This is a genomic window from Clostridium pasteurianum (assembly GCF_001705235.1).
In the GTDB taxonomy this organism is placed as follows: domain Bacteria; phylum Bacillota; class Clostridia; order Clostridiales; family Clostridiaceae; genus Clostridium_S; species Clostridium_S pasteurianum_A.
In genome coordinates this window covers 2,076,175-2,306,860 of the sequence record NZ_MCGV01000001.1, presented here as the reverse complement: position 1 = coordinate 2,306,860, position 230,686 = coordinate 2,076,175, and the positions used below count along the sequence as shown (strand labels likewise).

Here is a 230,686-nt window from a genome sequence, read left to right as displayed (position 1 = left end):
ATCGTCTTTTAAGGAACACATAACTGCGTAATCTATAAGTTTTTGTTTATCTGCTCCTCCAACGGGTATAAAATCAGCTGCTAACCTATTTCCATAAGTTATAGTTCCTGTTTTATCTAAAATCATAGTATCAACATCGCCGCAAGCCTCTACAGCCTTTCCTGACATTGCTATTACATTAAATCTTGTGACTCTATCCATTCCAGCTATACCTATTGCTGATAAAAGTCCACCTATAGTTGTAGGAATAAGACATACTAGAAGAGCTATTAAAGTTGACATAGGAATTTTTACACCTGTGTATACTGCCATAGGATAAAGGGCAACAAGTACAATTAAAAATATTAAGGTTAAACTTACAAGTACTGTATTAAGTGCAATTTCATTAGGAGTTTTCTGCCTTGAAGCACCTTCTACAAGATTAATCATCTTATCAAGAAAGGATTCCCCTGGAGTTGCTGTTATTTTAACCTTTATCCAGTCACTTACAACCTTTGTTCCACCTGTAACAGATGCAAAATCTCCTCCTGGTTCCTTCATAACCGGTGCTGATTCTCCAGTAATTGCAGATTCATCTACGGATGCAATGCCCTCAATAACCTCTCCATCATTTGGTATTACATCACCATTTTGTACAAGTACTATATCTCCTTTTTTTAATTCGTCGGCATTTATAGTTTTAATATTTTCATTTTCATCTATATATTTTGCTATAGTATTTTTTTTGGTTTTTTTAAGTGTATCTGCTTGAGCTTTTCCACGTCCTTCTGCTACAGATTCTGCAAAATTAGCGAATAATACTGTTATAAATAAAATTACTGCTACAATAGCATTATAAATTCTTAAATTATTTCCCTTGTCCCCAAATATATTAGGAACAATAGTAAGAAGAACTGTAACAAGAAATCCAATTTCAACCACAAACATAACTGGGTTCTTCATCATATACTTGGGATTTAATTTTTTAAAAGATTCAATAACTGCTTCATTAAATATATCCTTAGTAATAAATTTTGATTTATTATCTTTCATAATTAATTTCCCCCCTACCTACAGCGTAAGATATTCTGAAATTGGTCCTAGAGCAACTGCTGGAAGAAAAGTAAGTGCTCCAATTATGATAACTATAACTATTAGTGTTACTGTAAAAACTGCATTATCCGTTTTAAATGTTCCACTACTTACAGGTACTGATTTTTTAGCGGCAAGAGAACCTGCTACTGCAAGAAGTATTATTATTGATAGATATCTTCCTAAAAACATAACTATTCCAGCTGAAGTATTCCAGAACATAGTATTATCACCGAGTCCTTCAAACCCAGAACCATTATTAGCCGCCGAACTTGTAAATTGATATAAAATCTGCGTAAGTCCATGGAAGCCTGGATTTGATATTCCAGCCAACCCCTGCTTTGTACTAAGTGCAATAGCTGTTGACATTAATATTAAGAAAGGATGTATTATTATAGCAAATGCAACTAATTTAATCTCCTTACCCTCAATCTTTTTAGTTAGAAACTCCGGTGTTCTTCCAACCATAAGTCCGCAGAGGAAAACAGTTAAGATGGCATACATTATCATGTTCATAAAGCCAACCCCAACACCTCCAAAAATAACATTTAACATCATATTTATAAGTGGAACGGTTCCTCCTATTGGCGTTAATGAATCATGCATGGTATCTACTGCACCACAAGAAGTATCAGTGGTAACTGTTGTGAAAAGTGATGTTGAACCTATTCCAAATCTCATTTCCTTGCCTTCCATATTTCCCATGGCTTGACTAAGTCCCACACGTGCTAACACTGGATTCCCTGATTTTTCTGCGGAATAACATACTGCAACTCCCGCTAAAAGAAGTACCATCATAGCAGCAAATATTGCAATAGCTTGTTTTTTCTTTTTTATCATGTGTCCAAAACAAATTACCATTGAACCAGCTAAAACAATTAATGTTATTATCTGAACTGTATTTGTAAGTGGTGTTGGATTTTCAAAAGGATGAGCTGAGTTAGCACTAAAAAATCCTCCTCCATTAGTTCCTATAAGTTTTATTGACTCAAGGCTTGCAACCGGTCCAAGTGGAATATCTTGAAGTTTACCTTCTATAGTTGTAACTGTTTTATTAGCTGAAAGTGTTTGTGGGACACCCTGACTTATATAAAACACAGCAACTATAATTGAAAAAGGCAGTAATATTCTTGTTATAACTCTTACAAGATCAACATAGAAGTTTCCAATTTTCTTCTTCCCTGCAAGAGCTCTTATAAATGCAAGTGCTACTGATATTCCTGTTGCAGCAGCGAAAAACATAAAGAATGTCATTACTGTCATTTGAGATAAATAAGATACTCCAGATTCCCCTCCATAATCTTGAAGATTTGTATTAGTTAAAAAGCTTATTATTGTATTAAAAGTAAGTCCTTGCTCCATTCCCTTTATATGATTAGGATTAAAAATGCTTATAGCCTGAATTCTTAAAATTATATATCCAATAAATGCCGGGATGGCATTACACATTAAGAGTGCAAGGACGTACTGTTTCCAGCCCATTTCCTCATCTTTGTGTATTCCTGAAATTTTGTAAATAAAGTTATCTACCTTATCAAGTACGGGATCTAAAAAAGTTTTCTTATGCTCTGCAACCTTGTACATATATTTTCCTATAGGTACACACAGAAGCACAAATACAATGAGTATAATTGCTATTTGTAATATTTCCATGGTTTAACCTCCATTACCTAAAATTTTTCGGGATTGAATAATGCATAACATAAATAAATAAAAAGACAAATCACTATAATAGCTAAAAGTATCATATTAAATCCTCCCCTATAATTTACTTTTTACTTATGACCTTTTCACACCAGTTTGTAAAATATCTTAGACCCAAAAATCCTAATGCTATTAAAGCTAAAAAAACAACATCAAGCATATATTTTCCCCCTCTCGTTTAATTTCTGTCCTCATATTATCACCATTAATGTAAAATTGGGATTAAGATTTTAAGCCACTGTATAAAGATTGTATAAAGATTTTTACGATAAGGTTTTCAATAAATAGCTCTTAAAGATTGCAAAATTAACTATGCTTTTATATATAAAAAAACAGAGCCTAATTTCAATATTAAGCTCTGTTAATCCTTATAAATTGCAGCCTATACATTTAAGTATATCCTTTGCAAATCAACTATTAATTTATTATTTCTTTATAAAGCTCAGGTCTTCTATCCTTAAAAAATGTATAATATTCTTTTCTTAATTTTTTAGGTGTTTCTAGATCAAGCTCTGCTGAAATTATTCCCTCTACTTCTTCATTTAGTTCTTTAATTGGCTTCCCAAGAGGATCCACAATTTTACTATGTCCAAAGAATCCTAGATTTTTATCATCTCCAATTCTATTAGCTGCTGCTAAATACACGCAGTTATCAAAAGCCCTCGCTCTAGTTACCAAATCCCAATCATCAGAATATGGTTTTTCCCAATTTGTACTCACAACGATAAGTTCCGCTCCCTTTAAACTATATATCCTAGCTACTTCAGGAAAAGCTGTATCCCAGCAAATCATTATCCCAATCTTTCCAAAAGAAGTATCAAACACAGGAAATTCTGAACCTGGTGTAAAGTATTTTTTCTCTGTATCAAATAAATGAACTTTTCTATATGTATCAATTGCTTTACCGCTATTATCAATGAAAACAGATGAGTTATAAATTATATTACTTTTATTGCTGTCTCTTTCAGGAAATCCATATATTATATTTGTATTGTACTTTTTAGCAAGTTCGCCTATTACTTTTATACTAAGACCATCCTGCATTGTTTCTGCAAAATTATAAAACTCATCTTCACATTCATATCCAGAGGTTATTAACTCAGGAAATACTATTAAATCGGTATTGCTTTGTTTTTTCATTACTTGCTCAATAAATTCAGTCATTTTTTCTAAATTAGTTTTTACATCTTTTAATATTGGCCTCATTTGAACGCAAGAAACTTTAATTTTCATTTTTTAAATCTCCTTATGGTTTTTTATTGTTACTAATAGTATTTTTAGATTTTATTTTCAATTAATTTGATATCATATTATCATATAGTTAATTTCAATTCTATGTTCTTTCTGCATAATTTTAATTGCATTTTATGTCTACTTATTACAAAAAACAAAGAAACTTTTTACGTTTACTGAGGCATATTTTTATTTTGCATTTAAAAAGTAAAAATTTAATACTATAATTATTATATATAATTATATATTTAGGAATTTTGGGCATTTCAATAGCTGTAATTGAATTTTATTCCAAAACCTTAATATTTTATAAAATTATAAAAATGTTTAGTTAAGGAGATAACTATGAAAAAAAAGTATTTATTATTTTCTTTGTTTCTTTTACTTCTTTTTCTTTCCTCTGGATGTAGTTTTTCTGACAATCCTAAATCTTCATTTGAAAAATACAATGCTGCCTGGACAAAAAAAGATTATAAAACTATGTACAGTATTTTAAGCAAAAGCAGTAAAAAATCTATTTCTGAGAAAGACTTTATAGCTAGATACCAAAATATATATAGTGGAATTGATCTTACTAAAATTGCAATAACTCCATACTACCCAAAATCTTATAAAAAGGATTCCAGCGGTAACGTATCCATTCCCTTTAAAGTTACAATGGACACAGCTGCAGGTAAAATAACCTTTGATGATACTGCATATTTCAAAAAGGACGATTCAAAAAACTGGTGCTTAAATTGGACTAGCCAAATGATTCATCCTGATTTAAAGAATGGATACAAAATAAGAGTTGACAAAACCTCCGCAAAACGTGGAGAAATAAAAGGTTCAAATGGACAGTACCTTGCACAAAATGGATACATAGAAACAGTTGGTATCGTACCTAAAAAATTAGGCTCAGATGCTGAAAACTCTAAGAAACAAATTGCAAGTATTTTAAACATAGATGTAAATGACATTAATAAGAAACTTTCTGCTTCATACGTTCAGCCTGATATGTTTATATCTGTTGGAAAACTATCCATGGATGATACCGATAAAATATCAAATCTTTTAAAGATACCCGGCGTTATGATTGATAAGACCCCTGCTAGAGTTTATCCCCTAAAAGAAAAAGCAGGTCTATTAACAGGCTATGTGCAAAATATAAGTGCCGAAGAGCTTAAGAAATTAAGTGATAAAGGCTACAGTAAAGACAGTGTTATTGGAAAAGCCGGACTTGAAAAAATATATGAAAATCAATTAAAAGCCACAGATGGAGCTGAAATTTATATAGATAATAAATATGGTGAAAAAGTAAAAACACTAGGTAAAAGAGCTCCTAAAAATGGAAAGGATGTTGATTTGACTATAGATACAAATCTTCAAAGTACGATGTATGATCAATATAAATCCGACTCTGGAGCTTCCGTAGCTATGCAGCCAAAAACTGGTGCTGTATTAGCTCTTGTAAGTGCTCCATCGTATGATCCAAATGATTTTATCTTAGGCATGTCCAGTGATAAGTGGAATTCTCTTCAAAACGATGGGAATAAGCCTCTTCTGAACAGATTTAAAACCACTTTTGCGCCTGGTTCAACATTTAAACCAATAACTGCTTCTATTGCTCTTGATGCTAATAAATTAAATGTGGATGAAGATAAAAAAATCTCAGGTCTTAAATGGCAGGAAAATAGCAGCTGGGGGAGCTATTACGTTACAAGAGATGAATCATACAGTGAACCTGCTAATTTAGTAAATGCTCTTGTGCATTCTGATAACATATATTTTGCAAAAACAGCTCTTGCCATTGGAAAGGATAACTTCTTATCTCAAACAAAAAAACTAGGAATAGGCAGCACAATACCTTTTGAATATGGACTTCAAACTTCTCAGATAACTTCAGATGGTAAAATTAAAGACGATATACAACTTGCAGATTCAGGCTATGGTCAAGGTCAAGTTCTTATGAATCCTGTACAACTTGCCTCAATCTATACTTGTTTTGTAAATGACGGAAATATAATTGCTCCATATTTAAATTCAAGCAAGGGTACTCCTGGAAAAGTGCTAATATCAAAAGCATTTTCACAAAATACTGTAAATACTGTATTAAATGATCTTAGTCAAGTAGTTGCAAGTCCTGAAGGCACTGGACACGGAGCATACATGCCTGACTTGCCTATTGCAGGTAAAACTGGCACTGCAGAAATTAAAAAATCGCAAACTGATACTAATGGAACAGAAAATGGATGGTTTATAGCTGTAAACACAAATAATCCAAAACTTCTAGTTCTTGAGATGTATGAAAATGTAAAGAATAAGGGTGGCAGTTCTTATGTGACCCCAAATGTAAAAGCCATATTTCAGCAATTTGGTAAATAAATGTATCTAATAAACAATTAATGCATACATTTTAAATATCTGATGGTTTTGATATTTTAGTTAACTATAATACGATATTATATTATAATGTAATATCGTATTATAGTTGCTCTAAATATCAATGGATAGGATAGCCTATGTATGAAATTATTTTACATTTTTTTGTAAAGCATCAAGTATGTGGTATTTAATTCTATTTAACGAAAATCATATAACATTTAATACAAAATATCTAAAAGATTATATCGGAGGATAAATAAATATCTATGATAAAACTAGACAAAAAGCTAATTCTAGTTGTTACAACCATTACTGTTTTAATGACTATACTCCTGGTTGGATATGATTTAGATCAAAAAAAGCAATTGCAAGTTACCCAATTACATAAAAGTATATCTTTTAAAAACAATAAAAAAAACATACAATATAGTATTGATTCTATTAATATTAATACAGCAGGCAATGTAGGAAACATAGAGGGATGGGCTTTTATCAAAGGTACTAATTCTTTTAATATCATGCCAACTATAATATTAAAAAGTGAAGATGGAAATCTGTATAAACTTACAACAATAATAGTGCAAAGAAGAGATGTTACAGATTTTTTTAATGGTATTCCTCATAGTGACAGTGTTATAAATAGTTCCTCGCATTTAACATGTGATACTAAAAATGATATTGGACAACCACATAGAATTGTTTATGACAACTGTGGGATAATATCTAATTTTAAAATCAGTAATCTGCCAAAAAATAAAAGTTATAAAATAGGCATAGAATTAACTAAAGGTAAAAGTAAGTACTTTATTTGGACAAATCGTACATTTAAATTGTGATACTTATAGACATTCAGGGGGGATTCATAGTGAACTACTTTAAGGATAAAACACTTGATAAAAAGACAGCATCAAAACTATTGAACATCATACCTTTTTTAATTCTTTTTGTCATTATGATATGTATACATTTAAATTGTAAAATGCAGGTTGGTGATGATTTTTGGTTTAAAAAAGTATCAAGCCAATACTCACTTATAAATTATTTATATATGAGATACATATCATGGACAGGTAGACTAAGTTCAGAGATTATATTTTATTATATATTTAATGATAATGGTTGCCTATGGAAAATAATTAATCCAATATGTATAGTAACTATAGCATATTCCATTAGCAGAATTATCACTGATAAAGAAGACAATAAAAAAAGATTTATTACCAATTCATACATATGCTTATCTTTAATATTTATAGGTAAAGGTGTAATATTGGAATCAGTAATATGGATAACTGGTTCTATTGTATACCTATGGTGTATGTCTGCTGGACTATTTGCCATTTTACCATTCATCGATGCATTAAAATGTCACTATAAAGGAACCTTCAATATATTCTATCTGTTTTGCGCAATTTTAGCATCTCTGGGTGAAGAACAAGTGTGTCTTGTATTTTTAACTTTTGCTTTAATAATAAACATACATATATATATTAGAGATAAAAAAATCTATAAGTTTCTAATATTGGAAAACTTGCTTATGCTATTCAGTGCAATCGTACTTTTTGTTGCACCTGGAAGTTATGTAAGAGCTTCCAAGGAGGCAATAAACTTTGCCCCTAATTTTCATCTATTGAGTAAGTGGGAATTTGCATTTAATGGAATTCAGTGGCTTCTAAATTCACTACTTGTTACTAACAGGATGCTTGTTCTTTTAGCACTGCTATCATTAAGCATAGCATTATTCACAAAAGATAAAGGTATAAAAAATAAATTATCTATATTGATACCATTATCCGGATGTATACTTATTCTTTTATCCGTATTATTTTCTGCCAGTGAATTTGTACCAAGGACATTTATGAAGGAAACTGATTTTCCAAATTGGTACATATTTATATATAATCATTTATACTGGTATTTCTTTAATTTTAATTTTCCTAATCCATTTGCTCTAAGAAAATTAACAATAATAAAATTTTTTATATGGCCTATAATAATTTTTTCAGTTCCATATTTTATACTGTATTTATATGACTTTTCTAAAAAAGGTGTATACATAACTTTAATATATATTGCTGGAATATGTTCTTCCTGTATGATGTTCGTTTCACCAACAATGTATGCATCTGGTTCAAGAACATCCTTTGTTTTATCTATAATGTTTCTGATTGTCTCTGCTTTTTTATTGAAGAAAAGTGACTTTTTATTAAAGAGAAGATACCTTCTTATCTTTGCCTTATTCGCTGCATTAAAATTTGTACATGTCTTTTATCTTTAATATAAAATATATGGATTCTACGCTAAAATGTAGAATCCACTATAAGTATTTTTGAATAATATAGATATCACTATATTTCTAAGGCTGAGGTGTACAACCTACATATTTAACATTACTTGTAGTTCCATTTCCAATCTTCCAAGGTGCTGCTCCACTATTTGTAAAAGTAACTCCATTAAATGTACTATCCTTAAGATAATTTATTGATGCACCCTTTTTACATGAATCCAAAGTAACATTTGTTAAGTTTATTCCACTGTTGTATTGAGTTGGAAGAGCATTTGCCCATATTCCATATCCTCCAGCCTTCTGGCAACTAATATTTGATAAAGAAATATCTTCAAAATGTCCTGGTACTGGTGCTGGATTTTGTACTTTAGTAAGCCCATAATTACTGTCAAAAAATATTGCATCTTTTAAAATATTACTCATAGAAATATCTCTTATCGTAACTCTTCTAGCTCCTCCACCTATATCTTTGCTTGTTTTAAATCTAAGGCCTATGTTTGTTCCATTAAAAATACAATCCTCAACTGAAACATCCTCAATCCATGCTCCTGTGTAGCTTCCAAAAACTACCCCTCCGTGACCGCGCCCAGTGGTACAATTAAATATTCTAATATTGCTATCAGGTATATTTTCTTTTACTGCATCCATACCATAGCCTGCATTAAGATTTATACAGTCATCTCCATTATCGAAATAACTATTAAATACATTTGCACTATCAGTAGTAGCTAAATCTATACCATCTGCATTGTGTATACCGTAAGTTTTAACTGAAACTCCATCTACTGTTACATTCTTGCTATAGCCTACAAATATAGAATGTTCTGATGGATTTATAATATTAAGTCCTCCGAGATAAAGACCTGTTACTCCCTTAGCTGTAATTAAATCTCCCCTTGCTTTATCTCCTTTTAGTTTGGTTTGAGCTTGTCCAAGGGTTGTAAGATTTCCTTTTGAATAAGTTCCACCGCTTACAGTTCCATTTCCATATATCTTAACATTAGAAATACTTCCATAGCTAGTTGTATACGCATTTATAAGACCCATATAATTGCTTGTATCATAATATGGAAATCTCTTACTTGTAAAAGCATAATCATCAGTATTATCACTACCAAGAAGTGTTCCATCTATCCTTAATGACATATTACTTTTTAAATATAATGCTCCAGATAAAAACGTACCACTTGGAATTACAACAGTACCTCCATCTGTGCAAGCGTTTATTGCCGCTTGAATTTTACTAGTGCTTAAGGTTTTTCCATCACCTACTGCACCGTATTTAGTTACATCAAAGATTTGAGTTCTTACAGCTGTTTTTTGTGTTACCACATTACTATCAGGTGACTCAGTATTATCCGCATATTTTGCACGAACCTTAAATGTGTAAACTGAATCTGGCTTTAAATTAAAAACTGTATAATTCAATTTTGTTGTATTAGCTAATAAAGAATTATTTTCATAAATATTATAGCTTTTAACCTTTGAATAATCTAATGGTTTATCCCAAATTATAGTAACACTGCTGTCCGAATATCCAAGACTTGGAACTGTGACATTCTGAGGCACATTTACAGTATCTGCCTTAGCTTCTGTTTTGTTAACGTTAACAAAGCAGGCTACAAATAAACAAGTTGCTATAAAAAGCATAGACTTTAGATTGAATTTCTTCTCCATTTTAACTCACCCTCCAATTTTTAGTATATTTATATTCTACCAATTTTTAAGTCCTTATTCAATTTATGGTATGAACATATTATACTATTATAAATGTATTGGCTAAAGCATCTCAATTTTTCATGTTATTTTTCTTGCAATCACCATTTTAATTCTTTTATCAATATAATAGTATAAAAAAAGCAGCAACAATAATTGAAGCTGCAAGATTTACAAGATATTGCATGCCGGGGAACACTTCCTGTAAATCCTTTAAAGAGAACAAAAAACAACTTTACATTTACAAATTAACAAAACTAACTAAGCTCATTTCATTTACTATTATATATTTTAAATATTATATAAATTTTAAGAACTAAAAATGTAGATTAAGTATTTGTTAAAATTTGTTCATTTTCTATTTGGATTATCTGGAAACCAACCTCTTTTAACTCTTTCTTCCTGTTCAAATATTTCTTTAATACTCCATAAACAAGTAGCTCCAATAATGCCCATAACTACAGATAAAATAATTTGCTTTTGAAAAATAGATATTCCTATAAAAAGTACTCCTAATATTAAAAATACAGGCCACACTTTTTTGCCAAAATAGTATTCTGTTTTAATTACAATTGGATGAAAGATTCCAATAATAAAAAAAGAAATTACCGCTATTATAATTCCCTTAAAATTCAATATACCTCTTCCTCCTACTTATTATTAATACATAAAAAAACATCGTATAAGTATATTATACAATGTTTTATCTCCTGAATATGAACTACTTACTGTGCTTTTCAAATAATTCTTTTAATATCTTCACGTGATTTTCCTCATCAAAATAAGATTTAGCGATCATCTCTTTTGCATCTTTTAATCCTAGCTCTCCAGCTTTTTCTGCCAATGCAGTTACATTCTTAAGTTCATTTGCCTCAACCTTAAAGAATTTATTTATTTGAGCTATAACATCATCTGATATCATTCCATTTAACACTGCATACATTCCAGCATGTCTTGCCTCATCCGATGCTATTTTTTCAAGCCCTTCTGCAATATCATCTAAACCTTTTTCCCTGCAAACAAGTGCCAAGCCATAGTATATACCTACTGCTCCCGATTCACCCTTAAAGCCTCTTCCTATAAGCTCCTCTATTTCACTGTTCTTTGTTTGACCTATAAAATTTACTTTTTCCATATTATTATCCCCTTTATATTAATTTTTCTAAATTTAATTGTGCTCAATTGATTATATTCTTATAATACTACCACTAAAAGTTATTGTCAATATATTTTTAAAAGTATTTTGAATAAAAAAAAAGCAGCAACAATAATTGAAGCTGCAATATTTACAGGACATCACCTTTCTGTGAACGCTCCCTATAAATCATCAAGAAAAAATAAATACCTTTATATTAATTTAATTGATTAATATTGTATATCGCAATTAGGTAATGCTTGCTTTAACCCATTTTTATCAGTATCACTTATTTGATCTCCCCATAAAATAAGCGTTTTTAAATTTGTAAATTCCTTTAATATATCTACATTACTTATCCTATCATCATACAACTTAAGATATACTAAACTAGTTAATCCTTTAATTTGATTCAAATCAATTGGACCCTCACTACTTAAATCAAGAAAAGTTAAATTAGGCAAATTATTAAATGAAAATTTTACTACAAATTTACAAAACGTTATATAAGCTGATTGTAATTTAGGCAATCCATTTAAAGATACATTAGTTAGTTCTCTTGTATTACCTAAATTTAACAATTCCAAATTTGGCAAATTACTTAATGATACACTTTGTACTTTAGTATTATACAAATTAAGAACTTGTAAGTTTGGCATTCCATCTAAAGAACTTACATCTTTTACTGGATTCCAACTTAAATATAACTCCTTCAAATTCTTCAAGTTTTTTAGCGGAGTAACATCCGTTATTTCATTATCATCTAAATAAAGTTCTTGCAACTTATATAAACCTTTTAAAGTAGTTATATCCTTTATGTGAGTACCTCTTAAATCAAGATTCTGTAGTTCAGTTAATTTTTCTAATGGCTCAATACTACTTATTTCGTTTCCGCTTAAAATAATTAAGTTAAGATTAGTTAATCCTTCTAAAGGACTTATATCTGTAATCACATTATGATCCAAACGTAATGTTGTTAACTTGGTTAATGTACTTAAATCATTTATACTTCCTACTTCGTTGTCATCAAGATCAAGATTAGTTAATCTAGATAACCCTTTTAATGAACTTACATCTTTTATTTTGTTTTCTTCTAGATCAAGAGATTTTAAATTAGTTAAACCCTTTAACGGTGTTACATCCATTATTTCATTATTATCTAAGCAAAGTGATTGCAGTTTTGTTAAATTTTTTAATGGACTTATATCTGATATCCTATTATTTATTATTTTAAGAAATTTTAAATTAGTTAAACCTTTTAATGGTGTTATATCATTAAAAAGACCTACTGAACTATCCTCCAAACTAAGATATTGTAGGTTTGTTAGATTCTCAATACCGCTAATATCGGTTATTTCTTTATTAGTACTCAGTTTAGTAATACCCACAACATCACTTTTGTACAGCTTACCTGTAGGCTTGTCTATAGTTTCTCTTACAAGTTGTTCTAAGTTTTTATCCTTAAAAGTTACTACAGTATCATTTTTAGCAGTTGCCGCATATACATTGTTATTAGTCGGTATCATTGCTCCATTAAAACTCATAGTAGTAAAAATTAAACTAGCTATTAAAGAAATACTTAAAATTAAGTTAACCTTGCATTTAATATTTTTCATACCATGCCTCCTTGAATATTGTTACATATATGTATTATATTATAGCGTCTGAATACATTCAAGTATATACTTATTTTGAAATTAATGTTAAATTGAGTTTTTCAAAAAACAAAAAAGGCCCTGTAAACACTAAATTTACAAGGCCCAGCATGATACTTTAGGCGAAATTTCAACCTGTGACAAGCTAATTTGTAGTTACACCATGCTTTTTTATTAAATGTTACTTAATTATTTAAGCAACTGCTATATCTAAACCTCCAATATTCAAAATCCATTTAATTATATTACTTATTATATTTATAATGTATAAACGTAATAGGTAAAGCTTTCTGTAATTCTTGAATATCAGAATCACTTATGTTATCACCATATAGATAAAGATCTTTTAGATTAGTTAATCCTTTTAATGCGCTTATATCACTTATTTGATTGTTACTCAAATCAAGGGACTGCAGATTAGTTAATCCTTTCAATGCACTTATATCACTTATCTTATTACTATCTAAGTTGAGGTATGCTAAATTTGTTAACCCTCTCAGTGCATTTATGTCACTTATCTGATTATCATATATATAAAGAGATTGTAAATTTGTTAATCCTTTTAATGCACTTATGTCACTTATTTTATCCTTATTCATCTCAATATGCTGCAAATTCAACAAGTTTTCAATTCCACTTAAGTCAGTTATATTTACTTCATCTGAAACTATACAATTAATATTTATAACATGACTTTTATAAATATCCCCAGTTGGCTGATTAATACTTCGTCTTACAGCTCGCTCTAAATTACTATCTTTGAAAGTTACTACTGGATCATTTACAGTTACATCACAACTTGAAGTCTTATTTCCATCATCTGTAGCAGCTGTAATAGTTGCTGTTCCCTTACTTACTGCTGTTACCTTTCCGGTATTATCTACTGTTGCTATATCATTATTTGAGGATGTCCATTTAACTGCCTGATTTGTAGCGTTGCTTGGTGCTACTGTAGCAGTTAAAGTATCAGTATTTCCTACAGTTATGGTATCTGTAGTTTTATTTAAGTTTACTGACGATACTGCTACTACTGGATCATTTACAGTTACATCACAGCTTGAAGTTTTATTTCCATCATCTGTAGTAGCTGTAATAGTTGCTGTTCCCTTACTTACTGCTGTTACTTTTCCGGTATTATCTACTGTTGCTACATTATTATTTGAGGATGTCCATTTAACTGCCTGATTTGTAGCGTTGCTTGGTGCTACTGTAGCAATTAAAGTATCAGTAGTTCCTGTAGTTATGGTATCTGTAGTTTTATTTAATTTTATTGCCAATACATTTATATCACCTATAAATGGCACTGGTGTTGTATTTACATCAGTAGTTTTAACTATTCTTATTTCTATTGCTTCAATTCTTAGTGATTTACCATCTGTTCCTGCTTCTTGTCCATTTGACACCCATTGTTGCCAGCCTATGTTTTGAACATGTGCCCTATATTGTACTGAATACCCTGGGAGATTTTCTAAGGCAATTTTTACAGCTTCTACTCTTAGCGATTTGCCATCTGTTCCACCTTCTGCATTGTCCTCTACAGGGATTTGCCAACCTATGTTCTGTACATGTGTTTGATATCTTATATGTGCACCAGCAGGAGCATTTAATAATCCAATTTTAAATGCTTCTACTCTTAAATCTTGTCCTTCTGTTCCACTTATTTGACCATTTTCAGCTGAATCCTGCCAACCTATATTTTGAACATGTCCCTTATAGGATACGCCAACTTCACTATTATTACTTGCTTTAACTAACTTAATTTCAATTGTCTCAAGCCTTAAACCACTTCCTGTTGTACCAGCTTCTTGTCCATCACTAACCCAACTTGTCCATCCTCTATTTTGAACTTGAACCCTGTATTGAACTGAATACCCTGGTAGGTTACTAAGTTTAATTCTTATTGCTTCAACCCTTAAAGATCTTCCATCTGTACCAGCTTCTTGTCCATCTGATACCCACTTTTGCCAGCCTATGTTTTGAACATGAGCTTGATATTGTATTGATGTACCACTTGGAGCATTAGTTAAATTGAGTTTAACAGCTTCCATTCTCAATCCCTGACCTACAGTTCCTGCATCTGCACCATCTAATACATCCTTTTGCCAACCTATATTTTGTACTTGTGCTTTATATTGGACTCCAATCTGATCAGTAGCATCAGCTGCTACATTCTTAGTAGGTATAACTCCTATTAAACTAATAACCAAACTTGCTGCTATTAGTAGATTTACAATCTTATTTTTAAATAATATATTCATTAATTTACCCCTCCATAAAAAATTTACTGTCACTTTTTAATTCTTTGCCGCAGTTAATGCAAAACATTTTACACCTCCACCATTTATATATCCTTGTACATTTTTTAATTTTAACTATACAAACCAATAAAATACGATTACTTACATTAATAGTATATATTATTGCAAATTCCATATCAATATAGCAATATGATTTTAATACCAAATTTAAAATTTATTCCCATATACAATAGGCACCTCATAATATCAAAGGTATTTTAAATTTCCGCATATAAAAATAGCGAACTGTATTCTTATACAGTCCGCTATTTTACTGGTATTTCATGCAACATTTAAACCTGTGATTACCTGATCAGGCTTACCTTATTTAGAATAATAACAAATAAAATTTTGCAAATTAATCACAAGTACCCTCAACCAACACAGATAAAAGCACTAACTTAACACTACCCTTATGATTTTAAAGAACGCTATACCCTCGACCTTTCATGTATAATTTAATGAATTTCTGAATTTCTTTCAAAGCTTCATGGTCTTCTTGCTCCAAGTAATATTCTAAAAGCTTGTTTATTAATTGTACATCAACTTTTTGCTCGTCACTTAAATTCAATAAAAACATGTCTTTAACTTTGTTAATTCCTTTATAATCGTTATCTTGAAAATATATGTCAAATAAATCATTTAATGTACTTCCTATTGTGTTGTATTGCTTGTACAATTTAGCATATTGCAAAGATTTTAAATAATATGCTTTTGCCATTTTATTGTCATTTAATTTTTTGTGCAGATTTCCAGCTTCACAGTATAGATAAGGGAGACGCTTTGCCGTCTGTGGTACTTTGTCTATGATTTGAGCTATCTCTTCCAAGTATTGTTTTGCCATTTCCTTCTTGCCCAGATCAATGTAAGCATCCACCATATTAAACATAACTAGAGCACATAACTCGAAATTATCTTTTCTCGTAATCTTAAGTACTTTATTACATATGTCTAGTGTTTCATTGTACTTTTCCATCATCCCTAAGCAAAATGCCTCTTGCACTAGCACTTCACAATACTTATCTGTGCTTGTATCCTTCATCATAGTTTCTAGCTTTGCTAGTCGTTTAAGTGCTATATCATATTTCTTTAATCCCGAATAACCTAATGCACTATTGAAAAGAAATATAGAACGATATTGTTGACTTATTTTATGTGCAAACTGATTTAAAGCGAAATCACAACATTTTATATCCTCTTCATATTTATCCATGTAAGAATAAACCATTGATAATTTTCTTAGAACGGAGAAGATATTTTGGGTATAACCGCTAACGTCCATTAACGCCCTAGCTTTTTCATAATACATTGAACTATTATATAAGTCGTTTGTATTAGCAAAATAATCTCCTGCTAGCTCAAAAACGGCTATTTTTTTATCGGCTAAGTTCCAGTCAATAAAAAATTCTTCCACCTCAGATAATTTATGAACAAAACTTCCGTCTTTATAAATGCTTAAATCTTTAAGCTCTTTTATATAATCATCAAGTATTTTATTAGCCTGAGATTTTTCATCTTCCATTAAATACTCTATACTTTCATCAACTTTTATGTGCTTTTCAGCACAGATTTTTTTTAGATTCTTTAATATAATTTTAGCAGCACTCTTAGTAAGATTTGCCTTTCCATGCTCTATCTGACTTATAAGGTTTCTAGTAATATCTCCGCCAGCTATGTCGTCTTGCCTCACATTATATTTTTCTCTTAAATCTTTAAGTTTATCTCCAATAGTTAGTATCTTACAACTTCCCATACTTAAAACCCCTTCATTAACGCAATTTATAAAATATTTTGGTTGCGTTAATTGTACCATATCCTTCATTATTTGTTAACATGGTATAATTTATTTTAATCTTATTTAGAACAATACTAGATAAAATTTTCTAAATTAAACACACGCAGAAATTAGTAACTATAGAATAACAATAACAAAAGGGGGCTGCGCCACTAATCGATTTAGCGGTACAGCCCCCTTTTGTTTTGCTATGTGAAACGTTATCAATTACCAACCCAACATAGGCGAATATGACAACAAAGAGCTAATATGTGGTAGCGCTACACACGCCCCCACAACCAATACTGATAAAAGTAACAATTTCATGCCCCATTTATGATTTTTAAATAACATTATAGCCACGACCTTTCATATATAATTTAATAAACTTTTGAATTTCTTTCAAGGTTTCATAGTCTTTTTGATTCAAATAGTACTCAAAAAGCTTATTCATTAACTGTACATCAACCTTTTGCTCGTTACCTACGTTTAATAAAAACATGTCTTTAACTTCGTTAATTGATTTATCATCGTTGTCAATAATGTATATGTCAAATAAATCATTTAATACACTTCTTACTATGTTGTATTGCTTGTATGTCTTAGCATAGTCCAAGGATTTTAAATAATACGATTTTGCGGTCACTATTTCATTTAATTTTTTGTGTATCTTTCCGACTTCACGGTATAGATAAGGGATACTCTTTGCTGTATGTGGTACTTTATCTATGGTTTGAGCTATCTTTTCTAAGTATTGTTTTGCCATGTCTATATTGCCAAGATTAATATAAGCGTCTACCAAATTAAACATTACTAACACCCGTAATTCAAGATTATCTTCGCTCACTAACTTAAGTATTCTACTAAACACGTCTAGTGCCTCATTGTGTTTTTCAAGCATTCCTAAACAGAATCCCTCTTGCCCCAGCACCTCACAATACTTATCCGTATTTGTGCCTTTGATTATAGGCTCTAACTTTTTTAATCTGTCGAGAGCTATGTTATATTTCTTTAATCCTGAATAACATAATGAACTATTGAAAAGAAATATAGAGCGGTATTGCTCGCTTAGTTTGTCCCCGAACTGATTTAGAGCGAAATCACAGCATTTTATGTTTTCCTCATATTTATCCATGTAAGAATAAATCATTGAAAGCTTTCTTAAGATGGATACTAAGTCCTCGGTATAAACGTTAACGTCCATTAGCGCCTTTGCCTTTTCATAATACAATGAACTGTTATAAAAATCATTAGCGTTGGAAAAATAGTCTCCAGCCAACTCAAAAATGACTATCTTTTTATCAACTAAATTCCAATTAGTCAAGAACCCTTCTACCTCTGTTAATTTCTCGGTAAAACTCCCGTCCTTATAAACACTCAAATCTTTAAGCTCTTTTATATAATCATCAAGTATTTTATTAGCTTGAGATTTTTCATCTTCCATTAAATATTCTATACTTTCATCAACTTTGATATGCTTTTGAACACAAATTTTCTTTAGGTTCTTTAATATAATTTCGGCAGCATTCCTAGTAAGATTTGCCTTACCATGTTCTATCTGACTTATAAGGTTTCTAGTAATATCTCCGCCAGCTATGTCGTCTTGCCTCACATTATATTTTTCTCTTAAGTTTTTAAGTTTATCGCCAATAGACAGTATCTCATAACTTGCCATACTTAAAACCCCTTTATTAACATGACTTGTAAAACATTTTCGTTACGTTAATTGTACCATATATTTCACTATATGTTAATACATTACGACATAAATAAATTAGTAAATTTCGAACTTCAAATTATTTCTTTTAGCATACTGTTCAGCTGCTACTCACGTTAAATTTATATATAAATTAGTTGGACTGTTTTCATTATTAAACAAAAAGACGTCTCAAATCATTGAGACGTCTTTTTCTGGTGCTCCAGGCAGGATTCGAACCTGTGACCAACTGATTACGAATCAGCTACGCTACCAACTGCGCTACAGGAGCATACTACGAAATATATTTTACTACATTAATTGGTTTCATACAACTTTTTGCTAAAAAATTTTTATACAATTTATTATAATTACCTATTTCAAATAAAATTGAGCAAATATATTTATATTTTTTTAAAATTTAAAATTATATGCATAATTCTCATTATATCTAAATATTTCTCACTATTAAAAATTATTTTTGATTTTGACTTTCTTTGACTTTTAGACTATTATATATTTGTAAAAAGGAAAGAGAGAAAAATAAAAACATTCAATATTTTCAAAAAATATTAGGAGGTTGATAACATGTTTGGAATGGTTCCTTTTAAAAAAAATAACAACAATAATTTAATGAGAAGAGATGACTTTTTCGATAAAATGTTTGATAACTTCTTCTCAAATGACTTTTTCGCACCAACGTCATTTACTAATACGGGAAACTTTAATGTGGATGTACAAGAAAATGAAGATAATTATATAGTTGCAGCTGATTTACCTGGAACTAAAAAAGAAAATATTAATCTTGAATATGATAATAACTATCTAACAATAAGTGCTAAAAGAGAAGATATTGCCGAAAATAAAGATGATAAAAATAATTTCGTAAGACGTGAACGAAGCTATGGAGAGCTTAAAAGAAGTTTTTATGTAGATAATATAGATGAAACAAATATTGACGCTTCCTTTAACAATGGTGTTCTCAAAATAATTTTGCCTAAAAAGGTTAAAGGAAAAGAATCTTCAAAGCAAATAGACATTCATTAATAAAAGCTAATTCAAATAAAAAATTCACATATAATAATAAATACTAATATAAAAAATTTAGGAGGTTAGATAATATGTTTGGAATGGTTCCTTTTAGAAAAAATAATAATAATGGTTTAATGAGAAGAGGCGACTTTTTTGATAAAATGTTTGACAACTTCTTCTCGGATGATTTTTTCGCACCAGCACAATTTAATAATATGAATATGGGAAATTTCACTGTAGATGTACAGGAAGATGAAAATAAATATACCGTAGCAGCAGATTTACCTGGAGTTAAGAAAGAAAACATTGCTCTTGAGTATGATAACAACTATTTAACTATTGGCGCTAAGAGAGAAGATATAGTTGAAAGCAAAGATGACCAAAACAATTTCGTAAGACGTGAACGAAGCTATGGCGAATCAAGAAGAAGTTTCTATGTGGATAATATAGATGAAGCAAATATTGATGCTTCCTTTAACAATGGTGTTCTTAAAATAGTATTACCTAAAAAGGTTAAAGGAAAAGAATCCACAAAAAGAATAGACATTCACTAATAAAAATTTATTCACAATTTAACTTTTCCTCCTTTATCTTATCCACAAGACTATAATTATTTTGTCCTGACTGTGGATAGTTTATATAAAAAAATACAAGACTGTGCACAATATTTATTGTGGCAGTCTTGTATTTTTTTATTCTTGATGTATTATATCCAGTCTTCCAAACTTACTATACTGACCAAGCCAAGCCAAATTAACAGTTCCAGTAGGACCATTTCTTTGTTTTGCTATTATGCACTCAGCCACATTTTTCTGTTCTGTTTCCTTGTTGTAATATTCATCTCTATAAAGAAACATAACAAGATCGGCATCCTGCTCGATAGAACCAGATTCTCTTAAGTCAGAAAGCATAGGTCTATGATCATTTCTCTGTTCCGGCGCACGTGACAGCTGGGAAAGAGCAATAACCGGACATTGCATTTCCTTAGCAAGAGCTTTTATGGATCTTGATATCTCAGATACTTCCTGCTGTCTGCTTTCTCCACTTCCGCTCATAAGCTGCAAATAGTCAATAACTATAAGGTCTATACCATGCTCTATCTTAAGTCTTCTGCATTTAGATCTCATTTCCATTACACCTATTCCAGCAGTATCATCAATAAAAATCTTAGCATCTGCAAGTGGGCCAGAAGCTTTAGCTATGTTATCCCAGTCCTCATCCTCAAGATTTCCAGTTCTGAGTTTCAACATATCCACATTTGCTTCTGAGCATAAAAGTTTATACGCAAGTTGTTCCTTTGACATTTCGAGAGAAAATATTACTACACTTTTTCCAGCTCTTAGTGCTGCATATTCCGCTATATTTAGTGCAAAAGTAGTTTTTCCCATTGAAGGTCTTGCTGCTATAAGCACCATATCTCCACTCTGGAATCCTGAAGTTTTAGCATCTAATTCTGGAAATCCTGACGGAACCCCTGTTAATTCTCCCTTATTATTATAAAGTTTTTCTATCTGTTCAAAGCCACGTTCAAGTACGACATTCATAGGCTCAAAATCACTTGTAACCTTATTTTGTGCTATATCAAATATCCTTTTTTCAGCACCATCTAAGACTTTTTCAACATCATCCTGCTTAGAGTAACTTTCTTCTATTATGTCATTTGAAGATTTTATGAGTCTTCTTAAAATTGACTTATCTTTTACAATTTTTATATAAGATTGAATATTAACTGTAGATGCAATAGAATCTCTAATTTGTGTTACATATGTTATTCCACCTGCAGCTTCAAGCTTATCTGTCGATCTCAAATATTCTAAAAGAGTTATTAAATCTACAGGTATATCCTTTTGAAAAAGCCCTATCATAGCATTAAAGATAATTTGGTGGTTTTCGCGATAAAAATCTTCTCCCCTTAACGTCTCAGCTGCTTGAGCTATACAATTCTTGTCACTTATCATGGAACCCAACACACTCTGCTCCGCCTCTAAATTCTGGGGCATAACTCTAAGGGGTGCATCCATTTTTCATTCCTCCTACTTTTTAAAAACTATATTAACAAGTTCTTCTATTGTTGAAACGCTTTTTACTTCTATGTCTTTAAGCCCTTCTGGAACATCTTTAATATTATCAACTGGAACCGTTACAAGCTTTATTCCTTTTCTTCTTGCTCCATAAATCTTCTCAAAAACTCCTCCAACAGGTTTAACATTTCCTCTTAAAGAAATTTCACCAGTCATAGCAACATCCTGTCTGACCTCTTTATTTAATAACGCACTTAATATACATACTGTTATTGCACTTCCAGCTGAAGGGCCATCTATTTTTCCCCCTCCAATTACATTAACATGTATATCATAATCCTTAATATCTTTATCTGTTAATTTCCTTATAACTGAAGCCGCATTGAAAACTGAATCCTTTGCCATACTTCCAGCTGTTTCATTAAATCTTATAGTTCCTTTTCCTTTTTCTTTAGCAGGAAAAGCCGCAGCTTCTATTTCAATGGTTGAACCCATAAATCCCATAACTCCAAGTCCAAATACATGGCCAACCTCGTATTTTTTGCCTAAATCTATTTTCTCATATGGTGTTAATCTGCTTATTCCTATTATTGTTTCTACATCTTTAATTTTAATTTCTATACCATCTTCAGGCGTAAGTCCTTTACTGTATAATACATAACCATATACATCTGCTAATATGTTTATAGCTCTTCTACCCTGAATAGTATACTGGCTTATTAACTCAAAAGCACCATCTTCTACAGTTACATTGAGTTTTGCTGCTGCATTCTCTAATATTTTAATTATGTCTTTAGATGACAATGGCTCAAAGTATACTTCTGTACATCTAGATCTCAATGCAGGATTAATCTCAGATGGTTCTTTTGTAGTTGCTCCTATTAATACAAAATCAGCTGGAGCCCCTTTTTCAAAAAGATATTTTATATACTTAGGCATATTTTCATCATCAGGATCATAATAAGATGATGAAAATTCAACTTTCTTATCTTCAAGAACTTTCAAAAGCTTATTTTGAAGCATTATATCAAGTTCTCCTATTTCATCAATAAATAATATTCCACCATGAGCATCTGTTACAAGACCTGTTTTAGGTTCCGGTATTCCTGTTTCTGCTAGATCCCTCTTACTTCCCTGATATATAGGATCATGAACTGAACCCAAAAGAGGATTTGTTATTTCCCTAGGATCCCATCTAAGTGTCGCACCATCAACTTCTACAAAGTTTGCATTTTTCTTAAACGGTGTATACTTAAGTTTTTTTACTTCTTCAAGTGCTATTCTAGCAGCTGTAGTTTTTCCAACACCCGGAGGACCATATAATATTATATGTTGTGGATATGGTGACGCTAACTTTGACAAAAGTGCCTTTACTGCTCTCTCTTGTCCAACTATCTCTGAAAATGACTGTGGTCTAAGCAGTCCTTGCATACTCTTTGATAATCTAATTTTTTCGAGTTTTTTTAGTTTATCATATTTATTTAAAGTATTTTTATTTTCAGAGCCCTTTTTCTTTCTTATTATATTTAATCTTACTTCATCTAAATATTTATTTTGCTTTTTAACTAAAGCATCTTCAACCTGACTTTCGATTTGGTTTTCAATATATTTTTTTGCCACAGCCTCTACAATACATTTAGTTGTACTTTCTATAGCATCATAAATTTCTTTTTCATTTGAAGGAATAGTATCTATTCCCTTCTCTTCACTTATAATTTTATTTATTGCATATATCTTATGTGCATAATTTTTGCTTGATATATGTTTATTAAGTTTATACTTAACAATTCTAGCCCTAATAGTCTTTTCACTTAAAATGTTCTTTACAGTATCATATAAAGCATCAACTTGAACTTCTAAAGGGATAGCTTTATTATCTTGTGTTTTAATCTCTTCTGAATCATTATGCAATTTCACCCGTTAACTCCTCTCATTAACCTTCTGAAATCAATACTTTTATTTTTGTTGAAATTTCAGGATATAATTTAAGTTCAACTTCATAATTTCCAAGCTGTCTTATAGTTTCAGTACTAACCTTTTTCTTATCTATACTCACTTTAAATTGCTTTTTTATTTCATTTGCTATATCCTTACTTGTTACTGCACCAAATAATCTTCCGTTTTCTCCTGCCTTTGCTGACAATTTTAATACCTTACCTTTAAGCTCATTAGCAAGCTTCTGCGCTGCCTCTGTTTCTTCAAGCTTTTGCTTTCTTTCAGCATCTTTCTTTAAATTTAAAACCCTCATATTATTATTATTTGCTTCCTCAGCTAATTTCCTAGGAAATAAAAAGTTCCTTGCATATCCATCTGATACGTTTATAACCTCTCCTTTTTTTCCTTCACTCTTTATATCTTTTAACAATATTACCTTCATATTATTCACCTTCCTCTAAATATTTATCTATTGCTTTATTTAAATTTATAAGAATATCATTAACTGATGATGATTTTATTTTAGCTCCAGCCATTGTAATATGTCCACCACCACCTAAAGCTTCAAGTATTATCTGGACATTTATATCTCCATAAGACCTTCCGCTTATAAGTATATTATTCTTTATTTTAATAAGAACAAAAGATGCCTTAATACCAGTTATATTAAGAAGCTCATCTGCTGCTTGAGCTGCCATGACATTATTATCTATTTCACTTGGGCACACTGCAATTGCAATATTATTGTGGACTATTTTGGCTGACCTAATTATTTCAGACTTTTTAACATAATTTTCAAAATCACTTGAAAAAAGTTTTTTTATTTCAATAGTATCAGCGCCATTCTTTCTTAAAAATGCTGCTGCCTCAAATGTCCTTACTCCTGTCTTAAAAGAAAAGTTTTTAGTATCCACAACTATTCCTGCAAGTAACGCTTCTGCCTCAATTGGTTTAAGTTTGTGATTTTCATCCATGTATTGTATCATTTCTGTAACTAATTCAGATGTCGATGATGCATAAGATTCAATATAGCTTAAAATAGTATCCTTAATATAATTTGCAGCACGTCTATGATGATCAATTACAACTATTTTGCTTACACTCTGCATAACCTTTTCACTAAGTACATAATTTCGGCTATTAACATCATCTAAAATTAAAATTGAGCTCATATCTACAATTTTTAAACAGTCTTCACTCTTAATAAATACATTTTTGTACTCATCATATTGTGTTACTAACTTATCTATAATCTCATTAACACTGGAATTAGTACTATCAAGTACTATATGTATTTCTCCCTTTACCTTAGTGCTTAATACACTATATAATCCTATAGCAGCACCAATACAATCTATATCAGGATTTACATGACCCATTATAAAAACACTGGTACTCTCTTTAACTAAATCAACCAAAGATTGACCTATAACCCTTGCTCTAACTTTAGTTCTCTTTTCAACTTCCTTAGTTTTTCCACCATAAAATAGTAACTTTTCACCATCCTTTATTACAACTTGATCTCCACCACGTCCTAGTGCAAGTTCCTTAGCCAAAACAGCGTAATTATAATTTTCAATAGGTGTTTTCCCTGATTTACCGATGCCAATACTTAAAGTTACAGCTACACTATTATCCATGTTAATTTCTCTTATCTGATCCAATATTTCAAATTTCTTTTTAGCTTCACTTTTAAGTCTTTTATTTTGAACAACAAGAACATATTTCCCTGTAGAATACTTTTTAAACATAGCATCTATATTCTTTGCATAGCTATTTATAGTTCTTTCAATCTGAGCTTTAAGTAAAGGTTTTTTATCTTCTGGAGTACTTTTTACAACTTCATCAAGATTATCAACTTCAATTAATAGTACTGAAGTTTTACAATTTGAGATTTCGTTTTCAAATTTATACCTATCTGTAACATCATAAAAATATATTAAAAGTATTTCTTTATCCTGCTTAAAAATCTTTATCCTGCTACTATATATATCATAATATTTATCTTTTATTTTTAAATTTTTATGAGTTTTACAGTTTTCTCCTAATAATTCACTTAGATCTTCCTCATCAATAATAGCTGATAGATTAACTCCCAATATATCCTCTTTAAATACATTAGAAATATTTTGATTATACCATAAAACATTACCTTTCTCACTGCTTATTATTACAGGAAAGGGCGAATTAATAAGTATATTTCTTGCTGCAATATCTGAACTGGATGAAAAATCCTTTATAAAATCTTTCCATTCATCCTTTTTTGATCTTAATCTTTGAAAACTATATCCAATAACAAAAATTGTAATAATTAAAGCAATTATACTCGTTTTATAGTGACCATATACAAACATAAATATTATAAGTGCAAAATTAATAATCATATATGATGAATTTTCATTATAAAACCCACTATATCTTTTCTTCATTATTTTTCACCTTGTTCTTTGCCACCTTTTTTTCTTCCAATTTTCCTGATATCTACAAACGAATCAACAAATCCTACAATCATATACATATAGCCTACACTTTGAAAGAGTATAAAAGTAAATATTACGATTAAAGCTATAATTCCATTTTTAAGCTTAGTTTTACTTTTTAAGTAGTAAATTATTAAAGATAAGCCACTAGCTAAAAGCCAAAGTCCTACTGTTAAAGCTACAGTATAATAAATGTAACTTCCAATAAGTATATTCCTACTTCTCAGTAATAATCCTATACATACAGCAATTATGGAAAAAGCTAAAACTAAATTATAAGTATATATATTATATATTTTAATATTATAATTAGATTCTACACCTAATTTATTAAAAATTTTTCCTCCTATAAAGCATAATAAATATGCTGAAATAATAGACACTACTCCTAATAAACCTGGAACTATCATAAGTATATTACTTTTAGTAAAAGTTTGCCTTAGAATATCTAAAATTTCATCTACCTGCTGTTTGTTCATCCCAGCATCTATATATACCTTTTCAACTGAATTCATACTTGCCTGAGCTGAACTTACGATATAATTAACAATTTGAATAAAGGTAGTATTACTCTCTATTTTTATTATCCCTGTATATTCAAATATAATTGCAATAACATATGCTACCGTTATAATAATAAATGCTTTAGAAAACTTAAATTGTTTTTTATAACTATAACAAAATGCAGCCGTTGGAATTAAAAACATAAGCCAAGTTAAAGCTGCTGAAATTGGAGTCGCAAAAACACTTCCAAGTAATAAAGCTATCGCCATACAGATTAATGCATACTTAAAATTATATCTTACATATATTATTGAAACAGGTAATGGAATAAGAAAAATAATTAGTTGAACCATACCTAAGGAATATACATTTAATAATATTAACATAGCTAAAATTACAGACATTAATATTGTTTCACCTATGGCCTTCATATTATAATTTTGCACAGATTTTTCCTCCAAATACTCTTAGATTCTCTCTTTCAAGTGTCTATATAACTTTGTAAGATCTTTTCCCTCTTTCTCTATATCATCCTGTTCAATTATTCCTAACTTTAATTTCTTTTTCATTGTTTCATCGATTTCTATGTGCGAGTACCCTAGTCTTCCACCAAGTATATATAATAATATTATTGCTCCTGAGATACAATTTAAAATCGCATCTTGTGCAGCATTTGTTCCCTTAGTTAAAATTTTAAAAAACTCACTGATAACGCATAGTAAATCTGCTTTTAGTCCCTCTATTGTTTTCATATCAGACATTATTTTAAAATCTTCCTTTTTCATATTACATTACCTCCCATGCCATAACTATATTTTAGTTATCTTTTTATATTTATGCAATATGCTTTATAAACTATATGACTAGCTTTCATATAAAGGCACAAAAAAATTTAATAATGATATCCCCCTTGCAAAATTTTGCAAGAGGGATATAATCTAGTTCTTTTTACTACTACTCTTAATAGTATTTCCGTTTTTATCAATTGATTCTGTTTTCTTAATATCTGTCTTAAATATTTTCCAATCACCATTTATAAGTCTTAAATGATAAACTCCTGAGAATCTATTATCCTTGTAATCAGAATTCTTTTTGTCAATTGCAGTTTCAACAAAATCAACTGTTGTATCCTTATCTGATTTGCTCTTTATATCTGCCTGTTCAAGCGTATATACTATATCATATTTATTAAACAAATCAAGCATTGTATCTTTAGTCTTGTTGTAATTATCGTTATCCGTTGGATCTATTGTACTCATGTAATCATCAAGCTTTTTATCGTTTGCTTTCTTAATGCTTTTGTACAAGGTATCATAAACAGGTTCCTTGTATTCAATTCTCATTACACTTTCAGTTGTTATTTTCCAATCACCATCTATGTTTTTTAAATTATCCACATATAAAGTTTTGTTATCTAAAAAACCAGGACCCTTAATCTTCGACATATTTTCAATAACCTGAACCTGAGCTGTTTTAGAATCTTTATTTAAAACTTTTATATCATCAGCTTTTACATTTACTTTATACTTTCCAAAATAATTTTGTTTATCGGCCTTTATAGTTTTATATACTGATGATTTTTCATCATAATTCTTCATGTAATCATCAAACTTACCATCATTAATAGCTTTAATCTTGTTATCTATGACACTTGTTATACTCTTGTCTGTATAATTTACTTTTTTAGAATTTCCGGACTTACTTGAACTACTACTACCACAACCGACTAATGATGCACTTACAAATACTGCTACCATAAATGAAAAAAACTTTTTCATTTGCTATACCACCTACATTCAGATAATTTATTTAAATCACTGTTTTCTATTTTAACACATTACATTAACATAAATCAATAACTAGCTAACTGTGTTAACTTTTAGTTCAAAAAATTATTAAAAAACTGCCCCAAAATATCTTGGGGCAGTCATAAAAATCAATCTTTACTACTCAGTTGTAAAAGGCAATAAAGCAATATTTCTTGCTCTCTTTATTGCAATTGTTAACTCTCTTTGATGTTTTGCACAGTTTCCAGAAATACGTCTTGGAAGAATCTTTCCTCTTTCAGTAACGTACTTTCTTAATTTGTTTATATCCTTGTAATCTATGCTTTCGCTCTTATCCATACAGAAAGCACAAACTTTTCTCTTCATTCTTCTGTTTCTTCCGCCTGATCTTCTGTTTCCGTTATCTCTTTCTCTGTTTCCGTTATCTCTTGCCATTTTCTTTTCCCTCCTTACATTAAGAAATTAAAATGGGATATCTCCATCATCTATCGGTGTTATATCATTATTCTCTGGTATTTGCATCGAACCATTTTGATTTCCATTATTATATTGATCATTATTATTTGCTGCAGCATTATTACTAGAATTTCCCCATTCAAGAAATTGAACTTCCTCAGCAACAACTTCTGTAACGTATCTTCTAGTTCCATCCTTAGCATCATAAGATCTAGTTTGTATTCTTCCGCTAACTCCCATAAGTTTTCCTTTACTCATGTAATTAGCTGTAGATTCAGCTTGTTTTCCCCATACAACTATAGGGACAAAATCAGCTTCTGGCTGACCTTCTCGTTTGAATCTTCTATCTACAGCCAAAGTAAATGATGCAACGGCTGTTCCTGTCCCGGGAGTAAATTTCAACTCAGGATCTTTAGTTAATCTTCCTATTAAAACAACCTTATTCATATAAACATCACCTTTAGGCTTTTATTTTTCTAAATTAACAATTAAATGTCTTACAATATCATCTGAAATTCTAAATACTCTGTCTAATTCTTTTGGTAATTGTGAATCAGAATTAAAATTAATTAAAACATAGATTCCTTCATTTAATTTATTTATTTCATAAGCAAGCTTTCTCTTGCCCCATAAATCTACATTACCAACTTCTCCAGCACCATTTGTGATTACAGCCTTAAACTTTTCAATATTATTATTTACGGCTTCTTCATCCAATGATGGGTTAAGTATAAATAAAGTTTCATACTTATTCATTACCGTTCACCTCCTCCCTATGGTCTTAACGGCTGTGAAAAACTTACGCCACAGCAGGGACTCACAATTTCTTATTATACCTCATAACTTTGAAAAAATCAATTTTCTTCTTTCTTTTCTAAAACTTTTTTTAATCTTTTTTCAAAACTACTTCTTGGAAGCATTATTATCCTACCACAGTTAATACACTTTATTTTTATATCTGCACCAACTCTTATGATTTCCCATCTATTTGTTCCACATGGATGCTGCTTTTTCATTTCAACAATATCACCCAAATCAAATTCCTTGTTCATTTTTATCTCCTCCTACAAACTGTACTTTATTATAAGGTATTTCTACATTAGCCTCATCTAAAGCTTCCTTTATACATTTTCTCAGTTGATTTTCATTTGACCATTGTTTCATTGGTTTTACTTTTCCAGACACTTTAATAGTTACACCACTAGCTCCAAACTCTGTAATTCCAACTACCTTAGGTTTTTCAACTACGTCCTCATTACCATTTGAAAATTTATCACACGCATTATTTATAACGTTCATTGCTTTATCAATACTTTCCTCATAAGCTATACTAACAATTACATTTATTGTAATTGGTCCTCTAGAATGATTTATAACCTCTGCTATTTTGCCATTTGGTATGATATGTAGATCACCATTAAAATTTCTTATTTTAGTAACCCTAAGCTCTATACTTTCCACAATCCCTGAATTAGTATCTATAGTTATATAATCGCCTACAGAATACTGATCCTCAAAGAGTATAAAAAATCCATTTACAACATCTTTGATAAGACTCTGAGCACCAAGACCTACTGCAATTCCACCCATACTTGCAAAAGTTATGCTTATTGTAGAAAATAACTTATTGCCTAATATCTGAGTTAATATTCCCATTATACCAAAGAAATAAATACAATACTTAACAATACTTTTTAATATAGCCCCTATTGTTTTACTTCTTTTTTTATCAATAGAGAATCTGAATTCTTGCTGCTTTTTTAATGTTCTATCAATAACCTTATTGATGATTTTAATCGAAACATACATTAATACTATTATAATTAAAACTTTTACTATTCCTGAAAAAATATTATACAAATTAAATTTAAAACTACCAATCTTAGCTGTTCCACTTTCAATATTAAAATTAAATTTATTTAAAAAGTTCATCAATATAGCCTCCAATAAAGTAATGGTACTTATAATATATATATTTTCTCATAATATTTCAATAAAATTAAAAAAAAATCTATTAAACGCATAAAATGCCACAAATCTGTCCATAATCAAAGTAGGAGGATTTATATATGAAGAAAAAAGTTGTATTTAACATTGATGATAAAAATTTGATAACTAATTTTAGCAACTATTTAAGTTGTGAACTTGCTACTTCCCTAAGAAATAATAAAGATATTATATTTTTATGTATAGGTACTGATCGATCTACTGGCGACAGTTTAGGTCCTCTTGTTGGACACAAATTATGGGATCTATTAAAAGATAAGTTTTTAGTACTTGGAAATCTTGAAAATCCAGTACATGCAAAAAATCTACGTGAAACAATGGATTTTATTAAAAATAACTACAAAAATCCATTTATAATTGCCATAGATGCATGCCTTGGAAATGTTAAAAATATAGGTAATATTGTAATTGAAAACGGACCTTTACTTCCTGGCGCAGCCATGAATAAAAACCTTCCAGGCGTTGGTGATTTAAGTATAAGTGCAATTGTAAATGTATGTGGCCCCTTTGATTTTATTGTTCTCCAAAGTACAAGACTATATACTGTTATGCACCTTGCAGATGTTATATCAAAATGTATATATTTTTCAACCTTAAAACTATTAAAAGAAAATGATTCTGCTTACAATGATACGTCATGCTATACTAACTTAGAAAACAGTTAAATATAAAAAACTTCCGAATTTTCATCAGAAGTTTTTATAATACTATCTTCTATTGATTTTTTTGGCATACTTCTTTTAAAATATTTTTTTCTTCATCTGAAAGATCATATCTTGATAATCCTTTGTTAATGGGCTTTGCGTATACAACACTTTCTCCTCTTCCATATATGCTTGTCAATATTACTCCGTCATAATTATCATCTAACATTACAAGAGAAAAGCTTAAATCACTTCCTACATTATCAAATGCTTTATATCTAACCATAGCTACATTTTTTATGCTCATTTTTACTTCATCGTGCAATCCTTTATACATTGATTTAATATTTTCTGATTCTTTCCCTATCTGTTCAACCTTTTGGAAATATTCTTTTATAATTTCCTCTAAATTTTCTCCTTTAGCACCGCGCATTAATTCTCTGTGTTTTTTCTTTAATTTACTTAACGAATGCGCATTAGATATATTAAATATTAGTAATATAATACTCAAAATAATTAACGCTATTATTATATATTCATTTAATCCACTAAGTAATGTAAAAACATCTTGCATTTTCTTCGTCCTCTCCTTATAAATAACTTGATACTACTATTTAGAAATGTTTCACGTGAAACAATCATATTTTAAGTATATCTATTATTCTCTGTAGATCCTCATTTGAATAGTACTCAATTTCTATTTTACCTTTATTTTTATTAGTTTTCAATAAAACTTTTGTTCCAAAATATCCTTCAAGCCTATTTCGTATATCAATAATATACTGATTTTCTTCTTTTTTTATATCATCCTTGTCATTCTTTGACTCTCTACATGATTTTACTAACTTTTCAGTTGCTCTAACGCTCAAATCTTCATCGATTATCTTCTGGGATATAGCATATTGCAGCTCACCATCTGAAATAGAAAGTAGAACTCTTCCATGCCCCTCTGATATAACTCCATCAATTAAATATTCTTGTACCCTTTTATCTAAATTTAATAACCTCATGCAATTTGTTATTGCAACACGTGATTTTCCTATTCTTTGACTCAACTTTTCCTGAGTAAGCTCAAAATCCTCTATTAGTCTTCTATATGCTAAAGCTTCTTCAATAGGATTTAAATCTTCTCTCTGTATGTTTTCTATCAATGATATTTCTAGTATTTGCTTTTCAGTAGCATCAATTATAACAGCAGGAACTTCTTTTAATCCAAGACTTTTAGCGGCTCTGAATCTTCTTTCACCAGCAATAATAATATAATTCTTATCATTTTTCTTTAAAATTAATGGCTGAATTATACCATGTTCTTTTATTGATTCTGCCAGTTGTACAATTTTATCACCATCAAAATTTTTACGTGGTTGATTTTCATTGGGTCTTATCAAATTTATGGGTATTCTTTGTGAAGCATCATTTTCATCTTTACTTGTACTACTTTCTTGTATTAATGCATTTAAGCCTCTGCCTAATCCACCCTTTTTATTCATTAATACCATCCTTCCTTATTGATTATTAAGAAATTCTTCAGTTAAATTATAATAGCATTCCGCTCCTTTACATTTATCATCATAAAGAACTATTGGTAATCCATAGCTTGGTGCTTCAGCTAACCTTATATTTCTTGGTATAGTTGTCTTATAAAGCTTTCCACTAAAATATTTTTTTACTTCCTCTGATACTTCATTTGATAATTTTGTTCTACTATCACACATCGTTAATACAACGCCTTCAACTTCAATATGTTTATTCATTGACTTTTTAACAAGTTGTATGGTATTTACAAGTTGACCTACTCCCTCTAAAGCATAGAATTCGGTTTGAATAGGTATAAGAACTGTATCTGATGCAGCTAAAGAATTAATAGTTATAAGTCCTAATGATGGAGGACAGTCTATAAATACAAAATCATATTTTTCTTTCATTTCACTTATTTTATTCTTAAGTATTTTTTCCCTATTTTCAATATTTATTAATTCAACTTCAGCACCTGCAAGTTCAACATTCGATGGCGCAATATATAAATTTTTAATAAGTTGAGACTCCTGTACAATATCATCTATGGCAACATCATTTGTCAAAGAATCATACGTTGATAGCTCAAGCTTACTTTTATCTATTCCTAGTCCACTAGTAGTATTACCTTGTGGATCAATATCTATAGTTAATATCTTTAACCCTTTCATCGCCAAATATGTACATAAATTTATGTTAGTCGTTGTTTTGCCTACTCCACCTTTTTGATTAAAAACACTTATTACCTTCATATTGTTCACCACCTTATGTTATATATTATCCTTCTTATATTTATATTATAACTTATAATAATTTTTTATAAATAGATTTTTTGAAATTTTGGGCAAAAAAAAATGTTTCACGTGAAACATTTTTCATTTCTTAGGAATTACAACCGTAACTTCAATAGTATCCTCTAATTCCTTTGATTTGTATTTTGCTTTTATCCCATACTTATCAAATACTTGCTTTATAGTATTTATATATATTTTAGAACTGAATATTCCTTTAATACGCTTCTTACCATCTACTGCAATGTCGTTTTCCTTATTATAAATTTTATGAAGTTTATTTTCTATAAATTCTTCCGTTTTCTTTACATTTAATCCTTTAGAAACAACAGTCTTAATAACACTAATTTGCATCTTTTTATTTGGCAATTTTAAAAGTGCTCTAGCATGCCTCTCAGTAAGATTATTTTTTAATAGATCTTTTCTTACACTGTCATCAAGTTTTAATAGTCTTAACTTATTAGCTATAGTTGACTGCTTCTTACCTACATTTTCAGCAAGTTTTTCCTGAGTATAACCATATTGATTAATTAGATTATAATATGCTTCTGCTTCTTCGATATAATTTAAGTTTTCTCTTTGTATATTTTCAAGAAGAGCTATCTCTGCAGCTTCCTTATCATCTATATCAATTAGAATAACAGGTACTTCATCGAGCCCTGCAAGCCTTGCAGCTCTAAATCTTCTTTCCCCTGCAATTATCTCATATTTATCATCAGATAATTTTCTTACTGTAATAGGTTGAATTATTCCATAATTTTTTATAGATTGAGCTAATTCTTCAAGCGCATTCTGGTCAAAATACTTTCTAGGTTGATTTAAATTTGCGCATATATCATCCACAGAAATATATAAAACATTATCCATATAAAAATTCATTCCTTTTCATTGAATTACATATCTATTGTATAGGATTTTTAGAAACCTTACCCGCTTTTCTCGGATATTTTTTAGGAGTAGCCTTTTCTTTTTTTATAACTACCAAATTATGTTTAAAATCCTCGTTCTCAAACTCAACATTTATAACCTCATCTAATTTTCCGCCAAGAACTGATATAGATTTTTTAGCTTGAGATATTTCTTCATTTACTACAGGTCCTTTCAAAGCAATTAAATATCCACTTATCTTTACAAATGGAATACAAAATTCGTTTAATACTGACATATTTGCAACAGCTCTTGATACAACTATGTCAAATTTTTCACGATACTCTTTATTTGCTCCAAAATCTTCTGCTCTTCCATGCACTGTTCTAATATTTTTTAAATCTAATTGTTTTATAACCTCATCTAAGAAGTTTACCCTTTTCTGAAGAGAATCCAGTAATACAACTTGAATGTTTTCATCCATTATGGCTATAGGTATTCCAGGAAATCCAGCTCCAGTTCCAACATCTATTACTTTTTTAGCCTTATTCATATATTTTACTTCAAAAACTTTTATAGAATCAATGAAATGCTTTTTTACTATTTCTTCATCTTCCGTAATTGCTGTAAGATTCATTACCTTGTTCCATTCTTGTAGCAATTCTTTGTATTTCATGAATTTATTGTATTTTTCTTCTGTTAACTCTAAACCAGTTTTTTTACACTCTAAACTCATAATGTCAAAATATTCCATTTTATTCCTCCGTTTTATAGAATTCAATATAATTATTGCTTATTCTTAAAATAATACTCCAAGTATATCATAAGAACTGAAATATCTGAAGGAGAAACTCCTGATATTCTCGATGCTTGACCTAAATTTACTGGTCTAAATTTATTTAACTTTTGAATTGCTTCTGTTCTCAAATTTTTTATATTTTCGTACTTAATTTCATCTGGGATAAGCCTTTTTTCAAATTTTCTAAACTGATCTACCTGTTCAAGTTGCTTCTCAATATATCCTTCATATTTTATCATTATGTTAACTTCATCAATTATATCTGATGGTACATCCTCTTGACTATTATCTAGTTCTTTCAATTTATTATAATCGAGTTCCGGTCTTCTTATTAATTCATATAAACTTATAGGCTTCTTTAAAGGAACCGTATGAAGAGTCTCTAAAAAGTCATTAACTTCTTTTTTATTAGTTATTTGAATTCCCTTTAATCTATCTAATTCTTTCTGTATCATACTTCTTCTTTTAATGAACTTATTATATCTATCTTCTTTAACTAACCCTATTTTGTGTCCTAATTCTGTAAGTCTCAAATCAGCATTATCTTGTCTAAGTAAAAGTCTATATTCAGCTCTAGAAGTCATCATTCTGTATGGTTCATTAGTCCCTTTGGTTACTAGATCATCTATAAGTACTCCTATATAAGCATCTGACCTGGATAATATAAATGGATCTTTATTTTGAGCTTTTAATGCTGCATTTATACCAGCCATGATTCCCTGTGCCCCTGCTTCTTCATAACCAGAACTACCATTGAATTGTCCTGCACCAAACAATCCACTTATTTCTTTAAATTCAAGTGAAAGCTTAAGTTGAATAGGATCAATACAATCATATTCTATTGCATAAGCAGTTTTAAGTACCTCTACGTTTTCAAGTCCTGGTACTGTTTTTAGCATTTTCATTTGCACTTCTTCTGGAAGTGAACTTGACATACCACCAACATATAATTCATTTGTGTTTTCACCCTCTGGCTCAATAAATATTTGGTGTTGAGTCTTATCTGGAAAACGCATTACTTTATCTTCAATTGAAGGGCAATATCTTGGACCAATGCTCTTTATCGTACCATTATATAAAGGTGACCTATCAATATTATTTCTTATAACATTATGAGTATCTTGATTAGTATAAGTTAAATAACATGATATTTGATCCCTTTCAAGTTTGTCATCTAAAAATGAAAAAGGTACTATTTTCTCATCTCCACGCTGCTCAATCATTTTCGAAAAATCAACGCTTCTCTTATTTACTCTAGCTGGTGTACCAGTTTTAAATCTTCTTAATTTTATTCCAGCATCTATAAGAGACTGTGAAAGCTCATTAGCTGGAACTAATCCACTAGGACCACCACTATAATTTACTTCACCAATTATAATTCTAGCTCTTAAATATGTTCCAGTAGCTAAAACAATAGTTTTTGCATTAAAACAAGCTCCATTTTTAGTTACAATTCCCTTAACTTTATTATTCTCAATATCAATTGCTACAACCTCAAGCTGCCGTACATACAAATTTTCTTGATGTTCAAGTACATTTTTCATTGATTGAGAATAACTTAATTTATCAGCCTGTGCTCTTAATGAATGAACTGCAGGTCCCTTAGAAAGATTAAGCATTCTTGATTGTATAAATGTTTTATCAATGTTAACTCCCATTTCCCCACCTAAAGCATCTATTTCTCTAACAAGGTGTCCCTTGGCAGTTCCTCCTATATTAGGATTACATGGCATCATAGCTATGCTGTCAAGATTCATTGTACATACAAGTGTCTTACATCCCATTCGTGCCGCTGCAAGTGCCGCCTCACATCCAGCATGACCTGCTCCAATTACTATAACATCATAATTACCAGAAAAATACTTTACCATAATTTTTCACCTACTTTCCTAAACAAAAATCTTTAAATATTTTATCAATCAAATCCTCCTGAAGTGTTTCCCCAGTAATCTCTCCAAGAGCCATCCATGCATTACGTATATCAATAGAAGCAAGATCTACAGCTAAAGTATTTTTAAGTGCACCTAAAGATGATTCACAATATCCCTTTGCTTTTATGAGTGCTTCTTTATGTCTTGTATTTGTAATCATTATATTATCCTGTTTTAAATCTCCACTAAAAAACATATTTTTAATACAATCTTTTAATTCTTCTAATCCTATTTTATCCTTTACAGAAAAATTGACAATATATTTTTCATTTAAATTTTTAAAACAATTCCTATCTATTTTACTAGGTAAATCAACTTTATTCAATAAGACAATATAATTTTTATCTTTTATATAATCAATAATTTCAAGATCATTTTTATCCACTTTTTTACTTGAATCTATCATAAATATTATAAGATCAGCGTCATGAAGTTTTTCCTTTGACTTTTCCACTCCAATTTTCTCTATAACATCTTCAGTTTCCCTTATACCTGCCGTATCAACTATCTTAACCGGTATTCCAGAGATATTTATATATTCTTCTATAACATCCCTAGTAGTTCCAGGAATATCTGTAACTATAGCTCTTTTTTCATCCAAAAGTAAATTCAATAAAGATGATTTTCCTACATTAGGCTTTCCTATAATAACTGTACTAAGACCTTCTCTTAAAATCTTACCTTCATCCGCACTTAATATAAGCCTATCAATTTCTTTTATAATATCTTTTACATTCTTCTCTACACTTTGAGCTGTAGCTTCTTCTAAATCATCTTCAGGATAATCAACAGTAGCTTCAATATGTGCTATTATTTCCAAGATATTTTGCCTTAATTTATTTATTTCCCTGGAAATCGTTCCTTCTGCCTGTGCAACTGAAGCTTTCATACTTAATTCCGTCTTAGAATTTATAATATCCATAACAGCCTCTGCTTCTGTCAAATCAAGTCTACCATTTAAAAAAGCTCTTTTAGTAAATTCACCCGGTTCAGCAAGTCTTGCTCCAGCTTTTATTACTTCTTCTAATATTCTCTTGGCCGGATAACTTCCACCATGACAATTTACTTCTACGACATTTTCTCCAGTGAAACTCTTGGGTCCCTTCATAAAACTCACAATGACTTCATCTATTATATCGCCGCTATTTAATTCAATGATATTTCCATATCTCATAGTATAAGTTTTCATATCAAAAATATTTTCTTTATTTTTACCTCTAAATATTTTATTAACTATATTAAGAGATTTGCTTCCTGAAACTCTTATTATTGAAATACCGCTATTACCAGTTGCTGTAGATATTGCCGCTATAGTATCGAATTCTTTCATAAGTATTAAGTAAGATTATATTTCTAACCTTACAATATCCTCCCTTCATTCCACTAAACTTAAAAAGAAAGCCCAAAGGCTTTCTTTTTATTCAAGATTTTTTTAACTCTACTACAACCCTTCTATGAGGCTCTTCTCCTTCACTGTAAGTTTTCACATATTTATCATTTTGAAGTGCTGAATGAATTATTCTTCTCTCATATGGGTTCATCGGTTCTAATTTAAAATGTCTTTGCTCTTCTTTTACTCGTTTCGCAATCTTAAAAGCCAGTCGCTTTAATGTTTCTTCTCTCTTAGCACGATAATTTTCAGTATCAAGAACAACTCTCTTATACTTTCCTTCTTCATGATCCTTATTTACAACTAAATTCACAAGATACTGTAAAGAATCAAGAGTTTCTCCTCTATACCCTATAAGTAAACCAATATTTTTTCCATATAAATTTATAAATAAATTATTATCAACTTCCCTGATTTTTATTTCTATATCCAAATTCATATCATCAAAGACTTTTTTTAAAAAGTTTCTAGCTTCCGATACATAATCTTTTTTTAGGGTAACTTTAACCTTAGCTTCTCTTTTGCCAATTATATTAAGAATTCCTTTACTTCCTTCATCAATAACCTCAACTTTAACATTTTCCTTTGTAGTTTGTAAATCATTTAAAGCTTTTTCAATAGCATCTTCTACCGTTTTCCCAATAGTTTCAACACTTTTCATTTTAAAGCCCCCCCTATACAATTACTTCACATACAAATACTATTTATTTTTGCCCTTTTTCTTCTTTTTTGCATCGCTATTGTCAGAAACAATTTCATTACTATGTATATCTTCATCTTTCTCAGCTTCTAACTTAGCAGTTACTGAAGTAATAATAACCTTTGATTGTATCATCTGGAACAAGTTACTTATGGTCCAGTATAAAACAAGAGCAGCACTAAAGTTCCAACTCATCCATAAGAAGAATATGGACATTCCCGCATTCATAGTTGTAGTTTGTTTCTGCTGAGCTGGATCTGAACTTGGAGGCATCATTAATACGCCTGATAAATATGTTGTTGCACCAGATAATATAGGTAAAATCCATGTGGTCCAATCTTTAAATGAAGCTTTCTGAGCTAAATCAGTAATCCATAAAAATCCTATTCCCTTTATATTTAAGCTGTAAAAAACGTAATATAAAGCTATTAATATAGGATATTGTATAAGCATTAATATGCATCCACCAAAAGGATTAACGTTTTTTTCCTTGTATAGCTTCATAGTCTCAGCTTGCATCTTCTGTGGGTCACTTTTATACTTAGTTTGAAGCTTTTTTAATTGTGGTTGAAGCGCACTCATAAGAACAGATGATTTTATCTGTTTCACACTAAGCGGTAGCAATAAAGCTTTTATTATTATGGTAAGAATTATAATAGCTAAACCATAAGAATAATTTTTATTAGGAATAATATTAAACACAAAACTATTTATTGAATTAAAAAACTGAACAAATAAATTGTTCAAGGCAGTTATCTTAAACATATAAAACAGAAACCTCCTAATATTTATTTAACGGGGTCGTATCCTCCCTTTGAAAAAGGATTACATCTTAAAATTCTCCAAATTGCCATTAATCCACCCTTAAATGCTCCGTACTTTTCTATAGCATCAATAGCATACTGTGAACATGTAGGCATATACTTACAACAAGCTCTCCTTTTCAGAGGTGATAAGTATGATCTATAAAATTTTATTAAACTAATTAATATCTTCTTTATCATTCATAACCAGGCCTGCCTTATAAAATAAATTTTTCATAGCACTTTGTACTTCTGAATAACGTTTACCATTACAAGCTGTTCTAGCTATAATAACAAAATCATATCCTATTTTTAAATTTTGACAATTCAATCGATAGCTTTCTCCAATCAATCGCTTAACTCGACTTCTAATTACGCTCTTTCCAACTTTTTTACTAACCGATATACCAATTCTATTTTTATCTTTGTATAAATTATTCTTGTAAATATACAAAACTAATAGCTTATTTGAAAAAGACTTTCCTTTTCTATATACTTTTCTAAATTCTGCATTTTTTCTTATTTTGTTTTCTTTCATAAAAACTACTCCCTAAATTGCAGAAAAAGGCCACACAACGCGGCCTTATGCTGTCAATCTTTTTCTTCCTTTTAGTCTTCTTCTTTTAAGAACTTTTCTTCCAGATAAAGTACTCATTCTTTTTCTAAAGCCATGTTCTCTTTTTCTCTGTTTCTTTTTAGGCTGATATGTCATAAACATGTTTATGCACCCCCTTTGACTTTTCTACTATTTTATAGAAACACGCTCTTTCCAAATTAAAGTTTTACTTTATAATTATATATTTCAATATATCTAATGTCAAGGAAAACGACTATGCCAAACTTTATACTGAAATTTAACCTCTACATATTAATTTTTTTACACATGTTAGTAATTTATTCACTTTTTAAATTTTTTTGTGGATAATTTCTTGAATACACTATTATGTTTTGATATTATTATGAAAGGGCTGTTAATAACTTTTTCAAAAGTAAGTTATGCACAAACTGTGTATAAGTCTGTTGATAACTTGTTTTTTTTCTTTTTATTTTTTAATTTTAATACTTATTTTCTCAATTTGAATTATGTGTTAATATTAATATTGAAGATTTGTGGATAACTATTAACAATTTAGATTCATTCACATTATTATCAACATGTGAATATTTTTTAGTTCATATGTCAAGAAATCTAATGTATACTTATTTTTGTTCATAACTATGTTATTAATTTGTTAATTACTTTATATTAAAATAAATTTTTAGACAGGAGGATATACTATGGGTGCCCAATTAAACGAACTGTGGCAAAAAACCATTAACATAATAAAAGGCGAATTAACAGAAGTAAGCTTTAATACTTGGATAAAAAGTATCACTCCTATATCTATTGATAAAGATAGTATACGCCTTGGTGTTCCAAACCAATTTACCAAAGAAATTCTTGAAAATCGCTACAAAGATTTAATAATAAATTCTGTAAAAATTATTGCTACTAAAAAATACGATATAATATTTTTAATCGCATCTGAAGAAGCTTTGGAAACTGATGAAAAGCCAGAAGTTAATGCAGTAACGCCAGATAATACTTCATCTTCTATGCTTAATCCAAAGTACAAATTTGATTCATTTGTAGTAGGTAACAGCAACAGATTTGCTCATGCTGCATGTCTTGCTGTAGCTGAAGCCCCTGCAAAAGCTTATAATCCCTTATTTATATATGGGGGGGTAGGTCTTGGAAAAACTCATCTTATGCAGGCTATAGGCCATTACATACTCGACAATAATCCGAAAGCTAAGGTTATATATGTTTCTTCTGAAAAGTTTACAAATGAACTAATCAATTCAATAAAAGATGATAAAAATGTTGAATTTAGAAATAAATATAGAAATATAGATGTTCTATTAATAGATGATGTTCAGTTTATAGCGGGGAAGGAACGTACTCAAGAGGAATTTTTCCATACTTTTAATGAATTACATGAAAATAATAAACAAATAATTCTTTCAAGTGATAGACCTCCAAAGGAAATTCCTACTTTAGAAGATAGATTGCGTTCAAGATTTGAATGGGGATTAATAGCTGATATACAACCTCCTGATTTTGAAACAAGAATAGCAATATTAAAGAAAAAAGCCGACGTAGACCATTTAAATATACCAAACGACGTTATGGTGTACATAGCAACACAAATTAAATCGAACATAAGAGAGCTAGAAGGGGCACTTATAAGAATAGTGGCTTTTTCATCTCTCACTAATAAAGAAATAAGTGTAGATCTAGCGTCTGAAGCTCTCAAAGATATTATTTCAAGCAAGCAAAATAAACAGATAACAATAGATTTGATTCAAGATGTAGTTTCAAGCTACTTTAATTTAAAAATTGAGGACTTCAAATCAGCTAGGCGTACAAAAAATATAGCTTTTCCAAGACAAATTGCAATGTACCTTTCTAGAAAATTGACAGATATGTCATTACCTAAAATTGGAGAAGCTTTTGGCGGAAGAGATCATACTACAGTAATTCATGCTTATGAGAAAATATCATCATGTTTAAAAGAAGATGATGATTTAAAATATACCATAAATGAAATTACGAAACGTCTTTCACCAAAGTAATAACAGCTGTTTATTATTTATTTAGAATAGCTTGTGGATATTTTTTTTATTTTACTTTACGTGTTAATACTGTTGATAACGTTGAGTACTTACCCCTAAATTATCCACAGTTATTTTTTTCTTGTGAACCTTGATATTTATTGGCTATAACCACTTATCAACAAATTCACAAGCCCTACTACTATTACTACTTAACTTTTAATATATCTTACCTACTTTTTTTGTTATTTATACCTGTTAATAAGGAGGACGTTTTAATGAAATTTATTTGTGAAAAAAATATATTACAAGAAGCTATAATGACAGCACAAAAAGCAGTTACTGGAAAATCAACAATGCCAGTACTTCAGGGTATATACATGAATGCAGAAAATAATCAACTTACTTTAATTGGTTCAGATATAGATTTAAGTATTGAAACTAAAATAAATGTTGAAGTACTAGAATCAGGAAGAGTTGTTTTAGATGCTAGACTTTTTAGCGAAATAATAAGAAAACTTCCAAATTCTAAAGTTGAAATAATAACTACAGAAAATAACTGCGTTGAGATAACCTGCAATAAGTCTAAATTTACACTTATATATTTAAATCCAGATGATTTTCCAAGTTTACCTGAGATAAATGAAGATTCCATATTTACTATAAATCAAAAAACTTTAAAAAGCATGATAAAAGGTACCAGTTTTGCTATAGCTCAAGATGAAACAAGACCTATTTTAACTGGAGTTTTATTTGAAGTGAAAAATGCAAAATTAAATTTAGTTGCTATAGATGGATATAGATTGGCACTTAGAAGTGAATATATAGATAGTGAAACTAGCATAAATGCAGTAATCCCAGGTAAAACCCTTAATGAAGTTATAAAAATATTGGAAGATGAGGGAGATGTAAATATTACATTTACTTCAAACCATATATTGTTTAATCTCGGAGATACTAAGGTAATATCTAGATTACTTGAAGGTGAATTTATAAAATACAATTCAATAATTCCTGAGGAGTATAATTTAAATATAGTGGCTAAAAAGGAAGATTTGCTTGATTGTATAGAAAGAGCTTCCCTTATGGCAAAGGATGGAAATAACAATCTTATTAAACTAGATATTGAAGATGACTTAATGGTAATAACCTCTAATTCTCAATTGGGAAACGTAAGAGAAGAAATGAATATAATTTTGCAAGGTCAGCCATTAAAAATTGCATTTAACTCAAAATACTTAATTGATGTACTAAAAATCATGAATGAAGATGAGATTGTAATGAACTTTTCAAGCAGTATAAGTCCCTGCATTATAAAAAATAAAGAAAACGATGATTGCACGTATTTAATTTTACCAGTAAGATTGGCTGCTATTTAGAATTTGTGTTCAGGAGGAAAAATTGTAAAAATGAAAGAGATAAGTATTAATACTGAATTTATAAAATTGGATTCCCTACTTAAGTGGTGTGGAGCAGTTACCCTTGGCTCAGAAGCTAAAATGTATATTTTGAACGGTGATGTTAAAGTCAATGGTACAGTTGAACTTAGAAGAGGTAAAAAAATTCATAAGGGCGATAGTGTAGAGTTCCAGAATGAAGTTTATAAAATAGTATAGGTTTGGACTTAGAATTGATACTTATGTTATAATAATAGGTGTTATTATGTATATTAAAAATTTAAATTTAGATAATTTTAGAAATTATGACAACATGGAAATTAATTTTAATAAAAATGTTAATATTTTAACTGGAAAAAATGCACAAGGGAAAACAAATATACTAGAAAGCATTTTTTATTGTGGTCTTGGTAAGTCTCATCGTACTAATAAAGATAAGGAACTTATAAAGTGGGATAAAGAAGAGGCTTTTATAAGATTAAATGTATCAAGGAAACCGCTAGATAAAAAAATAGAGATAAAAATATTTAAAAGTGGTAAGAAGGGCATAAATATTAACTCAATAAAATTAAAGAAAATATCTGAGCTTTTTGGGATATTTAATGTTGTTATGTTTTCACCAGAAGATTTAAAGATTGTAAAGGAATCTCCAGGGTGTAGGAGAAAATTTCTGGATATGGAAATATCAAAGTTAGATCATGGGTATTATTATAACCTTGTCCAATACAATAAAATATTAGAGCAGAGGAATAGTGTGCTTAAGAACAGAAAATTCTGGGAAAGTAATATCCTAAATGTATACGACAAACAATTGAGTGAGTTTGGAAGTTCTATAATGCGAAGCAGATTAAAATACTTAGAAAGTCTCAATGAAAAAGGAAAGTCCATCCACTCAGATATAACTCAAGGAAATGAAGAAATACAATTTAATTACTTAACGAGTGTTAAGGACAAAAATAAAATTTCAGATGAGTTATTTTATTTACTCAAAGAAAATCATAAAAAGGATATGGAAAAAGGGAGCACTTCAGTAGGTCCTCATAGGGATGATTTCAATATAAAGATAAATGGAATAGATGCTAAAAGTTTTGGTTCTCAAGGACAGCAAAGGACATCGGTTTTGACAATTAAATTTGCCTCAATACAAATTATTAAAGATATATCAGGTGAGACTCCTGTGCTTTTATTAGATGATGTTCTGTCTGAACTTGATAAAAATAGGCAAGAATATATATTGAACTCTTTAGAAGGAATACAGACAATTATAACTTGTACAGGAATAGATGACATAAAAAAGTATCTGAGAAATGATTTTAAGATTTTTAAAATTCATCAAGGTAAAGTAATGGAATTTTAATGAAAATAAGGAGGAAATTTATGTTTTTACATTTAGGAGAGAATGTGGTAGTTCCTATAAAAGATGTAATAGGAATTTTTGATATTGAAACAACTATGTATAGTGCAGACACAAGTCAGTTTTTAAGGATGTCAGAAGAAGATGGTTTTGTTGAGAGAATAACAAATGAACCGCCAAAGTCTTTTGTTATTGCAGAAGTCGATAAAAAGAGCAAAATATTTCTATCCCCAATTTCATCTTCAACGTTATGCAAAAGATCAGCAGCTGTATATTTAGAGTCATAAAATGAAAGAGTAGGAGGATACTAATGTCAGAGAAAAATGAAGTTTATGATGAAAGTCAGATACAGGTTCTTGAAGGGCTTGAAGCTGTAAGAAAAAGACCGGGTATGTATATAGGAAGTACTGGTACTAGAGGCTTGCATCATCTTGTATATGAAATAGTAGATAACAGTATAGATGAAGCTTTAGCTGGATATTGTACACATATAAAAATTTTTATACATAAAGATAATTCAATAACAGTATCCGATGATGGTAGAGGTATGCCAGTAGGTATACACCATAAAATGAAAAAGCCAACAGTAGAAGTAATAATGACTGTACTTCATGCAGGTGGAAAATTTGGTGGTGGAGCTTACAGAGTATCAGGTGGTTTACACGGAGTTGGTGCATCTGTTGTTAATGCTTTGTCTGAAACATGTGAAGTAGAAGTAAAAACAGAAGGCCATATATGGAAACAAACTTATCATAGAGGAAAGGTTGCTTCACCGTTCGAAAAAATAGGTGATAGTGATGAACACGGAACTAAGACGTATTTTAAGCCAGATCCTGAAATATTTGAAGATACAGTATATGATTACGATGTATTATCACAAAGATTAAGGGAATTAGCATTTTTAAATAAGGGAGTTAAAATTCAACTCATTGATGAAAGAACTGATAAGGGTGAGATTTTTCACTATGAAGGTGGATTGAAATCCTTTGTGACATATTTAAATAGAAACAGAGAAGTAATTTTTAAAGATCCAATATATGTAGAGGGTTCAAAAGATAATAACTATTCTGTTGAAATAGCACTTCAGTATAATGACGGATACACTGAGAATATTTTTTCCTTTGCAAATAATATACACACAGTAGAAGGAGGAACTCACTTAGCTGGATTTAAATCTGCGTTAACTAGAGTTGTTAATGATTATGCTAAAAAGTTTGGATATCTAAAGGATAATGATAAAAATTTATCTGGAGAGGATATACGAGAAGGTCTTACAGCAGTAATTTCAGTTAAACTTACAGAACCTCAATTTGAAGGTCAAACTAAAACTAAACTTGGAAATACTGAAGTAAGAGGTATTGTTGACAGCATAATAAGTGAAGCTACAAGTACTTATTTGGAGGAAAATCCGCAAATAGGTAAATTAATAATAGATAAGGCTATGGTAGCATCAAGAGCTAGAGAAGCTGCTAAAAAAGCCAGAGAAATTACTAGAAGAAAGTCTGTGCTTGAAAGTACAGCTCTTCCTGGAAAATTAGCTGATTGTTCTTCAAAGGATGCTTCAGAGTGTGAAGTATATCTTGTTGAGGGAGATTCTGCCGGTGGTTCAGCTAAGCAAGGCAGAAACAGAAGATTTCAGGCTATTTTACCATTAAGAGGTAAAATAATGAATGTTGAAAAGCAGAGAATAGATAAAATACTTAATTCAGATACAATTAAATCTATGATAACAGCTTTTGGTGCTGGAATAGGTGAAGATTTTGATTTATCTAAATTAAGATATCACAGAATAATAATAATGACAGATGCCGATGTTGATGGAGCACATATAAGAACTCTTATACTAACTTTTTTCTATAGATACATGAAAGAGCTCATATCAGATGGTCATGTTTATATAGCACAGCCACCTCTATACAGAGTTAATAAGGCTAAAAAAGAGTATTATGCTTATAGTGATCAGGAATTAGATAATGTACTTCAAGACGTTGGAGGTAAGGATAAAAATACCGACATACAAAGATACAAAGGTTTAGGAGAAATGAATCCTGAACAGTTATGGGAAACAACTATGGATCCTGAAAGAAGAATTTTAATAAAGGTTAACGTAGAAGATGCTATAGAAGCTGATGAAATTTTCACAATACTTATGGGAGATAAAGTTGATCCAAGACGAAAATTCATAGAAGAAAATGCTAGCAAAGTTGTAAATCTCGATATTTAATGCATTAAAAGAGGTGTGTAATATATGCAAAATGAAGGAAAAGTTTTACCTGTAGATATAAGCAGTGAAATGAAAAAGTGTTATATAGATTATGCAATGAGTGTTATAGTAAGTCGTGCACTTCCAGATGTAAGAGATGGACTTAAGCCAGTTCATAGAAGAATATTATATTCAATGCATGAACTTGGATTAACCCCTGAGAAGGGATATAGAAAATGTGCAAGAATAGTTGGAGATGTTTTAGGTAAATATCATCCACATGGAGATTCTTCTGTTTATGATGCTTTAGTTAGATTAGCACAAGATTTTAACTTAAGATATCCACTCGTTGACGGACATGGAAATTTTGGTTCAGTGGATGGAGATTCAGCTGCGGCCATGAGGTATACAGAAGCAAAGATGAACAAAATTGCCACTGAAATGATAAGGGATATAGGAAAAAATACTGTAGACTTTATGCCTAACTTTGATGGTGAAGAAAAGGAACCGGTTGTAATACCATCTAGATTTCCTAATTTATTAGTAAATGGTTCAGCTGGTATTGCAGTTGGAATGGCTACTAATATACCGCCTCATAATTTGAATGAGGTTATAGATGGAATAACAATGCTTATTGATAATCCAGAATCTACGGTACTTGAACTTATGTCAAAAATAAAAGGACCTGATTTTCCTACAGCTGGAAGCATAATGGGCAAATCTGGTATAAGAGCTGCTTATGAAACAGGAAGAGGAAAAATAATTGTAAGGGCTAAATCTGAAATTGAAGTAGATGACAATGAAAGACAAAGAATTATAATCACTGAAATACCTTATCAGGTAAACAAAGCAAAACTAGTAGAGAATATTGCTGATTTAGTTAAAGAGAAGAAAATTACTGGTATAAGTGATCTTCGTGATGAATCAGATAGAGACGGAATGAGAATTGTTGTAGAAATAAAAAGAGATGGAAATGCAAATATAGTATTAAATCAATTATATAAGCATACTAGACTTCAAGATACTTTTGGAATAAACATGTTAGCATTAGTTAATAATAAACCTGAAGTATTAAATTTAAAACAAATTTTGCAGCATTATATTTCATTCCAGGAAGAAGTTATAACAAGAAGAACCGAGTTTGATCTTAATAAGGCACAAGCAAGAGCTCATATTTTAGAAGGCTTAAAAATAGCTTTAGATAATATAGATGCAGTAATAAATTTAATAAGATCATCTAAAACAACTCAGGAAGCAAAACAAGGATTAATGGATAAATTTGCTCTTTCAGAAAAGCAGGCGCAGGCAATCCTTGATTTAAAACTTCAGAGGTTAACAGGTCTTGAAAGAGAAAAAATAGAAGCAGAATACAATGAATTAATAAAGACTATAGAAAACTTAAAAAGCATTCTTGCAGATGAAAATAAAATTCTTAATATCATAAAAGTAGAACTTAATGAAATAAAGGACAAATATGGTGATGAGAGAAGAACTACAATAGAGAGAGCTGAAAATGATATAGACATAGAGGACCTAATACAAGAAGAAGATGTAGTTATAACTCTTACTCATGCAGGTTATATAAAGAGAATAAATGCTGATACTTATACTGCCCAAAAAAGAGGGGGTAGAGGTATACAGGCCATGAGTACAAAAGAAAATGATTTTGTAGAGAATATATTTATAACTTCAACGCATAGTAATATCTTATTCTTTACAAATCACGGAAGAATGTATATGCTCAAGGCTTATCAAATACCTGAAGCAGGAAGAGTTGCTAAAGGAACTAATGTTATTAATATATTACAGCTTGATGCAAATGAAAAAATACAGGCTGTTATAGCTCTTAAGGAATTTGATGAAAAAAGTTTCTTAGTTATGTGTACTAAAAAGGGCATTATTAAGAAAACATTAGTAGGATTATATAAAAATATAAGGAAGAGTGGACTTATTGCTATAAATCTTAATGACGATGATGAATTAGTTTCTGTTAGAATAACAGAAGGTAATGATGATATTCTAATTGTAACTAACAGTGGTCTCGCTATAAAATTCAATGAGCACGATGTAAGACCTCTTGGAAGAAATGCACTTGGAGTAAAAGGAATAAGTCTTAAACAATCTGATTTTGTTGTAGGAATGGAAATATCAGATAAAGAAAGCGATGTACTTGTTGTAAGTGAAAATGGATTTGGTAAGAGAACACATTCTGGAGAATATAAGTGCCAGCACAGAGGCGGAAAGGGACTTATAACTTATAAGGTTTCTGATAAAACGGGAAAACTTGTAGGTGTCAGAATGGTAAAAGACGGCGATGAACTTATGCTTATAAATAGTCTTGGTATAGCAATTAGAATAAATGTAGAAGATATATCGACAACAAGTAGAAATGCTATGGGTGTTACGCTTATGAGAAAAAGTGAAGACGAAAAAGTTTTAGCTATAGCTAAAATAAATAATGAAGATTCATCAGATGATAGTGATAGTGAAGAAGCTGATGAAAAGAATAGTGATTTATAAATAATTTAATTATTTATAATTTATGTTCTTAAATAAATTATTTGAATTAAAAGCTCGTGAAATCAAGGATTCACGAGCTTTTTTATTGAAATAATTAAGTAAACTATACCGTGAGTATCAATATGAGAAAAATGAAGTATAATGTAAAAATCATAAGAAATATTGATATATTTAACGTAATCACAAGAAATCATGTGAATGTATAAATTATAATGTGGTAAGATATTATCTGTTGTCGCAAGACAGCAGAACTTAATGAGTACAAATGATAACATTTAATAAGTTTTGAAAAACTTAAAAAAAAGTGTTGACATGAAAGCTCATAGGTGATATTATATAAAAGCTGCATGAATGCAGCGGAGATTTGAACTTTGAAAATTAAACAGAGAATTATAAACCAGCAATTCTTTTGAATAGAATTTATTCTATTTAATATATAAGCGATGAGCTTAAGTCAAACTTTTAAATTGAGAGTTTGATCCTGGCTCAGGACGAACGCTGGCGGCGTGCTTAACACATGCAAGTCGAGCGGGGAACTTCGGTTCCCAGCGGCGGACGGGTGAGTAACACGTGGGTAACCTGCCTTACAGTGGGGAATAGCCTTCCGAAAGGAAGATTAATACCGCATAATACTCAGAGATCACATGATCTTTGAGCCAAAGGATTTATTCGCTGTAAGATGGACCCGCGGCGCATTAGCTTGTTGGTGAGGTAACGGCTCACCAAGGCTGCGATGCGTAGCCGACCTGAGAGGGTGATCGGCCACATTGGAACTGAGACACGGTCCAGACTCCTACGGGAGGCAGCAGTGGGGAATATTGCACAATGGAGGAAACTCTGATGCAGCAACGCCGCGTGAGTGATGAAGGTCTTCGGATCGTAAAACTCTGTCTTATGGGACGATAATGACGGTACCATAGGAGGAAGCCACGGCTAACTACGTGCCAGCAGCCGCGGTAATACGTAGGTGGCAAGCGTTGTCCGGATTTACTGGGCGTAAAGGATGTGTAGGCGGATATTTAAGTGAGATGTGAAATCCCCGGGCTTAACTTGGGGGCTGCATTTCAAACTGGATGTCTAGAGTGCAGGAGAGGAAAGCAGAATTCCTAGTGTAGCGGTGAAATGCGTAGAGATTAGGAAGAATACCGGTGGCGAAGGCGGCTTTCTGGACTGTAACTGACGCTGAGGCATGAAAGCGTGGGGAGCAAACAGGATTAGATACCCTGGTAGTCCACGCCGTAAACGATGAATACTAGGTGTAGGAGGTATCGACTCCTTCTGTGCCGCAGTTAACACAATAAGTATTCCGCCTGGGAAGTACGGTCGCAAGATTAAAACTCAAAGGAATTGACGGGGACCCGCACAAGCAGCGGAGCATGTGGTTTAATTCGAAGCAACGCGAAGAACCTTACCTAGACTTGACATCTCCTGAATTACTCGTAACTGAGGAAATCCCTTCGGGGACAGGAAGACAGGTGGTGCATGGTTGTCGTCAGCTCGTGTCGTGAGATGTTGGGTTAAGTCCCGCAACGAGCGCAACCCTTATCATTAGTTGCTAACATTCAGTTGAGCACTCTAGTGAGACTGCCTGGGTTAACCAGGAGGAAGGTGGGGATGACGTCAAATCATCATGCCCCTTATGTCTAGGGCCACACACGTGCTACAATGGTGGGGACAGAAAGATGCGAAACCGCAAGGTTGAGCCAAACTCAAAACCCCATCCCAGTTCGGATTGTAGGCTGAAACTCGCCTACATGAAGCCGGAGTTGCTAGTAATCGCGAATCAGAATGTCGCGGTGAATACGTTCCCGGGTCTTGTACACACCGCCCGTCACACCATGAGAGTCGGCAACACCCGAAGCCCGTGAGGTAACCTTTTGGAACCAGCGGTCGAAGGTGGGGTTGATAATTGGGGTGAAGTCGTAACAAGGTAGCCGTAGGAGAACCTGCGGCTGGATCACCTCCTTTCTAAGGAGTCGACGTGGAAATGTAATTTCCACGAAGGTTTTTAATTCTCTGTTTAATTTTGAGAGCTTAATTCTCTCTAATGTACTTTGAAAATTGCATAGTAATGAATAAGAGTAATACTCTAAAGCAAGGCAAAGTTAATTCTTTGTTGTTTGAATTTAAATATATTTACTTAAGGTCAAGCTACAAAGGGCGCATGGTGAATGCCTTGGCACTAGGAGCCGAAGAAGGACGTGATAAGCTGCGATAAGCTTTGGGTAGGCGCAAATAGCCTGTGAACCAAAGATTTCCGAATGGGGAAACCCCCATGGATTGTATCCATGGACTGTATACTGAATTCATAGGTATATAGAGGTAAACCCGGGGAACTGAAACATCTAAGTACCCGGAGGAAGAGAAAGAAAAATCGATTTCCTTAGTAGCGGCGAGCGAAAGGGAAAGAGCCCAAACCGGAAACTTGTTTCCGGGGTTGCGGGCAGATCATTAAAGCTTTATATCTTAACCGAAGATTTCTGGAAAGTTAAACCGTAGAAGGTAAAAGTCCTGTAGGTAAAAAGAGAAAAAAGCCCGATCTGTTCCAGAGTACCACGAGACACGTGAAACCTTGTGGGAAGCTGGGAGGACCACCTCCCAAGGCTAAATACTACCTAGTGACCGATAGTGAAGCAGTACCGTGAGGGAAAGGTGAAAAGAACCCCGGAAGGGGAGTGAAATAGAACCTGAAACCGTGTGTCCACAACCGATCAGAACACATTAACGTGTGATGATGTGCTTTTTGTAGAACGAGCCAGCGAGTTACGGTATGCAGCAAGGTTAAGCACTTAAGGTGCGCAGCCGAAGGGAAACCAAGTCTTAATAGGGCGCATAGTTGCATGCTGTAGACCCGAAACCGGGTGACCTATCCATGGTCAGGGTGAAGCGGAAGTAAAATTCCGTGGAGGTCCGAACCACAATGGTGTTGAAAAACCATGGGATGAACTGTGGATAGGGGAGAAATTCCAATCGAACTCGGATATAGCTGGTTCTCCTCGAAATAGCTTTAGGGCTAGCGCTGTGAATGAGTACCGGAGGTAGAGCACTGAATGAGGTAGGGGCTGACAACAGTTACTGAACTTTATCAAACTCCGAATGCTGGATACTTGAATCACAGTAGTCAGACTGCGAGTGATAAGATCCGTAGTCAAAAGGGAAACAGCCCAGATCACCAGCTAAGGTCCCAAAGTATAGATTAAGTGGTAAAGGATGTGGGATTTCTAAGACAACTAGGATGTTGGCTCAGAAGCAGCCATACATTAAAAGAGTGCGTAATAGCTCACTAGTCAAGAGATCCTGCGCCGAAAATGTCCGGGGCTAAAATCTAACACCGAAGCTGTGGACTTGTACTACGTACAAGTGGTAGAGGAGCATCCTGCATGGGTTGAAGTCGTACCGTAAGGAGCGGTGGACTGTGCAGGAGAGAGTATGCTGGCATAAGTAGCGAGAACTAAGTGAGAATCTTAGTGGTCGAAAACCTAAGGTTTCCTGGGGAAGGTTCGTCCGCCCAGGGTAAGTCGGGACCTAAGCCGAGGCCGAATGGCGTAGGTGATGGACAATCGGTTGATATTCCGATACCGCAAAACAACGTTATGAGAAATGGGATGACGCAGAAGGATAGGATATGCGTATGTTATTGGAAGTGCGCTTAAGCATTGAGGATGGAAAGCAGGAAAATCCGCTTTTCGTAAGTCTGGGATGTAATGATGAGGTAGTTTACTACCGAAATATCTGATTTCATGCTGCCAAGAAAAGTCTCTATCCAGGAGTTTTGTGCCCGTACCGCAAACCGACACAGGTAGGTGAGGAGAGAATCCTAAGACCATCGGAAGAATTGCTGTTAAGGAACTCGGCAAATTGACCCCGTAACTTCGGGAGAAGGGGTGCCTGCGAGAGCAGGTCGCAGAGAATAGGCCCAAGCAACTGTTTATCAAAAACACAGGTTTCTGCTAAAGCGAAAGCTGAAGTATAGGAGCTGACGCCTGCCCGGTGCTGGAAGGTTAAGGGGAATGCTTAGCGCAAGCGAAGGCATGAACTTAAGCCCCAGTAAACGGCGGCCGTAACTATAACGGTCCTAAGGTAGCGAAATTCCTTGTCGGGTAAGTTCCGACCCGCACGAATGGCGTAATGATTTGGGCACTGTCTCAACAGCAAATCCGGCGAAATTGTAGTGCAAGTGAAGATGCTTGCTACCCGCGATTGGACGGAAAGACCCCGTAGAGCTTTACTGTAGCTTAGCATTGAATTTCGGTATTGTCTGTACAGAATAGGTGGGAGACTTGGAAGCAGTTCCGTCAGGGATTGTGGAGTCACCTTTGGGATACCACCCTGACAGTACTGAGGTTCTAACCGGAGGCCATGAAACTGGTCACGGGACATAGCTAGGTGGGCAGTTTGACTGGGGCGGTCGCCTCCTAAAATGTAACGGAGGCGCCCAAAGGTTCCCTCAGCGCGGTTGGAAACCGCGCGTAGAGTGCAAAGGCAGAAGGGAGCCTGACTGCGACACAAACAAGTGGAGCAGAGACGAAAGTCGGGCTTAGTGATCCGGTGACTCCTCGTGGGAGGGTCATCGCTCAACGGATAAAAGCTACCTCGGGGATAACAGGCTGATCTCCCCCAAGAGTCCACATCGACGGGGAGGTTTGGCACCTCGATGTCGGCTCGTCGCATCCTGGGGCTGAAGTAGGTCCCAAGGGTTGGGCTGTTCGCCCATTAAAGCGGCACGCGAGCTGGGTTCAGAACGTCGTGAGACAGTTCGGTCCCTATCCGTCGCGGGCGAAGGAAATTTGAGAGGAGCTGTCCTTAGTACGAGAGGACCGGGATGGACTGACCTCTGGTGTACCAGTTGTCTTACCAAAGGCACGGCTGGGTAGCTATGTCGGGACGGGATAAACGCTGAAGGCATCTAAGCGTGAAGCCCACCTCAAGATAAGATTTCCCATAACATAAGTTAGTAAGACCCCTGAAAGAACAACAGGTTGATAGGTCAGAGGTGTAAGAGTGGTAACATTTTAAGCTGACTGATACTAATAGGTCGAGGGCTTGACCAATAAAGAGTAAATATATATAAGTTACTATGCAATTTTGAAAGTATATAAAACTTTCAAAAAACAAAATGTAAATCCGGTGATCATAGCTTGGTTGCAACACCCGTTCCCATACCGAACACGAAGGTTAAGAACCAAAGCGCCGATGGTACTGCAGGGGTTGCCCTGTGGGAGAGTAGGTCATTGCCGGGTAATGGATCTTTAGCTCAGTTGGTTAGAGCAACCGGCTCATAACCGGTCGGTCTGGGGTTCGAGTCCCTGAAGGTCCACCATATGGGGGATTAGCTCAGCTGGGAGAGCACCTGCCTTGCACGCAGGGGGTCAAGAGTTCGAATCTCTTATTCTCCACCATAAGATAGTAGATATTTAATCTACTATCTTTTTTTATATACTAATTTAAATTATTTGTTATAATAAGGTTAAGTTTGGAGTGATTATAGTGAATAGGATAAGACAATTTTTTAGTTATGTAGTTGCAAATATGAATTCAGAAGATAAAAAGTATGTTAAAAAATATTTAAATGTAGCTGAAATTACTCTGTTTAATAAATTATCTATTCATGAGCAAAAGCACTCAGTTAATGTAGCAAGGGATGTAGAGGAAGAATGTAAGCTTAATTTTATAGATTCAAACGATTTAATAAAAGCAGCTCTTTTGCATGATATAGGTAAAATAAAGGTACATACAAACTTAATCGATAAGTCAATTATAGTTATTTTAGATAAGATAACAAAGGGAAAAATAAAAAAGTTTAGCAGCATAAAAAGCATATATATTTATTATAATCATGGATATATTGGTTATTGCCTCATTAAGGAATTAGAAAATGATGAAGTGTTATTTTTGGTAAAAAATCATGATAATAAAATTGGCAATGATTTAAAGCTCAATATATTGCAAAAATGTGATGATAAAAATTAATATATGTTATTATATATGATAAAATTATATATATAAATATAATTAAAGTATGGTGATATGTATGATTTCTGAAACAAGAAGAAAAAATATAAAAGATATATTAAAAAAAAGTGATGAACCTATTAAGGGAAGTACAATTGCAAAAGACTTAGGTGTAACAAGACAAATTATTGTAAAGGATATAGCTATACTTAGAGCAGAGGGCAATAAAATAATAGCTACACCTAAAGGATATATAACTACGAAAGATACTTTTAGTTCAGTAAAAAGAGTACTAGCAGTATCACATAATACTGAAGATATAGAAGACGAACTTAATTCAGTTGTTAAATTTGGAGGAATTGTTGAAGATGTTATTATAGAACACCCTCTTTATGGAGAAATACGTGGAATACTTATGGTTAGAACGCTTTTTGATGTGAAAAACTTTATGAAAAAACTTCATAACTATGGAGCTGAGCCTCTTTCTATACTTACAGGAGGAGTTCACCTGCATACTATAAGTGCGGAAAATGAAGAGGATATGAAAAATATAATAGATGAATTGACGAAAAAGAAATATATAATATCTGATTAGAAATAAAAAATGAGGTGGATGTTATGAAAAAGAAGGTTACTATTGTAACTGTAATTTTAGCTTTAGTAATTATAGCAGCATCTTTAGGCAAAGTAACGGATTTTATAATAAACTTAGAATGGTTTAAAGAGGTTGGATATATTTCTGTTTATTTTACTAAAATTAATGCAGTGTTAAAATTAATGATTCCTATTTTTGCAATTATATATATTGGCATATGGCTTTACTGCAAGAGTATGAAAAAAGTACTTATTAAATGGAATAAGGTTGTCAGCATAAATAGTAAAAGTGAAAAAATAAAAAAAAGAATCTTTATTGTAGTAGATGCTATTATATCTTTTATTGTATCGTATTTTACAGCATCAATTTACTGGTATAGAATACTTCAGTTTACTAATTCAACAAGTTTTAATGTAAAAGATCCTATTTTTAATATCGATGTTTCTTTTTATGTGTTTAAGCTTCCACTTATAGAATCTTTATATTGTGTTTTGTTAATGTTTTTAATATTTATGGCAGTAGTAACTGTTGTACTTTACATAACATTAAACTTAAAGGAAAGCATAGAAAATAGGAATTTTCACGGTGGGATTAGGATAGGAGAGTTTTTTAGAGGACTAAGTAATTTTGCGGGAAGACAGTTTGCTACAATAGCTTTTTTTATAATGCTATTAGTTGCATTTGGCTACATTATAAAGGCATTTAATTTAGTCTACTCGCTGAGAGGTGTAGTGTACGGGGCTGGTTATACAGATATACATGTGTCGTTTGTCTTTTACTTAATAATAATAGCTGCGGCTGTAATATCATCTATTGTTATTTTTAGAAGTATAGTAAAGTATAGGATAAAGCCTATTTTTATATCTGTAGGTTTGATTTTAGTTTTAATTGCAGGAGAGGGTATTACCTCTGAAATAGTACAAAATTTAATTGTAAAATCAAATGAAAAGAATATGGAAGCGCCATATATTAAAAATAATATTAAGTACACGAGAAGGGCTTTTAATATAGACAATGTGGATGAAAAGAAATTTCCGTCAGATGATAGTCTTACTGAAAGTGATATAGCAAGTAATAGAGATACTATAGATAATATAAAAATAAATTCGGTTACCCCTGCTCTAGAATTTTATAATCAGGTACAGGTAATAAGATATTATTATGATTTTAAAGATATGGATGTAGACAGATATAATATAAATGGAAAATACAATGAAGTTTTTTTATCTCTAAGAGAAATAGACAGTAAGTCACTTGAAGGAAATGCAGATACATGGCAGAATAGGCATCTTATATATACTCATGGATATGGACTTGTAATGAGCAAAGTTAATTCAGTAACCAGTGAAGGACAGCCTAATTTTGTAATTAATGATATACCTCCTAAAACTGATAGTAATCTTAAGATTTCAAACCCTAGAATATATTATGGAGAACAAACTAATGATTATGCTATTGCAAATAATACACTTGGGGAATTTGACTATCCAAATGGAGGAGAAAATAAAACTAATAATTACAATGGCAAAGGTGGAATAAAAGCGTCATTTTTAAATAAAGTTTTATTTGCCATAAATAAAAGGGATTCTAATTTCTTACTTTCCGAAAATATAACGAATAATAGTAAGATTTTAATAAATAGAAATGTAGTTGATAGAGGAAAAAAAATTGCGCCATTTTTAACATATGATAAGGATCCATATGTTGTTTTAAGTGGAGGTAAAATGTATTGGGTTGTGGATGCCTATACTACGTCAGATAGATATCCGTATTCCCAGCCATATAATAATGTGAATTATATAAGGAATTCTGTAAAAGTTATTATAGATGCTGTAGATGGTACTACTAAGTTTTATGTTGTTGATAAAAGTGATCCTATAGCTAATAGTTATTCTAAGATATTTCCGGGACTATTTAAAAGTGAAAGTGAAATTCCTAATGATATAAAAAAGCACTTTAAATATCCACAGGATTTATTTACAACTCAATGTGATGTTCTTGGAAAATACCATGTTAAGGATACAGGAGTGTTTTATAACGGTGAAGATTTGTGGGAAACTTCTAAGAATCAGAAAGAAATAGAAGGTGAAAAAGGAGTAAGTGATTCATCATATATGGTTATGAAACTTCCAGGTGAAAAAAAGGCAGAAATGGTTCTTATGGAGTATTTTAATATGAAAGATAAGGATAATATGGCTGCTATATTTGGAGCTAGAATGGATGGAAACAACTATGGTAAGTTTGTTCTATATAAGCTTCCTACTGAAAAAACAGTTTATAGTCCATATTTGTTTAAGCAAAAAATAAATCAGGATCCTGCAATTTCTAGAGAAGTCTCTTTGTGGAATACACAGGGATCTAAAGTTTACTTTGGAGATACTTCTATAATTCCAATTAAAAACTCTTTATTGTATGTGGAGCCTGTGTATTTAAGAGCGCAGGGAAAGAATAGCATGCCGGAAGTAAAAAGGGTTATTGTATCACTTGGAAGTAAAATAGTTATGACCCAAAATATTAATGATGCTTTTAAGCAGATATTTAATAATGCGGAAAATGGCAACGATAATTCGGTTCAAAACGGTTCAGTAAATAATAATGATAATAAGGATAAATTAAAGCAGGCTCAGGACTTATATAACGAAGCTATTGATGCACAGAAAAGTGGGGATTGGAGTAAATATGGGGAAGATATTAATAAGCTTGGCAATATTTTAAGCGAATTGAATAAGTAAAGTATTAAATTATAGTATGTTTTAATTTGTAGAGAAATCATAGTGAAAATTAGTTTGTGTGTCCAAAATGTTAATGTTAAAGTCATTATGGTGCATGTAAATTAATATTTAAACTGGTTTCTCTATTTTTTATCCATGTATTTGTTTAAATAAATGACTTTTGTAAATAATAGCAAATATATGGAGGAAAAAATGATTAGAGGAAGTATTAAAAAGTTTTTTTTATCGTGCGTTATTAGTTCAGTAATAGCGAGCTGTATTGTGATATCTCCTGTATTTTTTACAAATAATGATGAAAAAGGGGAATATGTTCCGCCAAGTATAGATTATGAAAAAAAAGTTAAAGCAGAGGTCACTAAAGAAATGAAATACAGGATGAAGGATAATATTGCAGTATTTTCTTCAAATGATTGCAATAAGGTTACATATTATGTAAACAAAAATAATGTTCAGCTATTAAGTAATATTAACAAGGCTTCTGCTAAAATATATATTCTAAACAAAGGTGATGAGTTAGTATCAACTAAAGAACAAAGGGGATATATATATTGTGAAACAAATTATGTTGATGAAAGTGGAAAGCTAATAAACGGATGGGTGAAAAAGAACACAGAAAATTTAGATGGATCAACTTATCCAAACTATGATAATTTATTTGATGTAGATGTTACAAAGCAGGTTATAAATATATATAAAAATAATGTTATTATAAATAGAAATCCAATAAAATGCTCAACCGGAAGAAAAAATTCTCAAGATGAAACGCCTATAGGAATTTTTAAGGTTAAGAAAAAAACATTAGAATTTTCAAATAAAAGAGAAAAGGAAAGTTCCAAGTATGGTATATGTTTTTTTAATAATTATTTTATAAATTCTGTTTCCTTTAATGAAATAAGAAAAAATGGTAAAATAGTAGATGAAGAAGACAAAAGAGAAAAAAATAACTTGGGCAAACGTGATACTAATGGAGGAATAAGACTTTCATTGAAGGATGCTCAATATATATATAATATTGCAACAGATAAAAGTGTCATATTTGTTCACTATTAATGCAAGTTTTATATATAGGGGGGATTTTATGGATTATGATGTTTTAATTTTAGGAGGAGATATAATAGGTTGTGCTGTGGCATATGAATTGTCAAAATACAATTTAAATGTGTCTCTCATTGAAAAGAAATATGAAATTGGTAATGATACTTCGATTATAAATTCAGATTTAGTTTATAACGGAATTGAGACAAAAAGTAAGGATACTTACAATTTAGAATTACGTGGTAACCAATTAATGGAGCATATTTGCAGTGAGTTAAATGTTAAATTCAAAAGAGCTGATGCTGCTGTTATGGCTATTGATGAAGAAAGTCAAAATGTAATAAATAAAATATATAATAGAGCTAAGACAAGAGGAGTAAAAGAGATAGAATTACTTAAGGATAAGAAGTTTTTAAAAAATAAAAAATTAAAATGCGGCGATGGAAGTATAATTTTATCTCATAATATGGGAGTTGTTTCCCCTTATGATTTAACACTGGCATATGGTGAGGTAGCCTTTGATAATGGAGTTAATTTTAGACTAAATGAAAAGGTAGTTGAAATAAATAAAATATCAAAAGGATTTAAAGTTACTACAAATAAAAATAAATTTACCTGTAAGATTGTTATAAATACTATACCCCACAAAAATGAAAATGTACTCAAGAATGAGGAAAAAGGTATTTTTATTAAAAATAATTATAACTGTTTTGTTATAGATGGAAAAGTAAATAGTAAATTGAACGATGCTATTTTTGCATTAGATGATAAGGGTAATAATGTATATTTCTTTAAGGATTTCCACGGAAATATTATAGCAAAAGTTATTACGAAAGATGAAATTACTTATGAAGAGGCTAGGCAAAAACTAAATATTATATCAGATAATATTTCAGAAGATAATATTATTGATTTTTATAGTTGTAAATTTAGCAATGATAAGGTTATAATAGAAAATAATTTGGAAAATAAAGGATACATAAAAATTCAATGCAAAAATTATGCTGCAGCAACTATAGCACCTACAGTGGGTGAAAACATATGCAAAAATGTAGTAGAAAATTTAAAGTGTAAGGCTAAAAAGGATTTTTATAATAAGAGACGTGAAATATATAGATTTAGATACATGGATAATGAGCAAAAAAAGAAAGTAATAGCTATGAATTCAAAGTATGGAAGAATAATTTGTGCATGCAAACAAGTTACTGAGGGCGAAATAATTGATGCTATAAGAAGGCCGTTAGGCGCTAGGACATTATATGGAATAATGAGGAGAACTGGAGCACTAAGTGGTGAATGCTGTGGAAGTTCTTGTGAAGATAAGGTAGCTAAAATTTTAGCTAAAGAGACAAATAAAAAACTTACGGATATACTTAATAAAGGTGAAGGATCTAATATTGTTACAGGAAGAATAAAAGAATTTAATGAAATGTAGGTGAGATGCAATGGATGATAAAGATATACTAACTACACTTGTAAGATTAAAGGGATCACAGGAAAAAGTTATTCCTGTAAAAAGCAGAGAACCTATTGATAAATCATTATTTATAGATTGTTCTAAGGCACTTAGCAGACTTTATATTGGGACACCTATAAAGTGTGGAGATTTAGTATGTCAAAATATATTAAATACAGGTGTAGATATAATTGCTGCAAAAAATATAGAGAAATAATAAAAAAGGTATTGACAAAATGTATTTGCAAATATATAATTTAAAATAGTTAATGAATTTGAAGTTAATTTAAGAATTTGATAAACCGTTGAAGAGAATAGTAACTATTTAGCAATTAAAGAGAGTCAGTGGTTGGTGAAAACTGATATTTGTTATTTGGTGAATCCGCCTCGGAGGGATTGCGATGAGCAATACGGCAATGTGTCGTTATATTTCAATTAAGATAATCATTTTAAATGGTTAATTAGGGTGGTAACGCGGTCTTTCGTCCCTTAGTAGGGGGATTGAAAGGCTTTTTTTATTGTCAAAATTTAAAAATTTCAGCTTTATTAGAGTAATTGATATGGATTTTTTTCCGCAAATATCATTTGCTTATTTTTATAACCTTTTTTAAGAAAAATAATACAAAAAAGTAACTATTTTAAATAAATTAAAAAATAAGGGGGCATTTAAATGCATAAGAAATTATTTATACCTGGACCCGTAGAAGTGGCACCAGATGTACTTGAAAAAATGGCTACACCAATGATTGGACATAGGAGTAAAGAAGCTTCAGAACTTCAAAAAAGAATAAGCGATAAGCTTAGAATTGTTTTTCAGACTAAAGAGGAAATATTACTTTCAACAAGTTCTGGTAGTGGGCTTATGGAAGGAGCAATCCGTTCATGTACAGCTAAAAGAGCAGCAGTATTTTCAATAGGGGCATTTGGAAAAAGATGGTATGAAATGGCAACATATAATAATGTACCAGCTGATTTATATGAAGTCGAATGGGGCGAGGTAATTAAACCTGAATTTGTAGATGAAGTTTTGGCAACAGGAAAGTATGATTTAATAACTATAACTCATAATGAAACTTCAACAGGAATAATGAATCCAGTTGAGGAATTATCAAAAGTTATAAAGAAATATCCAGATGTAGTATGGTGTCTTGATACAGTAAGTTCTATGGGAGGAACTGATATACCAGTAGACAAGCTTGGAGTTGACATCTGTATAACATCATCTCAGAAAGCACTTGGACTTCCTCCAGGGTTAGCAGTATGTTCTTTCTCAAAGAAAGCAGTAGAAAGAGCAAAGACAGTTGAACATAGAGGATATTATCTAGATTTACTTAAACTTTACGAATTTGTACAAAAGAAACCTTATCAATATCCATCAACACCTTCATTATCACATATGTTTGCACTTGACTATGTACTTAATAAGATGCTTGAAGAGGGTATGGAAAATAGATATAAAAGGCATATTGAAATGGCTAACTACGTAAGAGATTGGGCTAAAAAGTATTTTGAAATATTTGGAGATGAAAATAATCTTTCTAATACAGTAACTGCTATAAAGAATACAAGGGGCATAAGTGTAGCAGAGTTAAATAAGGAACTTGGTAAGAGGGGATTTGCTATATCAAATGGATATGGGAAATTAAAAGAAAAGACATTTAGAATTGCACATATGGCTGACCTTACAATGGATGACTTAAAGGAACTTATAGCAAATATTAATGATATTTTAAAATTACAATAGGGGGCTTTTGTATAATGATAAGAGTTTTAGCCAATGATGGCATGAACAAAAACGCAGCTGAGAAATTAAGAAAGCTTGGCTATGATGTAGTTGAAGATCACTACGATAAAGATGAATTGTTAGAAAAAATAAAAGATTTTGAAGTTATTATAGTAAGATCTGCAACTAAAGTAACAAAAGAAGTTATTGATGCAGCAACAGTTCCAGGGGCAAAGCTTAAACTTGTTATAAGAGCAGGGGTTGGAGTTGACAATATTGATGTAGCATATGCTAAAGATAAGGGGCTTACAGTACACAATACTCCGAAGGCAAGTACAATTTCTGTAGCTGAACTTACAATAGGACATATGTTTGCAGTTTCAAGATTTATAAATACTGCGAATGTAACTATAAGACAGGGAAAATGGGAAAAGAAAGCTTATACTGGAACAGAGATTTTTGGAAAAACATTGGGGCTTATCGGATTTGGAAGAATTGCAAGAGAAGTTGCTAAGAGAGCGGAAGCACTTGGAATGAAAGTAATCTATAACGATATATGTGGTAAAGCAGAAGGTTATGACAAATATGAGTTTTATGACGATATAAAAGAACTTTTAAAGAAGGCTGATTTTGTATCTTTGCATATACCTTATGATAAGAAAAAAGGTTATGTAATAGGTGAAGATGAGTTTGCAGTAATGAAACAGGGGGCATTTATTATAAATTGTGCTAGAGGTGGAGTTGTTTCGGAAAAAGCTTTACTAAATGCACTTAATAACGGAAAGATTGCAGGGGCAGCACTTGACGTTTTTGAAACAGAACCTAAACCTTGTAAGGAGCTTATAGAAAATCCTAGAGTTTCAGTTACACCACATATTGGGGCATCAACAAAGGAAGCTCAGGCAAGAATCGGTGAAGAAATAGTAAATCTTGTAGAAAATATGTTTAAATAGTGACATAAATATAGGCCGCTGAATAATTTATATAACAAGATTATATAAACAGCGGCTTTTATATTACATAAATTACAAAGGAAAGGAAGAAAATTTATTATGGCAGTGTTAAAAGCTTTTAAGGCTATAAGACCTACAGAAAAATTAGCATGCAAAGTTGCAGAGCTTCCATATGATGTTATGAATACAGCGGAAGCCAGGGTAATTGGTGCAAAGAATGAATTATCTTTCGTCCATGTAGATAAGGCACAAATAGATTTACCAGTTGGCGTAGATCAGTACAGCAAAGAAGTTTATGAAAAAGCTAAAGAAAATTTATATGGAATGATTGAAAAGGGAATACTTGTTCAGGATAATAAGAAAAATTTATATATATACAGACAGATAATGAATGGCAGAAGTCAAACAGGTATAGTTGGGTGCACAGCTATTGACGACTATATTAATGGCGTTATAAAAAAGCATGAGTTTACACTTGCAAGTAAGGAAAAGGATAGAATAAATCATGTTGACTTTTGTAATGCAAATACTGGACCTATATTTTTAACTTATAGAGCTGACACGCGAATAAATGAAATTGTTAAAGAAGAAACTAAAAAGAAGCCTGTTTATGATTTTGTAAGTGATGATGGAATAGCTCATATAGTATGGGTAATAGATAATGATAAAACTGTAAATGAAATAGAAAATTTATTCAGTAAAGTAAATGCGCTTTATATTGCAGATGGACATCATAGGGCAGCATCAGCAGTAAAAGTTGGACTTAAGAGAAGAAAAGAAAATCCAGACTTTACAGGAGAAGAGGAATTCAATTTCTTCCTTTCAGTGCTTTTTCCTGATGAAGAACTTGCTATAATGGACTACAATAGAGTGGTTAAGGACTTAAATGGTATGACTGTTACTGAATTAATAAACAATATAAAGGAAAAATTTAAGGTAGAGGAAGTAAATAATGATAAAGCATATAGACCTCAAGAAAAGCATCAATTTGGAATGTATGTTGAAAAAAAGTGGTACAAGTTAACGGCAAAAGGTGGAACATTTGATGAATCTGATCCTGTTCTGAGTCTTGATGTTTCAATCTTACAAAACAATCTTCTTCATCCTATTTTAAATATAGGTGACCCTAGAGAAGATGATAGAATTGAATTTGTAGGAGGAATAAGAGGACTTAAGGAACTAGAAAAAAGAGCAAATACAGATATGAAAATAGCGTTCTCAATGTATCCTACAACAATAGAAGATTTAATGGGTGTCGCTGATAGTAATAATGTAATGCCGCCTAAATCAACCTGGTTTGAACCTAAGCTTAGAAGTGGACTGTTTATTCATGAATTGAAATAAGTTTCTATATAATTTTTCAAGAAAAGCTATTGATATAATGCAATCAAAATCGCATAGTATCAATAGCTTTTTCATTTTATAATATACTTTATCCTGTTATCATTGAAACAATAACACGGGTACATTCATCTATAAGTACATCCTTGTCTAAATCAGGGTTTATATTAAAGGCAAGCTCATCTTCAATATTTTCAATAAGAGAATACATCAAAAATGATTGCTCCTTTTCGTGTTTTAATTCAATTCCAGATTTATTAAGTTGCACAACAACAGCATCCATCATTGTAGTTTTAATATATTGAAAATATTCCATTACGTCTTTGTCAGTATGTACTAATGCCATAAGCTCATCATGTGATTTTTTGGGATAAACATTATGAAATTCAACAAAAACATTGAGAATACTTTTTACAGTAACAAAAAGATCATTACTTTCTGAAAGCTTACTAAATTCACTAACAATCTTATTTCTAAAAAACTTACCATTTTTATAAAGGCATTCAAGGAGTATGTCTTTCTTATCTTTAAAATATGCGTAAACAGTACCCGTTGAAAGTCCAGCTTTTTTTGCAATTTCTGCTGTATTCATATCGAAATAGCCATTTTTTGTGAAAAGCTCATAGGCTGCAGATAATATTTTTTCCTTTTTTTCTATTGAACGTTTTTGTTTCGGTTCACGAACTTCTCTATTCAAAGTATTCACTCCTAACAGCTTTTATAGTTATTTTAATACAATAAAAATGTGTTGTCAATATAATATGAAACTGAATTCATATTTATATTGACAAAGACTAGGTACAAGATTATAATATGAATATGAAATGAGTTTCATATTTTGGAGGTGGGTGCAAAATGAATAAAAAAGCAAAATATATTGGATTTATTGGAATATTAATATCAGCTTTTCTTGGAGTAATTGATAGTACAATTGTTAATATTGCTCTTCCTGACATAACTAATTATTTTAATGTAAGTTTAAAAGACACTAGTTGGATAAGCACAATTTATGCTTTGGCATTGGCTGTCTTTATGATTACTGCATCAAAGATTGCGGATCAATTCGGAAGAAAAAAATTAATGATTATAGGTCTTATAATTTTTGGCGTTAGTTCAGCACTTTGTGGATTTTCAAGTTCGCTATTATTTCTTATAGTAATGAGATTTATACAGGGTATTGGTGGAGCTATAATAACTCCAATAGTGCTTCCAATGGGAATTGAGATTTTTGGTAAGGAAAAAATGCAGATAGTTGTAGGAGCATCTGGTGCAGTAGTTGGTCTTGCAGCTGCAAGTGGTCCACCGGTTGGAGGAATTTTAATAAAATATATAAACTGGCAGTCAGTTTTCTTTGTAAATGTACCATTAACTATAATATCACTGGTTATGATATTACTTTTTGTAGAAGAATCTTATGATAATACAGTTTCTAAAAGTATAGACTGGCTTGGTATGATAACATTAACTATAAGTTTATTTTGTCTTACTTTTGCTCTTCTTAAAGGAAAAGATTATGGATGGACTTCAACTACAATAATAGTTTTATTTACAACTTTTGTAGTTTCTCTTATAGCATTTATAATAATTGAACTTAAGCTTTCTGAACCTATGGTAGAACTTAAGCTTTTTAAAGAACCTACTTTTACAGCTTCTAACATATGTTATTTGATAACTGGTTTTGGGCTTATGTGTCCTCTCCTTATTTTGAACTATTATCTTCAAAATGTGCTAAACTATGATACTCTTGAGGCAGCTTTTATTATGATGACGGTATCACTTACAGCAATGGTAGCAACCCCTACTGGAAGTATTTTAAGTAAAAAGATTGGTACAAGAATTGTAAATTTTATTGGTATATTAATGCTTGGAATTGGCACTTTTAGATTGTCATATTTGAGTGTAAATACTACTAAGGGTACTATGATATTTGATTTAATTATCTGTGGAATAGGTCTTGGATTTTCTGTTCAAGCGCTTTCATCTTCAGTTAAATACATCCCTAAAGAAAAAAGTGGAATGGGTTCTGGAATAATAAATGCCGCTAGGCAAATAGGAAGTTGTATAGGAATTGCAATTTTGGTAAGTATGTTAAATGGAAATGTATCTAGTGCAAAGGACGACATTAAAAAAGATGCTATTTCTTATATAAATAATAAACATGAAATAATATATCCAGTTAGAAAAAAGCTTGTAAAAATAATAAATGATGAATTTAATGATTCTGATAGTAATAGTAAAAGTAATATGTCGCAGGCTTCAATACAAAAATCAATTCAAAGTACTATTTTAAAGAATTCTGACCTGTTTTCTAAAGATGCCACTTTTGTTAATAATGATACACTCAAAAAGCTTTATGACGCAACGAGCAAACTTAGAGATGCTAATGGTAAAATTTACAATGGCGAAGAAAACTTAAATAATGGAATAAGTTCCTTAAAGGGTGGAATGGATTCCATATATAGTGGAGGTAATTCTTTAAATTCTGGAATTGGTACCTTTAATACTGGAATTAATAAAGTAGCTGAGGGTAGTCAAAAATTAAAGGATGCAAGTGATAACCTTCCTAATTTAGTAAATGGTATATCGGAGTTAGATGCTGGCGCTAAAAAGCTTCTTATGCAGTTTTCACCTGGTAATGGCAGTGTAACCTTATATGATGGAGCTTCTGGTATTAATAATGGAGCTCAAAAGCTTTCTAGTGGTGTTAATAGTTATGTTACAGCGGTAAATAACATGATGTACTTGATGATAAAAAATAATCCTGATTCAAATAAAATGCTCGAAATTTATGAAAATAATCTTAATACTGCAAAGGCTCAAAATGATAATAGTAAAATAGCAATGCTTTCAAGCTTAGTTACAGTTTATTCAGCGGCTCTGGATCCAAAAGTAACTAATGAAAGTGATTTTGAAAATAAATTAAATTCTATGGGAACTCAAAATATTGTGGCATCTGGAACGGCAGTTAAATCAGGAGCAAGCGGTGTTGCAGTAGCATCTTCAAAGGTTTTATCACAGTTTCAAGACGGCGGTAACTTTAAAAGTGGTGTAATTCAAATTTCAAGTGGATTAGATAAAGTTTCAGCAGGGTCACAAGGTCTATTAAAGCTTCAAACAGGAATAGGAAATATGAATGATGTAGTTTCCAAATTAAAAAATGGTTCATCTAAACTATATGATGGTTCAAATAAAGTTACAGCTGGAATGAAGGTTGCTAAGGATGGAACGGAAAAATTAAAAGATGGTTCAGATAAACTTGTAGATGCTTCGCTAAAAGTAAAAGATGGAACTCAAAAGATAGTAGAGAGTGAGGGAATGGCAGGTCAAAAAGGTGCACTGCAAGAGGTTTTGAATAAAGTTAAGGATGACAAAAATGAAAAAATATCAGAGGCTTTCAATAAAACATTTTCATTTGCTTCAATTATAATTATGTTATCATCAGTTTTAGGATTATTAACAGATAAAAAAGTTAATAATAAAAATGATATAAAATCTAATGATAATCTTTCCCAAAAAGTAATATAACTAGATTGAAACTAATTTATTAGATTATTTGATAAATTAGATTAAAATTTCCACCTCTTATTTGAATTTTTAAGGCTTTAGTGATAAACTAAGTTATGTATGTATGAAATTATTATATATTGTTTAATAAAGCTGAAATTAATACATTTATATATAAAAAATGCTTAATATTGGAGGGAGGAACCTATTGAATTTTATATTCAGTAGAAAACAAGTATGTTAGATTTAAAAAAGATAAGAAACAATCCAGAAGAAATAAAAAAGGCATTAACTAATAGAGGAGAGGACTTTGATGTTTCCGTCATAGATGAACTTGTAAAACTTGACGAAGATAGACGAAAAAAGCTCGTAGAGGTAGAAAACTTAAAGAGTAAAAGAAATAAAGATTCAGGAGAGATAGCTAAGCTTAAGAGGGCAGGAGAAAATGCAGATGAATTATTAACTGAAATGAAGAAAATTTCAGAAGATATAAAAGGAATCGATGCTGAGTTATCAGGTATAGATGAAAAAATACAGTATATAATGCTTAGAATTCCTAATATTCCACATCCAAGTGTTCCAGAAGGAAAATCTGATGCAGATAATGTTGAAATCAGAAAATGGGGAGAACCTAAGAAATTTAATTTTGATTTTAAAGCACATTGGGATATTGGAACAGATTTAAATATACTTGATTTTGAGAGAGCAGGAAAAGTAGCTGGCTCAAGATTTACTTTTTATAGAGGACTTGGAGCAAGACTTGAAAGATCTGTAATAAACTTTTTTCTAGATACACATATTGAAAAACAAGGATATGAAGAAATACTTCCACCATATATGGTAAATAGAACGAGTATGACAGGTACAGGTCAGCTTCCTAAATTTGAAGAGGATGCATTCAAAGTAGATAATGGTTTCTTCTTAATACCTACAGCTGAAGTCCCTGTTACAAATCTTTTCAGAGATGAAATACTAAAGGGAGAAGATTTACCTTATAAATTTGCTGCCTACAGCGCATGTTTTAGATCAGAAGCAGGTTCAGCAGGAAGAGATACAAGAGGTCTTGTTCGTCAACATCAATTTAATAAGGTTGAGCTTGTTAAATTTGTTAAACCGGAAGATTCTTATGATGAACTTGAAAAACTAACTCATGATGCAGAAGAAATGTTACAAATATTAAATATACCTTACAGGGTTGTTAGAATATGTAAGGGCGATTTAGGATTTACTGCAGCATTAAAATATGATATAGAGGTTTGGATGCCTAGCTACAATAGATATGTTGAAATATCAAGCTGTAGTAATTTTGAGGATTTTCAATCAAGACGTGCAAATATCAAATTTAGAAGAGAACCTAAAGCTAAACCAGAATTTATTCATACTATTAATGGTTCGGGGCTTGCAGTTGGAAGAACTGTTGCAGCAATATTAGAAAATTATCAAAATGAAGATGGAACTGTAACTGTTCCAGATGCATTAAAACAGTATATGAGAGTAGATGTTATAAAATAGGATAAAATGAAAGGTGATAAACCATAGAAGTTGGCTTGTCACCTTTTTATTTTGTATATTTTTATAATATATTATTTGGCGGTTAAATATCCCTGTGATTTTAATAATTCAGCACTTAAAACTCCGCCACCTGCAGCACCACGAAGAGTATTGTGGGATAGACATACAAATTTGTATTGAAATAATTTATCCTCTCTTAAACGTCCCATAGTTATGCCCATTCCATTTTGGAAGTTTCTATCTAATTTAGTTTGTGGCCTATCAGATTCATCAAAATAGTGTAAAAACTGTTTTGGTGCACTTGGTAGGTTTAATATTTGATCAGGAGCTTTGAAATTTTCCCATGCAGCTATTATCTCATCTTTAGAAGGTTTATTTTTAAAGTTAACAAATACAGCTGCTAAGTGACCGTCAGTTACTGGAACTCTTATGCACTGGGTTGTTATAATTGGTGATGAAGCGTTTATTATTTTACCATTTTTTATAGATCCCCATATCTTTAAAGGTTCATTCTCGCTTTTTTCTTCTTCACCTTTAATATAAGGAATCACGTTATCTAGGATTTCAGGGCATTCTTTAAATGTTTTACCTGCGCCTGATATAGCTTGATAAGTGCATGCAAGTATAGATTCAGGGTTATACTTCATAAGAGCACTTATAGGAGGTACATAGCTTTGAATAGAGCAATTAGGCTTAACACTTATAAATCCTCTTTTAGTTCCTAGTCGTCTTTTTTGAAATTCAATTATATCTGTTTGGTTTCCATTTATTTCAGGTATTAAAACAGGAACATCAGGTATGCCCCTATTAGCTGAATTATTAGATATAACAGGAGTTTCATGCTTTGCGTAGTTTTCCTCAAGAATTTTAGTTTCCTCTTTGTTTAATGATATTGCGCAGAATACAAAATCAACCATGCTTGAAAATTTATCAACATCTAAAGCATCCTCTACTACTATATTTTTAACATTATCAGGTATAGGCTCGTTCATTTTCCATCTATTTTTTACAGCTTCTTCATAAGTTAAACCGGCGGATCTTTTACTTGCAGCTATTGCTGTTACCTCAAACCAGGGATGATTTTTTAAGAGACAGGCAAATCTTTGTCCCACCATTCCAGTTCCGCCAATTAATCCAACCTTCAATTTTTTCATTGAAATCACCTCAAAACTTAATATTGATTGTTTATATTATATATGCTAACATATAAGTACATATTAGTAAAATTGATAATTTTGATTAAAACATTCAAAAATTTTGATAGGAATGATGTTTTATGGATTTTAAACAACTCAATACTTTTATAGCTATAAGTAAATACCAGAGTTTTACAGAGGCATCTAATGTGCTTAATTATGCTCAATCTACGGTTACTACTCAAATAAAGAGCTTAGAAAGTGAACTTAAGGTAAAACTTTTTGAGAGAATGGGCAAAAAAGTAACATTAACATATGAGGGTAAAAAGCTTCTTCCATATGCTAAACAGATGATTAAGCTTTCGAATCAAATGAAAAATATTGTAATAGATGATGGCAAGCCAAGTGGTACTCTTACTATAGGTGCAGCAGAATCTTTATGTGTAATAAGACTTCCAGAGGTTCTTAAAAGGTATAGAAAGCTTTATCCAGAAGTAGATGTTTCGCTTAAATTTGGTACTTGTTCTGATTTTAGGCATTTTCTAAAAGATAATATAATAGATGCAGCTTTTTCACTTGGAACTAAGATAGATTCTAAAGAATTTATATCAGAAGTTGAGATAGATGAACCTATGGTTCTTTTAACTTATCCAGGACATCCACTCACAAAAAAGGACAAGGTATTTCCAGAAGATATATCAGAAGAGCCACTCATATTAACGGAAATGGGATGTAGTTATAGAGCTGCATTTGAAAATATTCTAAGTGAGTACAATATAAAGCCTAATCTTGCGCTTGAAACAGGTAGTGTTCAAGCTATAAAACAATTTACTATGAGTGGACTAGGTACAACGCTTTTACCGAAAGTTGCTGTAGAAGATGAAATAAAGACAGGAAGATTAGTTCCTTTAAATTGGTGTGGACCGGATTTTGGTATTATATCACAGGTTCTGTATCATAAAGATAAGTGGATTTCGCCGGCACTTAGTGCATTTCTTAAACTGTCCAAGGAGATTATGTTAAAAAATAAATAATAAATATGAAATAAAACGTTGACATAAAAATCTTAGGATGATATAATAGTTCTTGTTGCAAGTTAGAAAATAAAATATTTTATTGTATTTTTATTTACTTGTTGACAAATTAAATATAAGTTGATATAATATTTTATGTCGTTGTTGTGGAAAGATGGTCGAGTTGGTTTAAGGCACCGGTCTTGAAAACCGGCGTGCGGGTAACCGCACCTAGGGTTCGAATCCCTATCTTTCCGCCATTTTATATAAAAAAGATTATTTAGTAGAACACATGGAGAAGTACTCAAGTGGTTGAAGAGGTGCCCTTGCTAAGGGTATAGATCGGGTAACCGGTGCGAGAGTTCGAAACTCTCCTTCTCCGCCAAAAGGACATTTATTTTATGAATGTCCTTTTATTTTTTCTAAAGATAGATAAACTTATATTATGTAAATATACTTAATGAAGTATAGGTTTGATTTTTTTGGATTATTGTGATAATATAAATATGCTTAGTAATTATGCGATAGTACCTCAACTGGATAGAGGACTCGGCTACGAACCGAGGCGCTGCGGGTTCGACTCCTGCCTGTCGCACCAAATAAATAAAAGCAGGCTTTCTAAATTAATTTTAGGAAGCCTGTTTTTTTATTTCTAGTTTGTAGGTATATTTTTTAATTCTATTGAATGAATAACTTTTGTATTTTTATCGAAATAAATACGAAGCTGTTGTCCATATTCACCAATGTCAGTATTGTAATATATTATCCAATTAGCTGATTTCATATAATCAACCTTTGGTTTACCATAAGCTTTTATTACATCTTCGTAAGTAGAAGATAGGGTAATGCTTTTTGGTAATACAACAGTATTTTTATAAGTATCACCGCTTTTTTCTATTTTAATAGCACCAAGCATAGCATCATCAAATTTCACGCTAGATCCACTTGTATTATATAAAGTTACATCAATACGAGTGTCTTCACCTTTATTTCCATCATCCATATGGATATCTTGTACATAATAGCCATTCTTCAAGGGTTGTCCTTTATCTTTATAATCATTATATTTAAAGCCGTTATCCTCTAATTTTTTAGCTTTAGTTGGAAGAGAATATTTTACACCATTTAAAGTTATGTCTCCGGATAATGGATCGCTTTTCATCTGAGAAGTATATTTGTTAATATCGTCTTTGGTTAATTTTTTTACTTTCTTAGAACCGCAAGCAGTAAAAGTTAATAGTATTAAGCACAAGCTCAAGCATAAAGTTATTATTTTTTTCATAAGTTCCTCCTGATTTTTCATTTGTAAATTTAACCACAGTATTATACCAATAAATTTAATACAAGTAAATATTGGATGATAACTTTTTAAAATATAGATATTATTAAAAAGTTATTGACTATAACATTATGTCATAGTGTAATATATATCGTATAAGGGGTTGGGCTTTTCGCTGACATTATGTAATAAACTATAATATGTCTTACCATAAAAAAGTTAAACTCATGCCGGCAGAGCATTAGGCAGTATTTATAGTTCTGAGATCAAAGTTAGAGGTGAAGTTATGAGAACAGTAAAACAAGTTTCAGATTTAACAGGGATAAGTGTACGTATGCTGCATTACTACGATAAAATTCAATTGCTAAAGCCAACCAAGTTAACGGAGGCAGGATATAGACTTTATGATGATAAGGCTCTTGAAATTTTGCAGCAGATTTTGTTTTTTAAGGAACTTGATTTACCACTAAAAGAAATTAAAGAAATCATAACTAGCCCGTACTTTGATAGGATGAAAGCGCTAGAAAGTCATAAGGAGCTAATTATTTTGAAAAGAGATAGATTAAATGGTTTAATAGAGCTTATAAATAAAACCTTAAAAGGAGAGAACGGGATGAGTTTTAAAGAATTTGATATGACTGAGTATTATAATGTTTTAGAAGAATTTAAGACAGAACACGAGGATAGGGTAATTAAAATATATGGTAGTATAGATAGATTTAATGAGCATATTGAAAAATTTAAGTCTAAGGAAACTGAGATTGCTAAAGAAGCTATAAAGCATTATGGAAGTATAAAAAAATTCACTGAAGCTATAAAGAAAAATTTAAATAGTGATGCAATAATTAAAGCAGAGCAAATTGATAAGTTTAAAAAAGATTGTTTTTATGAAAGACATTCTAAACTAAAAGAACTATATAAGAAACTTACGGCTGATTTAAGCAAAGATCCTTCTTCAAAGGGAATCCAGCAAGTTGCCAGTGAAATAACTAATATAGCTAAAAGAGATTATGAGGCTTTTAAAGGTGAACTCGGGGATTATTATTGGCTTACTATGGTACGACTATATTTGAATAATTACCCTAAGGAACTAGAAAAATATGATAAGGAAAATGGCGGAGTTGGCATGGCGTGGATAGATGAAAGATATGGAGAGGGTGCTTCTAAGTTTATTGGAAAGGCTTTGAAAATTTATTTAGGTGATTATGAACCTGAAATAGAGAAATTATATAAAAAACTTACAGAGAATTTAAGCAAGAATCCTACTTCAAAGGAAATTCAACAAATTGTTTCTCAAATAGCAAAGGAAAATCAAAGGCAAAATAAAATATTAAAGGTAGATGATGGCGATAATTTCTTTGGGTATATGTCAGAGTTTTATTTATCAAGAACTACTTTTATAAAATCAACAGATAAAAAGTATGGAAATGGTGCGTCAAAATTTATTGGAGAAGCCTTTAAATTTTATTCGAAGAATAGTAGATAATGAGTGGCAGTAGATAGTTTGATTAAAAAACTAGCTACTGTCATTTATTTTAATTTAAACTTGTTAATAATGAGTATTTATTATGTTATAATTATAAAGAATTATGCCTATATAATATGAAGAATGGTGGGAATAATAAAAAATGATTCTTTCGGGTAAAAAAATAAAAGAACAGCTAGGAAAAGAAATAATAATAAAACCTTATAATGAAAAACAGCTTAATCCAAACAGCTATAACTTAAAATTGCACAACGAACTTCTTGTTTATGATGAAGAAGTTTTAGATATGAAAAAGGAGAATAAAGCACATAAAATTATAATTCCTAAAGAGGGAATTATGCTTGAGCCTAGAAAATTATATCTTGGAAGAACTGTAGAGTATACAGAAACAGATAAATATGTTCCTATGCTTGAAGGAAGGTCATCAGTTGGAAGACTAGGGCTTTTCATTCATGTTACAGCTGGGTTTGGTGATGTTGGATTTAAGGGATACTGGACACTTGAAATATTCTGCGTTCAGCCTATAAGAATTTATCCTGATGTTGAACTATGTCAGATTTATTACCATGATTTAGATGGAGAATATGATAAGTATTCTAGCGGTAAATATCAGAATAATAAAGGCATTCAGCCAAGCTTACTTTATAAAGATTTTGAAAAATAATATGAAGGATATAGTATAATAATTAGGGTGGTATATTATGAATAATGAAATCATTAAATCATTAAAATATGAAGATATGTATGGTGAATTTTATTCTGATAAAAATTCAAAATCTCTTACTATCACATTTCCAGGAATAAATTATGACCATAACAAACCTCTTCTCTATTATGCAAGAAAAGTAGCTCTACAGAATTGTAATGACGTTTTATGCATAAATTATAAGAATGTAATTTCGTGGGGGGACATAGGTGCAAAGAAAATTGAAGACGTATCCATTGAAATTGCTGATATAATAAATAGAAGTATAAGAAGAGAGTATGATTGTATTTACTTTGTTGGAAAAAGTGTTGGAACGGAAATAGCAGGATGTACATCGGAAAAATTAAAATTAAATAATATTAAGTTCTTTTATCTGACACCTATTGATGAAACTTTAAAATACATAATTGACAGGGAGTGTACTGTAATATCAGGTACCAGTGATGAATTTCTAAAAAGAGAATGTGTAGATGAAATTAAGAAAAATAGTAATGTGAATTTAATGTTATTTGAAAAGGCAAATCATTCACTTGAGATAAAAGATAATATTATAAGAAGTCTTAAAATACTAGAAAGAGTAGTAGAAGAGTATATTGATTTTTTAAAATAGGAGGATTAGTGATGGAAAAATATAAGCAAGAATTTATAGAATTTATGGTGGAGAGTAACGTACTTACTTTTGGTGACTTTATAACTAAAAGTGGAAGAAGAACTCCATTTTTTATAAATACGGGAAATTATCAAACTGGTAGAGAACTAAATAAATTATCAAAATTTTATGCGAAAGCTATATATGATAATTTTGGTGATGACTTTGATATTCTATTTGGACCTGCATATAAGGGCATTCCACTAAGTGTTTCAGTAGCTATGGCTCTTGATACTGAATATGGAATTAACGCATCATATTGTTCTAACAGGAAGGAAGTTAAAGATCACGGGGACAAGGGAATACTTCTTGGTTCAAAGCTTAAAGATGAGGATAGAGTTATAATAGTAGAAGATGTTACTACGGCTGGAACTTCGGTTTATGAAACTATGCCTATCTTGAAATCACAGGCAGATGTTGATGTAAAAGGACTTATAATATCTGTTGATAGAATGGAAAGAGGAAAGGGAGAAAAATCTGCTTTAACTGAGCTTAAAGAGAAATTTGGCTTCAAGACATGTTCAATTGTTACCATGGCAGAGGTCGTAGAGTATCTTTATAACAGGAAGGTAAACGGTAAAGTTTTAATTAATAATGAAATGAAAGAGAAAATAGAAAATTACTACAAAGAATACGGAATAGTAAATGAATAATATTATATGAGATTAAATAAAAGTCATATCTAAATAAGATTTTATGGCTTAATTTTGAAAAGACTTAGAAATTCAATGATGATATATTGAAATTTCTAAGTCTTTTTATTATTTAAAAGTGATTTTTAGGATTTATGATATGAAATAATATTAATTGAAGTTAATTATTTATTTTTCATATACATGATGAAGTAGCTTATGAGCAAGGCCTTCACCTGGTTTTCCAAAGTAGCTATCATACATCTTTATTATAGCTGGATTTTCATGTGATTTTCTCTTTGGAAGATTTTTATCTTGGTTATATAACACAGAAGCTCTCAATGTTTTATAATCAATCTTTTCTCTATCTATTGCACTTATATGAGGTTGACCTCCGCCATTTACACAGCCTCCAGGACAAGCCATAACTTCTATAAAATGATATTGCTTTTCATCCATTCTTCCTGATTTCATAAACTCAAAGAAGTTAGCAGCACCGTTTATAACGGCAACATTATATTTGTTTTGAGCTATCTCAACTTCAGCTTCTTTAATGCCATTAAGACCTCTTACTTCAGTGTAATCAACATCATGGAGATCTTTGTTTTCTGCAAAATCTTTGGCTGTCCTTAATGCAGCTTCCATAACTCCACCAGTCGCACCAAAGATAGTTCCAGCTCCACTGTAAGTTCCCATAGCAGGATCAACTTCACTGTCTTCAAGATCAGCAAACTTAATTTTGGCATCTTTTATCATTTTAGCGAGTTCTCTTGTAGTTAAGGATGCATCGATGTCCCTCAAACCATTAGTCTCCATGGAAGGTAAATCTGCCTCGTACTTTTTATCATTGCATGGCATAATAGTAACAGTATAAACATCTTCTGGAGCAATTCCAGATACTGAAGGATAATATGTTTTAGTGGCAGTTCCAAATATTTGTTGTGGAGATTTTGCTGATGAAAGATTACCTAAAAGTTCAGGATAATAATTCTGAGCTAATCTTACCCATGCAGGGCAACATGACGTAAACATAGGGAATGGACCGCCCTTTTTAACTCTTTGAAGAAGTTCAGTTGCTTCTTCCATTATAGTCATGTCTGCACCAAAGTTTATATCAAATATTTTATCAAATCCAAGTGCTCTAAGAGCTGTATATAATTTTCCAGTTACATCTTTTCCCATGCCCATGTTGAATAATTCACCCATTGCAGTTCTTACAGAAGGTGCCATTGCAACAATTACGTGTTTTTTAGGATCGGCAAGTGCAGCCTTTACCTTTTCTATATGAGGCTGTTCTCTTAAAGCTGCAACAGGACATGCAGCAACACATTGACCACATAATAAACATTTTGAATCATCAAAAGATATATCATCAACAGTTCCAACAGCCCTTTGTCCATCTTTTTTTATGAATTGAATTGCAGAGGTGCCTGAATACTTTTTACAAGCAGCAACGCATCTTCCACATAATACACATTTTGTTCTGTCTATTATGATAGCCTTACTTCTATCGTCAACAAAAGGTGTTTTATCCTGTGGTAAGAAAGGTTTTGAAGCTCTTGCTTTTGTTTTTATAACAAGTTTAAGAAATTCACAATTTTCTCTTCTAGGACATTTACCACATTTAAATTCATGTTTATCGAGGAGCATTGAGACTCTCTTTTTTATCCTCTCTTTCACTTCATCGGATTCTGTATTTATAACCATTCCATCTTCAACTTTACAAACACAAGCAGCTCGGAATCCTTTGCCTTCTACTTGAACCATACAGACTCCACATTTTCCGAAATTACCGCAATCTTTTAAAAAGCATAGTGTAGGAATATCAACATTATTTTCTCTTGCTAATTCAAGAATAGTAATGTCTTTATCCGTTTGTACTTCCTTGCCATTTAAGATTATTGTTTTCATGATTATCCTCCCAATATTAGATTGTATATTAAAAATTAATATTAAATAACTTTGTTAAAAAATTCACGTTGTAAGACAGTAATTCATATCACATACAAATATAATTATATCATAATTAATTGTAGTCTAAAATATTTAAATAGCTTTATTTTATCAAATAAAAAAATATTATATTTATAAATATTTTCATGCAGTGTAATAATATGTTATAATTGTAACAAAAAGTACAAGGAGGGACACATAATGAAAAAATCAAAAAAAGTCTTAGCTATTATGTTAGCTGCTTCACTTACTTTCACGTTAAGCAATTTTAGTGTATATGCAAAAGCTAATGATAATAGTTCTGTAATAGCACAAGATCAACAAATGCTGAATCAGCATAAAGGACAACTGGACAAGCTTTATAATTCATTTTCTCCAGAAAACACAAAGGTTATTAGAGATTATAAAGATAAAAAGGGGGTTCAATATTTTAAAACTAGTAACCTAAGTAAATCAAGTACAAGTTTTGGAGAATATCCAACAAGAACTGGAGTAATACTCGTTACAAAAGGTCAAAGTATATTAGGAGCCCATGTTGGACATGCTGGCATAGTGTTAACAGCATCAACAACAGTAGAATCAGAAAATGTAGGCGGTGTTCAAAGGTTACCGAATACATGGAAAAGCAGATATTCTACTGTAAAAGGAATTACTGTAAAAGGAACTACAGATACTCAAGATGAGCAAGCAGCACAGTGGTGTGATAAGCAAGTAGGTAAGCCATATAATTGGGACTTTTTCAATATTAATACAAGAGACAGATTTTATTGCTCTCAATTGGTATGGGCATCATATAAGGACTTATATGGAATAGATATAGACTCTAAAAAAACTATTGATCATGTAATACTTCCTCTTGATCTTCCAAATCAGGATAATGTGGATACGATTTATGCACAGTGGCAATAAAATTAAACTTGTATCATTAATACTTGCTATAATTCTAATAACAAGCTGTAGTAAGGTTTCAGAAAGCCCTCATAAGAAAAATTTTAAAAGCTCACGTAAAAGCATTTCTGTTAATAGTGAGAGGTTAGATATTAATAAATCTGAAATTGGAGTTATTGAATCATCTACTTTTAATGATGTTAGCTATATAAAATTTTATGATTCAAATAATGAAAACATATGTACTAGTAAGATTAATTGTACAGATGTGAATTCTGGATTTCTTTCTCCAGTGAGATATAAAAATAAGATATATACTAACTCCATAGGAGGGTATTCTAATAGAAGTAAAAAAGTTGTTGAGTTTAATATGAAAACTGGCAATTGTAATACGTATAATGTAGCAGAAGGAATTTTCTCGGTTGCAGCAAATGATGATTATATATTTACAACTAATAGTCCTCCTAAAGGTTCAATATTAACAAAATATAATATAAAAACAAGAAAAAAGGAAAAGATCTTAAAGGTAGAGGGACTTGTACAACATATTGCTTTGTATGGAAGTTACCTTTATACTTTTAGTGATTCTGATGATAGAGATGGCACAATAACTATAAATGTAATCGATCCTAATAAGTTTAATATTAACAAGGCGGTAAAAATAAAGTCTGATCAATCTGTTTTTGACAGTGTTATTTGTGGTGAAAATATATATTTTACTCACATGATGTCTCAGGATGGTAAAACTCCATCAAGTACTATTTCAGCCTTTGATATAAAGGATAATACTGTTAAGGATATAAAGCTTAATGAACCTTATCCAGACCATTTAAGGATATACAAAGACAAGCTGCTTATAAGTCACTATGATCCTGTAAACAACAATGGAAATAAGCTTACAGAATTAAATTTAAGTACTGGGCAGCAGAAGGTATATTCTTTTAAGCATAATTTAATGCAGCTAGAAGTTAAGGATAATAAGGTTTATATATGTGATAATAAAAATATGTACATCTATAATGCAGATGATTTCAAGCCTTTAAGTCAATTTAAAATTATGGATAGTAGAAAAGATTATAGAATTGATGGATTTTTTCTAGTTCATTAAGTATTTATCTATGGGAAGTAACAATATTTTGAGAACAGCTTAAATAAGTCTTATTTAAACTGTTCTCAAAAATTATTTAGTTCCTATTTTTTCTCCCATAAGTATCTTTGTTTCATGTCCGAGCTTCGTTTGCTCAAGGATATCATTATCTATTTTTATTGAATCCTTTTCGAAAAACAGAACTATTGTTGAGCCTCCGAATTTAAAGTAACCTTTTTCATCACCTTTTGAAACTTTAGTATTTTCGCTGTAAGTTTGTATTATGCTTCCAACACAAGTTGCTCCAACTTCTACATATAATATATCTTTGAAATTATCTGATTTTAATATGCTCCATTCTCTCTTGTTTTCACAAAATAATTTTTTTACCTTATTTAATGCAATAGGATTTACAGAGTAGTAAGAGCCTTTTATTTTATGAGTGTCACTACAGTAGCCGCTGTCTACAAAATGAAATCTGTGGTAATCTGTTGGACAGAGCCTTAAAATAATACATGTTCCATTTTCATATTTTGAACTTACTTTTTCATCTTTTATAAGTTCCTTTAAACTATAAGTTATGCCTTTAATTTGAACTAAGTTGTCTAAATCTATATTTTCATAAGCAACAAGCTTACCATCACCAGGTGAAATTAAAATATTAGGATCCTCATCATAAGGTCTTGCCCCTTTTGTTAGTTTTCTTGTGAAAAAATCATTAAAAGAAGTGAACTCTGATTCTTTTTTTACACATTCCGACATATTTATATCAAAATTTTGTATGAAACTTTTGATTTTAGCTTTGCTTCTTTTAGAATCACAAAATGAACCGTACATGCTTGAAAATGCCTTCTTCTTTACTATAGCTTCGAGAAAGCCCATGCCAATAGGTGATGAGTAAATCCACTTGAGATAATTTTCTCCTGCAACTTTTTCAATTTCGTATTGTTTTGTTTTTCGGTTATAATATTTAATCATTTTAAAAACCTCTCTACATACAAAATTAATAAATACCATACAATTATAAGCTCTAAAATGCAGTAATGTCAAAATAATTACTTGATGAAGTTACAGTATAATACTATAATTAAACTAGATAAATGTAATTAATAGCTTCTATATGCACATGTTCAGCGACTTAAGTTTTAAAGTATCAAGGTGTATGTATAAGCTAATTATTTGGATAAAAACACTATAAAGTCGAAATGTGGAGTGATTTTATGAACAAGACTAAAGATGCTATATTTAAGTCTGCACTTAGTGTGTTCTCTAAAAATGGGTACGATGGAGCTACAATGGATGAAATAGCTACAAGTGCTAAAGTTGCAAAGGGAACTCTGTATTATCATTTTAAAAGTAAGGAAGAAATTTTTAAATATGTAATTACGGAAGGTATGAATATTATAAAAGAAGAAATGAAAGATGAAGCAGATAAACAGAGCAATCCTGCAAGTAAATTAAAAGCTATATGTAGAGTTCAAATTGGAATGATATATAGAAATAGAGAATTTATTAAAGTTTTAATGAGCCAGCTTTGGGGTCAGGAATCAAGGCAGTTAGAATTAAGAAATGTTATAGGCGAGTACATAGAAATAATTGAAAAGTATCTTAAGGATGCTATGGAAATGGGTTACATAAAGAAAGGCGAAACTAAATTTATGTCATATACCTTTTTTGGTTTGCTATGTTCGGGTGCTATATATGATTTAATATATGATGGTAAAGAGAATATGGAGAACTTAGCTAATAATCTAACTAAATATGTTCTCAACGGAATAGAATTAGTATAAGAATAAAACCTCATGATATAAATAAATGAGGTTTTTTACATTTTATGCGAACGTATTATAGAAATAAGTAGCCAAAATCCCATTAAAGCAGCTATAAGGTAACCGGTTATACCTATTATTGAAATATTGTATATTTTAGGGCCTACATTTGAATGTAAAATTAAAGAAGAACTTATTATCATGGATGATATTATTATTCCGAGTATAAGCCTATTTATCATTTTACTAAGTTCGTTTATAGGTGTTTCTAAGTTTGTAAGGTTAAGCTGGAATTTTGCACGACCTCTCATTATGCTGTCACTTAAATCTATAAATTTTTTAGGAACCTTAGACGAAGTTTTTAAAAACATATAAGAATTAAAAAGCATTTCATACATATTAAAATCTTTGAAAATTTCACCTTTGTTTTGTTCTTTAACAAAGGGAATGGCAACATCTAAAAATGAAATATCAGGAGAAATTTTGGCAATAACCCCTTCTATTATTACAAAAGCTCTCACTAAAATAATTAAATCCTTAGGCATACGCACGTTGTTTTTCTTTGAGCATTCAAATACTTCTTGAATTAGCTCAGATATTTTTATATTTTCAAGAGAAGTTGAAAGGTAGCTTGCAAAAATATAATCTATGTCTTCATAAAGTTCATTTCTATCAACGTATCCAGTTTTTATTCCTATGGACATAATTACGGATATAAGTTTATTTATATTCTGATAAGATATTGCAATAATTATATCGTTAAGTGCACTTTTAAGACTTTTATTTAAGTGACCCATAATACCAAAATCTATATAGCATATTTTTGTGTCACGTACCAGTATATTTCCTGGGTGGGGATCTCCATGAAAAAAACCATCTTGAAAAACCTGTTTAAAGAATGATAGAGCAAGCTTTTTACCAAGGTCATCCATGTCGTAACCATCATGCTTAAGCGCCTTAGTATCTGTTATTTTAAAGCCGTTTATTTTTTCCATAGTTATAATATGTTGCGAAGATAAATTCTTTAATATGTATGGACATGTAACAAAAGCTACATCTTTATTCAGTTTTTTAAAAAGCTCTATGTTTTTAGCTTCATTTTTAAAATCCAGTTCCAATTCCGTTGAAGTCATTAATTCTTCAATAGCTTCTTTTGGATCTATTAAGGCATCAGAAAATTTAGCTTTTGTTAGACTTGCTATTTTATATAATATTGAAAGATCCAGTTTCATTTTTTCTTCTATACCGTGCCTTTGAACCTTTACAATTACGTTTCTACCATCTTTTAAAGTGGCTTCATGAGCTTGAGCAATGGAGGCACATGCAAGTGGTTTTTCATTAAAGTGGGAAAATAAATCGCTAGTTGATTTATTAAATTCTTTTTTGAAAGTTTTTTGTATGTTTTCAAAAGATTCTTCTGGAGCTTTATCTTGCAGCTTTGAAAGTTCCTTTATGTATTCAGGAGAAACTAAATCTGGACGCGTGCTGAGAATCTGACCTATTTTAATAAATGTTGGTCCAAGCTCTTCAAATGCTTTTCTGAGGTTTTCAGGTGAATTTTTGGAATTATTGAGTTTAGAGTCCACAATGTATCCAAAGCCATAAAAAGCAAGTACTTTAACTATTTGCCTGAATCTTTGTACGGATTTCTTCATGATAATAACCTCTTTTCAGAAAGATAAAAAGCCCTAACAAGGGTTAGGGCTTCCTAATATACTAAATTATTGAACTTTATCTTCTAGTTTAGCAACCCTGTCTTTTAAATCAGTTATTTCAGCTTTTAAGCCTGCAGTATAAGCTTCTAAAAGGTCAGAGATATCTTGCTTAGAAACAGGTTTTACTTTTTCGCTTACTTTTTCACCTTTTTCTTTTATATTCTTTTTAAGTTCTTGTGAGAGTTCTTTTCCTTCATCAAGTGTTATTTTACCCTTTTCAACCATTCCATCAATTAGCTTTGAGCCTTTTTCGTAAGTATAGGCGGCTGAACCTAAGCCTGCAAGAAGAACCTTTTTTAATTCGTCTACCATTAAGATCATCTCCCTTACATAGTTTATACTATCATCATAGCAAAATGCTTAAGATTTGTAAATTAAAAATATCTAATTTATCAGAATTTAGGAAACATTACAAAAGATATGATATTACTAAAATATATAATAAGCTTATGGTGACAATAGTTAAACTTTATTTGAAATCTTATATATAATATGTAGTTAAAATAAAGTTAAGTAATTCTAAAACATAAATTTTAATAATAATTGCTGTAAAAATTTTTTTAGTATCTACATTATATATTGACATAAAACCGTTTTAGTAATAAAATAATAACTTGTAGTGGAACAATTTAATATGCGCTCGTAGCTCAGTAGGATAGAGCAGCGGTTTCCTAAACCGCGTGCCGGAGGTTCGACTCCTCTCGTGCGCACCAGTGATAAATCTTGTAATATCAACGTATTACAGGATTTTTTATTTTTTCAGAAATGCGGGTAAAATACTGAATTGGAGACTATTTGGAGACTACTTATATAAAAAATGAGTTAATAAGAATGTAAATTACACTAAAAGTAAGTAAAAATTAAACTTCTTTTTTTGTATCATTTTCATTATTAAATAATTTTTCTAATTTATCTGCTGCTGATCTATCTGCTCTTTGTAAACTATGTGAATATATATCAGTAGTGGTAGAGGTACGTGCATGACCTAGCCTTTTACTGACAGTTGTAACATCTATACCTTGGTTTATTAATATGGTTGCGCTTGTGTGCCTTAAACCATGAAAATTAACATTGTCCAGTAGGTATTTTACTTTATCATCTTTGGATGTATTGCTATCTTTCATAATGGCTTCATTGTGATTTTTTATAAATTTATGGAACCATGAACTTATAGTACCTGGATAGATTGGTTTTCCATCTCTAGTTGTGAAGATATTATCATATTCATCATGCCATAAGTTCCCTAATTTTGCCTTTTCTCCGTTTTGCCATACTTTGTATTGCCTTAAGAGGCTTATAACTGTTTTAGGTACGGATATTATTCTGTTACTTGTTTCATTTTTAGTTGATTTTTCAAAAGTTCCTTTGCCGGTAACGTGCTGCAGTGATTCATCAATTCGTATAAGCATATTATCAAAGTCAACATCATTCCATTTTAAACCTGCAAGTTCTCCAAGTCTCATACCTCCATATATATCTAAATAAATCGCAAGTCTATATTTTAATGGCTGATTTTCCATTAATTCGAGTATGTATTCAGTTTGTTCTATATCGAAATGCCTTGCTTCTTTCTTTTCTACTTTTGGAGCTTTAACACGTGAAGCAGGGTTATTTAATATGAATTGCCACTGTACTGCACACGTAAGAATACTTGATATAAGTCTATGATGATGTAATATAGTTCTTTCAGATAAGCCACCATGTTTTCCGTCTGCTCTTATTCCATCTTCACGTAAATTATTATAGAATTCCACTAAATGGGTAGGTTGAAGTTTGTTGAGTTTTATATGCCCTAATGCGGGTATAATACGGGTTCTTAATAGTTCCTTATATCTAAATAAAGTTTTTGGTGCAAGTTCCGGCTCTGCATAGTCTTTTAACCATTTGTCTATAAATTCCTCAAAGGTTATTTTACCGGCATCAAGATACAATCCTTTCTTAACTTCATTTTCAAATAATACAAACTGTTTTCGCGCTTCTTCTAGCTGTTTATTAGGCTTTATATGTGAGAGGTCTATTGTTTTATACTTCCTAATCTTTTTACCTTGTTTATCATAGCCGCAGGACACAGTAAGTCTATATGAGTTTTTACCACGCTTTTGTATAGCTGCCATATGATATTCTCCTTTCGTAATATTATTTGTAGGTATTGTGTAAATCATCATAGTAACTACAAGGGTATACCCTATATGGTATATTCCTTAAGGTGCTTGAAATTACAAGCAGGGTTTGACATTGATGTCGAGGGTGCGGCAAATTTGACGCAGGAGTACATTTGAAACGCTACCCTTTTATTATTTTATATATTCGCCATTGATGGCTAATTCGTTCATTATGCAGTAGGAACGGTTTTCAACATTCATGTATAAAACTAAGGCAATGAGGTTATTTCCTTTAAAAGAAATAATACCTTAAGGGTATGTGTAAAATGCACGTAGTTTAAGTATGTGAATAATGTTCAGATACTTAATATTGATTGCAGGTAAGTAAATAATATTGACCTAGCTTAATGTATGAAATTCGTACTTTAAGGTTAATAACTAATAGTAAGATGGCTTAAATATGCTGATTATCATCTTTATTTTCGTTAGATAATTCAACTTCTCTATGTGTTATAGAATTTGGAAATGCTTTTATCCAAGTTACTAGGCTATCAATTTCTTTTTCCAACTCCTGTTTTAAAAACAATTCTTTGATATCACTATTAGAAAGTGGATCTTTTCTATTTTTATAAATTTTTGAATAAGATTCCTCTATATTTGACCATGTGCATTTTAGATTACTTAAAGAATTAATCAAATTTTTATATTTAAGTAACAATTCAAAAAAATGTTCTCGTATACAAATTGTTTCTATACTATTGAATGATCTATCTTCACTCCATTTCATTACGGCATTAAAGTATGTGTTTGAAAGAGAAGATGCTCTGCTATATTCATCATTTAACCCAAGTAAATCATTAATTGTAACATCAAGTTTATTTGCTAGTTCATTTAAAATATCTACAGATGGAGTTACTGTATTACTTTCGTATTTTCTAATTGAGCTTTCACTTTTGTGTATTAGCTTGCCAAGTTCGGGTTGAGTTAAGCCTTTTTTATTTCTATAAATTTTAATATTTTCGCCTATTGACAATGTAATCACCTCGAAATACATATTATCACACCGGTAATATTATTACAACTTTTTGTAAAATAGTATTGACAACGGTAATATAATTGTCGTAATATATAAATAACAGGTAATAAAATTACCGGAAAGGCAGAGATATAAAAAATGAATGTAAAAATAGCAAGAATAAAGAAAGGATTAACTCAAAAGCAATTAAGAGAAATTGTAAATATTTCGCCTAATAAATTGGTTCAAATCGAAAAAGGCAACTATTCTAATGTTACTTATGACCAAATGGTAAAGATAGCAAAAGCACTTGATTCAACACCGCAGAAGTTATTTTTCGAGGATTAAATATTTAGCCAATCCAAAATTGGATCAGGGAAAATATTCACATCTAAAAATATCTATATGACAGCCACAGGAAGGCATAGAAAGAGTGTCAATGCTCTAATTATTAATTACTATTATTACGTGTTACTTGACTATAAGTAATGTTGGAATTTTGTTTTAGAAAGGAATTTAAGTTATGGAAAATAAAATAAAAATTTTTAAAAATGATTTGTTTGAAATTGGAGTAAAACTTGATAATGATGAATGGGTATTTGATGTTGAAAAGGTTGCTTTAAGTTTAGGAATAACCACCGTTGCCAAAAGTGGCAACGTATGTGTGAGATGGTCAAGGGTCAATAAATATTTAAGTTCATCCCCACAAGTGGGTACATTAAAAAAAGGTGATTTTATTCCAGAACCAGCAGTATACAAATTGGCATTTAAAGCAAGTAATGAACTTGCAGAACAATTTCAAGATTGGTTGGCAGTTGATGTATTACCTAAAATAAATCATACAGGAGGCTATGTTAACAATGATGATCTATTTGTAGAAACATATTTACCTTTTGCTGATGAAAATACAAGACTTGTTTTTAAAAATACTCTTAGTACGGTGAGAAAACAAAATCAAATTATATCATTACAAAAATCCACTATAGATAGTCAAGGAAAGCAGATAGAGCATAAAGATGATGTAATAGGCGGTTTAGTTGATAAAATAACATTGGCAGAAAAAAGACAAGTATTAAATAGGGTTGTTAGATACAAAGGTGCTGATTTTCAAAAAAGATGGAGAGAATTATACAGGCAGTTTGAAATGAAATATCATTTGAATTTAAATAATAGTTTAGAAAAATACAATTCTACTCACAAACCCAAATTAAAAAATAAAGTGGATTATATTGATAAGGTTATGAGTAAAATACCAGAACTTTACGAAATAGCTTGTAAATTATATGAAGATGATGTTAAAGAATTGGCTGAAAATTTATATTCATTATGTAAAGAAGCTTAATTTATAAAATTAGATTTGGAGGTATTTTATGGATAAATTAATAAACAGTAAAGCTATAGAAAATTCAATAAATAGAAAGACGAATGAAATTGAAATTAAAGAATTTATAAATAAAAATAAGAAACTTGATAATTATTTGAAAAAGCTAGGATTTAAATTGTGCATAACTAAAAATCATGAGTGTAGAGTTGTAGGAAAAGATGTTGATTTAAGTTTGGAGTTATTTTTAGCAATTACTTTACAGCAATAAGGGGGTGTTTGATACAAAGGTTTATGTAATGCGTCTGTTGGAGTTACAGAAGCTGAATACAAGGTTATTGAAAAAGAAATATAAAGGAGATTTATAGAAATGGCTAAAAAGGCATATATGAAAGAAGCAGCAAAGGAATTAGGATTAACAGAATATCAATTAAGGAGACGAGCTAAAGAACATAGAATACCATTTTTAATGAGTGGATCAAGATATATATTTGATGTTGAACTTTGCAAGGAATTTTTGAGAAATGAAGCTTTAAAAAACGTTAAACAGGATGCTGACACAAAGCAATATGGTGTACTTAGAAAGATTGAATGAGATTAAGACCTGTAGATCACTTAAATAAAATTAATGAGTTGGTGGTAACATGCAGAGACAAGGATTTACATTTATATATAATAACTTGTTGGATAATAAGAATTTAAGTATCCAGGAACAGAGTTTATTAATAGCAGTATTAAGTTACTATGATGAAGATAAAGGCTATTCTAGTCCAAACTATAGGCAGTTAATACAGCGTAGTAAGATACGAAAAGACAATACCATAATAAAGACTATAAAGTCATTGATAAATAAAGGATTTATACGTAAGGAAACCGTAAAAGGGAAAGGCTGCAAGTATTATATTTCAAACAATATTATAGTAACACCACAAAAGGAGTACCACCACAAAAGGGGTAACACCGTTAAAGGGGTAACCCCAATTAAGGTGAAGGATAAACAGGATATATATTCAGAGGTTTTTAATTACTGGAATGATAAAGGAATAACTAAGGCTTCAAGCTTAAATACTCCAATTAAGAAGGGCATTGATAAGATGTTGAAGCTAATAACACTGGAAGATATAAAAAGGGCAATAGACACTTATTCTGTGATGTATGAAGCAGATAAATATAAGGCTCAATATAGACTAACGGACTTTCTAAATAGGAAAGATAGAACTACCAAGAAGCCATTATTATTTAAGTTTATAAAAGATAGCGTAAGTTCCACAAATGCAAAGGTGGTTGAAATAGATGGGGAAAAAGACAACACATGAAAGCTTTGAAACAAAAGGAAATAGTAATTTTGCAGCTATGTATTTCGATATGTTAAATTCGGAAGCATGGAAAGCATTAAAAGGAAATTCCATCAAGGTATATATGTTTATGCGTAGTAAATACAAAAGAAAGATAGTTAATGGACAAGTTATAAGCACCAATAGGGATAATATAAGTATTTCCTATAAAGATACTAGATTAGGTCAAAAAGCCTTTGAAAAAGCAATTGATGAACTCATTGCAAGTGGGTTCATCAAGGTTATTGAATATAAGCCACAAGGCGGCTTTAAGAAAATAATCATATACGGTTTTAATGACCAATGGAAATATTATAACACACCTAAGTTTCAGATTAAAGATGAATGGAAAAGAATGTGTAATAGAAAGGTACTTTAAAATAATCACTATATGCTTTTTGACTATCGCGCCATATGCTTTTTGACTATCGGTAGCAAGATGTAAAAATTTCCCCATATTCTTTTTAACTATCGGGAAAAACCTAAACAAACGTAGTTATACCAATGCTTCAATGCTGTTTTTACTTACTATTTCCCGATTATTTCCCCCATATGCTTTTTGACTACCCTTATATATATATACCATATACTTAATTTCTGGGACAGGCTATTAATATATAACTAATTAGAAAAAGACTATCAAGATAACAGATAAATGAGAAGGTGGTAACAACAACTACCATTAGACACTGGATATTATAGATTTACTAATAGAAAAATAATGATTATAGGAGGGTTGGTAATGAACAATTTAAATATGAATGTTAAGCCTTATAAATTTAAGTATGATGGTCAAAAGTTTTTACTTATAGAAACTGAATTAGGTTCTAATTCGGGATTTAGATTAAAGAAAGATGGCATTGTATGTATTTGCATAAATAGAAGGTTGCCAAGCAGAAAAAGAAAATTATTATTTCATAGATGTGTTAAAAATAGGAATTTGGAAAATATTGATATAGGTTCATGTATTGGTGCAGAGCTGCAATTATATAGGGGAGTGATGGTATGGTAATGGAACAATGAAATGTAATATTAAATCCAATAAAGCACTACTTGAATTATTAGATACACAATCAAAGGTTAATGAGACAGGAGGAATTAACATGAGTGAAACATTAAAGAATAACACTGATGAAGACGTACACAGTGGAGCTGATGGATTAAAAAAAGAAAATGAACATTTAAAACATATAATGGAATTAATTTTAAAAGAAAGTCAGAAAACTATAGATACCGTAAAAGAACAGGGGAATACAGTTACTAGGGATATTCCTCCTATAGATAAAAAGCTTTCCAAGATTCTAAAAGAACAAATATACCCGAAAAATAATATTCTTGATACTTTGATTAGCATTTTTAATACAGAGTACAATAAAAGGCAACGAAAGTGCGGCGGTGTTTTATCAACTATTGTTGATTGTTACCAATATGGAGTTGTCATGGGAAAAAGACAGGAGAGAGCAAAACATAAAACTAAGGCTAGAAAATAAGGATTTAAAGACAATATTAGCATTAATTAAAGTAAAGGTTATTGAATTTATAAAGTGAGGTAATGAGCGATTGATTAAGCTAAAAGTATTATATTTAAACAATCAAGAAGAAGAACAGTTCATTAGAGTGCTTAAAGACAAGTTTAATATATTGAAAATATCAAAAGAGTATAGAAATCAAGGCACATATAAGAGAGTGCATGTAGAAATTGAAAAAAAATAAGCTTACCCAAACAAGTAAGCCTATAACCTCGACACTTATAAGTTTACTTTGTTTTAAGCTAAAAATCAAGGTGATAATATGAGTATTTATATATTTATGGCATATATAGACTACTGCAAAGAGCATAATAAGCAGCCACAGCGTAAAGAGCTGCTGAAATGGAAGAAAAAATATAATAATCGTTAGGAGGATTTATAAATGTTAAAAATAGAGTTGGAACTTTTATTTGGAGATGTATTAGATAATAAAGAAATATGGTACTGTCATGATGAAAGAACAAACAAGTTTTATAAAAGAACTATTGCTAAAATAGATGATGATGTTACTGAAATTATAGACGAAGTTTCGGAAGAACAAGTTGAAAATTATATGTATCAAAATAAGGACAAACTTTTAAAGATAATGAATATACAATAGTCTATGGTGGTGATAATTTGTATTGTGTTATTCAAAAGATAGAAAATAAAAAGCCTAATAAGTATGGAGGAAATAAAAAGTTAGAAGTAGGTACATTTACGTGGCATATAGATGATGGTAAGCCTGCTACTAAATATACGTATAATTTCACTGGAAAGTTTGAAAGAACTATAAAGACAGCTTACAGGATCAGTATTCATAAAAGTTATAGGGAAAATGGCAAGGTTAAGAAAAAGCAATGGGTATTATGTACCATGAGCTATTATGATTTAGTAGAGTGGGATTTATATAATTGTGCAGATAGTAAAATAACAAAGGTTTCAGAGGAAATTGGTGTAAGTGTTGATGATATATACAATATGGTATGTGAAAAGTTAAATCCTATTATTGAGACAGTAACAAAGGAATATGAAGGCACAGAAGAGTATAAGACCAAGGTTAAACATAATAAGATAATAGCGAAGTACACAGAAGCTAAAACCAAGTTTGAAAACAAGTATGGTGAAGATACCTATGACTATTGCTATGATGTATTTGGAACATTGAGAAATGAGGAATATTTAAATCAATTAAAAGCGGGTTGGGACAAGAAGCAGCAGTATGAAAGTAGTTATTATGATAATTTTAAAAATAACTACAGTAATTATGATTTTAGTGGTTATTTTAGTTCAAAGAATAGTAACTACACAGATGATGAAAAAAGTAAACTTAAAAAGATATATAAAGTACTGGCTATGAAATTTCATCCCGATTTAAATAATGGTGACAGTGAAATGATGAAATTAGTCAATAAGCTTAAAGAAGAATGGGGAATATAAATGTAGTTATTATGAAAAGTTACATAGTAACTACGCTAAACCGTTGATATAACTGGCATTAGACATAAATTTATGATATAATATAAATATAAAAATAAATATTAAAGTACTGCACTCAATGAGTGTAAGGCATTAGAAATAATGACCGTAGGAAATATATCATAAACCTTTTATTTAAGGTTTTGAATGTGTTCCTGCGGTCTTTTTATTTGCCTAAAAGTTGGAGGTAGGTAAGTTGGAAGATAAAGCAAAACAGGCTAGAAATGATTATATGAAGAAGTGGAGGGAACGGAACAAAGACAAAGTAAAGGCAGCACAGGAGAGATACTGGAATAAGAAAGCAACGCAAGATGTTAAGTAATATCAATAAAGGAGCGTGAGATAAATTGTGGGTATGATGTCAGACACAAAGTATTATGAAATTTGTGTTCAGCATAAATTTAGAAATATCTTAGATCTTAAGCATTTAAGAATAAGAAAATTAAAAATAAAAGGAGAAAAACTATGGTCAAAATGCAAACGTCAAGTATAGAAAAAATAATAGCCAAGAATGAGTTTTATAGAAATGTATTTAGTATGAGTATGAAAAATGAGTTTTCATATGGCACGATAAAAAATCTTAATATTGATACAGATACTACAAAAAAAATACTACCTGTAGAAATAGAAAAAGATATTTTAATGGAACCACTAGAGAATAGTTTAATAAAGACATATGCTACAGTAAGTAGTAAAGTTGGGCTTGAAGTACCTATAATATCAATACAATTAAACGGTGCGGATTATATAGAGGATAAGGGTGTATTACAAGAAATTCAAGCAACAGGTAATTCAGTAGCATTTGGAAGGTATAGGGACTATGTAGGTATTGCAGTATCAGACACTATTTATATTGGTTCAAGAGACTATTTTGTTAATACTATTGAAAATTTATTACATACTGCAGTTGATGCTGTGGAATTAAAAAATATATTTTCATTAACTCCAAGTGTGGATCATATGAGTTTTTATAAGTGCGGGATAACAGAGAAACAAGGCAATAATATATATCAAGCGTTAAAGGCTGCTGTATTAGACTTGCCTAAAGCGATTAGAAGCAATGCAAAGATAGTTATGAATAGTAGTGACTACTTAACATTAGTTGAACAGTTGGCAAGCATGGGCATATCAAATGTACCATTTAAACAAGAGATAATCATTGAAGAGAACTGTTTAAGTCCAGTAGTAGGAGACTTAAGTTATCTGCATATAAACTATGATGGTGAGGTTAACTATGATGTGTCAAAGGATACAAAGACAGGAATATATTATTTTACATTAGATTTCTATAGCGATATTCAAATTAAACTTAAATCTGCATTTAGAATAGCTTCTGTAAGTTAGTAGTAGGAAGGAGTAAATTTAAAATGAATGTAGAATCACTGAAAATGAAAGTGTTAGATATTGGAGAAACGTTAATAAACTTGCAGGAAGATATAGCTGATGGAACGGAAACCAATACAGGAACTGAACTTGTGTATAAGGTTTGTCAAGAGAGAGAAATAAATTATAGGTTTCAATTATTAATGGATATACTTGATGAGCATAGGTATAAAATAAGATAAGTTTAAAGTAAGGTAAATTTTATTAGCCCCCCCTATGCCAAAAGATTGAAGGTATGTGAGGGAGACCGGTGTCAACACATTCCTCCCCAATAAATTCGCTTATCAATTTTTTTTGACCACCTCAAAATTGCCTTTGAGGTGGCTGTTTTACTAGGTTTTAATAATAGATGTGGGGTGCGAAATATGCAAAAAATTCATAAAAGGCGTGAGATTTTAAAAACATGACTAAGAAAGATTTAAAAAAATACTTTGAGAATAAAAAGGATCTGCAAAAGTTAGAGGAAGAATGTAGTAAGATGGACAGCAATAGTATTGAATACATGGAGAAAGAATGCAGAATTTACGAACTTCAAGACCTTGTATTGGATATAGATGTTGTAATAGATTACCTAAATAAAGATGAAAAGAAACTTATATATCTGAAATTTGTTAAAAAAGTAAGCAATAAAGAATTAAGTTTTTTATATAAATTTGATGCCAGTACAATAGGCAGGAAGATAAACAAAATAGTTAATAAAATAGGTGATTATGTATGCAAAACGAAGGTTTAGTGCAATTATACCAACAAGGAGATAAACAAGCATTAAGTAAGCTAGTGGAGCAGAATAAGGGCATAGTTTATAAGCTTGCTAATAAGTTTTATACAGAGAAAACAAATTCTATTGATATAGAGGATTTACAGCAAGAGGGATTTATAGGGCTTATCACTGCTGCTGATAAATATAAGTTTGATATTGAACACCCTTGTAAATTCATTACATACGCAGTTTATAGGATATATCAGAGAATGAGTGGTTTTATTAATGCTAGAAATACAAATGAGGAAATAAGCATAAATATGCCAGTTGGTGATGATGATAAGGCGGAATTAGTTGATACAATAAAGGATCAAGAGAATAGTTATGAAAATATAGAAGATAAATTATATTGTAAGCAGCTTAGAAAAGAACTTGAAGAAGTTATGAATAAATATAATACTCTCACTGAACGTGAAATATTAAAGCTTCATTATGGGTGGGATAATAATAAGTGCATGATATTAAAGGACATAGCATTAGTTTTAGGAATTAATCCAGGAAGTGTTAAAGGGTTAGAATACAAAGCAATGGGGAAGTTAAGGCGGACATCATGGGGGCAGGAGAAGGCTAAAGAGTACTATAAAGATAGGTTTATTAATTGCAATTATAGCATTGATGAAAAAATAAGAGAGCTAGATTTCAAACAGAAGTATTTAAATAGTAGGATAATAAAGAACAAAATTAAAATACATTGTTTTTAATATAGGGTAAGTATTAAGGGAGGATCGCCAATGGTATTAACTGAAAATGAAGCTTGGTTGTTAGCACGTGGATATAGTTTTGATAAAGAGAATATAAGAATACCAATAAGAAAATTTAAGATATTAAATAATTATAAATTAGAAGATGTTTACTTGATTGATGATATGGAAGCAGCTAAGGAATTATATAAAAGATATAAGAAGAGCTATAGGAGAAAGTTTAAAATATGGAATGATGATTTTATAGATAATACTTTAATTGTGAAGATGGTGAATGAAGATAAGCAAAATAAAATATAGTGAAAATATTAAATGTTTAAAATGAAAAAACTTATTAAAAATAATTTAAATAAATTATTTAATAAATTGGAGGAAAATGTATTATAATATAGAATATTGTATTGAGAAAAACGGTAATATGAATATTATGTTAGTTTTTTGTTGATTCATTAGTAGAAGTATATAATCTTAGTAATGCTGCCTAGTTTGAAATTGGTATAGGGAATACTTATTGTAAATTTATATTTTTTATATATTGACATAAATTAAAAAGCATATAAAATTTTGTAAAATACTATATTTAAGGAGGGCAATAATATGTACAAGGATGAGGAATTTTGTAATTGCAATTGTAATTCATCAGTATATAGTGAAAATGATGATTTTGGATATTGGTTGGTATGTACTAAATGTGGAAAACCTATAGAAGATAGCTATAAATATTTTAATCATTATGATGGGGAAGATCATTGTGATGATGATTAGCTTTTACATTAAGAAGGGTTATATAAAAAATTATTAAAAATTAATATATTTTTATAGTAATTACGAATAATATAAACTAGTTAAACTTTTATATTATATCAAAAAAAATATAAAATGCAATAAAAATAATTGAAAATTTATGATTTAGTGGTATAATTAACTTACCAAGATTATACCATTATGGCATTAATATTTTAAAACTATTGAAATGAGGAGGTGGAACTTGTGCATAACGCTTTAGATATTGCAAAGTATATAATAAATAAATGTATTGAACTTAGAAGGCCAGTAAGTAATTTGCAATTGCAAAAAATACTGTATTATGTTCAAGGGGAATTTATGAAAAATAATGATGGTGAAGCCTTATTTCAAGATGATATAATGGCGTGGCAATATGGTCCGGTAGTGCCGGATGTTTATTATACATTTAATGGTTATTCATCAAGTGACATTACAAATTATCAGGGTAATGTTCAAATTGATCAAAGCGAGAGAGACGTTATTGATCCGGTTATAATAAGTAAAAGTAATTTAAATGCTTGGACTTTAGTCGAACAAACGCATTCGGAATTTCCATGGCGTGATACTTATAATAATGGAGAAAAGATAATAACTAAAGAAAAGATGAGAGAATTTTTTTGTAATTAAAGGATGATATTATGGCTAAGAATAAGAAAGATGTAATATTGGAGAATTTAATTAGTGAATTAGCACATGATTTTGATTTAAATGATAAAAAATTAAAAAGATACGTTGGTAGATTTAATGATCTCTATTCAGATGGCTATAGGCATGAGTACTCCGATATAACGCGAGTACTTTTTTTAATTGAAAAGGATGAAGAGAGGGATTTCCTACCAGAAAAAATTAAAAATATAGAAGAACAAATGGGAGATACTGAAGCAGCAAAAAGTGTTAGAAAACTTTGGGATCATATAAATTTAGAGAATATAAGATTATTTGAGCTGCGTAAAATATCTAAGAATGCCCAGGATGGTTTAAACTCCTTTGGGAAACAAGTTAATAAAATTAATAAAGAAGCTAGCAAGGTGCAAGATGATATAAATAAAGATATCGATGGAATTCATAATGACATTAATAAATTTAATAAAAAAATGGAATCTGCACAAATTTCATATATATCCATTTTGGGAATATTTTCATCAATAACCTTTGGCTTATTTGGTGGGTTAAACATATTATCCCAAATATTTTCAAGAGTTACCAATCTTAAGGATCATGATGCTTTTTTAGGGATAATGGTTATAGGTGGATTTGTTGTGTTTGCGATATTTAACTTATTAAATTTGCTATTATATTCCATAGGTAGGATTGTGGACAAGGATTTAGTTAGTAGAAAATGTGATAAATTTTGTACTAAAGAAAAGTGTGATTGCACATGGTATAAGAAAATGTTTGTTAAATATACACATATAGTTATTCCTAATATATCAATAATAATATTTATGGCCATATTCTTAATTGCATATTTATTATATTAAATCTAAGTTGATATTTTAAGCACTTACTATTAAATTAGTAGGTGTTTTTTATGTATGCACTTTATTATTACTTAATAAGTTTTTTGAATAATAAAAGAGTGGATTTCTCCACTCATTCCGTTTGTGAAAAGTTATGTTTTTATTAATTTATTGTTATTAGGCTTATTGGGTGCTCCAAAATGTAATCTTTGGAGCTACATAAGAAAGATTATTTTATCTTTCTTATGCGTATAGTTAATTCAAAGCCCAATAATTTTAAGCTTAACAACATAACTTCTCACCTCTATTTAATTTTTATAAATAGTATATCAAAACGTAATATATAAAACAAGTGCTAATTATTAAATCCAATTGGAGACTATTTGGAGACTACGCAAACAAAATAGTCTCCAATTTCACTATAAAACACAACAAGCTAAAATTAGTAAATGGCTTAAAATAAGGATTTAAGACAAAGCACTAAATCATAAAATAAGTACTCACCCACATTCCTAAACCGCGTGCCGGAGGTTCGACTCCTCTCGTGCGCACCAGTGATAAATCTTGTAATATCAACGTATTACAGGATTTTTTATTTTTTGAGAAATGTCGTCAAAATTAGAATTATGGTTAATTTGTCAAGTATTTATTACAAGTCATATAACAATATCTTTTCAGCTATTTTTTATAATGAGTAGCATTGATCTAATCCATATTTAATTATGTTAAACACTTTGCAAGACTAAATTCAGTTTATATTTGAAAGCGGAAGTTACTTTTTCAATTCACGCATAAATAAAAAACAAGGAGAATTCAGAAAAAAGGAAACAGAAGGAAAAACAAGTAAAACGAAGAAATTAAAAGACAAAATAATAGAAAACAAGAAAAATATACTTTTAAAGCATATCATGGAACTACAAGGTGAAATATGATACAATAGTAATGAAAATACATTAGACACTGAAACTAATGTATAAGGTGCGATTTTAAATTAATGTATTTAGATATAATATATGAGGTGACAAATGAAAAAAGGATATATAACATTGAGTTTAATAGTAATACTATTAGCAAGTATGTTATCAGGGTGCAAAAGTGCAGGGGGAATTAAACCTACCAAATCTAGTCAAAATTCAAGCAAAGATAATAGCACATTGAATATGAATGCAGATCCAGGCTCAACAGAAGAATCTGATAGGAAAAACTATCCATACCTATTTAGTGAAGGAACCAAAATTGATAAAAATAAATTACGTAGTATGACAGCAGAATCTAAGGCAAAGTTAAATGAGAAGATAAAAGAAATAGATGAGCATAATAAGAATGTATCACAAAACAATGTAGAAACTGATAATACTAATGGAGAGGTAAGTAATCAATATTTGAACTATGCTTCGGGAAAGCCTGTGCCAGCTAAAATTGAGAATAACAACATAATACTTTTTACAAAGGGCGGGTCTAAACTTAAATATCAAATTGAAAGTATTGATGAAACTTACAGAACTTTAATAACTTTTAATATAAAGCAGACTCAAACTAGATTAAATAATTTAAGGAAATATATTGATGGTAACAAGTTAAGTGTAGGAGATGGATTTAGCCAAATGGCAGCATTAGAAAAAGAAGATATAGCTGAGTTAACAAACCCAGAAATGACTTATGTAAGTGCTAAGGATAGTAAAAGTCACGAAAAATTATTAAAGCTAAACAAATTTTAGTTAATATGTTTTCAGAGCCATATTCAGTATCAGATGGAGGGGAAGAATTTAATAAAGCAGTAAATTTATTTAAAGAAGCATGCTCAGAGTTAAATATTACTTCATTAACTTTTTAAAGAGTTTAGATTAAAGAAAAGGCAATTATTAGGACTGTAATTCATCCTATACTAAAACATCTGTTACTAACATCAATAAGAATCTGATAGTTTTTACTTAGCTATCGGATTATACTTTAACAATATGAATAATTTATTTGTATGCTTCAAGGCTACTTATGGATATTTCAATTCTTGAAACTTTAATCTAATACTAGAATTGTTTAGTTATAAATATGGGTAATTAGTATACATTAGTAATATCTGCAAATAGAACAATAAATTAAGATTAGGTTGCATAAACAGCCCCCATTATTAGTAAATATATAAAGTATAAGAATTTAGATTAATTCTAAGTTCTTTTTTTATTATTGAAGAATTATTAACAATTGTGTATATAATATTAATTTTTAAATATATATATTGAACTCTTATAATTATTAGTTATACTAATGTTTAGTTACATAGTTGATAAGGAGGTAATATTATTGAGAAGGTGCCCGAAGTGTAAAAGAAATATATCTAGCTTATCAAGTAAGTGTCCATACTGTGGACATAAATGCGTAAATAGTTTTGACAAAAAAATGATTTTTGTAGTCATGTGCGTTGGCTTATTAGTAGTTGCAGCTATTACAATAAAATATTGACAAATAATCTTTAATTTACTAGTAGGACAAATGTGTCAAAGCAGAAACTTAAGGTGAAAGTTTGTTTTAAACATATTATAGGGCTTATGATACAAGTTAATAAATGTGCATAATAACAAAATACCTATTACTACATCCCTAATTTATGCGCATTGGTTTTAAATCATCTTAAGTTTATTAAGCAGAAATCTTGTAATGTATAAACATTGCAGGATTTTTGCTTTTTTTATTAAAAAATGCATGATAATGAACCAAAATCTTTTATATTTGATAAAAAAATAGATATATTGTGATAAAATTATGTGTATGAACAGGGGGGGTTAAATGCAATCGAAAAGTTTTAAAGCAAACGTAATACTTTTAATTACTGCTCTTATATGGGGACTGGCCTTTACAGCTCAAAGTGTTGGGATGAAGTATGTAGGACCGTTCACTTTTAATGGAGTAAGGTTTATTTTAGGGGCAGTCTCTGTAATTCCTATAATATATTTTTTTAGAAATGAAGGAATACATGGGAATAGTAATAATTATATGAAATTTGCTGTAGTAGGCGGAATTATTTCAGGAATATTTAATTTTGCGGGAGCATCTTTTCAACAGGTTGGAATGTTATATACAACAGTTGGAAAAGCAGGATTTATAACAGGATTATACATTGTAATTGTTCCAATACTCGGTATATTTTTAAAGCAGCGTATGGGAATAAATTCTTGGATAGGTATTTTAATGTCATTAATTGGTTTATATTTTTTATGTAATACAGGAAAGCTCTCAATAGGGCTTGGCGAAATACTTGAAATTTTTGGAGCATTTTTCTTTGCAGCTCAAATATTAATAATAGACTATTTCACAAATAAAACCAACTCGTACAAGCTGGCGTTTTTTCAGTATATAACATGTGGCAGTATAAGTTTAGTAGTTGCACTATTTACTGAAAACATAAAAATTTCAGCTTTATATGGGGCAACGGTGCCTATTCTTTATGGAGGAATATGTTCTGTTGGTATTGCATATACACTTCAAATTGTTGGGCAAAAACATGCGAAGCCGGCTCATGCAGCAATTATAATGAGTATGGAATCAGTATTTGGAGCACTTGGTGGAGCTATAATTTTACATGAAAGAATGGGGCTTAGAAATATTTTTGGATGCGGATTAATGCTTGCAGGTATGCTTGTAGCGCAACTTAAAATTTCAAAACCATTAAAAGAGGAGATTAGCAGGGAGAAGGTTAGTTAGTTTTTAATTTAATTTTACTATAATGGCAATAGGTTTTTATATTCACTTCTAACTTTGAATGATATAATACAGCCTATTGCCTTAGGCTTATTATAGCTAACGTATATTTACCCATCAATTTTGTTACGAGCCATTTATTAATTAAATTCAAATTTTACACAATATAGCCCCGCGATACTGGACAAAAAGTATAATAAATTGTATTATATTGAAGAAAATAAATACGATAATAGTAAATAGTATCAAAAAAAGGGGAAAAATATGAGAAGTATAAAAACAAAAATAACATTAGTAATATGTTTATTGTGTACATTAACATTGATAGCATCGGGGGCAATTACATATTATATATCTTATAGTTCAATTATGAGTGAATCACAAAATAAGTTTGCTGAATCTGCAAATAAATATGCAGAAAAGATAAATGGATGGTTTGAGGGTCAGGGAAAAATAGTTGGTGAAATGGGAAACACTGTAGGAAATATGGACAACATAGATGACCAAAAAGTACTAGCATATTTTCAAAGTGAACTGAAAAAGAATAAGTATGCTTCTGATATATACATAGGATTTCCAAATAAAAAAATTATTGTTGGAAGCGGGTGGACACCACCGAGTGATTTTGATTGCACACAAAGAGATTGGTATAAGAGAGCTATGAGTGCAAAAAAGATTGTTTACTCCGAGCCATATATGGATGTCAAAACGAAAGAAATGATGATGGGTGTAGCTGAACCTGTACTTAAAAATGGAGAAATAATAGGAGTTATAGGTTGCGATCTTAAAATAAGTTCAATTACTCAGATACTTAACTCTGCCCAAATTGCACCGAATAGTTATGCTTTTTTATTAGATGATAACAATAATATCATTGTACATCCCAATAAAGCTTTTCAGCCGACAGCAAAAGGACTTCAAAGTTTCACTAAAGTTTCTGACGGAAAGTACTCCAACGTGTTAAGTGATAATTTTATAAAGTTAAAAGATTATAATGGAGATCTAAAGAGTTTTGTAACTTCAAAGATAAGTGCAAGTAATTGGAAAATTGGATTCGCAATTTCAGAGGCGCAGATGATGAAGAAAATTAATGGTATTATGTTATCATTTGTTATGGTTTTAATAGTATCCATAGTGGTAGCTGCTTTAGTTTCAATATATATTTCAAAAAAGTTAACAAAACCAATAATTTCTTTATCTGAAATGGTAAAAAAGATGGCTAAGTTAGATTTGACACATGACGAAAAGTACGATTTTTTAATGGAATATAAAGATGAATTAGGTGAACTTGCAATCTCATTTAACCAAATGAATGAAGAGTTTGGTAGCATAATCAAACAAATAGCTGACAATTCTGAGAGCATGAGTGCTGCAAGTGAAGAACTTTCTGCTACTTCTGAGGAATTATCTTCGAAATCAATCAGTATAGATGAGGATGTAAGTAATATAGTATCAGGGATACAGGATACAAGTGCTTCATCAGAAGAAATAAGTGCATCCGTTGAAGAAGTAAATTCAAATATAAACGAACTAGCTGCAAAGGCAATGGATGGAAGTAATAATTCTAATGATTCAAAAAATAGGGCTACTGAAGCTAGTGAATATGTGAAAAAAGCTATAGCTCAAACTAGAAGTTTATATGAAGAAAAGCAAAAGAAGATACTTCAGGCTATTAAGGATGGGGAAGTTGTAAAAGATGTAAAAGTAATGGCTGATGCTATTGCTAGTATTGCAGAGCAAACGAATTTGTTAGCACTTAATGCGGCAATAGAAGCTGCAAGAGCAGGTGAAGCAGGAAAAGGATTTGCTGTAGTAGCGGAAGAGGTTCGAAAGCTTGCAGAGCAGTCATCTGAGTCGGTAGCAGGAATTAATAATATCATTGTAAAAGTTCAAAATGCTTTTAATAATCTTTCATCAAATAGCAGTGAAGTATTGAAGTTTATAAATGAAGATGTGAATAGCAAGTTTGAGGTATTCAAAGAGGTAGGAGAAAAATATTATAATGATGCCGACTTTATAAGTAATGTATCTGAAGAGATAGCATCCATGGCAGAAGAACTTGCGGCTACTGTTGGACAGGTAAGCAATGCTTCACAGAATATGGCAGAAGTGCAACAGAAATCGTCTGAACATGCGGAAGAAATAAAAGTGGGTGCCCATGAGGTATCAAAGGCAACTGAGCAAGTATCAATAACAGCGCAAAATCAAGCAGAGGTTGCAAGGAAACTTAATGAAGTTGTATTAAAATTTAAAATAGTATAAGGTTAAGTTTTAGAAGCTAATAATCTAGATTATAGAAAAATTATTAGAGCAAGAGAGCACCATAGTATTCGTAAGTGAATCCTATGGTGTTTTTCATATTGAAAAGATCTTTAAGTGTAATGATATATAATTTGAAGAATAAGGGGATAAGTAAAAAATAATATCCAATGTGCATCCTTAATTTTTATAAATAAAAATTTTACATATAAAAGAGCAAGATGTATAATTTACACATAGAGACTATCAATAAAATAATATACTTAATTGTATTAAAAAGTAAAATCATATGATAACATAAGTGAGGCTGATAATTCGATTATTACAAAAAATGCAACGTTTATTATAATAAATGCATATTATTTGAGCAGTTGATACCAATTAAGGGGATATTTAATACATATTTAAGCTTGTCTAAATATGTTGTCATATAATGAAGGTAAGGTGATTATATGGAACAAAGGTTAAGTTTTATGGAAAAATTAGCTGATGTTAGTGCCCTAAAATTAAACAAGCATTTAAAAAAAGAAGGCAATGATCTGTTACGATTAAAATTAGGGTTAGAAATAATTTTTATAAATATAGCTAAATTGATAGTACTACTCTTGGTATCGTACTATTTTAAACTTATAAAAGAAAGCATTATTATGATGGTGACATTTGCACTATTAAGAAGGAGTGCATTTGGATTACACGCTCTGAATAGTATAGTTTGTACAGTAGGTTCTATTCTAATGTTTGTAGGAGGAGCGTATTTAAGCCATTATCTTTTATTTAATAATTATGTAGTTTTAATATGTTTTCTAACAATTAATTTACTCCTGTTTAAATATGCACCTGGGGATACAGAAGCACATCCCCTAGTTGGTGCAAATCTAAGATCAAGTTTAAATAAGAAATCTGTAATTATGGGAATGATTTTAATGGCAATAGCTTTAATAGTACCTAGTAAAATGATAAAAACATTAATTGTTTTATCAAGTATATTTGAAATCATAAGTATATTGCCAATAACATATTTAATTTTAGGAAGGAGGTATAAGAATTATTATGAGTTTGAAAAATCAATTAAATAAAGTAAACGATAAAGTTATTAACAGTATAGGCAAAGCTTCTATGAAGGTTGGCAATCGTGCATTTGGAGTATGTATGGTATTTGCAATATATGAGCCTAAGATACCTGATGCACTTATAAAAGAAAATTATAAAAGAAAATAAAATCAATAAATAAAAAACAATGGTTATGATTAAAACTTAAATCATAACCATTGTTTTTTATTTATTGAAATTATAGTATAATTTTAGTAAACAAAGCATGTGCAAAAGGGGAAAAATAACAAAAATGGAAGAATACTTCGAAATGATAATAACTATATTGAGTTTCTATTTAGGCATATCTAATTTATGCGAGGAGAAATGTATTAAAATAAAGGATATTATAGTAATAACAATAATGACGGTAATAATTTCTTGGATTCTTGTAGCTACTAAGCATAACAATGCTGTTACTATAGTGTATTTATTAATTGGGTGTGCGTTTGTATACATAAAGGTGAAAAATGTAATTAAAAGTGTAGCCTTCCCTATATGTTCATTAATTATAATTATAATATGGGACTATTTACTAAGTGATATGTATATGTATATATTTTTCGTAAAGGTGAAGTTTATGATGATTAACACCGGAATACGTAGAATTACTAGTTGTATTATTTTTATAGGGACTTTTATTATAACAAAGCTTATAGGGAAATTTTTAAATAAGAAAATGAGTGAATATAATATTAAATTAGAAGGAAAAATAGGAGTGCTTGTATGTATAACCTTTGTGTTAACTTTCGCCATATTTTACATAAATATAATATTTGAATTCAGTTATGGTATTAATAGCAGTGTTATAAGATTAAATGGAATATTGTTTTTTTCCTATTTTATTCTTTTAGTAATTATAATGTACATACTTATTGGTAGTGTAATTAAAGAAATGAAATTAAACAGCAAGGAAAATGAATTTCAAAGTTTACAACAGTATACAAGTAGATTAGAAAAACTTCATAAGAACATGAGATCTTTTAGGCATGATTATATAAATATATTGTTATCTATGTTTGGGTATATACAAGATAAGGATATTGATGGTTTGGAGAAGTATTTTAATGATAAGGTTATGCCCTTAAGTAAAGCTATGCAGTCTAATAACTTTAAGATCAGTTTGCTTCAAAATATAGCAGTTCCTGAAATTAAAGGACTGTTTTCAGCTAAAATAATAAGAGCTCAGGAGATAGGTATAGATGTATATATTGATATAGCGGAAACCGTAAAAGATTTTAATATGGATATTATAGATTTAAGTAGGGTTACAGGCATCTTGTTAGATAATGCTATTGAAGCGGCAGAAAAGTGTGACAAGCCGTCTATGAAGGTAGCACTTGTAAACAAAGAAGGCTCTATTTTAATAGTAATAATTAATAACTATAAAAATGAGATTCCTCCCATATATAAAATCTTTGAGAGGGGGTTCTCTACAAAGGGGGATAATAGAGGAATAGGACTTAATAACTTAAGGGAAATTATTAGAAAATATGAAAATGTTTCATTAGATACAATCGTAGAAAATGGACAATTTAAACAGATTATTACAATAGGAAATAATATTGAAAGAAGGTAGACATAATGCTGGAAGTGTTTCTATGTGAGGATGATAAGAAGCAAAGAGAAAATTTCAGGAAGATAATAGATAATATTGTGATCATAGAAAATTTAGACATGAAATTATCCTTATCAACGGAAGAACCGCAGGATATAATAAATTATGTGAGTAAAAGTGATGTAAGTGGATTGTATTTTCTTGATATAGATTTAAAAGCATCTATAAATGGAATACAGCTTGCGGCAGAAATAAGAAAATATGACCCAAGAGGTTTTATAGTATTTATAACAACACATGCAGAGATGAGCTATCTTACGTTTTTATATAAAGTAGAGGCTATGGATTATATAGTTAAAGATAATTATAAAAATGTAGAAGATAGAATACATCAGTGCATAATGGATGCTCAGAAAAAATATTCAGCTAAGACAAATAACCTTCAGAAAATTTTCACCATAAGAGTTAATGACAGAATTATAAATGTTGAATTTCGAAAAATTTTATTTTTTGAAACGTCATATAAAATACATAAGGTACTATTACATTCTATGAATAGACAAATAGAATTTTATGCAAAAATGAAGGATATAGAAAGTAAATTGGACGATAGTTTTTATCGCTGTCACAAATCATACATAGTAAATAAAAACAATATAAGAGAAATTGATATAAATAAAAGAAAAATCTATATGATCAACGGTGAAGAATGTCTTATATCTACTAGGATGTTAAAAGGACTTGTAAAATAGCCTATTACACAATATTACATAAAAGCCAACGAATATTACAATTGCGATTTTATGATGTGTTTTTATGATATATTTACAATATACGTTGTAATACTTAGTAGGAGAACAAGGTGATATTATGGAATTAAAAAATGGCAATTTTATTGAGGAAATTATAGACAAGAATAATTTTAGAAAACAGCTCGCCTTCATATTAAAAATAAAGAGTATTGTTAAGGATAACTATCTTGTTATTAAAAATAAATTATTAACTACTGACGAAAAGTTAAAGGTAAAGGAAATAAAATATTATATGAAGGAGGAAAGAGCAATAATAACATTTACAAATAACAAAAAAATTGCGGTTCAGACATATGTTTCAGAAGATGAAAAGATAATAAACAGATTCATATGGTGGATTAATGAAAAAGTAGATGAAAAACATGCTTTATATGTGAAAAAAGCAGTATACTCCAAGGATTATAGTTTTTGTGAACTTGTCGAATCAATGGATTGTAAAAATGAGAATGAACTTTTTGATTATTATTTTAAATCAGGAGAATTATTGCTAGTGCTTTATATATTAAAATGTAAAGAGATTAGAAGTAGTAATATAGTAGATGTGCGAAATTATCCCATACTTGATAGAATAAAAAAAGTGTTTTATTTTAATAATGAAGTTCCAAATTTTAATTTTTCTTCAGCGAATCAAATAGCAGAAAGAGTAATTAAATTCTCCGTATATAACATAGAATTTTTGCCTAAAAGTAAAAGCAATATTGACAGGGAGTGCATATATCAAATAAAACATGGATTTGAATATATGTACTCTTTGGTTATGAATAATAAGATGGAACTAATAAATTTAATTAAGAAATTATTTAATAAAAATATTCTACAGTTATCGAATATAATTACTAGCATATATGGAATGAATAATGAGGATTTAAGGAGACAGCTATATTTTATAGATATAAGATTCATAGGAAAAACTATACCAAAGACGTATGTGAAATTTTCTAGTGATAAAAATGAAAATTCCATAAATGAAAGTGAGCTTTTAAGTTTAGCTAATGATTTTGGAGAGCATATGATTCAAAAAGGAATTATAGGGGTAAAAGATTTTACTACAAGTAGGACATGGATAAATACTGTGAAAAAAGATAAAAGTGAAAAGTATTTATTGCGACCACTTAGAAATAATCTTATGAATGGCAGTGGTGGTGTAGCTTTATTTTTTACTTATTTAGGTGTTGTTACAAAAAAAGATTACTTTATCAGCATAGCAATTGAAGCAATTCAAGGTATTCTTGAACATATTAATAAGTTATGTATAAACGATAAAATTAATATAGATGCTTTTGAGGGAATATCCGGAGAAATATATGCTATGTATAAGCTATATGAGGTTACTCATGATGAGCATATAAGGAATGTTATTGAAAAAGGAATAGAGATACTTTCTGATGTAATTCAAAAAAACAATAATAAGAATACAATTACTGGAATGTGTGATGTGATAAATGTTTTAGCTTTAATATACAAAAGTAAAGGCTTAAGTAGAATTAATGGTGATATACTGAATTTAATTAAGATATGTTATGAAAAGGTTATTAATGACATTAAGAATGAAAATATCAAATTTAGTATTATATATGATAGTATAATAATTTCTATAGTTAAGATATATGAGATTAGTAAAGATGATAGTTTGCTAAATGTAATTCAGGGTATTCTTAGTACTCAGCGCAGTTTAAAAAAACAAATTTATATATATGATAATTTAAAATGGAGAAAAAGGGAATTTAATAAGATTATAAGTAGAGTAATGTTAAGAAAGATAGGGTTTAAAGATAAATATATAAAAAGAGAGATAGACAGTACTATTGATTATATAATTAATAACAATTTTCGAAATAGTCCATATTATTATGGCAGTCTTGGTAGCCTTGAAGCCTTAAAATATGCGGCATACACTTTGAATGATGAGAAATTAAAGAATAGATGTGTAAATACATTTAATGAAATGTTTAGAGTAACTATAGAACCAATCATAAGGAAAGAAATAAATTTTGGAAATGAAAACATATCTTTAATAGATGGAGTGGTAGGGCTAGCTTACAGCTTAATAAGAATAGAACATGAAGAAATTGTTCCAGAAATTTTAACGTTAGAATAAGAATAGTTGATTATAAATAGGCTTAGATATTTGGTAGGCAAATAATGCATATTAAATATCTAAGCTTTTAATTGGTGCAGGTATTAATGTTTTTAAAATATATTCGAAATTATTAAGTAAATAGAAAAAAATTTTATAAATAATGCATTGCTAATATTTTACATAGAATATTTATGGTATAATATAAAGGATGTGTAGCATTAAATATAAAGTTTAAAGAAAATTTTCAAAAATAAAAATATACATATAAAACAAAAAGGGGGAAGGAGGATTATTTTTGAAAAATACTAGAATTAGAGATATGAAAGAGTATGAGCTTCAGAATTATATTAAAGAGATTAGAAAAGAAATAGAGCAGCAGTTAAAAATGTATGTGAAATTGAACAACAATAAGTTATCAAATAATGGTCAAATACAAAACCTTAAGAAAAAAGCTTATAATCTAAAAGAGATATATGAATACATAAAATGGGCAAATGATAAAATTGCTATTAATAATAATGTAGGGGTGAGCTCAAGGACAATACCAAAACGTGGAGAAATTTGGACCTGCCAGCTAGGAGAAAATATTGGATCAGAAGAAAATAAAATAAGACCAGCTATAATAATACAAAATGATACCGGAAATGAAAAGGGACCGACAACTATAATAGTTCCTATTTCGAATAGACCTAAAAAGATATCTACACATATTGAATTAAGAAATAGTGATTATAAACTTGTACATGGAGAGGTAAATAAAATAACAGGAACGGTATTATGTGAGCAAATAAAAGTTGTATCAAAGGCTAGATTGGGAAGACATGTGGCTACATTAAATAATGATTTTGTTAATAAGATTTTAAATTCTAAATTAAAAATATCAATAAAGGTGTAATACGCCTGTATAGTTTTAAATAATTATAAAAGAAAAAATAAAAAATATATTGATAAAATGAAAATTTAATGTTATCATTAAGTTAATTGAGTTACATACCTAGATTTGCCTAGGAGACTCTCTCTCATATATTTTTGCTAACTTACTTGATTTTAGATCAGGAGATTTTATAACATAGTGTGGATTGGTGTATTGCCAATCTTTTTATTTTGTTCAAAAATATATCTAATTTGTAGGGATTTGATGTTTCCTATAGATCTTAATTAAATTATATTTTAGGAGGTTCAAAGTGGACAAACTTAAATATACAATCTGTTTTATTAAAAGAGGAGATGAAATACTTCTTTTAAATAGAGAAAAGCCTAGTTGGATGGGATCTTGGAATGGAATTGGTGGAAAGTTTGAAAAAAATGAAACTCCAAAACAATGCATACTTAGAGAAGTGTACGAAGAAACAAATATAAGGCTTCAAGATGTTGAATTTAAAGGCGTAGTTACGTGGAATGAGACAAATGATAAAATTGGTGGTATGTACCTTTTTATGAAAGAAGTTTCAAAAGACTACGAGTATAAAGTTCCTGTAAAAACACGTGAAGGTATTTTAGATTGGAAAAAAATATCGTGGATAATGAACCCTGAGAATACAGGAGTTGCGGTTAATATTCATAAATATCTTCCTAAAATGCTTGAAAATGACGGAGTGTTTGAATATTATTGCAAGTTTAAGGATAACTTGCTTTTAGATGTTGATATAAAGGAATTCAATGATTAGAGACAGTTAAGAGATAAAATTAAGAATTAAGATTAATGGGGATTTTCCGTCGCCTTGTTCTGGAAAATATATTAACTTATAAAAGAACATTTTTACTGGTGGGAATGTAGGCAGTTATAAGATTAGAAGTTTTTCATAGTGAAACGGAGAAAAAGTTACCATCATTCTTAATTCTTAATTTTTTTAGCTTAGTTGTGTCATTTTATTTTTCCCATGGTGCAAATTTTACGCATACGGGATTTGGAATTATTACATTTGAGTTTATAATTTTTAGTTCGCCTGTTGATTTATTTATTCTAAAAACTGATATATTACTTGAATCCTGATTAGCAGCAATGAGAAAATCTCCTGAAGGTGATATATCAAAATCACGTGGGGAAAGTCCTCCTGTAGATGTATGAGAAACTAGAGAAAGAAGTCCAGTTAAAGAATTTCTTTTAAAACAAGTAATACTGTTATGTCCTCTATTAGATATGTAGAGGTAATTACCATCTTTCGATAAGTGAATAGCAGCACTTCCATTTTCTCCAGTATAATTTTCTGGAACACATGATATATATTGCAATTCTTTAAAAGTGCAATTGGACTCAGAGTATTCCAAAACAATTACTTCTGAGCTAAGTTCAGTTACTACATAAGCAAATCCTTCTGAATCAAAAATTATATGTCTTGGTCCACATCCTGGTCTTAACTTCACTTCATTAAATTTTGATAGAGTTCCATTACTAAAAGTGTAATTTACTATTTTATCAGTACCTAAGTCTATAACACAAAGATATTTATTATTAGGAGTCACAACAGCACAATGAATATGTGAGGTGTCTTGTCGTTCTTTATTAGGGCCACAGCCAGTATGAGTTACTGACGAAGATACAGAACCAATACTGCCATCTTTATTTATTGGAAAAGCATCAACTCTAGCAGTATGATAATTTGCAGAAAATAGATAACTATTACTTTTGTCTAAAGATACATAGCAAGGTTGTTTACCCTCTAACTTAATAGGAGGATTTTTTTCTGCAAATTCAGAGTTTAAAAAGTTAAGGCATCCATTAAGCTTGTCTATAGAGAATGAAGCCGTGCCGCCTAATTTACCTTCTTTTATTACAGAATACATATTGTGATTAGTTAGAGCTAAATATGTTGGATTTTCAAGCTTATAAGCTAATTTTAAATCATTAATTTCTCCTGATTTTTTATCAATATTAAGACTATAAATACCTTTACTTTTTCCATTAGTATAAGTTCCTATAAAAACTGTAAAATTGGTCATAGTTTATCACTCCCTTTGAAAATTATTATATCACAAATATTTTGATTATTTTTACTATACATGAACACAATAATAGTATATTATAAATGCTTTTTAAATAATGAAGTATATTGATAATAACATGAGGAGAGCTTATTATGGAGGATAATTACAACAATCTTAAAATTGCGGAAAGAGGAGCACGTATTAGCCTTGCAGCATATGTAGTACTTTCGGGCTTTAAACTTTTTATGGGATATTTTTTTAATTCGGAAGCACTTACAGCAGATGGGTTTAATAATTCCACAGATATAATTGCATCATTTGCTATTGTTATAGGACTTAAAATATCAAGAAAACCAGCAGACAAAGACCATTCTTACGGTCACTTAAGAGCAGAAACTATAGCATCACTTATAGCTTCTTTAATAATGATTGCTGTTGGAGTTGATGTCACCTATAATGGAATTAAAAATGTTGTTTTTTTTAGACCCCAAAAACCTGATGTTAATGCAGCTATAGTATCTGTTATATGTGGAATAATTATATATATTATGTACCGCTACAATAAGAAAACTGCTGACAGAATTAAAAGTTCGGCTTTAATGGCAGCGGCAAAAGATAATCTATCTGATTCTATGGTGAGTTTTGGAGCAGCAATAGGAATCTTTTCGTCACAATTTGGATTTCCGTGGATAGATCCACTAACTGCATTCTTAGTAGGAATTTTAATATGTAAAACGGGTATAGATATTTTTCGCGAATCTGTACATAATCTAACAGATGGTTTTGATCCTAAAAAACTTAATGATATCCTTGTAAGTATAAAAAATATAAAAGGTGTAAATAAAATTAAGGATATTAAAGCAAGGACACACGGAAACTTTATTTTACTAGACGTTATTATACTAGTAAATCCTAGTTTAACCGTTTTAGAGAGTCATAAGATAACAGAGAGTGTAGAAAAAATGTTAAGAAACGAATTCCATATAGAGTATATAATAATTCATGTTGAACCAGATGGTACAAATGATAGTTAACTATGATAGAATAATATAATGGGGGAATAATAAATTATGAATAATATTGCAGCAGAGGTACTTTCAAAAGATGTTTTACTTAATGTCGATATGCTTGAATGTATAAGGAGAAAAAGTGCGGATATAATATTTGCTTCAAAAACGGGAGTACTAATTAGAGATACTGTATCAAATATATATATGATGTATGCAGAGAATATTGAAACTGCAAAGGTTATCATTAAGAGTATTCCACAAGATATAAATATTATTGAAGTACATCAGGAATTTTACGATAATATGCTTAAAGAGAGATTTGATTTTAAAAGAAAAATGGTATGTAATAATTTAGTATATAGAAGTGTTAAACCGATTAACATTTTAAGTAATCCTGCTGAAATAAGGTTATTAGGAAATGAGCATAAAGGTTTTATTATAAATAATTATTCAGAAAAAGATTTATGTGATAGTGAATACATATGTGGTAGATTAAATGCCAGAGCAATTTATGGCGCATTTATTGAAGATGAATTATGCGGATTTATCGGTAAGCATGAAGAAGGATCTATCGGGATGCTACAAGTTATTCCAAGGTTTAGGAGAATGGGAATAGCATCTGCACTTGTAGCAAAAGTTGTTAATGAAACATTAGCTTACTATGGATATCCATATGGACAAGCCAAAGAGGGAAATGAGGCATCTATAAAACTTAACAAAAGATTAGGGTTTAAAATCTCTATGAGCAAGGTATATTGGTTATTTAAATAAAGTAAGAGGTCATAAGGCTAAAACATTTTAAGGAGAATAAGAAAAGAAATGAAAAAGAGCATAAGAAATCGCAGCATAGTAGTATTGATTGTAGCACTATCAATAATTATGATATTAGCATTAAGAAATAATTATAAGAGTAAAACCCCAAAAGTGCCTTATGTAGATAAAGAATTCCAGAAGAGTAAAATGATAATGGAAACCGCAGAAAAATGTGCACTTGTTTTAAAAAAGCATGACTTAAATAGAGGGACAAGAGTTGAAGATGCATTTACAAGCGATGGAAAAAAAACAGCATATTTAACTTTTGATGATGGACCGTCAACAACTGTAACTCCGAGTGTATTAAAAACTTTAGAGGAAAACAATATAAATGCTACATTTTTCTTAATTGGTTCTAATATAAAGAGAAGCGATGAATCAGAACAACTAGCTAGAAGAATATTTTATGAAGGCAATTCTATTGGTAACCATACATATAGTCATAATCCTTCAATAATATATCCTAATAATTCAATTGACCCCGTTGTTTTTATGCAAGAAATAAACGCAACGGATAGTATTTTAAAAAATGTTTTGGGACAATCCTTCTCTACGAGAATTTTAAGAATGCCTGGTGGACGAATGACCAGAGTACATTACCATGATGTTAGATTATTTAATACTGAACAAGAACTTAAACAGCAAAATATGGTAGATATAGATTGGAATGCATATGGCTTTGATGCGGAGGGGAGACCCAAAACTGCTGAGCAGATATTTGAGAACATCAAAAGAACCACTTACGGAAAGCAAAAGGTAGTTGTTCTTATGCATGATACTTATGGAAAAGAGGAAACTGCAAAAGCTCTTCCTAGTGTTATAGCATATTTAAAGTCTCAAGGGTATGAATTTGGAACATTAAAATAAGACGACATGAATTAAAAAATATCGATAAACTTTATACACCTTGATTAGCTAATTGCTAAATATATGGAATATAAGCACAAATGTACCATGCTAATTATATTCTATTATTTTTATAATTTAAAAAAACGTGAAGTAAATCTTAAAAATATAAATAAAAGACATAATACTAATAAAAAGTAAATAGATAGATAACATATTAAATTGTTAATACACACAAATTTTCAATGAAATAAGTTTTAAAATAATAAATAGTATAAAAAAAACAGACATCCCCAACCATGGGGCGAATGTCTGTCGCTGTACCACCCAAATTATTACTCTATATACATAACGGTATTACCCGGCGAAACTTACTCTTATAAATTTCAGTTTGCAACTCTAGAGTGATTTTCAACAACTTTAGCTTAGGGCATTCCACCAACTCGCCCATTCTCTTTAAGCGTATTTTTGCTTACTCTTCTCTATCACAGTTTTTGTATCGTTTGAACTTAATATACTATAAAATAATCATGATGTCAACAACAAAGGAATTAATTTATTTTAGGTGATTTTATTAAATAATAAGGCTATATAATGAAGAAATATAGCTAAAATTTATTTATAGTACTAGTTAAATTTATTATAAATCATAAGTTTAAGTTTAAGAATTTATAAATATGCGCATGAATACTAATGTTTTTATATGCAACTTAATAATTATATATGCATTACACGACATATAATTAAATTATCAAAAAAATAAGTCAAGCTTTAACAAATTATCATATAGAGGAGAAAAAAAAAGTTTTTTGATAAAAAAACAAAAAAAGTATTGACATAATATCTTTATGGGATTATTATCGTCACATACACAAAATATTCGTGAAGTAATTTTTAAAAATGTGAAATAGTATGAAAGACAATGAAAAGGAAGAGTAAATAGTCATTATTTTTTAGAGAGTGAGATTTTGGTGGAAACTCATAAATATAACTATTGAAGGTAGCCTTTGAGTCGGGAGCTGAACTTATAGTAGGCTTTAACCGGTTTAATCCGTTATTACTTTGAGTTAAAAATTTGGGTGGTACCGCGCGGCCAAAATTCTCGCCCCAAGCAGAGAGTTTTGGTCGCTTTTTATATGTCAAAATTCATTAATTTAAATTATAATATCTTTATTTAGGTTAGCTATAAGTTATTACAATTTAATTATACAAAATATTCACAAAATTTTAATTATCATAATCTTTATTTAATTTAATAAAGATTTAATTATTAAAATTTTCAGAAGAGATAATATTAACAAATTATTATAAAAAATTATTTTAGGAGGAAAGTTTTATGGAAGAATTAGGAGAATTAAAAGTTTATTATGATCAAGATGCAGATTTAAATTATTTAAAGGACAAGAAGATAGCCGTTCTTGGATTTGGAAGTCAGGGACATTCTCAAGCATTAAACTTGAAAGACAGTGGTCTTAATGTAATTATAGGATTGTATAAGGGAAGTAAATCATGGAAAGTTGCAGAGGATTATGGATTTGAAGTATATGAAGTAGCTGATGCTGTTAAACAGGCACAAGTTATAGCTGTACTTTTACCAGATGAAAAACAGAAAAAGATCTATGAAGAAAGTATAAAAGATAACTTAAAAGAAGGAGATGCATTATTCTTCGCCCACGGTTTTAACATCCACTACAATCAAATAGTACCACCTAAGAATGTAGATGTACTTATGATTGCACCAAAAGGACCAGGACACATAGTAAGAAGACAATATACAGAAGGTGCCGGAGTTCCTTGTCTTTATGCAGTATACCAAGACTACAGCGGAAAAGGCAAAGAAATTGCTTTAGCTTATGGTAAAGGAATCGGTGGAACTAGAGGTGGAGTTATGAACACTACCTTCAAAATCGAAACTGAAACAGACTTATTTGGTGAACAAGCAGTACTTTGTGGAGGAATATGTGCACTTATCAATGCAGGCTATGATACATTAAGAGAAGCTGGATATTCTGCTGAAAATGCTTATTTTGAGTGTTTCCATGAAATGAAAATGATAGTTGACTTAATGAATGAAGGCGGCATGGCTAGAATGAGATATTCAATCAGTGATACTGCTGAATATGGAGATTACGTTGTAGGAAAGAGATTAATAACTGATGATGTAAAAGCAGAAATGAAGAAAGTTCTTACTGAGATCCAAGACGGAACATTTGCTAAGAACTGGTTACTTGAGAACCAAGTAGGTAGACCAAACTTCCTTGCTATGAGAAGAATGGAAGCAGATAGAGAAATCGAAAAAGTTGGTAAGCAACTTAGAAGTATGATGAGTTGGATAGATGAAAATCCAGCAAACGAATAGTATATAGGCAGTTCAAGTAGGGGCCTTGACAGCATTATATAGTAAAAATATTGGGGCATTTCAATTTAGATGATTTTTTAAATAAATGTCTGATTGAAATAATTTTATAAGTATCTAATAAAATTGTAGAAGATTTTGATCTTCTACAATTTTTTTATAAGAAAATATTTTTAAATAAAAATAGTTATTGACAGCATCCTGTGGATAATGTGGATAACTCGTGTAATACACAAGAATTTGTGCATAATCTGTGAATATGTCACAAAAAAACTGCATACTAATTAAGGTAATCCTTTATTATGGAATGATAAAATTTGGAGGCAAATATAATTCTTGTTGTAATACTTGGTTTATCAATAATAGGAAAGGCAGCATCAGTATCGGTATCAGTGGCTTTTCTACTTATTATAAGACTTCTTGATTTAGATAAATATGTTTTCCCTATTCTAAAGGATAAGGGTGTTTTTTGGGGATTAGTACTGCTTATTGCAGCAATACTTGTGCCAATAGCTAAGGGAAGCATAAAAGTTAATGATATAAAAACTAATTTAACTTCGTTTATTGGAATAACAGCTTTTGCGCTATCGTTTTTAACAACTTATTTAAGTGGAGTAGGACTTAAATATCTTACAGTGCAGGGACATGGAGATGTAATGCCAGCACTTATTTTAGGTTCCGTTGCAGCGGCAGCATTTTTAGGTGGAGTTCCAGTTGGACCACTTATAACATCTGGAATTTTGGCGCTTGTAGTAAAAGCTATGAAAAAGCTATAAGCTATTTAATTTTTTTATAAATAGGTTAGTTAGTTTTGAAAGGTTTTTTTCATGACATAAATAAGAAAAGTATCTATAATATTTAGTTTTTGTTGGAATTACTTTTAATTCTTTGTTTTTAATAGCATCATTAACTACAAGAGACGAAATAAAAGTGATTCCTAAACCATTTTTTACGGCTTCTTTTATTGCATAATTACTACCTAAAATTATAATATTTTTGGGATATATGTTTTCAGTACTTAAAAAAGTATTCAAATTTTCTCCTGTTCCAGAACCTTCTTCCCTATGTATCCAGGTCTGATTTGATAAGAACTTTTTTAAATTTACATTTTTATTATACTGAAAAGAAAAAGGTGAAACTATTATCATTTGATCTTTATAGAAGTTTTTTATAGTATAATTTTCTATTGGTACGGTGCCTTCAACTAAGGCTAAGTCAATATTGTAGTTTTTAAATTTTTCGTATATATGCCTGGTATTTTCAATAGTCACATCTATTTTAATATTGGGAAATTCTTTAATAAAGTCTCCAAGTACTTTAGGGAGAATAAATTCACCTATAGTCATGCTTGCACCTATCTTTAATGTACCACAGGGCAGAGAATTGTAATTATCTATTTCCTCTTTTGTTTCATCTAGAATTGATAAAATTTGCTTAGAAGATTTATAAAGTATATGACCTGTGTTTGTTATGCGTATGGTCCTTTGTTTATTGGAACGTTCAACTAATTGTGTTCCAAAGTATTTCTCTAAATTAGATATGTGAAGGCTTACTCCAGGTTGTGAGAGTTTTACCGAATTTGCAGCTTTAGTAAAACTATTCTTTTCTACTACAGCAATAAAGGTTTTTAATTCTTCTATCAAAATGTTCACCACCTATAAGTAATAGTAATAGGTATAATAAAGAATGTATATTATACTTATTGGTTAAAACAAAGTATACTATAGATAAAATATTAATTCAATGTATAAACAAAAGCGGGAGTGAAAATATATGGAAGAATTAAATAAAATTTTAATAAATGAAATCAGCGGATTTAGAGAAAGTGGACATGATTTTTTAGATGGAAAAATAACCAGGATGGAGTTTAAAGGTATTTCAGGAGGTATGGGTGTATATGCTCACAGGAACGGAAAAGATTTTGCAATACGTTTTAAAATACCATCTGGAATAACTTCAATTAAGGATCTTAAACTTATCTGCAATTTTGCAAAGAGATATGACCTTAAGTGTATACATCTTACAACACGTCAGGATATTCAGCTTCATGGCGTTTCAATTGATGCAGTCTGTGATATGATGGAAGAAGGTATAAGAAATGGTCTTTACACGAGAGGTGGAGGTGGAAACTTTCCAAGAAATGTTGCAATGTCTCCATTATCAGGTGTAGATAAAAAAGAAGCCTTTGATGTATCTTTATATGCTTTAGCTGTTGGAAAACATTTTTTGAATAAAATATATACTTACAAACTGCCAAGAAAAATAAAAGTAGCATTCTCAAGCAGCAGTGAGGATTTAGGACATGCAACAATTTCTGATTTGGGATTTTTAGCTGTTAAGGAAAATGGAAAGAAATATTTTAGAGTGTACATAGGTGGAGGACTTGGAAGAAATCCTAAAGTTGCAATTAAATATCCGGAGCTTATAAATCCAAATGAAGTTTTATATTATGTTGAAGCTATGACTAAACTTTTCATAAATGAAGGAGATTATAAAAATAAGGCAAAGGCTCGAATAAGATATATAGCTGAAAGAATGGGAAAAGAAGAATTTATAAAGTGTTATAATAAGTATTTATTAGAGGTAAAGCAAACAGAAAAACTTGATTTGGAAATAGACGAGGTTTCATGCAGTAAAAAGGGTGAGAGTACTTCTATTAAGAGCAGTAGAATTGTTAGCCAGAAGCAAGAGGGTTTGTATAGCGTATATGTTCATCCAGTTGGCGGACAACTTATGCTTAAGGATTTAGAAAACATTATAAATGAAACTGAAAAAATAGAGGATGCGGAAATAAGACTTTCTATGTCTGAAGGTTTTTATATAAGAAATTTAAATGGTAGTGAGGCAGAAAAATTATTAAAAGAAACTGAGCACATAGGAGGAACGATGAGGCTTGAATATTCAACTTCTTGTATAGGGGTTCCTACGTGTCAGATTGGTATTTTAAATAGCCAGGATACTTTAAAAGGTATATTAGATTATTTTAAGAAAATGAATTTTAACCATGATGTTTTGCCATCTATTCATATATCTGGTTGTCCAAATTCATGCAGTGTACATGAGGCAAGTGGCATAGGCTTTTGCGGCAAAAGAAAGAGAGTAGAAAATGAAGCTAAAGATGCATTTGAATTGCATGTAGGTGGTATACTTCAAAGTGATGATACAAGGCTTGGAGATTATTATGGAGATGTTTTGAGAGAAAAAGTTCCAGAATTTTTATATGAATTAGCCTTAAATGTTTATGAAAGTGGAAAAGAATTCTACACTTATATTAAAGAAAATAAAAATGATGTAGATAAAATTATAAATAAATACTTAATTTAGTGACCGGCATATTTTAAAAGAATTTCATAAAAATTTGTGCAATTAATGAAAGCTATGTTTTAAATAAGTGAAGAAAAAACGCTTATCTAAAACATAGCTAATTTAGGATGTGGTCATTGTTTAATAATACTTTAAAGTATATAATGTACGTAGGTTTAGTATATTATAATTAAATATATCAATAATGAGGAGGGAACCGCTTTTAATTTAAATAATTTCGATATAATCTTATGGAAATTACAAAAAATCGCGGGTATTTATGATACAACTTTTAGGATTAAAAAAGGATTTAAAAGTTGAAGTGAGGGAAAAATTCTCCATAATACAAAAGCGTATTGGAGAAAAGAATTTGCTTTTAAGTGAGATATGTAGGGAAGTTATTATATTAAGTACATGTAATAGAACTGAAATATACTTTAATAGTGATAAATGTAATGAAGAAATCATAAATGAAATTTTTGATAAGCTTAATTGGAATAAGGAATTCTTAGAAGACTTCTTTTATTATAAGGAAGAAACGGCTATAGATCATTTAATGAAAGTAGTTTGTGGCTTCGATTCTCTTATATTAGGAGAGGATCAAATATTAGGACAAGTTAAAGATGCATATGGTACTGCGTTAAAAAATAAGACCGTGAAGGATGAACTAAAAAAACTTTTTGGACTAGCAGTTACCTGTGGCAAAGAGTTTAGAAACATTTCTAAGCTTAATAGTATACCCGTTTCGTCTGCATCTATAGCTGTTAATACGGCAAGGGAAAAGAAGATTAAAAGATTTATGCTGCTTGGCTTCGGAAATGTAGGAACTTTAGTTAGTAAGTACATTTTGTCAGGAGAGTTTGATACTCTATACATTGTTGTTAGAAATAAGTCTGCTGTTAATATAGAAGATGAGAGAGTAAAAGTTATTTCATTTGCTGAAAGAAAAAATTATTATAAATATGTAGATTGCATTATTTCATGTACATCAGCACCACATACCGTTGTATGGAAAAAAGAACTTCCTAATAAAGATTTTGAAATATTTGATTTGGCAGTACCTAGGGATGTTGAAGAGGATGTTTATAAGCTTAAAAATGTGAAAGTATATGATATAGATGAGATAAGTGATATAGATAGTAAAAATAAGCAAAAAAGAAAAGATGTAATGGAGCAAAATGATTATATAATGAAGAAATACATTGAAGAATTTCATGATTGGAGAAAAGTTCAAGATGTAGTTCATGATATTATAAGAATTAAAGAGCATGGCAAAAATGTATACGAGAAGAGATATGAAACCTTTAAACATAAGAAAAACACTAAGGATAATGAAAAATTAGCACATACATTAATAAAAAGTACATCAGATGCCTATACAAATAGAGCCATTGAGGTACTTAAGGAAGAACAGCTGAAAGGGTGTGGCGAAGCTTGTCTCAAGATAATAAGAAGGATATTTTGGGAGATACAATAGAAAATTCTTTTATATGTCTTACATCTAGTAAAATAAAGCTTCTAATAATAGGTGGAGGAAATGCTGCATTTATAAAGGCAAAAAACTTTGCTAAAAGAGGCTGCTTGGTAACCGTGGTGTCAAAAGAGTTTATAAAGGATTTTGAAAAATTTTATGATCATCCGTGTATTAAATTTATAAAAGGTGAATATATAAGAGAATATATAGATAAAAATCATTTAGTGATAATAGCCACTGATGATGAGAAGTTAAATGAAAACATAAGAAGAGATTGTGATAGGATTAATAAGTTATATGTGGACTGTGGAAATCCGGAAGAAGGACTATATATAGTACCTTATCAAAAGGATTCAGATTACTTCTCTTTTTCACTTAAATTTAAGGGCAAAAGTCCTAAAACCTCAAAATATATTGGAAGCAAAGCATTTGATTTTTTAAGTGATTATGAGAAATTTGCAAATTACACAATAGATATGAGAAATAAACTCAAGAGAAGTATGCGAAAAGAAGTTATGAATTTTATCTGTTCTGATGATTTTTATTTTTTCTATAACAAAAAGAAGGAAAAACTCGTACTCCAATTATTTTATAAGGGATGTGACATATATAATGAAACTTGTAATAGCAACAAGGAAAAGTAAACTTGCACAGGTACAGACAGAGCTTATTATGAAGCTTGTAAAAAATAAGTATGGTGTGTCATGTGAAAAGTTATTAATGGAAACCCTCGGCGATAAAATATTAAATAAATCTTTAGCAGATATAGGAGGAAAGGGACTTTTTATAAAGGATATAGAAAAAATTCTTTTATCAGATAAAGTTGATGCGGCAGTCCATAGTATGAAGGATGTTCCTTTTGAAATCCCTCCAATGTTTGAAATATCAGCAGTTACACTGAAGGACGATGTTAGGGATGCTTTTGTATCACGAGAAGGAACTCATTTTAAGGAATTAAAAAAGGGAGCAGTTATTGGTACCAGCAGTAATAGAAGAGCAGCTCAACTTAAAATGCTTAGAGATGATATAAAGATTGTACCTATAAGAGGCAATGTTGAAACAAGGATGAGAAAGATGGAAGAACAGGAGCTTGACGGAATAATACTTGCTTCAGCTGGGCTCAAAAGGCTTAATATGGGAAGCCAAGTCACAGACTACTTTTCTGTAGAGGAAATGGTTCCAGCAGTTGGACAGGGTGCTTTAGGAGTGGAGATAAAAAAAGGAAGTACAAATGCGGAAATATTTAAGAGCCTTGATGTTACTCAAAATAGGATGTGTGTAGAGGCAGAGAGAAGCTTTATGCGTACCTTAAATGGAGATTGTCACTCAACTATTGGAGCATATGCAGAATTAGATAAAAATACTATGCATGTAATAGGTTTTTATCAGTTAGATGGAAAAAATATAAAAAAGGATATAGAAGGTACTGCAGAAGATTACGTTGGGCTTGGAGAAAAGCTTGCACGAAAGATTTTGGAGGCGTAACTATGAATACAGTTGGTAAAGTATATATAATAGGGGCAGGACCTGGCGATGAAGAGCTTGTAACTTTAAAGGCACTGAGAAAAATGAAAGAATGTACAGCAGTGCTATATGACAGGCTAGTTGGACAAGGAATACTTAAATATTTAAAGGATGATTGTAAGATTTATTACTGTGGAAAAGAGCCTGGATGTCATTATAAAACCCAGGATGAGATAAATAGTATGATAGTTGAATTAGCAAAAGAAGGACATACTGTTGGAAGAATAAAGGGAGGGGATCCTTATATATTTGGAAGAGGTGGAGAGGAAGCTTTAGCTCTTTTAAAAGAAAATATTGAGTTTGAAGTTATATCAGGTGTTACATCTCCTGTTGCTGCTTTAAACTATGCAGGGATACCTGTAACACATAGAAAAGTAGCACGAAGCTTTCACGTATTTACAGCTAAAACAGCAGATGATTCCAATATAAATTTTAAAGCAGCAGCTTCTATTAATGGTACTCTGATATTTTTAATGGGTTACAGACAGCTAGACAGTATAACAAAAAAATTGATGGAGAACGGTATGAATTCAAAAACTCCTTGTGCGGTGGTTATGCGTGGAACCACAAGTGCTCAGAAAAAGGTTGTAGGAAATCTTGATAACATAAAAACTAAGTGTGATAGTGAAAATATAGGATCACCGTGTATAATAGTAGTTGGAGATGTTATTAATTTCAACGAAAAGCTGGATTGGTACGAAAAAGAGCCACTTTTCGGAAGGAATATATGTATAACAAGATCTAAACAACAGAGTAAAGAAATAAGAGAAAAATTAATAGAACTTGGAGCGGAGGTTACCGAGATAAATTCAATTGAGATAAAAGATACATCTCAAAATTTATCAGCATATGTAGAAAGGCTTAAAGGTTATGATTATATTTTTTTAACAAGTGTGAATGCTGTGGAAATTTTCTTTAATTACCTTGCTTTAAATGATTATGATGTTAGAAAAATCAAAGCTAAATTTGTTGTTATAGGCGAGGGGACGAAGAATGCATTAAAAAGGCATGGAATTATTGCTGAAATAACAGCTAAAAAAAGTAATGGAGAAGGGCTTTTTTTAGCTATTAAGGATTATGTAAATAAGGATGATAAGATATTTATACCACGAAGCAAAAATTCCAGACAATATGTGAAAACTCAGCTTTTAGAAATGGGATGCAGCGTGGATGAATGCTTTATATATGAGACAGTCACGGGAAAAATTTTAGATAAAAAAGTTTTTGATAGAGTCGATACAGTTATTTTCACAAGTCCATCTACTGTTAGAAATATGATAACTCTTGTTGGAGAGGATAAAATAAGAAGCAAAAGGGTAATATCTATAGGGCCTATAACAGGTAAGGAACTTGATAAAATTAAGGCTCAGTATTCTGTATGTAGTAAGTGCAATACTGATGGGATGATTAAGGAGTGTTTAAATTATGAGAAATAAAGAAATTTTCGAGGAATCCAAAAAGTATATGCCCGGAGGTGTAAACAGTCCAGTAAGAGCATATACAGCTTTAAATATTGATCCCCCAATAATAAAAAGAGGACAAGGCTCGCATTTATTTGATGAAGAGGGAAATGAATATATTGATTTTATAGAAGCTTGGGGTCCTATGATTTTAGGGCATAATAATGAAAAGATTTTAAGCGCAGTGAGGAAGACACTAGATAATGGAGTTGGCTTTGGAGCACCTACAGAATTAGAACTTAAACTTGCGAGGTACATATGTACTACCGTGGATAATGTAGATATGATTAGAATGGTTAATTCTGGTACAGAAGCTACAATGAGTGCGGTAAAGCTTGCAAGAGGATATACTGGGCGTGACAAAATAATAAAATTTGCTGGCTGTTATCATGGCCATTTTGATGGATTTTTAGTTGAGGCAGGCTCGGGAGTTTTGACTCAAAATATACCAGGATCTCCAGGAGTGCCAAAGGGAAGCATAGAGAATACCCTTATTGCTGAGTACAACGATATTGAAAGTGTTAATCTCTTATTCCAAAAGTATAAGGATGAAATAGCAGCTGTAATAATAGAGCCCGTAGCTGGAAATATGGGAGTTATACCGGCTGAAAAAGAGTTCCTGCTTAACCTTAGAAAAGTATGCACTGAAAATGAAACAGTATTGATATTTGATGAAGTTATGTCAGGCTTTAGAGTTGCGTATAAAGGTGCTCAAAGCTTATATGGAATAAAACCTGATTTGGTTACTTTTGCAAAGATAATGGGAGGGGGACTTCCTTGTGGTGCTTACGGCGGCAGAAGAGAAATAATGAAAGAACTTTGTCCACTTGGACCAGTATATCAGGCAGGTACAATGTCAGGTAATCCAATAGTTATGGCTGCTGGATATGCATCTTTAAAAGAACTTCATGAGCATCAAGAATATTATGATTATATGAATAAGCTTGGAGAAAAATTTCAAGATGGAATATATGAAGTGGCAAAGAAAAAGGGTATACCACTCGTAGTAAATAGGTGTGTAAATATGATGACTATATTCTTTACAGAACTTAGAGAGGTTAAGAATTATAGTGATGCAAAGAAATCTAATACAAAGATGTTTTCAAAGTTTGCGGAACATATGATAAAGAATGGAATATATGTACCACCTTCGCAATTTGAAGCTATGTTTTTAGGAGTAAAACACACTGAGAGTGATATAGAAAGATTTCTAAAGGTTATGAAAGAACTGTAAGGAGGAAAAAAATGTTTAGAAGGCATAGAAGGCTAAGGAAAAATAGTTATATAAGGGATATGGTAAGGGAGACTACACTAAGTCCAAATGATTTTATATATCCACTATTTGTGGTTGAAGGAGAAAATATAAAAAAAGAAATACCATCTCTTCCTAATAATTATCATTATTCTTTGGACAGACTTCCAGAGATAATAGATGAAATAAGAGGGGCTGGAGTTAAAGGAATAATTTTGTTTGGGATACCTGATTATAAAGACGAGATAGGATCAGGAGCTTTTGATGAAAATGGAATCATTCAAAAGGCTGTAAGAAAAATAAGAGAACTAGACAAAAATTTATTTATAATAACAGATGTATGCATGTGCGAATATACAAGCCATGGACACTGCGGAATAATTCATGATGGTTATGTAAATAACGATGAAACTATAAAGTATATAGCTAAAATAGCACTTTCTCATGCAAAGGCTGGAGCAGATATGGTTGCACCTTCAGATATGATGGACGGAAGAATTGAGGAAATAAGAAATACACTTGATGAAAACGGATATGAAAATGTTTCGATAATGGCTTATAGTGCAAAATACTGTTCCGCTTTTTATGGACCATTTAGAGAGGCTGCTGATTCTGCGCCTAAGTTTGGAAATAGAAAAAGCTATCAGATGGACCCTGCAAATGCAAGGGAAGCAATGCTTGAAATTGAGGATGATATAAACGAAGGGGCAGATATAGTAATGGTAAAACCTGCACTTTCTTATCTCGATGTTTTAAAGACTGCAAGAGAAAGATTTGATGTTCCTATGGCAGCATACAGTGTTAGCGGAGAATATGCTATGATAAAAGCTGGTGCAAAGCTTGGATGGATAGATGAAAAGGCAATAGCCATTGAATCGCTTTTATCAATTAAAAGAGCAGGAGCAGATATGATTATAACATATTATGCCATAGAGGCTTCTAAATGGATTAGGTAATTAAATATTGCGAACTAACATTGATTTGTAACATTAAAAAAGCTCTATAAATCTAAGGTAAAGAAATTGTAAAATACTAAGATATTTCAATAACTCGCTGAAAAGATGCTCAGACAATTAAAATATCTAAGTATTTTACGATTTTTTCACCAAGATTTATTAGAGCTTTTTTAATGTTACAAATCAATGTTAGTTCGCTTTTGGAGTAAAACGAGGAAAAAATTCCTCCGTACCTACGGAATTTTAGGTATAGATTAAATTAGTAAATCACTATTTAGACAAGTGAATTTTCAATCATTCTACGAAGTTTGCGAAATTTAAATAACTGATTTAGTTTGATATCTATGCTTTTATTTATAGTTTATTTTAAAATAAAAATGTTAAAATATCGACAGCATAATAGAATTTGTTACCAAAAAAGCTATATAATATAATAGGGATTTATTATATTAATGTAATGGAGAGATACTATATGAATTATATTAAAAACTTAAAGGTAAAATTTAAATTATTTAGTGTAGTAATAATATTATTTATGTTGATAATTATGGTAATATTAAGTTCAGTGATTGTAACCAATAAAATTACTGATAATTACAATAAGGTTTATGGAAACTATTTAAAAAATGAGAAGATATTAAGTACATTAAAAAATAATATATATAAAAATAAATATGATTTTTTTCAGTATACTTCAAATAAAAAAATTAATCAGATGAATGAAATGGAGAAAATGGATATATCCGATTATGTTATTTGTACAGATAATATGCAAGGCGAAAAAGAAAGTTTGGAAAGAATAAGAAAAGGATTAATTATATATAATTTTCGAAAAAATACTGCGCTTGGATTATTAAAAGGAAATAATTATACTGATATGTCAAATCAATTAAATGATATGGATGAAATTGCAAGTTCTATAATTAATGAAGAAGATAAGCTTGTAAATATTAATTTAAAGTATGTTGAAGAGAGAAGTAATAAATATGATTTTTTACATAATAAAGTTAATATATTAATTGTAACAGTAGGTTTTTGTATAATTAGTACTGCGTTTGCACTTATTAGTTTTATTTTTAAGGATTTTTATAGACAGCTAAAAGATATTTTGATTCTTTTAAATACAGAAGTTAAGGATAATGCAGCGGAATATTTTTATGATACAAATAGGAAAGATGAACTTGGAAAAATAACAGAAAGAATTATATATATACGCCATAATTTAAATAAAGTTATAAAAGATACTTTCAAAAAAGAGGACAAGATACAAAAAGGTAAATTAAGAAATGTGCAGGATAATATTGGCTCTAATTCAGTAAGAGAATTATGCCAAACTATTGAGGAAGCTTATAAAGGTATAAATGTTATAGTATTTGAGTCTTCTGTTCAATGTATGAAGATTAACAATCAAATAAAAAAATTTTGTGATATGTCGGAAAAAATTAAAATATTTAAAAAAGGATCATTTACTTCAATAAACAATATAGCTGGAGCCACAGATAAGCTTGAGGATAAATTTAGAAAAGCAATATATGAGGGCAAAAAGGTGGTAGAGGATATTAATAATGATTACGGTTATAAAATAAGTATGATTAAAAATAAGGATAATGATTATTTATGTAAGCTTAATAAACTGTTTCAATTATTATATGAGGTAGAGTATATGTTTTTTAAATTGAAACAGGTTTTGGAAAGTGAAAGGAATAGATTTAATAATATAGAAAAAATTCCAGAAGAGGTTGAGGGCTATTCGAGATATTTGCAAGAAAATTTAAAACTAGTGATGGAAAGTATAGAGAAATTAAGTGTTTTGGCTAATGGTGAACAAACACTTATTGGAAAGCTTAATGGTGCATTTGCAGGTGGTAATGAATAAATTAATTATTGATTTTTTCAGAAGAGATACATTATTTTATAAGTAATAGAGGAAGAAAATTTTTTATTAGCAATAACCCGGTTAATCACACAATTATATAAAATGATTAGCTGGGTTTTTAACGTAATATCAAATAAATCAATGTAAACTTAAAAAAGTCATTGACAATATCCTAGTAAAGTGATAGATTTAATATAAATTAAAACATAATATTCATATCAAATTAGTAGGAATATTATGTTGAAAAATAAATCTATTTATTTTTTTATTTTGTTTTTACCAATATGGTTAAAAGTCATATAAAGTGATAAAAGAAGGTTTATTATGAAGTGTTATTATGAATTATTCAGTAATTTGAATTATGATGCTAAGAGAATTTTTAATTTACTTCAGAAAAAAGGGGCAATGACCAAGAGTGAAATTTCAACTTTAACTAATGTAAAATTGACAACTTTAAATCGTATAATGAGTCCATTAGAGAAAGAAAGGATTATAGTAAAGTATTGTATTGGAACATCTACTGGTGGAAGAAAACCTATAATGTACAATATTAATTTATGCAATTTTTATATTATAGGTATAAATGTAACAGATATTTATACTGAAATTGTATTTACTAATTTAAAACTTGAAATACTTGAAAAGCGAAAATTTGACATAAAGAATGAAAATCCATATAAGCTATCAAGCCAAATATTTGATGAAATAAATAAAGTTGTGTGTGAACTTAGGTTGGATTTATTGGAGTTGTTTGGAGTTGGAGTGGCTTTTTCTGGCTCATATTGTGATGCAGAATATACTTTAGATGAATATAAAAATATTTTCGAAGAGAAGTTAGGATGTACGGTGCTTACTCAGGAGGGAGTAAATGCTGGGGCGTTAGCAGAGTATTTTTATGGGTTTAAAGGTGATTTTGAAAGTACAGCTTATTTTGATTATGGTGAAAGGATTATGGTAGGAAGTTGCAAAGGAAAAGTGTTAAAGATGTCAACTAATTTACAAAACACTTTTGAAAATATAATTGTAAATAATAACGGGCTTAGCACAAAATGTATAAAAGATTATTGTTCTTTCGATCATATAGTAAGTAAGTTTGTTTCTGAAGTAAACAATGGGAAAAATACAATTATAAATAAATCGTTAGAAAAAATTAATTATAAGGACATATGTTTAGCTGCTGACAAGGGTGACATGTTATCAAAGAAAATTATAGAAAAAGCTGCAATAATTTTCTCAATGGGATTAATTAATTACGCAAATATTCTTAATATTAAATCTATTACTTTAAGTGGATCAATGATTTTTTATTCGGAATTTTTTTATAAAACTTGTGAAGAAATTATATCTAAAAGATTAAAAGTGGTTTTAAAAAAATATGGACATTTTAAAGAAGATACAATTGCTGTAGGTTCAGCAGCATTTGTAGTTGAAAGATGTCTTGAAAGTTAAAGGGAGGAAAATTATGATACTACAAATTAATGGGAAAGAAAAGAAAGTGAAAGATGGCTTAACGATAAGTGAAATTCTAGTAGAAGAAAATGTTGAAATGCCAGATATGGTAACAGTACAGTTAAATAATGAATTTATTGATAGAGATAAATTTACAGATACGGTTCTAAAGGAAAGTGATGTTATAGACTTCTTGTACTTTATGGGAGGTGGAAGTATTGGATTTTAGTGAGGAGCAAATAGAAAGGTATTCAAGGCATATTTTGCTTCAAGAAGTTGGAGTGGAAGGCCAGGAAAAGCTTTTAAATTCTAAAGTCCTTGTAGTTGGAACGGGGGGACTCGGAGCTCCTGCTGCTATGTATTTAGCTGCTGCAGGAATTGGGACAATTGGACTTGTAGATGGAGATGTTGTAGATCTTTCAAATCTTCAAAGGCAAATAATACATGGAACTAAGGATGTTGGAAAGCCAAAAGTTCAATCGGGAAAAGAAACAATTAATGCAATGAACCCAGATGTGAATGTAATAACTTATCATGAAATGGTTACATCACAAAATATACTAGACATAATAAAGGATCAAAATTATGATTTTTTAATTGATGGAACAGACAATTTTGCAGCAAAGTTTTTAATAAATGATGCCTGTGTTTTAGCAAAAAAACCTTTTTCTCATGCGGGAATTATAAGATTTCAAGGTCAGCTTACAACGTATATACCAGATAACGATACACCGTGTTATAGATGTATATTTCAATCACCACCTCCAGCCGGAGTAGTCCCAACATGTAGAGAAGCAGGTGTAATAGGAGCCATGGGAGGGATTATAGGAAGCCTTCAGGCACTTGAAGCTGTTAAATATATACTTGGAGTTGGAGAAACTTTAGCAGGATATCTTCTTACTTTTGATGCAAAGAAAATGGAATTCAGAAAGATAAAAGTAGCAAAAAACAAAAAGTGTGGAGTTTGCGGTGAGAATCCTACTATAAAAACACTTATTGACTATGAAAATCCTTCATGTGATTTAAAATCAGGAAAATTAAAAGGGTGATAAGATGATTTATTTAAAGAAATCAGAATATTGTGCCATCATAAAGCAAGCCAAAGATGAGTTTGATCATGAGTGCTGCGGCTTTTTAGCAGGTACAAAGAAGAATGGAAATATTTATATAGATAAGGTGTTCCCTATGAAAAATACAGACAACAGCAGTGAGCATTTTTCTATGGAGCCAAAAGAACAATTTGAAAAAATAAAAAGCATAAGGTCGTTTGGTATGGAGATGCTTGGAAATTATCATTCTCACCCATATTCACCATCAAGACCGTCAGAAGAGGACAAACGATTATCTTTTGATCCAAATGTAATTTATTCAATTTTATCTCTTCAAAATAAAGAAGTACCTGTACTTAATATGTTTAAAGTAATTAAAAATGAAAATTATGTTGAAAAACTTCAATATGAGATTGTTTAAAAGAGGTGTAAAGTATGCTTAATATAACTGATGAAAATCGAAAAGAAGTAGAAGACTTTAAGGAAAAGGCAGAACAATATTTGAATAAGCAAATTGATCCTTTAAGATTTAAGGCATTTAGAGTTTCAATGGGTGTGTACGAGCAGAGAGAAAAAGAAAATTACATGATAAGAATGAGACTTCCAGGTGGATTTGTAACACTTCCTCAGCTTAAAGTTATAAGTAAACTAGGAGAAGAGTACTCTCATGGAAAAATTCATCTTACATCAAGAGAAGATGCTCAATTTCATAAAGTAGACCTTAAGGATGTTTATAAAGTATTAAAGAAGCTTATAGACAATGGAATAATGACTAAGGGAACGGGAGGGAATACGATAAGAAATGTTGCAAGTTCACCTTTATCAGGAGTAGCTTATAATGATGTTTTTGATGTTGAACCGTATAAGGATAGAGTAACAAATTATCTTATAAAGGACCCTACAAATATGAATCTTCCAAGAAAATATAAAATTGCCTTTTCAGACAGTGTAGATGATACGGCTAATGCTTCTATTTCTGATTTGGGTTTTATAGCTCAAATTAAAGATGGGGTAAAGGGCTTTAAGGTATTTGGAGCAGGCGGACTTGGTGGAAAACCTAGAGCTTCAATAAAACTTGCAGATTTTATTGAAGCAAAAGATGTACTTTATTACGTAGTTGCAATGAAAAAGCTTTTTGAAAAGGAAGGTGACAGGACGAACAAAAATAAGGCTAGAATAAGGTTTATTACTTATAGATATGGTGATGAAAAATTTAAAGAACTCTTTAATGAAGAACTTAAAAAAGTTAAGGAACAGGAAAATCTTGATATTCTAATAGATGATAACAATAAAGTATGCTATGAAGATTTAGAGTATATTGATGATTTAAGTGATAAATATGAAAATGTGTTATTTAAGCAAAAACAGGAAGGTTATTATTCAGTTTATGTTCATCCAGAGTGCGGAAATCTCAAAATAGATGATTTAAACAAGGTAATAAACTTTTTAGACGGACTTAATTATAAAGTAACAATAAGACTTGCAAATACTCAAGGCTTTTTTGCACGCGATATTAAAAATGAGGATGCAGTGAAACTTGCAGATATAATAGGCGATTTTTCTTCAAATATAAATTTATTTAACTCCTCAACTTGCGCAGGTGCAGCAACTTGTCAGCTTGGATTATGTCTGTCTCAAGGACTTCTTAAAGCCATAAAGGATAAATTTAAGAATGAAGACATGAAAATAAAAAAAGCACTTCCTAAAATATATATTTCAGGTTGTCTCAATTCCTGTGCACAGCATGAAAAAGGAGCTATAGGATTAAATGGAAGAGCTAAAAGGACAGATGATGGACTAATTCCTATGTATACAGTTTCTCTGGGAGGATATCTTGGATCTAATGGCGCAAAGTTAGCGGAAGCAGTGGGTGATATACCTGCTAAAAAAGTACCAGAATATCTTTTAGAGCTTGCTGAGCTTAAAGCAAATTCAGTATACGTAAATTTTTATGAATTTCTTGATAATAATAGGAAAGAAATAAAAGAACTTACTGAAAAATATTCAACACTTGAAAGCTATAAAGATAATCCAGAACTTTATTTCGATTGGGGAGCATGCAAAAGATTTTCTCTTGAGGGAAGAGGAAAAGGTGAGTGCAGTACAGGTGTGCTTGATGTAATAAAAATGGATATATGGAATGCAGAATCGTATTTAAAAGATTATGGTATTTCTAAGAATAGTTCAAAACTTTATGAAGCTGCACTTTCAGCATCAAGGGCACTTCTGATATTGAGGGGAATAGATACGTCTAAAGAGAGGGAAATATTTAAAGAATTCATAAAGAATTTTGTTGATGAGGGATATTTAAGAGAAGATATAAAGGACTTAATTGATGAACTCATAGATTTTAAGCTTGGAGATATTAGTGATATATCAGATAAGGAAAAGGACGTAAGTTATGTTGTAGGTAAAGTTAGAGATATGTTTGATTCATTAGATGGCAAGCTTGACATAACTCTTCCCAAAGAAAATGAAGTAAATAAAGAAAGTAATTCAACAGGAAAGACAGAGGGAGAGTATAAAATTATTGATTTCAGAGGAGTTAAGTGTCCTATAAATTTTGTAAAAGTTAAAATTGAACTTTCTAAGGTGAAACCTGGTACGACACTTGGATTTTATCTTGATGATGGTGATCCTATTAACAATGTTCCTAGAAGTGTTGAAAAAGAAGGACATGAAGTAATAAATATTGATGATAAATTTAATGGATACAATCTTCTTGTGGTTAAAAAGAATAAATAGGGGGCAGAATTGTGAGATTTTCAACAAAGCTTATTCATGGCAATTATAATTTAGAGAAAACAGGGGCAACCAATGTCCCTATATATATGTCCAATGCATATGCTCATAGTTCTCCAGCTGAATTAGAAAATATATTTAAAGGAAAATTTCCGGGATATGTGTACAGCAGACTATCTAATCCAACTGTTTTAGCTTTTGAAAGAAGGATGGCAAGCATTGAAGGAGGGCTTACAGCAACTTCAGCAGCATCTGGCATGAGTGCTATATATATGGCAATTACTAATATTGTTAGTCCCGGTGATGAAATAATCGCTTCAACTGGTCTTTATGGAGGAACGTATACTCTTATTTCTAATTTAAAGGATATCGGGGTCAAAGTCATATTTTTAGAGGAAATAAATGAAGAGAGCCTTCTTAACAATATAACGAAGAGTACAAAACTCGTTTATGCTGAGACTATAGGAAATCCTAAACTAGATATTTTAGATGCTGAAACAGTAGGAAAAGTTTGCAACCAAAAGGGAATAATTTTTATGGTTGATTCTACTATTTCAACACCGTGTTTAATAAGTCCTATAGAATACGGAGCTGATATTATAATTCACTCTACATCGAAGTATATTAATGGTACTTCTAATGCTATAGGTGGAACAATAGTAGATTGCGGAAGTCAAAAATATAAAAACTATAGATATGAAAATTTTCATGAGTATGCTAAAAAGTATGGAAAGTTGGCTTTTACTGCCAAATTAAAGAGTACTATAGGTGTTGATATTGGTGCAGCAATGTCACCTTTTAATGCATTTTTATCTTTAACAGGTGTTGAAACTTTAGCGCTAAGAATGAAACAGCACTGTAAAAACGCTATGAAGGTAGCGGAATATTTAGAGAAAAGCCCTAAGGTAACTAGTGTAAATTATCCAAATCTTAAGAGCTCAAAATATTATGAATTAGCGGAAAAGTATTATAAAAATGGAGCTTCAGGCATACTTACCTTCAGGCTCGGCAGCAAAGAAAATGCATTTAAGTTTCTGGGAAAATTAAAACTCATATTGGATCTTACAAACATAGGAGATTGCAAAACTATAATAATACATCCAGCCTCTACTATATGTTCAAGCAATACGCCGGAAGAAAGAGAAAAAATGGCAGTATATGATGATTTACTAAGACTATCCGTTGGAATAGAGGATGTAGATGATATATTGGAAGACATAGATAGAGCTTTAGAAGCTATTTGAGGTGATGGTATGGAGAATAAAAAAAGTACTAATATAGTCTGGCAGGATACTAGAATAAAGAGAGAAAATAGGGAAAAAGTTTTAAAACAAAAGGGAGTAGTTTTGTGGTTTACTGGGCTTTCGGGTTCCGGCAAATCCACAGTTGCATCAATGCTTGAAGGTAGACTTTATGATATGGGGTACTTGACATATTTATTGGATGGCGACAATTTAAGGTACGGGCTTAATTCTGATCTTGGTTTTACAAGTGAAGATAGAACTGAAAATATAAGAAGGGTTTCTGAAGTTGCAAAACTATTTGTTGATGCAGGAATTATAACAATAACCACATTTATATCCCCTTTTAAGAAGGACAGAAATAGTGCTAGAAAGCTCTTAGGAGAAGATTTTGTAGAAGTTTATGTAGACTGTCCGCTTGATGTTTGTGAGAAGAGAGATCCAAAGGGAATATATAGGAAGGCTAGAGATGGTAGAATTAAGAACTTTACAGGGATAGATTCTCCTTATGAAAAGCCAGACAATCCTGAAATAACAGTTAAGACCTTTCAAAAGACTGAAAAGCAATGCGTAGATAAAATAGTGAAATATTTAAAGGAACATGAAATTTTTTAGGAGGGTGGAATGAAGTTATCATATGATATTTTAAAAACTGATCTTCTCATAATAGGGGGAGGTACAGCTGGATGTTTTGCAGCTATAAGTGCGGCAAAAAAACCTAGCATTCAAATATTAATTGTAGAAAAAGCTAATATTAAAAGAAGCGGCTGTCTTGCTGCTGGAGTAAATGCTTTAAATGCGTACATAACTGAAGATGAAACTCCCGATTCCTTCGTGGACTATGTGAAGAAAGAATTTAATGATGTAGTTAGAGAAGATTTGATTTATACAGCAGCAAAAAGACTTAATGAAGTTACACGAGAAATAGAAGAAATGGGTCTAACCATATTAAAGGATGACAGTGGAAAGTATGTTCCAAGGGGAAAAAGAAGTATAAAAATAAACGGAGAAAATATAAAGCCTATTTTAGCTGAAGCTGTGAATAAAAAAAACAATATAAAAGTTTTAAATGGAGTAAATGTTTTTGACTATATTGTGGCTGATGGAAGAGTTATAGGAGCTTTGGGTTTTTCAATTAAAGAGCCTAGGGTCTATATTATTTATTCAAAAGCAGTTATATGCACAACAGGTGGAGCTTCAGGAATATATAAACCTAACAATCCAGGGTTTTCAAGACATAAAATGTGGTACTCACCTTTTAATACAGGTGCAGGATATGCCATGGGAATAAGGGCTGGAGCTGAAATGACTACTTTTGAAATGAGATTCATTGCATTAAGGTGTAAGGACACGATTGCACCAACGGGAACTATAGCTCAGGGAGTTAAAACCCCTCAGGTTAATGGATTTTCAGAGGAATATGTTAAAAATTATGGCAAACCTACAACTATAAATAGATTGTACAGCACTGTCATGGAAAACTTAAGGGGAAATGGACCATGCTATTTAAAGACAAAGGGAATCACGGAAAATCAAGTTCAGGACTTATTTAAAGCATATTTAAATATGGCTCCAGCAGAGGCTTTAAGTTGGTTTGATAGAAAAATAAATCCTTCTAAGCAAAATATAGAAATCGAGGGTACAGAGCCTTATATAGTAGGTGGACATGGAGCAAGTGGCTATTGGGTTGATACTAAAAGAAGAACTACTTTAGAGGGACTTTATGCAGCTGGAGATGTGTCAGGAGGAAGCCCTAAGAAATATGTTACAGGGTGTTTTGCAGAGGGGCAAATAGCAGGGGAAAGTGCGGCTTGCTATATTGAAGGAAAAAAACTTGTTACAATTCCAGAAAGTAAAATACACGAATATATGCAACGTGTAGAAAGATTTTTTAATGGTGAAAGTGAATTTGATACAGAGCAAATAGAGGAAGCTATGCAGAAGACTATGGACGAGTATTCAGGGGGAATATCTCGGCATTACAGCTATACAGAAGAGAAGCTTAATATAGCAGAGAAAAGAATAGATGAACTTTTAAGACTTTCTTACAAGCTAAAAGCTAAAAATCAGCATGAACTTTTATCTATTTACGAATTAATTGATAGATTATATGTGGCAAAGGTTGTTATTGCTCATCTCAAAGCTAGAAAAGAGACTAGATGGAAATGCTATGAAGAAAATGATAGTTATAAAAATAAGGATGATAAAAACTGGCTTAAATATGTAAACTCTGTTTATAAAGATGGAAAAGTAAATATTTTATTTAGAAAACTTATTGGAAGGGATGAGATTTATGAGCATTAAAATCGATGTAAATAAATGCATTGGGTGTAAAAGGTGCGTAAATGTTTGTCCTGGAAGTTTGATAGAAGAAAATGAAAATGGAAAAGTCTTTATAAAATATCCTAAGGATTGTTGGGGATGTACTGCTTGTCTCAAGGAATGCAAATTTAAAGCAATAAAGTATTTTCTCGGTGCTGATATAGGAGGAAATGGTTCATATATGTATGTAAGTGAGGAAGGAGATAAGCTTAACTGGCATATGGTTAATCCAAGCAGCGAAGAGGCCATTATAAGAACCAATAGAAAGGAATCAAATAAATATTAGTGGAGGAAAGTGAAATGAAAAAGGATAGAATAGTCAGCCTTATTATAATTACCACAGTAGTTATAGGAATTCTATCAGGCTGTGCAGAAAAAAATAAAAAAATTTCACAGGTTAGAGTGGCATATTTTCCGAATGTAACACATTCACAAGCATTACTTCAGAAACAAGATGGTTCGCTCCAAAAAGCTTTAGGAAATAGTATTAAAGTAAAATGGCAGAAGTTCAATGCGGGTTCTTCAGAGGTAGAAGCATTTTTAGCAGGAGGAGTTGATATAGGATATATTGGACCTGGGCCTGCAATAAATGCTTATACAAAGTCAAAAGGTGATGTTCAAGTAATTTCAGGAACAGCAGACGCAGCAGCAATACTCGTTTCAAGAAAGGGTGCTAACATCAAAAGCGTTAAGGACTTAAAGGGCAAAAAGGTTGCAATACCTCAATTTGGTAATACTCAGGATTTAAATCTTAGAATTCTTTTATCGGAAAATGGATTAAAGGATAAAGCAAAGGGTGGAAATGTGGAAATAGTTCAAGCTGAGAATCCTGATATAAAAATTCTTTTGGATAAAGGTTCAATAGATGCAGCATTGGTACCAGAACCATGGGGTTCAAGACTTGTAAAAGAAGTTAATGCTAATGTTGTGCTTGATTACGATGGCATATGGAGAAAAGGCAAATATCCAACGGCGGTGGTTGTTGCAAGGAAAGAATTTATAAAAGATCATCCGGATATAGTAGAAAAATTCCTAAAAAACAATGTAAAAGAAACTGATGAAATAAATAAGAATACTGATAAGGCGGAAGACAGCGTAAATAAACAGCTTAAAGAGGTAACGGGTCAGGAATTATCTAAGGATATATTGGATTCATCTTTTAAGAGAATTAAAGTTACAAATGATCCTGAAAAACAGGCAATTGTAGAAATGGCAGATTGGTCTTTAAAGGAAGGATTTATAAGGAAAAAAGCTGATCTTAAAAATATGTTTGATTTTGAGCTTTTAAATAAAGTACTTAAAGCGGAAGGAAAAACTCAAGTACAATAATATTCTTATTAGTTTGTAGGGGAGGAGGAAGAGATTTGGGAATAGAAATAAAGGGAGTAAGTAAAGATTTCATATCCAGAGAAAAAAAGACACACACTTTAGAAGACATAAATCTTTCCATAAAAAATGGAGAATTTATATGTTTACTTGGACCTTCTGGCTGCGGAAAATCCACACTGCTCAATATACTAGCCGGCCTTGAAAAGCCTACAAAGGGAAAAGTGTATTTAAATAATGTAGAAATAAAAAAACCAGGACCGGATAGAGCTTTTATGTTTCAAGATTCTGCACTTTTTCCATGGCTTAAGGTTATAGACAATGTTGAATTTGGAATGAAAATCAAAAATGTGCCTCAGGAAGAAAGGCATGAAAAGGCACTTAAGTATCTTAAAATGGTACATCTCACTAAATTTCAGAATTCATATATACACGAGCTTTCTGGAGGAATGCGACAAAGAGTTGCACTTGCGCGTGCATTAACACTCGATTCAGAAGTCCTTTTGATGGATGAGCCATTTTCAGCTCTTGATAGCCAGACTAAAAGCATACTCCAGCTTGAACTCCAAAATATATGGTGGGAAACAAAAAAGACAATAGTATTTGTAACTCACAATGTTGAAGAGGCTGTACTTCTTGCTGACAGAGTTGTTGTAATGTCAGCAAATCCAGGGAAGATTAAAAATATATTTGAGATAAAATTGGGTAGACCTAGAAAAGCCGAAAATGTTGATTTAGCTTATGTTGCTGCGGAAGTAATGAAGGAGCTTAAAGAGGAGGTGGAGAAGGTTGCAAAGGAAGAGTACGACAGTGATTGGGATTTTGAAAAGAGTTCTGTTTTATATAATTCTGATAATGATTTGGGAGCTGGTTTATAAAGTCTTTGTAGATGAGCTTTCCATATGGAAGGCATATACTTTTCCATCTCCATTTGATGTTATTACATCTCTTGCATATTTAGTTTATGACAATACACTTTTTGTGGCTATGGGGGCTAGTATAACAAGACTTATTGTAGGATATTTAATCTCTCTTGTAGTAGGTACAGTTTTGGGATTATTAGTCATAAGGTTCAAGTATTTAGATGAGAATTTAACGCCGCTTATGCTTGGACTCCAAACATTGCCAAGTGTATGTTGGATACCATTTGCCATACTCTGGTATGGAATTAATGAGAGTTCAATAATATTTGTAACTATTATAGGTTCTGTTTTTTCTATAGCTCTTTCTATAGTAGCTGGAATAAAGAATGTAAATCCTATTTATGTTAAAGCTGCTAAGACTATGGGAGCAAAGGGGAAAAAATTATATTTTAATGTAGTAATTCCTTCTGCACTCCCAGAAATTATATCAGGTATGAGGCAGGGATGGTCCTTTGCGTGGAGAGCGCTTATGGCAGGTGAAATGCTTTCAGCTACAAAGGGCTTAGGACAGGTACTTATGGCAGGAAGAGACTTAGGAGATATAAGTCAGGTCATGGCAGTTATGATTGTGATAATAGTCATTGGGCTTGTATTTGATAAATTATTATTTGGAAAACTTGAAAGAAACATTAGATACAAATGTGGTCTTGAAAAGAAAAATTGAGGAGGTAATTTGAATGGATCATTTAGATAGATTAGAAGCAGAAAGTATTTATATACTGAGGGAGGCATACAAGCATTTCGGTAAGCTTGGAATGCTCTGGTCTATAGGAAAGGATTCTACAGTAATGCTTTGGCTTGCACAAAAAGCTTTCTTTGGAAATTGTCCATTCCCACTTATTCATGTAGATACTACTCATAAAATTCCCGAAATGATTAAGTTTAGGGATGAGGTAGCTAAAAAATATCACTTAAATTTAATTGTTCATACTAACTGGGATGCCATTAATGGAGGAATGGGACCTCAAAAGGGAAGACTTGAATGCTGTAAGGCACTAAAGACGGATGGACTTCAACAGGTTATAAATAAGTATAAGTTTGAAGGACTTATAGTCGGCATAAGAAGGGATGAAGAAGGTTCAAGATCAAAGGAAAGAGTATTCAGCGAGAGGAATTCTGATTCAGAGTGGGATTATACAGATCAACCACCAGAACTTTGGGATCAGTTTAAAACTGATTTTAAAAAGGGAAACCATATAAGGGTACATCCTCTTTTGGGCTGGACAGAGTTAGATATATGGGAATATATAAGGCGAGAAAATATTCCAGTAGTTAGTTTGTATTTTGCTAAAAACGGCAAACGATATAGAAGTCTAGGCTGTGCTCCATGTACATCACCAATAGATTCAAATGCTTCAACTCTTGATGAAATAATTGAAGAACTTAAAAATACCAATGAGACAGAGAGAAGCGGCAGAGCACAGGATAAAGCAGATCCACATGCACTTGAGAAGCTTAGAAAACATGGATATATGTAAGGGGGAGTAATGATGAGCTTACGAGAAAATTTAAATATAGTATTTGTTGGACATGTAGATCACGGTAAATCTACTTTAATTGGAAGGCTTTTATATGACACTAATTCACTTCCAGATGGAGCAGTAGAAAAGGTGAAGAAAATATCAGAGGCAGAGGGGAAGAAGTTTGAATATGCGTTTCTACTGGACGCCTTTGAAGAGGAACAGAGACAGGGCATAACAATTGATATAACTATGATTCAATTTTTTACGAAGAAAAGAGATTATGTCATAATAGATGCACCAGGACATAAGGAATTTCTCAAAAACATGATATCTGGAGCAGCAAGTGCAGAAGCTGCAATTTTAGTCATAGATGCTAAGGAAGGTATACAGGAGCAATCTAAAAGACATGGATATATATTATCATTACTTGGAATAAAGAAGGTATATGTTGCAGTAAATAAAATGGATTTAGTGGATTATTCTGAAGATAGGTATAATGAAATAGTAAGTCAGTTTAATGAATTTCTAGGTAATTTAGATATACATCCAGAGGCTTATATACCTATATCGGCTTTTCTAGGAGAGAATGTAGCTAAAAAATCTGAAAAAATGCCGTGGTATAAGGGAAAAGATATAATTGATACTATGGACAGTATAGAAAAAGAAAAGGGAATTGAAAACAAGCCCTTAAGATTTCCTGTTCAGGATGTTTATAAGTTTGATAGCAGAAGGATTATAGCAGGAAGAATAGAATCAGGTTCGCTAAAAGTAGGAGATGAAGTTGCATTTTATCCTTCAGGAAAAACAACTAAAGTTAAGTCATTAGAGTTCTGGCAGGATAAAGATAAAATAAATGAAGTTTCCGCAGGGATGTCTGTTGGAATCACGGTGGAGGATGAGTTTTACAATAAAAGAGGCGAAATAATATGCCATAAGGATTCTCCTATAACTGTATCAAAAGCTTTTAATGCTAATATATTTTGGATGGGTAAGGAACCGTTAAAAAAGGGTAAGAAATATAAGCTTAAAATTGCAACTCAAGAGTTAGAAGTTGAAATTTATGAAATAAATAAAGTAATAGATGCAGCAACACTTAAACAGAAGGAAAATGTAGAGCAAATAAATAAAAACGATGTTGCTGAGGTTGTAATAAAATCTAAAACTTCTATGTGTTTTGATGCATTTAATAAAAATGAAGCATTAGGACGTTTTGTAATAATAGATAACTATAACACTAGCGGCGGAGGAATAATCCTTAGGAGTGCAGAGGTATCAAAAAAGAATGCACTGCAGAAAAGCTTAGTGACTAGAGAAGAAAGAATAGAAAAACTAGGTAAAGAGGGGCAAGTAGTTTTTGTAACTGCCGATGATGAAAAGGTAAGTACAGAGTTTGCAGCAAAACTAGAAAGAAAATTGTTTGATTTAAATAAAAAAGTATACTATGTACCAGCAAGTGGAGACCTTGATAAAGATCTTAAGTTTGCAGAAGTTTTAAAAGAAAATGGAATAACTGCAATAATAGCTGCAAAAAATAATTTGGATATAGAGATTAAAGAAGGCTGCACAGAAATTGCTGTAAGTGAAGATGGCAAAATAAGTTCTAATATATTGCAAGTGATTTAAAACAAATAAAGGATTGGTATTCATGAAGAAGCCAATCCTTTATTTTTGGGCTTATTTTCATATGTTTCTTTAGATATGAATTATAAAAAAAGCAAACCATCAAAAAAACGATCAAAACCTTTTAAATTGCATTTTTATTGGTTATTTAAAAATTCTTATTTAAAAAAATAAAAATATGTAGTTTTTAATAGTATTACATAGTTTGCAGCTTAATATGATACTATGAGTTAAGCTTTAGTTAAACTTTTGGTAAATAACATTAAAAAAAATAATGAGATTATGAAATTTAAATTATTAAGTAATTCAAAATATAAAAGAGAAACCAAGTTGAAATTTAATTCATGCAGATTACAAAATGTCAATCTAGACAGTATAGTGTATGAATAAAAGTGGGAGGAGTTTTATTTGAAGAAGAAGTTTTTAGTATCAGTTTTAGCTGTAATGATGCTTTTGGCAATAGCGTTAACAGGTTGTCAAAGTAGCAATAATAGTAGTAATAGCAGTCCTTCAGCTAAAAAATACACAATAGCAACAGATGCAACGTATGCACCATTTGAGTTTAGGTTAGGTAATAAGTATCAGGGAATAGATATAGATATTTTAGATGCAGTAGCTAAGAAGGAAAATTTTACTTATGATTTAAAACCTATGAACTTTAATGGTATAATACCAGCACTTCAAGCAAATCAAGTGGATGGCGCAATTTCAGGAATGAGTATAACTGATGAAAGAAAGCAAACTCTTGATTTTTCAAGTTCATATTATGATTCAGGGCTATGCATAGTATCTAAATCAAGTAATAATAGTATTAAAAAGGTAAGTGACATAAAAGGAAAAGTTGCTGCACTTAAAAAGGGAACAGCAGGAGCAGCTTATGCAGAAGCCAACAAGGACAAGTATGGATTAACCTTGAAATACTTTGATGATAGTCCTTCAATGTTTCAGGCAGTTATAAATGGAAATGCAGATATAACCTTTGAAGATTATCCTGTAATAGCTTATAAAGTGTCAATAGATAAAAATTCTGGACTTAGAATAGTTGAAAATAAAAAGATTACAACTTCTCCATATGGTTTTGCAGTTAAAAAAGGCCAAAACAAAGAGCTTTTAAAGAAATTTAATGATGGACTTAAGAAAATAAAGTCAGATGGAGAATATGATAAAATTATTAAGAAATATATAAGTACTGGCAATGAGGCACATAAGCAAGCTCAAAATGAAACACAGACAAATAATATGACTTTGATTAAGCAAAGTTTTCCACAGCTTTTAAAAGGCCTCGAAATGACTCTATTTATTACAGTTATTGCAATGCTTATAGCTATTGTAATAGGTGCAATGCTTGGCTTCTTCAGTATAAGCACCAGTAGAATACTTAAAACAATATCAAGATGGTTTGTAGACATAATAAGAGGAACACCACTTTTAGTTCAGGCATTCTTTATATTCTTTGGAATACCAGGATTGACAGGCTTAAAAATAAATCCGATAGTTGCAGGTATTATTGCTGTGAGTTTAAACGCAGGAGCGTATATGTCTGAAATATTTAGAGGCGGTATACTTTCCATTGATAAAGGACAAATGGAAGCAGCAAGAAGTTTAGGTGTACCTTACAAGACTGCTATGCTTAAAATAGTATTTCCACAGGCAGTTAAAGTAATGATACCATCTATCGTAAATCAGTTTATAATTTCACTTAAGGATACATCAATATTATCTGTTATAGGAATACAAGAATTAACAAATACAGGTCAGATAATAATAGGAGCTACCTTTAAAGCGTTCCAAATATGGTTAATAGTTGCGATTATGTATTTTGTAATAATTAAATTATTATCTATTTTATCAAGGAAGATTGAGAGGTATGTTAAAATATGAGCAATGATGTAGCAATAGAGGTTAAAGAACTTAAGAAAAATTATGCTTCTAATGAAGTATTAAAAAAGATAAATCTTGCGGTTGAGCGAAATGAAGTTGTATGTATAATAGGCCCATCTGGTTCAGGAAAAAGTACGCTTTTAAGGTGTATGAATGGTCTTGAAGAAATAACAGCTGGACAAATGATTGTTGACGGAAAAGATTTATCTGATAAGAATGTTAATATAGATAAATTAAGAGAAAATGTAGGTATGGTTTTTCAAAACTTTAATTTGTTTCCACATTTAAGTGTTTTAAAAAATATAACTTTTGCTCCAATTCAGTTAAATAAAATGTCAGAAGCAGAAGCTCAAAAAACGGCACTTAATCTTCTCGATAAGGTTGGACTTAAAGATAAAGCAGATGAATATCCAGAAAAACTTTCAGGTGGTCAAAAGCAAAGGGTTGCAATAGCTAGGGCACTTGCTATGAGCCCAGATATAATGCTTTTTGATGAACCAACATCAGCACTTGATCCTGAGATGGTTGGAGAAGTTCTCGGAGTTATGAAAGACCTTGCAAAAGAGGGAATGACTATGGTTGTTGTTACTCATGAAATGGGCTTCGCAAGAGAAGTGGCTGATAGAGTTATATTTATGGCAGATGGCTATATTGTAGAGCAGGGAAAACCTGAAGAAATATTTAAAGCCCCTAAACAGGATAGAACAAAAGACTTTTTAAATAAAGTATTATAGAAGAGAAGTAACAGTGATTTGGAACATTAAAAAAGTTTAATAAATCTAAGGTTAAAAAATCGTAAAATACTAATATATTTCAATAACTCGCTGAAAAGATGCTCAGACAAATTGAAATATCTAAGTATTTTACGATTTTTCAACCAAGATTTATTAAAACTTTTTTAAATTGTTCCTTCATCACTGTTACTTCTCTTTAAGGGTAAGGCAAGGAAGAAATTCCTCCGTGCCTACGGAATTTTATAAATATTAGTGCCTAAATTGTGGGCCAGCTATCATTAATCTGTAAGGTGATGACATTGCTTCACTTGTCAGTAGATGAGGAGTTTGTCTTTGATATTAGAATCTTTTTTCTGATTTTGTTTATATTAATGCTATATGTTATAATTTTTATAAAGTTTCTATAATTAAATTTGATTCATGAAAACTAATGGAGGTACTATATACTTGTTTGCGAAGGAAAGATATAATGCTATTCTCGATATTTTAAATCGAGATGGTAAAGTAGTTGTAAAAGATTTAAGCGTAAAATTTAATGTTACGGAAGATTGTATAAGAAAAGACCTCAGATATTTAGAAAATAATAATTTTTTAAAAAGGACATATGGGGGAGCTATACCAATAAGACAAAGTGCACATTATAATAAGATAAGTGATAGAAGACATGCACATGTAGATGAGAAGTTAATAATTGCTAAGAAAGCCTTTGATTTAATAGAGGAAGATGAAACAATTTTTTTAGATATATCTACTACAAATATTTTGTTGGCAGAACTTTTGTCTAAAAGTGATAAAAAGGTAACAGTTATGACTAATATGATAGATATAGTTTCAATATTAAACATGGAAAACAATGTAAAAGTAATATCTACAGGAGGAGTGCTTTCGAAAGATTTAAATGGATATGCATGTTCAGCAACAATAGATGTTATATCTAATTATAAATTTAACAAGGCATTTATAGGAAGTTGTGGTGTGGATTTATATGATAATAGTGTTACCACTTTTGAAGTAGAAGATGGAAACACCAAAAAAGCAATAATAAGAAATAGTAAAGTTGTGTATCTAGTTATGGATAATAGTAAATTTTATTTTGGTGGAACTTATAAGTTTGCTCATTTTGAAGATATAGATGCTATTATCACAGATAAGGTACCAAGTGAGCAGATATTTAGCATAATGAAGAAAAATGATGTGGATATAGTTTAATGTATAGTGAGGAGCAATGGTATGATATTTTTTGGACACTTAGGGATAACAACTGGTGCGATAAAATTATGTGAAAATTCAATTTTAAATAGAGAAAAAAAAGAAAGTAATATAGATTATAGATTTTTGCTTGTTGGATCAATATTACCTGATATTATAGACAAACCAATAGGGGCTTGGTTATTAAGAAATGTATTTCATAATAGTAGATTATTTGGACATACAATGCTATTCTCGATAGTATTACTTTGCATAGGATTATATAGGCAGTTGAAGTATAAAAAAAATGGTGTTCTCATGCTTGGAGTGGGAAGTGCAATTCATCTTATCTTAGATAGTATGTGGCTATATCCTAAAATATTATTTTGGCCTTTTACAGGATGGATTTTTCCAACAAGACCTGAAGGTGAATGGCTTAAAAGTGGACTTCTAAGGCTTATATCAGATCCTACGTATTATTGCTCTGAAATATTAGGATTTATTATTATAGCTTATTATTTTGTAAAGCTTATAAGAAGACATGAAATAAATAATTTTACAAGGCATGGTAAATTGTAAAAAATCAGCCACCATTAACAGCTGGAAATTAATATTAATGGTGGCTGGGTTTTTACTAATAGTGTTGACAAAATAAGCCAATAGTAGTATATTTAAAGTATACTATTAAAGTATACTTTAAATAGGAGAAAGATATGAGATTAACACAAGAAGCAGATTATAGTATGAGAGTTGTATTGTATTTATCTAAACTTGGATATGGAGAAAAGATTGATGCGGCAACTATTGCTGAGCATGAAAAACTTCCACTGCGTTTTTTACTTAAGCTTTTAAGGAAACTAATAAAAAGTGGAATTATAAAATCCTATAGAGGTGTAAAGGGTGGATATGCTTTAAATAAACTTCCAAAGGATATCAATTTAAGACAGGTAATAGAGTCTATAGATGGGCCTATAGGCGTTAATAGATGCCTTCTTGACCCGCATTATTGTAATGCGGAACGTACAGGATTTTGTGAAATACACAGTGCTCTTTCAAAAGTTCAAAAAGATTTAATTAATAATCTTGAGAACATAAATTTTGAAAATTTAAAGAATAGTAATAACTAAGGACTTTTATATATTGTCCTTTTTTATAGAATAAAAACTATACTTAAAAGGTATACTTTCAAGGAGGATTTTTTAATAATGAGTGAATGTCAAAATTGCCATGTTTGTGATGATGCAGATGAGATTCTTCATAATTTTATATGCAGTTTAAATAATGTTGAAACATCAGAGCATAGAGTAGAAAGTCAAAAGAACAAATGTAAATTTGGAAAAGAGGGTGTATGCTGCAAGCTCTGTGCCAATGGACCATGTAGAATAACACCAAAGTCACCAAGAGGTATTTGTGGTGCGGATGCTGATACAATAGTTGCTAGGAATTTTTTAAGAGCAGTTGCAGCTGGGACTGCTTGTTATCTTCACGTAGTTGAAACTACAGCGAGAAACTTAAAGTCCATAGGTGAGAATAATGAAATTATAAGGGGAAAATATACACTTAATAAACTTGCAGATATGTTTAAAATAAAAGAAGTGGATGAACATAAAAAGGCAGTTAAAATAGCAGATGCGGTAATAGGAGATTTATATAAACCAAGATTTGAGAAGACAGAGCTTATAGATAAAATAGCGTATACTCCTAGATTAAAGAAGTGGACTGACCTTAATATTCTTCCAGGTGGTGCTAAGTCGGAAGTTTTTGATGCTATAGTTAAAACTTCAACAAATTTAAATAGTGATCCTGTAGACATGATTGTAAATTGTCTTACACTTGGAATATCAACTGGTTTATATGGCCTTACATTAACAAACTTACTGAATGATGTCATACTGGGTGAACCAGCAATAAGGCAGGCAAAGGTCGGATTTAAGGTAGTAGACCCAGATTATATAAATATAATGATAACAGGACATCAACATTCAATAATAGAGCATCTACAGCAGAGATTAATTGACAAAGATGCAACTGAGATGGCAAACAAGTTAGGCGCTAAGGGCTTTAGAATAGTTGGATGTACATGTGTAGGTCAGGATCTCCAGCTTAGAGGGGAACATTATAAAGAAGTATTCTCAGGACATGCGGGAAATAACTTTACAAGTGAAGCTTTAATGGCTACAGGAGGAATAGATCTTGTTTTGTCTGAATTTAACTGCACTCTTCCAGGAATTGAACCAATTGCAGATAAATTTGAAGTGAAAATGATATGTGTTGATGATGTAGCTAAAAAGAAAAATGCAGAATTTGTAAGATACAGTTACGAAGAAAGAGAAGACATATCCAACCACATAATAGATGAAGCACTTAAAAGCTATAAAAATAGAAGAAAAAATATAACCATTAATATACCTAAGAACCATGGATATGATGATGTTGTTACAGGAGTAAGTGAAAAATCGCTTAAGGATTTTCTTGGAGGAACATGGAAGCCACTTGTTGATTTGATTGCTTCTGGAAAAATAAAAGGGGTAGCAGGTGTTGTTGGATGTTCAAATCTTACAGCTAAAGGCCATGATGTATTTACTGTAGAACTTACAAAAGAACTTATAAAAAGAAATATTATTGTATTATCAGCTGGATGCTCCAGTGGGGGACTTGAAAATGTAGGTCTTATGTCTCCATCAGCTGCTGAACTTGCAGGTGATAGTTTGAAAGAAGTATGTAAGTCATTAGGTATTCCTCCGGTACTAAATTTTGGACCATGTCTTGCTATAGGGAGACTTGAAATTGTGGCAAAGGAACTTGCAGAGTATTTAGAAATAGATATTCCTCAGCTACCGCTTGTACTTTCGGCACCACAGTGGCTTGAAGAGCAAGCTTTAGCAGATGGAGCATTTGGACTTTCACTTGGATTGCCACTTCACCTTGCAATTTCTCCTTTTATTGATGGAAGTCCTGTTGTATCAAAGTTATTAGAAGATGATCTTACTAATATAACAGGTGGAAAACTTATAATAGAAGGTGATGTAGTAAAAGCTGCAGATAAGCTTGAGAGTGAAATAATAGATAGAAGGAAAAAGTTGGGGCTTAATTAAAGATAGTTATATAAGTAAAAAAGTATCAGTTATATGGAATTAAATTTCATATAACTGATACTTTTTTTAAAAATACGGCGAATCTTGCAAAAGAATATTGAAAAAATAAGAAATATGATATATATTAACAAAGGGAAAGATATTTTCAATAATTTGGATGTGCTTTAAAAATATAAGCTAGAAAAATATTAACATAAAATTTTCAAAAATACACATTCGGTATGAGAGGAGTACTATAAGTTTATGTCAAAGAAGGTTCTTATTGTTGATGATGCTGCGGTTGTACGTAGGTCCATTAAGCAATTAGTTGAAGATAATGGGTTTGAGGTTGTAGGTGAAGCTGAAAACGGGTCTGCTGGAATTTCGCAGTACAAGAAGTTGAATCCTGATATAGTAACTATGGATATTATGATGGAAGGAATTGATGGTATTGAAGCTGTAAAAAGGATTATTGACTATGATCCAAAAGCTAAAATAGTAATGGTAACAGCAGCGGCTCAAGAAACTATGGTAAGGCAAGCAGTTAAAAATGGTGCACAGTCTTTTATTGCCAAACCCTTTAAACGTACTGATTTGATTAATGCTATGGAAAAGGTTTTAAGGGATTAATTTTTAAGCAGAATTGTGTACATAATATAAATAGATATGAAAGTAAATCACTTGTTTAAATTTTGTAAGTTTCGTAGAAATATCAAAAGCATACTACTTTAAATAATGATTTATTAATTAAACTTGTATAGTTACAATTTAAAGAGAGTGAATTTTGTGGTGATTTAGTATATGAAGTATGAATTTTTACAAGAAGCTTTAAATGAGGCTAAGCTTGCTAAAGTTAACGGAGAAATACCTGTTGGTGCAATTATTGTAAAAGATAATAAAATTATATCTCAGGCACATAATCTTAAAGAAGAATTAAATAACCCATCAGCACATGCTGAAATTATTGCAATAGAAAAAGCAACTAAAAAGCTAAGCAACTGGAGACTTAAAGGTTGTGAGATGTATGTTACTTTAGAGCCATGTCCCATGTGTGCAGCATGTATATGCCAAAGCAGGATAAGCAAGATTTATATAGGAACTTTTGATCCCATATCGGGAGCTTGCGGTTCAGTAGTGAATTTAATACAAAATCAATATTTAAAATATAATACGCAAGTTGAATGGTTATATTCACAAGAGTGCAGCGACATTTTGAAAGAATTTTTTAGGCAAAAGCGATAATTTTAAGATTATTTCAATTGCTCAACTAAAATCTCCTGTAATTTGATTTTTAGCGGTAAGTTTAGTATAATATGTTAGTATTGGAGGGATGTCGGAGTGGTCTAACGTGCATGACTCGAAATCATGTGTGCGGTTCAAACCGCACCGAGGGTTCAAATCCCTCTCCCTCCGCCAAAACAACAACTAAAATTGAAATAATAACGAAATTAAAAATAGATTAGGTGTGGTTTGCAAACCGTACCGAGGGGCGAAAGGTCTAAATGACCTTTTGCGGGTCGCTCGAAGCGAGAAAACAAAAATAATATACGAAACATTTAAGTATAAAGTGCTGTATTAATGATTTTTTAAATTGATATCAGCACTTTTTTTATCTTTCATACCATGTTTTATTTCAACAAGAACCATTTATAATATATTATACTGAAATATAATAAGGGGTAGTATAGTGGTGTTTACTGATAAATGTAGTAGTATCATTTCGATTGTATTCTCATATGTTTTTATAAAAGTACAAGCTATGTAAAGGTATGGATAATTTTATTCGATATATTAAGTATAAAATTATTCAAAACGACATAAAATTCAATGCAAGAATAATTTAGTTGTAAGTCACATAATAAAGTAAATAAAAAGGCAGTAACAATTACAGTATAATTTTAAAAAATATTGAATAATTTAAAAAAAAATGATAGTATTAGTATATGAGGTATAGTAAGGGGTAAATGGGATTTATAAGTATAATAGTCTAATATGGCTAAAAATGTCAATAATCAAGGGTAAAAATAATATATAATAAATAAAATTAATGGGATTGAGAAATATGGGTATAAAAACTTTTGCATTTATCTTAAATTACTATACCTTTTAGTAAATTACTATAAAAAATTTAATATGTACAAGTTAAAATTTTAAGATGTACTATAGTCTTAATTTTTTTTTCTAAAATATTATGCTAAAAGCTGTTTGAGAAGTATGAAAACGTGCATTAAATAGATAGCATTTTTGGATTAAATTTCTTGCTTGACTATTTGAATTCAATCATATATAATGTAATTCGTATCGATTAAATAAGCTTTTAGTAGTATGTCTATGATAACAAGTTGGGTATGTCTAAAAGTGAAACTATGGAGAGATGTCCGAGAGGTTTAAGGAGCACGCCTGGAACGCGTGTGTAGGGGAAACTCTACCGAGGGTTCGAATCCCTCTTTCTCCGCCATTTAATCTTTGCTGTGCTAGACGGGGAGTTAGCGGTGCCTTGTAGCCTGCAATCCGCTATAGCAGGGTCGAATTCCTTGTTTGAGGCTGTAATTTGTAAGGTTCGTCTCATTTCAGTCAATGTTGATAATCGGGTCCCACGCAACGGGAACTCATGAACTCCGTCAGGTCCGGAAGGAAGCAGCGGTAAGTGAAATTTCCCGTGTGCCGTGGATTAATCTGATTTGAGTTGACTAAATGAGTAGCACTTATAAATTACTGTCGATTCAAGGTGCACAGCTTTAATAATATATTGAAATTATAGAGATGCTTTGCGAGCGTCTTTTTTTTGTAGTAAGATATAATTATAAGCTTTGAGAAATGATAATATTTATTGTAAAGAGGGTGTTTTTTTGGCTTATACTGCTTTATACAGAGAATGGAGACCACAAACTTTTAGTGAGGTTGTTGGTCAAGAGCATGTAACAACTACTCTTAAAAATCAAGTTAAAAATAATAGAATAGCGCATGCATATCTTATGTGTGGTACAAGAGGAACGGGAAAGACAACTACAGCTAAAATACTCTCGAAGGCGGTAAATTGTCTTAATCCTCAAGATGGAGAGCCATGCAATGAATGTGAAATGTGTAAAAAAATAAATGCTGGAATTGAAATAGATGTTAGTGAAATAGATGCGGCATCAAATAATAGTGTAGATGATATAAGAAATATAATTGATGATGTTCAGTATCCACCACATGAAGCCAAGTATAAAGTTTATATAATAGATGAAGTACATATGCTTTCGCAGGGAGCTGTTAATGCTTTTCTTAAAACTCTTGAAGAGCCTCCTCAAAATGTAGTTTTTATATTGGCAACTACTGATCCACAAAAACTTCCAGTTACGATACTTTCAAGATGTCAGAGATTTGATTTTACGAGAATAAAAAAAGAAAGTATGATAGATCGATTAAGGGAGATAGTAACTGATAAGGGCATTTTTGCAGATGACAGAAGTTTAAACCTTATAGCTAGAATGTCCGATGGAGCTATGAGAGATGCTGTAAGTATATTAGATCAGGCTATATCAGAGGGAAATGGCAAAGTAGACTATGAAAAGGTTTTGGAAATGCTTGGCATAGTAACAGATGAATATATATTTGAGCTAATGGATCATGTTATTGATAAGGATATAGAAGGTTCAATAAAAATTGTAGATAAAATTGTTCTTCAGGGAAAAGAAATAAATGTATTTATGAAGGATTTTATAGGGCATGTAAGAAACTTAATGATGGTTAAGGTAAGTAAAAAACCTGAAGAAGTAATAGATATATCTGAAGAAAATATGAATTTACTTAGAAAACAATCCTCCAAGATAAGAATAGAAGAAACTATGAGGGATATAAATATACTTCAAGATGCGGAAGAAAAAGCAAGAAGGGGTATGAATAGTAGAATTTATCTTGAAATGGCAATTATAAAGATGTGTAAAATTGAGTATGATACTTCAAGTGAGATAATACTTGCAAGGCTGAATAAGCTGGAGAAGACTATAAGAGAAGGAAATATAGTAGTTAATAAAGATAACGAAGGTAAAAAGAATACAACAAATAGTAAGAGTACTGTAAATGAGCCTAAACTTATTTTAAATAGACCTAAAACTGAAGTTCAGGATACTGAAAAAGAAGAGGAATTTTCGAGTGATTTAGATGTAAGTCTTGATGATGTAAAGAAAATATGGAAAGATGTAATAGACATATTTAAATCAAGACGGAATATGGTTATGGGAGCACATTTAAGTAATGGAAGGCCGGTTTCTTGTAAAAATGGGGTTATTGAAGTGATGTTTACTAAAGAGTATAATTTTAGCAAGCAGCATCTTGAAAAAACTCAAAATAATAAAAAGGTTGAAGAAGTACTTACAGGTATACTGCATGGAAGGGTGAAAGTTGTGTATTCACTTGATCATGAAGAGGGAGGTAAGCAGTCAAGCATAAGTACAGAAGATGAAATAAAGAAAACTTTTGGTGAAGAAAGCGTTGACATTATTGATGAATGATTTAGGAAATGATAAAATATTAGGTACAGAGTTTAACATTAAAGCTGTTTTAATGTAGGGATACTTATATTTTGAGTATGAGATAAAAACTCAAGTACATGTAATATAGAAAAAATAATTTAAATTATATAGGAGGTTTTTTATTATGGCAAGAGGTGGATTCCCAGGAATGGGTGGAGGCAACATGAATAATCTTATAAAGCAGGCACAAAAATTTCAGAAACAAATGCAGGATATGCAAAAGGAAGTAGAGAATAAGGAGTTTACTGCAACTGTTGGCGGCGGCGCAGTAAGTGCAACAGTTACTGGTAAAAAAGAAATAACTAATATAACAATAAAACCAGAGGTAGTAGATCCAGATGATATAGAAATGCTTCAAGATTTAATTTTAAGTGCTTGTAACGAAGCTCTTAAGAAAGCAGAGGATGAAACATCAGGAGAAATGAAAAAGCTTACTGGTGGATTAAACATACCTGGTCTTTAATATAACGACTTAATTAATGAGGTGAATACACATGGAATTCTATCCTGTGGCAATTGAAAAATTAATAGAGGAATTTGCAAAGCTTCCGGGGATAGGCTATAAAACCGCACAGAGACTTACAATGCATGTTTTAAATTTGCCTAAGGAAGAGGTTAACGAATTTGCAGATGCGTTAGTAAAGGCAAGAGGAACTATAAAATATTGTTCTGTATGTGGAAATTATACTGATTCAGATCCATGTGCAATTTGTTCTAATCCTAATAGGGATAAAAGTACTGTTTGTGTTGTGGAGGAGCCCAAGGATATAATAGCTATGGAAAAGGTCAGGGAGTATAATGGCGTTTATCATGTTCTCCATGGAGTAATATCACCAATGCTCGGTAAAGGTCCTGATTCCATAAAACTTCGAGAACTTGTAAGTAGAATGAATGGTAGTGTAAAGGAAGTTATTGTTGCAACTAACCCTAATGTAGATGGAGAAGCTACTGCTATGTATATATCAAAGATATTAAAACCTCTTGGTGTGAAAGTTACAAGAATAGCCCATGGTGTGCCAGTTGGTGGAGATCTTGAATATGCAGATGAGGTAACACTCGCAAAAGCACTTGAAGGAAGAAGAGAAATATAGGAATATAATTCCCAATTTATGGCTATAATTTAATGAGACATAAATTGGGAGGTTTTTTATATGAAGAAGAATATGTCGCACATTAATAATAGTAGCCACCATGTTGATGTAAAAGCTCTTATTCTTGCTATAGAAAGAGCAAGGCAGGAGCTTCAAAATTGCATGGATTACTTCCAAAATGTTAGCAATGAACCTAATCTTATAGATTATGCTATATACAGGGAGGCTGCTGTTAGAGCTAAATACACGTATCTTTTGATGCAAGCTAGAAAATTAGATATAAAAGTTAATGAATATGATGCGTGCAGTGAAAAAATAAGTTCTTAGTAAAGTAAGGGGTGGGGGCAATTTGGAATATATAGGATATTTTCTTGTATCTATAATAGTTATATTTGTAATAGTAAGGCTTTTGGCATGGCCGCTTAAGATGCTAATAAAGTTAATTATAAATGGAGCAATAGGAGCGGTAATGCTTTTTGTTTTAAATATCTTTGGAAAATACATAGGAATCAATATAGGAATAAATGTTGTAACGGCACTTATAGCTGGAGTTTTTGGAGTGCCGGGAGTTATATTTTTGATTATACTGAAAGCCATAATGTAGTGGCTAAGTAAGAACGCGTTGGAACATTAAAAAAATGAAATAAATCGTTCCAACGCATTCTTACTTAGCTTTTTAGGTAGTGCAAGGAAAAAATTCCTCCGTGCCTACGGAATTTTGGGTGTAAATTTTTATGTATTAACCAGCATTTTTGCAGACAAATTAAAATTTTTAAGTCTTTTTATAATTTGGGGCAAGACTTATTGAGTTTTGTTTGAATCGTTTACAAAATATTGTTACTTTACCTAAAAGGAAAACAAGGAATATTTTTCTTCGTTTTTCTACGAATGCTTGTTAATAAATCTAAGATAAAAAAATCATAAAATCCTAAGATATTTCAATAACTCGTATATGGTAAGAGTGCTTTTATATGATTAAGAAGGGTAATTGGCTCCGCCAAAACCTCGCATAATTTAGAGAATGCTACTATTAGGTTAAGAAGGATAATGGGCAAAGCCCAAGCCTCGCATATGATAATTTTGCAATTTCTTTACCAAGACTTATCAATTGCACTTAGAAGTTTTTTAACTCCAATTTTTATATCTTCACTTTTACAGCTTGCAATGCTTATACTTAAAATCTCATTATTAAAATAGTCTTTTAAATATTCTCCTTTCATGTTCTTAATACGTATATCACTTTTACTGCATTTATTCATTAAGCTCATCATATTGATAGGTTTTAAGAATTCTAGGCAACCATAAAAGCCTGTATCTGGAATGTGAAGCCTTATATTCGCAAGATTACCTTTTAAAATTTCATTTTTTAATGTTTTCATTCTATCCTCATATACTTTTCTTAGTCTTTTCCTATTTGCTTTAAACATGCCGTTTTTGATGTAAATTTCAAGTGCTCCCTGTGAAAGCACTGCCGTATTTAAATCCATCCACTCTTTATATTCTAAAAATGTATTTCTAAGGACTTTAGGAAGTACTACTGCTGCAACCCTAAGTCCAGGCAGAAATATTTTAGAAAAACTCTTTACGTACACTGTCCTTCCAGAAACATCGCTGTAATACATAGGATATTCATTATTTCTAATTTCTAAATCTCCTAAATAATCATCCTCAATTATATAAACATCATATTTTTGTGCCAATTTGAAAATATGTTTCTTTTCTTCGTTTGAATAGCTTAATCCAAGTGGATTGCTGAATCTTGGCATTGTGTAAAAGCACTTTACATTGCCAAATGCAAATTTTCTCTCAAGGTCATCAAAATCTAGGCCGTCAAAGTTTCTATCTATTCCAATTACAGGAGTTTCACTTATTTCAACGGATTTTAATGCCCCTCTATAGGTTGGCTGCTCAACAAGTACATTTTTCTTTCCATTTGGGAAAGGCATGCTGCAAAGTATATTTATTGCCTGTTGAGAACCTGAAGTTATATATATGTCCTCCTCACTACAAAAAATCTGGTAATCCTCAAAATATTCTTTTAAAGTGCGGCAAAGTGCTTCTAATCCCTTTGGAGATGAATAATTAAAAAGGGTAACTTTATATGCATCTATAGCTTGATTTATACAATGCTGAAAATTTTCATAGAAAAGTATACTTTCGTCCGGTGCTCCTGAAGAAAAATTAATTATTTTATTTAATTCCATATGTACTTTCTTTTTATCAACAAGATAATATCCACTTTGAGGTATTGAATATACAACATGAGAATTTTGAAGATTCTCATATGCATGAACAACTGTTTGTTTGCTGCATTGAAATTTTTCTGAAAGCTCCCTTATAGTTGGCAATTTCTCACCGCACTTAAGATTTCCATTTAATATTTCTTCGTTTATATAATCAACTATTTTGTGATATTTACTCATATACTTTCTCCTTTTGTACTAGTACAATATGAAATTTCCATTATTGAATTAGATATTCGTGTATTTTACACTATAATTGTACCATAAATTTATTATAAAGGAGAGACAGTCGATGTTTGTAATAATTTTAAAATATAAAAAATCAATTGAAGAGGTTATGAAAAATTTAGATGCACATATAACATTTTTAAATAAATACTACGCACAAAATAAATTTGTATGTTCTGGAAGGCAAGAGCCAAGAACTGGTGGCATAATAATCTGCAAAGCTAAAAATAAATCCAAAGTAAACTCTATAATTTTAGAAGATCCCTTTTATAAAAATGGCATAGCTGGATATGAAATAATTGAATTTGTACCAACTAATTATGCAAATGGCTTTGAAAAGTTTATATAGGAGACTTTAATATGATAAGAAGTATGAAATTTAAAGATATTGAACAAATAAAAGAAATAGACAAGTTGTGCTTTAAAGCTGAAGCCAAAAGAAGAACTAATGGAATTGAAGGATATATTGAATCAAGCAATAATGCTAGTATTGTTTGCGAGTTAGATAACAAGATTGTTGGTTACAATTTTATTCACCTTTGGGGAACTTTTGGGTGGTTTGGGCCATTTGGTGTTCATCCAGACTATCAAAAGAAAGGCATTGGAAAAGCTTTAATAGAACACACAATAAAAATGCTAAAGGAAGACTACAAAGTATCCACCATAGGGCTTATCACTATGCCAGAATCAAGCTATAATGTTGGCTTTTACATGAACATGGGTTTTACTCCACTTAAGCTAACACTAAGTTTAAAAAAAGGTTTTGATAATTTAGATTTTTCACCTATTTTAAATGGTTATAGTGTAAATGAAGTAAATATAAAAAGCGATATTGATTATTTAAATTTAAAAAACAACTTAAAAACTATATCTGGTAAAGTATTTAAGGGTTTTGATTCAACTTCCGAACTTTACCTTATAAAAAATAAAGATTTTGGAATTGCTTTTGAATTAAAAGTTAATAATACTGTTCATGGAATTGCAATATGCCATACAAAATCTATTAGAGAAGAAGCTGATAAAAATTTACAGATAAGATTAGCCGTTATAGATAGCAGCATAAATTATAAAATGGCTATAGATTCTATTGTAGTGGCTTGCGCAAATTATGCTAAAGATATTGGCTATAAAAATATATTAATTGACTGTAACACTTATAATTTAGAAATATGCAATTATCTAATTTCAAAACATAATTTTAAAATATATCATAATCTTGTAATGCTGATAATGGGAAATGACAATCCTTTTAATAGCAAAGGTGCACTAGTACTTACGAGATTGGGTGGATAATTTGTTTACTGAAAGAACGATTTAAAAGAATTCTAATAAATCTTGGTAAAAAAATCATAAAATACTTAGATATTTCAATTTGTTTGACCGATAGGGAGTTATTGAAATGCATTAGGATTTTATAATTTTTTTACCTTAGATTTATTAAATTTTTTTAATGTTCATTCAGCATTGTTACTTCACCTTATCTACAAAAACATCTGATAAAGTGCCAATATAAGTATTATTATACCTGATATAAGTTCTCCATAATCGCCAAATAACTTAGAAAAATATTTACTTCCCAGGAAATATCCAATGGGGATTGAAATTATACTGAAGATAAAAATCGAAATTGAGGCTTCGTATATGTTAATTCCTGCGATACTAGCGCCGATGCCAATACCTACATTATTTAGTGAGAGTGCAAATCCTAAAGTTATAGATTCTTTAATATCAATGTTTCCGGAATTATCAACGTCTGCTCTTTCAGGGTTTTCTAATAAGCTGTTATTATTTTTATTAGAGGACTTTTTTTTACCTTTAGATTTTCTTATAAAGAAACCTAGTATATAGTACAAACCCATTATTAGAAGTATACAACTTCCAAGTATATTTGATACATATTTAGGTAGGAAGCGGCATGCAAACTTTCCAACAGCCATGGAAAATAGTGTAACAAAGAAAGACATTAGTCCTATAATTATATTTATAAAAAGATTTATCTTTAATTTTCTTATTCCATAAGCAATTCCAACGATGAAATTATCTACATTTATTATTATAGCAAAAGCTAATATTTCAACTATATTCATATGACCTCCCTTAGGGTTATCCATAGGAAGATAATCCATTAGTAGTGGTTCATAATATAATATTCATGGATGGGTATCGTTGTTACCATGTAAAATACGAAAAGATTTAAAATACCGTTGACATATGTAGAAAATTAATTTATATTATAAGTGTACTAATTGAATTAATACACTTAACACAGTAAGAAGGTGAAAGATTGATTAATATAGATAACAAAAGCAGCATTCCGATATATCAGCAGATTGTGGATGAAATTAAAGAACAGGTTATAAAAGGAATATTACAGGGTGGAGATAAGTTACCTTCGGTTAGGGAAATGGCAAGTATTATAACTGCCAATCCCAATACAATAAGTAGGGCTTATAGTGAGCTTGAAAGACAAAATGTAATTGAAACAATAAGAGGAAGAGGTACTTATGTAACTGTGGATTATAAACCCGTCATGGAAAAGGAAAGACTTGAGAGCTTAAAAGGTAATATAAAGAAAATAATAGTAGAAGCGAAGTATATGGGAATTTCAAAGAAAAAAATATTAAAAATAGTTGAGAATACTTATGAAGATATAGATAAGCTTAATAAAAATGATTAGGAGGAGATAGTGTGGTAAGCATAAAAAATGTAAGTAAAAAAATTGGAAATAAGGAAATACTTAAAAATATAAATATTGAAGTTCAAAAAGGCAATATTTTTGGATTAATAGGACCGAATGGAGCGGGGAAAACAACACTTATAAAATGTCTTACAGGTATATATAAGGTTAATAGCGGACAAATAACTATTTTAGGACAGAATGTATTTGAAAATGTTGATGTAAAAAAGCATATAGGATATGTTGCAGATCAAAATGATTATTTTATTTATTTTGATATTAAAAATTTAATTAAATTCTATAAAATTACATATGAAAGCTTTGATATGGATAGATTTAACTCATTGAATAAAGTCTTTAAAATTCCTATAAATACTTCTGTGAAAAAACTTTCAAAGGGTATGAAGATGAAATTAGCGCTAATGTTGAACTTAAGTATAATGCCAGAAGTACTTGTGCTTGATGAACCTACAGGGGGGTTAGATCCTATAGCTAAAAAGCAGTCTATAAATATTATTTTAGATGAGGTTGCAAGCAGGGGAACTACGGTATTTATATCTTCTCACAATTTAAATAATCTTGAAAGAATGTGCGACAGTGTTGGAATACTTATTGATGGTGAAATGAAATATAAGAACTCTGTAGAAGAGATGAAAAAAACTATAAGAAAAATTCAGGTTGTATTTAAGGATAAAGCTCCAGAAAGCATGAGTAAATGGGGTAATGTGATTAAGGTTGAAAAAGTTGGGCGTGTATATAATATAATAACTGATAAATACGATGATAACTTTATAAAAAGGCTTGATGAAAGTGAAATTTCTTTTAAAGAGGAAATAGGCATGAGCCTTGAGGACATGTTCATATATTCTGTGGGAGGTGGACAGGAGTATGAAGAAATACTTAAATAAGGCTCTTTTATATAAGGAGTGGAAAAATATATGGTGGTTTATTTTGCCACTTACTCTATTAAACATAAAGGCTTTAAAGATGAGTAGTATAGTAGATTATGCAAAAAAATATCGTGGAAATTACTATGAGGGAATACAAATATTTTTTGGTTTTGACTGCAATTCACAAATATATGCTTTTGTACTTGTAATTATAATTATGTCATATTTTATTATTAGCCGTGATAGATTGGGCTCAGTAAAAAATCTTTTAAATTATATGCCCTTTAATAAAAACGAAAGAATGTTTGCAAAGGTTATAGTTGGAATAGGAATTATATTTATTGCTGGCATTGTGGGAGTTTTAATAAATTCTATTACCTTTTTTGGTAATTACATGTATTTAGAGAGGATTATTAAATTAAAATATATCATTGGCTTTTTTATTATAACTTTTTTGGTGCTTTCTATAGAATACATTATTTTAATAGGTATACAGTGTTTATGTAAAAATGGCGCTTTTGCTGCACTTTTAGGTGTGTCTGTAATCAAATTTCCATCTTCTATAGAGATTATTATAGATGCTGTAACTGTTAAAAAATTTGGAGAAGGTGCAGCTAATACGGCAGATAAATTTATAGATAATCTGTACATATTAAATTATTTTAAAATACATGCAAGAACCCAAAGTATCGGAGGTAAAGTCTATTTGCTTTCAGAAGAAATAGTGCCTAATATTATAAAACTTATAATATTTTTAATTATAGTGGGAATTATTCTTATTCATATAATTAAAAAATTAGATATAAATGAAAACGTAATGTTTAAAACAACGATTAAAAAGGAAATAGTATTTAGAATATTTTCTTCAATATTTATAGGATTTTTTGCGGCAGATGGAATGTCAAGATTAATAGGTTATGATATTGTGATGTATATTTTTATATTAAATATGATTTTTATAATAGCATGCTATTTTGCCTATGGGTGTATTGATAAGTTTATAAAATTAAGCAGATATGGATGGGGTGAATAATATGAAAAATTTACTCAAAAAAGAATGGGTTTATGTAAGATGGCTTATTTTGATAAATATTTTTTTATTAATAATTTCATCTTCTCAAATTTTTGCAAGTTATTTGAGCCAGATTAATTTCTTTATAAGTTCAAATAATAAAAATATGAAAAAGTTTGCCTTAGATCCACACTTTCATATACAGAATTATTTTGGCGAAAAAATGACTTTAATTATTATAGCGGTGGTATTTTTCTCAGTGTTTATTATCATGGCTGCAGATTATTTAAATGGAGGCCGTGAGAGACTTATTTCTATGTCATATACTAGGAAACAAATAATAGAAAGTAAGTGGATTATGGCAGCTATTTCAGTAGTTATTCCTTTGATTATAGACTACTGCTTTATATTTGGCATATATTTTATAAATTATAGTATTTTGAATTCAATTAATAGATATAGATTTATGCTAGAGTGGATGGTGTTAAATGTATTAACGTGTATATTTATCATTACATTTATTATGTTTATTCAATCACTTCATGGAAATAATATAGCGGGTGTGATTACAAGTGTCATTCTATTATTTTTATGGAAAAATGGAGAAGAGCTTTTGAGAGAATTTTTGAATTTGTATGGCATTAAATTTAGCTATTCACATGAAGTTTATATGGTTGCCTATTATAATAATATGAATAATATGACCTTGAAACCTATTGTAAGAATTTTAGTGTTAATTACTTTCTCAATGCTAGTTTTCTTTATCATGGTTAAGATTTTTGAAAATATTCCATTAGAAAATAAGTATAATTTAAGTATGTATAAACCATTTACATATGTTTTAAGGATAATTTTTGTTATAGTCATTACAATGATGGCAATGACTATAATTTTTCAATATCCTAATCAGAGCAAGATCTTATTGTATATAGTCACATCAATAGCAATTGCAGGATTATCAATATATGGTTCTGTCAGAATAATTAAATAGGAAAATTTCACTAAATAGTTATTGTAAAATTGTCGCCTTTGTTATATTATATATATAACAAAGGCGACTTTGCTGTAAATTAAGGAAAATTTAAGAATTACATAAGTATTATTTTAAGTTTTTAATATATTATTTTAATGTACCGTAAAAAGTCTTGAATGAAACTACATGCATGAAAGCTATAGTTTTATATAAATACAAATAAGGAGGGTAAAATATGGCAGTAGTCCTTGAAGTTAAAGACGTAAAAAAGCGCTTAGGCAAAAGAGAGATAATAAGAGGAATGAGTTTTTCTGTAGATGAAGGACAAATTTTTGGATTCTTGGGACCTAATGGTGCAGGTAAGACAACAACGATAAGAATGCTGGTTGGACTTATTAAACCGAATTCAGGAAGTATAAAAATAATGGGACATGATATTCAAACTGAGAAGGAAAAGGCTCTTAGCAATGTTGGATGCATAGTTGAAAATCCTGATATGTATGGTTTTCTCACTGGAAGGGAAAATCTTATTCAGTATGCAAAGATGTATGGAAATGTAACAAAAGAGAGAATAGATGAAGTTGCGGATATAATTGGACTTAAGGATAGAATTAATGACAAAGTAAAAAAATATTCTCTTGGAATGAAGCAGAGACTTGGGCTTGGTCAGGCTCTTTTAGTAAAACCTAAGCTTTTAATACTTGATGAGCCTACAAATGGTCTTGATCCTGTTGGAATTATGGATTTTAGAAGGATAATAAGACAAATGGCTCATGAAAATAAGTCTGCTGTTTTTATTTCGTCGCATATACTTGCTGAAATACAGCAGGTCTGTGATACTGTTGCTTTTATAAATGGTGGGGAAATAAAATCAGTAGAAAGTACAAAAGAAAGTGCAGGCAAGGGCAGCAAGGAAAAGTTTGATATAGTTACAAGTAATATAGATTTAGCCATTGAAATTTTATCGAAGTTGCCATTTGTATATGATGTAGAAAAGAATGAAAATAGTGTTTCAGTAGAAATAGATTTTGGAACTTCTCCTAAGGTAATAGAAGAACTTATGAAGCAAAATGTTGAAGTCATTGAATTTTATAAAGAACATAAAACCCTTGAGGATAGGTTTATGCAAATAGTAGAAGGAGGGGAGGAGAAAGATGTGGGGTCTAATAAGTAATGAGCTTTATAAAATAATAAAAAGAAAAAAGTTTTGGATAACTTTTATAGTATTTTTGGCTATTTTCATGGCATATTCTGTTTTACAGTACTCAAATTCAAAAAAATACAGTGAACCTAAACAGAGAATTGCAATGTATAAAGCGGGGATAAAATCTTATAAAAGTGAGCTCAAAAGTGCAAGTGTTAAAGCTGATCAGCGAAAGAAGATAAAGCAATCTATTAAGGAAGATGAAAAAAACATAAAGGATTTGCAAAAGCAAGAATCAGAAAAAGATTTAAACTGGCAAATGAGACTTAATAAGGATTTGAGGGATAAAAAGCATGCACTTATGAAAGCTAAAGGCAAAGGAAAAAATGAAGATATTGAAAAAGCCAATATGGATGTTATGACGGCTCAATACTATGTTGATAATAATATTAATATTTATAATAAAGCTGGTGATAATGCTTTAGAGGGTTTTCTAGATTCAAAAGCATTTGTACAAATCATTGTGCTGTTTATTATAATTGCAGTAGTAACTTCAGATATAGTGAGCTTTGAGTATTCAAGTGTAACTATTAAAATGCTATTAGCAAAGCCTGCATCTAGATTTAAAATATTACTTTCAAAGTTTATTGCAATTTTGGGTGCAAATGTATTTCTTGTAATGGTGCCTCAGATAATAACTTATTTTGTTTTATCGTTTATGGATGGTTTCCCTAATCTTTCAGAGGTAATGACAGTAGGAACTCTCTATCAGTATGACCCATCTGTAGTTTTATCAAATGGTGAGACTGGAATTTCTCCGGTACTGGGATCTTCATATATTATATCTACAGGAAAATATTTAATTTATATGGCAGGATTGGATCTACTATTTATATTAGGTTGTGTTTCTATATGCTTTTTAATTTCTACTCTCATAAAGAATTCTGCTGTAACTATAGGAGTAAGCGTAGGGATAGGACTTGTTATGTCAATAATAGGCATAATGACGCTAAGTGGAGCTATTCCAAAAGCTTTATCTAAAATAACACCATATCTTATTATGACATATTCATCTACGGATTTGATTTTATCAGGACTTATGGCGAAAAGAGCAAACAATCCTATGATAACAGTGAGTATGGGAATAGGTGTATTTATAGTTTATACAGTAGTATGTTTTGGAATATCTGCTTTTGTATTTTCTAAAAGAGATGTACTTGCCTAATTTTTTAAGAGAGGAGGGAATAAATTGTATAGACTTATAACAAATGAGCTTCAAAAAATATTTAAAAGAAGAAAAGTTTTGGTTGTAAGTATAGTATTTATAGCTATTATACTTTTATTTTCAATAGTTCAATATAAAGCTTCACATAAAACTCCAGCACAAACTATAACTGAAAATGAAAAGAATATATCTGCACTAAAGAGCTATATGTCATATCAGGATGCTAATGGTCAAAAAAGTATTAAGGAAAATATCGCACAGTATAAGGAACAGATCCGTAAGTCATACCGTGCAGAGGATCTTGGAAAATTAAACTGGAAGGACAGAATAGAGAAGCAAATAAGTGATGATGAAAAAAAGAAGAACTCCTCGGATATAGCAGGAGATAACACAAAAATAGAACAGGTTAATGAGGAAATTTTAGCTAAAAAATATGCGCTTAAAAACAATATATCTGATGTATCAAACGATTATGATGAAAAGGCTATAGACGTGTTTGATGAGATGATATCAGTTATTTCGCTCATTATTTTGCCAGTAATAATATGTATAATATCTCTTGATGTAGTGTCTGGTGAGTGTGCGCCGCCTACAATGAAAATGCTTTTAACCAAGCCTTTTTCTAGGGGTAAAATACTGTTTTCAAAATTTGCAGCATCATCTATTGCAAGTGTCATAGCCATAGCTTGTTCGGAATTAATATCTCTTATAATACTTGGATTTGTGGTGGGATTCGGCAAAATTAATGCACCTATGACGCTTGGAACCAGGTATGAATTTAATGCAAGTAAAGTATTGGCAGGGAACTGGCACGATGTTGAGGCTGTTCTCGGAAGTTCTTATGTAATGCCTCAGTGGAAGTTTATTATTGAGATGTTTGCACTGCAAATACTTTTTATAATATGTTTTACAAGTATTTGCATGTTAATATCAGTAATTGCAAATAGCAATACTTTATCTATGACTTCAGGAATAGTTATTGCTGTTATTATAAGTTTTATCATTATAAAAGTAACGGCTGGTGATGGAAGTGCAGCTGGAGATGTGCCTTTTAGGAGGATAGCTCCATATTTAATAAATACTTATTCTTCACCAGGATTTTTACTAAGTGGAGATTTAGCAAATCAGATTAAAAATCCAGATATTTCAGTTAGCCTCGGAATAGCTGTTAATTTAATTACAGGGGCTGTAAGTTATATAATAGCTCATATTTGGTTCACAAAAAAGGATATGCTAGTATAAATAAATTTAGGAAGAGAGGAATTAATTATGAAGAGAAGTAAATTGATAATTTCCGTTGCACTTGCAGGAGTTATGTCTCTTGCTGTAGGATGCGGCAGCGGTTCATCAAATAATGGCAATAAGGGAAAAGCTAAAAAGGATGCCAATGCAATACAGATAACTGGAACTGTAAAATCAAAGAATGTAGAGAATATTTCACTTGGAATGTCTCAGGACATATCAATAAGTGTGTCTGATGTACATGTTAAATCAGGGCAGGAAGTTAGGAAAAACGATAAGTTAGTAGATTTAGATTTAAGTGATTATAACTCTAATATAAATAAAATCCAAAATGAAATTGATGCTGAAAATATAAAAAAGGATAAAATGCCAGATCAAGATCAAAAAGATATGGAGCAAAAAACCATTGATGGCTACAATGATGAGATTAACTCTATAAAGAGCAAATTAAATAAAAGTTATATAAGTGGGAGTTCTATAATATGTGATATGGACGATGCTGTAGTTACAAATGTAGGGTATTCAAAAGGAGATATACTAAGCCCAGAAAAAAATGTTATAACTGTACAAGATTTAAAAGACCTTGAGGTTATGGCAAAGGTGCCTGAGGAAAATATAAACGATATAAAAGACGGTCAGAATGTTACTATATCAACTCAGTCTTATTCTGGAAAATCGTATAAAGGTAAGGTAACTTATGTAGGGAAAAGTGTAGTATCTAGCAGCAGCAATGGCAGCAGCAGTTCTTCTGTAAGCTCAAGCTCAGATGATGATGATTCGTATATTCCGGTAGAGGTTTCAATAGATGACAATGACGGAAAATTACTACCTAATTCTTCAGTGGATTTAAGTATAAGCAGAAAATAAAGGTAATTATACGTATTTTAAAACATTAAATAAACTTCATAAGCCTAAGCTTTAAATTATAAAAATACTAAGAAATTTTAATAACTCACTATCGTTCAGACAGATTAAAATTTTTAAGTCTTTTTATAATTTAAAGCAAGGCTTATTGAAGTTTATTTAAATTGTTTATAAAATACATATAATTACCTTAAAGTAAAAGAACAATGATAGCTTTCCTACGATTCTCTACGGAAAGCTTTAAATTATTATCTTGCTTAAATTTTGTCTGGTATAACAAAGAGATTAGGTAGCATTTAGTAAAGAAGAATAATGGGCTTTATTCAAACCTCAGCCAAGCCCAAATTATAAAAATACTAAGAAATTTTAATAACTCACTATCGTTCAGACAGATTAAAATTTCTAAGTCTTTTTATAATTTAAAGCAGGGCTTATTGAATTTTATTTAAATTGTTTCTAAAATACGGTTATTCCTTTAGTTATTATGTGATAGCTTTGAACGTTTTGTGTATTTCTTGCCATTACTTCTTGAACCGACTTTCTCACCATCTTTAATTCCTATATCATCGCCTGATTTTGGAAACATTTTTCTAAGGTCAGCATTTGATTTTTCTCTATCTCTCATTCTATTTTTATTATTATCCATAAATAAATTCTCCTTTATATAGTTTTCTATAATTAATTTAACCTTTTCTACAAAATAGTATACAAAATGCTGGTGGAATATAATGTAAAATGAAAGTCTGTGTATAAAGTGAAAGTATTAACAATAATGTTGACAGGTGGTTTACAATAACTTATATATGTTGTATAAATAAACTATAAAAATGTCAATATATTGTGGTGTTGATAATGTGGATAAGTTGTGCACAGGTTTTTTGTCACTTAGCATATAAAAATAGGCTGTTTGAGGTGTTCTGTTGAAAAGCACACTACTTATCCACAAACTTATGTTCATAAGTCGGCAAAAATGTGGATAACATACAATTATATTAAGTTGTAATAAATAATTTTGTGGATTAGTATTAAGAGGTGAAATAAAATGATGATAGAAAATGCTGTAGTAAAAGCTAAATTTGTGAAAAGACCTAATAGATTTGTAGCATATGTAATGCTCAATAATCAAGAAATAATGGTACACGTGCCGAATACGGGAAGATGCCGCGAAATACTAATTCCAGACTGTACTGTTGTACTTAGAGAAGGCAGTAATCCTGATAGAAAAACTAAGTATGATCTCATAGGAGCATATAAGGGTGATAAATTTATTAACATTGATTCGCAAATACCAAATAAGGTAGTGGAAGAGGCACTTAGAAATAAGAAAATACCTAATTTGACAAAGTACAATACTATAATGCGCGAAAAAACCTTTGGAAATAGCAGATTTGACTTTAGACTAGAAAATGATAGCGAAGTGTATTTTCTTGAGGTAAAGGGTGTAACGCTTGAGGATAAAGGATTTGCGAGATTTCCGGATGCTCCAACTGAAAGAGGAAGTAAGCATTTGAATGAGCTTGTAGAAGCCAAAAAAGCAGGATATGGAGCAGGTGTATTATTTTTAATACAAATGGATAATATAAAGGAATTTACACCTAACGATGAGATGGATGAGAACTTTGGTATTGCAGTTAGAAATGCAGCTTCTAATGGAGTAGATATAATGGCATATGAGTGTTATGTTAGGGAAGACAGTATTACATTGAAGAAATTTGTTAAAATAGTACTTTAAACTTTTTTATCTGTAAACTATAATTGTCTTATTGAAATAGGATTTGGAGGATTTGTTATGCAATACGAATATTGTCCTGTGTGTGGAAAAAAGCTTAAAAAAAAGTATAGCTTTGATGAGGGAGAGGTACCTTACTGTGAATACGATGATATTATGTTTTTTGACACGCCAAAACCATGTATAATAGTTGCTGTTATTAGAGAAAACTATATTTTGCTTTTGGAACAAAATTATACTTTTAAAGATTCAAAAGTTCTAGTATCAGGTTATGTCAAAAATGGAGAAACAATAGAGGAAACAGTGATTAGAGAAGTTAAAGAGGAAGTCGGAATTGACGTAAAGAAACCAGAGTATTTGGGAAGCTATTATCTTGATTCAAAGGAAATAATAATGATAACTTTTATGGCGGAGTATTCTAGTGGGGAAATAACAAAATCCAGCGAAGTTGATGGTGCATATTGGGTAAGTATGAAGAATGTACTTCATGAGATGAATGAAGACAAGATAGGTAAAGCTGTGGTTAAAAAAGTGTTTAAGAGAATAGGTTATAATAAATAGAGGTTTTCACCAGAACAAAGTGAAAACCCCTAATATTTTTATACAAGCATATCTTTTTTCTTAAATGTGTAATCAGCCAATCCGTAGCAGATTGCACTAAATATTATTAAGAAGAAAACTCCAAATATACATGTTGCAAAGGTTAATCCTGAAGTAGTAGGAATACTGTTATTAAGTGTGTCAGCAGGAGAACCGTAACTTGTAAATAGGAACGGTAAAATCACATGTATAGATGATATTTGAGATATTATATTTAAAGCAATTATTGACATTATTCCAAGTGTCATAGATAGAACACTGCTCTTTAAAAGTACAGATAAGAGTATGAAGAATGTACAACATGCAATAATAAATAATATCTGGAATAAGAAAGTTTCTACAATAAACTGCCAAAGTGGAACTATATAAGAACTGCCCAGAACAGGTATTAATCCTGTACTATCTTGTGTAAGTTTTATTCCTGTATTCAAGTATTTAGTTCCAACTATTACAGGATAGCTAGGATTATTAAATCCATATACTATACCCATTATGATGTATGACAATAATTCTATAATAATAATTATTGCTACGCATGATACTACTGAAGCAATAAATTTTGATGCTAATATCTTTGCTCTGCTAGCAGGTTTAGTCAAAAGAACTTTAACAGTAGGAGGAGTATATTCTCCAGATACGATATCAGCAGAGAAAATGGCTATAATAATAGGAACTAGTATGTATCCTATAAGTTTTAATAATGATTGTAGAAAATCAGATACTGAAATAGCATTAGGATCTTCAGGTTTTATATTGTGATTTAAAAGATATTGGTAATATATAATTTGCTTATTATAACTTTCTTTTGAAGTATTTTCTGATATATCAGAAGCAGAGTTCTTTTCATCTTTAAGAGAATCTATTGAATTTTTTAATTGCTTTTTCCAATTGGTAGTGCTTTCTTTTTTACTTGTCTCATATTGCTGAATTTGTTGATCTATCTGAGAAATTTGTTGCTGATACTGTTGTTTTAAAGTTGAGTCGCTAATACTTTTACTTTTTTGTTCTAAGCTTGTTTTAGTTTGCTTGTAAGATGCGATCATTGCATCTGGTGTAGTTGCTATTTTCATTTTTGCGTAAACCACAGAGAAAATAGCACATATTAATGCAAAAGCAATAATACATATGATATACTTTTTTCTATAACGTAACTTTATAAATTCATTTTTAATGAGATTCCACATTATTCTTTCCTCCATTTACAAGTTCCATATATCTATCTTCAAGATTTTGCTGCTTTTTGTAAATTTGTTCTATCCTGATTTTCTTTTCTGCTAAGCTTGATGTTATGTCAGGAACTGAATCAGATTTAGCTGTTACATCAAAGGTAGCAACTGTACCGCTGACATCAGATAATTTAAAATCAATAACAAATGGAATTTCCTTTAAAGCGGCATTACATTTATCTTTTTCTTTTGTCATTATAACTACTTTTTCAGTTGAAGTTTCTTTTTTATTTTTATTAGAATTACTATTTAGTTCCTCAAAAGATTTGATTATGCCGTTATTTATAAATGCTACTTTATCGCAAACATGTTCTATTTCAGAAAGAATATGTGAGGAAATAAAAATAGCCATTTTATTTTCTTTAGCTTCTTTTTTTAATAGTTCTCTAAATTCTATGATTCCAGTAGGATCAAGACCATTTGTAGGTTCATCTAATATTAAAAGTTTTGGTTTGCTTAATAAAGCCACTCCAAGACCTAAACGCTGTTTCATACCCAAAGAGTACTTTTTTACTTTTTCATCAAGATGAATAGTTAATCCTATGACATTTCCTATGTGGTCAATATCATCCTTTGTTATGTTTTTGTAGAATCTAGCAGTTTGTTCTAAGTTTTGCCTTCCAGTAAGATAGCCGTATAATTCTGGATTTTCAACAACAGCTCCTACAGAAGAAAGAGCTGCTTCTGTTTCTTTAGTTATGTCGTGACCTGAAATTGTTATAGTACCTTTGTCCGGCTTTATAAGACCTACAATCATTTTTATTGTAGTTGTTTTACCAGCACCGTTTGGTCCTAAGAATCCCAAGATTTCTCCCTCTTTTATAGAGAAACTTATACCTTTTATTATTTCTTTCTTGTTTAGAGTTTTGTATAAGTCTTTTACCTCAAGTACATTTGACATGAGTTATCCTCCTTTATATTAAATTGTTAACTTTTAATATTACTAAATGATTTCGTTTGCATATTGAAATATATTTCTTTACAATATGACATTAGCTTAAATATTTAACCTATTACTATAAATAGTAACTTTAAATGTATAAAATGTCAACGGTGAGCAATTAATGTAAATTGGTAAGAAAAATGTTTTAACATTCTAACAAGTAATGCTTTTCAGAATAAGAAATAGGTGGAAAATGCTCAAAATTAAAGCTTTTGGTGAAATTGTATTAAAAATTAAAGTGTGATAGGGAGTTATTAAGACCAAATTTATTAAAACATCGTTAATAAAAAATTAATATGTGAAATTATCCAAAATTTTGAAAATTGATATTGAAAATTATATAAATTATATCTATAATTAAATAACTTGATAAATATAGATACTAAAGGTTAGTGCATTTATATATGTAATACTTGGCATATTAAATCAAGAAGGGAGATAGAAGAAAACTATGACTAATAAGAGAAATAAGATTGTGCCTGAAGTAAAGGGGACACTCAGGAGCCATATGATTGAGCTTCCAAAGGTTATAAGCAATGCAACCGGCATAAGGGTTTTTGGTAAAAGACTTAAATCATTTGTTTTTTCAACAGATGTTGCAGTTATAAAAAATACGAATGCAGATGCTGTAATTGCAGTATATCCTTTTACTCCTCAGCCAGTTATTACATCTGCTCTTATCCTTGCAGCAGATGTCCCAGTATTTTGTGGCATAGGTGGTGGACTTACAATGGGTAAAAGAGTTGTAAATCTGGCTTTAGATGCTGAATTCAAAGGGGCTATGGGTGTTGTGGTTAATAGTCCTACTCCTAATGATATTGTTAGAGAAATTAGAGAAACTATAGATATTCCTATAGTTGTTACTGTTGTTTCTGAATATGAAGATGTTCAAGCAAGAATAGACGCTGGTGCAACAATTTTAAATGTATCAGGTGCTAAAAGGACATCATATATAGTAAAAAGCATAAGAGATAAGTTTTCTGATATACCTATTATAGCAACCGGCGGAAATAATGAGGAGTCTATTACGGAGACTATAGAAGCTGGAGCTAATGCGATAACATATACTCCTCCAACTCCGGGAGAAATATTCAGTGATACTATGAAAAAGTATAGAAATAAATTTGATGGTAATGAATGATATAAGTAAAATTAAAAAATTCTAAATGACTCAATCTTTATAAGTTACATGTGTAAAGATTGAGTTAAATAATTTATTAAGAAATTAAATATGAGGTGATATTTTATGATAGTTGAGGGAGATAACTGTAAACATTGTGACGAATTAAAAAGTGGAAAGTGTAAAGGTGAAGCAGAAGATTGTATGTGCAGGAAATGCCCAAGAAATTTAGGACAATGCATGATAACTAGGTATTGTAGGGAAACGGAATCTGTAATACTATAGTTTGTTTTTTATAAAAAACGAGTAATGTAATTTGACGATACAATCAAATAAAACGTTATCATACAGACAAAAACTAAGATAAACAGATAATACGAGAGAATACAAGCTAAAATCAAAGAAAATAAGAGTTGATGAAATACAAGTAAAATGCTATAATGTAAACGTAATCAAGAAGATGATTACACAAAGTAATTGTTTTAAATGCTAGGGGATTCTAAAGTTATTTGTTTGTTGGGAGTTTAATATTATATGTGAAAGTTTTTATTATGTGGGTGGTAAAAACTATGAACATATTCCATGGGAACTCTGATAGTGAAATCTTTTAATGTGAACGGGGTCTTGCGTTAAAAGAAGGCTTTAGCTTTACCTGCGGACGGTAAAGAAGGGTAAGGCTAAAGCAAGTTTTTTAGGGTTTAATTTAAGGGATTTTGACATAAGTAAAAGCTGTTATTTAGGGATGGTAACAGCTTTTACTTTTTATTTATGCAGTTTTTTAGAAAATGCATAAATATAGTGGCTTTAGCCACTATATTTATTTTGTGAAATCTATAGTTAATGAATAATTAAATTCTTTTCCAAGTATGGATTTTATCATATCTCTTATGGATTTTTTTGAATTAGAAGTAGCCTTACTATAGTAATCATTTTCCATCATTTTTTTGTTCATATCTTTTTTTACATTTTCCATAATAGCTTCATGTTCTTCAGGAGTTAATTTTATTTCTCCAAATCTTAAAAGTCCATTGTCTGTTTGATATTCCGTTTTATCATCATCTATATTTATTGCCTCTATTTGAGGTTTTGATATTTTAAGTGTTATAATTTTTGTTTCATTATTTATACTTAAATTACTGTTTTTTAAATTTGATAGATCAACAGCATAGATGCCCGTTCCGGTGAAAGAGATATTTTGTATTTTCTTAAAGACATCAAGATTTCCCCAACTATTATCAATAGTTACTTTTTCACTTATTTCAACTTCTGTTGTTATAAGTTTTTGCTTCTGTTCTATTTTTTTTATAAGGGTTTCTTTGCTTATGAATTTTTTTGAAATATCATTTGCATTTGCTACAGTCCATGGCTTGGACGAAGAATTTGAATTTCTATTAAAAAATTTGTATGCAGCAAAAAAACCAATAACTATACATATAAGCATTATTATGAGAAGCGTTTTCTTTCGTATTGTTATTTTCAAATTAATACCCCTTTTCTAATTTAAGTGATTTTATAATAAATTCATCTGAATACAATGTATAAATTGAAGAGAGTTTTATTATACCTCCTGCAATTTTTTAGTTATATGTTTGTAAAAAATCATACAGCGCAGGATATGTATTTAGATCAGCCATTAATTTCAAGTAAGAATCCATTGCCGTATCGCTATAATCACATGTTTTTATAGCTTTAATGAGCAAGTTATTTGGAGTTTCAAGTGGAGAAATATATTCTACAGCAGAAACATTGTAACCTTTGGCTTCAAGCATTAAACATCTCATTCCATTTGTTAATACATCTGAGAGTTTTGATTTGAAAACTCCATATTTTGTTATATCTTTAAACGGTTCATAAGAATATTGACTAAGCATTTCTTTGTTACAGCAAGGTACTGCAATAAGTGCATCAGCATTTAACTTTATGCCAAGAGCAAGAGCCATGTCTGTAGAAGTATCAGGGGCTTCGAGTGATATAATCATGTTTATTTTTTTGTCAGGGACATAATCTTTTATATCCATGGTGTAAAAGTCCATATTTCTATATCCAAGTTCTTTTGCAATAGAGTTTGATTTTTTTATAACAGAATCTGATGCATCTATACCAATAAAATTACATTTTACTTTTTTGACCTCAGTGAGGAAATAATTAAGAGCAAAAGTAAGATAAGATTTTCCACATCCACAGTCAAGTATGGTTATACTTTTATTTTTCGGTATAGAATCCAATGTTTTTTCTATTAGTTCAATAAAATGATCTATTTGATTATATTTTCGTATCTTATCATTTTTTATTTTATTGTCTTTTGACATTATACCAATAGCCTTAAGTAAATTATTGCCAGGACCAACCTTTATGAGATAATTTCTATTCAATGAAGTGGAAGTTTTTATAACTTCACTATTTTCTTCGGCTATATTTATGTTTCTAATATTTATATCTTTATTATCAGCTGTTATTAAAACATTTGTTCCTCGCTCGCTGTATATAAATTCTAAAGAGTCATAAGACATAGAATGGTCAATTATTTTTTTGAGCAGGTTATCAATTGTATAAAAATCTGTTTTACCGCCAAAATTAAATAAAAGCTTATGATTATCATTATAAGTTCCTTTTCCCGTAAAGTGGTTAAGACCGGATGTATATGTTACAGAAATTTCCTTGAAGATAGCTTCATTTTCAAGGAATCTATTTTTTATTCCTGATAAAAGTAGAGTTAATTTTGATAAATTTTTTTTGTTCATAAGTATTAGCACCATCCTTGAAAAGGCATTGTATTTCAATAAAATTGTTTCTAATTATAACATGATTATATTTTATCATATTATGTATGTATATGATATAATTTAAAATGTATCTTTAAATATTAGTAAGAATTAGGTGAAGAATTATATGCTAAAGGGTAATTATGTGAAAATTGAAGAGGCAAAAGGCGTAGAAAGAGAATATGTTATAACTGATAAATTTGGTATAACCATAGGAAGAATATTTATATTAGACATAAGTAAGGTTGATAAGTTTTGTCTTTTTAGAATTAAGTTTTATAAACAAGGTGAAGATATATATGCATATGTTAAGGACTCACTGCATACTTTTGTTAATTCCTTATTTAAAGTTAATGTGGTTAATAAGGTTAGCGTGATTATTGATGAAGAAATAGATACACAGCCATTTGTTGATTTAGGTTTTATTTTAGAAGGAATTATAAATAAAAGTATAATTGAAAAAAGTATATATAAGGATGAGTTTATATTTGGTATTGATTATAAAAGGTATAACAGTGGTAGAATAAATGTAGTTAAGCTTTATGGAAAGAATATAAATCTTAAAGTGTTAACACCTGAAGATGCTAATGATATGACTTGTTATTATATAAAAAATAAAGAACATTTGAAAAAGTTTGAGCCTGAGCGAGAAGAAAGCTTTTATACTTTTGAGGTTCAAAAACAAATACTTATGGAAAACTATAAACAATTTTTAAATGGTGAAGGCATAAACTTTGGAATATACAAAGCAAATGATTTAATTGGTAAAATTCAAATATCAGGTATAATGTACGGGGTATTTAAAAGTGCAATAATAGGTTACTCCATGGATAAGGATTATCAAGGAAGAGGATATATGAAGGAATCAGTAAGCCTTGTGGAAGATTACGCTTTTAATGTTATGAAACTTCATAGAATAGAAGCCTCAACCTTAGTAGATAATTTAAGATCTCAAAATGTTCTTATAGGATGTGAATTTGAGAAACTTGGTGTAAATAAAAATTATTTGTTTATTAATGGAAAATGGCAGGATCATATAACATTTTATAAGGTTAATAAAAAATAGTAAATTTTAATATAGGGGATATGATACTACGGTAAAACGCTACAAAATGAAATAATGCATGTCTACTTTACATAAACTTTGCCTTGAGTGTCACTAGAATATAAATGAAGGAAAAGTGAATAATAGTTAGATATATAGAGATAATATATAATAATATGAAATATAGCTAGCTTAATATATTAATTAGTGTGTTATTATATTAAACGTTGTCGCAAGACAGCAGCATTTAATGAGTAGAAATGATAACACTTAATAAGTTTTGAAAAACTTAAAAAAAAGTGTTGACACGAAAGCTCATAGGTGATATTATATAAAAGCTGTCTCGTGCAGCAAGGAATTGAACTTTGAAAATTAAACAGAGAATTATAAACCAGCAATTCTTTTGAATAGAATTTATTCTATTTAATATATAAGCGATGAGCTTAAGTCAAACTTTTAAATTGAGAGTTTGATCCTGGCTCAGGACGAACGCTGGCGGCGTGCTTAACACATGCAAGTCGAGCGGGGAACTTCGGTTCCCAGCGGCGGACGGGTGAGTAACACGTGGGTAACCTGCCTTACAGTGGGGAATAGCCTTCCGAAAGGAAGATTAATACCGCATAATACTCAGAGATCACATGATCTTTGAGCCAAAGGATTTATTCGCTGTAAGATGGACCCGCGGCGCATTAGCTTGTTGGTGAGGTAACGGCTCACCAAGGCTGCGATGCGTAGCCGACCTGAGAGGGTGATCGGCCACATTGGAACTGAGACACGGTCCAGACTCCTACGGGAGGCAGCAGTGGGGAATATTGCACAATGGAGGAAACTCTGATGCAGCAACGCCGCGTGAGTGATGAAGGTCTTCGGATCGTAAAACTCTGTCTTATGGGACGATAATGACGGTACCATAGGAGGAAGCCACGGCTAACTACGTGCCAGCAGCCGCGGTAATACGTAGGTGGCAAGCGTTGTCCGGATTTACTGGGCGTAAAGGATGTGTAGGCGGATATTTAAGTGAGATGTGAAATCCCCGGGCTTAACTTGGGGGCTGCATTTCAAACTGGATGTCTAGAGTGCAGGAGAGGAAAGCAGAATTCCTAGTGTAGCGGTGAAATGCGTAGAGATTAGGAAGAATACCGGTGGCGAAGGCGGCTTTCTGGACTGTAACTGACGCTGAGGCATGAAAGCGTGGGGAGCAAACAGGATTAGATACCCTGGTAGTCCACGCCGTAAACGATGAATACTAGGTGTAGGAGGTATCGACTCCTTCTGTGCCGCAGTTAACACAATAAGTATTCCGCCTGGGAAGTACGGTCGCAAGATTAAAACTCAAAGGAATTGACGGGGACCCGCACAAGCAGCGGAGCATGTGGTTTAATTCGAAGCAACGCGAAGAACCTTACCTAGACTTGACATCTCCTGAATTACTCGTAACTGAGGAAATCCCTTCGGGGACAGGAAGACAGGTGGTGCATGGTTGTCGTCAGCTCGTGTCGTGAGATGTTGGGTTAAGTCCCGCAACGAGCGCAACCCTTATCATTAGTTGCTAACATTCAGTTGAGCACTCTAGTGAGACTGCCTGGGTTAACCAGGAGGAAGGTGGGGATGACGTCAAATCATCATGCCCCTTATGTCTAGGGCCACACACGTGCTACAATGGTGGGGACAAAAAGATGCGAAACCGCAAGGTTGAGCCAAACTCAAAACCCCATCCCAGTTCGGATTGTAGGCTGAAACTCGCCTACATGAAGCCGGAGTTGCTAGTAATCGCGAATCAGAATGTCGCGGTGAATACGTTCCCGGGTCTTGTACACACCGCCCGTCACACCATGAGAGTCGGCAACACCCGAAGCCCGTGAGGTAACCTTTTGGAACCAGCGGTCGAAGGTGGGGTTGATAATTGGGGTGAAGTCGTAACAAGGTAGCCGTAGGAGAACCTGCGGCTGGATCACCTCCTTTCTAAGGAGTCGACGTGGAAATGTAATTTCCACGAAGGTTTTTAATTCTCTGTTTAATTTTGAGAGCTTAATTCTCTCTAATGTACTTTGAAAATTGCATAGTAATGAATAAGAGTAATACTCTAAAGCAAGGCAAAGTTAATTCTTTGTTGTTTGAATTTAAATATATTTACTTAAGGTCAAGCTACAAAGGGCGCATGGTGAATGCCTTGGCACTAGGAGCCGAAGAAGGACGTGATAAGCTGCGATAAGCTTTGGGTAGGCGCAAATAGCCTGTGAACCAAAGATTTCCGAATGGGGAAACCCCCATGGATTGTATCCATGGACTGTATACTGAATTCATAGGTATATAGAGGTAAACCCGGGGAACTGAAACATCTAAGTACCCGGAGGAAGAGAAAGAAAAATCGATTTCCTTAGTAGCGGCGAGCGAAAGGGAAAGAGCCCAAACCGGAAACTTGTTTCCGGGGTTGCGGGCAGATCATTAAAGCTTTATATCTTAACCGAAGATTTCTGGAAAGTTAAACCGTAGAAGGTAAAAGTCCTGTAGGTAAAAAGAGAAAAAAGCCCGATCTGTTCCAGAGTACCACGAGACACGTGAAACCTTGTGGGAAGCTGGGAGGACCACCTCCCAAGGCTAAATACTACCTAGTGACCGATAGTGAAGCAGTACCGTGAGGGAAAGGTGAAAAGAACCCCGGAAGGGGAGTGAAATAGAACCTGAAACCGTGTGTCCACAACCGATCAGAACACATTAACGTGTGATGATGTGCTTTTTGTAGAACGAGCCAGCGAGTTACGGTATGCAGCAAGGTTAAGCACTTAAGGTGCGCAGCCGAAGGGAAACCAAGTCTTAATAGGGCGCATAGTTGCATGCTGTAGACCCGAAACCGGGTGACCTATCCATGGTCAGGGTGAAGCGGAAGTAAAATTCCGTGGAGGTCCGAACCACAATGGTGTTGAAAAACCATGGGATGAACTGTGGATAGGGGAGAAATTCCAATCGAACTCGGATATAGCTGGTTCTCCTCGAAATAGCTTTAGGGCTAGCGCTGTGAATGAGTACCGGAGGTAGAGCACTGAATGAGGTAGGGGCTGACAACAGTTACTGAACTTTATCAAACTCCGAATGCTGGATACTTGAATCACAGTAGTCAGACTGCGAGTGATAAGATCCGTAGTCAAAAGGGAAACAGCCCAGATCACCAGCTAAGGTCCCAAAGTATAGATTAAGTGGTAAAGGATGTGGGATTTCTAAGACAACTAGGATGTTGGCTCAGAAGCAGCCATACATTAAAAGAGTGCGTAATAGCTCACTAGTCAAGAGATCCTGCGCCGAAAATGTCCGGGGCTAAAATCTAACACCGAAGCTGTGGACTTGTACTATGTACAAGTGGTAGAGGAGCATCCTGCATGGGTTGAAGTCGTACCGTAAGGAGCGGTGGACTGTGCAGGAGAGAGTATGCTGGCATAAGTAGCGAGAACTAAGTGAGAATCTTAGTGGTCGAAAACCTAAGGTTTCCTGGGGAAGGTTCGTCCGCCCAGGGTAAGTCGGGACCTAAGCCGAGGCCGAATGGCGTAGGTGATGGACAATCGGTTGATATTCCGATACCGCAAAACAACGTTATGAGAAATGGGATGACGCAGAAGGATAGGATATGCGTATGTTATTGGAAGTGCGCTTAAGCATTGAGGATGGAAAGCAGGAAAATCCGCTTTTCGTAAGTCTGGGATGTAATGATGAGGTAGTTTACTACCGAAATATCTGATTTCATGCTGCCAAGAAAAGTCTCTATCCAGGAGTTTTGTGCCCGTACCGCAAACCGACACAGGTAGGTGAGGAGAGAATCCTAAGACCATCGGAAGAATTGCTGTTAAGGAACTCGGCAAATTGACCCCGTAACTTCGGGAGAAGGGGTGCCTGCGAGAGCAGGTCGCAGAGAATAGGCCCAAGCAACTGTTTATCAAAAACACAGGTTTCTGCTAAAGCGAAAGCTGAAGTATAGGAGCTGACGCCTGCCCGGTGCTGGAAGGTTAAGGGGAATGCTTAGCGCAAGCGAAGGCATGAACTTAAGCCCCAGTAAACGGCGGCCGTAACTATAACGGTCCTAAGGTAGCGAAATTCCTTGTCGGGTAAGTTCCGACCCGCACGAATGGCGTAATGATTTGGGCACTGTCTCAACAGCAAATCCGGCGAAATTGTAGTGCAAGTGAAGATGCTTGCTACCCGCGATTGGACGGAAAGACCCCGTAGAGCTTTACTGTAGCTTAGCATTGAATTTCGGTATTGTCTGTACAGAATAGGTGGGAGACTTGGAAGCAGTTCCGTCAGGGATTGTGGAGTCACCTTTGGGATACCACCCTGACAGTACTGAGGTTCTAACCGGAGGCCATGAAACTGGTCACGGGACATAGCTAGGTGGGCAGTTTGACTGGGGCGGTCGCCTCCTAAAATGTAACGGAGGCGCCCAAAGGTTCCCTCAGCACGGTTGGAAACCGCGCGTAGAGTGCAAAGGCAGAAGGGAGCCTGACTGCGACACAAACAAGTGGAGCAGAGACGAAAGTCGGGCTTAGTGATCCGGTGACTCCTCGTGGGAGGGTCATCGCTCAACGGATAAAAGCTACCTCGGGGATAACAGGCTGATCTCCCCCAAGAGTCCACATCGACGGGGAGGTTTGGCACCTCGATGTCGGCTCGTCGCATCCTGGGGCTGAAGTAGGTCCCAAGGGTTGGGCTGTTCGCCCATTAAAGCGGCACGCGAGCTGGGTTCAGAACGTCGTGAGACAGTTCGGTCCCTATCCGTCGCGGGCGAAGGAAATTTGAGAGGAGCTGTCCTTAGTACGAGAGGACCGGGATGGACTGACCTCTGGTGTACCAGTTGTCTTACCAAAGGCACGGCTGGGTAGCTATGTCGGGACGGGATAAACGCTGAAGGCATCTAAGCGTGAAGCCCACCTCAAGATAAGATTTCCCATAACATAAGTTAGTAAGACCCCTGAAAGAACAACAGGTTGATAGGTCAGAGGTGTAAGAGTGGTAACATTTTAAGCTGACTGATACTAATAGGTCGAGGGCTTGACCAATAAAGAGTAAATATATAAGTTACTATGCAATTTTGAAAGTATATAAAACTTTCAAAAACAAAATGTAAATCCGGTGATCATAGCTTGGTTGCAACACCCGTTCCCATACCGAACACGAAGGTTAAGAACCAAAGCGCCGATGGTACTGCAGGGGTTGCCCTGTGGGAGAGTAGGTCATTGCCGGGTATTTTGGTTTATTAGCTCAGTTGGTAGAGCACATGACTTTTAATCATGGTGTCCGGGGTTCGATTCCCCGATAAGCCACCATAAAAAGGCGCTTTAAAGTTAATACTTTAAAGCGCCTTTTTGTATTTTTTTGAGTATGTTTTATTAAATATGTAAATATTGAATGAAAATTTGATTGAGCGTAAGTTTTGATTTATAATTATTATTAAGAAAATTTGTTATATTTTGTGATGGGGGAAAAAATATGAATAATAAGTCAGTAATATTTGATATGGACGGAGTAATTGTCGATACGGAGCCAATATATAGAAAGTTGAATAATAAAATATATAAGAACTTAGGAATTGAAATCACTAGTGAAGAACAGAACGGTTTTGCAGGAACAACACCTAATGATAAGTGGACATCATTAAAGAAAAAGTTTAATCTCAAACAATCTGTTAAGGAATTAACAACTAGTTCTTCTGGTGTGAAGTATGATTATTTGGCTAATGATGAAAATGAAATACCATTAGTTGTAGGAGTAGATAAACTTATTCGTAAATTAAAAAATGATGGATTCACAATTGCTGTTGCATCCTCATCACCTAAAAGAAATGTTGAAATTATACTTAAAAGAACGAATCTTATTGAATATTTTGATTATATAGTAAGTGGAAGTGAAGTAAAAAAAGGAAAACCTAATCCGGAAATATTTTTAAAAGCATCAGATTCTTTAAATGCAGATGTTTGTGATTGCACGGTTATAGAGGATTCAGGTAATGGAGTTAAGGCTGCTAAAAGTGCAAAAATGAAATGTGTTGGATTTAGAAATTTAAATTCGGGAATTCAAAGTATAGAAAATGCCGATATAATTATAGACTGTTATAATGAGCAGAATATAAATAAAATCATTAAGTTAGCTTTAAAATAGTATTATAATAAAACGATATAAGTAATTAAGGGAGATAAGTTTGAATTCCTTAATTACTTTTTTTGATTTTTTATGACATATATTGTTATAAATTTAACAATAATTAACCACTTTAATGTTTTATATTGGTTATGCCATAATAAAGTAATTGAGGATAATTATTAAAATTTACTAAACTTTAAAGGACTGCAAGCATAATATATTTATATAAAGTATGAATATTCAATAAATGCTTTTTTATAGTTATTGACAGTTAGATAAAAGTAATAGTATAATTACACTGTCTAAAAAGACAATTAGATATGGAAGGAGGAGTTAAATAAAATATAATTAAAGCGCCCGAACTTAGGTTAACAGATCTAAGTTGACGAGGATGGGGAGTATCGAAATCTTCGGCGGATGCCCCACGGTAAACGCACTACCGTTAACGATTGATAAAAGCAGAAAGTGATTTCTGTGACAAAGTCAATCTGGTGTTAAAACCTTTATTATGTATCCTTGAAAGCTTTTTTCAAAATGAAGAAATAGCTTTATTAGAGTTTGCACTAAATGGGGATATGTAAAATATTAGTTAAAATCGAAAGGAAGATTTTTATGTGCGGAATAGTTGGATATGTAGGAAATAGAGAGGCAACACCTCTTCTTATTGAAGGACTCAAAAAATTAGAGTATAGAGGATATGACTCTGCTGGAGTTGCTGTTATTGATAAGGATGACAAATTAGGAGTAGTTAAAGTTAAAGGCAGACTTATTAACTTAGAAGAGAAACTTAAAATAAATGGACTAAGTGGGGTTGTAGGAATTGGACATACAAGATGGGCAACACATGGTGCACCATCTGAGTTAAATTCACATCCACATTTAAATGCTAAGAAAACTATAGCTGTTGTTCATAATGGAATAATTGAAAATTACATGGAGCTTAGAAAATGGCTCGGTGAAAAAGGATATAAATTTATAACAGATACAGATACAGAAGTAGTACCTCATTTAATAGATTATTACTACAAAGGTGACCTTGTTGAAGCAGTTATGCAGGCTGTAAAGAAGTTAAGAGGAAGTTATGCACTTGGTGTAGTTTCAACTGAAGATCCTGATAAACTTGTAGCTGTAAGAAAGGATAGCCCACTTATAGTTGGACTTAAGAAGGGTGGAAATTTTATAGCTTCAGATATACCAGCTGTCCTAAATGAGACAAGAGATGTATATTTTCTTGAGGATAACGAAATTGTAGTTTTAACAAAGGATTCAGTAAAAATATTATCAAAAGATGGAAAAGAAGTTAAAAGAGACGTATATCATGTAACATGGAATGCTGATGCAGCTGAAAAGGGCGGATATGATCATTTCATGCTAAAAGAAATATTTGAACAACCTAAGGTTACAAAAGCCACTATGACTTCAAGAATAGCTTTAGGTAAAGATATAGTCTTAGATAAAATAAATCTTACAACAGAGCAAATTAAAAGCTTTAGTAAGATATATATAGTAGCATGTGGAACTGCATATCATGCAGGGCTTGTTGGGAAATATGCTATAGAAAAATTTGCAAAGATTCCTGTGGAAGTTGATATAGCTTCAGAATTTAGATATAGAGATCCACTTATAGATGAAAAAACTCTTATGATTGTTATAAGTCAATCAGGAGAAACAGCAGATACACTTGCAGCAATGAGACTTGCAAAGGATAAGGGAGCAAGAGTCATAGCTGTAACAAATGTTGTTGGTAGTACAGTTTCAAGAGAAGCACATGATGTACTTTATACATGGGCAGGTCCTGAAATAGCTGTTGCATCAACAAAGGCATATACAACTCAGCTTGTAGCAATGTATATAATAGCTCTTTATCTTGCACAGCACATGGGAACATTGCCAAAGGATGAAATAGAGGAGTTAAAGAAAGGATTGCTTGAGCTTCCAGAGAAAGAAGAAGAAATATTAAAGAAAACTGAAATAATTAAAAAATATGCTGAAAAGGTAGCTAAAGAAAATGATGTGTTCTATCTTGGGCGTGGTTTTGATTATGCAGTTGCAATGGAAGGTTCATTAAAGCTTAAAGAAATATCTTACATCCATTCAGAGGCATATGCAGGCGGAGAATTAAAACATGGTCCTATTGCTCTTATTGAGGATGGAACTGTTGTAATAGCACTTGCAGTTCAGGAAAGTTTATTTGAAAAGATGGTAAGTAATATAAAGGAAGTTAAGACAAGAGGAGCATATGTACTCTCAGTTGCTATGGAAGGAAATGATCCAATAGAGGATACATCAGATGGAGTTATATATCTTCCAAGAGTAAATCCTATGCTTGCACCGATTATGACTGTAATACCGCTCCAACTTTTAGCATATTATATTGCAATAATAAAGGGATGCGATGTTGACAAGCCAAGGAATTTGGCAAAATCTGTAACTGTTGAATAAGGAATAGATTGTAATTTTGAAATATTGTAGTTTTGAAATAAAGATTGATATTTTGAAATAAAGTCTGATATTTTAGAATAAAGTTGTATCAAATACAGTAAAGCCACACATTCTCAATTTAATGAGAGTGTGTGGCTTTTGTTTTTCAATTATATATAGATATAGGGCTTCTGTTAGTACTATTATATTATCTATACTAGACTGAGAAAAAGTGGTTTAAATAGTAAGTTATCACTTTGTTTGTATCTAAACAATGATAACTCTTTGACAAAATATTCTTCCAGTGTTTGTAAGTAAATGATACTATTATATGGTAAGGTTAATTCGGACTTGTATTTTATGACGAACTAAAAGAATCAGGTCTTATTTAATATGAGGAGGACAGAATGAAACTATCAATTCAGGAAGGTTATTTAACAATGTTCTGGTTTATTGACTCATTTTATTGGGAAAGCAAGGATGATGACTTAGGGGCTTTACTTGGTGATTTGAGTCCCGTCACATTTATTGACTGTATTTCTGTTGACCCAGCTGCTTGGGAGATGTGGAGTGATACAATTAATAAATTTAACTTTCAGAATAGTAAAAATAAATATATAAAGAATGAGGAACTACCAACAATTATTGAACTTTTTCTTACTGAATATGTTGGCAACTGCTATGAAATAGATATTATATATAAAAACATAAGGATTCTAAAGGGTAATGATGCTGATTCAGAATTATCAAAAAGATGGTATAACGCAATTGAAAGTGGAAAAGAGAATCCAAATAATCATTTTTATGGACTAAAATATTATTTGATTCGTAATCTTCTTATAAAACGTCACAACTATTATAAAAACTAAACATTTATTTAAATACCGCATTATTCAGAAATAAATTTTGTGGTGTTTTTAGCTTGCAACTCAATCATAATGTCGTGTAATTTTTTAAAAGTTTGATCAAACTTTATTATAAAAACTTAATGTGCTAAATTTTAAAAATCTGTAGTTTTGATCAAACTTTGTTTCAAAAACTAATTCTAAATTTAACGAAGTTAAGCCATTTGTGCGATATATTTTGATCGAACTTTATTCCAAACCAACAAAATATTGTAGTTTTGAAACAAATTTTGCATAAAAAATCAAAATAATATTATACATGATAAGTGTATTATATGATAAAATTTAATAAATAATAGAGCAAAGCTGCATGTTCTCAATTCAGGGAGAGCGTGTGGCTTTTTATTTATTTTGTCTTTCAAAGATGCAATGACTAGACCTTTGGCAGAATATTATTCTAATGCTTACAAGGAAATGGTATTATTATGTGATAAGGTTAATTTGGACTTGTACAAAATAGTATGGATATTATTCAATCAAATAAGAGAAACATACATTGAATAAACCCTAATATATATTAACAATTTTAAGGTGGTAAAAGAATGAGAATATTTCAAACGTGTTTTTTTATAATTGGAATCATATTTTGGTTACTAATAGGACTTGTAATAGCACTAATTCCTGGGCGTTTAGACACTAAAAAAGATGCAGCGAAAGAAAAACATAAATATAATTATTTACAAAGTTTGCCTAAAAGAAAAATATGGTGGACAAGTAGGATTAGTCCGTGGAAAGCTATTTGGTTTATAATCGTTATGGGAATAACAATTTACTTGCTTAAACCAAACTTTCTTGATCTTCCTCAATTAATAACTGGGAAACTAAGTTATGTGACTGAGGAGGTAGTAGAAATAAGGCATTATAGAAAAGATCTAACAGAGTATGTTTATCTGTCTACAGGAGAAGAGGTTAAATTTTTCTTTTCATCTGGTGTAAGTGAAAATAATCTTTATAAAATAGGATATCTAACCCATACTCATAAAGCAATTTATTGTGAGAAGATTGATTTTGACAGTAATGATGAAGAGGTAGGAAAGGTTGTAGGGTTCCCTTTTAAAGATATCTTGACGGTTATTGCTGTACTAGGTGTAATAGCCTTTTTAGTATTTATTTCACCATATATTAGATTCAAAGTATTCATACCAACAAATATAATTGCTATTCCAGCATTTGCTTATTATTTTATCAAATGTGGAATGCAAAATGGCATTTGGTTTTCGGTTAAAAATGAAGGCATATTTGGTTTAATTATGGGCATTGTATATTCATTCATGATATTTTTTATGTATTTACTAAAAAAACGAAAGTCTGATGATTTGGATGCAATTTATTTTTTTGCTCAATTATTTTCGATTTGTGAATTAGGATTACTTATATGCGTAGTGTTTAATTTGAACTAAAATAAACTAATACTAAAAGAATGAGTTTAGGAGTATTATGGATAAAATAAGGATAAAAGTAATAAAATTAGGCAAACAAAGTCATGAAGATTTATTTAAAAGATTAAAAAAATATAATAGCAGGATTTTTGAAACTAAAATATATGAAATGAGTCGACCAAAGTGTGATTATGAATGGGGATATAAATTTGAAACATTAGAAAAGCTATTAAAAATAAATTTTGAAGATGATAAATTTGATATGTGTATTGGCTTTGTAGATACTGTAATCGAAAAAAATTATTTTGGAAAGAGGTTGAATAAAAATAATTTTTATATAATTTCGTTTTATGAGATAGATCGTATTTTAAAAGATAGGAATATAGACCTTTTTAATTATATGATTACAACGGTGTATCGTTTTATCACTAGGTACAAATTACGAATCATAGGAAATGATTTAGTTCATGATGAAACTAGAGGCTGTATTTTTGATATGTGTGGAGACAAGCATGATATAGTTTACTTTTGTCAAGAATCTATCATTTGTGACGAATGCAAAAGTAAGATATATAATTATTCATGCAGTGATGATTATATGAGCGAACTAAAAGGAGAACTTGAAAATATAAAGAAGCCATTATTTTATAAAGTTAGTGATTTCATAAAATCCCATCCTAAATTATCGCTAGCAATTGGAATATTATCAAGTATTATTTTGAATTTAATTTCATGCGGAATATATGATATTATAAAATTTATTATAGGTATTAATGTTTGATTTGTAAATAATCATGAAGTAAGAATTATAAAACAATAAGGGGGAGAAAATCATGAAAAATCTACTAATTACAGGTGGATCAAGAGGCCTTGGTAGAGAATTGATAAATGTTTATTATGCAAATGGATATAATGTTTTTACTGTTGTTAGAAAGCAAGAAGATGGTCAGAAACTAAGTAAAGAGTTTGCTAATCATTTTACTCCAATTGTGGCAAACTTAGTAGATGATAATTGTATTGATATAATTAAGGATATTTTAACTAGAAGTATAAATCATCTTGATATTTTAATTAATAATGCAGGTATCCCAGGAAGGGCTTATAAAATTGCAGATGTAACTTCAACAGAAATGAAATCCTTATTTGATATCCATTGCCTTGCAATAATTAGAACTACTCAGGCAACATTAAATTTATTAAGAAATTCTCAAAAGCCTAAAATAGTTAATATCACATCAAGATTAGGTTCATTAAGTGCAATGTCATCAGGAGAATTTGATGGGCGTGAATTTTCTTACTCTTATCGGATTGCAAAAGCATCTCAAAATATGCTAAGTATCTGCTTAAAACAAGAATTCAAAACATGCAATATTAATGTTATTTCAATTCATCCTGGAAGAATGCAAACGCAATCGGGGTCATCTGATGCTGATTCAAGTCCACTTAAATCAGCTGAAAATATATATAAATGGGTTCAAAATGATAATCTTAATAAAGAGGGAACATTTACAGAGCCATACGAAAGAGACTGGAATTGGTAACTAAGAAGTTATTATTGTAAAAGAAAAAATCTATAGACAAGATAGTTAATTTTATGGCAAAAGAAGATAAATATTTAAAGTACTGTCATAAAATGCAAGATACATCATTTAAAAAGTGACCGATACATAAAGTCCATATCAAGAGGAACTTATTTGTTATTCTAGAGTATTAAAATGGGTGCTATCATACGTATAGAAGACACTTAATTAGGAATAACATATAAAGGGAGAGATAATATGGAAATATGTATAAAGGATTTAAAAGATGTAACAATTGACGGTGTGAAATTCTCATTTAGAGAAAATTGCGAGGTATACAAAGAAAAATATTTTCAGTGGACAGGATTACCAGTAGTTACGGAATTTAAAACTAATAATATTATGCAAGGTATTTTACAAGGTTGGCATCATACCCCAGAATTTGATGCAATTGAGTATCATGAGGATAAAGAATTATTTTATTTTTTAGAAGGAACATCATTAATGTTGTTTGTTGATATTAAGAATGGAGCGACTGTAATGGATACAGTACAGATTGTACGTATTCCAGCAGGAACGGAATTAGAAATTGCTCCAGGAAAAGGTCATTTTGTTCCGGTTGCAGAGGATGAAAGATTTAGTGCAATAGTAGTTTCTCCAGTTCAAGATGCTCCTAGATTACAATTAGGCGAAAAAGTTATTGGAAAATAAATATAGATTTATTTAACTGAAAATATATTATTAAAGGCTGAGCATTTATAAAGTTAAAATGCTTAGTCTTTTTTATTTTTGGATAAATTTGTTACTTTTCCGCATTTTTATATTGAGCTTAGTTTAAATTTAAAAAATAAAATCATCTGCAAAATGGTACTATTATGTGATAAAGTTAATTTGTACTTGCATAATATAATGAACGATTAATGAAAAAGTATATTAGGGGGGTTACAAAATGGAAAACGTAAAAAAATTAAAAAAAGGTGATTCTATTGGCATCTTTTCACCATCATCACCTATAACATATACATGCCCTAAAAGATTTCAAAGAGCAAAGAAATATTTGCAAGATAAAGGCTTTAAAGTAGTAGAAGGAAATTTAACAGGAAAACATGATTTCTATAGGTCAGGAAGCATTAAAGAAAGAGCAGAGGAATTAAATGATTTAATTAGAAATCCTGAAGTAAAGTGTATCATGTCTACAATTGGGGGTATGAATTCAAATTCAATTCTTCCATATATAGATTATGATGAATTTAAAAGAAATCCTAAAATAATAATAGGCTATTCTGATGTTACAGCAATTTTACTTGCGATATATGCACAAACGGGCATAAAGACTTATTATGGACCTGCATTAGTAGCTTCATTTGGAGAATTATCACCATTTGTTGATTCTACATATAAATATTTTAAAGATATTACAATAGATAAAACAAGACTTCCTTATACTTTTGAAGTTCCTAAATATTGGACAGATGAATGTATTGATTGGGAAACACAAGATAGAAGTAAAGAAAAAAGAGAAAATGAATGGATTACAGTTTATGGAGGTACTGCTGTAGGCAGAGTAATAGGTGGCAACCTAAATACAATACAAGGAATATGGGGAAGTAAATATATGCCTGAAATAAAAGATGGCGATATACTTTTTATAGAAGATTCCTTAAAAGATTCAGCAACAATAGAAAGAAGTTTTTCTTTTTTAAAAATAAATGGCGTTTTAGATAGGATTTCAGGAATAATTTTGGGAAAACATGAACTATTTGATGACCAAAAGACAGGGAGAAAACCATATGAAATATTATTGGAAGTATTAGGAGATAAGAAATTACCATTTATTGCAGATTTCGATTGCTGTCATACACATCCCATGATGACCTTACCAATAGGATGTAAAATTGAACTTGATGCTACAAACAGGGAAGTATCAATTCTACAGGATTGAGATAATTAATATTTTTATAAAAGCTCTAGATTATTAATGTTTTTTATATAATCTAGAGCTTTAAAGTAGATAATTAAATCAAGACACTTCTTCAATTAGAGGAATTTTTTCACTTGAAGGTAAATCAATATTGTCCGCATACTTTTTTGTTTCATTTGCTATTACATTTCTAAGAAGAATCATTGCAACAACATTTGGAATTACCATTAAAGCATTTAGTATATCCGAAATTGTCCATACGAGGTCAAGACTCATAAGGGTTCCTATTAATGCTGCTATTACCCATGCAATTCTATATGGTTTAATAATTTTTTTACCAAATAGATATTCGGCAGCCCTTTCACCGTAATAAGACCAGCCCAGTACAGTTGAAAAAGCAAAAATTGAAAGAGAAATTGATAATATAATTGAACCAACTACAGGAATTTGATGCCATGCTGCATTTGTAAGTAAAGATGAAGTTTTGATGTTAATGTTTGGATTTTTAATAACACTGCTTACAATTACAAGGCCAGTCATTAAGCAAATTACGACTGTATCCCAAAATGTACCTGTCATTGATACAAGTGCCTGTTTTACAGGATTTTTAGTTTTAGCCGCTGCTGCTACAATAGGTGCAGAGCCCATACCGGATTCATTTGAAAATAAACCTCTTGCAGCCCCATAACGGCAAGCGACTGCTACAGTAGAGCCTATGAAACCTCCACCGGCTGCTTGTTTGGTAAAAGCAGCTTTAATTATAGTTAAAACGGTTTGCCCTAAAACATCCACATTCATGACTAAAATAATAAAACATCCAACTAGATAAAATATAGCCATGAAAGGTACTAAAGCTTCGCATACTTTTGTAATAGATTTTACTCCACCAATAATTACAGTTGCGACAAGAATAGTAATTATAATACCTGAAATCCATGCAGGAATACCGAAACTGTCATTTAAAGTTGAAGCAATAGAATTTGTTTGAGTAGAACAACCTATTCCAAAAGCGGCAGTTGATGCAAAAATGGCAAAAATCACTCCAAGCCATTTCATTTTAAGTCCTCGGTCAAGAGCATACATAGCGCCGCCAAGCATAGTACCATCTTTGGTTTTTACTCTATATTTTACAGATATAAGTGCTTCAGAATATTTAGTAGCTATACCAAATATACCTGTAAGCCACATCCATAATACAGCTCCAGGTCCCCCTAAAGTTATAGCAGTTGAAACACCGATTATATTGCCTGTTCCGACTGTTGCTGCCAAAGCTGTACTAAGAGCTCCAAACTGTGAAACATCTCCTTCACCATCCGGATCTTTGGTGACAGATAATTTTATTCCTTTAAATATTTTTCTTTGAATAAATCCAGTTTTAAAGGTTAAAAAAATATGTGTTCCAAAGAGTACAATTATCATAGGCAATCCCCATAAAAAGCTGTCTACATTTTTTAAAGCATTGGTAATAAAAGTCATCAAACCACTTCTTCCATTAACAAATTTATAATTATATTTAATTATAATTATCACATTAATTATAATATTAACAAATAATTGATAATTTTTCAATACAATATAAAATAAAGTTAATTTTGGTTAATATAAAAAGGTGGCTATATGCATACAACAGCTTTTTTGATTACAAACCCAATTTTACAAGCAATATTAAATATTGCTAATGATCAAGATTGGTATGTTTGGAAACTCAAAACATGTTATTAAAGACTAGGCATTTTAATGTTATAAATGCCTAGTCTTTTTTGGGGTAATTAAGGATATTTCATGGTGTAATATTGTATTTTAAATACTTTATTGCAGTATGAACAAGCAAGATGGTTGCTGCATTAAAGATTAACTACTCAGAGCGTAAGGCCTCAACTGGATCTTTCTTTGCAGCCATCTTTGCAGGTATTGCGCCACCGAGGACAGTTAAAACAAGGCTAATTAATATTAGCGCTATTGCATGAACTGGATTAAGCTGTGCAACATTGGATAGATTCGTTACATTATAGAGTACTGCATTTACAGGGAAAGTCAACAAAAAGGCTATTGTTATACCTAATATACCAGAGCAGAGACCTATAATAAAAGTTTCAGCATTGAAAACACGGGTTATATCTTTTTTTCTAGCACCCATAGCACGTAGAACACCTATCTCCTTTGTACGTTCTAATACAGAAATATAAGTTATGATGGCAACCATTATTAAGGAGACCACCAGTGAAATTGCTGCAAAGGCTATTAATACAAGTGTAATTGAATTCATAATGTTTTTGGATAAACTTGTTACTGTTGCAGACATATCAGTATATTTAATTTTATCTGTGTCTTTTAATCCTTTATTCCAGTTATCAAGGTAATTTGTAATTTTTCCCTTTGAGTCAAAATTTGCAGGATACAGGGAAATTGATGTTGGAATGGAATTAGAACCTAGGCTTTCAAGAACATTATCTTTCGTTTGTGTGCTTACGGTTGCATGATTCATTGGGCCTGCACCCATCTGTCCCCCTTGAATTGAAGATGACTGAATTTCGCTTGCAAAAATTTGACCTGTCAAAACGTTGTAGTTTGAATTTTGCTGTGTCTTAACGATATCAGAAGTTTGAGCATTATCGATAAAAAATTTAGCAAGTTCATCAGAATAAGCAATTCCAGAAGATAGAGAAGATGTATTGGAATCTTTCTTTATTCGTACTATACCAGTTATTTTTAAAGTTACTGCATTTGAATTATCATAGAGGTTACTTAAATCTGAGGGATTGCCATTTGGGGTAAAGATGTTTCCATATTTTTTATAATAGTCGTTGTTTAATAGTAATTTATATTCTTTGCCGACAATATTGTTGAAATTTATGCTTTTCTTATTGTAATCTAGACCTAAAGCTTCCAAGGTAGATTTGTCAACATTATTATCTTTATCTACGACAAGAACAATGTCATTCTTGTTAGATGGGAGGCTGCCAGAAAGCAAATCATAGTATTCTTTTAAATAAGAAGATGATGTATCTCCTGGTTTAACAGGATATGATGTAAAATTAGCATTTTGTAAATTTACAGAAGTAGCTTTGCCATCCTGTTTTTTTAGTATATTCATATTCACACTTCTAGAATAAGAAATTCCATCAAGTAAATTTTTATCTATTTTCGAAACATAATCTACATATTTTTGAGTCAAATTATTTATGTGAGTAGATGAGTTTGTAGGATTGTATGGGTATATTTCTTTATTTTTAGGGAATTTTCCTGAATCATTAGTATTAGTGGTAGATGATGATTTATTTGATGTCATACTGGAGAGGTCAGTAGCTGTTGTGCTAATAGTTATAGGAAAATTTGAAAGTGTACTTTTCTCATAGGAATCAATTTGTTTATTAAATCCATTTGAAAGTGAAAGTATAAGAGCTATTCCAATTATACCTATGCTGGAAGCAAAGGCAGTAAGACCTGTTCTCCATTTTTTTGTCATAATATTTTTACCAGATAATTTTAAAGCTGTTAGGAAACTCATACTTGTTTTTTTTAGTTTATAATCAGAATTAATAGTTTCTTCTTCATTTACAGGGGCATTATCATTTATAATGTGACCATCTTGAAAATGGATAATACGACTTGCATATTTTTCTGCAAGTTCTGGATTGTGGGTAACCATTATAACCAATTTATCTTTGGCGATTTCTTTAATTAACTCCATAATTTGTTTGCTTGTGTTGGTGTCTAAAGCACCAGTGGGTTCATCAGCAAGAATTATATCTGGATCATTGGCAAGAGCTCTTGCTATAGCAACTCTTTGCATCTGACCTCCGGAAAGTTGGTTTGGCTTTTTATTTGCATGATCTTCAAGACCTACTCTTTTTAACGCATCTAAAGCTTTCTTTTTTCGCTCATCTGCGGAAATACCGCTTAACGTCATGCCCATTTCTACATTATCAAGTATTCCTAAATGACCAATTAAATTATAGCTTTGAAAAATAAAGCCTACGCTGTTATTGCGGTATGCATCCCAATCTCTGTCTTTAAATTTTTTTGTTGAGGCTCCATTTATTATTAAATCACCGCTGTCATATTTATCAAGACCTCCAATTACATTTAAGAGGGTGGTTTTACCAGAACCGCTTGGTCCGAGTATAGCTGCAAATTCACTTTTTCTAAATTTTAAATTTACTTTATCTAAAGCAATCTGTGTAAAATCGCCAGTAGTATAGGTTTTTGTTATTTCTTTTAATTCTAGCATTTGATTTCTCCTTTCTACTTTTTTATATTATGCTTAGTTTAAGCTCAAGAAATAAACTCAACCTTAACTCAACATGAACTGAAAATGAAATAAAAAATAAATTAAGATTAATTAAAATTTCATTTTCAGTTTAACTTTTAAGGTTATAATAAAATAAACTATGTAATTTGAACAAAGGAGGTAGCCAATGTTTAATATTTTAGTTGTAGAAGATGATATAAAGCTGCGTAAGCTATTTAGTACTGTTCTTGTGAGGAATGGCTATAACACGTTTCAAGCTGGGGATGGTGTTAAGGCATGGAATATTATTGAAGAAAATCATATGGATTTAATTATATCTGATATTATGATGCCCAATATGGATGGCTATGAATTTACCAAGTCAGTTAGAGATATAGACAGTGAAATTCCAATTTTGATTATTACTGCGAAAGAAGATTTTGTTGCTAAAAAAAGAAGTTTTCTTCTTGGAACTGATGACTATATGGTTAAACCTATTGATGTAAATGAAATGATACTACGTGTTGGGGCATTATTGCGAAGAGTTAAAACTGTTCATGATAGAAAACAAACCATTGGTGAAACAACTCTGGATTATGACTGCCTTACAGTTTCAAGAATGGGAGAAGAAATAGTTTTATCGCAGAAAGAATTTTATCTTCTTTATATGCTAGTATCTTTTCCTAACAAAATATTTACAAGGCAGCAGCTTATGGATGAAATATGGGGAGTTAATAGCGAATCTGATTCACAGACAATAGATGTACATATTAATCGTCTCAGAAGGCATTTTGAGAACAATCCTGATTTTGGAATTTTAACTGTAAGAGGTCTTGGATATAAGGTGGTTAAAAAATGAAGAGAAGATCAAAACTTAATTTGTTTTCACATCTTATGATAAGTACCTTTTTAATTATGCTTATATCACTTTTTTTAATAGCATTAATAACTTTTGCTTTATATAAAATTAGTCCTTTTTCATTTACCTTAAATAAAAGATTGATGCCATTCATTGGAGTATTTATTCTAAGTGTAATAATTTCATTGTTTTTTACGTTTTTAATGAGAAAAAGAGTGCTTATGCCAGTTGAAGGACTAATTCAAGCTACAAAAAAGGTGGCTAAGGGAGACTTAAATGTTTATCTTAAAGAAAATTATAAGGAAATTGGTATAAATGATGTAAATATTTATTTTAATAGAATGGTACGTGAACTTCGTGGAATTGAAACTTTTAAAAATGATTTTATAGTTAATGTTTCACATGAGTTTAAAACGCCTATAGCTGCAATTGAAGGGTATGCTACTCTCCTTCAGGACAAAGAATTATCTGAGGCAGAGCATGATGAATATACAAAAATGATTATTGAAAGTTCAAGACAACTGTCCATTTTGAGTAGCAATATATTAAAATTATCAAAACTTGAAAATCAAGAAATTGTTGTTCAGAAGGTCATGTATCAGTTAGATGAGCAAATAAGACAGGCATTATTATTATTAGAAGTAAAATGGAGTAGAAAAAATCTAGAATTAGATATAGATCTTAAACCAGTTAACTTTTATGGAAATGAAGAATTGCTTATGCAGGTGTGGGTTAATTTACTTAGTAATGCAATTAAGTTTACTCCTGAAAATGGTTCTATTCACATAGCTATGCAGCAGAATTATAATTGGGTAACGGTAGAAATTTCTGATACAGGTATAGGTATGATAGAGGACACTAGGAAGCATATATTTGAAAAATTTTATCAAGGAAATAAGAACCGTAATGTGGAAGGAAATGGGCTTGGACTCACACTTGTAAAGAGAATTGTAGATTTATGCGGCGGCAAAATTGACGTGCAAAGTGAATATGGAAAAGGTTCAACTTTTATAGTTGAGTTAGAAAATAATTATACCAAAGAAAAAGGAGAAGTGCGATGAAACTGAGAAGTAAATTAACTTTAATAAGAATCATATTAGTTCTGGCATTTTTTATATTTATTATGGTACGTAAGATACCTTTTGGACAAAGTATAGCAATATTTATATTTGTATTATCGGTGTTATTAGGTATTATAAGTAAGAATATGGATCAGAATAAAGGGCAAAATACCAAATTTAATAGAATTATGGAGCCACTTTCAGAAACGCTTTTAATAGCTACAGCACTTATTGCATTAGTAGAATTACATATTATACCTGCATGGACAGCTGCTATAATAATAGGTGCAGAATTTGCAATTTCAGGTTTAATAGGTATAGCTGTCAGTGAAAAAATCACAATTAAAGAAAGTCGATGGGATACAAGTAAAACTGTATTGCAGACAATTTCAGTAATATTCGCGTTATTATGCATGAATTTTAGAAAACTAATAAAGCAAGGTAATTTTATATATATACATATTAATACAGTAGAAAGGTTTTTAAAATGTGGTACTTATATTATATTCAGTGCTGCACTTATTGTAACCATAATTTCATGTGCAGATTATTTTAGCAGCAACAGAAGTTTATTTATGAATGATAAATGAGAGTATAAAATTATGTTGCAATATAGAAAATATTATATAAACTAGATGAAGAAAAAGATATAACCAATTTTCAAGATGGAAAGGGGATACGTCATGGATATTAGCATTAGGCAAGTATCGCTTGAAGATTTAGATAGGGTATCTGAAATAGAAGAAATATGTTTTCCTGAAAAGGAAGCAGCTTCAAGGGAATCCTTAAAGAAGCGCATAATAACATTTCCACAAACTTTTTTTGTGGCAGAGAAGGATGAAGAAATAATTGGATTTATAAATGGATGTGTTACTAATGCAACTTCTATTTATGATGAAATGTATGAAGATTCCTCACTTCACATTCTGGATGGAGATTATCAGGCAATTTTTGGACTAGATGTTATGCCAGATTATAGGAAGCAGGGAGTTGGGGCACAATTAATGAATTATATGATAAAGATGGCAAAAGTGGCTGGACGTAATGGTATTATTCTTACTTGTAAAAAAAAGCTTATTCACTATTATTCTAAGTTTGGATATGTAAATAAAGGTACATCTAAATCAGTTCACGGTGGTGCCACATGGTATGATATGATTTTAAAATTTTAAAAAGTAACTTTATAATATGGAGGGTGATACAATGGATGAAAAGCTTATAGGAGGAATTCATCATGTTTGCATGAAGGTTAAAGATATTCAGCAAACTGTTGATTTCTATACAGAAAAAATGAATTATAAAATAAGGCTTCAGTGGGATGGTGGAGCAATGCTTAAAGCACCAGATGGTACTCATATTGAAATTTTTCCAGAGGATGAGGAAAAGGGATATGCACATGTGGCATATGTGTGTAGTGATGTAGATGAAGCATATAAACAGGCACTTTCTTATGGGTGTGAATCTGTAAAAGCACCTGTAGATATTACAATCCCATCAAATCCACCACTTAAAGCACGTATAGCGTTTTTTAAAGACATAAATGGTAATAAAATCGAGTTGTTTCATGAATGTAATTAGATAATGGTATATTTTCATATTTATTAATGATTATGCACTTTGCAAGTTTGATATAAGTATACCTGAGTTATCAATATTCATACTTGTTTTATTTTTAAATCCACGGAAGGTTTCGATACAATTTTTAGTTATATCTACCTTCCAAATTTTTTTGAAATCCCTTTTTAATGAAATGTATATGGCTAATTCAGTTGGAACAAAAACCATAGATATTAAAGTCTCAAAGCTCTCTTCCTTTTGAACGGTATTTTTTAAAATTTCAAAAGCATTATCTATACCAAAGTTAATATTTATATTTGAGATATATTCATATGCTGCTTTGTATCGGTCACTTCCAATTCCAAGTACGGTTTTATAATCGGCATCTTTAAATTGTCCTACGGGAAAATTGGTCATAACTAAAAAATTGTCTTTTATGGTAGTAACATCATTTTTACCATTAGAAGTTTCTAGAATAATTGCTCCTCCATTTTTATCTGCAAACATATTATGCAATTTATTGTATTCTGGTGGAACAGGCGGATATACTATTGTTTTTTTATCAAGCACACGAGTTAATTCGTCTATGGATTTTGCAGAATTTAAGAATTTTCTATAAAACTTATCAATTGTCATACAATTTGAATCAGGTACTATATTTTTATGTTTATCTGATAGGTTGCCTTGAAAGTTTCCAAAAAAACCATTTGCATTCATTCCAGCAGTTTCAAGAAATTCTTCTCCTTGGTTTATCTCAAAGAAAAATACTGGAACATCATTGCAATTATTAATTCTAATTCTTGATTCTACATCCCAATAATCAAAGTTCATTGCATATATAGGTTTATCTTTGTACACAGCAATACTTGTACACATTTTATGATTCCTCCAAACATTAAAAAATAAAATACTTATAAGACTATGTTATAATATAAGCCAAAGATATGCTTGACGAATTTTATTAAGATTATTATTACTTCTTTAAAGGGGAAGGTTTATGATATTTTATGATAGAATAGAAAATTCCATTGAGTTCATTGAAAATAATTTAGATAAAAATTTAAGCTTAGAAGATGTAGCAAGAGCATCTAACTTTTCATTATCGCATTTTTATAAAATTTTTTTATCAATGACAGGTTTTACAGTTAGGGAGTATATAAGAAATAGGCGTCTTTCAAAAGCAGCCAACGAACTAATAAATACGCGAAAAAGCATTATTGATATAGCAATTGAAGCAGGATTTAATTCACATGAAGTATTTACAAGAGCATTTAATCAACTTTATGGAGTAAGTCCTACAAAATATCGAAGTGATGGAAAAGAATTAATAACCTTTAAAAAGTATGAGTTATTTGGGAAAGAAATCGAAGATAAATATTCAAAGATAAGAGATTCTATAAAAGTAAGTGTAAAAATTTTAAATAGTGATGAGATTATTCTAATCGGTATGGAAATGTATACTTCAGTGCAGGATACTATAGAGAAAAATACAATTGCTTCGTTTTGGCACAATATGTTTATTCCTAAGATAATACAAATTAAAAATATAAAACAGCCTTATGTTTCAATTGGATATGAGATTCATAACCCAGAGACGGATAAGCTCTATCATATGGCTTGTGTTGAAGTGTCATCAAAAAATATACCAGATGGTATGATATGCAAAATAATTCCACCAACTAAATTTGTGGTTTTCTCCAGTGATAAGGTGCTTAGTCCAATAGAATACAGTACATTAATTCAGTATATTTATGGAGAATGGTTACCTATGTCTGGACATAAACTTTCATCTGATTTTACAATGGATATGGGGTATTCAAGTGCCTATTATTCGGATTACTATTATGCACATGATTTAAGAATTAATTCAAAGCTTGAGGTATATATTCCAATATCATAATTTCTTGACGATACTGATTTTCAGTGATAAACTAAGTCCATAAATATTTGTTAATTAAAAATCAATATTTTTGTCACTCTGAAGCCGAAGGAATCCTGAGATAAAGAGCGGGCAGTAAAAAAGTAATATTTTGTGCTGTAATGCATTATTATATATTATGACCGTATTAGGCTCTTTCCAAATTTGGGAGGAGCTTTTTTATATGGCTTCGATAAGAATATATGCGAATTTTAATACATAAGAAAAAGCAATTATAAATAAGATTTTGGGAGGATTAGAATGTTAAAAGTTGCTATATACGGGAAAGGCGGTATTGGAAAATCTACAATTACTAGTAATTTGTCAGCAGCCTTTGCGAGACTCGGAAAAAAGGTTATTCAGATAGGATGTGATCCTAAAGCAGATTCAAATATTAACTTGCTTGGTGGAAAACCACTTATGCCTGTAATGAATTATATGAGAGAATTTGATGAAGCGCCAGAAAAAATAGAGGACATTTCGAAAATTGGTTTTGGAGGTGTTTTGTGTATAGAAACTGGAGGACCTACACCAGGACTTGGCTGCGCTGGAAGGGGCATTATAGCTACGTTTAATTTATTAGAAGACTTAAAGCTTTTTGAAACTTATAAACCAGATGTTGTACTTTATGATGTCTTAGGAGATGTAGTCTGCGGAGGTTTTGCGGCGCCTATTCGTGAGGGATATGCTGAAAAAGTACTTATTGTTACTTCTGGTGAAAAAATGGCTCTTTATGCAGCTAACAATATAAACAGTGCAGTTAAAAATTTTGAAGACAGAAGTTATGCAAAGGTGTTTGGCATTGTATTTAATCATAGAAATATTGAAAATGAAGAAGAAAAAGTAAAGGAATTTGCAGACAAAGTTAAGCTTCCAATTGTAGGGGATATTCCTAGAAGCAAAGATATTAATAAGTTTGAGGATATGGGAAAAACAGTCATTGAAGGAGATCCTGACATTGAAGTCAGCCAGCGTTTTTTTGAATTAGCTAAGTTATTACTTAAAAGTGAGGAAGTAAAATGAAAAAAGAGTCATATTATATTACAGCAGAAAATTTAGCCGAAGCAGGTAAAGATAACATTCCTTCGGAGCTTATTTCAAATACTCATTTGATTTATAGCTCTCCTGCAACACTTTCCTTTAATTCACCTGGAGCACAGGGGTTTGGGGTTAAACGTGCAGCACTTGCAATACCGGGGTCAATTATGCTTTTAGTAGCTCCCGGATGCTGTGGTAGAAATACAACAACATTAAGCGAGTCCAGCGGATATGGTGACAGAATTTTTTATTTAACCATGGATGAAACTGATATTGTAACGGGAAGTCATCTAAAAAAGATTCCACAGGCGGTAGAAGAGATTTGTAAATGCGCTAAAACTGCACCGTCAGTAGTCATGATTTGTATTACATGTGTTGATGCACTTCTCGGAACTGATATGGAGCGTGTTTGCAGAAAAGCTGAGGAGAGGGTTAATATTCCCGTACTTCCTTGCTATATGTATGCACTGACAAGGGAAGGCAGAAAACCACCTATGGTACATGTAAGACAGTCTATTTATTCCCTTCTTAAACCTATGAAGAAAAAGGCGGATACAGTTAACATACTTGGGCATTTTGCTCCACTTGTAGATGATTGCGAATTGTATGCTTTATTAAAGCACATTGGCGTAAAAAAAGTAAATGAAATCTCTCGCTGTAAGGATTTTGACGACTATATGAGTATGGCGGAGGCAAACTTTAACCTTGTGTTAAATCCAGAGGCAAGATTTGCAGCACAGGACATTATGAAAAGGCTGAACATTCCAGCATTAGAGCTTGCAAGATTGTACCAGATAGATAAGGTTCAGAAACAGTACAGTATTTTTGCAAATGCACTCAATGTAAAATTTGATGATGAAAAGTATTATGATGAAGCACAAAAGGCTATAGATGATTTGAAGAGTGATTATAAAGGAATAATTTTTGCAGTAGGGGAAGCAATGAATGCTAACTCTTTTGAGCTATCTTTAGCACTAATAAGATATGGATTTAAGGTGGCTGAAATATATGCTAGTCCAAATGCTGAAGATTTTGTTTATGTTAGAAAAATTGCCAAATTAAGCCCTGAAACTAAGATTTATTCTAATCTTGAGCCTACTATGATTTATTATGCTTGCAGTGAAGATAAGCTTGATATTACCATTGGCAAAGATGCCGAGTATTATCATCCAGACTGCGTAAATGTACCGTGGAATGAGGACATTCAGCCATTTGGATATGCTGGCATAAAAAAATTATTTGAGGAGCTTAAATATTCACTGGATTGCTCTAGAAAGGAGGCATAAATGAAAGGATTAAGGAAGTATATAGCGCCTTTTGCACCTGATCAATCTGGTGCTGCATCAGTTCTTTACAGCCTGGGCGGAATTATAGTTATTTGTGATGCAGGAGGATGTGCTGGAAATGTATGCGGCTTTGACGAGCCTAGATGGGTCACAGAGAAAAGTGCCATTTTTAGTGCTGGTCTTCGTGACATGGATGCTATACTTGGACGTGATGACAGGCTTGTGGCAAAGCTTGCAGATGCTGCTAAGAAGCTTCAAGCAAAATTTGCAGCAGTAATAGGAACTCCGGTGCCATCGGTTATTGGTACTGATTATAATGCAATAAAGAAAATGGCAGAAAAGAAAATTGAAATACCCGTTCTTACTATAGAAACTACTGGCATGGATTTATATGATGTAGGGGCTGAGAAAGCTTATATTGAAATCTTTAAAACTTTTGCAAAGGATGATATTGCAGTAGATAAAGGAAGCGTCGGTGTAATAGGAACAATTCCCCTTGATATGAGTGACTTAGGAGCAGCAGATAAAATAAAGGATATGCTAAAAGCGCAGGGCTATAAAAATGTTTACTGCTACGGAATGGGAGCGGACTTGTCACAGGTAGAAGCCGCTGGAAATGCTGCGAAAAATATTGTGGTAGCACCTTCAGGGTTAAAGGCAGCACAGTATTTAAAAGAAAGATTTGGTACACCTTATGAAGTTAATTATCCTTTGACTTCATCCATATTAAAGGATGAAATGATTAAAGATTTTGAGGATAAAAAAATCCTAATAATACATCAGCAGGTTATAGCAAATTCTATAAGGGATGCAATACGCAGAATGGTGAGTTCAGATGTAACAGTTGCCTCATGGTTTATGCTAAAGAGTGAATTGAAAGAAGTTCAGGATATTTCCCTTACAGAGGAAGACCAGTTTGTAAGACTCGTAGAACAGGGAAATTATGATGTGATTGTAGGAGATAATATATTGAAACGTGCAATACCGGATTTTACAGGAAAGTATATAGATGCACCACATTTTGCGGTTTCAGGAAAGATGTGATATGAAGTGGAAGAATATAAAACTTTCATAATTAGAATATACGGCATCGTTCAGGGAGTTGGCTTCAGGCCTACAGTGAGCAGACATGCGTCTAAAAATAACGTAAAAGGTAGTGTTTGCAACAAAGGGTCTTATGTAGAGGTATGGGCTCAGGGAACAAGTAGTAACCTGAAAGGATTTATGTACGATTTAAAAAATAATCCTCCAAAGCGTTCATCCATATTAAAGGTTGATGTACATGAGGTAAATGAAGCAAAAAAATTTAATGGTTTTGAAATTATTGAAAGCGAAAAAGAGAAGGGCGAAATTTTTGTATCTCCTGATATTGCTATCTGTCCAGAATGTACAAAGGAACTCTTTGATAAGAATGACAGGAGATATCTTCATCCATTTATAAATTGTACATGCTGCGGGCCAAGGCTTACTATTTTAGATTCCATGCCATATGATCGTGTGCGCACTAGCATGGGTGAATTTAAAATGTGTCCTGAATGTGAATATGAATACACGCACCCTGAAACTAGGAGGTATGACGCACAGCCAGTATGCTGCAATGAATGTGGACCAGAGGTTTATCTCATTGGGAGAAAAGAACGTGGCAGGGATGCAATTACTTATACGAGGAAGATAATTCATGACGGAGGCATTGCAGCTATAAAGGGAATTGGAGGTTTCCATCTTTGCTGTGATGCATCAAATGAAAAAGCAGTAGAGAGACTTAGAAAATTAAAGACAAGACCAGCAAAACCATTTGCAGTTATGATGAAGAGTATGGAAACTGTAAAGCGTGAATGCGAAGAAGTTACAGAAGTTCAAAGAAAAGTACTGGATGGACACCAGAAGCCAATTGTACTTTTAAAGAAAAAATCAAATGGAAAGTTGTGCAGCGCCGTTGCTCCTTGCAATCTTAAGGTCGGAGTAATGCTTCCATATGCTCCTATTCAGCTTCTTATATTTACATATGATGATGATATAGTTATGCCAGATTGCCTTATCATGACAAGTGGCAATGCATCAGGTGCGCCAATATGTAGAGACGACAGGGATGCGGCAGAAGAATTATCAAATATGTGTGATGTAATGTTATCGAATAATCGAAAGATTCGCATGCGTGTAGATGATTCTGTTATGGATTTCTTTCGTGGAAAACCGTATATGATAAGGCGTTCTAGAGGATACGCACCGCTGCCTTTTATGCTTTCAAAAGGATTTAAAGGAGAAGTACTGGCAGTTGGAGGAGAGCTAAAAAATTCATTTTGCATAGGTAAAAATGATTTGTTTTATCAGTCACCGTACGTTGGCGATATGGGAGATTTAAGAACAGTAAAAGCTTTAAAGGAGTCCATTACAAGGATGGAAACTTTACTTGAGTCTAAGCCAACTATTGTGGCATGCGATATGCATCCAAAGTATAATACTACTTATGTTGCTAATGAAATTGGGATCCCTGTTTTAAAGGTTCAGCATCATTATGCGCATATCTTATCCTGTATGGCTGAAAATGATTATTCTGAGCCAGTTATAGGTGTTTCTTTTGATGGAACAGGATACGGGACAGATGGGACAATCTGGGGTGGTGAGTTACTGAAAGCCCATTATGATGGCTTTGAAAGGCTTGGAAGTATAAAACCTTTTTTGCAGGTTGGCGGTGATTTGTCAGCTAAAGAAGGCTGGCGAATTGCGGTATCTATGATTTATAGCATATACAAGGATAAACAAAAGTCAGCTGAAATTGTAAAGAGACTTAAATTATGCGATGAAAGAAATTGCAAGGTACAGTTTGCCGTGCATGATAATAAAATAAACAGCATAATATCTACAAGTGCAGGGCGTTTATTTGATGCCGTAAGTGCTATTTTGAATATTAGAAATAAGTCTTCTTTTGAAGGGGAAGCTTCTAGTGCCATCCAGTTTGCAGCAGAGGATTATAAGGGAAAATATGATGACACTGAACTTTCTAATCTTGTCTATGAAAATTCATATGGAAAGTTAATTATGGCAACGGATGTTTTAGTAAAGGAAATCATAGAGAAAATGCTATCTGGAGAAGATAATCATATGCTTGCTTATTTTTTCCATGATAAATTATCAGACATGATTGCGGCTGGATGTGCATATGCTTCAAAGAAGAGTGGAATTAACACTGTAGCATTAAGTGGAGGAGTATACCAAAACCAGTTATTGCTGAAAATGAGTGTAGAACGCTTAGAAAAATTAGGATTTAAAGTTTTAACCCATAGTTTACTGCCGCCAAATGATGGTGGAATTGCACTAGGACAGGCAGCAGCGGCAATGAATTATATAAACAAAGTTAAGAAAGGAGAATAATTATGTGCGTAGGTTTACCAGCAAAGGTTGTAAATATTAAAGATGGTGTTGCAGTTATTGATGCTTCAGGAGCAAAAAGAGAGGTATCAGCAGAATTAATAGATGAACTGGAGCCAGGCGATTATGTTATGGTTCATGCGGGAATTGCAATTGCTAAAATCACAAACGATGACAAAAAAGAAACAGATGAAATCATGGAGGAATTATAATGGCTGAGAACATAAGAAAAACCGCAAAGGAGATTATTGAGACTTACGATGGTCCTAAGCTTCGCATAATGGAAGTTTGTGGAACCCATACTCATGAGATATTTAGGCTTGGAATAAGAAGCATCATACCAAGGAATATTGAACTGATATCAGGACCGGGATGTCCAGTATGTGTTACCCCTGTTGGATTTATTGATGAAGCTATTATGCTGGCACTTGACCATAACGCAACAATATGTACCTTTGGAGATTTAGTAAGAGTACCTGGCTCAGAGATGAATCTTGCAGGAGCTAGGTCTAAGGGTGCTAAAGTTAAAGTAGTATATTCACCTATTGATGCTTATGAGTATGCTAAAGAGCACCTTAATGAACAGGTAGTATTTTTATCAGTAGGATTTGAAACAACAACGCCTGCCAGCTGCTTAGCAGTAAAGAAGGCAAAAGCTGCGGAACTTACAAATTTTTCACTGCTTACTGCAAACAAAACCATGCCAGGAGCATACAAGGCTTTAAAGAGCAGTGCAGATGCATTTTTATATCCAGGTCATGTTAATGCAATTACAGGTACAAAGCTATGTGAAGAGCTAGTAAGTGAAGGTGTTAGCGGAGTAATAACAGGTTTTACTGCAAATGAAATCATGACAGCACTTGCTGTAATAATTACAAAGTCTAAGGAAGGCGGCAGTTTCTTTAAAAATTGTTATCCGAGAGTTGTAACACGTGAGGGCAGTAAATCGGCGCAGGCTCTTATGTCTGAAATCATGGAGAGCTGTGATTCTGAATGGAGAGGTCTTGGAATTATAAAGGCTTCTGGTAATAAACTTAAAGAGGAATATAAAGAGTTTGATGCAAGAATTAAGTTTGATTTGCCTGAGGTAAAAGGAAGAAGCAATCCGGCATGCCGCTGTGGTGATGTTTTGCAAGGAAAATGTAAACCATCAGATTGTAAAGTATTTGGAAAAGGATGTACACCACTGCATCCTATTGGAGCCTGCATGGTATCTAATGAGGGTGCATGTTCAGCATATTATCAGTATGGAGGAAATATAAATGGATAAAACAGTTACACTGGCTCATGGAGCTGGAGGAAGACAAACATCAGAATTAATAGATCAGGTTTTTAAGGCTCACTTTTCAAATCCTGATTTTACAGCAGATGATGCTGCGGTACTTAATATTAATGGAGGAAAGCTAGCATTTACAACAGATGGATTTATTGTTTCTCCATCAGAATTTCCAGGTGGAAACATCGGTAAACTTAGTATTTGTGGTACGGTAAATGATCTGTCCTGCATGGGAGCAAAGCCGCTGTATTTAACATGTGCCTTTGTTATTGAAGAGGGTTTTCTCATGGACAAGTTAGAAAAAATTGCAGCAGCTATGGAAAAGACTGCAAAGGAAGTAGGAGTTAAAATAGTAGCTGGAGACACAAAGGTTGCTGGAAAAGGACAAGTTGATGGTGTATTTATAACTACAACAGGAATTGGACAACTTATGGACGGAGTTAGTACCTCTGGCTTTAATGCTAAACCAGGCGATGCAGTTATTGTAACTGGTGATATAGGAAGACATGGCTGCACTGTTTTACTGGCACGAAATGAGTTTGGAATTGATGCGGATGTAACCAGTGATTGCGCACCGCTTTGGGGAACAGTAAAGTCTATGCTTGATACATCAAAGGACATTCACGTAATGAGAGATGCTACACGTGGAGGTGTCGGTACAGTTTTATATGAAATTGCTGAGCAGAGCAAGGTTGGAATTAAACTTGATTCAAAGAACATACCTGTAGCAGATGGCGTAAAAGGTGTATGCGGTATGCTTGGTTTAGAACCACTGTATCTTGCATGTGAGGGAAGGCTTGTGGTTTTTGCACCAAAGGAAATTGCCCCAAAGATTGTTGAAACATTACATAAGGGTAAATATTCTGCAAATGCTGCTATTATTGGTGAGGTAACCTCTGATATGCCAGGTCGTGTTATGGTAAAAACGGAAATTGGCGCTGAAACATTATTGCCTCAGCCCGGGGGAGAATTGCTTCCTAGAATATGCTAGTAGTTACTAAGAAAATTACTAAATGATAAAAAATTAAGAATGAATGATGATTTTCCGCCGCTTTGCTCTGGAAAATTATCATTCATTCTTAATTCTTAATTTTTTTATTTAGTTACATTATTATTTTTTTCTAACCTCCATATATGGAAACCACTTCTGTTATTCTTCAGTTTCTCAGCAGTATCTGCATTCATATAAAAAAATCCATTTTCACATTCAAAAAATACCCCTAAAGCAATCATTTTATCAAAAATAGAATCTTTTTTAATACGAATCTTTTCAAGAGTTACAGCATGTTCTTTATCAATTGCACCAGCAGAGTTAAAGGCTGCTATATATTTGTTTTGTCTGTGTAGTACCATTCCTGCATATGGCAAAATTATCACCTCTAAATATTTTTTATGCTTTTAGTATAGTGCTTAAAAGTTTAGAAAAAGTTAAGATGCCTGTAAAGATTGTTAAGAAAAAGATAGTATTTAATTGTCTAAAGCAATTGCGGCTTTGTCTTATCTACACCTTGTAAATTTGAGTCAATTAGCTACAATATAAATTATGATTGACCAGTTCGGTCAAGATAAGGGGGGGGAAGATTATGTACGATAGTTTCAGTGCTTTAAGCAAAGAAAAACAAATAAAAATTATAAATGCAGCCATGAAAGTATTTGCAGAAAGCCCATACAGCAAGGCTTCAACGGCAGATATAGCTGCCACTGCTGGTATAGCAAAGGGGTCTTTGTTTTATTATTTTAGAAATAAAAGAGATTTATATTGCTATTTGTACGAGTACAGCTGCAAAAAAATATATAAAAAAATTCATGAAATAAAAGCATTAGAAGAAAGAGATTTTTTTGAGAGAAATGTGAAAATAGTTGAGGCAAGAGTAATGGCTATGATGGAATGCCCGTATATTTTAAGTTTTTCTTTAAGAGCTTATTATGAAGTAGATAATGCAGTAGCAAATAATATAAAATCAATTAATCAAAGAATTTTAAAGGATGCATATGTTAAACTTAATGACAATGTTGATATAGGCAAATTCAAGAATAAGAATGATGCTAATAAAGTAATTAAAATGCTTATTTGGATTAGTGAAGGTTTTATAAAAGAGAGAATGGCAGAAGGTAAACTGAACTTAAAGGAGATTCAAGATGAGGTTTATGAGTATATGAAAATTTTAAAATATGGTTTGTATAAGGAGGGAATGTAGGTGGAGAAGATTGTATTGAGTTATAAATCCTATAAAGTAATAGCATATCATAAGCAAGGAAAAACGAATGAAAAAATAGTTTTTATGCATGGAGGGGCAATGGATAATTCTATGATGTCATGGAAAGAAGTAATTGAATTGATGGGAAATGATTATGATATTTACGCTATAGACATGCTTGGCTTTGGTGAAAGTGATAAGCCTGATATTACGTACTCTATTCCTATGTTCGTAGAATTATTATATGATGTGCTTGGACAATTAAAAATAGAAAAGACTAATTTAGTTGGACTATCAATGGGAGGGGGCATAAGTATAGCATTTTCATTAAAGTATCCTCAAATGGTGAATAAGCTTACTATAGTTGATTCGATGGGTTTATATTCTAGGATGCCACATTTTCATTCGTTTTGCAGATGGTATGTAAATTCAAAGTTTAATGATAAGTCAAATGAATGGTTTGGAAAGAGCAAGAAGTTAGTGAAATGGGGAATAGCATCAGTTATGTTTGGAGATAAAAATAGAATCTCCGATGAATTGGTTGATGATTTATACAACCTTGTTCATGAGCCTCACAGTGGTAGGGCATGGGAATCTTTTCAGCGTTATGAGATAGGAAAGAAAAAACTCACTACAGATTTGACTTCACATCTAAGCGAACTTACAATGCCAGTTTTAATAGTCAATGGAGAAAAAGATTCTGCTGTTCCTGTAAAGTTTGCAGCAGAGGCAAGTAAAGTTATTAAAAATAGCGAGCTTCATATAATGAAAGGATGTAAACACTGGTCTCAAAAAGAGAAGCCAGAAAAATTTGTGCAAGTATTAAAAAAATTTTTGTTGGTGTAAATGAAGGAATTTGTTTATTTATATATAATTAATAATATTGAAATTACTTTACACATTAAAATAAATAAAAGAAAAAAATGAGAAAAACATGGTACATTATAGAAAAAAATGTTTATATCATCTATAATGGTATTGTATGATAATCCTTTAAAAAGAGGTAGATTCCATGAATAATAAAATAAGGGTTCTAATTGTTGATGATAGCCTGATTTCACGTGAAATAATTTCAATGGGAATTTCTTCATCGCAGAATATAGAAGTGGTTGCTAAGGCGGGGGATCCATTTGAAGCAGCGGACCAAATTTTAAAATTTAAGCCAGATGTGATGACATGCGATATAGAAATGCCTAAGATGAATGGAATTGAGTTCATAAGAAAATTACTTCCACAGTATTCTATACCAGTTATAGTTGTTAGTTCTATAAATGAGGCTGTTTTTGATGCTATAAATGCGGGTGCAGTTGATTTTGTTTCAAAACCAGATGCACAATCTCCCAGTAGTGTAGAAAATTTTATAAAAGAATTGATTAAAAAAATTAAAATAGCAGCTGTGTCTCATATTATAGATAAAAATAAATTAAAAACTAATAGTTTATATGGTAAAGACAGTATAAATACGGATGCGATTATTGCAATAGGTGCTTCAACAGGTGGAACAGAGGCAATATATAATTTACTTAGTGTGTTTCCACACAATATGCCTGGAATAGTAATTACACAGCACATACCGCCTGGATTTTCTACGATGTTTGCTAGTAGACTTAATAATCAAACAAAATTAAATGTAAAAGAAGCTGAAAGTGGAGATATTATTGAAAAAGGTAAGGTTTTAATTGCACCTGGAAGCAAGCACATGGTAATAAAAAAGAAGCTTGGTAAATACTATACTGAAGTCTTTGAAGGTGAAAGGGTAAATGGACATTGCCCATCTGTTGATGTTTTGTTTGAATCAGTAGCTAAGGAAGCAAAGGATAAGGCTATAGGAATTATACTTACAGGGATGGGATATGATGGTGCGAAGGGATTACTTGCAATGAAGAGAAAAGGTGCTAAAACTATAGGACAGGATGAAAAGTCTTCTGTTATCTATGGTATGCCTAAGGTTGCATATGACATAGGAGCTGTTGAGAGACAAGCTTCACTCTCTAATATACCTCAAGTTTTAATTTCAATTTTGAGAAGCAGCGTGTAAACGTTTTGAAAATGCAAATATGGAAGTTAATAAATTAGTGTTAAGTAAGCAATTTTAAAAATAAAAAGTTATAAAAAAATAAAAAGGGGTGGTCAATATGGCAAGAGTTCTTATTGTAGATGATGCAGCATTTATGCGTTTATCTATGAAATCTATGCTTGTAAAAAATGGGTTTGAAGTTGTTGGAGAGGCTGAGAATGGTGAGATAGGAGTAATTAAATACAAGGAACTTAGTCCAGATATAGTAACTATGGACGTTACAATGCCCAAGCTAGATGGTATACAATCATTAAAGTTAATTAAAGAATATGATTCAAAAGCTAAAGTTGTGATGATTACAGCAATGGGACAAGGGAAAACTGTTAAGCGAGCAGTATTAAATGGAGCAAAATCATTTATTGTAAAACCGTTTGATGAAGCTAAATTGGTAGAAACATTAAATAAAGTATTGTCATTATGATATAAGGTTAATGGGTGGTGAGATAATGTCAGAATCTTCAAATGAACCTATACTTGATGCATATATATTCGAAACATCTCAATTTATAGATCAGCTTGAAGCATTAATCTTAGATAATGAAAATGGATATCCAGATGAAGTTATCAATGAAATTTTTCGTATAATGCATACAATTAAAGGTTCTTCAGCTATGATGCTTTTCAACGATATTTCAACTCTTGCGCATTCTATGGAGGATATTTTCTATTTTTTTAGGGAGTGTACTCCAGAAAAAGTGGATTATTCAGCTTTGGCAGATTTATTGTTCGAAAGTATAGATTTTATAAAGGTTGAGCTTGAAAAAATAAAAAATAGTGATGAGGTTGATGGAAATAGCAGTGAACTTATAAAGCAAAATGAAGAATTTTTAAGTAAATTAAAAAATAATCCAACGGAGGTTTTAGGAGAAAAAGATAAAAATTGTAATGATAATAGTGATAGTACATATAAAGCAGTAATTTTCTTTGATGATGATGGAATGGAGAATTTAAGAGCTTATACTGTTGTAAACGATATCGAAGAACTTACAGAGAATGTACATTACTTACCGGAAAATATTATTGAAGATGATGATACATCTGAAATAATAAGGGAAAAGGGATTTCAGATTTCTTTTAAAACAGATAAATGCTATGAAGAAGTAAATGAAATTTTAAATAAAACTGTAATGCTAAAGAAGTTCCAATTAACTAAGTTAGAGAATGACAGTGAACTTAAAGATTTAAATAAAGAAGATAAAGATTTAATAGACAAGCCTTTAATAAAAAAGACTGAAGTATCTGAAAAGAAAAGCTCTTCAAAAACTCATAGTGGGAACGTTCAAGAAATAATAAGTGTTGATATAAAAAAAGTAGACAAACTTATGGATTTAGTTGGTGAAATGGTTATTGCCGAAGCTATGGTTATTCAAAATCCCGATTTATATGGGATGGAACTGGATAACTTCAAAAAATCTGCACGCCAGCTGCATAAGATAACAAGTGAACTTCAGGATATTGTAATGTCTATAAGAATGGTATCACTTGCACCTACTCTTAAAAAAATGAATCGAATTGTTAGAGATATGAAAAAGAAACTTAATAAGGACGTTAATTTAAAACTCATTGGTGAGGATACTGAAGTTGATAAAAATGTTATAGAGCATATATCAGATCCTTTAATGCATCTTGTGCGTAATTGTGTAGATCATGGTGTAGAAATGAGGGAAGACAGAATAAAATCAGGAAAGGACGTAGAGGGCACAATTACAATAGAAGCAAAGAATTTAGGCAATTATGTTATTATTACAGTTTCAGATGATGGAGCAGGGTTAAATAGAGAAAAAATATTACAAAAGGCAATAGAGAATGGAGTATTAACTAAATCTGAAGAAGAAATGACTGATGATGAAATTTACAATTTAATATTTTTGCCTGGTTTTTCTACAAATGATAATGTAACAGAATTTAGTGGTAGGGGGGTTGGTATGGATGTAGTTTCAAAAAATATTGCTGAAATAGGTGGATATGCGTATGTTAGCAGTGAAGAGGGAAAAGGAACAATATTCACTTTAAAGATACCCCTTACTTTAGCAATTATAAATGGTATGAATGTAAAAGTGGGAGAATCATATTATACTATACCAATGAATAACATAAAACAGTCATTTAGGCCTAAAAAAGAGGATATAATAAGGGACTTAAATGGTAATGAGATGGTAATGATAAGAAAAAAGTGTTATACAATTTTTAGAATTCATGAGGTATACAATATTAAAACTAATGTGAAAAATTTATATGACGGAATAATTGTTGTTGTGGAACAGGATGATAAAGTAGCATGTTTATTTGTAGATGAATTGATAGGAGAGCAGCAAGTTGTTATAAAAGCACTGCCTAATTACATTAAAAATATGAGAAAGATAGAGGGGATATCTGGATGCACGCTTTTAGGAAATGGAGGTATTAGTTTAATAATAGATGTTGCTGGATTGATTGTAAATAAAACATGAGAAGGGAGATTGAAAATGGCTGAAGAGGAGTTAATAGAAGAAGATACACAAAAAGATAAATTTCTAACCTTCACAATAGAAAATGAGTTTTATGGTATAGAAATAAAACATGTTATAGAAATAATTGTAATACAGGATATAAGTAAAATACCGGAGCTGCCGGAGTATATAAAGGGGATAATAAACCTAAGGGGAAAGATTATACCTGTAATGGATGTAAGGCTGAGATTTAAGAAAAAGGAGAAAAAATATAATGATAGGACATGCATTATAATTATCGAATTAGAAGATGTTTTTGTAGGTCTTATTGTAGATGGTGTATCTGAGGTAGTAAATATACCAGATTCTGAAATAGTAAGTCCTCCTGAAATAAGTAGGTATAATAACGAGTACATAAGGGCTATAGGAAAAACAAATAGTGGTATAAAACTTATATTAGATTGTAATAAATTACTTAAATATGATGATGTAAAAAATTTGCAAGATATATAAAAGGGGGAAGAATTTATGAATATCTTTAAGAACTTAAAAATAGGTGTTAAACTTTCGATAAGTTTTATAATTATGATTTTAATTGCTGGGGTAATAGGAATTGTTGGATTAGTACAAATAAACACAATAAACACAAATGATACTCTGATGTATGAAAATAATGTTGAGCCACTAAATAAGCTTGTTACGATAACATATGATTTTGGTTCTATTAGAGCTAGATTGAGGGATGTGCTTATGTCAAGCAAGCAAGAGGATATAAAACAGTATGAAGATAATATAAATAGCTATAGTGATGAATTTGATGCAAAACTTGACGAATTTTCAAAAACGTTATCAACAGATGAGGGGAAAAGAGATGCAGATAAACTTAAAAGCAGTAAAAAAGAGTATATGGAAGGGCTAAAGCAGGCATTTGAGCTGGCAGAAAGGGGAAACAATCAAGAGGCAATTAATCTTGCAAGTTCAAAGCTTACAGCTAAGCAAAATGATGTTCAAGTGGCATTAAACAATATATCAAATTTAAAAAAGGAACATGCTAAAATCAATTCCGAAAGTAATGATGAAACTGCAAGTTATGGCAAAAAAATGATTATTGTATTTATTTTTATAGGTGCAGCATTGGGGATAATACTAGGAATAGTTATTTCACGCTCTATAAGTGTTCCTATAAAGAAACTTATAAAAGATGCAAATGCAATATCAGAAGGGGATCTCAATATAAATATAAGTTTAGATTCTAAAGATGAAATTGGAATTTTGGCACAGGCGTTTAAAAGGATGTCTGAGAAGCTTAATGATGTTCTTAATAGTATTAATGCTTCATCAAATCAAGTGGCAATAGGCTCTAAACAGATATCGGATTCAAGTATAGCACTTTCACAGGGGGCGGCAGAGCAGGCGAGCTCGGTAGAAGAACTAACCTCGTCAATTGAAGAAGTGTCATCTCAAACTAATCTTAATGCAGATAATGCTAAGAGGGCTGATGAGTTATCTTCTAATGTCAAGGAAAATGCGGAGAATGGAAACGAGCAAATGAAGCAAATGCTTGTAAGTATGGAAGAAATAAATACGTCTTCAGAAAACATATCCAAAATAATAAAGGTTATAGATGATATTGCTTTTCAAACTAATATTCTTGCCCTTAATGCAGCAGTAGAGGCAGCAAGAGCTGGTCAGCATGGTAAAGGTTTTGCGGTAGTTGCAGAAGAAGTAAGAAATTTAGCTGCAAGATCTGCAAATGCAGCTAAGGAGACAACAGAGATGATAGAAAATTCTATTAAAAAGGTAGAACAGGGTACTAAAATTGCAAATGAAACTGCAACTGCATTGGATGATATTGTAGGGGGAATTGGAAAAGTATCAGATATTATTAAACAAATATCTACAGCATCAACAGAGCAAGCTTCAGCCCTTGAACAAATAAATCAAGGAGTAATTCAGGTATCACAAGTTGTTCAGGAAAATTCAGCTACATCGGAAGAAAGTGCAACAGCAAGTGAGGAACTTGCAGGACAGGCAAAACTTCTACAGGAACAGGTTTCAAAATTTAAGTTAAAGAAAATAAATGAATATTCAGGGCCGTATAATAATGAAATCAATCCAGAAGTTTTAAGTATGCTAAAATCAATGAGTAAAAATAAAGAAGCTTTAAGGAAAGATACAGCGTTTAAGAATGTAGAGAAAATAGATTTAAGTGATAATGAATTTGGAAAATACTAAGTGGATTATCATACGTAATTTAAACTATATATAGTCTTAAAATGTTCATTATACATGTTTAACTTAGAATTTGAATTGATAAAATTACAATAAAGGTAGGAGATTTTATGATTCATATGACAGAAGATGAATTTAAAAAGCTGTCTAGTTTTATAAATCAGAATTTTGGTATATTTATAAAGGAAGAAAAGAAGGAAATATTAGGTAATAAGCTTGAAAAGGTTTTATACGAAGAAAAGTGTAATAACTTTACAGAATATTACAACAAAGTTATTAGTGATAAAAGTGGAAGTAAATTATCTAGATTTATTAATGTCGTTACTACTAATCATACATTTTTTATGAGAGAATCTGATCACTTTTATTATTTTAAAAATGAGGTACTTCCGTACTTAAAGAAAAAGGTAACAAACAGGGATTTGCGTATTTGGTGTGCTGCGTGCTCTTCTGGGGAGGAAGCATATACTATTGCTATGATATTAGATGAATTTTTTTCTGATGAAAAAGCAAATTGGGATACAAAAGTGCTAGCAACAGACTTATCAACAAAGGTTCTTAATATTGCAAAGAAAGGAATTTATAACGAGGATAATGTGAAAGATTTGCCATGTATCTGGAAAATGAATTATCTTAAAAAAATTCAAGATAAGAATTATGAAGTTAAGGATAAGATTAAAAATGAAGTTATATATAGAAGGCTAAATCTTATGAATAGAAAATTTCCCTTTAAAAAGAAATTTCATGTGATATTTTGCAGAAATGCAATGATTTATTTTAATAATGAAACTAGGACTAAGTTAATAAATAAATTTTATGATTTAACGGAGCCAGGAGGATATCTTTTTATAGGGCATTCAGAAACAATTAACAGGGATGAAAGTAGATATAGATATGTTAAGCCAGCTGTATATAGAAAAGAGTAGATACAAGATTTTTATTTTAAGCGAAGTAATAGTATTTTTATTCAATATTTCAAAATACTATTACTTTGCAGTATTTATATCTCAAGATCTCTTGAAGCCAAGTTTAATGCCTTACCGCCAACTTTTACTTCAACAATTTTATTATTTTTAATATTTAACAAAGCAATTATTTCCGATGGCTTCTTCATAGAATAACCTTGCTCAAAAATAATATTTTGGCATTGGTTTAAACTTATTTTTCCGTATTTATATAGGTAACATCCAAGAGCTCCACTGGAAGTGCCAGTAGCCGATTCTTCTGGTATGTCATATAATGGAGCGAAGTTTCTACAATGAGCATTTGATCCATAGAGAGTTTCAAGAGTAAAAGCGTGATAACCAATTACGTTATATTTGCGGCTTATCTGCTCAATTTTTTTGAAATTTGGTTTCATGGAATCTAGTATTTTCATATTTTTTATTGGAACCAATATATCCTTTAGACCTGTTGAAACTATTTGAACAGGCAGAGTCTCTTCTATTTCATTTAGAGTTAAGTTTAAGGAGTCTGCTATTTCTTCTTTTGGAATAATATGATAAAAGTTGGGAATTGTTTGATTCATCATTATTAAAGTATCCTTATTTATACTAATATTCAGTATTCCTGCTTTAGTTTCTTGAGAATAATTGCCGGGTTTTATATAGCCTTCACTTAATAGAGTGTGGTAAGTTCCAATAGTAGCATGTCCACAAAGATCAACCTCACTATTTGGAGTGAAAAATCTTACTTTAAAATCTGCACAATTTGATTTCATTACAAAAGCAGTTTCACTGAAGCCAATAATTTTAGATATTTTTTTCATGTCGTTTTCAGATAAAGTATCAGCATTCATAACTACTCCGGCAGGGTTGCCGCCGTTAGGGGATTTTGCAAAAGCATTTACGGTATAAACTTTTAATTTCATAAGATTTTCTCTGTCCTTTCATATAGAATTATTATTTTAAATACTTTTTTATAACAGCCTCTGCCAGGCATTTTGAAGAATCTATAATATTAATTTCTGGCGAAAGCTTTTTTAAAACAGGATTTATGTCTGTACAGCCTATTATAATATTTTCAATATCTTCTTCTTTTACTTCATTAATTAGAGCCTTTAAAGTCTCAACGTTTTTTTCATCGTCCTTGTTTATTTTTATATTTTTGATTAAGTTATTTAATGTGACCTGCCATTTGTTTTTAAACGCAAATTCATGTCCATATTTTTTTATTCCATTTTGATAAATTCCAAATTCATATGTAGAATTTGTTGCGAACAGGGTTATTTTTCTACTGCTTTTAGGAAGCTTTTTTACTGTTTCTTCTACAATGTTTAAGAGTGGTATATTAATTGATTTTTGCAGTTCTTCAAAATAAATATGCGCAAAATTGCAGGGCATTGCTATAAAATCTACGCCCGCTTTTTCAAGCTTTTGAAGTCCTTCTATTATAGTTTCCTTCATTGCTTTATGATTTATTGGCCTATCAACATAAAAAGGTGTTGGGAGTGAATATATCATCATTTTAGGAAAATCATTATCATTTTTTGCTCCATACTGTTTCTGACATTCATCCACAACAAGGTCTATAAAAGGAGCTGTAGATCTGGGTCCCATTCCTGCGAGTATTCCAATTGTCTTTTTCACATTAATTCATCTCCAGTTTGTATATTGACATCATACTCTTTATGATTATTACTACATTTAGCTGATGTCATCTAATAATTTCTTAACGATTTAACGATTTCTAGTATACCATTTTCAGTATTATTTTGTGCACGGATTATGTGCTTACAAATTACAATTACAATCCTTTAAATTTGGGGCATTTTTATCTTTATCTGAAAGGATAGGATTTGAAACGCTGAAATTAATATTAAGTTCTGGATCATTATATTTTATGGATTTTGATAAAGCTGGGTCGAAATAGGTATCAATTCTCATAGCTAGTTGAGTATCATCTTCTAAAGATAAAAAAGCATGACCAAAACCTGCTGGTATATATATTTGTTTCCCACTTTCAGGATTAAGCTCTACACAAACCCACTTTTTAAATGTTTTTGAGGTGTGGCGCAAATCAATTGCAAAGTCTAACTCACGTCCTTTTGTACAATATAGCAATTTTTCTTGAGCTTTAGGGTGATTTTGAAAATGAATTCCATATACAGTGTCTTTTTTTGGTATATTATATAAGATTTCTTCAACAAAGTTGCTTTTAACCCCTGCTTCTTCTAATTGCTTTTTTGAAAAAGTTCTATGAAAAATTGATCTATTATCTTCTTTAATGTCGTATTCCAATACAAGTACTTCTTCTAAATTTAATTTAGTTACTTTTAACATTGTAATTCCCTCCCATAAGACAGCAAGCATTTTATACTAATAGGGAAAAATTATTGGAAAATCTAAGTTAAACTGTTTTCTCTATAATATTATTTTACAATAAAGTTTGAATTTTTAAAGGCATATTTTAGGCATATTATTAAATTAAATTTTGAATACCTAAAACAAATATTTTTATTTCAAAGTATAAAAATATATTTTAATAAATTACTGGTTAGATTGCATATATAAATATATAATAAGATTGTAATTATATATTGAAGGGAGAAGATTATTATGAATGAGATTTTACAGAATATTTTAACAAGAAGAAGTGTTAGAAAATTTAAGGAAGATCAGATAAAAGATGAGGAATTAGAATTAATTTTAAAAGCAGCAGCATATGCTCCAAGTGGTATGAATAAACAGACATGGAAGTTCACAGCTGTTCAAAACAAAGAGAAAATAGAACTCCTTGCAAAGGTAGTTAGAAAAGCTATAGGAAAAGGTGAAAGCTATAATTTTTATAAGCCAGCAACTTTAATTCTAGTATCTAATGATAAGGAAAATTCAAATGGACTTGCTGATTCTGCATGTGCATTAGAAAATATATTCTTAATGGCACATTCTTTAGGCATAGGGTCATGCTGGATCAATCAACTTAAAACTATATGTGACGAGAAAGAAGTAAGAGAGGTATTAACAAGCCTTGATATACCTCAAAATCATATTGTCTGGGGAATGGCATCAATCGGATATCCAGCAGAGGAACCAAAGGAACATGAAAGAAAGGCTGGAGTTATTAAGATTATAAAATAACATAGTTTTTGTATTTAAAAGAGAGTGGAATAACATTGATTTGTAATATTAAAATGATATTACTTTATCAATGTTATTTCGTTTTTTATGTTATCTTTATGCCTATATATCAATAGTATACTGGCAAGTGAAGCAGAAATTATTATTGGAAGGGGAAGCTTCATTATGGCGCATGTTAACGGTATGGATATACCTAGTACAATTGATCTTATAGCTACAATTTTCGTAAATAAGAGCAGTATAAAATGAATTAGCACTCCAAGTAAAACTGGAAGCGGTGCAATTAAAAAGTAGGCACCGAGTGTTGTATTTACTCCTTTACCACCATTAAAGCCAAGAAAGGGTGTATAATCATGGCCCAAAACACAGGCTATTGGGATAATGGAAAGATAAACTTCAGTTGTTACAGGTAGCTTTATAGTTTTTGATAAATAAATTCCTAAAATCATCGGTATTATTCCCTTTATAACGTCTCCTGCCTGAGTAAGAATTGCAAGTTTAGTCCCAACAATTCTTTTTACGTTTGTTGAGCCTATATTTCCACTGCCCTTAGTTCTTATATCGATTCCACACAATTTCTTTGTAATTAAGTATCCTGTTGGAATAGAACCAAACAGAAAAGAAACTATAATTGTTAATAAAATAATCATTTAGTGCTCCTTAATTTTCCTCATTTTTATAATATAATTATAGTTAGTAAGTTGATATAAGTAAATTAATTTTTAATGCGACAGCTCCTTTTTAAAATCATAGCCACTTAGTGCAAGTAGAACCTGAGAGGGCAGGTAGAAGGTCCATACCAGAAGTGTAGAAATTCCATTGTGATTTAAAAATGTATGTGATATGCCTACGTTTATATCACATAACAAAAATAGTGTCATGGCAATAGAAACTAAATAGCAGTTATCTTTAGGATATATTTTTCTTTTTAAAGTTTTATAGGAAGTATAAACACTATAAGGCAGTAAAATTGCATAAATGCTTGCTATAAATAAAAGTCTACTATCTATGATATGTATATAAGTTTTAGAAGTAAATACAGATAATATGACAAGTATTACTATAGTATAGATATTTTTAAGATGTAGCTTGCCACCACTATAGCGGGTTATATATGTAATCTGTACGAGGCAAAAAAAGAATACTCCGGGGATAGTTTTATTTAAAATTACTAGGCACAAATCAGCTAAGGCTGTCAGTATTAGTGCAAATTGCAGCAGGGTTGAGTCTTTTTTACTATATCCATCATTACCTATCAAAAAAGACAAAAGTAAGCAGAGTAATATTCCGATATACTTTATAAAAGAAGTATTTGTATATAAGTTTTTATAGTTTAAATCATTATATGTAAATGTAATATAAATAATAAACTCTAAAATTAAAATGATTTTTATGATTATAGACTTCATAAGAAACAACTCCTCATGTAATATTTTATTCAAAGTAGTTGCAAAATATATAAGTTTGTTAAGAAATTTATTCTCATGTGATTGAGGTGATAATTCTCAAATAAAAAATAAATGTATTTTACATTGGTAATGTTTTCATTCAAAAAGCATTAAATTATGGTTGTAAGTGGAATATTATACATGTATAATATTATACATAGTATATATGCTTTATTTTAATGTAAAGAGGTGATTATTTTATCATGTCGTTAAAGTTTTCTATACTTGGTTTATTAAATTTTAAAGATAAGACGGGATATGATATAACTAAAATTTTAAATTCACATGACAAAATTTTCAAAACAGCTCAGGCAAGCCAAGTCTATAGGGATTTAAACGAATTGCAAGAAAAGGGATATGTAATGCATTCGGTAGTCAATCAATCGGATAGACCGGATAAAAAGGTATTTTCAATTACTGATGATGGTAAGAAAGCATTTTTTGCTTGGCTTAGGAAATATCCAAAGAATAGAACAATGAATGATCCTTTTGTAGTTTATTTGTTTTTTAAAGCATCAAGAAATTTGGAGGAGGCTATAGAAACACTTGAAAAATATAAGCAAGAACAGCTCCATAATCTTGAAGAATTGAAAAATGATAAATGCGGTACAAATGAGGATGATAATAAATTTAGGGATGGACTAGAGTTTTGGAAATTATGTATATTAAAAAGTGAATATACGTGTGAAGCAAATATTAGGTGGGCAGATGAAGCAATTAAGTTTTTAGAATCTAGGTTATAGTAATTATGTAAACGTTGTCTCAATTTTAGAACTAAGGGAGAGATTAATATGGGAGCATATAAATTTGCGCTAAAAATGTTAAAGCTAGATAGAAAGCTGACTATAGTATATTTATTATCTATAAGTTTTCCTATAGCTATAATATTTAATCTTTTGAACGTAATGAATAATAAAAGTTTTTTCTATATTTATCAGGCAGGAAAAGTTGATATAGCAGCTGGATTAGTATTTTTCTTAGCAGTTCTTGTATGCGTTTTTACTTTTTATGCGAACTTATATTTTATTACTTCAAAGTCAAAGGAAATGGCAATAGAAGAACTTGGAGGAATATGGCCTGGTAAATTAGCTAGAATGATTCTTTTTACTAATCTCGTCATTGAAGTTATAGGCTGTGCTATAGGAATAGTATTTGGAATAATATTAGTACCTATATTTTTAGGAATAATGTATATTGCTATGGGAAAAACCGGCAGTATATTTGCCATAAGTCCTGATGGTATTTGGAGTACTATATGGGTTTTAATTTTGCAGCTGGGATATGTGAGCTTAGGAGACTATGGTTATATATCTACTAGGGAAATTATTGATTTGATTGGAGCAAATAAAAAGAGTAGACCTAAGGATTTAAGATTTTTACACATAAATTCAAAGGTATACCTTGTTATATACTTAATTCCAATAATATTTTTATTTATAGCTACAAAACCTGAGCAAATTGAAGGAATTGGAAATTTAAACATTGTAATTACTTTGCTTGGAGTTCCTGGACTTTTACAATTTTACATTCCAGAAACTATATTAAAGCTTAAAAAGAAAAAATATTTAAATGATAAAGTAAAACTTATATCTTTAAGTAATGTATATGCTTCTTTAAAGCAGTTAAAGTTTTTAATTATAACCTTAGCAGTTTCGGTAGAAGCAATTCTATGTATAATGGCAATGTATCCAAATGATATACGTGTTAGAGCTGTTTGTATAATTTCATATGTTATTACAGTGGTAATGATTGCGGTAAGTATAGTGTATAAAATAGTGCTTGATAGTAATAATAGGAGACACGGGTTTATGGAATTAAAGCTGGTTGGATACACTAGGAAACAATTAGAGAGTGCCGCAAAGCATGAATTAAAAGTTTTTTATGCCATAACTATAGGAGTGCCATTAATTCATATTTTAATATTTTTGTTCCTATTTAGAAGAAGTAATATCATATCCACAGAATTAGTCATAATGATGCTTGTTGTGTTTTTAGCAGTGTTTTTAATTACAATTGTACTTTCTTTTATTGTTTATAAGAAGTTGGTATTTAAAGAAGAGACTTATAGAATCTTATAATTGTAAAAATAACTTAATACAAGGTATCTTATTGGGGGAATTAAAATGAGTAATTTGCTTTTTGCAAAAAATATTATTAAAAATTATGGTGGTAAAAAAAAGGTTAGAGTTTTAGATAAAGTTAATATGACAATTGATGAAGGCGATTTTGTTTGTATAATGGGACCTTCAGGCTCTGGAAAATCAACATTCTTAAATGTACTTTCAACTGTAGATGTTCCAAGTCAGGGAGTTATTAAGTTTGATGGTAAGAGTATATATACTATGCCGGATTCTGATGTAGGAAGGCTTAGATATGAAAACATAGGATTTGTTTTTCAGGAGTTTAATTTAATGGATACATTAACTATTAGAGATAATATTGGAATTCCATTAGTGCTCGGTAATGTTGGCAAGAAGGAGATAAATGAGAGGACAGAAAAGATTGCTAAGGAACTTGGAATTTTTGAAACTCTTGATAGGCATCCTAATGAATGTTCTGGAGGACAAAGACAAAGAGCGGCAGCAGCAAGAGCATTAATTACAAATCCAAAGCTAATTGTAGCAGATGAACCGACAGGAAGCTTAGATACCAAGAATTCTCATGAACTGCTTAAGATTTTTCAAAAGCGTAACGAAGAAGGGACAGCTATACTCATGGTAACACATGATTCAATGATAGCTAGTTATGCAAAGAAACTAATGTTTTTAAGAGATGGAAAAATTGATCAAGTTATTGAAAGGGGAAATTCAACTCAAAAAGAATTTTTCTATAAGATTGTCGATATAACATCTAAAGAATCACAGGATTTATTTGATAAAATGGGATAAAAATAGATGCATTTTTTTACTTACATAAGATGAGAAATATTTTGGGCTTACTAATTTAAGGAGATCTTATTGTGGGTGCGTATAAATTTTCTTTAAAAATGCTAAAAGTGAATTTTAAACAAAGTCTTTTGTATTTGTTTGCTATAATTTTTCCCATAGCAATTATAGTTAATTTGATTAATATGATTAATAATCAAACTTTTTTTGTTAATGGTGGAGGTAACAATGCAAATGATGCAGCTGTAGTAGTGTTTTTTCTGGCAATTCTTGTTTGTATTTTTAGCTTTTATGCTAATGCATATTTTATTAAATCGAAATCAAAGGAAATGGCAATTGAAGAGTTAAATGGCATGACATCAGGAACACTAGCAAAAACATTGCTTTTTCAAAATGCTGTTGTAGAAATTATTGGAGGGGCTATAGGAATAATACTTGGAATATTATTTATGCCACTGTTCTTAAAATTAATGTATTCGGTAATGGGATTAAAGGGCAGCATATGGATATTAAGCCCTACAGCTGTTGGGGGGACTATAGCAATTTTGTTTTTACAGATAGGATATGTTTCTATGGGGGATTATAGTTATGCTTCTACTAGGGAAATTATTGATTTGATGAATATAAATAAGAAAGTTCGATCTCGAGATGTACGATCTTTAAAGTTTGATTCTAGGATATATATTATTTTGTATTTACTCCCAATATTATCAATATTTATATGTAAGGAGCCTACAGATGTGGCTACAATGGGTATTTTCAATGTTGTATTTACTATATTTGGAGTAAGGGGAATTTTAAATTTTTATATTCCTGAAGAAATATTGAAACTTAAAAAAGAAAAATATTCAGAAGATAAAATAAAGCTAATAGCTTTAAGCAATGTGTATGAATCCATTAAGAAAGTAAAATTTATAATTACAACTTTAATTATTACTACAGAGGTAATTTTATGTATTGCATCAGCTTTCGGAGATAAACCTCAAATAAAAACTGTATGTGTAATTTCATATGTTACATCTATGATAATGATTGCATCGAGTCTTGTTTATAAAACCATACTTGATATTGATTCAAGAAGACATACATTTGCTCAATTAAGAATCATTGGATATACTAGTAAACAGCTAAAAAACATTGTGAATGAGGAATTTAAGATTTTTTATACTATAAATGTGGGTATATCATTGGTACCAATTTTAATTTTTGCTTACTTATTTGTAAAGAACAATATTATATCTATGGAAATAAGTATTTTTATGTTGTGTATATTGTTTATAGTATTTTTTATTACTGCTGTAGTTTCTTATATTATGTATACAAAACTAATATTTGAAAAAAAGGCATATAGAATTTTATAATGCGGGGACTTGTTATACAAAATCAGGAATATGATAGGGGGAGAATTAAAATGAAAGAAATATTATTTGCAAAAGATATTACTAAAGTTTATGATGGCAAGCACAAAGTAAAAGTTTTAAATAATCTTAATATGACAGTTAATGAAGGAGATTTTGTATGTATAATGGGACCATCTGGTTCTGGAAAATCAACATTCCTTAATGTATTATCAACTATAGATATGCCAACTGAGGGTACTGTTAGGATTAATGGTCAAAGTGTATATGATATGTCAGAAGAGGATGTTGCTAAAATCAGATATAAAAATATGGGATTTGTTTTTCAAGATTTTAATCTAGCAGATACACTCACTATTAGAGAAAATATTGGAGTCCCTTTGGTGCTTGATGATGTACAAAAAGAAGAAATAGATAAAAGGACTGAAAAGCTTGCTAAAGAATTAAATATTTATGAAGTGCTTGATAGCTTTCCAAGTGAGTGTTCTGGTGGGCAAAGGCAGAGAGCTGCTGCAGCAAGAGCGTTAATTTCTAATCCTAAGCTAATTGTGGCAGATGAGCCAACTGGAAGTTTGGATACAAATAATTCTCATGAACTTCTCAAAATTTTTAAAAAGCGTAATGAAGAGGACGGAATAGCGATACTTATGGTTACTCATGATTCCATGATAGCTAGTTATGCAAAGAAGCTTGTATTTTTAAGAGACGGAAAAATTGATGAAACTCTTAATAGGGAGAATTTAACCCAAAAAGAATTTTTCTACAAGATAGTTGACATAACATCTAAAGAATCACAGGCTTTGTTTGATAATATGGATTAAGGGGCGATTTGGGAATGGGTATTTATAAGTTTTCACTCAAAATGTTGAAGATTAATTTTAAGCAAGGTTTTTCGTACTTATTGTCAGTAATTTTTCCCATAGTAATAATATTTAATCTATTGAACATAATGAACAATAGGAATTTTAATATAAAGGGTCAGGTGGGAAGATTTGATGTACCAGGGTCTATAATATTTTTTTTAACGCTGCTTATATGTATCTTTACCTTTTATGCTAATTCTTATTTCGTTATGTCTAAATCAAAGCAGATGGCAATTGAGGAATTGAGTGGTGTGTGGCCTGGTAGGCTTGCAGTAATACTACTTTTCGAAAATGGAATTATTGAATTAATTGGCTGCGCCATAGGGATATTTATTGGAATACTTCTAATGCCAGAATTTTTGAAACTTATGTATGTAGTTATGGGGACAAATGGTAGTGTATTTGAGCTTTCATATAGTAGCATTTTTGAAACTATAGGAATTTTGATTATACAGCTTGGATATGTGTGCATAGGTGACTATGGCTATGTGTATTCTAGAGAGATTATTAACTTAATGAACGTAAATAAAAGCACACACATTCCAGATACTCGATTTATCAAATTCAATTCACGAATATATATAATAACGTATTTAGTTCCAGTAGTATCGTTAATCATACCTATGTCACCAACTAAGGTTGCTTTAATTGGCTTTGTAAATATGTTTTTTACGGTGTTCGGAATACAGGGAGTATTAAGATATTATTTCCCAAATAAAATATTAGAACTTAAAAAAGAAAAGTATTTAAGTGATAAGATAAAATTAATATCTTTAAGTAATGTTAGTAA

The 230,686-nt window shown here is 31.1% G+C and carries 215 protein-coding genes, 10 tRNA genes, 6 rRNA genes, 1 other RNA gene, 1 pseudogene and 3 other annotated features (2 of these 236 running past the window's edge); of the genes and pseudogenes, 170 read left to right on the top strand and 63 right to left on the bottom strand.

Going from position 1 to position 230,686, the window contains the following annotated elements; translation table 11 throughout:
• The 4 genes from kdpB to BEE63_RS10205 form a co-directional block, all read right to left on the bottom strand.
• Positions 1-1,032 carry the 5' portion of a potassium-transporting ATPase subunit KdpB gene (gene kdpB, locus BEE63_RS10215; RefSeq protein ID WP_066021285.1) on the bottom strand. 1,026 nt of this gene lie to the left of the window's left edge, so the window shows 1,032 of its 2,058 coding nt (coding positions 1-1,032); the start codon lies at positions 1,030-1,032; the stop codon falls past the left edge of the window.
• Positions 1,033-1,050: 18 nt separating this feature from the next.
• The gene (kdpA, locus tag BEE63_RS10210; RefSeq protein ID WP_066021284.1) at positions 1,051-2,724 is read right to left on the bottom strand and encodes a potassium-transporting ATPase subunit KdpA; all 1,674 of its coding nucleotides are present in this window, start codon (positions 2,722-2,724) and stop codon (positions 1,051-1,053) included.
• Between the two features lie 17 nt (positions 2,725-2,741).
• Positions 2,742-2,819: a K(+)-transporting ATPase subunit F gene (gene kdpF, locus BEE63_RS22560; protein WP_081312651.1), complete on the bottom strand. Its 78-nt coding sequence runs from the start codon at positions 2,817-2,819 to the stop codon at positions 2,742-2,744.
• A gap of 373 nt (positions 2,820-3,192) precedes the next feature.
• Positions 3,193-4,008, bottom strand: a complete 816-nt coding sequence (locus BEE63_RS10205; RefSeq protein WP_066021283.1) for a carbon-nitrogen hydrolase family protein — start codon at positions 4,006-4,008, stop codon at positions 3,193-3,195.
• Positions 4,009-4,353: 345 nt separating this feature from the next.
• Here BEE63_RS10205 and BEE63_RS10200 point away from each other — a divergent pair, with 345 nt between their 5' ends.
• The 3 genes from BEE63_RS10200 to BEE63_RS10190 all read left to right on the top strand — a co-directional run bounded on the left by BEE63_RS10200 (position 4,354) and on the right by BEE63_RS10190 (position 8,650).
• The gene (locus tag BEE63_RS10200; RefSeq protein WP_066021282.1) at positions 4,354-6,372 is read left to right on the top strand and encodes a penicillin-binding transpeptidase domain-containing protein; all 2,019 of its coding nucleotides are present in this window, start codon (positions 4,354-4,356) and stop codon (positions 6,370-6,372) included.
• Between the two features lie 266 nt (positions 6,373-6,638).
• Entirely contained in the window at positions 6,639-7,208 is a 570-nt protein-coding gene (locus tag BEE63_RS10195; RefSeq protein ID WP_066021281.1) for a hypothetical protein, read from the top strand.
• A gap of 29 nt (positions 7,209-7,237) precedes the next feature.
• Positions 7,238-8,650, top strand: coding sequence for a DUF6056 family protein (locus tag BEE63_RS10190; RefSeq protein WP_066021280.1), 1,413 nt, complete (start codon positions 7,238-7,240; stop codon positions 8,648-8,650).
• Positions 8,651-8,728: 78 nt separating this feature from the next.
• Here the strand turns inward: BEE63_RS10190 and BEE63_RS10185 are convergent, their stop codons facing one another.
• The 8 genes from BEE63_RS10185 to BEE63_RS10150 all read right to left on the bottom strand — a co-directional run bounded on the left by BEE63_RS10185 (position 8,729) and on the right by BEE63_RS10150 (position 19,224).
• Entirely contained in the window at positions 8,729-10,336 is a 1,608-nt protein-coding gene (locus BEE63_RS10185) for a glycosyl hydrolase family 28 protein (RefSeq protein ID WP_066021279.1), read from the bottom strand.
• Positions 10,337-10,726: 390 nt separating this feature from the next.
• Positions 10,727-11,011 carry a DUF4491 family protein gene (locus BEE63_RS10180; protein WP_066021278.1) on the bottom strand — a complete coding sequence of 95 codons (285 nt, stop codon included), beginning with the start codon at positions 11,009-11,011 and terminating at the stop codon, positions 10,727-10,729.
• A gap of 85 nt (positions 11,012-11,096) precedes the next feature.
• On the bottom strand, positions 11,097-11,510 hold the full coding sequence (locus BEE63_RS10175; protein WP_066021277.1) for a ferritin family protein: 414 nt from the start codon (positions 11,508-11,510) through the stop codon (positions 11,097-11,099).
• 230 nt (positions 11,511-11,740) lie between these two features.
• Positions 11,741-13,126, bottom strand: coding sequence for a leucine-rich repeat domain-containing protein (locus tag BEE63_RS10170; RefSeq protein ID WP_066021276.1), 1,386 nt, complete (start codon positions 13,124-13,126; stop codon positions 11,741-11,743).
• A gap of 284 nt (positions 13,127-13,410) precedes the next feature.
• Positions 13,411-15,423 carry an Ig-like domain-containing protein gene (locus BEE63_RS22130; RefSeq protein WP_066021275.1) on the bottom strand — a complete coding sequence of 671 codons (2,013 nt, stop codon included), beginning with the start codon at positions 15,421-15,423 and terminating at the stop codon, positions 13,411-13,413.
• Positions 15,424-15,883: 460 nt separating this feature from the next.
• Entirely contained in the window at positions 15,884-17,215 is a 1,332-nt protein-coding gene (locus tag BEE63_RS10160) for a helix-turn-helix domain-containing protein (RefSeq protein ID WP_066021274.1), read from the bottom strand.
• A 364-nt stretch (positions 17,216-17,579) separates the two neighbouring features.
• Complete coding sequence (locus tag BEE63_RS10155; protein ID WP_066021273.1) at positions 17,580-18,911, bottom strand: helix-turn-helix transcriptional regulator; 1,332 nt, start codon at positions 18,909-18,911, stop codon at positions 17,580-17,582.
• A gap of 237 nt (positions 18,912-19,148) precedes the next feature.
• A tRNA-Thr gene (locus BEE63_RS10150) sits at positions 19,149-19,224 on the bottom strand.
• 296 nt (positions 19,225-19,520) lie between these two features.
• Between BEE63_RS10150 and hsp18 (BEE63_RS10145) the strand changes: the two genes are divergently transcribed.
• Entirely contained in the window at positions 19,521-19,979 is a 459-nt protein-coding gene (gene hsp18, locus BEE63_RS10145) for a heat shock protein Hsp18 (protein WP_066021272.1), read from the top strand.
• A gap of 74 nt (positions 19,980-20,053) precedes the next feature.
• Positions 20,054-20,518 (top strand): heat shock protein Hsp18, encoded by a 465-nt coding sequence (gene hsp18, locus BEE63_RS10140; RefSeq protein ID WP_066021271.1) that lies wholly within the window; start codon positions 20,054-20,056, stop codon positions 20,516-20,518.
• 138 nt (positions 20,519-20,656) lie between these two features.
• Here the strand turns inward: hsp18 (BEE63_RS10140) and BEE63_RS10135 are convergent, their stop codons facing one another.
• From BEE63_RS10135 to BEE63_RS10080, 12 genes and pseudogenes are all read right to left on the bottom strand, one after another.
• Complete coding sequence (locus BEE63_RS10135) at positions 20,657-21,985, bottom strand: replicative DNA helicase (RefSeq protein WP_066021270.1); 1,329 nt, start codon at positions 21,983-21,985, stop codon at positions 20,657-20,659.
• Positions 21,986-21,997: 12 nt separating this feature from the next.
• A complete protein-coding gene (gene lonC / locus BEE63_RS10130) occupies positions 21,998-23,902 on the bottom strand; it encodes a Lon family ATP-dependent protease (protein ID WP_066021269.1) in 1,905 nt (634 codons plus the stop codon).
• Between the two features lie 16 nt (positions 23,903-23,918).
• Positions 23,919-24,362, bottom strand: a complete 444-nt coding sequence (gene rplI, locus BEE63_RS10125) for a 50S ribosomal protein L9 (protein WP_066021268.1) — start codon at positions 24,360-24,362, stop codon at positions 23,919-23,921.
• A gap of 1 nt (position 24,363) precedes the next feature.
• A complete protein-coding gene (locus tag BEE63_RS10120) occupies positions 24,364-26,349 on the bottom strand; it encodes a DHH family phosphoesterase (protein WP_066021267.1) in 1,986 nt (661 codons plus the stop codon).
• Complete coding sequence (locus tag BEE63_RS10115; protein WP_066021266.1) at positions 26,349-27,350, bottom strand: DUF2232 domain-containing protein; 1,002 nt, start codon at positions 27,348-27,350, stop codon at positions 26,349-26,351. The genes BEE63_RS10120 and BEE63_RS10115 overlap by 1 nt, the downstream gene beginning before the upstream one ends.
• A gap of 21 nt (positions 27,351-27,371) precedes the next feature.
• Positions 27,372-27,689: a MazG-like family protein gene (locus BEE63_RS10110; protein ID WP_066021265.1), complete on the bottom strand. Its 318-nt coding sequence runs from the start codon at positions 27,687-27,689 to the stop codon at positions 27,372-27,374.
• A gap of 153 nt (positions 27,690-27,842) precedes the next feature.
• On the bottom strand, positions 27,843-28,682 hold the full coding sequence (locus BEE63_RS10105; RefSeq protein ID WP_066021264.1) for a hypothetical protein: 840 nt from the start codon (positions 28,680-28,682) through the stop codon (positions 27,843-27,845).
• A gap of 168 nt (positions 28,683-28,850) precedes the next feature.
• Positions 28,851-29,126, bottom strand: a complete 276-nt coding sequence (rpsR, locus tag BEE63_RS10100) for a 30S ribosomal protein S18 (protein ID WP_066021263.1) — start codon at positions 29,124-29,126, stop codon at positions 28,851-28,853.
• A 141-nt stretch (positions 29,127-29,267) separates the two neighbouring features.
• Positions 29,268-29,594, bottom strand: a pseudogene (locus tag BEE63_RS10095) (single-stranded DNA-binding protein); the annotation flags it as partial.
• 21 nt (positions 29,595-29,615) lie between these two features.
• Positions 29,616-29,903, bottom strand: coding sequence for a 30S ribosomal protein S6 (gene rpsF, locus BEE63_RS10090; protein ID WP_066021261.1), 288 nt, complete (start codon positions 29,901-29,903; stop codon positions 29,616-29,618).
• Between the two features lie 98 nt (positions 29,904-30,001).
• Positions 30,002-30,199: a DUF951 domain-containing protein gene (locus BEE63_RS10085; RefSeq protein ID WP_066021260.1), complete on the bottom strand. Its 198-nt coding sequence runs from the start codon at positions 30,197-30,199 to the stop codon at positions 30,002-30,004.
• A complete protein-coding gene (locus BEE63_RS10080; RefSeq protein ID WP_066021259.1) occupies positions 30,183-31,079 on the bottom strand; it encodes a mechanosensitive ion channel family protein in 897 nt (298 codons plus the stop codon). The genes BEE63_RS10085 and BEE63_RS10080 overlap by 17 nt, the downstream gene beginning before the upstream one ends.
• A 137-nt stretch (positions 31,080-31,216) precedes the next feature.
• On the opposite strand from BEE63_RS10080, the gene yyaC reads away from it, so the two are divergent.
• A complete protein-coding gene (gene yyaC, locus BEE63_RS10075; RefSeq protein ID WP_066021258.1) occupies positions 31,217-31,819 on the top strand; it encodes a spore protease YyaC in 603 nt (200 codons plus the stop codon).
• 49 nt (positions 31,820-31,868) lie between these two features.
• Here yyaC and BEE63_RS10070 read toward each other — a convergent pair whose 3' ends face one another.
• The 12 genes from BEE63_RS10070 to rpmH form a co-directional block, all read right to left on the bottom strand.
• Positions 31,869-32,372, bottom strand: coding sequence for a DUF4446 family protein (locus tag BEE63_RS10070; protein ID WP_066021257.1), 504 nt, complete (start codon positions 32,370-32,372; stop codon positions 31,869-31,871).
• Between the two features lie 64 nt (positions 32,373-32,436).
• On the bottom strand, positions 32,437-33,288 hold the full coding sequence (locus BEE63_RS10065; protein ID WP_066021256.1) for a ParB/RepB/Spo0J family partition protein: 852 nt from the start codon (positions 33,286-33,288) through the stop codon (positions 32,437-32,439).
• Positions 33,289-33,303: 15 nt separating this feature from the next.
• Entirely contained in the window at positions 33,304-34,065 is a 762-nt protein-coding gene (locus BEE63_RS10060; protein WP_066021255.1) for a ParA family protein, read from the bottom strand.
• Between the two features lie 123 nt (positions 34,066-34,188).
• Positions 34,189-34,971, bottom strand: a complete 783-nt coding sequence (gene noc / locus BEE63_RS10055) for a nucleoid occlusion protein (protein WP_066021254.1) — start codon at positions 34,969-34,971, stop codon at positions 34,189-34,191.
• 34 nt (positions 34,972-35,005) lie between these two features.
• Entirely contained in the window at positions 35,006-35,725 is a 720-nt protein-coding gene (gene rsmG / locus BEE63_RS10050) for a 16S rRNA (guanine(527)-N(7))-methyltransferase RsmG (RefSeq protein ID WP_066021253.1), read from the bottom strand.
• Positions 35,726-35,757: 32 nt separating this feature from the next.
• Positions 35,758-37,641, bottom strand: a complete 1,884-nt coding sequence (gene mnmG, locus BEE63_RS10045; RefSeq protein ID WP_066021252.1) for a tRNA uridine-5-carboxymethylaminomethyl(34) synthesis enzyme MnmG — start codon at positions 37,639-37,641, stop codon at positions 35,758-35,760.
• Positions 37,642-37,651: 10 nt separating this feature from the next.
• Complete coding sequence (gene mnmE / locus BEE63_RS10040) at positions 37,652-39,031, bottom strand: tRNA uridine-5-carboxymethylaminomethyl(34) synthesis GTPase MnmE (RefSeq protein WP_066021251.1); 1,380 nt, start codon at positions 39,029-39,031, stop codon at positions 37,652-37,654.
• Between the two features lie 91 nt (positions 39,032-39,122).
• Positions 39,123-39,752, bottom strand: coding sequence for an RNA-binding cell elongation regulator Jag/EloR (jag, locus tag BEE63_RS10035; protein ID WP_066021250.1), 630 nt, complete (start codon positions 39,750-39,752; stop codon positions 39,123-39,125).
• A 39-nt stretch (positions 39,753-39,791) separates the two neighbouring features.
• Positions 39,792-40,556 (bottom strand): membrane protein insertase YidC, encoded by a 765-nt coding sequence (gene yidC, locus BEE63_RS10030; RefSeq protein ID WP_066021249.1) that lies wholly within the window; start codon positions 40,554-40,556, stop codon positions 39,792-39,794.
• 23 nt (positions 40,557-40,579) lie between these two features.
• Positions 40,580-40,795, bottom strand: coding sequence for a membrane protein insertion efficiency factor YidD (yidD, locus tag BEE63_RS10025; protein ID WP_066021248.1), 216 nt, complete (start codon positions 40,793-40,795; stop codon positions 40,580-40,582).
• Positions 40,773-41,132: a ribonuclease P protein component gene (gene rnpA / locus BEE63_RS10020; protein ID WP_066021247.1), complete on the bottom strand. Its 360-nt coding sequence runs from the start codon at positions 41,130-41,132 to the stop codon at positions 40,773-40,775. Before rnpA ends, yidD begins: the two co-directional genes overlap by 23 nt.
• A 45-nt stretch (positions 41,133-41,177) precedes the next feature.
• Positions 41,178-41,312, bottom strand: coding sequence for a 50S ribosomal protein L34 (gene rpmH, locus BEE63_RS10015; RefSeq protein WP_066021246.1), 135 nt, complete (start codon positions 41,310-41,312; stop codon positions 41,178-41,180).
• Between the two features lie 560 nt (positions 41,313-41,872).
• On the opposite strand from rpmH, the gene dnaA reads away from it, so the two are divergent.
• From dnaA to BEE63_RS09910, 21 genes are all read left to right on the top strand, one after another.
• Positions 41,873-43,210: a chromosomal replication initiator protein DnaA gene (gene dnaA, locus BEE63_RS10010; protein WP_066021245.1), complete on the top strand. Its 1,338-nt coding sequence runs from the start codon at positions 41,873-41,875 to the stop codon at positions 43,208-43,210.
• A 257-nt stretch (positions 43,211-43,467) separates the two neighbouring features.
• Complete coding sequence (dnaN, locus tag BEE63_RS10005; RefSeq protein ID WP_066021244.1) at positions 43,468-44,568, top strand: DNA polymerase III subunit beta; 1,101 nt, start codon at positions 43,468-43,470, stop codon at positions 44,566-44,568.
• A gap of 30 nt (positions 44,569-44,598) precedes the next feature.
• Positions 44,599-44,805, top strand: coding sequence for a S4 domain-containing protein YaaA (gene yaaA / locus BEE63_RS10000; protein ID WP_066021243.1), 207 nt, complete (start codon positions 44,599-44,601; stop codon positions 44,803-44,805).
• A gap of 46 nt (positions 44,806-44,851) precedes the next feature.
• Entirely contained in the window at positions 44,852-45,943 is a 1,092-nt protein-coding gene (gene recF, locus BEE63_RS09995) for a DNA replication/repair protein RecF (protein WP_066021242.1), read from the top strand.
• Between the two features lie 20 nt (positions 45,944-45,963).
• On the top strand, positions 45,964-46,227 hold the full coding sequence (remB, locus tag BEE63_RS09990; RefSeq protein ID WP_066021241.1) for an extracellular matrix regulator RemB: 264 nt from the start codon (positions 45,964-45,966) through the stop codon (positions 46,225-46,227).
• 23 nt (positions 46,228-46,250) lie between these two features.
• Positions 46,251-48,164: a DNA topoisomerase (ATP-hydrolyzing) subunit B gene (gene gyrB, locus BEE63_RS09985; RefSeq protein ID WP_066021240.1), complete on the top strand. Its 1,914-nt coding sequence runs from the start codon at positions 46,251-46,253 to the stop codon at positions 48,162-48,164.
• 24 nt (positions 48,165-48,188) lie between these two features.
• Positions 48,189-50,663, top strand: a complete 2,475-nt coding sequence (gene gyrA, locus BEE63_RS09980; RefSeq protein ID WP_066021239.1) for a DNA gyrase subunit A — start codon at positions 48,189-48,191, stop codon at positions 50,661-50,663.
• A gap of 463 nt (positions 50,664-51,126) precedes the next feature.
• Positions 51,127-52,631 (top strand): 16S ribosomal RNA (locus tag BEE63_RS09975).
• Positions 52,632-52,807: 176 nt separating this feature from the next.
• Positions 52,808-55,714: ribosomal RNA gene (locus BEE63_RS09970) — 23S ribosomal RNA — on the top strand.
• Positions 55,715-55,786: 72 nt separating this feature from the next.
• A 5S ribosomal RNA gene (gene rrf / locus BEE63_RS09965) occupies positions 55,787-55,903 on the top strand.
• Together the 16S, 23S and 5S rRNA genes with 2 tRNA genes alongside form the textbook arrangement of a ribosomal RNA operon.
• 3 nt (positions 55,904-55,906) lie before the next feature.
• A tRNA-Ile gene (locus tag BEE63_RS09960) sits at positions 55,907-55,983 on the top strand.
• Positions 55,984-55,986: 3 nt separating this feature from the next.
• A tRNA-Ala gene (locus BEE63_RS09955) sits at positions 55,987-56,062 on the top strand.
• An 88-nt stretch (positions 56,063-56,150) separates the two neighbouring features.
• Complete coding sequence (locus BEE63_RS09950) at positions 56,151-56,633, top strand: HD domain-containing protein (RefSeq protein ID WP_347464323.1); 483 nt, start codon at positions 56,151-56,153, stop codon at positions 56,631-56,633.
• A 61-nt stretch (positions 56,634-56,694) separates the two neighbouring features.
• On the top strand, positions 56,695-57,210 hold the full coding sequence (locus tag BEE63_RS09945; protein WP_066021238.1) for a transcription repressor NadR: 516 nt from the start codon (positions 56,695-56,697) through the stop codon (positions 57,208-57,210).
• A 23-nt stretch (positions 57,211-57,233) separates the two neighbouring features.
• On the top strand, positions 57,234-59,942 hold the full coding sequence (locus BEE63_RS09940) for a UPF0182 family protein (RefSeq protein WP_066021237.1): 2,709 nt from the start codon (positions 57,234-57,236) through the stop codon (positions 59,940-59,942).
• 192 nt (positions 59,943-60,134) lie between these two features.
• Positions 60,135-60,992 carry a L,D-transpeptidase gene (locus BEE63_RS09935; RefSeq protein ID WP_066021236.1) on the top strand — a complete coding sequence of 286 codons (858 nt, stop codon included), beginning with the start codon at positions 60,135-60,137 and terminating at the stop codon, positions 60,990-60,992.
• A gap of 28 nt (positions 60,993-61,020) precedes the next feature.
• Positions 61,021-62,412 carry an FAD-dependent oxidoreductase gene (locus BEE63_RS09930; RefSeq protein ID WP_066023208.1) on the top strand — a complete coding sequence of 464 codons (1,392 nt, stop codon included), beginning with the start codon at positions 61,021-61,023 and terminating at the stop codon, positions 62,410-62,412.
• 10 nt (positions 62,413-62,422) lie between these two features.
• On the top strand, positions 62,423-62,650 hold the full coding sequence (locus BEE63_RS09925) for a DUF1667 domain-containing protein (protein ID WP_066021235.1): 228 nt from the start codon (positions 62,423-62,425) through the stop codon (positions 62,648-62,650).
• A 79-nt stretch (positions 62,651-62,729) separates the two neighbouring features.
• Positions 62,730-62,926 (top strand) — a binding site (T-box leader).
• A 177-nt stretch (positions 62,927-63,103) separates the two neighbouring features.
• On the top strand, positions 63,104-64,177 hold the full coding sequence (locus BEE63_RS09920) for a pyridoxal-phosphate-dependent aminotransferase family protein (protein WP_066021234.1): 1,074 nt from the start codon (positions 63,104-63,106) through the stop codon (positions 64,175-64,177).
• A gap of 14 nt (positions 64,178-64,191) precedes the next feature.
• Positions 64,192-65,109, top strand: coding sequence for a D-2-hydroxyacid dehydrogenase (locus BEE63_RS09915; protein WP_066021233.1), 918 nt, complete (start codon positions 64,192-64,194; stop codon positions 65,107-65,109).
• 99 nt (positions 65,110-65,208) lie between these two features.
• Positions 65,209-66,453 carry a DUF1015 domain-containing protein gene (locus BEE63_RS09910; RefSeq protein ID WP_066021232.1) on the top strand — a complete coding sequence of 415 codons (1,245 nt, stop codon included), beginning with the start codon at positions 65,209-65,211 and terminating at the stop codon, positions 66,451-66,453.
• A gap of 88 nt (positions 66,454-66,541) precedes the next feature.
• Here BEE63_RS09910 and BEE63_RS09905 read toward each other — a convergent pair whose 3' ends face one another.
• Positions 66,542-67,147, bottom strand: coding sequence for a TetR/AcrR family transcriptional regulator (locus tag BEE63_RS09905; RefSeq protein ID WP_066021231.1), 606 nt, complete (start codon positions 67,145-67,147; stop codon positions 66,542-66,544).
• Positions 67,148-67,305: 158 nt separating this feature from the next.
• On the opposite strand from BEE63_RS09905, the gene BEE63_RS09900 reads away from it, so the two are divergent.
• Both BEE63_RS09900 and serS read left to right on the top strand, forming a co-directional pair.
• On the top strand, positions 67,306-69,975 hold the full coding sequence (locus tag BEE63_RS09900; protein WP_066021230.1) for an MDR family MFS transporter: 2,670 nt from the start codon (positions 67,306-67,308) through the stop codon (positions 69,973-69,975).
• 216 nt (positions 69,976-70,191) lie between these two features.
• Positions 70,192-71,466 carry a serine--tRNA ligase gene (gene serS, locus BEE63_RS09895; protein ID WP_066021229.1) on the top strand — a complete coding sequence of 425 codons (1,275 nt, stop codon included), beginning with the start codon at positions 70,192-70,194 and terminating at the stop codon, positions 71,464-71,466.
• A 71-nt stretch (positions 71,467-71,537) separates the two neighbouring features.
• Here the strand turns inward: serS and asd are convergent, their stop codons facing one another.
• Positions 71,538-72,620 carry an aspartate-semialdehyde dehydrogenase gene (gene asd, locus BEE63_RS09890; protein ID WP_066021228.1) on the bottom strand — a complete coding sequence of 361 codons (1,083 nt, stop codon included), beginning with the start codon at positions 72,618-72,620 and terminating at the stop codon, positions 71,538-71,540.
• 122 nt (positions 72,621-72,742) lie between these two features.
• Here asd and BEE63_RS09885 point away from each other — a divergent pair, with 122 nt between their 5' ends.
• The 4 genes from BEE63_RS09885 (at position 72,743) to BEE63_RS09870 (ending at position 74,213) form a co-directional block, all read left to right on the top strand.
• Entirely contained in the window at positions 72,743-73,636 is an 894-nt protein-coding gene (locus BEE63_RS09885) for a LysR family transcriptional regulator (protein ID WP_066021227.1), read from the top strand.
• A gap of 148 nt (positions 73,637-73,784) precedes the next feature.
• Positions 73,785-73,875 (top strand) — tRNA-Ser (locus BEE63_RS09880).
• Positions 73,876-73,909: 34 nt separating this feature from the next.
• Positions 73,910-74,000 (top strand) — tRNA-Ser (locus BEE63_RS09875).
• 136 nt (positions 74,001-74,136) lie between these two features.
• A tRNA-Arg gene (locus tag BEE63_RS09870) sits at positions 74,137-74,213 on the top strand.
• Positions 74,214-74,267: 54 nt separating this feature from the next.
• On the opposite strand, the gene BEE63_RS09865 is transcribed toward BEE63_RS09870, so the two are convergent.
• The gene (locus BEE63_RS09865; protein ID WP_066021226.1) at positions 74,268-74,897 is read right to left on the bottom strand and encodes a hypothetical protein; all 630 of its coding nucleotides are present in this window, start codon (positions 74,895-74,897) and stop codon (positions 74,268-74,270) included.
• Between the two features lie 283 nt (positions 74,898-75,180).
• Here BEE63_RS09865 and BEE63_RS09860 point away from each other — a divergent pair, with 283 nt between their 5' ends.
• The 4 genes from BEE63_RS09860 to pyrE all read left to right on the top strand — a co-directional run bounded on the left by BEE63_RS09860 (position 75,181) and on the right by pyrE (position 78,388).
• On the top strand, positions 75,181-76,380 hold the full coding sequence (locus tag BEE63_RS09860) for a MerR family transcriptional regulator (RefSeq protein ID WP_066021225.1): 1,200 nt from the start codon (positions 75,181-75,183) through the stop codon (positions 76,378-76,380).
• Between the two features lie 142 nt (positions 76,381-76,522).
• Entirely contained in the window at positions 76,523-77,044 is a 522-nt protein-coding gene (gene dcd / locus BEE63_RS09855; protein WP_066021224.1) for a dCTP deaminase, read from the top strand.
• 37 nt (positions 77,045-77,081) lie between these two features.
• On the top strand, positions 77,082-77,696 hold the full coding sequence (locus tag BEE63_RS09850) for a hypothetical protein (RefSeq protein WP_066021223.1): 615 nt from the start codon (positions 77,082-77,084) through the stop codon (positions 77,694-77,696).
• An 11-nt stretch (positions 77,697-77,707) separates the two neighbouring features.
• Positions 77,708-78,388 (top strand): orotate phosphoribosyltransferase, encoded by a 681-nt coding sequence (gene pyrE / locus BEE63_RS09845; RefSeq protein ID WP_066021222.1) that lies wholly within the window; start codon positions 77,708-77,710, stop codon positions 78,386-78,388.
• 168 nt (positions 78,389-78,556) lie between these two features.
• Here the strand turns inward: pyrE and BEE63_RS09840 are convergent, their stop codons facing one another.
• Positions 78,557-80,278 carry a ferredoxin hydrogenase gene (locus tag BEE63_RS09840; protein WP_066021221.1) on the bottom strand — a complete coding sequence of 574 codons (1,722 nt, stop codon included), beginning with the start codon at positions 80,276-80,278 and terminating at the stop codon, positions 78,557-78,559.
• Between the two features lie 243 nt (positions 80,279-80,521).
• On the opposite strand from BEE63_RS09840, the gene BEE63_RS09835 reads away from it, so the two are divergent.
• Positions 80,522-81,229, top strand: a complete 708-nt coding sequence (locus BEE63_RS09835; protein WP_066021220.1) for a YiiX/YebB-like N1pC/P60 family cysteine hydrolase — start codon at positions 80,522-80,524, stop codon at positions 81,227-81,229.
• Entirely contained in the window at positions 81,213-82,316 is a 1,104-nt protein-coding gene (locus BEE63_RS09830) for a hypothetical protein (protein WP_066021219.1), read from the top strand. Before BEE63_RS09835 ends, BEE63_RS09830 begins: the two co-directional genes overlap by 17 nt.
• A gap of 72 nt (positions 82,317-82,388) precedes the next feature.
• Here BEE63_RS09830 and BEE63_RS09825 read toward each other — a convergent pair whose 3' ends face one another.
• Positions 82,389-83,273 carry a phosphatidylserine decarboxylase gene (locus tag BEE63_RS09825; RefSeq protein ID WP_066021218.1) on the bottom strand — a complete coding sequence of 295 codons (885 nt, stop codon included), beginning with the start codon at positions 83,271-83,273 and terminating at the stop codon, positions 82,389-82,391.
• A 242-nt stretch (positions 83,274-83,515) separates the two neighbouring features.
• Between BEE63_RS09825 and BEE63_RS09820 the strand changes: the two genes are divergently transcribed.
• Positions 83,516-84,085 carry a TetR/AcrR family transcriptional regulator gene (locus tag BEE63_RS09820; RefSeq protein ID WP_066021217.1) on the top strand — a complete coding sequence of 190 codons (570 nt, stop codon included), beginning with the start codon at positions 83,516-83,518 and terminating at the stop codon, positions 84,083-84,085.
• Positions 84,086-84,120: 35 nt separating this feature from the next.
• On the opposite strand, the gene BEE63_RS09815 is transcribed toward BEE63_RS09820, so the two are convergent.
• Positions 84,121-85,722 (bottom strand): ABC1 kinase family protein, encoded by a 1,602-nt coding sequence (locus tag BEE63_RS09815; protein ID WP_175400888.1) that lies wholly within the window; start codon positions 85,720-85,722, stop codon positions 84,121-84,123.
• A 63-nt stretch (positions 85,723-85,785) separates the two neighbouring features.
• Positions 85,786-86,091, bottom strand: a complete 306-nt coding sequence (locus tag BEE63_RS09810; protein WP_066021215.1) for a phasin family protein — start codon at positions 86,089-86,091, stop codon at positions 85,786-85,788.
• Positions 86,092-86,415: 324 nt separating this feature from the next.
• On the opposite strand from BEE63_RS09810, the gene BEE63_RS09805 reads away from it, so the two are divergent.
• Positions 86,416-86,492, top strand: a tRNA-Arg gene (locus BEE63_RS09805).
• Positions 86,493-86,639: 147 nt separating this feature from the next.
• Here the strand turns inward: BEE63_RS09805 and BEE63_RS09800 are convergent.
• On the bottom strand, positions 86,640-87,893 hold the full coding sequence (locus tag BEE63_RS09800) for a site-specific integrase (RefSeq protein ID WP_066021214.1): 1,254 nt from the start codon (positions 87,891-87,893) through the stop codon (positions 86,640-86,642).
• A gap of 442 nt (positions 87,894-88,335) precedes the next feature.
• Positions 88,336-88,914, bottom strand: a complete 579-nt coding sequence (locus BEE63_RS09795; protein WP_066021213.1) for a helix-turn-helix domain-containing protein — start codon at positions 88,912-88,914, stop codon at positions 88,336-88,338.
• Positions 88,915-89,055: 141 nt separating this feature from the next.
• On the opposite strand from BEE63_RS09795, the gene BEE63_RS09790 reads away from it, so the two are divergent.
• The 31 genes from BEE63_RS09790 to BEE63_RS09665 all read left to right on the top strand — a co-directional run bounded on the left by BEE63_RS09790 (position 89,056) and on the right by BEE63_RS09665 (position 112,789).
• A complete protein-coding gene (locus BEE63_RS09790; protein ID WP_066021212.1) occupies positions 89,056-89,244 on the top strand; it encodes a helix-turn-helix transcriptional regulator in 189 nt (62 codons plus the stop codon).
• 175 nt (positions 89,245-89,419) lie between these two features.
• Positions 89,420-90,238 carry a BRO-N domain-containing protein gene (locus BEE63_RS09785; RefSeq protein WP_066021211.1) on the top strand — a complete coding sequence of 273 codons (819 nt, stop codon included), beginning with the start codon at positions 89,420-89,422 and terminating at the stop codon, positions 90,236-90,238.
• A 28-nt stretch (positions 90,239-90,266) separates the two neighbouring features.
• A complete protein-coding gene (locus tag BEE63_RS09780; RefSeq protein WP_066021210.1) occupies positions 90,267-90,488 on the top strand; it encodes a hypothetical protein in 222 nt (73 codons plus the stop codon).
• Positions 90,489-90,587: 99 nt separating this feature from the next.
• Positions 90,588-90,812 (top strand): hypothetical protein, encoded by a 225-nt coding sequence (locus tag BEE63_RS09775; RefSeq protein WP_066021209.1) that lies wholly within the window; start codon positions 90,588-90,590, stop codon positions 90,810-90,812.
• Positions 90,813-90,861: 49 nt separating this feature from the next.
• Entirely contained in the window at positions 90,862-91,533 is a 672-nt protein-coding gene (locus BEE63_RS09770; protein WP_066021208.1) for a helix-turn-helix domain-containing protein, read from the top strand.
• Positions 91,511-91,930: a hypothetical protein gene (locus BEE63_RS09765; protein ID WP_066021207.1), complete on the top strand. Its 420-nt coding sequence runs from the start codon at positions 91,511-91,513 to the stop codon at positions 91,928-91,930. Before BEE63_RS09770 ends, BEE63_RS09765 begins: the two co-directional genes overlap by 23 nt.
• 363 nt (positions 91,931-92,293) lie before the next feature.
• The gene (locus BEE63_RS09760; protein WP_066021206.1) at positions 92,294-92,563 is read left to right on the top strand and encodes a hypothetical protein; all 270 of its coding nucleotides are present in this window, start codon (positions 92,294-92,296) and stop codon (positions 92,561-92,563) included.
• A gap of 91 nt (positions 92,564-92,654) precedes the next feature.
• The gene (locus BEE63_RS09755; RefSeq protein ID WP_066021205.1) at positions 92,655-93,041 is read left to right on the top strand and encodes a hypothetical protein; all 387 of its coding nucleotides are present in this window, start codon (positions 92,655-92,657) and stop codon (positions 93,039-93,041) included.
• A gap of 70 nt (positions 93,042-93,111) precedes the next feature.
• Complete coding sequence (locus BEE63_RS21670) at positions 93,112-93,264, top strand: hypothetical protein (protein ID WP_157797108.1); 153 nt, start codon at positions 93,112-93,114, stop codon at positions 93,262-93,264.
• Between the two features lie 198 nt (positions 93,265-93,462).
• Complete coding sequence (locus BEE63_RS09750; RefSeq protein WP_066021204.1) at positions 93,463-93,681, top strand: hypothetical protein; 219 nt, start codon at positions 93,463-93,465, stop codon at positions 93,679-93,681.
• Between the two features lie 17 nt (positions 93,682-93,698).
• Positions 93,699-94,499, top strand: a complete 801-nt coding sequence (locus tag BEE63_RS09745; RefSeq protein ID WP_066021203.1) for a J domain-containing protein — start codon at positions 93,699-93,701, stop codon at positions 94,497-94,499.
• A 235-nt stretch (positions 94,500-94,734) separates the two neighbouring features.
• Entirely contained in the window at positions 94,735-94,860 is a 126-nt protein-coding gene (locus BEE63_RS22315; RefSeq protein ID WP_278286414.1) for a hypothetical protein, read from the top strand.
• A gap of 143 nt (positions 94,861-95,003) precedes the next feature.
• The gene (locus BEE63_RS09740) at positions 95,004-95,882 is read left to right on the top strand and encodes a phage major capsid protein (RefSeq protein WP_066021202.1); all 879 of its coding nucleotides are present in this window, start codon (positions 95,004-95,006) and stop codon (positions 95,880-95,882) included.
• A gap of 23 nt (positions 95,883-95,905) precedes the next feature.
• Positions 95,906-96,103 carry a hypothetical protein gene (locus BEE63_RS09735; RefSeq protein ID WP_066021201.1) on the top strand — a complete coding sequence of 66 codons (198 nt, stop codon included), beginning with the start codon at positions 95,906-95,908 and terminating at the stop codon, positions 96,101-96,103.
• A 221-nt stretch (positions 96,104-96,324) separates the two neighbouring features.
• Complete coding sequence (locus BEE63_RS09730) at positions 96,325-96,654, top strand: hypothetical protein (protein WP_066021200.1); 330 nt, start codon at positions 96,325-96,327, stop codon at positions 96,652-96,654.
• A complete protein-coding gene (locus tag BEE63_RS09725) occupies positions 96,636-97,382 on the top strand; it encodes a sigma-70 family RNA polymerase sigma factor (protein WP_066021199.1) in 747 nt (248 codons plus the stop codon). Before BEE63_RS09730 ends, BEE63_RS09725 begins: the two co-directional genes overlap by 19 nt.
• 30 nt (positions 97,383-97,412) lie before the next feature.
• Entirely contained in the window at positions 97,413-97,682 is a 270-nt protein-coding gene (locus tag BEE63_RS09720; RefSeq protein ID WP_066021198.1) for a hypothetical protein, read from the top strand.
• Positions 97,683-97,979: 297 nt separating this feature from the next.
• Entirely contained in the window at positions 97,980-98,147 is a 168-nt protein-coding gene (locus BEE63_RS21665) for a hypothetical protein (RefSeq protein WP_175400841.1), read from the top strand.
• 225 nt (positions 98,148-98,372) lie between these two features.
• Positions 98,373-98,795: a Panacea domain-containing protein gene (locus tag BEE63_RS09715; protein WP_066021197.1), complete on the top strand. Its 423-nt coding sequence runs from the start codon at positions 98,373-98,375 to the stop codon at positions 98,793-98,795.
• A gap of 11 nt (positions 98,796-98,806) precedes the next feature.
• Positions 98,807-99,649, top strand: coding sequence for a hypothetical protein (locus tag BEE63_RS09710; RefSeq protein WP_066021196.1), 843 nt, complete (start codon positions 98,807-98,809; stop codon positions 99,647-99,649).
• Positions 99,650-100,653: 1,004 nt separating this feature from the next.
• Entirely contained in the window at positions 100,654-101,346 is a 693-nt protein-coding gene (locus tag BEE63_RS09705; RefSeq protein ID WP_066021195.1) for a hypothetical protein, read from the top strand.
• A 583-nt stretch (positions 101,347-101,929) separates the two neighbouring features.
• Positions 101,930-102,088 carry a zinc ribbon domain-containing protein gene (locus BEE63_RS21660; RefSeq protein ID WP_157797107.1) on the top strand — a complete coding sequence of 53 codons (159 nt, stop codon included), beginning with the start codon at positions 101,930-101,932 and terminating at the stop codon, positions 102,086-102,088.
• 324 nt (positions 102,089-102,412) lie between these two features.
• Positions 102,413-103,327, top strand: a complete 915-nt coding sequence (locus BEE63_RS09700; protein WP_066021194.1) for a DMT family transporter — start codon at positions 102,413-102,415, stop codon at positions 103,325-103,327.
• A gap of 261 nt (positions 103,328-103,588) precedes the next feature.
• On the top strand, positions 103,589-105,586 hold the full coding sequence (locus tag BEE63_RS09695) for a methyl-accepting chemotaxis protein (protein WP_066021193.1): 1,998 nt from the start codon (positions 103,589-103,591) through the stop codon (positions 105,584-105,586).
• Positions 105,587-106,035: 449 nt separating this feature from the next.
• The gene (locus BEE63_RS09690; RefSeq protein WP_066021192.1) at positions 106,036-106,659 is read left to right on the top strand and encodes an accessory gene regulator B family protein; all 624 of its coding nucleotides are present in this window, start codon (positions 106,036-106,038) and stop codon (positions 106,657-106,659) included.
• A complete protein-coding gene (locus tag BEE63_RS21225) occupies positions 106,634-106,801 on the top strand; it encodes an AgrD family cyclic lactone autoinducer peptide (RefSeq protein ID WP_081312512.1) in 168 nt (55 codons plus the stop codon). Before BEE63_RS09690 ends, BEE63_RS21225 begins: the two co-directional genes overlap by 26 nt.
• Positions 106,802-106,925: 124 nt before the next feature.
• The gene (locus BEE63_RS09685; RefSeq protein WP_066021191.1) at positions 106,926-108,251 is read left to right on the top strand and encodes a sensor histidine kinase; all 1,326 of its coding nucleotides are present in this window, start codon (positions 106,926-106,928) and stop codon (positions 108,249-108,251) included.
• 5 nt (positions 108,252-108,256) lie between these two features.
• On the top strand, positions 108,257-108,982 hold the full coding sequence (locus BEE63_RS09680; RefSeq protein ID WP_066021190.1) for a LytR/AlgR family response regulator transcription factor: 726 nt from the start codon (positions 108,257-108,259) through the stop codon (positions 108,980-108,982).
• Between the two features lie 118 nt (positions 108,983-109,100).
• Entirely contained in the window at positions 109,101-111,140 is a 2,040-nt protein-coding gene (locus BEE63_RS09675; protein ID WP_066021189.1) for a lanthionine synthetase LanC family protein, read from the top strand.
• Between the two features lie 277 nt (positions 111,141-111,417).
• Entirely contained in the window at positions 111,418-112,017 is a 600-nt protein-coding gene (locus BEE63_RS09670; protein WP_066021188.1) for a type II toxin-antitoxin system PemK/MazF family toxin, read from the top strand.
• 289 nt (positions 112,018-112,306) lie between these two features.
• Positions 112,307-112,789, top strand: a complete 483-nt coding sequence (locus tag BEE63_RS09665) for an NUDIX hydrolase (RefSeq protein ID WP_066021187.1) — start codon at positions 112,307-112,309, stop codon at positions 112,787-112,789.
• A 202-nt stretch (positions 112,790-112,991) separates the two neighbouring features.
• Here the strand turns inward: BEE63_RS09665 and BEE63_RS09660 are convergent, their stop codons facing one another.
• Positions 112,992-114,062: a lactonase family protein gene (locus BEE63_RS09660; RefSeq protein WP_066021186.1), complete on the bottom strand. Its 1,071-nt coding sequence runs from the start codon at positions 114,060-114,062 to the stop codon at positions 112,992-112,994.
• 137 nt (positions 114,063-114,199) lie between these two features.
• On the opposite strand from BEE63_RS09660, the gene BEE63_RS09655 reads away from it, so the two are divergent.
• From BEE63_RS09655 to BEE63_RS09635, 5 genes are all read left to right on the top strand, one after another.
• Entirely contained in the window at positions 114,200-115,081 is an 882-nt protein-coding gene (locus BEE63_RS09655; protein WP_066021185.1) for a cation diffusion facilitator family transporter, read from the top strand.
• 36 nt (positions 115,082-115,117) lie between these two features.
• Positions 115,118-115,828 (top strand): GNAT family N-acetyltransferase, encoded by a 711-nt coding sequence (locus BEE63_RS09650; RefSeq protein WP_081312511.1) that lies wholly within the window; start codon positions 115,118-115,120, stop codon positions 115,826-115,828.
• A 48-nt stretch (positions 115,829-115,876) separates the two neighbouring features.
• A complete protein-coding gene (locus BEE63_RS09645) occupies positions 115,877-116,737 on the top strand; it encodes a polysaccharide deacetylase family protein (protein ID WP_242874775.1) in 861 nt (286 codons plus the stop codon).
• Between the two features lie 276 nt (positions 116,738-117,013).
• Positions 117,014-117,214 (bottom strand) — a binding site (T-box leader).
• Positions 117,215-117,629: 415 nt separating this feature from the next.
• Positions 117,630-117,829 (top strand) — a binding site (T-box leader).
• A 223-nt stretch (positions 117,830-118,052) separates the two neighbouring features.
• Positions 118,053-119,075 carry a ketol-acid reductoisomerase gene (gene ilvC, locus BEE63_RS09640; protein ID WP_066021182.1) on the top strand — a complete coding sequence of 341 codons (1,023 nt, stop codon included), beginning with the start codon at positions 118,053-118,055 and terminating at the stop codon, positions 119,073-119,075.
• Between the two features lie 314 nt (positions 119,076-119,389).
• Positions 119,390-119,848, top strand: coding sequence for a DUF441 domain-containing protein (locus BEE63_RS09635; RefSeq protein WP_066021181.1), 459 nt, complete (start codon positions 119,390-119,392; stop codon positions 119,846-119,848).
• On the opposite strand, the gene BEE63_RS09630 is transcribed toward BEE63_RS09635, so the two are convergent.
• Positions 119,843-120,715: a LysR substrate-binding domain-containing protein gene (locus tag BEE63_RS09630; RefSeq protein ID WP_066021180.1), complete on the bottom strand. Its 873-nt coding sequence runs from the start codon at positions 120,713-120,715 to the stop codon at positions 119,843-119,845. The genes BEE63_RS09635 and BEE63_RS09630 overlap by 6 nt on opposite strands.
• Before the next feature lie 130 nt (positions 120,716-120,845).
• On the opposite strand from BEE63_RS09630, the gene BEE63_RS09625 reads away from it, so the two are divergent.
• The 38 genes from BEE63_RS09625 to BEE63_RS09440 all read left to right on the top strand — a co-directional run bounded on the left by BEE63_RS09625 (position 120,846) and on the right by BEE63_RS09440 (position 158,141).
• On the top strand, positions 120,846-122,396 hold the full coding sequence (locus BEE63_RS09625; protein WP_066021179.1) for a nitrite/sulfite reductase: 1,551 nt from the start codon (positions 120,846-120,848) through the stop codon (positions 122,394-122,396).
• Positions 122,397-122,655: 259 nt separating this feature from the next.
• On the top strand, positions 122,656-123,852 hold the full coding sequence (gene hemA / locus BEE63_RS09620; RefSeq protein WP_066021178.1) for a glutamyl-tRNA reductase: 1,197 nt from the start codon (positions 122,656-122,658) through the stop codon (positions 123,850-123,852).
• Positions 123,837-124,493: an NAD(P)-dependent oxidoreductase gene (locus tag BEE63_RS09615; RefSeq protein WP_242874773.1), complete on the top strand. Its 657-nt coding sequence runs from the start codon at positions 123,837-123,839 to the stop codon at positions 124,491-124,493. The genes hemA and BEE63_RS09615 overlap by 16 nt, the downstream gene beginning before the upstream one ends.
• A complete protein-coding gene (gene hemC, locus BEE63_RS09610) occupies positions 124,462-125,334 on the top strand; it encodes a hydroxymethylbilane synthase (protein WP_066021176.1) in 873 nt (290 codons plus the stop codon). The genes BEE63_RS09615 and hemC overlap by 32 nt, the downstream gene beginning before the upstream one ends.
• A 2-nt stretch (positions 125,335-125,336) precedes the next feature.
• The gene (gene cobA / locus BEE63_RS09605) at positions 125,337-126,809 is read left to right on the top strand and encodes a uroporphyrinogen-III C-methyltransferase (RefSeq protein ID WP_066021175.1); all 1,473 of its coding nucleotides are present in this window, start codon (positions 125,337-125,339) and stop codon (positions 126,807-126,809) included.
• Positions 126,799-128,067: a glutamate-1-semialdehyde 2,1-aminomutase gene (gene hemL / locus BEE63_RS09600; RefSeq protein WP_066021174.1), complete on the top strand. Its 1,269-nt coding sequence runs from the start codon at positions 126,799-126,801 to the stop codon at positions 128,065-128,067. The genes cobA and hemL overlap by 11 nt, the downstream gene beginning before the upstream one ends.
• 11 nt (positions 128,068-128,078) lie before the next feature.
• Positions 128,079-129,041 (top strand): porphobilinogen synthase, encoded by a 963-nt coding sequence (gene hemB, locus BEE63_RS09595; RefSeq protein ID WP_066021173.1) that lies wholly within the window; start codon positions 128,079-128,081, stop codon positions 129,039-129,041.
• A 472-nt stretch (positions 129,042-129,513) separates the two neighbouring features.
• A complete protein-coding gene (locus BEE63_RS09590; RefSeq protein WP_066021172.1) occupies positions 129,514-130,917 on the top strand; it encodes a hypothetical protein in 1,404 nt (467 codons plus the stop codon).
• 324 nt (positions 130,918-131,241) lie between these two features.
• Positions 131,242-132,366, top strand: a complete 1,125-nt coding sequence (locus BEE63_RS09585; RefSeq protein ID WP_066021171.1) for an ROK family transcriptional regulator — start codon at positions 131,242-131,244, stop codon at positions 132,364-132,366.
• 13 nt (positions 132,367-132,379) lie between these two features.
• Positions 132,380-132,595: a sulfur carrier protein ThiS gene (gene thiS, locus BEE63_RS09580; protein ID WP_066021170.1), complete on the top strand. Its 216-nt coding sequence runs from the start codon at positions 132,380-132,382 to the stop codon at positions 132,593-132,595.
• Positions 132,585-133,415, top strand: a complete 831-nt coding sequence (locus tag BEE63_RS09575) for a HesA/MoeB/ThiF family protein (protein ID WP_066021169.1) — start codon at positions 132,585-132,587, stop codon at positions 133,413-133,415. The genes thiS and BEE63_RS09575 overlap by 11 nt, the downstream gene beginning before the upstream one ends.
• A gap of 4 nt (positions 133,416-133,419) precedes the next feature.
• On the top strand, positions 133,420-133,836 hold the full coding sequence (locus tag BEE63_RS09570; RefSeq protein WP_066021168.1) for a M67 family metallopeptidase: 417 nt from the start codon (positions 133,420-133,422) through the stop codon (positions 133,834-133,836).
• A 14-nt stretch (positions 133,837-133,850) separates the two neighbouring features.
• Positions 133,851-136,160 carry a sulfurtransferase TusA family protein gene (locus tag BEE63_RS09565; RefSeq protein WP_066021167.1) on the top strand — a complete coding sequence of 770 codons (2,310 nt, stop codon included), beginning with the start codon at positions 133,851-133,853 and terminating at the stop codon, positions 136,158-136,160.
• A gap of 11 nt (positions 136,161-136,171) precedes the next feature.
• Positions 136,172-137,401, top strand: coding sequence for an O-acetylhomoserine aminocarboxypropyltransferase/cysteine synthase family protein (locus BEE63_RS09560; RefSeq protein WP_066021166.1), 1,230 nt, complete (start codon positions 136,172-136,174; stop codon positions 137,399-137,401).
• Between the two features lie 9 nt (positions 137,402-137,410).
• A complete protein-coding gene (cysC, locus tag BEE63_RS09555; RefSeq protein WP_066021165.1) occupies positions 137,411-138,013 on the top strand; it encodes an adenylyl-sulfate kinase in 603 nt (200 codons plus the stop codon).
• 9 nt (positions 138,014-138,022) lie between these two features.
• Positions 138,023-139,702, top strand: coding sequence for an adenylyl-sulfate reductase subunit alpha (locus BEE63_RS09550; RefSeq protein ID WP_066021164.1), 1,680 nt, complete (start codon positions 138,023-138,025; stop codon positions 139,700-139,702).
• Complete coding sequence (locus tag BEE63_RS09545; protein WP_066021163.1) at positions 139,692-140,006, top strand: 4Fe-4S dicluster domain-containing protein; 315 nt, start codon at positions 139,692-139,694, stop codon at positions 140,004-140,006. The genes BEE63_RS09550 and BEE63_RS09545 overlap by 11 nt, the downstream gene beginning before the upstream one ends.
• Positions 140,007-140,020: 14 nt before the next feature.
• Positions 140,021-141,049: an aliphatic sulfonate ABC transporter substrate-binding protein gene (locus BEE63_RS09540; RefSeq protein ID WP_066021162.1), complete on the top strand. Its 1,029-nt coding sequence runs from the start codon at positions 140,021-140,023 to the stop codon at positions 141,047-141,049.
• 35 nt (positions 141,050-141,084) lie between these two features.
• On the top strand, positions 141,085-141,924 hold the full coding sequence (locus BEE63_RS09535; protein WP_066021161.1) for an ABC transporter ATP-binding protein: 840 nt from the start codon (positions 141,085-141,087) through the stop codon (positions 141,922-141,924).
• The gene (locus BEE63_RS09530; protein ID WP_198507946.1) at positions 141,902-142,633 is read left to right on the top strand and encodes an ABC transporter permease; all 732 of its coding nucleotides are present in this window, start codon (positions 141,902-141,904) and stop codon (positions 142,631-142,633) included. Before BEE63_RS09535 ends, BEE63_RS09530 begins: the two co-directional genes overlap by 23 nt.
• Positions 142,634-142,646: 13 nt before the next feature.
• Positions 142,647-143,447 (top strand): sulfate adenylyltransferase subunit CysD, encoded by an 801-nt coding sequence (gene cysD / locus BEE63_RS09525; protein ID WP_066021159.1) that lies wholly within the window; start codon positions 142,647-142,649, stop codon positions 143,445-143,447.
• A 12-nt stretch (positions 143,448-143,459) separates the two neighbouring features.
• Entirely contained in the window at positions 143,460-145,055 is a 1,596-nt protein-coding gene (locus BEE63_RS09520) for a GTP-binding protein (protein ID WP_066021158.1), read from the top strand.
• A gap of 405 nt (positions 145,056-145,460) precedes the next feature.
• Positions 145,461-146,933 carry an amino acid ABC transporter substrate-binding protein/permease gene (locus tag BEE63_RS22450; RefSeq protein ID WP_347464294.1) on the top strand — a complete coding sequence of 491 codons (1,473 nt, stop codon included), beginning with the start codon at positions 145,461-145,463 and terminating at the stop codon, positions 146,931-146,933.
• Positions 146,930-147,667, top strand: coding sequence for an amino acid ABC transporter ATP-binding protein (locus BEE63_RS09510; RefSeq protein WP_066021157.1), 738 nt, complete (start codon positions 146,930-146,932; stop codon positions 147,665-147,667). Before BEE63_RS22450 ends, BEE63_RS09510 begins: the two co-directional genes overlap by 4 nt.
• A 447-nt stretch (positions 147,668-148,114) precedes the next feature.
• Positions 148,115-148,876 carry a DeoR/GlpR family DNA-binding transcription regulator gene (locus tag BEE63_RS09505; protein ID WP_066021156.1) on the top strand — a complete coding sequence of 254 codons (762 nt, stop codon included), beginning with the start codon at positions 148,115-148,117 and terminating at the stop codon, positions 148,874-148,876.
• Positions 148,877-148,897: 21 nt separating this feature from the next.
• Positions 148,898-149,434: a metal-dependent hydrolase gene (locus tag BEE63_RS09500; RefSeq protein ID WP_066021155.1), complete on the top strand. Its 537-nt coding sequence runs from the start codon at positions 148,898-148,900 to the stop codon at positions 149,432-149,434.
• A 134-nt stretch (positions 149,435-149,568) separates the two neighbouring features.
• Positions 149,569-149,982, top strand: coding sequence for an RrF2 family transcriptional regulator (locus BEE63_RS09495; protein WP_066021154.1), 414 nt, complete (start codon positions 149,569-149,571; stop codon positions 149,980-149,982).
• Between the two features lie 78 nt (positions 149,983-150,060).
• Entirely contained in the window at positions 150,061-151,950 is a 1,890-nt protein-coding gene (gene cooS, locus BEE63_RS09490) for an anaerobic carbon-monoxide dehydrogenase catalytic subunit (protein ID WP_066021153.1), read from the top strand.
• Positions 151,951-152,193: 243 nt separating this feature from the next.
• Positions 152,194-152,559: a response regulator gene (locus BEE63_RS09485; RefSeq protein WP_066021152.1), complete on the top strand. Its 366-nt coding sequence runs from the start codon at positions 152,194-152,196 to the stop codon at positions 152,557-152,559.
• Positions 152,560-152,730: 171 nt separating this feature from the next.
• Positions 152,731-153,171 (top strand): nucleoside deaminase, encoded by a 441-nt coding sequence (locus tag BEE63_RS09480; RefSeq protein WP_066021151.1) that lies wholly within the window; start codon positions 152,731-152,733, stop codon positions 153,169-153,171.
• Between the two features lie 82 nt (positions 153,172-153,253).
• Positions 153,254-153,345: transfer RNA gene (locus BEE63_RS09475), tRNA-Ser, on the top strand.
• A gap of 952 nt (positions 153,346-154,297) precedes the next feature.
• Positions 154,298-154,387, top strand: a tRNA-Ser gene (locus tag BEE63_RS09470).
• Positions 154,388-154,398: 11 nt separating this feature from the next.
• Positions 154,399-154,665: signal recognition particle sRNA large type (ffs, locus tag BEE63_RS09465), an RNA gene on the top strand.
• Positions 154,666-154,778: 113 nt separating this feature from the next.
• Positions 154,779-156,425: a DNA polymerase III subunit gamma/tau gene (dnaX, locus tag BEE63_RS09460; RefSeq protein WP_066021150.1), complete on the top strand. Its 1,647-nt coding sequence runs from the start codon at positions 154,779-154,781 to the stop codon at positions 156,423-156,425.
• Between the two features lie 145 nt (positions 156,426-156,570).
• The gene (locus BEE63_RS09455; RefSeq protein WP_066021149.1) at positions 156,571-156,909 is read left to right on the top strand and encodes a YbaB/EbfC family nucleoid-associated protein; all 339 of its coding nucleotides are present in this window, start codon (positions 156,571-156,573) and stop codon (positions 156,907-156,909) included.
• A gap of 31 nt (positions 156,910-156,940) precedes the next feature.
• Positions 156,941-157,537 (top strand): recombination mediator RecR, encoded by a 597-nt coding sequence (recR, locus tag BEE63_RS09450; protein ID WP_066021148.1) that lies wholly within the window; start codon positions 156,941-156,943, stop codon positions 157,535-157,537.
• A 60-nt stretch (positions 157,538-157,597) separates the two neighbouring features.
• Positions 157,598-157,864, top strand: coding sequence for a DUF2508 family protein (locus BEE63_RS09445; protein WP_066021147.1), 267 nt, complete (start codon positions 157,598-157,600; stop codon positions 157,862-157,864).
• Between the two features lie 22 nt (positions 157,865-157,886).
• The gene (locus BEE63_RS09440; RefSeq protein WP_066021146.1) at positions 157,887-158,141 is read left to right on the top strand and encodes a pro-sigmaK processing inhibitor BofA family protein; all 255 of its coding nucleotides are present in this window, start codon (positions 157,887-157,889) and stop codon (positions 158,139-158,141) included.
• A gap of 487 nt (positions 158,142-158,628) precedes the next feature.
• Here BEE63_RS09440 and BEE63_RS09435 read toward each other — a convergent pair whose 3' ends face one another.
• Positions 158,629-159,960 carry a PLP-dependent aminotransferase family protein gene (locus BEE63_RS09435; protein ID WP_066021145.1) on the bottom strand — a complete coding sequence of 444 codons (1,332 nt, stop codon included), beginning with the start codon at positions 159,958-159,960 and terminating at the stop codon, positions 158,629-158,631.
• Positions 159,961-160,072: 112 nt separating this feature from the next.
• On the opposite strand from BEE63_RS09435, the gene BEE63_RS09430 reads away from it, so the two are divergent.
• Both BEE63_RS09430 and BEE63_RS09425 read left to right on the top strand, forming a co-directional pair.
• Positions 160,073-160,357: a YciI family protein gene (locus tag BEE63_RS09430; protein ID WP_066021144.1), complete on the top strand. Its 285-nt coding sequence runs from the start codon at positions 160,073-160,075 to the stop codon at positions 160,355-160,357.
• A gap of 11 nt (positions 160,358-160,368) precedes the next feature.
• Positions 160,369-161,301 carry a GNAT family N-acetyltransferase gene (locus BEE63_RS09425; protein ID WP_066021143.1) on the top strand — a complete coding sequence of 311 codons (933 nt, stop codon included), beginning with the start codon at positions 160,369-160,371 and terminating at the stop codon, positions 161,299-161,301.
• 188 nt (positions 161,302-161,489) lie between these two features.
• Here the strand turns inward: BEE63_RS09425 and ytaF are convergent, their stop codons facing one another.
• Positions 161,490-162,095: a sporulation membrane protein YtaF gene (ytaF, locus tag BEE63_RS09420; RefSeq protein ID WP_066021142.1), complete on the bottom strand. Its 606-nt coding sequence runs from the start codon at positions 162,093-162,095 to the stop codon at positions 161,490-161,492.
• 197 nt (positions 162,096-162,292) lie between these two features.
• On the opposite strand from ytaF, the gene BEE63_RS09415 reads away from it, so the two are divergent.
• The 8 genes from BEE63_RS09415 (at position 162,293) to BEE63_RS09380 (ending at position 170,038) form a co-directional block, all read left to right on the top strand.
• Positions 162,293-162,685, top strand: coding sequence for a GntR family transcriptional regulator (locus tag BEE63_RS09415; protein WP_066021141.1), 393 nt, complete (start codon positions 162,293-162,295; stop codon positions 162,683-162,685).
• A gap of 11 nt (positions 162,686-162,696) precedes the next feature.
• Positions 162,697-163,593, top strand: a complete 897-nt coding sequence (locus BEE63_RS09410) for an ABC transporter ATP-binding protein (protein WP_066021140.1) — start codon at positions 162,697-162,699, stop codon at positions 163,591-163,593.
• On the top strand, positions 163,574-164,608 hold the full coding sequence (locus tag BEE63_RS09405; RefSeq protein ID WP_066021139.1) for a hypothetical protein: 1,035 nt from the start codon (positions 163,574-163,576) through the stop codon (positions 164,606-164,608). The genes BEE63_RS09410 and BEE63_RS09405 overlap by 20 nt, the downstream gene beginning before the upstream one ends.
• A gap of 1 nt (position 164,609) precedes the next feature.
• A complete protein-coding gene (locus BEE63_RS09400) occupies positions 164,610-165,578 on the top strand; it encodes a hypothetical protein (protein WP_066021138.1) in 969 nt (322 codons plus the stop codon).
• A 217-nt stretch (positions 165,579-165,795) separates the two neighbouring features.
• Positions 165,796-166,734 carry an ABC transporter ATP-binding protein gene (locus tag BEE63_RS09395; protein ID WP_066021137.1) on the top strand — a complete coding sequence of 313 codons (939 nt, stop codon included), beginning with the start codon at positions 165,796-165,798 and terminating at the stop codon, positions 166,732-166,734.
• Positions 166,715-167,929, top strand: a complete 1,215-nt coding sequence (locus tag BEE63_RS09390; RefSeq protein ID WP_066021136.1) for an ABC transporter permease subunit — start codon at positions 166,715-166,717, stop codon at positions 167,927-167,929. Before BEE63_RS09395 ends, BEE63_RS09390 begins: the two co-directional genes overlap by 20 nt.
• 24 nt (positions 167,930-167,953) lie before the next feature.
• Complete coding sequence (locus BEE63_RS09385) at positions 167,954-169,171, top strand: ABC transporter permease (RefSeq protein WP_066021135.1); 1,218 nt, start codon at positions 167,954-167,956, stop codon at positions 169,169-169,171.
• Between the two features lie 27 nt (positions 169,172-169,198).
• Positions 169,199-170,038, top strand: a complete 840-nt coding sequence (locus BEE63_RS09380; RefSeq protein ID WP_066021134.1) for an efflux RND transporter periplasmic adaptor subunit — start codon at positions 169,199-169,201, stop codon at positions 170,036-170,038.
• Between the two features lie 472 nt (positions 170,039-170,510).
• On the opposite strand, the gene BEE63_RS21410 is transcribed toward BEE63_RS09380, so the two are convergent.
• Positions 170,511-170,681, bottom strand: a complete 171-nt coding sequence (locus BEE63_RS21410; RefSeq protein ID WP_100369881.1) for a hypothetical protein — start codon at positions 170,679-170,681, stop codon at positions 170,511-170,513.
• A 396-nt stretch (positions 170,682-171,077) separates the two neighbouring features.
• Between BEE63_RS21410 and sfsA the strand changes: the two genes are divergently transcribed.
• Both sfsA and BEE63_RS09370 read left to right on the top strand, forming a co-directional pair.
• Complete coding sequence (gene sfsA, locus BEE63_RS09375; protein ID WP_066021133.1) at positions 171,078-171,767, top strand: DNA/RNA nuclease SfsA; 690 nt, start codon at positions 171,078-171,080, stop codon at positions 171,765-171,767.
• Between the two features lie 57 nt (positions 171,768-171,824).
• The gene (locus BEE63_RS09370) at positions 171,825-172,325 is read left to right on the top strand and encodes an NAD(+) diphosphatase (protein ID WP_066021132.1); all 501 of its coding nucleotides are present in this window, start codon (positions 171,825-171,827) and stop codon (positions 172,323-172,325) included.
• 38 nt (positions 172,326-172,363) lie between these two features.
• On the opposite strand, the gene BEE63_RS09365 is transcribed toward BEE63_RS09370, so the two are convergent.
• Together BEE63_RS09365 and BEE63_RS09360 are read right to left on the bottom strand one after the other, a co-directional pair.
• The gene (locus BEE63_RS09365) at positions 172,364-173,548 is read right to left on the bottom strand and encodes an ABC transporter permease subunit (protein WP_242874770.1); all 1,185 of its coding nucleotides are present in this window, start codon (positions 173,546-173,548) and stop codon (positions 172,364-172,366) included.
• Positions 173,532-174,491 carry an ABC transporter ATP-binding protein gene (locus tag BEE63_RS09360; protein ID WP_066021131.1) on the bottom strand — a complete coding sequence of 320 codons (960 nt, stop codon included), beginning with the start codon at positions 174,489-174,491 and terminating at the stop codon, positions 173,532-173,534. Before BEE63_RS09360 ends, BEE63_RS09365 begins: the two co-directional genes overlap by 17 nt.
• A 493-nt stretch (positions 174,492-174,984) precedes the next feature.
• Between BEE63_RS09360 and BEE63_RS09355 the strand changes: the two genes are divergently transcribed.
• Both BEE63_RS09355 and BEE63_RS21655 read left to right on the top strand, forming a co-directional pair.
• Positions 174,985-175,674, top strand: a complete 690-nt coding sequence (locus tag BEE63_RS09355; RefSeq protein WP_066021130.1) for a hydrolase — start codon at positions 174,985-174,987, stop codon at positions 175,672-175,674.
• 105 nt (positions 175,675-175,779) lie between these two features.
• On the top strand, positions 175,780-175,938 hold the full coding sequence (locus BEE63_RS21655) for a hypothetical protein (protein ID WP_175400840.1): 159 nt from the start codon (positions 175,780-175,782) through the stop codon (positions 175,936-175,938).
• 532 nt (positions 175,939-176,470) lie between these two features.
• Here BEE63_RS21655 and BEE63_RS09350 read toward each other — a convergent pair.
• Together BEE63_RS09350 and BEE63_RS09345 are read right to left on the bottom strand one after the other, a co-directional pair.
• Positions 176,471-177,133, bottom strand: coding sequence for a DUF4230 domain-containing protein (locus BEE63_RS09350; RefSeq protein WP_066021129.1), 663 nt, complete (start codon positions 177,131-177,133; stop codon positions 176,471-176,473).
• A 97-nt stretch (positions 177,134-177,230) separates the two neighbouring features.
• A complete protein-coding gene (locus BEE63_RS09345) occupies positions 177,231-178,394 on the bottom strand; it encodes a class I SAM-dependent methyltransferase (RefSeq protein ID WP_066021128.1) in 1,164 nt (387 codons plus the stop codon).
• 148 nt (positions 178,395-178,542) lie between these two features.
• Here BEE63_RS09345 and BEE63_RS09340 point away from each other — a divergent pair, with 148 nt between their 5' ends.
• The 13 genes from BEE63_RS09340 (at position 178,543) to BEE63_RS09280 (ending at position 193,753) form a co-directional block, all read left to right on the top strand.
• Positions 178,543-179,481 carry a GNAT family N-acetyltransferase gene (locus tag BEE63_RS09340; RefSeq protein WP_066021127.1) on the top strand — a complete coding sequence of 313 codons (939 nt, stop codon included), beginning with the start codon at positions 178,543-178,545 and terminating at the stop codon, positions 179,479-179,481.
• 436 nt (positions 179,482-179,917) lie between these two features.
• A 16S ribosomal RNA gene (locus BEE63_RS09335) occupies positions 179,918-181,422 on the top strand.
• 176 nt (positions 181,423-181,598) lie between these two features.
• Positions 181,599-184,505: ribosomal RNA gene (locus BEE63_RS09330) — 23S ribosomal RNA — on the top strand.
• 69 nt (positions 184,506-184,574) lie between these two features.
• Positions 184,575-184,691: ribosomal RNA gene (gene rrf, locus BEE63_RS09325) — 5S ribosomal RNA — on the top strand.
• Positions 184,692-184,696: 5 nt separating this feature from the next.
• Positions 184,697-184,772 (top strand) — tRNA-Lys (locus BEE63_RS09320).
• Positions 184,773-184,935: 163 nt separating this feature from the next.
• Positions 184,936-185,604, top strand: a complete 669-nt coding sequence (locus tag BEE63_RS09315; protein ID WP_066021126.1) for an HAD family hydrolase — start codon at positions 184,936-184,938, stop codon at positions 185,602-185,604.
• A 594-nt stretch (positions 185,605-186,198) separates the two neighbouring features.
• The gene (gene glmS, locus BEE63_RS09310) at positions 186,199-188,028 is read left to right on the top strand and encodes a glutamine--fructose-6-phosphate transaminase (isomerizing) (RefSeq protein WP_066021125.1); all 1,830 of its coding nucleotides are present in this window, start codon (positions 186,199-186,201) and stop codon (positions 188,026-188,028) included.
• 386 nt (positions 188,029-188,414) lie between these two features.
• The gene (locus BEE63_RS09305) at positions 188,415-188,876 is read left to right on the top strand and encodes a hypothetical protein (RefSeq protein ID WP_066021124.1); all 462 of its coding nucleotides are present in this window, start codon (positions 188,415-188,417) and stop codon (positions 188,874-188,876) included.
• Between the two features lie 578 nt (positions 188,877-189,454).
• The gene (locus tag BEE63_RS09300; RefSeq protein WP_066021123.1) at positions 189,455-190,312 is read left to right on the top strand and encodes a hypothetical protein; all 858 of its coding nucleotides are present in this window, start codon (positions 189,455-189,457) and stop codon (positions 190,310-190,312) included.
• A gap of 37 nt (positions 190,313-190,349) precedes the next feature.
• Positions 190,350-191,072: a hypothetical protein gene (locus BEE63_RS09295; RefSeq protein WP_066021122.1), complete on the top strand. Its 723-nt coding sequence runs from the start codon at positions 190,350-190,352 to the stop codon at positions 191,070-191,072.
• 52 nt (positions 191,073-191,124) lie between these two features.
• Complete coding sequence (locus BEE63_RS09290; protein WP_066021121.1) at positions 191,125-191,832, top strand: SDR family NAD(P)-dependent oxidoreductase; 708 nt, start codon at positions 191,125-191,127, stop codon at positions 191,830-191,832.
• A 237-nt stretch (positions 191,833-192,069) separates the two neighbouring features.
• Complete coding sequence (locus tag BEE63_RS09285) at positions 192,070-192,522, top strand: DUF4867 family protein (RefSeq protein ID WP_066021120.1); 453 nt, start codon at positions 192,070-192,072, stop codon at positions 192,520-192,522.
• A 238-nt stretch (positions 192,523-192,760) separates the two neighbouring features.
• Positions 192,761-193,753 carry a S66 family peptidase gene (locus BEE63_RS09280; RefSeq protein WP_066021119.1) on the top strand — a complete coding sequence of 331 codons (993 nt, stop codon included), beginning with the start codon at positions 192,761-192,763 and terminating at the stop codon, positions 193,751-193,753.
• Positions 193,754-193,831: 78 nt separating this feature from the next.
• Here the strand turns inward: BEE63_RS09280 and BEE63_RS09275 are convergent, their stop codons facing one another.
• Positions 193,832-195,208, bottom strand: a complete 1,377-nt coding sequence (locus BEE63_RS09275; RefSeq protein WP_066021118.1) for an alanine/glycine:cation symporter family protein — start codon at positions 195,206-195,208, stop codon at positions 193,832-193,834.
• A gap of 379 nt (positions 195,209-195,587) precedes the next feature.
• Positions 195,588-197,963, bottom strand: coding sequence for an ABC transporter ATP-binding protein/permease (locus BEE63_RS09270; RefSeq protein WP_066021117.1), 2,376 nt, complete (start codon positions 197,961-197,963; stop codon positions 195,588-195,590).
• A 187-nt stretch (positions 197,964-198,150) separates the two neighbouring features.
• Here BEE63_RS09270 and BEE63_RS09265 point away from each other — a divergent pair, with 187 nt between their 5' ends.
• From BEE63_RS09265 to BEE63_RS09245, 5 genes are all read left to right on the top strand, one after another.
• The gene (locus tag BEE63_RS09265) at positions 198,151-198,822 is read left to right on the top strand and encodes a response regulator transcription factor (protein ID WP_066021116.1); all 672 of its coding nucleotides are present in this window, start codon (positions 198,151-198,153) and stop codon (positions 198,820-198,822) included.
• Entirely contained in the window at positions 198,819-199,883 is a 1,065-nt protein-coding gene (locus BEE63_RS09260) for a sensor histidine kinase (RefSeq protein WP_066021115.1), read from the top strand. The genes BEE63_RS09265 and BEE63_RS09260 overlap by 4 nt, the downstream gene beginning before the upstream one ends.
• Positions 199,880-200,473: a CDP-alcohol phosphatidyltransferase family protein gene (locus BEE63_RS09255; protein WP_066021114.1), complete on the top strand. Its 594-nt coding sequence runs from the start codon at positions 199,880-199,882 to the stop codon at positions 200,471-200,473. Before BEE63_RS09260 ends, BEE63_RS09255 begins: the two co-directional genes overlap by 4 nt.
• A gap of 93 nt (positions 200,474-200,566) precedes the next feature.
• Entirely contained in the window at positions 200,567-201,055 is a 489-nt protein-coding gene (locus BEE63_RS09250) for a GNAT family N-acetyltransferase (protein ID WP_066021113.1), read from the top strand.
• 31 nt (positions 201,056-201,086) lie between these two features.
• Positions 201,087-201,461: a VOC family protein gene (locus BEE63_RS09245; RefSeq protein ID WP_066021112.1), complete on the top strand. Its 375-nt coding sequence runs from the start codon at positions 201,087-201,089 to the stop codon at positions 201,459-201,461.
• Between the two features lie 30 nt (positions 201,462-201,491).
• Here BEE63_RS09245 and BEE63_RS09240 read toward each other — a convergent pair whose 3' ends face one another.
• A complete protein-coding gene (locus BEE63_RS09240) occupies positions 201,492-202,316 on the bottom strand; it encodes a linear amide C-N hydrolase (protein WP_066021111.1) in 825 nt (274 codons plus the stop codon).
• A gap of 121 nt (positions 202,317-202,437) precedes the next feature.
• On the opposite strand from BEE63_RS09240, the gene BEE63_RS09235 reads away from it, so the two are divergent.
• From BEE63_RS09235 to hypE, 8 genes are all read left to right on the top strand, one after another.
• Positions 202,438-203,340: an AraC family transcriptional regulator gene (locus BEE63_RS09235; protein ID WP_066021110.1), complete on the top strand. Its 903-nt coding sequence runs from the start codon at positions 202,438-202,440 to the stop codon at positions 203,338-203,340.
• Positions 203,341-203,619: 279 nt separating this feature from the next.
• Positions 203,620-204,381, top strand: a complete 762-nt coding sequence (locus tag BEE63_RS09230; RefSeq protein ID WP_066021109.1) for an AAA family ATPase — start codon at positions 203,620-203,622, stop codon at positions 204,379-204,381.
• The gene (locus BEE63_RS09225) at positions 204,378-205,682 is read left to right on the top strand and encodes a nitrogenase component 1 (RefSeq protein ID WP_066021108.1); all 1,305 of its coding nucleotides are present in this window, start codon (positions 204,378-204,380) and stop codon (positions 205,680-205,682) included. The genes BEE63_RS09230 and BEE63_RS09225 overlap by 4 nt, the downstream gene beginning before the upstream one ends.
• Positions 205,683-206,726, top strand: a complete 1,044-nt coding sequence (locus BEE63_RS09220; protein ID WP_066021107.1) for a nitrogenase component 1 — start codon at positions 205,683-205,685, stop codon at positions 206,724-206,726.
• Positions 206,727-206,732: 6 nt separating this feature from the next.
• Complete coding sequence (hypF, locus tag BEE63_RS09215) at positions 206,733-209,054, top strand: carbamoyltransferase HypF (RefSeq protein ID WP_066021106.1); 2,322 nt, start codon at positions 206,733-206,735, stop codon at positions 209,052-209,054.
• Positions 209,055-209,056: 2 nt separating this feature from the next.
• Complete coding sequence (locus BEE63_RS09210; RefSeq protein WP_066021105.1) at positions 209,057-209,263, top strand: HypC/HybG/HupF family hydrogenase formation chaperone; 207 nt, start codon at positions 209,057-209,059, stop codon at positions 209,261-209,263.
• Positions 209,263-210,321 (top strand): hydrogenase formation protein HypD, encoded by a 1,059-nt coding sequence (hypD, locus tag BEE63_RS09205; RefSeq protein WP_066021104.1) that lies wholly within the window; start codon positions 209,263-209,265, stop codon positions 210,319-210,321. Before BEE63_RS09210 ends, hypD begins: the two co-directional genes overlap by 1 nt.
• Positions 210,314-211,318, top strand: coding sequence for a hydrogenase expression/formation protein HypE (hypE, locus tag BEE63_RS09200; RefSeq protein WP_066021103.1), 1,005 nt, complete (start codon positions 210,314-210,316; stop codon positions 211,316-211,318). The genes hypD and hypE overlap by 8 nt, the downstream gene beginning before the upstream one ends.
• A 104-nt stretch (positions 211,319-211,422) precedes the next feature.
• Here the strand turns inward: hypE and BEE63_RS09195 are convergent, their stop codons facing one another.
• A complete protein-coding gene (locus BEE63_RS09195; RefSeq protein WP_066021102.1) occupies positions 211,423-211,695 on the bottom strand; it encodes a hypothetical protein in 273 nt (90 codons plus the stop codon).
• A gap of 215 nt (positions 211,696-211,910) precedes the next feature.
• Between BEE63_RS09195 and BEE63_RS09190 the strand changes: the two genes are divergently transcribed.
• From BEE63_RS09190 to BEE63_RS09155, 8 genes are all read left to right on the top strand, one after another.
• On the top strand, positions 211,911-212,525 hold the full coding sequence (locus BEE63_RS09190; protein WP_066021101.1) for a TetR/AcrR family transcriptional regulator: 615 nt from the start codon (positions 211,911-211,913) through the stop codon (positions 212,523-212,525).
• Positions 212,526-213,371, top strand: coding sequence for an alpha/beta fold hydrolase (locus BEE63_RS09185; protein WP_066021100.1), 846 nt, complete (start codon positions 212,526-212,528; stop codon positions 213,369-213,371).
• A gap of 166 nt (positions 213,372-213,537) precedes the next feature.
• Positions 213,538-214,563 carry a protein-glutamate methylesterase/protein-glutamine glutaminase gene (locus tag BEE63_RS09180; protein ID WP_066021099.1) on the top strand — a complete coding sequence of 342 codons (1,026 nt, stop codon included), beginning with the start codon at positions 213,538-213,540 and terminating at the stop codon, positions 214,561-214,563.
• A 97-nt stretch (positions 214,564-214,660) separates the two neighbouring features.
• On the top strand, positions 214,661-215,023 hold the full coding sequence (locus BEE63_RS09175; protein ID WP_066021098.1) for a response regulator: 363 nt from the start codon (positions 214,661-214,663) through the stop codon (positions 215,021-215,023).
• A 25-nt stretch (positions 215,024-215,048) separates the two neighbouring features.
• Complete coding sequence (locus BEE63_RS09170; RefSeq protein ID WP_081312508.1) at positions 215,049-217,052, top strand: chemotaxis protein CheA; 2,004 nt, start codon at positions 215,049-215,051, stop codon at positions 217,050-217,052.
• 15 nt (positions 217,053-217,067) lie between these two features.
• Positions 217,068-217,544, top strand: coding sequence for a chemotaxis protein CheW (locus tag BEE63_RS09165; protein WP_066021096.1), 477 nt, complete (start codon positions 217,068-217,070; stop codon positions 217,542-217,544).
• A 15-nt stretch (positions 217,545-217,559) separates the two neighbouring features.
• Complete coding sequence (locus tag BEE63_RS09160; RefSeq protein ID WP_066021095.1) at positions 217,560-219,266, top strand: methyl-accepting chemotaxis protein; 1,707 nt, start codon at positions 217,560-217,562, stop codon at positions 219,264-219,266.
• A gap of 107 nt (positions 219,267-219,373) precedes the next feature.
• Positions 219,374-220,189 (top strand): CheR family methyltransferase, encoded by an 816-nt coding sequence (locus BEE63_RS09155; protein ID WP_066021094.1) that lies wholly within the window; start codon positions 219,374-219,376, stop codon positions 220,187-220,189.
• Between the two features lie 74 nt (positions 220,190-220,263).
• On the opposite strand, the gene BEE63_RS09150 is transcribed toward BEE63_RS09155, so the two are convergent.
• From BEE63_RS09150 to BEE63_RS09140, 3 genes are all read right to left on the bottom strand, one after another.
• Positions 220,264-221,133 (bottom strand): PhzF family phenazine biosynthesis protein, encoded by an 870-nt coding sequence (locus tag BEE63_RS09150; protein ID WP_066021093.1) that lies wholly within the window; start codon positions 221,131-221,133, stop codon positions 220,264-220,266.
• Between the two features lie 31 nt (positions 221,134-221,164).
• Positions 221,165-221,851 (bottom strand): aspartate/glutamate racemase family protein, encoded by a 687-nt coding sequence (locus tag BEE63_RS09145; RefSeq protein ID WP_242874768.1) that lies wholly within the window; start codon positions 221,849-221,851, stop codon positions 221,165-221,167.
• 144 nt (positions 221,852-221,995) lie between these two features.
• Complete coding sequence (locus BEE63_RS09140; protein ID WP_066021092.1) at positions 221,996-222,544, bottom strand: dTDP-4-dehydrorhamnose 3,5-epimerase family protein; 549 nt, start codon at positions 222,542-222,544, stop codon at positions 221,996-221,998.
• A gap of 276 nt (positions 222,545-222,820) precedes the next feature.
• On the opposite strand from BEE63_RS09140, the gene BEE63_RS09135 reads away from it, so the two are divergent.
• Positions 222,821-223,342 (top strand): nitroreductase family protein, encoded by a 522-nt coding sequence (locus BEE63_RS09135; protein WP_066021091.1) that lies wholly within the window; start codon positions 222,821-222,823, stop codon positions 223,340-223,342.
• A 59-nt stretch (positions 223,343-223,401) separates the two neighbouring features.
• On the opposite strand, the gene plsY is transcribed toward BEE63_RS09135, so the two are convergent.
• Positions 223,402-223,992 (bottom strand): glycerol-3-phosphate 1-O-acyltransferase PlsY, encoded by a 591-nt coding sequence (gene plsY, locus BEE63_RS09130; protein WP_066021090.1) that lies wholly within the window; start codon positions 223,990-223,992, stop codon positions 223,402-223,404.
• A gap of 72 nt (positions 223,993-224,064) precedes the next feature.
• Positions 224,065-224,751: a lysoplasmalogenase family protein gene (locus tag BEE63_RS09125; RefSeq protein ID WP_066021089.1), complete on the bottom strand. Its 687-nt coding sequence runs from the start codon at positions 224,749-224,751 to the stop codon at positions 224,065-224,067.
• A gap of 242 nt (positions 224,752-224,993) precedes the next feature.
• Here BEE63_RS09125 and BEE63_RS09120 point away from each other — a divergent pair, with 242 nt between their 5' ends.
• The 6 genes from BEE63_RS09120 to BEE63_RS09095 all read left to right on the top strand — a co-directional run.
• Positions 224,994-225,533: a PadR family transcriptional regulator gene (locus BEE63_RS09120; protein WP_066021088.1), complete on the top strand. Its 540-nt coding sequence runs from the start codon at positions 224,994-224,996 to the stop codon at positions 225,531-225,533.
• A gap of 48 nt (positions 225,534-225,581) precedes the next feature.
• Positions 225,582-226,868: a hypothetical protein gene (locus BEE63_RS09115; protein WP_066021087.1), complete on the top strand. Its 1,287-nt coding sequence runs from the start codon at positions 225,582-225,584 to the stop codon at positions 226,866-226,868.
• Positions 226,869-226,913: 45 nt separating this feature from the next.
• Entirely contained in the window at positions 226,914-227,678 is a 765-nt protein-coding gene (locus BEE63_RS09110; protein ID WP_066021086.1) for an ABC transporter ATP-binding protein, read from the top strand.
• A gap of 71 nt (positions 227,679-227,749) precedes the next feature.
• Positions 227,750-229,036, top strand: a complete 1,287-nt coding sequence (locus tag BEE63_RS09105) for an FtsX-like permease family protein (protein ID WP_066021085.1) — start codon at positions 227,750-227,752, stop codon at positions 229,034-229,036.
• 50 nt (positions 229,037-229,086) lie between these two features.
• A complete protein-coding gene (locus tag BEE63_RS09100; RefSeq protein ID WP_066021084.1) occupies positions 229,087-229,854 on the top strand; it encodes an ABC transporter ATP-binding protein in 768 nt (255 codons plus the stop codon).
• Positions 229,855-229,982: 128 nt separating this feature from the next.
• A protein-coding gene (locus BEE63_RS09095; protein ID WP_242874766.1) for an ABC transporter permease crosses the window boundary here: on the top strand, positions 229,983-230,686 show its 5' portion. The gene runs 445 nt beyond the window's last position; only the first 704 of its 1,149 coding nucleotides appear in the window; the start codon lies at positions 229,983-229,985; its stop codon lies off the right edge, out of view.

Bases quoted from the DNA above. Each gene is read 5' to 3' on its own strand.
- kdpA (WP_066021284.1), bottom strand. From the start codon at position 2,724: ATGGAAATATTACAAATAGCAATTATACTCATTGTATTTGTGCTTCTG.
- kdpF (WP_081312651.1), bottom strand. From the start codon at position 2,819: ATGATACTTTTAGCTATTATAGTGATTTGTCTTTTTATTTATTTATGT.
- BEE63_RS10205 (WP_066021283.1), bottom strand. From the start codon at position 4,008: ATGAAAATTAAAGTTTCTTGCGTTCAAATGAGGCCAATATTAAAAGAT.
- BEE63_RS10200 (WP_066021282.1), top strand. From the start codon at position 4,354: ATGAAAAAAAAGTATTTATTATTTTCTTTGTTTCTTTTACTTCTTTTT.
- BEE63_RS10195 (WP_066021281.1), top strand. From the start codon at position 6,639: ATGATAAAACTAGACAAAAAGCTAATTCTAGTTGTTACAACCATTACT.
- BEE63_RS10185 (WP_066021279.1), bottom strand. From the start codon at position 10,336: ATGGAGAAGAAATTCAATCTAAAGTCTATGCTTTTTATAGCAACTTGT.
- BEE63_RS10175 (WP_066021277.1), bottom strand. From the start codon at position 11,510: ATGGAAAAAGTAAATTTTATAGGTCAAACAAAGAACAGTGAAATAGAG.
- BEE63_RS10170 (WP_066021276.1), bottom strand. From the start codon at position 13,126: ATGAAAAATATTAAATGCAAGGTTAACTTAATTTTAAGTATTTCTTTA.
- BEE63_RS22130 (WP_066021275.1), bottom strand. From the start codon at position 15,423: ATGAATATATTATTTAAAAATAAGATTGTAAATCTACTAATAGCAGCA.
- BEE63_RS10160 (WP_066021274.1), bottom strand. From the start codon at position 17,215: ATGGGAAGTTGTAAGATACTAACTATTGGAGATAAACTTAAAGATTTA.
- BEE63_RS10155 (WP_066021273.1), bottom strand. From the start codon at position 18,911: ATGGCAAGTTATGAGATACTGTCTATTGGCGATAAACTTAAAAACTTA.
- hsp18 (WP_066021272.1), top strand. From the start codon at position 19,521: ATGTTTGGAATGGTTCCTTTTAAAAAAAATAACAACAATAATTTAATG.
- hsp18 (WP_066021271.1), top strand. From the start codon at position 20,054: ATGTTTGGAATGGTTCCTTTTAGAAAAAATAATAATAATGGTTTAATG.
- BEE63_RS10135 (WP_066021270.1), bottom strand. From the start codon at position 21,985: ATGGATGCACCCCTTAGAGTTATGCCCCAGAATTTAGAGGCGGAGCAG.
- rplI (WP_066021268.1), bottom strand. From the start codon at position 24,362: ATGAAGGTAATATTGTTAAAAGATATAAAGAGTGAAGGAAAAAAAGGA.
- BEE63_RS10120 (WP_066021267.1), bottom strand. From the start codon at position 26,349: ATGAAGAAAAGATATAGTGGGTTTTATAATGAAAATTCATCATATATG.
- BEE63_RS10110 (WP_066021265.1), bottom strand. From the start codon at position 27,689: ATGAAAAAGGAAGATTTTAAAATAATGTCTGATATGAAAACAATAGAG.
- BEE63_RS10105 (WP_066021264.1), bottom strand. From the start codon at position 28,682: ATGAAAAAGTTTTTTTCATTTATGGTAGCAGTATTTGTAAGTGCATCA.
- rpsR (WP_066021263.1), bottom strand. From the start codon at position 29,126: ATGGCAAGAGATAACGGAAACAGAGAAAGAGATAACGGAAACAGAAGA.
- rpsF (WP_066021261.1), bottom strand. From the start codon at position 29,903: ATGAATAAGTATGAAACTTTATTTATACTTAACCCATCATTGGATGAA.
- BEE63_RS10085 (WP_066021260.1), bottom strand. From the start codon at position 30,199: ATGAACAAGGAATTTGATTTGGGTGATATTGTTGAAATGAAAAAGCAG.
- BEE63_RS10080 (WP_066021259.1), bottom strand. From the start codon at position 31,079: ATGAACTTTTTAAATAAATTTAATTTTAATATTGAAAGTGGAACAGCT.
- yyaC (WP_066021258.1), top strand. From the start codon at position 31,217: ATGAAGAAAAAAGTTGTATTTAACATTGATGATAAAAATTTGATAACT.
- BEE63_RS10070 (WP_066021257.1), bottom strand. From the start codon at position 32,372: ATGCAAGATGTTTTTACATTACTTAGTGGATTAAATGAATATATAATA.
- BEE63_RS10065 (WP_066021256.1), bottom strand. From the start codon at position 33,288: ATGAATAAAAAGGGTGGATTAGGCAGAGGCTTAAATGCATTAATACAA.
- BEE63_RS10060 (WP_066021255.1), bottom strand. From the start codon at position 34,065: ATGAAGGTAATAAGTGTTTTTAATCAAAAAGGTGGAGTAGGCAAAACA.
- noc (WP_066021254.1), bottom strand. From the start codon at position 34,971: ATGGATAATGTTTTATATATTTCTGTGGATGATATATGCGCAAATTTA.
- rsmG (WP_066021253.1), bottom strand. From the start codon at position 35,725: ATGGAATATTTTGACATTATGAGTTTAGAGTGTAAAAAAACTGGTTTA.
- mnmG (WP_066021252.1), bottom strand. From the start codon at position 37,641: ATGGTAAAGTATTTTTCTGGTAATTATGATGTTATAGTAATTGGAGCA.
- mnmE (WP_066021251.1), bottom strand. From the start codon at position 39,031: ATGAAAGAATTCGATACTATAGCGGCAATATCTACAGCAACTGGTAAT.
- jag (WP_066021250.1), bottom strand. From the start codon at position 39,752: ATGAAAAGTGTTGAAACTATTGGGAAAACGGTAGAAGATGCTATTGAA.
- yidC (WP_066021249.1), bottom strand. From the start codon at position 40,556: ATGTTTAAGATAACTGCCTTGAACAATTTATTTGTTCAGTTTTTTAAT.
- yidD (WP_066021248.1), bottom strand. From the start codon at position 40,795: ATGATAAAGAAGATATTAATTAGTTTAATAAAATTTTATAGATCATAC.
- rnpA (WP_066021247.1), bottom strand. From the start codon at position 41,132: ATGAAAGAAAACAAAATAAGAAAAAATGCAGAATTTAGAAAAGTATAT.
- rpmH (WP_066021246.1), bottom strand. From the start codon at position 41,312: ATGTTTATGACATATCAGCCTAAAAAGAAACAGAGAAAAAGAGAACAT.
- dnaA (WP_066021245.1), top strand. From the start codon at position 41,873: ATGGGTGCCCAATTAAACGAACTGTGGCAAAAAACCATTAACATAATA.
- dnaN (WP_066021244.1), top strand. From the start codon at position 43,468: ATGAAATTTATTTGTGAAAAAAATATATTACAAGAAGCTATAATGACA.
- yaaA (WP_066021243.1), top strand. From the start codon at position 44,599: ATGAAAGAGATAAGTATTAATACTGAATTTATAAAATTGGATTCCCTA.
- recF (WP_066021242.1), top strand. From the start codon at position 44,852: ATGTATATTAAAAATTTAAATTTAGATAATTTTAGAAATTATGACAAC.
- remB (WP_066021241.1), top strand. From the start codon at position 45,964: ATGTTTTTACATTTAGGAGAGAATGTGGTAGTTCCTATAAAAGATGTA.
- gyrB (WP_066021240.1), top strand. From the start codon at position 46,251: ATGTCAGAGAAAAATGAAGTTTATGATGAAAGTCAGATACAGGTTCTT.
- gyrA (WP_066021239.1), top strand. From the start codon at position 48,189: ATGCAAAATGAAGGAAAAGTTTTACCTGTAGATATAAGCAGTGAAATG.
- BEE63_RS09945 (WP_066021238.1), top strand. From the start codon at position 56,695: ATGATTTCTGAAACAAGAAGAAAAAATATAAAAGATATATTAAAAAAA.
- BEE63_RS09940 (WP_066021237.1), top strand. From the start codon at position 57,234: ATGAAAAAGAAGGTTACTATTGTAACTGTAATTTTAGCTTTAGTAATT.
- BEE63_RS09935 (WP_066021236.1), top strand. From the start codon at position 60,135: ATGATTAGAGGAAGTATTAAAAAGTTTTTTTTATCGTGCGTTATTAGT.
- BEE63_RS09930 (WP_066023208.1), top strand. From the start codon at position 61,021: ATGGATTATGATGTTTTAATTTTAGGAGGAGATATAATAGGTTGTGCT.
- BEE63_RS09925 (WP_066021235.1), top strand. From the start codon at position 62,423: ATGGATGATAAAGATATACTAACTACACTTGTAAGATTAAAGGGATCA.
- BEE63_RS09920 (WP_066021234.1), top strand. From the start codon at position 63,104: ATGCATAAGAAATTATTTATACCTGGACCCGTAGAAGTGGCACCAGAT.
- BEE63_RS09915 (WP_066021233.1), top strand. From the start codon at position 64,192: ATGATAAGAGTTTTAGCCAATGATGGCATGAACAAAAACGCAGCTGAG.
- BEE63_RS09910 (WP_066021232.1), top strand. From the start codon at position 65,209: ATGGCAGTGTTAAAAGCTTTTAAGGCTATAAGACCTACAGAAAAATTA.
- BEE63_RS09900 (WP_066021230.1), top strand. From the start codon at position 67,306: ATGAATAAAAAAGCAAAATATATTGGATTTATTGGAATATTAATATCA.
- serS (WP_066021229.1), top strand. From the start codon at position 70,192: ATGTTAGATTTAAAAAAGATAAGAAACAATCCAGAAGAAATAAAAAAG.
- asd (WP_066021228.1), bottom strand. From the start codon at position 72,620: ATGAAAAAATTGAAGGTTGGATTAATTGGCGGAACTGGAATGGTGGGA.
- BEE63_RS09885 (WP_066021227.1), top strand. From the start codon at position 72,743: ATGGATTTTAAACAACTCAATACTTTTATAGCTATAAGTAAATACCAG.
- BEE63_RS09865 (WP_066021226.1), bottom strand. From the start codon at position 74,897: ATGAAAAAAATAATAACTTTATGCTTGAGCTTGTGCTTAATACTATTA.
- BEE63_RS09860 (WP_066021225.1), top strand. From the start codon at position 75,181: ATGAGAACAGTAAAACAAGTTTCAGATTTAACAGGGATAAGTGTACGT.
- dcd (WP_066021224.1), top strand. From the start codon at position 76,523: ATGATTCTTTCGGGTAAAAAAATAAAAGAACAGCTAGGAAAAGAAATA.
- BEE63_RS09850 (WP_066021223.1), top strand. From the start codon at position 77,082: ATGAATAATGAAATCATTAAATCATTAAAATATGAAGATATGTATGGT.
- pyrE (WP_066021222.1), top strand. From the start codon at position 77,708: ATGGAAAAATATAAGCAAGAATTTATAGAATTTATGGTGGAGAGTAAC.
- BEE63_RS09840 (WP_066021221.1), bottom strand. From the start codon at position 80,278: ATGAAAACAATAATCTTAAATGGCAAGGAAGTACAAACGGATAAAGAC.
- BEE63_RS09835 (WP_066021220.1), top strand. From the start codon at position 80,522: ATGAAAAAATCAAAAAAAGTCTTAGCTATTATGTTAGCTGCTTCACTT.
- BEE63_RS09830 (WP_066021219.1), top strand. From the start codon at position 81,213: ATGCACAGTGGCAATAAAATTAAACTTGTATCATTAATACTTGCTATA.
- BEE63_RS09825 (WP_066021218.1), bottom strand. From the start codon at position 83,273: ATGATTAAATATTATAACCGAAAAACAAAACAATACGAAATTGAAAAA.
- BEE63_RS09820 (WP_066021217.1), top strand. From the start codon at position 83,516: ATGAACAAGACTAAAGATGCTATATTTAAGTCTGCACTTAGTGTGTTC.
- BEE63_RS09810 (WP_066021215.1), bottom strand. From the start codon at position 86,091: ATGGTAGACGAATTAAAAAAGGTTCTTCTTGCAGGCTTAGGTTCAGCC.
- BEE63_RS09800 (WP_066021214.1), bottom strand. From the start codon at position 87,893: ATGGCAGCTATACAAAAGCGTGGTAAAAACTCATATAGACTTACTGTG.
- BEE63_RS09790 (WP_066021212.1), top strand. From the start codon at position 89,056: ATGAATGTAAAAATAGCAAGAATAAAGAAAGGATTAACTCAAAAGCAA.
- BEE63_RS09785 (WP_066021211.1), top strand. From the start codon at position 89,420: ATGGAAAATAAAATAAAAATTTTTAAAAATGATTTGTTTGAAATTGGA.
- BEE63_RS09780 (WP_066021210.1), top strand. From the start codon at position 90,267: ATGGATAAATTAATAAACAGTAAAGCTATAGAAAATTCAATAAATAGA.
- BEE63_RS09775 (WP_066021209.1), top strand. From the start codon at position 90,588: ATGGCTAAAAAGGCATATATGAAAGAAGCAGCAAAGGAATTAGGATTA.
- BEE63_RS09770 (WP_066021208.1), top strand. From the start codon at position 90,862: ATGCAGAGACAAGGATTTACATTTATATATAATAACTTGTTGGATAAT.
- BEE63_RS09765 (WP_066021207.1), top strand. From the start codon at position 91,511: ATGGGGAAAAAGACAACACATGAAAGCTTTGAAACAAAAGGAAATAGT.
- BEE63_RS09760 (WP_066021206.1), top strand. From the start codon at position 92,294: ATGAACAATTTAAATATGAATGTTAAGCCTTATAAATTTAAGTATGAT.
- BEE63_RS09755 (WP_066021205.1), top strand. From the start codon at position 92,655: ATGAGTGAAACATTAAAGAATAACACTGATGAAGACGTACACAGTGGA.
- BEE63_RS09750 (WP_066021204.1), top strand. From the start codon at position 93,463: ATGTTAAAAATAGAGTTGGAACTTTTATTTGGAGATGTATTAGATAAT.
- BEE63_RS09740 (WP_066021202.1), top strand. From the start codon at position 95,004: ATGGTCAAAATGCAAACGTCAAGTATAGAAAAAATAATAGCCAAGAAT.
- BEE63_RS09735 (WP_066021201.1), top strand. From the start codon at position 95,906: ATGAATGTAGAATCACTGAAAATGAAAGTGTTAGATATTGGAGAAACG.
- BEE63_RS09730 (WP_066021200.1), top strand. From the start codon at position 96,325: ATGACTAAGAAAGATTTAAAAAAATACTTTGAGAATAAAAAGGATCTG.
- BEE63_RS09725 (WP_066021199.1), top strand. From the start codon at position 96,636: ATGCAAAACGAAGGTTTAGTGCAATTATACCAACAAGGAGATAAACAA.
- BEE63_RS09720 (WP_066021198.1), top strand. From the start codon at position 97,413: ATGGTATTAACTGAAAATGAAGCTTGGTTGTTAGCACGTGGATATAGT.
- BEE63_RS21665 (WP_175400841.1), top strand. From the start codon at position 97,980: ATGTACAAGGATGAGGAATTTTGTAATTGCAATTGTAATTCATCAGTA.
- BEE63_RS09710 (WP_066021196.1), top strand. From the start codon at position 98,807: ATGGCTAAGAATAAGAAAGATGTAATATTGGAGAATTTAATTAGTGAA.
- BEE63_RS09705 (WP_066021195.1), top strand. From the start codon at position 100,654: ATGAAAAAAGGATATATAACATTGAGTTTAATAGTAATACTATTAGCA.
- BEE63_RS09700 (WP_066021194.1), top strand. From the start codon at position 102,413: ATGCAATCGAAAAGTTTTAAAGCAAACGTAATACTTTTAATTACTGCT.
- BEE63_RS09695 (WP_066021193.1), top strand. From the start codon at position 103,589: ATGAGAAGTATAAAAACAAAAATAACATTAGTAATATGTTTATTGTGT.
- BEE63_RS09690 (WP_066021192.1), top strand. From the start codon at position 106,036: ATGGAACAAAGGTTAAGTTTTATGGAAAAATTAGCTGATGTTAGTGCC.
- BEE63_RS21225 (WP_081312512.1), top strand. From the start codon at position 106,634: ATGAGTTTGAAAAATCAATTAAATAAAGTAAACGATAAAGTTATTAAC.
- BEE63_RS09685 (WP_066021191.1), top strand. From the start codon at position 106,926: ATGGAAGAATACTTCGAAATGATAATAACTATATTGAGTTTCTATTTA.
- BEE63_RS09680 (WP_066021190.1), top strand. From the start codon at position 108,257: ATGCTGGAAGTGTTTCTATGTGAGGATGATAAGAAGCAAAGAGAAAAT.
- BEE63_RS09675 (WP_066021189.1), top strand. From the start codon at position 109,101: ATGGAATTAAAAAATGGCAATTTTATTGAGGAAATTATAGACAAGAAT.
- BEE63_RS09660 (WP_066021186.1), bottom strand. From the start codon at position 114,062: ATGACCAATTTTACAGTTTTTATAGGAACTTATACTAATGGAAAAAGT.
- BEE63_RS09655 (WP_066021185.1), top strand. From the start codon at position 114,200: ATGGAGGATAATTACAACAATCTTAAAATTGCGGAAAGAGGAGCACGT.
- BEE63_RS09650 (WP_081312511.1), top strand. From the start codon at position 115,118: ATGAATAATATTGCAGCAGAGGTACTTTCAAAAGATGTTTTACTTAAT.
- BEE63_RS09645 (WP_242874775.1), top strand. From the start codon at position 115,877: ATGAAAAAGAGCATAAGAAATCGCAGCATAGTAGTATTGATTGTAGCA.
- ilvC (WP_066021182.1), top strand. From the start codon at position 118,053: ATGGAAGAATTAGGAGAATTAAAAGTTTATTATGATCAAGATGCAGAT.
- BEE63_RS09625 (WP_066021179.1), top strand. From the start codon at position 120,846: ATGGAAGAATTAAATAAAATTTTAATAAATGAAATCAGCGGATTTAGA.
- hemA (WP_066021178.1), top strand. From the start codon at position 122,656: ATGATACAACTTTTAGGATTAAAAAAGGATTTAAAAGTTGAAGTGAGG.
- hemC (WP_066021176.1), top strand. From the start codon at position 124,462: ATGAAACTTGTAATAGCAACAAGGAAAAGTAAACTTGCACAGGTACAG.
- cobA (WP_066021175.1), top strand. From the start codon at position 125,337: ATGAATACAGTTGGTAAAGTATATATAATAGGGGCAGGACCTGGCGAT.
- hemL (WP_066021174.1), top strand. From the start codon at position 126,799: ATGAGAAATAAAGAAATTTTCGAGGAATCCAAAAAGTATATGCCCGGA.
- hemB (WP_066021173.1), top strand. From the start codon at position 128,079: ATGTTTAGAAGGCATAGAAGGCTAAGGAAAAATAGTTATATAAGGGAT.
- BEE63_RS09590 (WP_066021172.1), top strand. From the start codon at position 129,514: ATGAATTATATTAAAAACTTAAAGGTAAAATTTAAATTATTTAGTGTA.
- BEE63_RS09585 (WP_066021171.1), top strand. From the start codon at position 131,242: ATGAAGTGTTATTATGAATTATTCAGTAATTTGAATTATGATGCTAAG.
- thiS (WP_066021170.1), top strand. From the start codon at position 132,380: ATGATACTACAAATTAATGGGAAAGAAAAGAAAGTGAAAGATGGCTTA.
- BEE63_RS09570 (WP_066021168.1), top strand. From the start codon at position 133,420: ATGATTTATTTAAAGAAATCAGAATATTGTGCCATCATAAAGCAAGCC.
- BEE63_RS09565 (WP_066021167.1), top strand. From the start codon at position 133,851: ATGCTTAATATAACTGATGAAAATCGAAAAGAAGTAGAAGACTTTAAG.
- cysC (WP_066021165.1), top strand. From the start codon at position 137,411: ATGGAGAATAAAAAAAGTACTAATATAGTCTGGCAGGATACTAGAATA.
- BEE63_RS09550 (WP_066021164.1), top strand. From the start codon at position 138,023: ATGAAGTTATCATATGATATTTTAAAAACTGATCTTCTCATAATAGGG.
- BEE63_RS09545 (WP_066021163.1), top strand. From the start codon at position 139,692: ATGAGCATTAAAATCGATGTAAATAAATGCATTGGGTGTAAAAGGTGC.
- BEE63_RS09540 (WP_066021162.1), top strand. From the start codon at position 140,021: ATGAAAAAGGATAGAATAGTCAGCCTTATTATAATTACCACAGTAGTT.
- BEE63_RS09530 (WP_198507946.1), top strand. From the start codon at position 141,902: ATGATTTGGGAGCTGGTTTATAAAGTCTTTGTAGATGAGCTTTCCATA.
- cysD (WP_066021159.1), top strand. From the start codon at position 142,647: ATGGATCATTTAGATAGATTAGAAGCAGAAAGTATTTATATACTGAGG.
- BEE63_RS09520 (WP_066021158.1), top strand. From the start codon at position 143,460: ATGAGCTTACGAGAAAATTTAAATATAGTATTTGTTGGACATGTAGAT.
- BEE63_RS09510 (WP_066021157.1), top strand. From the start codon at position 146,930: ATGAGCAATGATGTAGCAATAGAGGTTAAAGAACTTAAGAAAAATTAT.
- BEE63_RS09500 (WP_066021155.1), top strand. From the start codon at position 148,898: ATGATATTTTTTGGACACTTAGGGATAACAACTGGTGCGATAAAATTA.
- BEE63_RS09495 (WP_066021154.1), top strand. From the start codon at position 149,569: ATGAGATTAACACAAGAAGCAGATTATAGTATGAGAGTTGTATTGTAT.
- cooS (WP_066021153.1), top strand. From the start codon at position 150,061: ATGAGTGAATGTCAAAATTGCCATGTTTGTGATGATGCAGATGAGATT.
- BEE63_RS09485 (WP_066021152.1), top strand. From the start codon at position 152,194: ATGTCAAAGAAGGTTCTTATTGTTGATGATGCTGCGGTTGTACGTAGG.
- BEE63_RS09480 (WP_066021151.1), top strand. From the start codon at position 152,731: ATGAAGTATGAATTTTTACAAGAAGCTTTAAATGAGGCTAAGCTTGCT.
- BEE63_RS09455 (WP_066021149.1), top strand. From the start codon at position 156,571: ATGGCAAGAGGTGGATTCCCAGGAATGGGTGGAGGCAACATGAATAAT.
- recR (WP_066021148.1), top strand. From the start codon at position 156,941: ATGGAATTCTATCCTGTGGCAATTGAAAAATTAATAGAGGAATTTGCA.
- BEE63_RS09445 (WP_066021147.1), top strand. From the start codon at position 157,598: ATGAAGAAGAATATGTCGCACATTAATAATAGTAGCCACCATGTTGAT.
- BEE63_RS09435 (WP_066021145.1), bottom strand. From the start codon at position 159,960: ATGAGTAAATATCACAAAATAGTTGATTATATAAACGAAGAAATATTA.
- BEE63_RS09430 (WP_066021144.1), top strand. From the start codon at position 160,073: ATGTTTGTAATAATTTTAAAATATAAAAAATCAATTGAAGAGGTTATG.
- BEE63_RS09425 (WP_066021143.1), top strand. From the start codon at position 160,369: ATGATAAGAAGTATGAAATTTAAAGATATTGAACAAATAAAAGAAATA.
- ytaF (WP_066021142.1), bottom strand. From the start codon at position 162,095: ATGAATATAGTTGAAATATTAGCTTTTGCTATAATAATAAATGTAGAT.
- BEE63_RS09405 (WP_066021139.1), top strand. From the start codon at position 163,574: ATGAAGAAATACTTAAATAAGGCTCTTTTATATAAGGAGTGGAAAAAT.
- BEE63_RS09400 (WP_066021138.1), top strand. From the start codon at position 164,610: ATGAAAAATTTACTCAAAAAAGAATGGGTTTATGTAAGATGGCTTATT.
- BEE63_RS09395 (WP_066021137.1), top strand. From the start codon at position 165,796: ATGGCAGTAGTCCTTGAAGTTAAAGACGTAAAAAAGCGCTTAGGCAAA.
- BEE63_RS09390 (WP_066021136.1), top strand. From the start codon at position 166,715: ATGTGGGGTCTAATAAGTAATGAGCTTTATAAAATAATAAAAAGAAAA.
- BEE63_RS09380 (WP_066021134.1), top strand. From the start codon at position 169,199: ATGAAGAGAAGTAAATTGATAATTTCCGTTGCACTTGCAGGAGTTATG.
- BEE63_RS21410 (WP_100369881.1), bottom strand. From the start codon at position 170,681: ATGGATAATAATAAAAATAGAATGAGAGATAGAGAAAAATCAAATGCT.
- sfsA (WP_066021133.1), top strand. From the start codon at position 171,078: ATGATGATAGAAAATGCTGTAGTAAAAGCTAAATTTGTGAAAAGACCT.
- BEE63_RS09370 (WP_066021132.1), top strand. From the start codon at position 171,825: ATGCAATACGAATATTGTCCTGTGTGTGGAAAAAAGCTTAAAAAAAAG.
- BEE63_RS09365 (WP_242874770.1), bottom strand. From the start codon at position 173,548: ATGTGGAATCTCATTAAAAATGAATTTATAAAGTTACGTTATAGAAAA.
- BEE63_RS09360 (WP_066021131.1), bottom strand. From the start codon at position 174,491: ATGTCAAATGTACTTGAGGTAAAAGACTTATACAAAACTCTAAACAAG.
- BEE63_RS09355 (WP_066021130.1), top strand. From the start codon at position 174,985: ATGACTAATAAGAGAAATAAGATTGTGCCTGAAGTAAAGGGGACACTC.
- BEE63_RS21655 (WP_175400840.1), top strand. From the start codon at position 175,780: ATGATAGTTGAGGGAGATAACTGTAAACATTGTGACGAATTAAAAAGT.
- BEE63_RS09345 (WP_066021128.1), bottom strand. From the start codon at position 178,394: ATGAACAAAAAAAATTTATCAAAATTAACTCTACTTTTATCAGGAATA.
- BEE63_RS09340 (WP_066021127.1), top strand. From the start codon at position 178,543: ATGCTAAAGGGTAATTATGTGAAAATTGAAGAGGCAAAAGGCGTAGAA.
- BEE63_RS09315 (WP_066021126.1), top strand. From the start codon at position 184,936: ATGAATAATAAGTCAGTAATATTTGATATGGACGGAGTAATTGTCGAT.
- glmS (WP_066021125.1), top strand. From the start codon at position 186,199: ATGTGCGGAATAGTTGGATATGTAGGAAATAGAGAGGCAACACCTCTT.
- BEE63_RS09305 (WP_066021124.1), top strand. From the start codon at position 188,415: ATGAAACTATCAATTCAGGAAGGTTATTTAACAATGTTCTGGTTTATT.
- BEE63_RS09300 (WP_066021123.1), top strand. From the start codon at position 189,455: ATGAGAATATTTCAAACGTGTTTTTTTATAATTGGAATCATATTTTGG.
- BEE63_RS09295 (WP_066021122.1), top strand. From the start codon at position 190,350: ATGGATAAAATAAGGATAAAAGTAATAAAATTAGGCAAACAAAGTCAT.
- BEE63_RS09290 (WP_066021121.1), top strand. From the start codon at position 191,125: ATGAAAAATCTACTAATTACAGGTGGATCAAGAGGCCTTGGTAGAGAA.
- BEE63_RS09285 (WP_066021120.1), top strand. From the start codon at position 192,070: ATGGAAATATGTATAAAGGATTTAAAAGATGTAACAATTGACGGTGTG.
- BEE63_RS09280 (WP_066021119.1), top strand. From the start codon at position 192,761: ATGGAAAACGTAAAAAAATTAAAAAAAGGTGATTCTATTGGCATCTTT.
- BEE63_RS09275 (WP_066021118.1), bottom strand. From the start codon at position 195,208: ATGACTTTTATTACCAATGCTTTAAAAAATGTAGACAGCTTTTTATGG.
- BEE63_RS09270 (WP_066021117.1), bottom strand. From the start codon at position 197,963: ATGCTAGAATTAAAAGAAATAACAAAAACCTATACTACTGGCGATTTT.
- BEE63_RS09265 (WP_066021116.1), top strand. From the start codon at position 198,151: ATGTTTAATATTTTAGTTGTAGAAGATGATATAAAGCTGCGTAAGCTA.
- BEE63_RS09260 (WP_066021115.1), top strand. From the start codon at position 198,819: ATGAAGAGAAGATCAAAACTTAATTTGTTTTCACATCTTATGATAAGT.
- BEE63_RS09255 (WP_066021114.1), top strand. From the start codon at position 199,880: ATGAAACTGAGAAGTAAATTAACTTTAATAAGAATCATATTAGTTCTG.
- BEE63_RS09250 (WP_066021113.1), top strand. From the start codon at position 200,567: ATGGATATTAGCATTAGGCAAGTATCGCTTGAAGATTTAGATAGGGTA.
- BEE63_RS09245 (WP_066021112.1), top strand. From the start codon at position 201,087: ATGGATGAAAAGCTTATAGGAGGAATTCATCATGTTTGCATGAAGGTT.
- BEE63_RS09240 (WP_066021111.1), bottom strand. From the start codon at position 202,316: ATGTGTACAAGTATTGCTGTGTACAAAGATAAACCTATATATGCAATG.
- BEE63_RS09235 (WP_066021110.1), top strand. From the start codon at position 202,438: ATGATATTTTATGATAGAATAGAAAATTCCATTGAGTTCATTGAAAAT.
- BEE63_RS09230 (WP_066021109.1), top strand. From the start codon at position 203,620: ATGTTAAAAGTTGCTATATACGGGAAAGGCGGTATTGGAAAATCTACA.
- BEE63_RS09225 (WP_066021108.1), top strand. From the start codon at position 204,378: ATGAAAAAAGAGTCATATTATATTACAGCAGAAAATTTAGCCGAAGCA.
- BEE63_RS09220 (WP_066021107.1), top strand. From the start codon at position 205,683: ATGAAAGGATTAAGGAAGTATATAGCGCCTTTTGCACCTGATCAATCT.
- BEE63_RS09210 (WP_066021105.1), top strand. From the start codon at position 209,057: ATGTGCGTAGGTTTACCAGCAAAGGTTGTAAATATTAAAGATGGTGTT.
- hypD (WP_066021104.1), top strand. From the start codon at position 209,263: ATGGCTGAGAACATAAGAAAAACCGCAAAGGAGATTATTGAGACTTAC.
- hypE (WP_066021103.1), top strand. From the start codon at position 210,314: ATGGATAAAACAGTTACACTGGCTCATGGAGCTGGAGGAAGACAAACA.
- BEE63_RS09190 (WP_066021101.1), top strand. From the start codon at position 211,911: ATGTACGATAGTTTCAGTGCTTTAAGCAAAGAAAAACAAATAAAAATT.
- BEE63_RS09180 (WP_066021099.1), top strand. From the start codon at position 213,538: ATGAATAATAAAATAAGGGTTCTAATTGTTGATGATAGCCTGATTTCA.
- BEE63_RS09175 (WP_066021098.1), top strand. From the start codon at position 214,661: ATGGCAAGAGTTCTTATTGTAGATGATGCAGCATTTATGCGTTTATCT.
- BEE63_RS09170 (WP_081312508.1), top strand. From the start codon at position 215,049: ATGTCAGAATCTTCAAATGAACCTATACTTGATGCATATATATTCGAA.
- BEE63_RS09165 (WP_066021096.1), top strand. From the start codon at position 217,068: ATGGCTGAAGAGGAGTTAATAGAAGAAGATACACAAAAAGATAAATTT.
- BEE63_RS09160 (WP_066021095.1), top strand. From the start codon at position 217,560: ATGAATATCTTTAAGAACTTAAAAATAGGTGTTAAACTTTCGATAAGT.
- BEE63_RS09155 (WP_066021094.1), top strand. From the start codon at position 219,374: ATGATTCATATGACAGAAGATGAATTTAAAAAGCTGTCTAGTTTTATA.
- BEE63_RS09150 (WP_066021093.1), bottom strand. From the start codon at position 221,133: ATGAAATTAAAAGTTTATACCGTAAATGCTTTTGCAAAATCCCCTAAC.
- BEE63_RS09140 (WP_066021092.1), bottom strand. From the start codon at position 222,544: ATGTTAAAAGTAACTAAATTAAATTTAGAAGAAGTACTTGTATTGGAA.
- BEE63_RS09135 (WP_066021091.1), top strand. From the start codon at position 222,821: ATGAATGAGATTTTACAGAATATTTTAACAAGAAGAAGTGTTAGAAAA.
- plsY (WP_066021090.1), bottom strand. From the start codon at position 223,992: ATGATTATTTTATTAACAATTATAGTTTCTTTTCTGTTTGGTTCTATT.
- BEE63_RS09125 (WP_066021089.1), bottom strand. From the start codon at position 224,751: ATGAAGTCTATAATCATAAAAATCATTTTAATTTTAGAGTTTATTATT.
- BEE63_RS09120 (WP_066021088.1), top strand. From the start codon at position 224,994: ATGTCGTTAAAGTTTTCTATACTTGGTTTATTAAATTTTAAAGATAAG.
- BEE63_RS09115 (WP_066021087.1), top strand. From the start codon at position 225,582: ATGGGAGCATATAAATTTGCGCTAAAAATGTTAAAGCTAGATAGAAAG.
- BEE63_RS09110 (WP_066021086.1), top strand. From the start codon at position 226,914: ATGAGTAATTTGCTTTTTGCAAAAAATATTATTAAAAATTATGGTGGT.
- BEE63_RS09100 (WP_066021084.1), top strand. From the start codon at position 229,087: ATGAAAGAAATATTATTTGCAAAAGATATTACTAAAGTTTATGATGGC.